The 230,686-nt window shown below is 23.0% G+C and carries 213 protein-coding genes, 1 tRNA gene, 1 other RNA gene and 7 pseudogenes (2 of these 222 cut by a window edge); 135 read left to right on the plus strand and 87 right to left on the minus strand.

All coding sequences use genetic code 11. The features are described 5' to 3' along the window. The 15 genes from CWO85_RS00960 to ftsH (CWO85_RS01020) all read left to right on the plus strand — a co-directional run. Positions 1 to 151: the 3' portion of a DNA adenine methylase gene (locus CWO85_RS00960; RefSeq protein ID WP_121463838.1), read on the plus strand. The gene continues 29 nt to the left of window position 1, outside the view; the window shows 151 of its 180 coding nt (coding positions 30–180); its start codon lies beyond the left edge, outside the window; its stop codon occupies positions 149 to 151. Positions 152 to 216: 65 nt separating this feature from the next. Further along, on the plus strand, positions 217 to 417 hold the full coding sequence (locus CWO85_RS00965) for a hypothetical protein (RefSeq protein ID WP_121463839.1): 201 nt from the start codon (positions 217 to 219) through the stop codon (positions 415 to 417). A 337-nt stretch (positions 418 to 754) separates the two neighbouring features. Further along, positions 755 to 898 (plus strand): hypothetical protein, encoded by a 144-nt coding sequence (locus CWO85_RS03745; protein ID WP_236628334.1) that lies wholly within the window; start codon positions 755 to 757, stop codon positions 896 to 898. A gap of 6 nt (positions 899 to 904) precedes the next feature. After that, positions 905 to 1,342 carry a lambda-exonuclease family protein gene (locus CWO85_RS00970; RefSeq protein WP_236628335.1) on the plus strand — a complete coding sequence of 146 codons (438 nt, stop codon included), beginning with the start codon at positions 905 to 907 and terminating at the stop codon, positions 1,340 to 1,342. Further along, a complete protein-coding gene (locus CWO85_RS00975; RefSeq protein WP_121463840.1) occupies positions 1,339 to 2,541 on the plus strand; it encodes a replicative DNA helicase in 1,203 nt (400 codons plus the stop codon). Before CWO85_RS00970 ends, CWO85_RS00975 begins: the two co-directional genes overlap by 4 nt. Before the next feature lie 163 nt (positions 2,542 to 2,704). Then, positions 2,705 to 3,343 (plus strand): hypothetical protein, encoded by a 639-nt coding sequence (locus tag CWO85_RS00980; protein ID WP_161554970.1) that lies wholly within the window; start codon positions 2,705 to 2,707, stop codon positions 3,341 to 3,343. A gap of 157 nt (positions 3,344 to 3,500) precedes the next feature. Continuing rightward, positions 3,501 to 3,929: a hypothetical protein gene (locus CWO85_RS03610; protein ID WP_161554971.1), complete on the plus strand. Its 429-nt coding sequence runs from the start codon at positions 3,501 to 3,503 to the stop codon at positions 3,927 to 3,929. Positions 3,930 to 3,953: 24 nt separating this feature from the next. Next, on the plus strand, positions 3,954 to 4,142 hold the full coding sequence (locus tag CWO85_RS03580) for a hypothetical protein (protein WP_152031098.1): 189 nt from the start codon (positions 3,954 to 3,956) through the stop codon (positions 4,140 to 4,142). Then, on the plus strand, positions 4,079 to 5,257 hold the full coding sequence (locus CWO85_RS00990) for a hypothetical protein (protein WP_152031099.1): 1,179 nt from the start codon (positions 4,079 to 4,081) through the stop codon (positions 5,255 to 5,257). The genes CWO85_RS03580 and CWO85_RS00990 overlap by 64 nt, the downstream gene beginning before the upstream one ends. A 248-nt stretch (positions 5,258 to 5,505) precedes the next feature. Beyond that, positions 5,506 to 6,093, plus strand: coding sequence for a hypothetical protein (locus CWO85_RS00995; RefSeq protein WP_121463843.1), 588 nt, complete (start codon positions 5,506 to 5,508; stop codon positions 6,091 to 6,093). After that, the gene (locus CWO85_RS01000; protein ID WP_152031100.1) at positions 6,083 to 7,156 is read left to right on the plus strand and encodes a hypothetical protein; all 1,074 of its coding nucleotides are present in this window, start codon (positions 6,083 to 6,085) and stop codon (positions 7,154 to 7,156) included. Before CWO85_RS00995 ends, CWO85_RS01000 begins: the two co-directional genes overlap by 11 nt. A 619-nt stretch (positions 7,157 to 7,775) precedes the next feature. Then, positions 7,776 to 8,705: an IS3 family transposase gene (locus CWO85_RS01005; protein ID WP_121463845.1), complete on the plus strand. Its 930-nt coding sequence runs from the start codon at positions 7,776 to 7,778 to the stop codon at positions 8,703 to 8,705. 43 nt (positions 8,706 to 8,748) lie between these two features. After that, positions 8,749 to 8,934, plus strand: a complete 186-nt coding sequence (locus CWO85_RS01010) for an IS3 family transposase (protein WP_236628336.1) — start codon at positions 8,749 to 8,751, stop codon at positions 8,932 to 8,934. A gap of 560 nt (positions 8,935 to 9,494) precedes the next feature. Then, complete coding sequence (locus tag CWO85_RS01015; RefSeq protein WP_121463847.1) at positions 9,495 to 10,472, plus strand: hypothetical protein; 978 nt, start codon at positions 9,495 to 9,497, stop codon at positions 10,470 to 10,472. 90 nt (positions 10,473 to 10,562) lie between these two features. Next, positions 10,563 to 12,116 carry an ATP-dependent zinc metalloprotease FtsH gene (ftsH, locus tag CWO85_RS01020; protein WP_236628337.1) on the plus strand — a complete coding sequence of 518 codons (1,554 nt, stop codon included), beginning with the start codon at positions 10,563 to 10,565 and terminating at the stop codon, positions 12,114 to 12,116. Positions 12,117 to 13,101: 985 nt separating this feature from the next. Here ftsH (CWO85_RS01020) and CWO85_RS01025 read toward each other — a convergent pair. Then, positions 13,102 to 14,307, minus strand: coding sequence for an aminotransferase class V-fold PLP-dependent enzyme (locus CWO85_RS01025; RefSeq protein WP_121463848.1), 1,206 nt, complete (start codon positions 14,305 to 14,307; stop codon positions 13,102 to 13,104). A 1,070-nt stretch (positions 14,308 to 15,377) separates the two neighbouring features. Here CWO85_RS01025 and CWO85_RS01030 point away from each other — a divergent pair. Beyond that, positions 15,378 to 15,671, plus strand: a complete 294-nt coding sequence (locus CWO85_RS01030; protein WP_121463849.1) for an ATP-binding protein — start codon at positions 15,378 to 15,380, stop codon at positions 15,669 to 15,671. Between the two features lie 134 nt (positions 15,672 to 15,805). Further along, positions 15,806 to 16,720 (plus strand): ATP-binding protein, encoded by a 915-nt coding sequence (locus CWO85_RS01035; RefSeq protein ID WP_161554972.1) that lies wholly within the window; start codon positions 15,806 to 15,808, stop codon positions 16,718 to 16,720. A gap of 568 nt (positions 16,721 to 17,288) precedes the next feature. Here CWO85_RS01035 and CWO85_RS01040 read toward each other — a convergent pair. From CWO85_RS01040 to tig, 22 genes are all read right to left on the minus strand, one after another. After that, complete coding sequence (locus tag CWO85_RS01040) at positions 17,289 to 17,708, minus strand: OsmC family protein (RefSeq protein ID WP_121463851.1); 420 nt, start codon at positions 17,706 to 17,708, stop codon at positions 17,289 to 17,291. A gap of 25 nt (positions 17,709 to 17,733) precedes the next feature. Then, the gene (locus tag CWO85_RS01045) at positions 17,734 to 18,075 is read right to left on the minus strand and encodes a hypothetical protein (RefSeq protein ID WP_121463852.1); all 342 of its coding nucleotides are present in this window, start codon (positions 18,073 to 18,075) and stop codon (positions 17,734 to 17,736) included. A 15-nt stretch (positions 18,076 to 18,090) separates the two neighbouring features. After that, a complete protein-coding gene (locus tag CWO85_RS01050; protein ID WP_121463853.1) occupies positions 18,091 to 18,297 on the minus strand; it encodes a YneF family protein in 207 nt (68 codons plus the stop codon). A gap of 109 nt (positions 18,298 to 18,406) precedes the next feature. Further along, positions 18,407 to 18,967: a 16S rRNA (guanine(966)-N(2))-methyltransferase RsmD gene (rsmD, locus tag CWO85_RS01055; RefSeq protein ID WP_121463854.1), complete on the minus strand. Its 561-nt coding sequence runs from the start codon at positions 18,965 to 18,967 to the stop codon at positions 18,407 to 18,409. Positions 18,968 to 18,973: 6 nt separating this feature from the next. Then, entirely contained in the window at positions 18,974 to 19,561 is a 588-nt protein-coding gene (gene yqeK / locus CWO85_RS01060) for a bis(5'-nucleosyl)-tetraphosphatase (symmetrical) YqeK (protein ID WP_121463855.1), read from the minus strand. A gap of 11 nt (positions 19,562 to 19,572) precedes the next feature. After that, entirely contained in the window at positions 19,573 to 20,133 is a 561-nt protein-coding gene (locus CWO85_RS01065) for a YqeG family HAD IIIA-type phosphatase (protein WP_121463856.1), read from the minus strand. A 1-nt stretch (position 20,134) separates the two neighbouring features. Next, entirely contained in the window at positions 20,135 to 20,614 is a 480-nt protein-coding gene (gene greA / locus CWO85_RS01070; RefSeq protein ID WP_121463857.1) for a transcription elongation factor GreA, read from the minus strand. Between the two features lie 26 nt (positions 20,615 to 20,640). Then, entirely contained in the window at positions 20,641 to 21,225 is a 585-nt protein-coding gene (locus tag CWO85_RS01075) for an O-methyltransferase (RefSeq protein WP_121463858.1), read from the minus strand. Positions 21,226 to 21,239: 14 nt separating this feature from the next. After that, a complete protein-coding gene (gene ruvX, locus CWO85_RS01080; RefSeq protein WP_121463859.1) occupies positions 21,240 to 21,689 on the minus strand; it encodes a Holliday junction resolvase RuvX in 450 nt (149 codons plus the stop codon). Next, the gene (gene alaS, locus CWO85_RS01085) at positions 21,686 to 24,343 is read right to left on the minus strand and encodes an alanine--tRNA ligase (RefSeq protein WP_236628338.1); all 2,658 of its coding nucleotides are present in this window, start codon (positions 24,341 to 24,343) and stop codon (positions 21,686 to 21,688) included. The genes ruvX and alaS overlap by 4 nt, the downstream gene beginning before the upstream one ends. 50 nt (positions 24,344 to 24,393) lie before the next feature. Continuing rightward, positions 24,394 to 24,594: a 50S ribosomal protein L32 gene (rpmF, locus tag CWO85_RS01090; protein ID WP_121463860.1), complete on the minus strand. Its 201-nt coding sequence runs from the start codon at positions 24,592 to 24,594 to the stop codon at positions 24,394 to 24,396. Positions 24,595 to 24,709: 115 nt separating this feature from the next. Continuing rightward, positions 24,710 to 24,786: transfer RNA gene (locus CWO85_RS01095), tRNA-Arg, on the minus strand. A gap of 74 nt (positions 24,787 to 24,860) precedes the next feature. Then, positions 24,861 to 25,304 carry a tRNA (adenine(22)-N(1))-methyltransferase TrmK gene (locus tag CWO85_RS01100; protein ID WP_121463861.1) on the minus strand — a complete coding sequence of 148 codons (444 nt, stop codon included), beginning with the start codon at positions 25,302 to 25,304 and terminating at the stop codon, positions 24,861 to 24,863. Next, on the minus strand, positions 25,301 to 26,566 hold the full coding sequence (locus CWO85_RS01105) for a sigma-70 family RNA polymerase sigma factor (protein ID WP_121463862.1): 1,266 nt from the start codon (positions 26,564 to 26,566) through the stop codon (positions 25,301 to 25,303). Before CWO85_RS01105 ends, CWO85_RS01100 begins: the two co-directional genes overlap by 4 nt. Positions 26,567 to 26,622: 56 nt before the next feature. After that, positions 26,623 to 28,515 (minus strand): DNA primase, encoded by a 1,893-nt coding sequence (gene dnaG, locus CWO85_RS01110; RefSeq protein WP_121463863.1) that lies wholly within the window; start codon positions 28,513 to 28,515, stop codon positions 26,623 to 26,625. 51 nt (positions 28,516 to 28,566) lie between these two features. Then, positions 28,567 to 29,943 carry a glycine--tRNA ligase gene (locus CWO85_RS01115; protein WP_121463864.1) on the minus strand — a complete coding sequence of 459 codons (1,377 nt, stop codon included), beginning with the start codon at positions 29,941 to 29,943 and terminating at the stop codon, positions 28,567 to 28,569. 34 nt (positions 29,944 to 29,977) lie between these two features. After that, positions 29,978 to 30,871 (minus strand): GTPase Era, encoded by an 894-nt coding sequence (gene era, locus CWO85_RS01120; protein ID WP_121463865.1) that lies wholly within the window; start codon positions 30,869 to 30,871, stop codon positions 29,978 to 29,980. A gap of 69 nt (positions 30,872 to 30,940) precedes the next feature. Next, entirely contained in the window at positions 30,941 to 31,348 is a 408-nt protein-coding gene (ybeY, locus tag CWO85_RS01125) for an rRNA maturation RNase YbeY (protein ID WP_121463866.1), read from the minus strand. 140 nt (positions 31,349 to 31,488) lie between these two features. Then, a complete protein-coding gene (gene rpsU, locus CWO85_RS01130; RefSeq protein WP_121463867.1) occupies positions 31,489 to 31,659 on the minus strand; it encodes a 30S ribosomal protein S21 in 171 nt (56 codons plus the stop codon). Between the two features lie 150 nt (positions 31,660 to 31,809). After that, positions 31,810 to 32,031 carry a hypothetical protein gene (locus CWO85_RS01135; RefSeq protein WP_121463868.1) on the minus strand — a complete coding sequence of 74 codons (222 nt, stop codon included), beginning with the start codon at positions 32,029 to 32,031 and terminating at the stop codon, positions 31,810 to 31,812. Between the two features lie 24 nt (positions 32,032 to 32,055). Next, positions 32,056 to 34,398: an endopeptidase La gene (gene lon / locus CWO85_RS01140; RefSeq protein WP_201736603.1), complete on the minus strand. Its 2,343-nt coding sequence runs from the start codon at positions 34,396 to 34,398 to the stop codon at positions 32,056 to 32,058. Between the two features lie 75 nt (positions 34,399 to 34,473). After that, positions 34,474 to 35,769: a trigger factor gene (gene tig, locus CWO85_RS01145; protein WP_121463869.1), complete on the minus strand. Its 1,296-nt coding sequence runs from the start codon at positions 35,767 to 35,769 to the stop codon at positions 34,474 to 34,476. Positions 35,770 to 35,996: 227 nt separating this feature from the next. Between tig and CWO85_RS01150 the strand changes: the two genes are divergently transcribed. The 3 genes from CWO85_RS01150 (at position 35,997) to CWO85_RS01160 (ending at position 38,539) form a co-directional block, all read left to right on the plus strand. After that, positions 35,997 to 37,346, plus strand: coding sequence for a class I SAM-dependent methyltransferase (locus tag CWO85_RS01150; RefSeq protein ID WP_121463870.1), 1,350 nt, complete (start codon positions 35,997 to 35,999; stop codon positions 37,344 to 37,346). Positions 37,347 to 37,660: 314 nt separating this feature from the next. Next, positions 37,661 to 37,924: a hypothetical protein gene (locus CWO85_RS01155; protein ID WP_121463871.1), complete on the plus strand. Its 264-nt coding sequence runs from the start codon at positions 37,661 to 37,663 to the stop codon at positions 37,922 to 37,924. A gap of 42 nt (positions 37,925 to 37,966) precedes the next feature. Continuing rightward, the gene (locus CWO85_RS01160) at positions 37,967 to 38,539 is read left to right on the plus strand and encodes a hypothetical protein (protein WP_121463872.1); all 573 of its coding nucleotides are present in this window, start codon (positions 37,967 to 37,969) and stop codon (positions 38,537 to 38,539) included. Between the two features lie 201 nt (positions 38,540 to 38,740). Here CWO85_RS01160 and CWO85_RS01165 read toward each other — a convergent pair whose 3' ends face one another. From CWO85_RS01165 to CWO85_RS01205, 6 genes are all read right to left on the minus strand, one after another. After that, on the minus strand, positions 38,741 to 38,926 hold the full coding sequence (locus CWO85_RS01165) for a hypothetical protein (RefSeq protein ID WP_121463873.1): 186 nt from the start codon (positions 38,924 to 38,926) through the stop codon (positions 38,741 to 38,743). A gap of 408 nt (positions 38,927 to 39,334) precedes the next feature. Beyond that, positions 39,335 to 39,937, minus strand: a complete 603-nt coding sequence (locus CWO85_RS01170; RefSeq protein WP_121463874.1) for a hypothetical protein — start codon at positions 39,935 to 39,937, stop codon at positions 39,335 to 39,337. A gap of 84 nt (positions 39,938 to 40,021) precedes the next feature. Then, positions 40,022 to 40,279 carry a hypothetical protein gene (locus CWO85_RS01175; RefSeq protein WP_121463875.1) on the minus strand — a complete coding sequence of 86 codons (258 nt, stop codon included), beginning with the start codon at positions 40,277 to 40,279 and terminating at the stop codon, positions 40,022 to 40,024. 1,266 nt (positions 40,280 to 41,545) lie between these two features. After that, complete coding sequence (locus tag CWO85_RS01195) at positions 41,546 to 41,839, minus strand: hypothetical protein (protein ID WP_121463879.1); 294 nt, start codon at positions 41,837 to 41,839, stop codon at positions 41,546 to 41,548. Positions 41,840 to 41,844: 5 nt separating this feature from the next. Next, positions 41,845 to 42,069 (minus strand): toprim domain-containing protein, encoded by a 225-nt coding sequence (locus CWO85_RS03855; protein WP_121464247.1) that lies wholly within the window; start codon positions 42,067 to 42,069, stop codon positions 41,845 to 41,847. After that, complete coding sequence (locus CWO85_RS01205; protein WP_320410447.1) at positions 42,023 to 42,796, minus strand: hypothetical protein; 774 nt, start codon at positions 42,794 to 42,796, stop codon at positions 42,023 to 42,025. Before CWO85_RS01205 ends, CWO85_RS03855 begins: the two co-directional genes overlap by 47 nt. Positions 42,797 to 43,336: 540 nt before the next feature. Between CWO85_RS01205 and CWO85_RS01210 the strand changes: the two genes are divergently transcribed. After that, a complete protein-coding gene (locus tag CWO85_RS01210; protein WP_152031101.1) occupies positions 43,337 to 43,762 on the plus strand; it encodes a hypothetical protein in 426 nt (141 codons plus the stop codon). Between the two features lie 1,007 nt (positions 43,763 to 44,769). On the opposite strand, the gene CWO85_RS01215 is transcribed toward CWO85_RS01210, so the two are convergent. The 12 genes and pseudogenes from CWO85_RS01215 to CWO85_RS01260 all read right to left on the minus strand — a co-directional run bounded on the left by CWO85_RS01215 (position 44,770) and on the right by CWO85_RS01260 (position 52,322). Further along, a complete protein-coding gene (locus CWO85_RS01215; RefSeq protein WP_121463882.1) occupies positions 44,770 to 46,986 on the minus strand; it encodes an ATP-binding protein in 2,217 nt (738 codons plus the stop codon). 24 nt (positions 46,987 to 47,010) lie between these two features. Then, positions 47,011 to 47,907 carry a hypothetical protein gene (locus CWO85_RS01220; protein ID WP_121463883.1) on the minus strand — a complete coding sequence of 299 codons (897 nt, stop codon included), beginning with the start codon at positions 47,905 to 47,907 and terminating at the stop codon, positions 47,011 to 47,013. Next, positions 47,908 to 48,489 carry a hypothetical protein gene (locus tag CWO85_RS01225; RefSeq protein WP_121463884.1) on the minus strand — a complete coding sequence of 194 codons (582 nt, stop codon included), beginning with the start codon at positions 48,487 to 48,489 and terminating at the stop codon, positions 47,908 to 47,910. A 47-nt stretch (positions 48,490 to 48,536) separates the two neighbouring features. After that, the gene (locus tag CWO85_RS03615; protein ID WP_161554973.1) at positions 48,537 to 48,701 is read right to left on the minus strand and encodes a hypothetical protein; all 165 of its coding nucleotides are present in this window, start codon (positions 48,699 to 48,701) and stop codon (positions 48,537 to 48,539) included. Positions 48,702 to 48,742: 41 nt separating this feature from the next. Further along, the gene (locus tag CWO85_RS01230; protein ID WP_121463885.1) at positions 48,743 to 49,072 is read right to left on the minus strand and encodes a hypothetical protein; all 330 of its coding nucleotides are present in this window, start codon (positions 49,070 to 49,072) and stop codon (positions 48,743 to 48,745) included. Then, positions 49,065 to 49,478: a hypothetical protein gene (locus CWO85_RS01235; RefSeq protein WP_152031102.1), complete on the minus strand. Its 414-nt coding sequence runs from the start codon at positions 49,476 to 49,478 to the stop codon at positions 49,065 to 49,067. Before CWO85_RS01235 ends, CWO85_RS01230 begins: the two co-directional genes overlap by 8 nt. Positions 49,479 to 49,495: 17 nt before the next feature. Beyond that, positions 49,496 to 49,672, minus strand: coding sequence for a hypothetical protein (locus tag CWO85_RS03620; protein WP_161554974.1), 177 nt, complete (start codon positions 49,670 to 49,672; stop codon positions 49,496 to 49,498). A 133-nt stretch (positions 49,673 to 49,805) separates the two neighbouring features. Then, positions 49,806 to 50,078 (minus strand): annotated as a pseudogene (locus CWO85_RS01240) (HU family DNA-binding protein); the annotation flags it as partial. A gap of 78 nt (positions 50,079 to 50,156) precedes the next feature. Then, entirely contained in the window at positions 50,157 to 50,411 is a 255-nt protein-coding gene (locus CWO85_RS01245) for a hypothetical protein (RefSeq protein WP_121463888.1), read from the minus strand. Positions 50,412 to 50,447: 36 nt separating this feature from the next. Beyond that, complete coding sequence (locus CWO85_RS01250) at positions 50,448 to 51,065, minus strand: lambda-exonuclease family protein (RefSeq protein ID WP_121463889.1); 618 nt, start codon at positions 51,063 to 51,065, stop codon at positions 50,448 to 50,450. Beyond that, on the minus strand, positions 51,062 to 51,925 hold the full coding sequence (locus tag CWO85_RS01255; RefSeq protein ID WP_121463890.1) for an ATP-binding protein: 864 nt from the start codon (positions 51,923 to 51,925) through the stop codon (positions 51,062 to 51,064). Before CWO85_RS01255 ends, CWO85_RS01250 begins: the two co-directional genes overlap by 4 nt. Continuing rightward, on the minus strand, positions 51,906 to 52,322 hold the full coding sequence (locus CWO85_RS01260) for a hypothetical protein (RefSeq protein ID WP_121463891.1): 417 nt from the start codon (positions 52,320 to 52,322) through the stop codon (positions 51,906 to 51,908). The genes CWO85_RS01255 and CWO85_RS01260 overlap by 20 nt, the downstream gene beginning before the upstream one ends. A 124-nt stretch (positions 52,323 to 52,446) precedes the next feature. On the opposite strand from CWO85_RS01260, the gene CWO85_RS01265 reads away from it, so the two are divergent. The 3 genes from CWO85_RS01265 to CWO85_RS03860 all read left to right on the plus strand — a co-directional run bounded on the left by CWO85_RS01265 (position 52,447) and on the right by CWO85_RS03860 (position 54,554). Further along, positions 52,447 to 52,938 carry a hypothetical protein gene (locus CWO85_RS01265; protein ID WP_121463892.1) on the plus strand — a complete coding sequence of 164 codons (492 nt, stop codon included), beginning with the start codon at positions 52,447 to 52,449 and terminating at the stop codon, positions 52,936 to 52,938. Positions 52,939 to 54,046: 1,108 nt separating this feature from the next. Beyond that, complete coding sequence (locus tag CWO85_RS03810) at positions 54,047 to 54,217, plus strand: DNA adenine methylase (protein ID WP_121463893.1); 171 nt, start codon at positions 54,047 to 54,049, stop codon at positions 54,215 to 54,217. A gap of 31 nt (positions 54,218 to 54,248) precedes the next feature. Continuing rightward, positions 54,249 to 54,554: a DNA adenine methylase gene (locus CWO85_RS03860; RefSeq protein WP_420885400.1), complete on the plus strand. Its 306-nt coding sequence runs from the start codon at positions 54,249 to 54,251 to the stop codon at positions 54,552 to 54,554. 509 nt (positions 54,555 to 55,063) lie between these two features. Here the strand turns inward: CWO85_RS03860 and CWO85_RS01280 are convergent. Both CWO85_RS01280 and CWO85_RS03710 read right to left on the minus strand, forming a co-directional pair. Next, the gene (locus CWO85_RS01280; RefSeq protein ID WP_121463894.1) at positions 55,064 to 56,059 is read right to left on the minus strand and encodes a hypothetical protein; all 996 of its coding nucleotides are present in this window, start codon (positions 56,057 to 56,059) and stop codon (positions 55,064 to 55,066) included. Continuing rightward, a complete protein-coding gene (locus CWO85_RS03710) occupies positions 56,056 to 56,217 on the minus strand; it encodes a hypothetical protein (protein ID WP_201736604.1) in 162 nt (53 codons plus the stop codon). The genes CWO85_RS01280 and CWO85_RS03710 overlap by 4 nt, the downstream gene beginning before the upstream one ends. Positions 56,218 to 57,418: 1,201 nt before the next feature. On the opposite strand from CWO85_RS03710, the gene CWO85_RS01285 reads away from it, so the two are divergent. The 7 genes from CWO85_RS01285 (at position 57,419) to CWO85_RS01315 (ending at position 65,758) form a co-directional block, all read left to right on the plus strand. Next, entirely contained in the window at positions 57,419 to 58,153 is a 735-nt protein-coding gene (locus CWO85_RS01285) for a pseudouridine synthase (protein ID WP_121463895.1), read from the plus strand. Positions 58,154 to 58,789: 636 nt separating this feature from the next. Continuing rightward, positions 58,790 to 59,659: an oligopeptide/dipeptide ABC transporter ATP-binding protein gene (locus tag CWO85_RS01290; RefSeq protein ID WP_268876794.1), complete on the plus strand. Its 870-nt coding sequence runs from the start codon at positions 58,790 to 58,792 to the stop codon at positions 59,657 to 59,659. Continuing rightward, on the plus strand, positions 59,656 to 60,456 hold the full coding sequence (locus CWO85_RS01295; protein ID WP_121463897.1) for an ABC transporter ATP-binding protein: 801 nt from the start codon (positions 59,656 to 59,658) through the stop codon (positions 60,454 to 60,456). Before CWO85_RS01290 ends, CWO85_RS01295 begins: the two co-directional genes overlap by 4 nt. A gap of 88 nt (positions 60,457 to 60,544) precedes the next feature. After that, on the plus strand, positions 60,545 to 61,459 hold the full coding sequence (locus tag CWO85_RS01300) for an ABC transporter permease (RefSeq protein WP_121463898.1): 915 nt from the start codon (positions 60,545 to 60,547) through the stop codon (positions 61,457 to 61,459). Between the two features lie 51 nt (positions 61,460 to 61,510). Then, the gene (locus CWO85_RS01305; protein ID WP_121463899.1) at positions 61,511 to 62,368 is read left to right on the plus strand and encodes an ABC transporter permease; all 858 of its coding nucleotides are present in this window, start codon (positions 61,511 to 61,513) and stop codon (positions 62,366 to 62,368) included. A 30-nt stretch (positions 62,369 to 62,398) separates the two neighbouring features. After that, positions 62,399 to 63,964 (plus strand): ABC transporter substrate-binding protein, encoded by a 1,566-nt coding sequence (locus CWO85_RS01310; RefSeq protein WP_161554975.1) that lies wholly within the window; start codon positions 62,399 to 62,401, stop codon positions 63,962 to 63,964. 228 nt (positions 63,965 to 64,192) lie between these two features. After that, positions 64,193 to 65,758 carry an ABC transporter substrate-binding protein gene (locus CWO85_RS01315; protein WP_121463901.1) on the plus strand — a complete coding sequence of 522 codons (1,566 nt, stop codon included), beginning with the start codon at positions 64,193 to 64,195 and terminating at the stop codon, positions 65,756 to 65,758. A gap of 102 nt (positions 65,759 to 65,860) precedes the next feature. Here the strand turns inward: CWO85_RS01315 and rsmG are convergent, their stop codons facing one another. The 8 genes from rsmG to glyA form a co-directional block, all read right to left on the minus strand. Beyond that, complete coding sequence (gene rsmG / locus CWO85_RS01320; RefSeq protein ID WP_236628340.1) at positions 65,861 to 66,499, minus strand: 16S rRNA (guanine(527)-N(7))-methyltransferase RsmG; 639 nt, start codon at positions 66,497 to 66,499, stop codon at positions 65,861 to 65,863. After that, the gene (gene mnmG, locus CWO85_RS01325; protein WP_121463902.1) at positions 66,465 to 68,318 is read right to left on the minus strand and encodes a tRNA uridine-5-carboxymethylaminomethyl(34) synthesis enzyme MnmG; all 1,854 of its coding nucleotides are present in this window, start codon (positions 68,316 to 68,318) and stop codon (positions 66,465 to 66,467) included. The genes rsmG and mnmG overlap by 35 nt, the downstream gene beginning before the upstream one ends. Positions 68,319 to 68,378: 60 nt before the next feature. Then, positions 68,379 to 69,023 carry a hypothetical protein gene (locus CWO85_RS01330; RefSeq protein WP_121463903.1) on the minus strand — a complete coding sequence of 215 codons (645 nt, stop codon included), beginning with the start codon at positions 69,021 to 69,023 and terminating at the stop codon, positions 68,379 to 68,381. A 49-nt stretch (positions 69,024 to 69,072) separates the two neighbouring features. Further along, positions 69,073 to 69,168: signal recognition particle sRNA small type (ffs, locus tag CWO85_RS01335), an RNA gene on the minus strand. A 19-nt stretch (positions 69,169 to 69,187) separates the two neighbouring features. Next, complete coding sequence (locus CWO85_RS01340) at positions 69,188 to 69,652, minus strand: nucleoside deaminase (protein WP_121463904.1); 465 nt, start codon at positions 69,650 to 69,652, stop codon at positions 69,188 to 69,190. 21 nt (positions 69,653 to 69,673) lie between these two features. Then, the gene (locus CWO85_RS01345; protein ID WP_121463905.1) at positions 69,674 to 70,249 is read right to left on the minus strand and encodes a thymidine kinase; all 576 of its coding nucleotides are present in this window, start codon (positions 70,247 to 70,249) and stop codon (positions 69,674 to 69,676) included. A 59-nt stretch (positions 70,250 to 70,308) separates the two neighbouring features. Further along, complete coding sequence (gene rpmE, locus CWO85_RS01350; protein WP_121463906.1) at positions 70,309 to 70,512, minus strand: 50S ribosomal protein L31; 204 nt, start codon at positions 70,510 to 70,512, stop codon at positions 70,309 to 70,311. A 152-nt stretch (positions 70,513 to 70,664) separates the two neighbouring features. After that, positions 70,665 to 71,924, minus strand: coding sequence for a serine hydroxymethyltransferase (glyA, locus tag CWO85_RS01355; protein ID WP_121463907.1), 1,260 nt, complete (start codon positions 71,922 to 71,924; stop codon positions 70,665 to 70,667). An 858-nt stretch (positions 71,925 to 72,782) separates the two neighbouring features. Here glyA and nrdE point away from each other — a divergent pair. The 5 genes from nrdE to trpS all read left to right on the plus strand — a co-directional run bounded on the left by nrdE (position 72,783) and on the right by trpS (position 79,807). Further along, a complete protein-coding gene (gene nrdE, locus CWO85_RS01360) occupies positions 72,783 to 75,263 on the plus strand; it encodes a class 1b ribonucleoside-diphosphate reductase subunit alpha (protein WP_121463908.1) in 2,481 nt (826 codons plus the stop codon). A gap of 109 nt (positions 75,264 to 75,372) precedes the next feature. Beyond that, entirely contained in the window at positions 75,373 to 76,743 is a 1,371-nt protein-coding gene (gene dnaA, locus CWO85_RS01365; protein ID WP_121463909.1) for a chromosomal replication initiator protein DnaA, read from the plus strand. A gap of 33 nt (positions 76,744 to 76,776) precedes the next feature. Further along, positions 76,777 to 77,913, plus strand: coding sequence for a DNA polymerase III subunit beta (dnaN, locus tag CWO85_RS01370; RefSeq protein ID WP_121463910.1), 1,137 nt, complete (start codon positions 76,777 to 76,779; stop codon positions 77,911 to 77,913). Between the two features lie 37 nt (positions 77,914 to 77,950). Beyond that, positions 77,951 to 78,754 (plus strand): hypothetical protein, encoded by an 804-nt coding sequence (locus CWO85_RS01375; RefSeq protein ID WP_121463911.1) that lies wholly within the window; start codon positions 77,951 to 77,953, stop codon positions 78,752 to 78,754. A gap of 36 nt (positions 78,755 to 78,790) precedes the next feature. Beyond that, on the plus strand, positions 78,791 to 79,807 hold the full coding sequence (gene trpS, locus CWO85_RS01380; RefSeq protein WP_420885393.1) for a tryptophan--tRNA ligase: 1,017 nt from the start codon (positions 78,791 to 78,793) through the stop codon (positions 79,805 to 79,807). A gap of 414 nt (positions 79,808 to 80,221) precedes the next feature. On the opposite strand, the gene CWO85_RS01385 is transcribed toward trpS, so the two are convergent. Continuing rightward, positions 80,222 to 80,581, minus strand: a complete 360-nt coding sequence (locus tag CWO85_RS01385) for an effector protein (RefSeq protein WP_121463912.1) — start codon at positions 80,579 to 80,581, stop codon at positions 80,222 to 80,224. Between the two features lie 2,485 nt (positions 80,582 to 83,066). Between CWO85_RS01385 and CWO85_RS01395 the strand changes: the two genes are divergently transcribed. The 6 genes from CWO85_RS01395 to ftsH (CWO85_RS01415) all read left to right on the plus strand — a co-directional run bounded on the left by CWO85_RS01395 (position 83,067) and on the right by ftsH (CWO85_RS01415) (position 88,063). Continuing rightward, positions 83,067 to 83,450: a DUF2963 domain-containing protein gene (locus CWO85_RS01395; RefSeq protein WP_121463914.1), complete on the plus strand. Its 384-nt coding sequence runs from the start codon at positions 83,067 to 83,069 to the stop codon at positions 83,448 to 83,450. Then, complete coding sequence (locus tag CWO85_RS03865; protein ID WP_420885401.1) at positions 83,447 to 83,587, plus strand: DUF2963 domain-containing protein; 141 nt, start codon at positions 83,447 to 83,449, stop codon at positions 83,585 to 83,587. Before CWO85_RS01395 ends, CWO85_RS03865 begins: the two co-directional genes overlap by 4 nt. Before the next feature lie 137 nt (positions 83,588 to 83,724). Continuing rightward, on the plus strand, positions 83,725 to 84,165 hold the full coding sequence (locus CWO85_RS01405) for a hypothetical protein (protein ID WP_121463915.1): 441 nt from the start codon (positions 83,725 to 83,727) through the stop codon (positions 84,163 to 84,165). Continuing rightward, the gene (locus CWO85_RS03625) at positions 84,134 to 84,277 is read left to right on the plus strand and encodes a hypothetical protein (RefSeq protein WP_161554976.1); all 144 of its coding nucleotides are present in this window, start codon (positions 84,134 to 84,136) and stop codon (positions 84,275 to 84,277) included. Before CWO85_RS01405 ends, CWO85_RS03625 begins: the two co-directional genes overlap by 32 nt. Positions 84,278 to 84,303: 26 nt before the next feature. Beyond that, entirely contained in the window at positions 84,304 to 86,253 is a 1,950-nt protein-coding gene (locus CWO85_RS01410; protein ID WP_121463916.1) for a hypothetical protein, read from the plus strand. A 28-nt stretch (positions 86,254 to 86,281) separates the two neighbouring features. After that, complete coding sequence (ftsH, locus tag CWO85_RS01415) at positions 86,282 to 88,063, plus strand: ATP-dependent zinc metalloprotease FtsH (protein WP_121463917.1); 1,782 nt, start codon at positions 86,282 to 86,284, stop codon at positions 88,061 to 88,063. Between the two features lie 223 nt (positions 88,064 to 88,286). On the opposite strand, the gene CWO85_RS01420 is transcribed toward ftsH (CWO85_RS01415), so the two are convergent. Further along, on the minus strand, positions 88,287 to 88,562 hold the full coding sequence (locus tag CWO85_RS01420; protein WP_236628341.1) for a hypothetical protein: 276 nt from the start codon (positions 88,560 to 88,562) through the stop codon (positions 88,287 to 88,289). Between the two features lie 550 nt (positions 88,563 to 89,112). Beyond that, complete coding sequence (locus CWO85_RS01425; RefSeq protein WP_121463918.1) at positions 89,113 to 89,463, minus strand: hypothetical protein; 351 nt, start codon at positions 89,461 to 89,463, stop codon at positions 89,113 to 89,115. Between the two features lie 1,235 nt (positions 89,464 to 90,698). Between CWO85_RS01425 and CWO85_RS01430 the strand changes: the two genes are divergently transcribed. Next, positions 90,699 to 90,971, plus strand: coding sequence for an SVM family protein (locus tag CWO85_RS01430; protein ID WP_121463919.1), 273 nt, complete (start codon positions 90,699 to 90,701; stop codon positions 90,969 to 90,971). 508 nt (positions 90,972 to 91,479) lie between these two features. Here CWO85_RS01430 and CWO85_RS01435 read toward each other — a convergent pair. From CWO85_RS01435 to CWO85_RS01445, 3 genes are all read right to left on the minus strand, one after another. Further along, positions 91,480 to 92,658 carry an NAD(P)-dependent malic enzyme gene (locus tag CWO85_RS01435; RefSeq protein WP_121463920.1) on the minus strand — a complete coding sequence of 393 codons (1,179 nt, stop codon included), beginning with the start codon at positions 92,656 to 92,658 and terminating at the stop codon, positions 91,480 to 91,482. A 1,963-nt stretch (positions 92,659 to 94,621) separates the two neighbouring features. After that, complete coding sequence (locus CWO85_RS01440) at positions 94,622 to 95,350, minus strand: DDE-type integrase/transposase/recombinase (protein WP_320410448.1); 729 nt, start codon at positions 95,348 to 95,350, stop codon at positions 94,622 to 94,624. Positions 95,351 to 95,601: 251 nt separating this feature from the next. After that, entirely contained in the window at positions 95,602 to 95,892 is a 291-nt protein-coding gene (locus CWO85_RS01445) for a helix-hairpin-helix domain-containing protein (protein ID WP_161554977.1), read from the minus strand. Positions 95,893 to 96,152: 260 nt separating this feature from the next. On the opposite strand from CWO85_RS01445, the gene CWO85_RS01450 reads away from it, so the two are divergent. From CWO85_RS01450 to CWO85_RS01575, 27 genes and pseudogenes are all read left to right on the plus strand, one after another. Further along, a complete protein-coding gene (locus CWO85_RS01450; RefSeq protein WP_121463923.1) occupies positions 96,153 to 96,758 on the plus strand; it encodes a sigma-70 family RNA polymerase sigma factor in 606 nt (201 codons plus the stop codon). Positions 96,759 to 96,990: 232 nt separating this feature from the next. Then, positions 96,991 to 97,324 (plus strand): annotated as a pseudogene (locus CWO85_RS01455) (single-stranded DNA-binding protein). 273 nt (positions 97,325 to 97,597) lie between these two features. Next, positions 97,598 to 97,867 (plus strand): DUF2963 domain-containing protein, encoded by a 270-nt coding sequence (locus tag CWO85_RS01460; protein WP_121463818.1) that lies wholly within the window; start codon positions 97,598 to 97,600, stop codon positions 97,865 to 97,867. Further along, positions 97,851 to 98,099 (plus strand): hypothetical protein, encoded by a 249-nt coding sequence (locus CWO85_RS03715; protein ID WP_201736622.1) that lies wholly within the window; start codon positions 97,851 to 97,853, stop codon positions 98,097 to 98,099. The genes CWO85_RS01460 and CWO85_RS03715 overlap by 17 nt, the downstream gene beginning before the upstream one ends. A gap of 198 nt (positions 98,100 to 98,297) precedes the next feature. Beyond that, a complete protein-coding gene (locus CWO85_RS01470) occupies positions 98,298 to 98,588 on the plus strand; it encodes an HU family DNA-binding protein (protein ID WP_121463924.1) in 291 nt (96 codons plus the stop codon). Between the two features lie 29 nt (positions 98,589 to 98,617). Continuing rightward, positions 98,618 to 98,905: a hypothetical protein gene (locus CWO85_RS01475; protein ID WP_121463925.1), complete on the plus strand. Its 288-nt coding sequence runs from the start codon at positions 98,618 to 98,620 to the stop codon at positions 98,903 to 98,905. A 2-nt stretch (positions 98,906 to 98,907) separates the two neighbouring features. After that, positions 98,908 to 99,528 carry a hypothetical protein gene (locus CWO85_RS01480; protein ID WP_121463926.1) on the plus strand — a complete coding sequence of 207 codons (621 nt, stop codon included), beginning with the start codon at positions 98,908 to 98,910 and terminating at the stop codon, positions 99,526 to 99,528. A gap of 60 nt (positions 99,529 to 99,588) precedes the next feature. Beyond that, complete coding sequence (locus CWO85_RS01485; protein WP_121463927.1) at positions 99,589 to 100,791, plus strand: AAA family ATPase; 1,203 nt, start codon at positions 99,589 to 99,591, stop codon at positions 100,789 to 100,791. Next, positions 100,791 to 102,431, plus strand: coding sequence for a DNA double-strand break repair protein Rad50 (locus CWO85_RS01490; RefSeq protein ID WP_121463928.1), 1,641 nt, complete (start codon positions 100,791 to 100,793; stop codon positions 102,429 to 102,431). Before CWO85_RS01485 ends, CWO85_RS01490 begins: the two co-directional genes overlap by 1 nt. 105 nt (positions 102,432 to 102,536) lie before the next feature. Then, positions 102,537 to 103,652, plus strand: a complete 1,116-nt coding sequence (locus CWO85_RS01495; RefSeq protein WP_121463929.1) for a coiled-coil domain-containing protein — start codon at positions 102,537 to 102,539, stop codon at positions 103,650 to 103,652. Between the two features lie 24 nt (positions 103,653 to 103,676). Beyond that, complete coding sequence (locus CWO85_RS01500) at positions 103,677 to 104,036, plus strand: SVM family protein (protein ID WP_121463930.1); 360 nt, start codon at positions 103,677 to 103,679, stop codon at positions 104,034 to 104,036. A 542-nt stretch (positions 104,037 to 104,578) separates the two neighbouring features. Continuing rightward, complete coding sequence (locus CWO85_RS01510) at positions 104,579 to 105,217, plus strand: YqaJ viral recombinase family nuclease (RefSeq protein WP_121463931.1); 639 nt, start codon at positions 104,579 to 104,581, stop codon at positions 105,215 to 105,217. Positions 105,218 to 105,305: 88 nt separating this feature from the next. Continuing rightward, on the plus strand, positions 105,306 to 105,458 hold the full coding sequence (locus tag CWO85_RS03630) for a hypothetical protein (protein ID WP_161554978.1): 153 nt from the start codon (positions 105,306 to 105,308) through the stop codon (positions 105,456 to 105,458). A 15-nt stretch (positions 105,459 to 105,473) separates the two neighbouring features. Next, on the plus strand, positions 105,474 to 105,818 hold the full coding sequence (locus tag CWO85_RS01515) for an SVM family protein (protein WP_121463932.1): 345 nt from the start codon (positions 105,474 to 105,476) through the stop codon (positions 105,816 to 105,818). Between the two features lie 151 nt (positions 105,819 to 105,969). Further along, entirely contained in the window at positions 105,970 to 106,251 is a 282-nt protein-coding gene (locus tag CWO85_RS01520; RefSeq protein WP_121463933.1) for a hypothetical protein, read from the plus strand. A gap of 125 nt (positions 106,252 to 106,376) precedes the next feature. Further along, entirely contained in the window at positions 106,377 to 107,597 is a 1,221-nt protein-coding gene (locus CWO85_RS01525) for a hypothetical protein (protein ID WP_121463934.1), read from the plus strand. A gap of 61 nt (positions 107,598 to 107,658) precedes the next feature. Further along, positions 107,659 to 107,940, plus strand: a complete 282-nt coding sequence (locus CWO85_RS01530; RefSeq protein WP_121463935.1) for a Panacea domain-containing protein — start codon at positions 107,659 to 107,661, stop codon at positions 107,938 to 107,940. Next, positions 107,924 to 108,178 (plus strand): hypothetical protein, encoded by a 255-nt coding sequence (locus CWO85_RS01535; protein WP_121463936.1) that lies wholly within the window; start codon positions 107,924 to 107,926, stop codon positions 108,176 to 108,178. The genes CWO85_RS01530 and CWO85_RS01535 overlap by 17 nt, the downstream gene beginning before the upstream one ends. A gap of 2 nt (positions 108,179 to 108,180) precedes the next feature. Further along, a complete protein-coding gene (locus CWO85_RS01540) occupies positions 108,181 to 108,822 on the plus strand; it encodes a YqaJ viral recombinase family nuclease (RefSeq protein ID WP_121463937.1) in 642 nt (213 codons plus the stop codon). 77 nt (positions 108,823 to 108,899) lie between these two features. Further along, the gene (tmk, locus tag CWO85_RS01545) at positions 108,900 to 109,538 is read left to right on the plus strand and encodes a dTMP kinase (protein ID WP_121463829.1); all 639 of its coding nucleotides are present in this window, start codon (positions 108,900 to 108,902) and stop codon (positions 109,536 to 109,538) included. Then, positions 109,522 to 109,671: a hypothetical protein gene (locus CWO85_RS03720; protein WP_201736602.1), complete on the plus strand. Its 150-nt coding sequence runs from the start codon at positions 109,522 to 109,524 to the stop codon at positions 109,669 to 109,671. Before tmk ends, CWO85_RS03720 begins: the two co-directional genes overlap by 17 nt. 37 nt (positions 109,672 to 109,708) lie before the next feature. After that, on the plus strand, positions 109,709 to 110,332 hold the full coding sequence (locus CWO85_RS01550) for a hypothetical protein (protein ID WP_121463830.1): 624 nt from the start codon (positions 109,709 to 109,711) through the stop codon (positions 110,330 to 110,332). Between the two features lies 1 nt (position 110,333). Further along, positions 110,334 to 111,827 carry a replicative DNA helicase gene (locus CWO85_RS01555; protein ID WP_121463831.1) on the plus strand — a complete coding sequence of 498 codons (1,494 nt, stop codon included), beginning with the start codon at positions 110,334 to 110,336 and terminating at the stop codon, positions 111,825 to 111,827. Between the two features lie 11 nt (positions 111,828 to 111,838). Beyond that, positions 111,839 to 113,163: pseudogene (locus tag CWO85_RS01560) on the plus strand (toprim domain-containing protein). A 139-nt stretch (positions 113,164 to 113,302) separates the two neighbouring features. Then, positions 113,303 to 113,677 carry a DUF2963 domain-containing protein gene (locus CWO85_RS01565; protein ID WP_121463938.1) on the plus strand — a complete coding sequence of 125 codons (375 nt, stop codon included), beginning with the start codon at positions 113,303 to 113,305 and terminating at the stop codon, positions 113,675 to 113,677. A 22-nt stretch (positions 113,678 to 113,699) separates the two neighbouring features. Continuing rightward, positions 113,700 to 114,327 (plus strand): annotated as a pseudogene (locus CWO85_RS03840) (phase variable surface lipoprotein). 415 nt (positions 114,328 to 114,742) lie between these two features. Beyond that, positions 114,743 to 115,683 (plus strand): annotated as a pseudogene (locus CWO85_RS01575) (IS3 family transposase). Between the two features lie 284 nt (positions 115,684 to 115,967). On the opposite strand, the gene CWO85_RS01580 reads toward CWO85_RS01575, so the two are convergent. The 3 genes from CWO85_RS01580 to CWO85_RS03635 all read right to left on the minus strand — a co-directional run bounded on the left by CWO85_RS01580 (position 115,968) and on the right by CWO85_RS03635 (position 117,987). Next, on the minus strand, positions 115,968 to 116,192 hold the full coding sequence (locus CWO85_RS01580) for a hypothetical protein (RefSeq protein ID WP_121463939.1): 225 nt from the start codon (positions 116,190 to 116,192) through the stop codon (positions 115,968 to 115,970). A gap of 183 nt (positions 116,193 to 116,375) precedes the next feature. Then, positions 116,376 to 117,755 carry an RNA polymerase beta'' subunit family protein gene (locus tag CWO85_RS01585; protein WP_121463940.1) on the minus strand — a complete coding sequence of 460 codons (1,380 nt, stop codon included), beginning with the start codon at positions 117,753 to 117,755 and terminating at the stop codon, positions 116,376 to 116,378. An 85-nt stretch (positions 117,756 to 117,840) separates the two neighbouring features. Next, complete coding sequence (locus CWO85_RS03635; RefSeq protein WP_161554979.1) at positions 117,841 to 117,987, minus strand: hypothetical protein; 147 nt, start codon at positions 117,985 to 117,987, stop codon at positions 117,841 to 117,843. A 481-nt stretch (positions 117,988 to 118,468) separates the two neighbouring features. Here CWO85_RS03635 and nusA point away from each other — a divergent pair, with 481 nt between their 5' ends. The 7 genes from nusA (at position 118,469) to CWO85_RS01620 (ending at position 128,243) form a co-directional block, all read left to right on the plus strand. Continuing rightward, positions 118,469 to 119,527 (plus strand): transcription termination factor NusA, encoded by a 1,059-nt coding sequence (gene nusA, locus CWO85_RS01590; protein ID WP_121463941.1) that lies wholly within the window; start codon positions 118,469 to 118,471, stop codon positions 119,525 to 119,527. Positions 119,528 to 119,652: 125 nt separating this feature from the next. Next, entirely contained in the window at positions 119,653 to 121,461 is a 1,809-nt protein-coding gene (gene infB / locus CWO85_RS01595; protein WP_121463942.1) for a translation initiation factor IF-2, read from the plus strand. A gap of 2 nt (positions 121,462 to 121,463) precedes the next feature. Continuing rightward, positions 121,464 to 121,811, plus strand: coding sequence for a 30S ribosome-binding factor RbfA (gene rbfA, locus CWO85_RS01600; RefSeq protein WP_121463943.1), 348 nt, complete (start codon positions 121,464 to 121,466; stop codon positions 121,809 to 121,811). Between the two features lie 102 nt (positions 121,812 to 121,913). Then, entirely contained in the window at positions 121,914 to 124,070 is a 2,157-nt protein-coding gene (gene priA, locus CWO85_RS01605; protein ID WP_121463944.1) for a replication restart helicase PriA, read from the plus strand. A 462-nt stretch (positions 124,071 to 124,532) separates the two neighbouring features. Next, positions 124,533 to 125,957 (plus strand): MATE family efflux transporter, encoded by a 1,425-nt coding sequence (locus CWO85_RS01610; RefSeq protein WP_121463945.1) that lies wholly within the window; start codon positions 124,533 to 124,535, stop codon positions 125,955 to 125,957. A gap of 25 nt (positions 125,958 to 125,982) precedes the next feature. Further along, entirely contained in the window at positions 125,983 to 127,269 is a 1,287-nt protein-coding gene (locus tag CWO85_RS01615) for a glucose-6-phosphate isomerase (RefSeq protein ID WP_121463946.1), read from the plus strand. A 200-nt stretch (positions 127,270 to 127,469) separates the two neighbouring features. Then, positions 127,470 to 128,243: a hypothetical protein gene (locus tag CWO85_RS01620; RefSeq protein WP_121463947.1), complete on the plus strand. Its 774-nt coding sequence runs from the start codon at positions 127,470 to 127,472 to the stop codon at positions 128,241 to 128,243. Positions 128,244 to 130,001: 1,758 nt separating this feature from the next. Here the strand turns inward: CWO85_RS01620 and CWO85_RS01625 are convergent. Then, complete coding sequence (locus CWO85_RS01625; RefSeq protein WP_121463948.1) at positions 130,002 to 130,784, minus strand: hypothetical protein; 783 nt, start codon at positions 130,782 to 130,784, stop codon at positions 130,002 to 130,004. Positions 130,785 to 131,618: 834 nt separating this feature from the next. On the opposite strand from CWO85_RS01625, the gene asnS reads away from it, so the two are divergent. The 9 genes from asnS (at position 131,619) to CWO85_RS01670 (ending at position 142,862) form a co-directional block, all read left to right on the plus strand. Then, positions 131,619 to 133,010, plus strand: a complete 1,392-nt coding sequence (gene asnS, locus CWO85_RS01630) for an asparagine--tRNA ligase (RefSeq protein ID WP_121463949.1) — start codon at positions 131,619 to 131,621, stop codon at positions 133,008 to 133,010. A 29-nt stretch (positions 133,011 to 133,039) separates the two neighbouring features. After that, positions 133,040 to 134,134, plus strand: a complete 1,095-nt coding sequence (locus CWO85_RS01635) for an ABC transporter ATP-binding protein (protein ID WP_121463950.1) — start codon at positions 133,040 to 133,042, stop codon at positions 134,132 to 134,134. Beyond that, positions 134,135 to 135,055: a carbohydrate ABC transporter permease gene (locus CWO85_RS01640; RefSeq protein WP_121463951.1), complete on the plus strand. Its 921-nt coding sequence runs from the start codon at positions 134,135 to 134,137 to the stop codon at positions 135,053 to 135,055. A gap of 26 nt (positions 135,056 to 135,081) precedes the next feature. Continuing rightward, complete coding sequence (locus CWO85_RS01645; protein WP_121463952.1) at positions 135,082 to 135,993, plus strand: carbohydrate ABC transporter permease; 912 nt, start codon at positions 135,082 to 135,084, stop codon at positions 135,991 to 135,993. After that, on the plus strand, positions 135,977 to 137,488 hold the full coding sequence (locus CWO85_RS01650; RefSeq protein WP_161554980.1) for an extracellular solute-binding protein: 1,512 nt from the start codon (positions 135,977 to 135,979) through the stop codon (positions 137,486 to 137,488). The genes CWO85_RS01645 and CWO85_RS01650 overlap by 17 nt, the downstream gene beginning before the upstream one ends. A gap of 122 nt (positions 137,489 to 137,610) precedes the next feature. Further along, complete coding sequence (locus tag CWO85_RS01655; protein WP_121463954.1) at positions 137,611 to 138,558, plus strand: DHH family phosphoesterase; 948 nt, start codon at positions 137,611 to 137,613, stop codon at positions 138,556 to 138,558. Positions 138,559 to 138,599: 41 nt separating this feature from the next. Further along, positions 138,600 to 139,973 carry a tRNA uridine-5-carboxymethylaminomethyl(34) synthesis GTPase MnmE gene (gene mnmE / locus CWO85_RS01660; protein WP_121463955.1) on the plus strand — a complete coding sequence of 458 codons (1,374 nt, stop codon included), beginning with the start codon at positions 138,600 to 138,602 and terminating at the stop codon, positions 139,971 to 139,973. 126 nt (positions 139,974 to 140,099) lie between these two features. Then, the gene (gene thrS / locus CWO85_RS01665; protein ID WP_121463956.1) at positions 140,100 to 142,031 is read left to right on the plus strand and encodes a threonine--tRNA ligase; all 1,932 of its coding nucleotides are present in this window, start codon (positions 140,100 to 140,102) and stop codon (positions 142,029 to 142,031) included. A gap of 228 nt (positions 142,032 to 142,259) precedes the next feature. Next, positions 142,260 to 142,862 carry a nitroreductase family protein gene (locus CWO85_RS01670; protein WP_121463957.1) on the plus strand — a complete coding sequence of 201 codons (603 nt, stop codon included), beginning with the start codon at positions 142,260 to 142,262 and terminating at the stop codon, positions 142,860 to 142,862. Positions 142,863 to 142,975: 113 nt separating this feature from the next. Here the strand turns inward: CWO85_RS01670 and CWO85_RS01675 are convergent, their stop codons facing one another. From CWO85_RS01675 to hrcA, 7 genes are all read right to left on the minus strand, one after another. Continuing rightward, positions 142,976 to 144,667 carry an ABC transporter ATP-binding protein gene (locus CWO85_RS01675; RefSeq protein ID WP_121463958.1) on the minus strand — a complete coding sequence of 564 codons (1,692 nt, stop codon included), beginning with the start codon at positions 144,665 to 144,667 and terminating at the stop codon, positions 142,976 to 142,978. A 532-nt stretch (positions 144,668 to 145,199) separates the two neighbouring features. Then, positions 145,200 to 147,083, minus strand: a complete 1,884-nt coding sequence (locus CWO85_RS01680; RefSeq protein WP_121463959.1) for an ABC transporter ATP-binding protein/permease — start codon at positions 147,081 to 147,083, stop codon at positions 145,200 to 145,202. Between the two features lie 393 nt (positions 147,084 to 147,476). Further along, positions 147,477 to 148,469: a lipoate--protein ligase gene (locus CWO85_RS01685; RefSeq protein ID WP_121463960.1), complete on the minus strand. Its 993-nt coding sequence runs from the start codon at positions 148,467 to 148,469 to the stop codon at positions 147,477 to 147,479. A 63-nt stretch (positions 148,470 to 148,532) separates the two neighbouring features. After that, positions 148,533 to 149,651 carry a molecular chaperone DnaJ gene (gene dnaJ / locus CWO85_RS01690; protein ID WP_121463961.1) on the minus strand — a complete coding sequence of 373 codons (1,119 nt, stop codon included), beginning with the start codon at positions 149,649 to 149,651 and terminating at the stop codon, positions 148,533 to 148,535. A 98-nt stretch (positions 149,652 to 149,749) separates the two neighbouring features. Then, positions 149,750 to 151,645 (minus strand): molecular chaperone DnaK, encoded by a 1,896-nt coding sequence (gene dnaK, locus CWO85_RS01695; RefSeq protein WP_121463962.1) that lies wholly within the window; start codon positions 151,643 to 151,645, stop codon positions 149,750 to 149,752. After that, on the minus strand, positions 151,611 to 152,426 hold the full coding sequence (locus CWO85_RS01700) for a nucleotide exchange factor GrpE (RefSeq protein WP_121463963.1): 816 nt from the start codon (positions 152,424 to 152,426) through the stop codon (positions 151,611 to 151,613). Before CWO85_RS01700 ends, dnaK begins: the two co-directional genes overlap by 35 nt. A 23-nt stretch (positions 152,427 to 152,449) precedes the next feature. After that, positions 152,450 to 153,478, minus strand: a complete 1,029-nt coding sequence (gene hrcA / locus CWO85_RS01705) for a heat-inducible transcriptional repressor HrcA (RefSeq protein WP_121463964.1) — start codon at positions 153,476 to 153,478, stop codon at positions 152,450 to 152,452. 456 nt (positions 153,479 to 153,934) lie between these two features. Here hrcA and CWO85_RS01710 point away from each other — a divergent pair, with 456 nt between their 5' ends. Continuing rightward, positions 153,935 to 156,736 carry a trypsin-like peptidase domain-containing protein gene (locus CWO85_RS01710; RefSeq protein WP_161554981.1) on the plus strand — a complete coding sequence of 934 codons (2,802 nt, stop codon included), beginning with the start codon at positions 153,935 to 153,937 and terminating at the stop codon, positions 156,734 to 156,736. 595 nt (positions 156,737 to 157,331) lie between these two features. Here CWO85_RS01710 and CWO85_RS01715 read toward each other — a convergent pair. The 10 genes from CWO85_RS01715 to CWO85_RS03585 all read right to left on the minus strand — a co-directional run bounded on the left by CWO85_RS01715 (position 157,332) and on the right by CWO85_RS03585 (position 162,789). Further along, entirely contained in the window at positions 157,332 to 157,706 is a 375-nt protein-coding gene (locus CWO85_RS01715) for a hypothetical protein (RefSeq protein WP_121463966.1), read from the minus strand. A 615-nt stretch (positions 157,707 to 158,321) separates the two neighbouring features. After that, a complete protein-coding gene (locus tag CWO85_RS01720; RefSeq protein ID WP_121463967.1) occupies positions 158,322 to 158,615 on the minus strand; it encodes a hypothetical protein in 294 nt (97 codons plus the stop codon). A gap of 88 nt (positions 158,616 to 158,703) precedes the next feature. Next, positions 158,704 to 159,657, minus strand: a complete 954-nt coding sequence (locus CWO85_RS01725) for a hypothetical protein (protein WP_121463968.1) — start codon at positions 159,655 to 159,657, stop codon at positions 158,704 to 158,706. Beyond that, entirely contained in the window at positions 159,650 to 159,991 is a 342-nt protein-coding gene (locus tag CWO85_RS01730; RefSeq protein ID WP_121463969.1) for a hypothetical protein, read from the minus strand. Before CWO85_RS01730 ends, CWO85_RS01725 begins: the two co-directional genes overlap by 8 nt. Positions 159,992 to 160,033: 42 nt before the next feature. Next, a complete protein-coding gene (locus CWO85_RS01735) occupies positions 160,034 to 160,480 on the minus strand; it encodes a hypothetical protein (RefSeq protein WP_121463970.1) in 447 nt (148 codons plus the stop codon). Continuing rightward, positions 160,477 to 160,761 (minus strand): hypothetical protein, encoded by a 285-nt coding sequence (locus CWO85_RS01740; protein ID WP_121463971.1) that lies wholly within the window; start codon positions 160,759 to 160,761, stop codon positions 160,477 to 160,479. Before CWO85_RS01740 ends, CWO85_RS01735 begins: the two co-directional genes overlap by 4 nt. 37 nt (positions 160,762 to 160,798) lie before the next feature. Then, positions 160,799 to 161,053 (minus strand): hypothetical protein, encoded by a 255-nt coding sequence (locus tag CWO85_RS01745; protein WP_121463972.1) that lies wholly within the window; start codon positions 161,051 to 161,053, stop codon positions 160,799 to 160,801. Between the two features lie 426 nt (positions 161,054 to 161,479). Continuing rightward, entirely contained in the window at positions 161,480 to 161,971 is a 492-nt protein-coding gene (locus CWO85_RS01750; RefSeq protein ID WP_121463973.1) for a hypothetical protein, read from the minus strand. Beyond that, on the minus strand, positions 161,962 to 162,360 hold the full coding sequence (locus CWO85_RS01755; protein WP_121463974.1) for a Panacea domain-containing protein: 399 nt from the start codon (positions 162,358 to 162,360) through the stop codon (positions 161,962 to 161,964). The genes CWO85_RS01750 and CWO85_RS01755 overlap by 10 nt, the downstream gene beginning before the upstream one ends. A gap of 144 nt (positions 162,361 to 162,504) precedes the next feature. After that, on the minus strand, positions 162,505 to 162,789 hold the full coding sequence (locus CWO85_RS03585) for a hypothetical protein (RefSeq protein WP_152031103.1): 285 nt from the start codon (positions 162,787 to 162,789) through the stop codon (positions 162,505 to 162,507). 1,084 nt (positions 162,790 to 163,873) lie between these two features. On the opposite strand from CWO85_RS03585, the gene CWO85_RS01760 reads away from it, so the two are divergent. The 4 genes from CWO85_RS01760 (at position 163,874) to CWO85_RS01770 (ending at position 165,876) form a co-directional block, all read left to right on the plus strand. Then, entirely contained in the window at positions 163,874 to 164,449 is a 576-nt protein-coding gene (locus CWO85_RS01760; RefSeq protein WP_121463975.1) for a hypothetical protein, read from the plus strand. Between the two features lie 116 nt (positions 164,450 to 164,565). Beyond that, positions 164,566 to 165,156, plus strand: coding sequence for a hypothetical protein (locus tag CWO85_RS01765; protein ID WP_121463976.1), 591 nt, complete (start codon positions 164,566 to 164,568; stop codon positions 165,154 to 165,156). A 327-nt stretch (positions 165,157 to 165,483) separates the two neighbouring features. Beyond that, the gene (locus CWO85_RS03815; RefSeq protein ID WP_268876789.1) at positions 165,484 to 165,609 is read left to right on the plus strand and encodes a hypothetical protein; all 126 of its coding nucleotides are present in this window, start codon (positions 165,484 to 165,486) and stop codon (positions 165,607 to 165,609) included. A 9-nt stretch (positions 165,610 to 165,618) separates the two neighbouring features. Further along, entirely contained in the window at positions 165,619 to 165,876 is a 258-nt protein-coding gene (locus CWO85_RS01770; RefSeq protein WP_121463977.1) for a hypothetical protein, read from the plus strand. 308 nt (positions 165,877 to 166,184) lie between these two features. On the opposite strand, the gene CWO85_RS01775 is transcribed toward CWO85_RS01770, so the two are convergent. After that, positions 166,185 to 166,985 (minus strand): DUF2963 domain-containing protein, encoded by an 801-nt coding sequence (locus CWO85_RS01775; protein ID WP_121463978.1) that lies wholly within the window; start codon positions 166,983 to 166,985, stop codon positions 166,185 to 166,187. A gap of 149 nt (positions 166,986 to 167,134) precedes the next feature. Next, a complete protein-coding gene (locus tag CWO85_RS01780; protein ID WP_121463979.1) occupies positions 167,135 to 167,851 on the minus strand; it encodes a hypothetical protein in 717 nt (238 codons plus the stop codon). Between the two features lie 999 nt (positions 167,852 to 168,850). Here CWO85_RS01780 and ychF point away from each other — a divergent pair. The 5 genes from ychF to holA are packed head-to-tail and all read left to right on the plus strand — an operon-like array spanning position 168,851 to position 175,552. Continuing rightward, positions 168,851 to 169,954, plus strand: coding sequence for a redox-regulated ATPase YchF (gene ychF, locus CWO85_RS01785; RefSeq protein WP_121463980.1), 1,104 nt, complete (start codon positions 168,851 to 168,853; stop codon positions 169,952 to 169,954). Between the two features lie 55 nt (positions 169,955 to 170,009). Further along, the gene (ileS, locus tag CWO85_RS01790) at positions 170,010 to 172,769 is read left to right on the plus strand and encodes an isoleucine--tRNA ligase (protein ID WP_236628344.1); all 2,760 of its coding nucleotides are present in this window, start codon (positions 170,010 to 170,012) and stop codon (positions 172,767 to 172,769) included. 35 nt (positions 172,770 to 172,804) lie between these two features. Beyond that, complete coding sequence (locus CWO85_RS01795) at positions 172,805 to 173,584, plus strand: YitT family protein (RefSeq protein WP_121463981.1); 780 nt, start codon at positions 172,805 to 172,807, stop codon at positions 173,582 to 173,584. Between the two features lie 39 nt (positions 173,585 to 173,623). Continuing rightward, positions 173,624 to 174,532, plus strand: a complete 909-nt coding sequence (locus tag CWO85_RS01800) for a tyrosine recombinase (protein ID WP_121463982.1) — start codon at positions 173,624 to 173,626, stop codon at positions 174,530 to 174,532. 42 nt (positions 174,533 to 174,574) lie between these two features. Beyond that, a complete protein-coding gene (gene holA / locus CWO85_RS01805) occupies positions 174,575 to 175,552 on the plus strand; it encodes a DNA polymerase III subunit delta (protein ID WP_161554982.1) in 978 nt (325 codons plus the stop codon). On the opposite strand, the gene CWO85_RS01810 is transcribed toward holA, so the two are convergent. The 7 genes from CWO85_RS01810 to rpsF all read right to left on the minus strand — a co-directional run bounded on the left by CWO85_RS01810 (position 175,549) and on the right by rpsF (position 182,342). After that, positions 175,549 to 176,100 (minus strand): L-threonylcarbamoyladenylate synthase, encoded by a 552-nt coding sequence (locus CWO85_RS01810; RefSeq protein WP_201736605.1) that lies wholly within the window; start codon positions 176,098 to 176,100, stop codon positions 175,549 to 175,551. The two genes, holA and CWO85_RS01810, sit on opposite strands and share 4 nt — an antisense overlap. 2 nt (positions 176,101 to 176,102) lie before the next feature. Further along, the gene (locus CWO85_RS01815; RefSeq protein WP_121463985.1) at positions 176,103 to 177,164 is read right to left on the minus strand and encodes a PCRF domain-containing protein; all 1,062 of its coding nucleotides are present in this window, start codon (positions 177,162 to 177,164) and stop codon (positions 176,103 to 176,105) included. Between the two features lie 50 nt (positions 177,165 to 177,214). Beyond that, positions 177,215 to 178,561, minus strand: coding sequence for a replicative DNA helicase (gene dnaB / locus CWO85_RS01820; protein ID WP_121463986.1), 1,347 nt, complete (start codon positions 178,559 to 178,561; stop codon positions 177,215 to 177,217). Between the two features lie 25 nt (positions 178,562 to 178,586). Next, the gene (gene rplI / locus CWO85_RS01825; RefSeq protein ID WP_121463987.1) at positions 178,587 to 181,100 is read right to left on the minus strand and encodes a 50S ribosomal protein L9; all 2,514 of its coding nucleotides are present in this window, start codon (positions 181,098 to 181,100) and stop codon (positions 178,587 to 178,589) included. 204 nt (positions 181,101 to 181,304) lie between these two features. Further along, positions 181,305 to 181,544 (minus strand): 30S ribosomal protein S18, encoded by a 240-nt coding sequence (gene rpsR, locus CWO85_RS01830; RefSeq protein ID WP_121463988.1) that lies wholly within the window; start codon positions 181,542 to 181,544, stop codon positions 181,305 to 181,307. Positions 181,545 to 181,608: 64 nt separating this feature from the next. Next, complete coding sequence (locus CWO85_RS01835; RefSeq protein ID WP_121463989.1) at positions 181,609 to 182,055, minus strand: single-stranded DNA-binding protein; 447 nt, start codon at positions 182,053 to 182,055, stop codon at positions 181,609 to 181,611. Then, entirely contained in the window at positions 182,055 to 182,342 is a 288-nt protein-coding gene (gene rpsF, locus CWO85_RS01840) for a 30S ribosomal protein S6 (RefSeq protein ID WP_121463990.1), read from the minus strand. Before rpsF ends, CWO85_RS01835 begins: the two co-directional genes overlap by 1 nt. Before the next feature lie 720 nt (positions 182,343 to 183,062). Here rpsF and CWO85_RS01845 point away from each other — a divergent pair. The 39 genes and pseudogenes from CWO85_RS01845 to CWO85_RS02035 all read left to right on the plus strand — a co-directional run. Further along, a complete protein-coding gene (locus CWO85_RS01845; RefSeq protein ID WP_121463991.1) occupies positions 183,063 to 183,911 on the plus strand; it encodes a YitT family protein in 849 nt (282 codons plus the stop codon). A 45-nt stretch (positions 183,912 to 183,956) separates the two neighbouring features. Then, on the plus strand, positions 183,957 to 184,679 hold the full coding sequence (locus tag CWO85_RS01850; protein ID WP_121463992.1) for a TrmH family RNA methyltransferase: 723 nt from the start codon (positions 183,957 to 183,959) through the stop codon (positions 184,677 to 184,679). A 526-nt stretch (positions 184,680 to 185,205) separates the two neighbouring features. Continuing rightward, entirely contained in the window at positions 185,206 to 186,489 is a 1,284-nt protein-coding gene (locus CWO85_RS01855) for an exodeoxyribonuclease VII large subunit (RefSeq protein WP_121463993.1), read from the plus strand. An 89-nt stretch (positions 186,490 to 186,578) separates the two neighbouring features. After that, the gene (locus CWO85_RS01860; protein WP_121463994.1) at positions 186,579 to 191,123 is read left to right on the plus strand and encodes an exonuclease domain-containing protein; all 4,545 of its coding nucleotides are present in this window, start codon (positions 186,579 to 186,581) and stop codon (positions 191,121 to 191,123) included. 127 nt (positions 191,124 to 191,250) lie between these two features. Next, entirely contained in the window at positions 191,251 to 192,594 is a 1,344-nt protein-coding gene (locus tag CWO85_RS01865) for an FAD-dependent oxidoreductase (RefSeq protein ID WP_121463995.1), read from the plus strand. Positions 192,595 to 192,983: 389 nt separating this feature from the next. Further along, entirely contained in the window at positions 192,984 to 195,497 is a 2,514-nt protein-coding gene (gene secA / locus CWO85_RS01870) for a preprotein translocase subunit SecA (RefSeq protein ID WP_121464253.1), read from the plus strand. A gap of 31 nt (positions 195,498 to 195,528) precedes the next feature. Then, on the plus strand, positions 195,529 to 196,614 hold the full coding sequence (prfB, locus tag CWO85_RS01875; protein WP_121463996.1) for a peptide chain release factor 2: 1,086 nt from the start codon (positions 195,529 to 195,531) through the stop codon (positions 196,612 to 196,614). A 106-nt stretch (positions 196,615 to 196,720) separates the two neighbouring features. Beyond that, positions 196,721 to 197,452, plus strand: a complete 732-nt coding sequence (locus CWO85_RS01880) for a YitT family protein (protein WP_121463997.1) — start codon at positions 196,721 to 196,723, stop codon at positions 197,450 to 197,452. Between the two features lie 162 nt (positions 197,453 to 197,614). Further along, positions 197,615 to 199,378 carry a nitrilase-related carbon-nitrogen hydrolase gene (locus CWO85_RS01885; protein WP_121463998.1) on the plus strand — a complete coding sequence of 588 codons (1,764 nt, stop codon included), beginning with the start codon at positions 197,615 to 197,617 and terminating at the stop codon, positions 199,376 to 199,378. A 37-nt stretch (positions 199,379 to 199,415) separates the two neighbouring features. Further along, complete coding sequence (gene mnmA, locus CWO85_RS01890; protein WP_121463999.1) at positions 199,416 to 200,564, plus strand: tRNA 2-thiouridine(34) synthase MnmA; 1,149 nt, start codon at positions 199,416 to 199,418, stop codon at positions 200,562 to 200,564. Positions 200,565 to 200,625: 61 nt separating this feature from the next. Continuing rightward, complete coding sequence (locus CWO85_RS01895) at positions 200,626 to 202,356, plus strand: RelA/SpoT family protein (RefSeq protein ID WP_121464000.1); 1,731 nt, start codon at positions 200,626 to 200,628, stop codon at positions 202,354 to 202,356. A 99-nt stretch (positions 202,357 to 202,455) separates the two neighbouring features. Next, positions 202,456 to 203,733, plus strand: coding sequence for a histidine--tRNA ligase (gene hisS / locus CWO85_RS01900; protein WP_236628345.1), 1,278 nt, complete (start codon positions 202,456 to 202,458; stop codon positions 203,731 to 203,733). Between the two features lies 1 nt (position 203,734). Continuing rightward, entirely contained in the window at positions 203,735 to 205,480 is a 1,746-nt protein-coding gene (gene aspS / locus CWO85_RS01905; RefSeq protein WP_121464001.1) for an aspartate--tRNA ligase, read from the plus strand. A gap of 42 nt (positions 205,481 to 205,522) precedes the next feature. Next, positions 205,523 to 206,791 carry a tRNA lysidine(34) synthetase TilS gene (gene tilS / locus CWO85_RS01910; RefSeq protein WP_121464002.1) on the plus strand — a complete coding sequence of 423 codons (1,269 nt, stop codon included), beginning with the start codon at positions 205,523 to 205,525 and terminating at the stop codon, positions 206,789 to 206,791. A gap of 91 nt (positions 206,792 to 206,882) precedes the next feature. Next, entirely contained in the window at positions 206,883 to 207,638 is a 756-nt protein-coding gene (locus tag CWO85_RS01915) for a hypothetical protein (RefSeq protein ID WP_121464003.1), read from the plus strand. Positions 207,639 to 207,660: 22 nt separating this feature from the next. Then, entirely contained in the window at positions 207,661 to 208,512 is an 852-nt protein-coding gene (ylqF, locus tag CWO85_RS01920; RefSeq protein ID WP_121464004.1) for a ribosome biogenesis GTPase YlqF, read from the plus strand. 55 nt (positions 208,513 to 208,567) lie between these two features. Further along, entirely contained in the window at positions 208,568 to 210,520 is a 1,953-nt protein-coding gene (gene topA, locus CWO85_RS01925) for a type I DNA topoisomerase (protein ID WP_121464005.1), read from the plus strand. Between the two features lie 93 nt (positions 210,521 to 210,613). After that, positions 210,614 to 211,570, plus strand: coding sequence for a signal recognition particle-docking protein FtsY (ftsY, locus tag CWO85_RS01930; RefSeq protein ID WP_121464006.1), 957 nt, complete (start codon positions 210,614 to 210,616; stop codon positions 211,568 to 211,570). 44 nt (positions 211,571 to 211,614) lie between these two features. Beyond that, entirely contained in the window at positions 211,615 to 212,964 is a 1,350-nt protein-coding gene (ffh, locus tag CWO85_RS01935; RefSeq protein ID WP_121464007.1) for a signal recognition particle protein, read from the plus strand. A gap of 49 nt (positions 212,965 to 213,013) precedes the next feature. Beyond that, positions 213,014 to 213,865 (plus strand): 5'-3' exonuclease, encoded by an 852-nt coding sequence (locus CWO85_RS01940; protein WP_121464008.1) that lies wholly within the window; start codon positions 213,014 to 213,016, stop codon positions 213,863 to 213,865. Positions 213,866 to 214,001: 136 nt separating this feature from the next. Beyond that, positions 214,002 to 215,648, plus strand: coding sequence for an AAA family ATPase (locus CWO85_RS01945; protein WP_121464009.1), 1,647 nt, complete (start codon positions 214,002 to 214,004; stop codon positions 215,646 to 215,648). Between the two features lie 192 nt (positions 215,649 to 215,840). After that, on the plus strand, positions 215,841 to 216,422 hold the full coding sequence (pduL, locus tag CWO85_RS01950) for a phosphate propanoyltransferase (protein ID WP_201736606.1): 582 nt from the start codon (positions 215,841 to 215,843) through the stop codon (positions 216,420 to 216,422). 167 nt (positions 216,423 to 216,589) lie between these two features. Continuing rightward, positions 216,590 to 217,888, plus strand: a complete 1,299-nt coding sequence (locus CWO85_RS01955) for an HD domain-containing protein (RefSeq protein WP_236628346.1) — start codon at positions 216,590 to 216,592, stop codon at positions 217,886 to 217,888. A gap of 2 nt (positions 217,889 to 217,890) precedes the next feature. Next, positions 217,891 to 218,709, plus strand: coding sequence for a 16S rRNA (adenine(1518)-N(6)/adenine(1519)-N(6))-dimethyltransferase RsmA (rsmA, locus tag CWO85_RS01960; protein WP_121464011.1), 819 nt, complete (start codon positions 217,891 to 217,893; stop codon positions 218,707 to 218,709). Between the two features lie 153 nt (positions 218,710 to 218,862). Beyond that, positions 218,863 to 219,126, plus strand: a pseudogene (gene spoVG, locus CWO85_RS01965) (septation regulator SpoVG); the annotation flags it as partial. A 12-nt stretch (positions 219,127 to 219,138) separates the two neighbouring features. Next, complete coding sequence (locus CWO85_RS01970; RefSeq protein WP_121464256.1) at positions 219,139 to 219,489, plus strand: SpoVG family protein; 351 nt, start codon at positions 219,139 to 219,141, stop codon at positions 219,487 to 219,489. A 100-nt stretch (positions 219,490 to 219,589) separates the two neighbouring features. Then, positions 219,590 to 221,539, plus strand: coding sequence for a heavy metal translocating P-type ATPase (locus tag CWO85_RS01975; RefSeq protein ID WP_236628347.1), 1,950 nt, complete (start codon positions 219,590 to 219,592; stop codon positions 221,537 to 221,539). Positions 221,540 to 221,780: 241 nt separating this feature from the next. Continuing rightward, positions 221,781 to 222,098, plus strand: coding sequence for a hypothetical protein (locus CWO85_RS01980; protein WP_121464013.1), 318 nt, complete (start codon positions 221,781 to 221,783; stop codon positions 222,096 to 222,098). Between the two features lie 89 nt (positions 222,099 to 222,187). Then, entirely contained in the window at positions 222,188 to 222,793 is a 606-nt protein-coding gene (locus CWO85_RS01985) for a sigma-70 family RNA polymerase sigma factor (RefSeq protein WP_121463923.1), read from the plus strand. A 232-nt stretch (positions 222,794 to 223,025) separates the two neighbouring features. Then, a pseudogene (locus CWO85_RS01990) lies at positions 223,026 to 223,359 on the plus strand (single-stranded DNA-binding protein). A gap of 273 nt (positions 223,360 to 223,632) precedes the next feature. Continuing rightward, positions 223,633 to 223,902 (plus strand): DUF2963 domain-containing protein, encoded by a 270-nt coding sequence (locus CWO85_RS01995; RefSeq protein ID WP_121463818.1) that lies wholly within the window; start codon positions 223,633 to 223,635, stop codon positions 223,900 to 223,902. Then, the gene (locus tag CWO85_RS03725) at positions 223,886 to 224,134 is read left to right on the plus strand and encodes a hypothetical protein (protein ID WP_201736622.1); all 249 of its coding nucleotides are present in this window, start codon (positions 223,886 to 223,888) and stop codon (positions 224,132 to 224,134) included. Before CWO85_RS01995 ends, CWO85_RS03725 begins: the two co-directional genes overlap by 17 nt. A gap of 198 nt (positions 224,135 to 224,332) precedes the next feature. After that, a complete protein-coding gene (locus tag CWO85_RS02005; protein WP_121463924.1) occupies positions 224,333 to 224,623 on the plus strand; it encodes an HU family DNA-binding protein in 291 nt (96 codons plus the stop codon). A 29-nt stretch (positions 224,624 to 224,652) separates the two neighbouring features. Next, a complete protein-coding gene (locus tag CWO85_RS02010) occupies positions 224,653 to 224,940 on the plus strand; it encodes a hypothetical protein (protein ID WP_121463925.1) in 288 nt (95 codons plus the stop codon). Positions 224,941 to 224,942: 2 nt separating this feature from the next. Continuing rightward, positions 224,943 to 225,563 (plus strand): hypothetical protein, encoded by a 621-nt coding sequence (locus CWO85_RS02015; protein ID WP_121463926.1) that lies wholly within the window; start codon positions 224,943 to 224,945, stop codon positions 225,561 to 225,563. 60 nt (positions 225,564 to 225,623) lie between these two features. After that, complete coding sequence (locus CWO85_RS02020) at positions 225,624 to 225,971, plus strand: hypothetical protein (protein ID WP_121464014.1); 348 nt, start codon at positions 225,624 to 225,626, stop codon at positions 225,969 to 225,971. A 559-nt stretch (positions 225,972 to 226,530) separates the two neighbouring features. Continuing rightward, on the plus strand, positions 226,531 to 228,204 hold the full coding sequence (gene ltrA / locus CWO85_RS02025) for a group II intron reverse transcriptase/maturase (protein WP_236628348.1): 1,674 nt from the start codon (positions 226,531 to 226,533) through the stop codon (positions 228,202 to 228,204). A 164-nt stretch (positions 228,205 to 228,368) separates the two neighbouring features. Then, positions 228,369 to 229,304, plus strand: coding sequence for an AAA family ATPase (locus CWO85_RS02030; RefSeq protein ID WP_121464015.1), 936 nt, complete (start codon positions 228,369 to 228,371; stop codon positions 229,302 to 229,304). Further along, positions 229,304 to 230,686, plus strand: the 5' portion of a protein-coding gene (locus CWO85_RS02035) for a coiled-coil domain-containing protein (RefSeq protein WP_121464016.1). It continues 240 nt past the right edge of the window; only the first 1,383 of its 1,623 coding nucleotides appear in the window; its start codon is at positions 229,304 to 229,306; its stop codon lies beyond the right edge, outside the window. The genes CWO85_RS02030 and CWO85_RS02035 overlap by 1 nt, the downstream gene beginning before the upstream one ends.

Raw genomic sequence — 230,686 nt, forward strand, 5'->3', positions numbered from 1 at the left:
ACTCGCCGAAGCCCTAAGGAGAGCGCACGCTCGAGGCGTTAAATGGTTAACTACTAACTATCCGACACAAGAAATATTACAGTTTTATCAAGGTTTTAATTTTAATTATATGTTAGCGACAACAAACGTCAAAAAAAAAAAAAAATATTGATAACTTCGAAGTCATTATTACTAATTATCGCGAATTTAAACAAAATATTTATTAAGGGAATGTATATGTTGAATAAAACAACATTAGTCAAAGCCGGTTTGTCGTTGAGTTATATATTTTTTATGATTAGTAATTACATCACTTTATTTTGTGATTTTCAATTTGGAGCTAAATTTAACTGTTGTGTCAGTTTGGTTTCGGATACGTTATTTTTAATGCATTTATGGTTATTTAAAGAGAAAAAAACACCATTTAAAGAAAAATAAAAGGATACATTATGAATTTAATAGCCTTTATCATTTTTATTTTAGGTTTATTCCTTTATTGTTGGATTTTTTATATTTGCTATTCTTACAAAATTCCTTTTAAATATATTCAGTATTTTTCGTAGTTAATTTCAACTGGAAGTTTCGCTATAATGACTTATAAAATATTTCTTTTAGAATAAAACATTATTAACAAATTATAAAAAATAAATAAAACATTATTAACAAATTATAAAAAATAATTTAAATTAATTTTACAAAGAGACTTTAAAATGACAAATATAAAAACAACAAAATATCAATGTAAGTATGGCAAATTAAAGAAAGATAATAAAATATGAAAATTGATTTAAAACAAAATACTTGGGAATGGTTTAAACACCGTAAAAATTATATTAACGCCTCCGAGGTGGGAACCATCATGGGTTTAAATCCTTATGAGACAGTTGGCGACTTAATAAAGAAAAAACTTTTTAAATAGCCTTTTATGAGTAATGAGGCCATGGAACACGGAAAACGTATCGAGCCCTTAGCCAATTTATGGTTTTGCGCGAAAACAAAAAGAGATTATCAGCCGGCCGTGTTTGTAAAGGGGATTTATTCGGCGTCGTTAGATGGTTATCATGAACCATCGCAGACAATGCTTGAAATCAAATGCCCTTTAAATAGAACTAACACGGCGTGGAAAGATTTTTTTACAAATAAAATTATTCCACCTTATTATTTAGCGCAAATGCAATGTGGTTTATTTTGTGCTGGTCTTAAAAAAGCTTATTTTTTGGTGTATTTTAATAACCAAGATTATTATGTGGAGAAAGTCCTTTTAGATATGGATTTTATTGAGGATATGCATAAACACGTCGCCGCATATAAACAATTATTAAAAGAGTTTACAACGGAATATGAGAGAGAATTGAAAAAATGAGTACCGTTATATCAGAACAAAAATTATTAAAGTTTTTATTATTAAATCCCGCTGAGATTCCTAATGTAGCGAATCAAATTTCTTTAACTGAGTTTAGTGATAAAAAAACGAGATATGTTTTTGAATTAATGAAAACGTTTTTGACTCAAACGAAATATACAACATTTAAAGATTTTCTTAAACCTTATTTAGAATCCCTTAAACGTCCTTTGACATTTCAAGATAACCTTATAAATTATTTAAAAGGATTAAAAGAGATTCCTGATGCCTCAATACAACCATTAAATATTTTAATACAAGATATTAAAGATGACGATATGATAAGTAGTTTTCGGACTCCCAAAGATGTTATGGATGATATTATTAAAGACACCATTGATAACCCTAGTAAAAACGGTTTATTAGGGCTTGATACTGGATTTAAAAAATTAAATCATGATACCTTAGGCTTTCGAAAAAAAGAATTAATTATTTTAGGAGCGCGTCCAGGAGTTGGAAAAACTACTTTAATGATGAATTTAGCTTTTAATATTGCTTCTAAAAAGAAAAAAGTAGCTATTATCAGTTTAGAAATGAGTACCGAACAATTATATTTAAGAGTGTTAAGCGCGATGACGGGGATAGCCAAACGCAAAATTGAATTGGGGGCTGTTAATGAGAAAGAAAACGCCATTATTAAAAATGCCAGTGAGAAAATGAAACAGCTAAATATCGCGTCCAAAGAGGAAGTTAAAAACAATTTAGAGGAATTACAAAATTATTGTTTAAAGAATAAAGTGGATATCGTTTTTATTGATTATTTACAAATCATCCCCGATATGATATGTCGTAAAATCTCTCGTAAATTAAAAAAACTAGCTCAATTTTTGAATATCCCGATTTTTTGTTTATCTCAATTAAATAGAGAATCCGACAAAGGGAAAAACAGGGTTCCTCGTTTAAGTGATTTAAAAGATTCAGGAACCATAGAACAAGACGCGGATATGGTTTTAATTTTAGTTCCGAAAAGTATAGACGAAATAGAAACTAATTGGGAAAAATACAAGGATAATATCACGAACGAACCCATTATTGATTTATATATGATTAAGAACCGAAACGGAGACAATAACAAAGTATATAATTTATTATTTTTGAAAAAACAACAAAAATTCGTAGAGATAACCGAACAAATCAAATTAGACCCGGATATTTTTTAAAATTCCTTTCGAGGATTATCAAAAAATAAAACAATATGCTTTTCAAGGTATTCAAGAGTTCGGTTTTTTTTAATGAATAAATTTAAAAGGCTATTGATTCAGTTAAATAATTAAAGAAAGTGAATTTATGAATAAAAGAAATAAAGAAAAAGGAAATTTAAATATGTCTTTTAAAACATTAATATCTAAATATAAATATTATATTATTGCCACTTTAATATCTTATATCCTCGGTGTTTATAGTCGTGAAATAAAGCTTTTTTGTAATCAAAATACTCATCAAACAACCAATATGGCAAGTGGTATTTATGGTGTCATCTTGGCTTTAATAGGAGTGTTTATAGTTCGTGAATCTCAAAAAAACAAACTAAAACAACCGTCCATTTTGGCTAATAAATTATGTTCTTTGATTGATGATGGAACAATTCCCATTGATGCTTTGGATATGGTAAAAAAAGCTATTGATTTTAAAACTTATGATAAAAACGACATTGATACCAAATTAGAAGATAAAATAGAGCATAAGATACAAGAACCACGAGAACCAAATATAATGAACGTTATCAAACAACACCAAGAGAAAATTAAAGCGTTGGAAGAATGCCGCACAGTACAAGAGGACATTAATAAAACGTTTCAAGAATATATCACACGACAACAAATAACTATCAAACCAAACGAGCGAAATAAACAGTGGGGCGAACAACTTGCTAAACAAGACGCAACGCCAGCCACAATTAACATAGACGCACAACCAACATACGCAGAAACATTAGATAATATAGACGATTTATTTGAGTAAGAGATGTTGTATGTTTATAGAAAATATATTAAGCCTAAATAAAAAATATTATAAGGTTTTTATAATTAATGTTCTTTTGATATTATTGTTTTTAATATGGTTGTTTTGGTTAATAATAACGACAACCGAGAGCACAAATAAGAAAATAAAAGCAATTATGCGGACTCGTATTAATATTATAGAAAAGCTTAATAAAAGAGAATTAGAATTAATAATTGAAAATATTTTATTCAATATAAACGAAAATAAGAATTTTAATAGTAATTTGAATATGAGACAAATGGAACAAGAATTAATCAATTTGAATAAAATAGAGAATAAAATAGAGAATAAAATAGAGAATAAAATAGAGAATAAAATAGAGAATAAAATAGAGAATAAAATAGAGAATAAAATAGAGAATAAAATAGAGAATAAAATAGAGAATAAACAGTACCAAACAATTGTATTTAACCCGGGACAAGCAAATATGCAAGCGAATCAAACAAATCGCAAAAGAATAATTGTATCTAAACGAAAACAAGAAAATACACAAGAGAACCAAATAGAGAACAAACAACCACAAAGAATTTTAAGACAAAAATAACCCAAAAAAAGGAGGTATATAAAAATGTCTAAAATGTTAAATATTCTTAATAATTATAAAAGAACTATTATTAGTTCTTTTATAATTATTGGTTTAACTATTGTAATGTATAAGACCGCTTATAATTTGCATTTAGAATGCGAAAAAATATGCAAGCAACACAAAATAAACAAATACAAGAGGAAACAAACAAATTACTACCACAAGAAATAAACGCTATACAAGATAAGAACAAAATATTAGCAAAAGACAACGATACTTTAAAAGAAAAATTAGCAACCGAACAACAAGGCGTAAAAGACTTAGATAGGGAAAATACCGCTTTAAGAGATGAAATAAAAACATTAAAAGAACAATTAAAAGAGAAACAACAAGAAATAGAACAATTAAAGAATAATCAAACACAACAAAAACCAAATGAACTTACACAAGAGGAACAAGAAGAAGAAGATAAAAAAGCACAAATATGGATAAATAGAAATTTAAATTTTTTATCAGACGTCATAAAGGAAATAAAACAAGAAATAGCAAACCTAATTTATGATAACGAAATACAACAACATATAACATCTTATGTTAATACATGGGCTATATACTTAGAAGCACAAAACTATTGTAATAGCATATTACAACGAAAAAATCACTCACTGCTATTAAAAGCGAGACAAATACAAGATACTATTGAAGCATATCTAAACATGTTGGTAAAACAAAAAAACAATAACAATATATACCGTGCAAATCCGACAATACCCGCAGAAATAGCAGACTTTATAGACGCTCAACTAAAAAAACCAAGTGCAAAACAACTAGAGGAACAGAAAAAACAACAAGAAATAGAAGAACAAAGAGAAAAAGAAGAAAGAGAAAAAGAAGAAAGAGAAAAAGAAGAAAGAGAAAAAGAAGAAAGAGAAAAAGAAGAAAGAGAAAAAGAAGAAAGAGAAAAAAGTAACAAAATGCAACAAAAATTAAATGACATGACTTTGCAAAACTTTTTGGAACTAAAAATTCAAACAATGAAGAATGAGTACGAAACTACGATCAGCGAAATTCATTATTTAGGTGTTATTTTAGGCAAGTTTTACGGATACTTAAATCTCGGCGAATTACCCGAAGAACAATTGCGTGAGTTTAAAGATTGTAAATCACTAACATGGGACGAATATAATGATAAACAAAACATCCTAGTAATGGCATTATTGAAACTAAAAATACAATTAAAAAACCCTCATATAAAAATACAATCTATATTGAAGGATAATAAAGAGGACAATAATATGATAATGAATATGTTTGAAGATATAGTAAGGTATGAGTTGGAAGCTTAAGATGATGTCTAAATACCTTATTTACTTTAATTACTGGTTTAATGTTTTAAAAACCTTTTGTCAAGCGGTTTATTCATGCCAATATTTTTCTTTATATATTGTGGGTTTGTTTTTCTTTTATTTAATATATCACTTCTTTTTTTACCGAACAAGCACATTATATATTCGGCTATGAGGTCGGTTGGATATTTATTAGTTTAATTTTTTATAATTGTTTTTATTTTATTTTTTTATGGTGGTGGAATCGTTTGGAAACTAAGTTTCCATCGTTAATAACTTTTAAAGAAATAGGCGTTTTTTGTTTAAGTCTATTAGAAAATCTTTTTAAAATTTTTAAAACTGTTTGTGAATATATTATATATACAGTTATTAATAAAGAGACTTTGACAGGTGTTGGTATAACAAGTACGACGGCAGTTGTGGGCGCCTCTGTTGGTGGCGGTATTCGTGGAGGTATTCAAGGTGCCGCTGTTGGCGCAGCAGGTGGTCCGTCCGGAGCTATTACTGGCGCAATTGTTGGAGGAGCCAAAGGAGCTATTAATACTGGTAGCGAGGCTTTTAAAATAGCGGCCAAAGGAGCTCAGATTGTTTTAACTTTATTTAAAAAAATTTTTTTAATCGTTATTGATTTTTTTATGAAAATAGGAACAAAATTTTTATCTGTACTTATATATGCAGCGAAAATAGTTAATAACGTCTTAAAACTTATTTTAAATAAATTAGGTATTATAAAAATAATTAAATGGTTATTTGTTATAATAGTCAATATATGTTTTATGTGGGGTTTTAAAAAAGAAATAAATGAAAGTGTTATAAGGACTATTAATGATGAGTAAAAAAGAGAGTAAGAAAGAGGATAAAATAGAGAGTCGAATAGAGGAAAAGAAAGAGGAAAAAATAGAAAATAAAAAAACAAACATATTCAAAAAGTGGAACTTTTTAAATAAGTTCGTAAAGAATAAACAAGAGAACAAAATAGAGAGTCAAATAAAGGATAAACAAGAGAACCAAATAGAGAGTCAAATAGAGAATAAAATAGAGGAAAAATATAAACGTGTTTGGGTTATAAGACTCTTCGGTAATGCTTATGGTTTAAAAGAGTTTATAATTACAATTAGCTTATTATTATTTATGTTTGTTATGATTATAAATGCTTTATATAAAAATCAACAAGCGCGTACCATGCATAAAAGATTATTAGATGACCCAATTTATCAAAGACAAATACAAGCAGCTATGCAAATCCAAAAAGATATATTAGATGTCAAAAAACACGGTTATATTCTTTTTGATATAGAATATATTTTTTATGATGAGACGAAAACCCAATTACAATATAAAATATATCATAGAAAAGGCCAGCGTATCAATCCATTAAAAAAAGAGGTATACGACCAAGAGAAACAAATTAAAACAGAAGAACATCATTATGGTTTTACAAAAAATGGAGACCATAAAGTGAGTAAAATAATTTATTATGAAACGAATTATGATACAACATTATATAAACCAGTTCAAGAAACTTATAAATGGGATGATATTGTAGGAGAAGCTAATTATTTTGTTATAGACAATCAAGAGATAGAAAAGACAGAGATTTATAAATATGATGTTTATAGGAGATGTGACGTAGATGGCGAAAGCTGGTATATCCTCGGAAAATACCCAAAATTTAATTTAATAACTATATATGATAAAGACAATATAAAATTACAAGAGAAATTTATTAATATCGAAATAGGTACCTGGTTGTGTCGTTTGAAAACTTGTGATTCTCATATATTAAAATTCAATAAAGAAGGTGTGATTATTTCAGGCGAGAGTATACCGGAAAAAGAAGGCGAAGAAACACGATGGGATGATTCTTTCTTACAACAACACAAAGACCACAAATATTAAAAATAACATATAAAAAGCAATTTTTATATATGTTATTTATGTTATCAACCCCTTTAAAATATGTTTGATTAATTAATATATGATATTAATATTAAATAAAATTATTTTATTACTTATATATACTTTGAAAATGCATTTAAAGGGTTTTAAAGCTCAAAAAATAAAATTAGTTAATAAAAATATATATTAATTTATCTTAAATAACCTTAATTTATTAATATTTTTTATTAATTTAATATAAAAAAATACTATTTTATGTTAATTATTGTTAAAAAAATGATAATTTTATTGATTTTTATTAAAAAAAGAGCGTTTTTTACTCATTTAACATCTGAGTTGGTGCTAAAATGGTACTAGCATGGTGCTTTAAATCTCATTTTAACAACTAAAATGCAACCTCTTACACGTGTTTTGCTTAGTTTTGTTAATATTTACTTATATTTACACAACTTTGTGGCAAAATGTAGCAATATGCAAACATATAACTGGCATATTGTCGCATTATTGCTTAAATATCACCCCAGTTTTTGTTTAACCTTGTTATCAAACAACAAGAAAACAACAAACAACTTATAATTTACAAATAAAATTACCAAATTAAATATAAAATCGCCAAATTATGAATAACCGATATAAATATAAAACAAAATTAAAAGCTATTAAAATGTCTAAAAAAGAGATTCCGACAGCTCAAATATTAAAGGTTTTAAAGATTAAAAGCCGACATAGTATTTACCAATGGGTAAAATGGTTTAATCAAGGAGAATACACAAGACTCCAAAGAAAACCAGGAGGCAGTTATAAAAAAACTTTCTCCCCCTTAAGTTATGAAAATTTTTACCATTTAAAATGTTTATCTCTTTTGAAAGATAAACAGCCTTTCATAAAGCATATACAAACTTTAACCTTCGAATACCCTTTATATCATCTTTTAAAGTTAATTAATTTATCATTTTCAACTTATTACGGTTATTTTAAAAGACAAACTAAACAACAAGAAAAAACAAACAAATTAAAAAAAATGATAAAAGAAATTGTGAATCAAGGGACATACCAACCTCAACAACCCAAAAACAAACCACGAAATAGAAGATGGGGTTACCGTATCATTCATCAAACATTATTAACTCAAAACATGAAAGTGAACCCTAAAACAGTTTATAAATATGTAAAGGTTTTAAATCTCTTATCCCAACGTCTCAAAATGAAAAAGAAGACATGGCAAAAGCCCCAAGAACAAAAAACTAATAATTATCATAACCTATTACAAAACCAATATAAAAGCGATAAGCCCAACCAAAAACTATGTACGGACATCACTTATTTAAATTATGGTAAAAATCAAAAACTTTATTTATCCGCGGTATTAGATTTATACAACCGCCAAATCGTCGCTTATCATATTAAGGAGCATCAAACCCTTAATTTAATAATAGACACCGCCAAACAACTTCAAAAAGGGCATCAAGGGAGCTTTATTCACAGCGACCGAGGTATGGTTTATTGTTCGCCAAAATATCAACAAATCTTGAATGATAAAAGGATATAAGGTCAGCTATTCACAACCAGCCACACCCTCACAAAATGCTTGCATGGAGTCATTTTGGTCTAATTTAAAATTAGAAAGTTTTTATTTAGAAAATAAAAACAAACTAACTAAACCACAAGTAATAAAAATAATAGATGATTATATATTTTATTACAACCACCAAAGGAGAATCAAAAAGAACGGTTATTTATCGCCGATTGATTATGCAAAACAACAAGGCCACGTTTAATATTTTATGGGGGTAAAATATTAAAAACGCGCTTAACCATATATAGCTTGTTTCGAACAGGTTTCTTTCCGTCGTCCTTTTTTATATTTTAAAGCTCTTAAATGCGGCTTTTTAAAAATATTTAAAAAATTGAGATTATTACTTGACTAATTAAAAAAAATCATTAAAATATCTTATTTAGATAACTAGACATATAAGATATAAGATGTAAGATCTTATTTTTTTATAAATATTTTTTTTAAATAAATAACCTATTGTAGGCAATTTTTTCGCTCCGCTTTACAAAAATTAAAAAAAATTAATATTTTATGTTTTTTTGTTGACAAATAAAAAAAATATTTTATACTATTAGTAATTAGTTTTTGAGAATTGCTTTTGATGGTGATTTTGAAAAATACTTTTATTTTGGGTCATTGCCTTTTAATATTTTTTTAATTATCATATTGGGCTCTAGTTCTAACTTACTGTTAAATTTGTTTTTTTTAATGTAAAATTATTTAATAATATATTAAAAATAATATATATATTAAAAATAAAAAAAAGAAGGATTTATATATAAATTGAATTTGAAAAATTATTTCATTAAATACAAAAAAATTATTATATATTCTACATGTGTTGTTGTATTGGTTTTAATATTGACGATTTTGTTGTTGATTGATTATAATAGAAATTCTCAAAAGACACAACAAAGACAACACCTTGCCGCATATTATGATTTATCTATTAATAAAATAAAAAAAGGGTTTATAGAACAAACTATTACAAATGAAAAAAAATTTGATAAATCAAACAATAAAATTATTTCAGAAATTATAAAAGATATTCAGAAAAATAGCAATTTGCCAAATGAACCAGCGACAGAAGATATTCAAAATATTATTTACGATTATAATGATCAAGGGCAATTGATATCTAGAAAAATGTCTTTTACGACTAATAGTAAAACAAGAATAAAAGATGATGATTTATCAAAGTATTCATATAATGCGCGTAATTTATTACAAAAAGAAGAGCGTTTTTTCAAAGGCCAAGCAGATAAACCTCCTTACGAAACCATTGACTATACATATGATGATAATGGTAAATTGATTAAAAAAACCGCAAAAGTGAATAATACAACATTTGTATTTAATTATGAATATCAAAATAATAAATGTACAAAACAAAATAACTTAAATAATAAAAATTTGAATCCAAGTGATTTATCGATATCGATCAAAACGTATCAAATAAACGAATATAATGATGAAAATCTTTTGATCAAAGAAACGATATATAACGCTGTTAATCACAAAATAACACAAATTATATCTTATTCATATGTTAACAACAATATTATAAAGAAAGAAATTATTAAACCGAATATTTCATTTACAGAAAAAATAGAAGAAAATAATAATTATGAAGATAATAAAATAAAAAACAAAATAATAAAATATTATAGAAAAGGTTCGCGACCATCTGATGAATATATATTAAAAGATTTTGAAGATGAAACGAATTATGAATATAATAAATCTGTGCCCTTTATATAAAAGTGTTTATCATGTAACTTGATTTAAACATATAAAAAGATAAAAAGTATATAAATAAAAAAATATTTATAGGAAGAAAAGGAAATTATTTTGTTTAAACGGCTGATTAAGAAAATAAATTTTTTAAAATTGTTTATATATTTTGTTTTCATTCATTTATTTATTAAAATTTTATTAAAAATATCTTATTTAGAATGTTTTCCGACCACATTTGATATATGTTTGCAAATTGCTAAATTTGCTGATTTTATTTATGATTTTTTCAGAAATATATCATCTACTTTATTTTTCTTTTATATATTTATGAGTATCAAAAACACATCTAGCAAATTAAACTCCAATCCTTTAGTTTCATCCAAACAAAAATCTTATTTTACTTTCGAAGATGTTGCTGGCAATGAAGAAGAAAAAGAAGAAATGAAGGAATTAATTGATTTTTTAAAAAGACCTCAAAAGTATGCTTCCGTAGGAGCTAAAATACCTAAAGGTGTTTTATTAGAAGGGCCGCCAGGAACAGGTAAAACCTTATTAGCGAAAGCTTTAGCTGGTGAAGCTGGAGTTCCTTTTTACGCTGTAGCTGGTTCTGAATTTGTTGAAAAATATGTCGGTGTCGGTGCTTCTCGTGTCAGAGAATTATTTAAAGAAGCTAAAGATCATTCTCCTTGCATTCTTTTTATTGATGAAATAGATGTTTTAGGTAGTAAAAGAGGTGGTTTTTCAGGAGGATCTCAAGAAACAGATCAAACTCTTAACCAACTTTTAACTGAAATGGATGGTTTTACTAAATCAAAAGGAATTATTGTTGTTGGAGCTACTAATAGAGCGGATATGTTAGATTCAGCTTTATTAAGACCAGGAAGATTCGATCGCAAATTTATAGTTGGTCTACCTGATGTTAAAGCTAGAGAAGCTATTTTAAAAGTTCATGTTCGTAATAAAAATATTTCTCCTGATATTAATTTTAATCAATTAGCGAAACAAACTCCAGGTATGAGTGGCGCTCAATTAGAAGCAGTTTTAAATGAAGCTTCTATTTTAACAGTAAGAAATCAAAAAGAAATGATTACTATGGAAGATTTAGAAGAAGCGATTGATCGCGTTTTAATGGGTCCAGCCAAAAAATCAATTAAATATACAGAAGAAGAAAGAAAAATGGTGGCTTACCATGAAGCTGGACACGCCGTTATTGGTTTAAAATTAGAACACGCTCAAAAAGTTCAAAAGATTACTATTATCCCAAGAGGTTCAGCTGGTGGTTATAATTTAATGTTACCTGAAAAAGAAACTTTCTTTTCTTCTAAAAAAAGAATGTTAGCGAATATTATTTCTTATTTAGGCGGTAGAGTAGCTGAAGAATTAGTTTTTGACGATGTTTCTAATGGAGCTTGTGAGGATTTTAAACAAGCTACTAAAATAGCTAGTTTAATGGTGACTAAATATGGAATGAGTGATTTAGGTGTTTCTCAAGATTCTGATTTTTCTGATAAAAAAGCGATTGATACAGAAATTAAAAAAATAATAGATCAATGTTATCAAGAATGTCAAAAAGTGATTAAAGAAAATAAATCTTTATTAGATAAAATAGTTAATTTATTATTAGAAAAAGAAACTATTAATAAAGAAGAGATAGATTTATTAGTTTAAAAACAATCTAAAATAAATAAAACGCTCTTTTTTAAAAATAATTAAACAAAAAATTATAAAATTAAAAAGAATTTTTTAAAATAAATAATTTAATAAATTTTAAAATAATGTGAATTATATTTAATATAAAAAAATAAAACCTAATCATTAATTGATTAGGTTTTATTTTTTTATCATTTTTTTAAAAAATTATTTAATTTTTAAAAATTCTTTTATACAAAAATGAGATTAAATTAAAATAGTAATATACAAAATAAACAAAAAATAATCTAAAAATTTTTTTATATAAGAAAATAAAACAATAAATTTTAATTTTTATTTTCAAACACGTAAAATTTGTTTTTTTTTTTTTTTGTAATAATTATAAGTATTAATTTATTTATTATAAAAATTATTATCAACTACAAAAGATAAAATAAAAAAAGAAAGAGAAAAAATATCCAAATGACAACCCAAAATAAAAATCAAATCTCAATAATTTTAACTGCTTTAATTTGTTTATGTTGCGCCATTTTTTCTGTTTTCGCAATAAATAATTACTTTTATAAACAAAAACAGAAGACATTAAATTAGTAAAAGGATTGCCTATTTTTGAAGTAGACAAAACAGATAATTCGACGAACCAAGATAAAATTCTTTTACCAATCAACAGATCCACAACAGATATGAAAAAATTTCTTAAATTAATTTAATATCTTTTCTTTTAAAAAACAAAATAACTACTTTACTATCTTTATCAGATAAAAGTAATATAATTAATATTATAAAATGAATATATTTATTCATTGTAAAAAATAATATCAATATGTTTTAAATAAAATATTATTATTTTATTAAATAATTTAAAATTATAAAAAAACATTTCACAAAAATAATATAAACAAATATAATAATAATTGTTTAATTCCGACATTTATATAAATTTAGAACAATTATTTTTAGTATTTAATAGAATAAATTTCGAATTAATCTTATTTTTGATAAATTAATTAAAAAAATTATTTATGTTTTTTAATGTATCTATTAAAATATCAATATCTTCATAATTATTATAAATTCCTACAGAAATTCTAATTGTACTTGTTTGATTTATTTTTTTAATAGCTAAATCTGCACAATGTTTTCCTGTTCGAACATAAATATTTTTAGATATTAAAAATTCTTCTACATCATGAGGATGAATATTACCTAAATTAAAATTAATAATATGATCCGCATTTGGATTAAAAATTTTAATTTGGGGTATTTTTTTTAATTGAAAAGTAATTTGCTCAATTATATGTTTATTATGTTGTTGAATTTGTTTTAATCCTATTCTTTGAATAAATTCTAAACTTTTTTGAAAAGCGATAATACTACTTATATTCAGAGTTCCTGCTTCATAACTATATGGCAAATTTTGAATAGTAAAATTGTGATGATTAACATCTTGAATATTACCCCCACCTATAAAAAAAGGTTTATACTTTTCCAAAAGATTCTTTTTGCCGAAAAGAATTCCTAAACCAAAAGGACCATACATTTTATGAGTTGAAAAAGCTATAAAATCTACATCTAAATCTTGAACATCTATTTTTTTAAAACTCACAGATTGAGCAGCATCTAAAATAATTAAAGCTTTTTTTTTTCGAACTTTCCGAACTTCTTGAATAATTTCTTTGATAGGAGTTTCGTAACCAAAAGTATTAGAAATGTGATTTAAAGCTACAATTTTAGTTTTCGAAGATAAAACTTTTTTAAAATTACTAAAAGTGATTTTGTTTTCTTCGTTCAATGGAACAAAAACTAATTTAGCTTTTTTTTGATTAGCAATTTTCATCCAAGGTAATATAGAAGAATTATGTTCTAATTCAGAAGTAATAATTTCACTGTCAGCTTCAATATCTTGACTTAAAATGTGAGCTAATAAATTTAAAGATTCAGTAGTTCCTTTAGTAAAAATAATTTCTTCTGCACAACTAGCATTAATAAAATGAGCTGTTTGTTTTCTAGTTTCATGAATTAATTGTTCAACTTGTAGAGAAAGGGGGCCAAAAGATTTATAACTCAAACCGTTATAATTATAAAAATTAAAAATAGCGTCTATAACTTCTTTTGGTTTTAAAGAAGTTGCGGCAGAATCGAAATAAATAAATTTTTTTTTATGATTTTTAAAAATTGGAAAATACAAACGATAATTATTATTTTTCATATTAAACCATCAAATGATTCAAATTTAATTTATTTTTTCGAAAAAAATATAAAACATATTTAAAATAAAAAATAAATTTTAAATATGTTTTTTCTTTATGAGAATTATTATAATAATTAATAATATTATTAAAATTATATGAATACATTTAATATATTTCCTTTTTTATTATTTGATGTTATTTATTTTCCGAATATTACAAAATATAAAATATAGTATATTTTTTTATCTAAATTATTAATATTTATTTATAATTTATCGAAATGTTTTATAAATTGAATTGAAAATCTTATATATCTTTATTTTTATTTTAATATAAATATTCCGAAATATATAGTAAATTATTTTTTTATTGTAAAATATGTCCTTTTAATAACCTTGTTTAGAAAAAAAACTGAAATTATATTTTCATAAGAAAATATTTTTTTGTATGTATTTTTTTATTTCTAATTGTTATAAATGTTTTTTATTAGACTATTTGCATTCTAAAAGAACATAAATTTTGAGTTGTTTTAATGATAATATCTACTTCTAAATGTAATATTATTTTGAAATTATTTATGTTTTTTATGTTACCCACTAATAAAAAACTATTTTATTTAGAATGTTTTTTGATTTTGTTTTATTAAAAACGATTATAGATGAGAAAATGTATGTTTATTAATTTCTTTTTAAAAATCTTTTTTCTATTTTTGTACACCCATAAATTAAACTCAATTTAAAATGATTATAATCTATTATGTTTTTCAAATTTTTAATTCTTTTAGTATGTTGATAAATAAAAATTTATCCTTCCATAAACTATTTTTAAATAAAATATCTTATTATATAAATTATAACATTTTATAGTAAATTTTTCTTTTCTATATTTATTTATTATGGTTATTGTTTTATATAAAATCTGAAAATATTTAAATATTTTTATTTTAATAATTTGTATAAAAATTAATATTTTTATAAACTTAATTTCAAATAAACTTAATTTAAAATTAAGTTTATTTGAAATAAAAAATGTATAATATAATATATTAGTTTATTTAATTGTTTATTAATATAAATAGGAGAATCAAATGTTTATCGGAAGAAAAAAAGAATTAGAAGAAATAGAAAATTTAATATCAACTTCTAAATTTGAATTCGCTTTAATTTATGGCCGAAGACAAATAGGAAAAACAACTATTTTACAAAAAATTATAAAAAAATATAAAGGGTTTTATTTTGTGGCTGATCGTTCAGGACTTAAAGCTAATTTAAAAAGATTAAGTCGTGAAATCACTAATTTTTTAAAAGAATCCGATATCCTTTTTGACAATTTTTATGATTTATTCGAATTTATAGTTAAAAGAGTCAACAAAAAAAATTAATTTTTGTAATTGATGAGTTTTCTTATTTAATAGATTCTGAATCATCTTTTTTAACTATATTACAAAATATTGTTGATCATAAATTAAACCAAAGTAATATTAAATTATTTATTTCTGGAAGTCATATGAGACTAATGGAACAAATGGATAATTATAATCAAGCTCTTTTTGGAAGAGTTACTTATAAAAAAAAAATTAAACCTTTTTCTTACTTGGAAGCGTCTTTATTTTATCCTAATGCTAATTATAAAGATAAAATTAGATTTTACAGTGTCTTCGGCGGCTTACCATTATATCTTAATAAAATAGATAAAAATAAAAGCATTAAAGAAAATATTATGAAAATATGTATACCAAATATAGATTCAATAGAAAATGAAATTTACACTAATTTGATGCAAGAAATTAGATTACCAGCCCCTTATTTAAATATTTTAGATGTTATGAGTGATAAAAAAGAAATTAAATTATCCAAAATTAGTCAAAAAATAGAAGAAAATACTAGCAAAACTTCTTATTATTTAAAAAAAATGTCAAATTTAGAAATAATCGACAAAAATATTTGTTTTGGAGAAAAAGAAAATCTTAAAAAAACATTTTATCATATCAAAGATCAATTTTTAAAATTTTATTATCGTTTTATTAAACAATATTACCGTCATCAATATATGTACGATAATAAAGAGGATTTTTATAATAAAACAATCGAACCTTTTTTAGAAATTTTTATTTCATGGGAATTCGAAAAAATTTGTAAAGATTTCTTGATATATAAATATCGAGGTGAAACATCTAGATTTATTTTGCAAAGAAAAAATATTAATATAGAAATTGATTTATTATGTAGAACTAAAGAAGGTATTAAAGCTTTCGAATGTAAATGGGGGCCAGAAATAAATAATGAACATATTTATGCATTGAAAAATAAAATAGAACAAATTACTAATATTCATCCTATACATCAAATAGGTTTTTTTGCTAAAAAGAAACCTTTAAGTAATATTTGCCAAAATTGTTTATATTTTGAACCTAAAAATCTTTTTGAATAATTTTGATTAATATATTTTAAAAAATATTTTGGTATATTCGGAATCGAGATTAATATTGAAACTTTGAAACTATATAAAAAAATTTAATTTGTAATAATTGACAAAAATAAAATCCAGTTAATAAATAACTGGATTTTTAATTTATTTTCAATTAAATCTTTCGATATTCAAAATAATTATACTAAATTTATTTTTTAATGGGCTTTAAAACCCTTAAAAATCTTTATATAAATCAAAAAGGGTTTTAAAGGGTGTTTTCTCTTTGATAATAAATATATAATTTATTATCAAAGAGAAAAAGAAAAAACTCTTCTTTTCTTCTTTCATAATAATTAAATATTATACCAATTATTAATTTTTTAAATATAAAATAAATATAAAATTTAAATATAAAAATCACTAAATGAACAAATATTTAAAATTATTTAAAATAAATTATATTTCATAAATTGAAATATTTTAATAATATCAAAAAATTTTTTAATAAATCAAAAAACTTTTTTTAAATATTAAAAACAAAAAATATATTTTTTTTACAAAAAAATTTTATTTAATAAATTTTATATTTTTAAATTTCTTCGAATAAAACGGATTTTAAAATAAAATGAGAATATGCATCAAACATTCTTGAAACAGGACATTTTTGATGAGTTAAATCCATAAGTTCTTTAGTTTCTAAAATAGATAAATTTTCGATACCACAAAACAAATCAATTTTAAAATAAAACCCTTTTTCGTCTTTTAAAGTATTGCACAAAATTTTTACTTTAATTTCGCCCGCGACATCTTTTTTTCTAATAGATGCAATAGCTTTAATTGTTTTATAAAAACAACAAATCAAAGATAAAGATAATAGTTCGTTAGGTCGACTGTAGTCTTCTTCGCTATTCATTAAAGCAGAAGCTAGCCTAGTTTTTAAACCATTTTTTATAATACCTAAATCTTTAAATTTTTCGTCATGATAAGCTATAATTTTCAATTCGGTCACTTTTTAAAATCCTTTTTTATTTTTTTTATAAATAGATTTTTTTTAAATAAACATCATTCGAAATTAAATTAAAAACCTTTATATTTAAACGACAAATAAATTTACTTTTATTAACTTCGTTATCCTTAATTTTTAAAACTATATTCAGATGTATAAATTTTTTAGTAATCAAATGATCTTTAGTTAAAGTAAATTCTTTTGTTTTATTCTCTGTCAAAATAGATTTTAAAAGATTTTGTTCTAATGGATCGCATTTTAATAAATATTTTTTAATCCTTTTTTTTTCATTAAATTCATAAAAAATATTCATAATAATCAAAATAAATGTAATAAAAATAACAAAAAATATTATAGAACTATAAGTCATAAATGTCCTCTCTGCTTACTTATTATTTTTCATACTGTTCATAATCTGTTTAATTTGTTTTTGGCTAGGATTTCTTCCCATTTGTTTAAACATTTCTTTAATTTGTCTTTCTGTAATAGGAGGATTTTTTTGTAAATACTTTTTAAACCAAAAAAACATCAATACAGCTCCTATTATAATACCTAAAACTAACAATAATAAACAAGCTACAGTCTGAGACATAAACAATAAATATTAACCTTTCTTTATTTCAAATATTCATTTTTTTCAAAAAATAAAAATACTCTACTTATTATTATAATATAATGAAAAAAATAAATAATAATTAAAATTAACGGAAATAATTTTTACGATAATAATATAACTTTTTAGTACCATATTTTTTTTCTTTAAATAAAACAAAATTATCTTGTCGTGAAGGTAATAAAGTTTTAGAATGGGTTTCAAAAACAATTAAACTTTGATTATGAGTAATTTTTTCTAAATATGAAAATAAAAGCAAATATGAATTAAAAAAATAAGGAGGATCTAAAAGAATGAGATCAAAAATTAAATTTTCTTTATTAAATTTTTTCAACATTTGAAAAGCATTATTATAAAATAATTTAATTTGTTCTTTTGGTAAATTTAATTTTTTCATATTTTTTTTAATAATTTGGAAAGCTGGCAAAAAATTATCCACTAAATAAACTTGTTTAGCATTTCTACTTAAAGCTTCGAAACCATAAGCTCCTGATCCAGAAAATAAATCTAAAACAATACTTTCCTTAATAAACTCTCCGACAGTATCGAATAAAGATTTTCTCAATGCATGTGAAGTACTTCTTGTTTTTATAGAAGAAACAGAATTAATTTTAAAACCTTTATATTTTCCAGAAATAATATACAACATACTTTATTATTCGTTATCAATCAAATCTTTTACTTTATTCTTGAAAAAATCAAAAACTTTTAATTGTTCAGAGAAAATTGTAAAATTATTTTCTTTATAATATGAAAAAGTCAATTTTAAAAAATAATAAATAGTTTTATTTAAATTTTCTAAAGATAATTTTCGCAAATAATCAACATTCGGATAATTTCTATTATCCTCTATTTTGTCGCTAATAAAAATTATTTTATCTAATTTACTCATGTTGATATGGCCCCAAACATGTTTTTGAATAGCGTTTAAAATTTGTCTATCTTTTATATTAAATTCTTTTTTAACGCAAATAGCTGCACTAAAAGCATGATAAATAAAAGGAGCTTGTTTATACTTATTAATTTTCGTTTTATTTAATAATGATAAATGAAATTCTAATGATTCGTTTTTAGTATAATCATGTAATAAAGAAGCAATTTGTGCTTTCTCAATATCAACTTTATAAAAACGAGCTAATTGAACTGCTTTTCTGCAAACACTTAAGATATGATTTAATCTCTCATCATCATTTCGAAAGTTTTCTTTTAATTTTTTTAAAATTTGCTCTATTAACGGATTCATGATAATTATTTTTATGATTTAATAAAATTTTGAAATTTTTTTCGATATTCTTCTAAATTAATTTTTTTTATCTTTTTGATAAAAGGTTTTTCTATTAAAAAACGAATTAATTTAGTTCTAAAAGATTCATATTTTCTATCTAAAGGTTTTACTAAAACAGAAATAATATTCATCTTGTTAGCTCCTGCGATATCAGTTCTTAATTGATCACCTATCATCATAACTTCCTCGAAACGAAAATTAAATAATTTCAATGCTTGTTCAAAACCCCATATAGAAGGTTTTTTATGATAAAAATTTAAATATACATAATCTAAATTATTATTTTTAGCTATATAATGAACTTTTTTAAATGAAGCATTTGAAATAATTACAATTTTAAAACGTTTATTTAATCTTTTTAATAATTTTCGAATATTTAAATTTAATTCATTTTCTTTAGAACTTAATAAAGTATTATCTAAATCAAAAAACAATACTTTGATTTTATCTTTATAAAAAAAATTATCATAAGGAATATCAAAAACAGATTCATAATAAAAATTAGGCAAATATTTATGTTTAGTTATCATTTTATTCAACCTTTAAAATATTTACTTTAAAACTTTTTCCTGTTTCTGTTTTAACTAAAACTTGGTCTCCTTCTTGATAACCTTGAATACTTTGGCCTATCGGAGATTCGATAGAAATTTTATTCATAAAAGGATTAACTTCTAAAACACCTACTAAATGTAAAGTTTGTTCTTTCATGTTATCTAAAAATTGCAGTGTAACTGTTTTACCAATATTAATTTCTTTATTTGTACTATAAGTATCAATAATTTTAACATTTTTTAAAATATTTTGAATTTCTAAAATACGAGTCTCTATAAAAGCTTGTTCATCACGAGCTGCGCTATAATCAGCATTTTCGCTTAAATCACCTTGTTCTCTAGCTTCTTTAATGGCTTCTAAATTTTCATGTCTTTTAACGTTTATAAGATGTTCTAATTCTACTTTTAATTGATCCACTCCTGATTGTGTTAACTCATAATTTTTTTTATTTTTATTCATTTATATTTATTTCCTTATTTAATCCCTTATAATACTTTTTTACGTGAAATACTAATACCGTCTCCTATATCCAAAAAAGTTGTTTCAAACAAAAAATTATTTTTTAAAAAAAATTTAAAATCATTAATTTTTTGGATTAAACGTTTAGTACTTCTTGAAATTTTAGGATTATTAATATCTAAATTATGAAAATTTAAATTATCACATATAACAAATTTATTTTCATTTAAAAAAATATTATATTTTTCAAATAATTTTTGATATTGAACTTTAGCGGCATCAATAAAAATTAAATCATATTTTTTATTAGGTTGATAAAAAAGAGCTTCTGACCAAATAAATTCAATATTAAATTTTTTTTCATGAAAAAAATCTAAAGCTATTTTATATTTATTATAATCTCTTTCTATAGTTTGAATATTATTTTTGTCATTATTCATAGCAAGAGCACTATAACCAATAGCCGTTCCTATTTCTAAAATATTAATTAAATTATTTTTTTTAATTATATCTTGTAAAAATATAAGAGTTTCATCATGAATAATAGGAATATTATGTTCTAAAGCATATATTTTAATATTTTGCAAAAATTTTTCTTTTTCATTCTTCATAATATAAAAATCTTCTAACTATTGTTTACAAACTTATTATTACGATAATTTAAAAAATTTTGCAAAATAATGCCTGCCGCTATTTGATCCTTTAAATTTTTTATTTTTTTCTTATTATGATTATTTAAACGACATACTTGATATGATTGCTGAGTAGATAAACGTTCATCCCATAAAATAACTTCTACGGAAGAAAAATTTTTTTTAAGTCTTTTAGAAAAATCAATGCTAATTTGAGCTTTAACTCCCACATCATTATTCATATGCTTCGGATAACCTAAAACTATTGTGGTAACTTTAAAATTTTCAATAATTGTTTTTAAAGGCTCAATTAATTCTTGATATTGATTAGTACGAAAAAAAATTGTTTTTAAATTATTAACAATAATACCAGATTCAGACACAGAAATACCTAACGTTTTTTCTCCTAAATCTAATCCTAAAAAAACATTTTCTTGAGTCATAAAAACACTTTCCAATTATTTTTAAATTCAAGAAATCTATCGACTTCATAACTAGTTAATTGACCAAAATTTTTATTGCCGCCACCTTTACCATTAATTGTTTTAACAACTTTTTTAATAAAATTACCTACATGAATTATTTTACTTTTGCATAAAATAAAAACTTGATCTAAATTTTTTTGACATAAGCATAAAAAATCTACTTTTAATATATTAAATAGATGATCTAACAACACTTTTAAGTCATTATTTGTCAGTTCGTGATGATTACCGACAACAATCATTAAATAAGGCTCTATTTTGTCAGGAATAAATTGCTTAGCTTTTTTTATAATTTGTTCATTTCTTTTTTGTAAAATTTGTTTTTTAAATTCACTAAATTCTTTTCTTAAAACTTGTAAATAATTTTTATAATTTTGAATATAAGCATAACTGTCTTTATAATTTTTCTGAATAGCGATCCTTTTTATTTTTGATAAAAATTCTTCTAAATAAATATCTTTGTGTATTTCTTCTATTTTAGCAAAAATTTGTTTTTCTTCTAAGATAAAAGGTTCTATTTTTTTATTTAAAGCTGAAAATAAGTTAGAATCAGTAACTGCTTCTATTCTATAAATTCCAGAGCCAATGATTTTATAATCTACAATAGCAAATTTTTTTAAATCACTTGTGTTAACGACATGTGTGCCGCCACATAGTTGAAGCGAAAAATCACCAATCTTAACTATTCTAACTTTATCTGGATAATTGGTATTATCTAAAAATTGAACTTTTCTTTTTTTAGCTTCTAATAAAGATGTTTCTTGGATAATAACTGGATGTTTTTGATTAATCCATTCATTAACTTTGTTTTCTATTTTTATTAAATTTTCAAAAGATAAATGTTGAAAATGATCAAAATCAAATCTCAAATAATCAGAATTTAAACCAGAACCTCTTGGTTTAACATGTTCTCCTAAAATTAATTTTAAAGAATCATATAAAAGATGAGTAGCTGTATGATTACAAGAAGTTTTTTTTCTCTTTAAGATATCAATAGAAGCTGTAACTTCTTGCCCTTCGATAAAAAAATTTATCAATGGAGAAATGGAACGATCGAATTGATGAATAATTTGTTGATTTGGTAATTTAGTAACTTTAACTACTACTAAATTATCAATCATTCCTACGTCATAAATTTGGCCGCCCATCTCAGGATAAAAAGGTGTTTCTTTTAAAACAATGCCTTCGTCAAAAACTTTTAAAATTTTGGTTTGAATCGAAAACTTATTATAACCTACAAATTCGCTTTTTTCAGTAAAATTTAAAAAAAGATCATTTTGTTTATTCATACTATATTTATTATTTTGGACGCCACGAGATAATTTTTTTTGTTCTTCTAAATAAACTTGAAATTTTTTTTCATCTATATGAATATTATTTTTTTTAGCATATTCATAAATCATATCCACGGGAAAACCATAAGTATCATAAAGTTTAAAAAAATTATCTCCTGAAAGAGTATTATTTTCAACTAATTGAAAAAATAATTTTTGACCTTTATTTAAATTAAAAACAAATTTTTCTTCTTCTGTTTGGATAATATTTTCAATAATTTCTTTTTTATCAATTAAATAAGGATAAAATTCTCTCATTATATCAATAACAACAGAAACTAATTTAAATAAAAAAGGTTTTAGAAAACCTAATTTTTTTCCTTTAGTAAAAGCTCTTCTTAAAAGTTTTTTTAAAATATATCCTCGGCCTTCGTTAGCGAATAAAACCCCGTCGCCAATACCAAAAACTAAAGTTTTGATATGATCAGCGATAATTCTAAAAGCTTCTTTGTGTTTCGAATATTCAACTTTACTTAAAAAACTAATTTTTTGAATAATAGGAAAAAAAAGATCTGTTTCGAAACTAGTTTGTTTGTCTTGAAAAATACAAGCTAAACGTTCCAACCCTGAACCAGTATCGATATTTTTACTTGGTAATTCAAGATATGTTTCTCTATTTTTCCCTGATTCACTATTATATTGTGAAAAAACTATATTCCAAATTTCTACAAACCGATTATTAGAAATATCTTTGTAAAGTAATTCTAAACCTCTTTGATCATACTCAACTCCACGATCAAAAAAAATCTCAGTACAAGGACCGCAAGGTCCTTCACTTATTTCCCAAAAATTATCTTTTAAAGAAATTAAATGATCTGAAGCAATTCCTTTTTTTAACCATAAGTCATATGTAGCTTGATCTTGATAAAAATAAGTAATATACAAACGATCCTTCGAAAAAGCAAACCACTTATCAGATATCAATAATTCGTAAGCAAAATCTATCGCTTCTTTTTTAAAATAATCGCCTATTGAAAAATTACCCAACATTTCAAAAAAAGTATGATGAATAGAATTTTGTCCTACATTCTCAATATCATTTGTTCTTAAACATTTTTGAATGCTAACTATTTTAGGACAAAAAGCTTTTTCAGAACCATCAAAATATTTTTTAAAAGGAACTACCCCCGCATTAACCCATAATAAACTAGGATCAGAAGAGTCAGGAATTAAAGAAGATGAATTTTCTAAATAATGTCCTTTTGCAACAAAAAAATCTAACCACATTTGTCTAATTTCATTAGTAGTCATCTTTTTCATTTCATAATTTCCTTTCATTTCATAATTTCCTTTATATAATATTTTATTTCAACAAAAAAATATATCTTTTATTCTACTTCTTTTTGTTTCTTTTTATTTTTAATTAAAATTAATTTACCTTTATAATAAGAGCTATTTGCAGTTAAACGATGTGATAAAGTAAAATTATGAGTATCAGGGCAAACAATTAAGTTAGGTTTAGTTAATTTTTGATGTGTACGTCTTTTTCTTTTTGCAGTTTTACTTATTCTTCTAAAAGGAACAGCCATGTTTTTATATCTCCTATTTTTTTATTATCAAATAAAAATTTTAACAAAATATTTATTTGATAATAAAAGAACTTTTTTTCTTAAATTTTTATATTCAATATTAAAATAAAAATAATGGCGTTTGAGAAGGGATTCGAACCCCCGACCGACGGCTTAGAAGGCCGTTGCTCTATCCAGCTGAGCTACTCAAACTTTTTATGGAATCAACTTATATTATACTTTAAAATTTTATTTTTTTCATTTTATTATTAACAAAAATAATTTTTTTATCCTTTTTGAAAAACTTTCAAAAAAATATAACTAAATTTATCATAAAAATTATAATATTCTAAAATATCAAAATTATTATTATTTAACCAATCAATCAAATAATTAATTTTTCCTTGGCAACCTAATAAAAAATATTTTTTTTTATAAGGAGATCTTTGTAAAATTTGCGAAATAGTATGCGGACCCATTCCGCAAATCAAAGCTAAATCAAAATCATCATTTATTTTATCAAAACCATCACTTAAATAAAATTTAACAGGATAATTTTTTAAATTTTCAAAAGCTTTTTGTAAAGGTTTAATTTTATTATCACAAGCAATTCCTTTTTTAATATATTTTAAATCTAATGCTTTTTTTAAAACTAAACCATGATCTGTGCCGATATCAATAACTATATTGTAACCTTTTAACAGAGAAGCGATAAAAAGAAGTCTTTTCATTTTTTAATAATATTATTATACAATGTTCTTAATTTATTTTGCTTAGAAGGGCTTCTTAAACGTCTTAAAGCTTTAGCTTCTATTTGGCGAATTCTCTCGCGAGTAACTCCAAATTTATTACCTAATTCTTCTAAAGTATAAATATGTCCATCTGTAAGGCCATAACGCATTTTTAAAACTTGTTCTTCTTTATCTGTTAAAACTTCTTCTAAAGATTCATCTAAGGTCTTTTTTAACATTTCTTGTAACATATATTCATGAGGAGAAATAGTATTAGGATCATTGATAAAATCTCCTAAAGAAGAATCAACTTCTTCTCTAGCTGATGTTTCTAAAGAAATAGTTTCTTTTTCTATCATTTGAATATCCACAATTTCTTTTTTTTTGATATTCATATTCATAGCTAACTCTTGATTATCAACTTTACGTAATAAATCTTGTGTTAATTTTCCTAAACAACGAGAAATTTTATTCATTGTTTCAATAATATGAACTGGAATTCGAATTGTTCTAGCTTGATCAGATACAGCTCTTGTAATCGCTTGTCTTATCCACCAAGTAGCATAAGTAGAAAATTTAAAACCTTTAGTATAATCGAACTTATCGACTGCTCTCATCAAGCCCATATTGCCTTCTTGAATTAAATCTAAAAATAAAATCTTTCTTCCTATATAACGTTTGGCTATCGAAACTACTAAACGATAATTAGCTTCGATTAATTTATTTTTAGCTTTTTCAGCATCTTCTATCTGTTTATTTATCTCTTGTACTTGTTCATATGTTAATTCTATTTCTTGTTTTTTATATTGTTCTAATTTTTTTTTAGCTATTAACCCTTCATAAACCATTTTGGATTTTATTTTTTCTTCTTCTAAAGTTAATAAAGGAATTTGACCTATTTCTTTAAGATACATTTTAACAGGATCGTTTACTTTAATAGAATTAGAAATTTGTTCCAAATTTAAATCTTCTTGAGATTCTTCTTTATTATACATATCATTATTTGTTGAATATAATTTATCAAAAGGATCATTTTTAGATGGATTTTTTTTTCTAGAATTATTCCTTTTATTTTTGAATTTTTTATCATGCATAATTATGGATTTAATAAGTCTTGAGTTAAAAAAATCTTTATTTTTATAAAATTGTTCTAACCATTGAATCTTTTGTTCGAAAGGAGTAATAACAAGTGAATGATTTTCTTGTTCTATTTTCAAATGATGTTTTTTATAGATTTTTTTAAAATTTTTTCTTAAATTCATAAAATTCCCTTTTTATTCATTTATAATAATTATTTTTTATAATTAATAAAATAAAATTAGTCTATTTTATTTTCAAATTTATTTTGTTGAATATTTAATAATTGTTTTTCTTTTTGTTTTAACTCGTCCCATAATTTATTTATTTCTGGACTATAATCTTCATCATTATTATTTTTTTCATTAATTTTAGCTTTAATTATCTGTATTTCTTTCTTAATTTCTTGTTGAATCGTCGAATAATCTTTCATTTGAAAAGGAATAAAAATATCTTTTAAATATTCTTGACTTTTTATTCTTTTTTTTTGTTTAAATATAGCATTGTTTTCAACTTGTAATAATAAATTATATACTATTTCAGAATTCGACATATGATCTAAAAATTCTTTATAAACATTTTTAAAATTAGAAATATTTATGCCATTTTTCTTTTCTTCTTCTTTGGAATATTTCATAGAATAATCTTTAATCTTACGAATCAAATCTATCACATCGGCATTAATATTTTCATATTTATAAATTTCTTCTATAACCAAATCAATATATTTTTGATTTAAAAATAATTCAGTTAAAATACTTATTTCTTTTTCATAACTCCCAATTATTCCTTTTAAAGAAATTTTATCCTTTTTTCTTTGTAATAATTCGTTGTTTGTGTCTTTAATAGAAATAAAAGAAAATAAATCAGTTTGAATTTGATATTTTTCATTTATTTTATTTCGAAAATATTCCAAATTGTCTCTATTATGATATTTTAATAAAATTTGAATATTTGAATTTATTTGATTGTCTCTTAACTCTTTCCTTCTAAATTCTTCTATTTGATTAAAAATATAATCTTTAGTTCTTTCTTCTAATTTTTGTTTTAAGAGACTTATATTATTTTGTTTAGATAAAATATATTCATCCGGATCTAAATTATAAGGTAAATGTAAAACCTTAACTCTAAAACTATTTTTATTCAACAAAAAAGAAATTTTTTTCTCAGCTTCTTTTCCTGCATTATCAGAATCTAAAGCGACAGTAACATTTTGTGTTACCTTTTTTAATGATGCTATTTGAATTCGATTCAAATTAGTTCCTAAACTAGCGACAACATTTTTCATACCTATTTTATAAAAAGCTATAACGTCAAAAAAACCTTCGCATAAAATAACTTCTTTTTTATTTTGGATATCTTTTTGATGTTCAAAAAAACGATATAACAAATTTTCTTTTTTACAATGACCATTAAATAAATATTTAGGAATATTAAATTGCGTTTGATTTTGATTATTTTCTAATGAACGTCCACAAAAACCAACTATTTCCCCGTTTAAATCGATCAAGGGAAACATCAAACGATTAATAAAAAAATCAAAATATTTATCTGAATCATTTTTTTTAGAAATTAAACCTAATTTTAAAATATCTTCATATTTATAATTAAGTTTTCCAACTAAATGTTTAATTAAAGCACTTGTGTTTTTATGAGAATAACCTAATCCAAACTCTTTAATTAATTCTTTATTTAATTTTCTGTCTTCGAATAAATATTTTAATAAAGGATGCTCTGAAAATTCTTTTCTATCTAAGATAAATAACAAAGCTTTTTGATAAAATTCATTAGCTGATTTTAAAATAGAAATTAAAGGATCTTCGGGTTTTAATTTTTGTTTAGGCAAATTAATATTAAAAAGTTTAGCTAATTGTTGTATCGCTTCTGACGTAGGAATATCTTTTAATTGAGAATAAAATTTAACCGGAGAGCCGCCTTTACGGCAACCCATACATAAAGCAATATTTTTTTCAGGAGAAATAGATAAAGAAGGAGTTTTTTCTTTATGAAAAGGACACAAAGCGAAAAAACCTTTGCCTTGTTTTTTCGCAACAATTCCCATTTTAATAATTAAATCATAAATGAGGATTTTTTTATTTAATATCTCAAACAAATTATTATTTACATTATTCATAAGACTTAATTTCTTATATTAATTCGAACATTTGTTTATTTATGTAAAAAATTAAAATATTATTTTATCTTCTACATATTTTTTAATTTCTTCAATTGACACTCGTTCTTGTTCCAAAGAATCACGATCTCTGATAGTAACTGTATCATTGATTAAAGTTTCTTCATCTACAGTACAACAAAACGGCGTACCTATCATATCTTGTCGTCGATACCTTTTGCCTATACTTTGATTTTCGTCATAATATACTTCAAAAAAAGAAGATAATTTTTTTTGTAATTCTTTAGCTTTAAAATTATGTTTTTGTTTTATTAAAGGAAAAATAGCTAATTTATAAGGAGATAAAAAAGGATGAATTTTCAAAACTATTCTTGTAGTATCATTTTTTAATTTTTCATTTTGTAAAAAATTAATTATAGTAGCTAAAAATAATCTTTCAACTCCTAAAGAAGGTTCAATAACAAAAGGCCAATATTTTTCTTTAGTTAATACATCTAGATATTTTAAATCTTTTTGTGAAAATTTTTGATGCGCTTTCAAATCAAAATCCGTCCTTGAAGATATTCCCCATAATTCATCAAATCCCCAAGGAAAACGAAATAAAATATCTGTAGTGGCATTGGCATAATGACTTAATTCATTAGAGTTATAATCTTTAAGTTTTAAATTATGTATATTAAAACCTAATTGTAAAAGAAAATTATAAGAATAATCTTTCCAAAAGCAAAACCACTCATAATATGATTTAGGATGACAAAAAAACTCTAATTCCATTTGTTCAAATTCACAAGTACGAAAAATAAAATTACCTGGAGTAATTTCATTACGAAAAGCTTTTCCAATTTGACCTACACCAAAAGGGATTTTTTTACGAGTAGAATGTAAAATATTTTTAAAATTAACAAAAATACCTTGACAAGTTTCTGGTCTTAAATATAAAGGAAGAGAGCTTTCAGAAACAACACCTTGTGAAGTTTTAAATAATAAATTGAATTCTTTAACAGAAGCCCAATTTTTAGTTCCTAAAATTTTATGTTTAATTAAATAATCTGTCATCTCTTGGAAAGTTAAACTATCAACATTTATCTGAGGATCATGATTTTTAATTAATTTATCTGCTCTATAACGTTTATTATCGTCTTTATTTTCAGCTAAAGGATCTATAAATGAAGATAAATGTCCTGATGCTTCCCAAATTTTAGGATTCATAATAACAGAACTATCTAACAAAACATTTTTTTCATTTTCTTGAAAAAATTTTTTGATCCAAGCTTTTTTAATATTTTGTTTTAATAAACTACCTAAAGGACCATAATCAAAACTATTAGCTAAACCATTATAAATTTCGCTACCAGGAAAAACAAAACCAGTTTGTTTCATAAAACTAACGATATCTTTGAAAGAAATATTGTTTATATTTTCGCACATAATTTAATAACCAATTTTTCATTATATTTTTTTATTATTTTGTATATGAAACATAAGGAGAATGAAAAACTTTTTTTCTAATATTCAATTCCGTATCTACTTTAACCCATAAATTTAAAGAAACTTTCTTTTTCAAAAATCTCTTAATATCTTTTTCAGCAGTAATCCGAATTTTTTTTAATGTGGCACCATTAGTTCCAATTAAAATTTTTCTTTGGCTAACTTTCGAAACTAAAATTAAAATATCTATTGTTAAAGAATCTAAATCTTTACTATAAGTTAAATTTTCTAAATAAACAGAACAAACATGCGGTAATTCTTTATCTAAATAATAAAAAAATTTTTCTCTTACAAATTCTGATATTAATTCTTCTTGCGAAAGATTAGTAACAACATCTTGAGAGAAATAAGGTTCTCTTTCGTCTAGTAAGGAAATAATATTTTCTTTCAAAATGTTTAAATTTTGATCTTTAACACTAGACAAAGGGATAATAGCTTCAAAAGAAAAATATTTTAAATAGCTTAAAATAATTTTATCAATTAAAATCTTCTTTTTGAAAAGATCCATTTTAGTAATAACTAAAATAATTTTCTTATTATATGTTTGAATAAAAGTCAAAATATCTTTGTCCCTTTGACTACATTCCTCATCAACCAAAAACAAAATAACATCGACTTCTTGAATATTTTTGAAAGTTACAAAATTCATTCTAGAAATTAAAAAACTTTGTTTTTTATATATTAGACCTGGATTATCTACAAAAATCAATTGATAATCAGGACTATTACAAATACCTAGAATTTTCTTTTTTGTAGTATTAGGTTTATCACTTGTAATAGAAATTTTTTGTTCTAACAAAGAATTTAATAAAGTAGATTTGCCTACGTTAGCCTTACCTATCATAGTAATAAAACCTGATTTAAACAAACAACAAACCTCCCTTTAGAACAAAAAGATTATAAAATTCTATTAATAATCAAAAATAATGTTAAATTACTAAACAATATTATGTTTTTTTAAAATATCTTCTTGTATATCGATCATTTCTTGTAAAGATTGTTCGGTATCATCATCATATCCTTTTAAATGAAGATAGCCATGAATAACTAAAAATGCAACTTCTCTTTCTAAACTATGACCTATTTTTTGAGCTTGCTCAAAAACTTTAGTTAAAGAAATAAAGATATCTCCTAAATAATCATCATAATTTGTATTCGGAAAAGTTAAAACATCAGTAGGATAATTTTTTTGGCGATAATAAAAATTCATTTCTTGCATTTTATTATTATTTATAAAAATAACATTGATTTTTTTCGTGTCTTCTATAAAATCAAAAATATAAATCAAAATTTTTTTAAAATTTTGAATTTTTTGTTTTGTTGTGTTATGTATTTTAATAATCATCTATAATGATTTCTTTTCTGAAAATTGTTATTAATATTTAAAGTACTAAATATAAAAAAATATTTTAATAATAAATCGATAAAATCCTTATTAAAAATAAAAAACACCTGATAAATTATAGGTGAATTTTTTATTAAAATTTAATATTTTTTTTTAGAAAATTTTCTACGGTTTTTTCTTTCTGTACTTGGTTTAATATAATATTCTTTTTTTCGAGCTTGCACTAAATTTCCTGATTTAGAAACATCACGTTTAAAACGACGTAAAGTTTCATCAAAAGTTTCTTCTTTGCGAACAATAGTCTTAATCATTTAATCAACTCCTTTTCTGCACAAAAAATAATTTAATTATAAAAACACATAATCAAAATAATACCAAAATATATTTTTTAATATTATTTTTTCAATATATAAAATATGCTATCATAAATAAATAAAAATAAAACAAAAAAATAATTTTTTCTAAGACTTTAAAGTATGTTGCAAATATAAAAAAGAATTAACAAAATAAATACAAACTAAACAAAAAATAAAACGATTCAAAACAACTTGCGTGCCATCAGGTCTATGATTTCCGTATTGTTCTGAAAAAATATCTATTATACTTTTTTCTGTAGTAAATAAAACTCCTAAAATTATTAAAACACAATTAATATACATATAATAAGCTGTTAAATATGACATTGTTACAAACCTCGCTTTTTCAAATTAAATTAAAGCTTTCGCAAAAACATCTTGAGCATTTTCAACAACAATAATTTCTACTTTTTTTCTAACTTCTTCAGGAATATCATCTAAATCTTTTAAATTATCTTTAGGAATAAAAATAACATTCAATCCACTTCTATCAGCGGCGATAGCTTTTTCTTTTAAACCGCCTATAGGTAAAACAGAGCCGGTTAAAGTAATTTCGCCAGTCATTCCAATATTTTTTCGAACAAATTTCTTTTGAATAGCTGAAAAAATACAAGTAGCTATGGTAATGCCAGCCGAAGGACCATCTTTAGGAATAGCTCCTTCTAAAAAATGAATATGAAAATCATTATTTTTGAAAACGCTATATTCGATACCTAACATTTCAGCATTAGATTTCAAAAAGCTAAAAGATGTCATTGCGCTTTCTTTTAAAACTTTGCCTAAATATCCTGTTAAAACTAATTCTCCGCTACCTTTAAAATGAGTAACTTCGACAGGTAAAATATCTCCGCCAAAAGAAGTATAAGCTAATCCGTTTACAACTCCAATTTGATCTTTATTATTCATTAATAAATGTTGATAAATAATTTTTCCTAAAAATTTTTCAATATTATTAGCTTCTATTTTAATTTGTTTCACTTTATTAAGCAAAATTTCTTTAACTGTTTTTCTTACCAAAGTGGCAATTTTTTGATTTAATTCTCTAACTCCAGATTCTTTAGTATAATGTCTAATTAAAAAAAGAATTGTTTCTTTATCTATAAAAAAATTTTTTTCACTAATTCCGTGACCTTTTAACTGTTTAGGTATTAAATGTTCTTGAGTGATAACTACTTTTTCTTGTTCTGTATAAGAATTCAATTCTATAATTTCTAAACGATCTTTTAAAGGTTCTGAAATATTACTTAAATCATTAGCAGTTGTTATAAATAAAACTTTAGATAAATCAAAAGGTTCTGATAAATAAAAATCTGTAAAAGTTTCATTTTGTTGCGGATCCAAAACTTCTAATAAAGAAGAACCAGGATCATGTTGATAATTATTAACTAATTTATCTATTTCATCTAATAAAAAGACGGGATTCATTACTCCAGAATCTTTTAAACCACTTAAAATACGGCCTGGCATTGCTCCAACATAAGTTTTTCTATGGCCTTTAATTTCGCTTTCTTCTTGTAAACCACCCAAAGATTGTTTAACAAATTTACGACCTAAAGCTTCAGCTATAGAAATAGCCAAAGTAGTTTTTCCAACTCCAGGAGGACCTACAAGACAAATAATAGTTTGAGGATTTTTTTGAGTCATTATTTTAACAGCTGCATATTCTATAATACGTTCTTTGACTTTTTTTAAACCGTAATGATTTTTTTCTAAAATTGTTTCTATTTTATTTAAATCATCAACATCTTTACTTATTTTTCCCCAAGGTAAAGCGATAACAAAATCTAAATAATTACGAATAACAAAGGAATCTGCCAAATTAGAAGAAATCGATTGATAACGAGAAAGTTCTTGTAATACTTTAACTTTTATATTTTTAGGCATTTTAGAAATATTAATGTTTCTTCTTAATTCTTCTATTTCTTCTTCTTTTTTAGCTTTATCACCTAACTCATTTTGAATGGCGCGCATTTTTTCTCTTAAATAAAATTCTTTTTGATTTTCGTCGATACTACGTTTGACTTCTGCATTAATTTTATTTTCTAAATCTATGCAATCTAATTTTATTTCAATATCTTGTAAAATTAAAATAAGTCTTTTGTTTAAATTAGGCTCTTTTAAATATTTATATTTATATTTTTCTTCAATTTTTAAAGCAAAAATAATTAAATCTGCGGCTTTTTCAGTTGTAATTCCATCTTTTATTTGTTTTAAAAAAGTAGTTTCTGAAATTAAAAAAAGTTGATTAATATTAGAAGCTATTTTCTCCATTATTAATTTAATAAGAGTTTTTTCTTCTTTCAAATCCCCAAAAGTAATCGGTAACTCTTTATATTTAGCAAAATATACATCTTTTTCTTTTGATATTTTCTTAATTTGAACTCTTTTAATAATACGTAATTTGACTTTATAAAGTTCATCATTAATTTTAATAGAAACTAAAACCTTTGCTAATACTCCAAATTTTTCTATATCAGATATTTTAGGATTTTCTTGAAATAAATCTTTTTGTAATAAAACAAGAACATAAGGACATTTATTAAATTCAGAATAATTTAAAGCATTTATAGAAAAATTTCTACCTACTTCAATCCTTAAATCATTAAAAGGGATCGGAACAGTATCTCTAACAATGATAGCAGATAACTCTTCAGGGATAAAATTAATTTCTAACTCTTTATCGTTCTTAATCATTATAATTTTCGAATCCTTTTATCAAATTTTTAAAATTAAAATAAAATTTTAATTTTTTTATATACAAATTTTTAATTATTTATCATTATTTTTTACTAAAAAATCAACAACCTTTTGTCTTATTAAATAATCTTTTATATTTTTAACAAAATATGAATTTGTTTTGATTATTTGAATATCTGTTTTATATTCGGTACTTACTTGTTGACAAGTTGCTTCTAATTCTTCAGAACTAATTTCTATTTTTTCTTTAGTTCCTATTTCATCTAATAAAAAATTCAATTTAATTTTATTTAAAGCTTGTTCTTGCATTTCTTGTGAAAATTTTGTTTCGTCTAATTTTGTTTGTTTCAAATATTCTTCTAAACTTACTTTTTTAGATTTTAATTCTTCTTCTAACTCTTTTTTTAAATTTTTGGCTTCTTCATCTATCAAAAACTGAGAAATTTTTAAATTAGATTTTTGAACTAAAAATTCTAAAATCTCTTCTTTTCTTTTGTTTTCTACTTCATATTTTTTTTGAATTTCTAATTCTTCTTTAATTTTCTTTTTGAACTCTGAAACATTATTGATATTAGGAAATTTCATACTTTTTACTAATTCATCATTTAAAACGACATCTTTTTTTCTTTTGATATCATGTAGTAAAACTTTAAAAACAACTTCTTTTCCGGCAAGTTCTTCTTTTGCATAATCTGTAGGAAAACAAATATTAATATCTTTTTCTTCATTTCTTTTTAAAGCTATCATTCCTGTTTCGAAACCCGGAATAAATTGATTAGAACCAATTTCCAAAGTATAATTAGTAGCTGATCCGCCTTCAAATAATTGGTCATTTAAATAACCTTTAAAATCAAAAATAGCAAAATCTCCTGATTCTAAAGATGAATCTTTTTCTTTTGATTCTAAAATAGGATCATTTTTAAATAAAACATCTATCTTTTTTTCAACTTCTTCATCTGTAATTTCTAAATTATAATTTTTTGCTGGAATGTTTTTATAATTACATACTTTAATTTCTGGCTTTAACATAAATTCTATGCCAAAATTAAAAAAATCCTTTTTTTTAAGTAAATCTTCTGGATTAAAATTAATTATTTTCGGTTCTCCAATGATATCATATTCTTTATTTTGTTCAAATATTTTTTTTAATTTTTTTTGAACTAAAAATGAAAAAGCATCATCATATAAAGAACGTGGATCAAAATGCTTTTCATACATGTCCCTTGTTACAAAACCTTTTCGAAAACCTTTTAATTCTACTTTAGATTTTACTTTATTATAAATTTCTTCTACAAAAACATCAAAATCATCTTTATTTATTTCAAAATGATACTGAATCAAATCATCATTTATTTTTTTAATTTGCATATTTATCTTACCTAGTCTTTTAAATATTTATTTATAACATATGTATTACTTTGTTTATATAATTCAAAAAATTTTAAATTATAAAATATTAACTTACATTTATAATTATATATGTATAGTACATTTATTTATGTAATTATATGTATATAAATGTATATAATATATAAATTATATTATTTTATACTGTTTGGAAAATATTAGATTAAGGCATAATAGGAAAATATATAATGTTTAAACAAACATCCATAACAACATCATTCATAGAAAATATAAAAAATTCAAAAAATAAATTTTTTTATTTTTTATTAATCTTAACTGTTTCGATTTTATGTTTAGATTTTTTTCATAGTTTTAAAATTTATAATTTTAATCAAACGTCAAAATATTTACCTTTACCTAATTTAGAATGGTATCATTTCATATCTTTTTCTAAATACAGTCTATTAACTATTTTATCATTATTTTTTATAATACTAAAAGAGAATAAAAATAATAAAAAATATAAAATAACTAATTTTATAGCATTATGTTCTTTAATAAATATTTTAATAAATACTTTTTGTTTTCGTTCTTTTATAAGAGATCTAAATATTTACCCTTCTAATATAAAATACTTTAATTTAATTATTTACTATTTAGAATTTCTTTTGCTTCCGTCTATATTTTTATTTTTTTATTTTTCAAATAAATTTAAAGTTTCATGGAAAATGATAATACCTATTTTATTAAATTTTATCTTTTATTTAATAATTAATTTTATTTTAAATTTAATATATTATTATATTAGTATCGCAACATTTTTAAAAGAACAATTAATTAATTATGATAACAAAATAGAAACATATTTTCTAATTCCTTATATACAAATCATAATCTCTTTTGCATATTTAACTAGCATAATTATCTGTTTTCAAAAAATGAAAAAATATTTCTTTTTGAAAGTATTTGTATTAATATTAACTATGTTGTCATTATCTATCATTACTTTTAATTACAAAGAATGGAAACATGCTACATCATTATTTTCAGAATCAAATTCAGGATCTGGTATTTTTCCAGAAACACAAGAAATGTCCCAATATTTTACAAATATTTCTAATTTAAAAAAATCCGAGCTAAAAGAAAAAGGATATAAAATTTTAGAATTAGGAGCCGGAACTGGAAATGTCACTAAATACTTAATAGAAAAATTTGGAGTAGAAAACATAATATGCATTGAATGGCATTGGCATTTATGTGATTTTTTAAGAAAAGAATATCCTGGCCTAACAGTAATCCAAGGGAATGCAGCAGTTTTTATAAATTTATTAGAAAAAAATGGATTATCAAAAAATAAAATTAAAGGAATCGTCTCTACTTTACCTATAAGTATTTTCGAAAAAACTGATTTTATAAATTTTGAAAATAACATTAATGAAATAATTAAAGAAAATAAAATCAAATTTATGAATTATCGTTTTAAATTTTTCGAAACAAAAGAAAGACAAATAAATATAAAACCAAAAGAAGATTTAATTTTTATTACTAGTTTCATTCCTGTAAGTATTTATACTTTTGAAGGAACTGACCCGGAATAAACGTTTTTTCAAAATTACCATAAAAGCAATTCTCAAAAACTAATTACTAAAGTTATGAACCACGTATCCAAGAATTTCGAAAAGTAACCAACGAACTAAACAAAAAAATCGAAGAAATCAAAAATCAATATCCTTCATTAGAATCACAAAAAAACCCATTAGAAATAAAATGTAATAATTTAACCTCTACAATAGATAAATTAAATTTTAGACATCCTGATTTACAACGTTTTCAAACTGAAAGACTAGAAAAAATAGTTCAAAAAATCGTAAACATTGATCTACAAATTAAAAATTTAGAATAAGAACAAGAAATGTACGAAGAAATGCTATCTAATGCTAATAAAATGTTAACAAAGAATGAAAGAGATTACACAAAATCCTATAACGATATTTCGAGACTTTACACCATTGATGGACTAGACGCAGCAAAAGACGCATTTGAAAATATAGGTAGAGCCCTTCCCGATGCAAAAACAACAACCGCATTAGTTCTTGGTGCAGGTTTAGCAATAGGCGTAGGCGTACTTAGTGGTGGTTTAAGTAGTATAGATGGTTTAGAAGCATTATTGATTTAATGTTAACATCTTTTAAAAATATTAAAGAAGGGGAATATAATAATGCCAAATAATGAAAATAATAATGTTAATAATAATGATAATAAAGATTCATTTATTGAAACACACGAAAAAATAAAAAACAAAAAAAATAAAGTTAGTTATATTCCTTGTTTAACTTTTTTAATAATAGCGGTTTTGTTAGTTTGGTATGGAATACATACTTTACTTAATGATAAAGATATACATAGAGCATTATTAAATAAGAAAGATAGTATAGTAAACGAAACAGTAGACAAAATTACAATTAAATTAAATCTTCCACAACAAGACGAAAACCAAGCAACTAATGTAGAAAATAAAAACCAAGAAATAAAAGGACAAGATGGAAGCCAAGAGGCCAAAGTACAATATGAAAATCAAGAAACAAACGGAAACCAAGAAACAAAAGGACCAGTCGGAGACAAAGGACAAGATGGAAAACCAGGGCAAATATTAATACAAGGCCCTTCATTATTAAAACCTTATTTAATATATCAAGGAAAAAAAGAGGTGTTTTTTTTCCTAAAATTGGTTTTATTTTTAAAAATTAGTAATTTTGTTTTTTTTCATGAAAATATTTTTTTTAAAAAATAATTTATTTTTTTGTTTTTTTTCATTACTTATTTATTAATATTATATATTTTTTTTATTTTTTTTGCAAATAAAAAAAATATATACAACAAAAATAACCCTTTTAAAAAGGGTGTTTTTTCCACTTAAAATATTTATATTTGTTTTTATTATTTTTTTATGTTATATTTTAAATGGTTTCTATGTTTAAATTGTTTTTTTATGTTATATTTTAAATGTTGTTTTTGTAAAATAAATTTTCCTACCAATAAAGGCATGTACGCCTTTATTTTTTTTGTAGTAATTTATTTCATCATTTCCAATATCTAAAATTGTTTTTCCTGGTTCATAAGTTTCATTTAAAATAATTTTTAATGCTAATGTATTAATATATCCTTTTACTTTTAACATATCATAATAAAAAACCTTTTTAAATTCATAACCGAGTTTTTTTGAAAATATTTTTTATTTTATTTTTTGTTAAATAAATAATTATATTTTGTCTCGGTGGGTTTTCGCAGTTTGTAGAAAATGAAAAAAGCCGACGGCCTTTCCCTCTTATTTTTGAATCTCTCGCCTTTCCTAAATATTGGCTTAAATATTTTGTAATAATGTCCTCGTATTTTTGTTTTGTTTCAAATAAATTTTTTTGACCTTCTTTTATTTCGTAGCCTTTTGTTATTTCTATTTTTTCGCCGTTTTTTGTTGTTTCTTTAACTTTGTTATATATTCTTAAATGTTGGCTTACTGTGTTTGGATTTTCTATTTTTGAATATACTTTTTTTACAGCTAAAAACCATAATTCAAAAATGCGAGGGCTTATATTATTGAATTATATTTTTTGTATTTTATATGCGTTGTTTTATGCCCTAATGCTTGAAATAAATCAATGTTTAAAAATACAATATGATTATGCCATGCTTGGTTTTTTGTAATTTCTAGTACTTTGATTGATTTCAAAACTTTTTTTATAAATTTTTTACTATAACCATTTTTTATTAATTCCTTATTTAATAAAAACATAAAATGTTTTCTTGCTTTAATTATTTTGTTTATGTCGGTTGTTTCTTGGTTTAAAATCCTTTTTCCGTCTTTTGTAATAAATGCTGGTAATGTTGTTGTTAAAAAAGTTATTTTTTTTGTATAAAAAATATTATGTAATGTTTTCATTTTCATATTGTCAGTACTTATTTTTAAATTTGTTTTTTGTTGTTCTTTTTCTTGGGTTGTTGTTTTTGTTGCTAATGATACAACATACCCATTACCGAATTTTATACCCCAGTTAGCTTTTACATAACATATTTTTTTAAATACTCGGTTAATGTCGCGTTTGTTATTTTTTCTTAAAATTATATGTATTGTTTTAGCATCTACAATTTTTTTATTTTCTAAAATAAATTTTATTTTTTCGTCGTTTGTCATTTCATAAAAAAATTGTTTTAATGTTCTTATGTCTTTTGTATTTATTTTTTGTTCGTATTGATATTGTAAATATCTTATGACGTCTTACCATGCTTCTTTTTGTTCTTTGTAAATTTCTTTTTTAAAATTTGCATTGTCTATAATATGTTTATATGCTAAAAATGATATTTCTTTTGCTTGTGCCTCTTTTCCATATGTTGTTATACCTATTCTACGTATAAAATTAATTTTATTGTTAACGTCGTTGTTTTCCCAGTTTAACATTAATGTTATGTTTTTATCGTATGAAATTTGTTTTTCTTGGTTTTCATATTTAAAATTTGTTAATATATTATAATTCATTTTTTTATATCTTTTTTTTAATGTTTTTATTTAATTTTTAATATATAATGTTTATATAAAAGAAATGTAAAAAGAGGTGTTTTACATTTCTTTTTATTTTTATATTTGTATATTATTTTTTTTTAACATATAATATTTTTATAAAAAAATTTATAAATTTTTAACACCATTTATAAATTTTTTTATTTTTGTAAAATCTAATTTACTTTTATTTTTTGTATTCTATAAAATCCATTTTTTAAATATTTTTAATTTTTTTTAATAAAAAATTATTTTTTTGTTATTTTGTATTTTTGTAAAATTTGTGTTGTTATGTTTTTAAAAAGATTGTTAAGCGGTTTACAATCTTTTTTTTTTTTTTATTTATTTTTTGAAATAAAAAAAAAAAAAAAACAGCGCGGAGGATTTTTTAACATAAACCATTTAGACATCAACATTTATTTTTTTTACAAAATTATATTACAAAATATTTTATTAAAAATTATTTTTATATATTTTATATTTATTTTATTAAAAATTTTTTTTCAGTTTATAATAAAAATACAAATTATATTTTTTTATTTTTTAAATAAAATGTGTGTTTTATTTTTATAAAGCAGTTTTTATTTATATTTTTTTTACAAAGCATTTTTTTAAAAAAAATATTTTTTATGTTTTTTGCCCGAAAAATCATTATATAAAAATTTTTAACTTTTTTATATATTTTGTTTTTTTTCTAATGTTTAAACAACATAAATTATGCTATAATTTAAGTAGATATTTTATTTTTTTTTTTTTTTAGTTAAAAAAAATTTTTTTTATTTATTTTATACATTTCATTTTTTTTAACTAAAAATAATTTATACGTATTTACGTACTTTTATTTTATAAGAGAGCGCCCCCTTGAATATAACAAGTGAAATAAGAACACAAGCATTTTTTTTAAATGTTTTGTGTTCTTTTTTTTGCTTGTTATTTTGTTATTTTATATAAAAAAAATTATTTAATTTTTTTTAAATGCATATTGTATTTATTAATATTTTTATTTAATTATTTTTTTTCATATCAAATTAATTTTTTTTATATAAAAATTATTTTTGATATGAAATTAATTTTTTATATAAAATTATTTTTTATATAAATAATCTTATAAAAAAAGTCTTGTAGTCTTGTAATAAAAAAATATAAAAATTTTAATTGATTTAAATTTAAGCGAATTATTAAAAATATAATAAAAATTAATTTTTATGTAAATTATTTTTATATTAATTTTTAATGCGCGTTTTTTTATTTTTTTAAAAATTGAATTTCATTTTTAATTTTTAATAACATATTTTTTATATGTTTTTTGCCACCTATAAAAAAACCGTTTAAGCTTGTTATCATTGATTTTAAAATTGCAATTTTTACATATAAATTTTGTATTTTTTTTATAGTTGATTTATTTTTTTTGTTTATTTCTAAATCTACAAAAAATTTTTTTAATTCGTTTTCGTTTTCGTATAATTCTATTAAAAAATCATTTTTTATTTTTTCGTCCTCGTATTTTTCTAACGGTTTATAGTCTTTTTCATTATACATTTTTTTTATTCTCCTTTATTTTCTAAAAATATTTTTTTATATGTTTTTACATCGTATTTTTTTAAAATGTCGTCGGCGTCTTTACAAAGATAACGAGGGTGTATTTTTTTTATTTCATTTTTAATATTGTTTTTGTTTAATTGCGTTTTTAAGCGGTTTGCGTTGGCTGTTCCGCTCTTGTCATTATCTAATGCGATTATAATTTTTATGTCGTTTTTTTTTAAAAAAATTTAACATAAAATTACTTAACAATTTTGTTATTGTAATTAATCCTATAACGTTTTTAATGTTGTTGTTATGACAGTTTATAACATCAAAAAATCCCTCGTGGATGATGGCCGTTTTAGTTTTTAAAATTGTATCTTGCGCCTCAGTAAATCCATAACAAATTAAAAATATATCTGTGTTGCTAAAATTGATTTGTGATTTATATTTTGGTGTGTATCTTGTAATTTTTTTATTAAAATTATTTTTGTAAAAATGATATGTGTTTTGATTTTGCATTATTGGTATTATGATACAGTCATTGAGTGCATCACATAAAAAAAATTGTTTTATAAAGTCATTATCATTTTTTATATTTTTATAATAATTTTTATATATTAAAAACGTTTTTAAAAAAAAATTAATATCCATTTTTTTATTTTTAATATATGTTAATAATTTTGTATTGTCTTTGTTGCTATAACCTAATTTAAATTTTTTGATTGTTTCCAATGATAATTTACGCTCGTTTAATAAATAATTTAATACTTGTGTATTATTCATTAATTTATCATGGTAAAAATCAGTTATGACATTAAAAAATGGAGAATAATTTTTTTTGATTTCTTGTTTAATTTTTATTTGTTGTTTTTCTTTTAATTTTCGCGTTTCGTTTTTTTTATTTTCTAATGTTTTATCTTTGATTATTTGTTTTTTAAAATATGTTTGTAATTCTTTTTTTATTTCTTGTATTTCGTTTTTATGTTCTTTTTTATAATTCGTATTGTTTTTATTTTCTTTTAATTTCGCGTTGTCTTTTTTTCTTTTTGTTTATTATTTTTTTTGTAATAATTTTGTATTTGATTTGTTTTATAATAATTTTCTAAAAAATAATTTAAATGAAAAATTGCAAATTTAAAATCAAGACCCGTTTTTTTTGATAAATTTCTATAACGTCCCATGCTTTATTACATCCCAGCAATAAACATTATTATTATTGTTTATATCACAGCTTATACCGCTTTTACTGTCATGATATAAACAATTAAATTTTACGTCTTTTGTTGCTGTTGGTTTAATAATATTTAGTAATTTTAAAATATAAATCATTTCTATTTTTTTTATGTCTTGAATATTAATTTTTTTATTGCTTGCATTTTTAATTTTGTTTTTTCTTTTAATTCGTTTTTGATTTTTTCAATTAACATTTTATTTTTTTACCTTTATTGATTTTTAAAATAAAAAAAAGGGGTTTCCCCCTTTTTAATTTTTTTTTTGATTTGCTGTTATTAAGTGCTTAATCAAGATAAAAAAGGAAACACCATAAGAGAATATAAATTATTTTCTAATATGAAAGCAAAAGAAAAAAACCACAGTGGAAAAATCAATTATTTTCATAGAAAAGATTTTGAAAATAATTTAATCAAATACGATTTAAATATGTTCCCTATTGAATGGACTGATGGGAGAGAGAATTTATATAATTTAGAATATGATAGTAACGGGGAAATTAAGCACAAACATAATTTTGATGTTTCCAAAGCTAATTACAATTTAATAAAAACTAATAAACCTGATAATACACCTAATATGATGGTAAAGGATGTAGAAGGTGCAAATGGATTTTGGAATAAAAGCGATTGTTATTTAAATGCAACAGATAATATGAATATTATTTGTGTATTAAATGACAGCTGTTGGAAAGATTATACTCCTTAAATTCGTTTTATAACTAAAAACTTAGAATTAAGGTTTGATTGGTTAACATTTATTTCAGCAAAGTTCAAACAATATATGGGTTGTGTTCCATCAAAATAGAACCAGTTGGAAAGTTCAAAAATTAAAAAAGTAAACTATTTATTAATTACTATTATCGTAACATAAAAAAAATAAAATGTCAAGTAAAAATTAAAAATTTTATAAATTTATTTTAAAAAATTTAACTAAACAAAGAAAAAAAGAAAAAGAAAGAACCAAAGAAAAAGAAAAAAAGAAAACATATGTTAAAAAAAAAAAAAAATAATATATATATATTATTTTTAAAAATCTTTAATCTTGTTTTTTTATTATAACAAAAAATATATATTTTGTCAAATATTTTTTTTAAAAAAATTTAAAAAAAAGCAAGATTTAAAAAAAAAAAAAAACAAGATTCAAGATTTTTAAAAATATTTAAAATTTTAAAAAAAACAAGATTCAAGATTTTTAAAAATATTTATTAATCAATTTTTTTTATATAAATTTGATTAAAAAAATTAAATAAATAACAAAATAATTAAAAATGGCGGAATGTTCGGTCTAATTTTAAGATATCATCAAAAATGACAGCTTTAAAGGTGTCTATTCTTTATTAAAAAGTATCTAGTAATAGTATTCTACTTAAAATTAAAAAAAATGTCTTATTTAAGTTATTTTGCCTCTCATAGAGAGAATTTATAGTTTATTTTAACCTCTATTTTATTGTTTCTAAATTTTTTATGAAAATTAAATTAAATTTTTTTGTTTTGGCTGAATATTTTTTTCAATGAGGTATTCAAAAAGAAAACCAACAAGTCAAGCCCTCATTATTATTTGAGAGCGTTTTGTTGGTTTTCTTTTTGATATTTAAAATGGTAAAACCACAAAAAGCCTCTATTCTCTTTTAAATCAAAAATCTTTTTTTATTATAAAGGAATTTTTGATTAAAAGTTGTTTTTTTTCATCTCTCTTTTTGTGGTAAATTGTTTTTATTTTTCTTTGGTATTCATTTTCTCTGTATATAAAGTAATATATTGTTTTTTTGGATTAAAGTGAAGGTAGTAAGTAGCGTTTCTACCTTTTTCCCATCTTTTATTTTGTTGTAAAGGACATCGAACTTCATTGACGTAAAAGTCTTTATCTTCTTCTAATAAATATTTAGGACCTTTGTATTTCATTTGGATAGTGTCGTCGATACTGATAAAAGAATTGTTAAATTTAGAATCTTCCTTACTTAAACTATCTATATCAAACTGTGAACATACAAAATAACTCATTTCACTACCTCCAAGACCTTTATAAGGAGGCATTTTATTTGTATAATACCAATTATTGAAAGGTTCTCTAATAAAAGGCGCTAAATCTTTAGGAATTTTATCTTTGTATTGACATTGATCGAAACCGTTGAAACGACTCAAAATATAAGTTTTTTGAATAGGTGTCTTATCTTTATTTGGTTCTAAATATTTTAAAGTTCCTTGTTTCCATTCTTTATATTGATCTTCGCATTCTTTACGATAAGCTAAGATTTCTCCTTTAGTTTTCTTAATTCCTAAAAGATTATCTAAGGCTTCATCTAAATCAGAAGATAACATGACTTCATGATTTTGATTTTCAAAGGCGAAACGGTCATAATTCGTAGCCGCTTCCGTTACTAATTTAACCCAATCACGATTGGATAAAGTTTTCTCTTTGATTTCTATATTTATTTTATGTTTTTGAGCTTCTTCTTGAGCTTCTTTTTGAGCTTCTTCTTGAGCTTCATTATTAATTTTTTCTAAATGCTTATAAGCTCTTGTCACTAAACTTTCTAAATGATTAACATCGTGATAACTTAAACGATAATTATTTTTTAACATAAACCATTTTAAAAAACCAGGTGTTTCTTCTTTTTTAAAAGAATCTATTTTAATTTCTTTTTGAAAACGACTTCTTAAAGCGCCGTCAATTTGTTCTAAATGGTTAGTACCACCCATTAAAATAATTTTTTTATCAGTTCTTTTAAAACCATCTAATTTTAATAATAAATTATTAATAATGTTTTTAGAAGTTTGATTAGCGTTTTTATCTTCACGATTCGCTAACCCACTAATTTCATCAATGAAGATAATTGTTTTCTCATGGGATTCAGCTTCGGCCCAAATCTTTTCTAATTCTTCATTACCTTCTCCGACATAGGTTTTATCAAATTGAGAAGGATCGACAGAAATATAATGAGCGTCTACTTCACCGCTTAATGCTTCCATTAAATGACTTTTTCCTGTTCCAGGAGGTCCATATAATAAAATACCCATGGGTTTTAAATTCCGATAACCAATAATATGTTTTTTGGCATTAAAATAATGAATAATATTAGCGAATTGTTCTTTTTCTTCTTCCATACCATAAACATCTTGAAATGTTTTTTTCTTTTTCTTTTCTTCTAGAGGCGTATTTTCTTTGAAAGCTTTCATTTCTCTTTCAATTTTTTTAATTCTTTGATCAAAAGATAATAATTGTTGATCTAAAAATAATTGATATTTTTTTAATTTTTTAATTTCTTCATCATTATTTTCATTTTGAATTAATAAACTTTGAATTTGTTTTTTTTCCGCTTCATTATAATTCATGGCCTCAGTTAAAAGATTAATTTCTTCTTCAAAGTCTTTTAATTGAGTTACTTGAGTGAAAACTTTTTTTTGTTCCTTAATAGTTGTTTCATTTTCAGTTTTCTTTTGATGCAACGCTTTTCTTTCTTCGATTAAAGTCAAAGTTGCTTGATTTAATTGGTCTTTCTTAGTTTGAATGTCGGCATGTTGACTTTTTAAATCTTTCATTTTTTGTTCTAAAATTTTTTTCTCATCAACCGATAATAATTCTTTTTTAAGTTCTTCTTCTTGAGTTTGAATTGCTTTTTGTAAATAACCTAGTTGAACCATATAATCTCTTAATTGACCCATTTTTAAACGGATTTCTTCTGATAAAAGCTTATCTTGAGTATTAATTTGTTCTGCTTCATTTATTTTTTGTTGATTTTCCGCTTCTAAATCTTTTAATCTTTTTTCTAACAAAGATAAAGTTTCTTGATTTTCAACATTATTAAGAGGAGATGTATTCTTGTTAGTAACAACCTTGTTAGTATTTAACCCATAATAAAGACTCAATCCTATAATTAAAAAACTTAAAAAAATTAAAAAACTAAAATAAATTTTTTTCATAAGAGTCATATAAAGCCTCCTTTCTTTTTTGAATTATTCATCGACATCATAATATAAAGTTCGATGTTGTCCTGTTCTTTTCTCATATAAATCAATTTTTTTTAAAGATTTAATATGATTAGTATTCCATAAAACGCCTTCTTGTTCGTAATTATAAAAAGGAAATTTTAATTTAAAATCATAATTAAAGATGACGAAAGGTTCTTTAATTTTTTGATTAATCGGATAAACACCAAAAATCTTATCTTTTTGAATATCTTTAATAACGATTTTATCGATTGCCAAATAACTTGGTCCTCCAAAATTAGTTCCTTTATCATAAATAATTTCTAAATGGTAATTTTCAGGAATAAAAGGTATTGGTTGGGGAGAATAAGGTTTATTCATACTCCAAAAGAAATATAAATGAGAAGCTCCATTACCCATGTTCTTTAAATCTTCTAAAGTATACTTATCATTTTGACCCTCTCTACTTCCTCCTTCAAAATAAGCTAATAAAAATTTTTCAGGAGGAGGTTCTTTAATCCGAAAATTAAAAGATACTTGGTTATCAATATCAGAAGTATTATATAAAGCATAACTAAAATGAGTTTCAAATTTTTTATAAGGAAAAAAATATTTTAACCAACCCAAAACTTCTTTCATCCCTGTATTTTCACCTAAATAAACATCATAAACTTCTAAATGTTCTAAGTGTTCTTTTTTAATAGGTATAACGGATTGATAATAAAAACGATCAATTTCTGAAGAAGCTGGTTGAAAATTATTGTTTAAAAGTATTTCTTTTTCTTTTGAAATCTCAGAAAATACAGTTTTTGGAGATATTATTTTTTCTTGAGGAGATAAATAATAATAAGCAATTCCAATGCCTAAATAAAAACAGAAACATAAACTATAAAGAGACAACCAAAAAGAAAATTTGTTTTTCAATTAATTTAAAGTTTCTAATTGTTGTTGACAAATTTCTTTATGTTTGATAAAAAGTTGTTTTAAAGCTTCATCTTTTTCCATTTCTATGTCCTCTGTTAAAGCTTCAATTTTATTTTTTAATTGCATTTTAGTAATTAAATTATTAATTTCTTGATTGATTTCTATTATACGTTTTTCAATTTCTGTTTGTTTGGTTTCTAAAGGAGTTTTATCGGCAGGAGTTAAATTAGGTTTTTTTAATTTTTCTTTTAAATCTTTTAAAATATCATTTTGTAATTCATCTTTTTCAGTGAATAATTTTTGTTTTTCTTTTAAAGCTAAAAATTCTTTTTCTTTAGTTAATTTTTTTTCCGCCAGCTGATGTTTTTTAGCTAAAGAAGTTTCCTTTTTAACTTCATTTTCTTTTAATTCTTTTTCACATTCTTGAATATCAGTTTCTAAATGATTCATATAAGTTTGAAAAGTAATGAAATTTTTTAAATTTGTTTGTTTTTCTTGTTGTTTTTTCATAATTTGTTCTAAATTATTTTTAGTTTCAGGAGTTAAATTTTCTTTGTTTAATTCTTCTTGGAGAGTTTTCATTTTAATTTCTAAAGAAGTTAAATCCTTATTTTCTTGTTGACAAGGTATTATAAGATATTCGTTTCTATTTGAGGTTTGGTCGTCATGTAAAAATAACTTCCTAAAACGATAATTAAAAGACTACAAACACCTAAAAGGATGAATGAACCTTTTTTAGATATTCTTATTCTTTTTCTTTTCAGAGTATTATTGTTAATGTTTTGGATTGCCATATTTTTTTCTTTTTTTCCTTTACTTTTATTTATTTAATTATTTAATAACTTTTGTTTTCATGATTAATTACAGATAAATGATTATGGGCTTCTTTTTCCAGAATGATATCTTTTTTCAATTTCTCATTTTCTTTCTCTTTTTCATGTGGGTTAATATGAAGGTTTTTAATAGTTAATGATAAATCTTTTAATTGTTTATCTTTTTGATTAATTATTTTTTCAATGTCTTTTAAAAGATTTTTGTTTTTTATTTCAGGATGAGGACGATAGATTTTATTATCTAACCATTTAAGAATAAATAAATTAAAAACGCTGCCAAGAATAAACCCGAATGCAAAAGCTAAACCAATCATAAAAGACCAATTATTCATTCGCTTCTTCCTCCTCTCTTTCTTCCTGAAAAGGAGTTTTCTTGATCCTTATTTTCTTTTCTAATTTGATTATTTTGGCTGCTAATTTTTCTTTCTTTTGTTCTAATAATTGTTTTTTTAATTCCATTTTATCTTGTTTCTTTAATAATTTAGTAATGTTTTCTTGATAATAATGAACTGCTTTTTTTGGTTTGAAGAAACCTATCACAAACATTATTGGAAAAGATAAAATATTTTTTACTAAAAGAAAAAGAGGTTTAAAACCAATTAAAAAACTGGTAACTAAAATATTAGTGGCGATAAAATCTAATCTGCGATTTAAAATTTCCGCTACTGTAAACCCATGAAACCAATCTTTCATAAAAGTAAACATACCAAAAAAAGGAGTTAATAAAAGCCACATCATTAATTGTTTCCTTTGACTTATTTAATTTTTTTTAACAGTGATTGAATTTGTTCTACAATTAAATAATTTGTATTATTCACTTTTGGAGACAATATGTTTTTATTGTTTTTTGTTTTAGCTTTTTTTGGATTAGTTGTTTTTTTGTTTCGAATGTTCTTTGTTTTTGTTTTATGGTTTTTTTTAATAAAAGGCATTTTTTCCTTCTTTCTTTTTAACTTTTCCGCTTTATAAAAGAATATAAAGTCAAAAAGGAGATTTTTTTTAGTTTAAAAAAACCTTATATTCTTTTATAAAGCGGAAAAGTTAAATTATTTTGATTTATTTAAATTAAGTTAATTTAATTTTTTTAACCGCTTGTTTTAAAGTATTTGAAATTTTAAATTTGACAACTGTAGATTCAGGATAATAAATTTTTTTTCCTTTAACATTTGTTAATTTTCCAGCGGGCTGAGTTTTTAAGACAAATCTTCCTAAACCTACTGACAAAATTACTTTTGAATAGTTAGTAATCGCTTTGGTTAATTCTTGTTCGAAGATGTTATAAAAAGCTTCTGTTTCGGTAATGGTAACTCTACCTTCTTTAGCTATTTGTGTAATTAAATCAGCTTTCGTAAAACAAAATTTTTATTCTTTTTTTGGATAATGTTTTTTATTTTTTTTGTTTTTAATAGACATGGTTTAATTCCTTTTTTCTTTTCTTTTTCTTTTTTGTTTAAAATCTAGATTAAAAATTTGTATATAAGTTTGATAATCATATTCTTCGGTTTCCTGTAATATACGTTTATCATTATATTTATATTCGAATACTTTAGTTATTTTATTATTGTTGTATAAAAATTTTTTTAAAAGTAAGCTTTCAAAATAAAAATTCTCTTCTTTTTTAATAGTGTTTTGGTTATCTTCAAAAATAATTTCTAACATTGGCCCTATCATAATTTATTTTCAACTCCTTTTATTTTTATTATTTTCTTATTTATATTTTGTTTTGTGTTTGTCATCTTTAATCTTCTTTTCTGCTTTCATTAATGTTTGATATTGTTGTAAAATTTTTTGATATTCCTGAGCTTTAATTTTCATCTCTTCAATAAAAGAAGATTTTAAAAATACTTCTTGGAGATAATGTTCTTGAGGATTAAAGTACACTAAAAAAAAGGCACTTTTACTTTCGGAACAAAATAACCCACATTGGATTTGAGCCCAATAATAAGAAGGTATAATGTCTTTTTCAAAAAAATCTTTCCATGAAGAACTATTTTTATCCAAAGGACATTTTATTTCTAACATCGTCTCACTTTCTGCATGATATCCATCTAACGAAGCGGAAAAAATATCTCTGGTAAATACTGCGGGTTTATAATTTCTTTTTGTTTTCACTGAAAAAAATAAATTCGCTTTTGGTTCGGTTTTTTTACCATGTTCCATCGCGGGATTAGAAATAAAGGAACTACCAAATAATTTTTTTTTAATTAAGTCTTCTTTGGTTTCGTAAGGATTGAGACCCATAATGGTTCCTATTTCAGAAGCGTTCACAAAATTTTTACGATGTTGAAACCAGGCCCAACTATTCTGTTTTAAATTAATTTTCATTTTAAAACTCCTTTTTGAGATTGATTTAAATTATTATGAGTCAAATCTAAATTATAAAATTGGCACATTTTTTTGAGTTTATTAATGATACGAAGGGCTTTTAGAATTTGATTATTATCATTAGTAATTTTTAAATGTTCTGACAATTGTGAAGGATTTAAATTACTACTAATAAAAGTAATTAATCCTTTTTCTTGACGAGCGTTTAAAAGAGGATATAAAATATCATCGCGAAAATAAATGCTTAAATTTTCCGCTCCCAAATCATCTAAGAATAAATAAGGAATATTTCTTAAATGATCCATTTTGTTATTTAATTCTTCATCAAACCATCCTGGCTTAAATTGTCTAGGTAAATCTGGAAGGAAAAGAAACAAAAAATCTTTTTTTTCTTTAAGAAAATATTGCATTATTAATTTAAAGAAAAATGTTTTACCAGTATTAAAATCGCCATAAAGATATAAACTAGGTTTTGTTTGTTCACTTTCGAAATAATTCCAATATTTTTTAATAATCTTGTTATTTGTAAAATTGGCTATATTCATCGTTTTTAATTTTTCTAAATTCAAACTTTGATTAAATAAAGAATGGATTTTTTGAAGCTTATTTTGAAAATGATAAAATATAATTTGATCTGTCTCTTTATAAAACATCTGCATATATGATTTCTTTTTTAAAATCAATTGATAACCAAAAGGTGTTTCTTTTTTAGCTTTTAAATATTTTCCGATAGTGATTAAATCTTCTTCATGATAATCTTTACCATAAACCCAACCTTTTAATTCAAGTGAAGTTTTGATTTTATTTTTAATTTCTTCTTGATAAGAAAGAATGATTTGATTATTTTGTGTTTTTGTCATCAGATATCATTATCTCTCCAAAAAGTTTTTTTCGGTTTCTTTCAATTAAATCATCCCAACCATCTTCTTGAGGTGCTTCTCCAAAAACTTGTTGATATAATTTTTCATTTAAAGCGACCATTGTATTTATTTCAGGTTCTTGTTTTAAATATAAAATTTTCTTTTGAAGATCAAAAGTATATTTCTTAGTCATTTGTAAATTCATTTGAATTTTAAAAGGTGGACTTTTTATTTTTTTCAAAATTACCAGTATTTCATAAAGGTCAGCATAATTAAGATATAAAGTTTGGTTATTCACGTTATAATTAGTTTTTTGATTAAATAAACGAATTTTAAAATAATTTTGTTGAATTAAAAAATTAATGATTTCTTTTAAACCATATAAATATTTATTCATTTTTGAAATCTCCTTTTTCAGTTTGACTTATTTCGAAACAAAAAAAATAAGTCAAACTATTTTTTTAATAAATAGTTGACTTATTTTAACTTTCCAACTGGTTCCATTTTAGTGAAGCGGGACAATGCCGAATATTTATAGTGCACGAACATCCACAGCTAACGCACAAGAAAACACAGCTCAGGCACAAGCAAAAACAGCTTTGGCACAAAAATACACAGTTATGGCACAAAGATACAACACAGCTTACACAACTAATGTACAAAGTTACACAACTAATGCAAAAGGATACACAGCTATAGCACAAGAAAACACAGCTAACGCACAAAGAGCTCTCCAACAAGCCAAAACAAACAAAGAACCATTATTTACTTTAACAACACAAGAAATAACCAAAACAACAGGGCCAAATAAAGAAACCCAAAAAACCCTTTTATATAACATAGACTACAACCTTAAAGACTTTGTAGACTATATAAACAAATTAGATTTAACAAAAGACCCAAATAAAGAACATTTAGAAAAAATAAGAAAATTTATAAATGATTACGCTTTTACTAAATATTCAGTCGCAAATCTTGATAATCATATAGACATAAACGAAAATCTATTATAAATAAACACAAAAGAAATATAACAACATAAGGAGGACACCCATTGACAATCAAGGGACTAAAAAATAAAAGGTAGCTATATTTTAGTACCCCCCATTTTAAAAAAATTAGAATTATTTAAAAATATAAAAAGGTAGCAATATTTTTAAATAAAAGTTATTAACCCCTTGTCTGCATTCTAAAATGTGGGCTCTACTTGTAGCTAAAAATGACATATAAAATGACATATAAAACAATACAAAAATAATACAAAAACAATATCAAAAAAGATATAAAATAATTCAAAAATAATACCTTTTATATCCCAAAAGACATTCAAATATGGTATAATTTATATGAATTAAATTAAATTTAAAGCAATTTTTTTTATTAATTCCATTCGCTCTTTCTTATTATTTAGTATTATTTTTTTCTCCTATGTTTTTGAATAAAATTACTTATTTCCGTGTACGCGTTCAATGTTTGTTTTTTTCATTATAAATAATGCTTTAAATGTCTTTCTATACGTCTTTTTTTTAAAATAAGAACGTGGCCGTGTATTAACTTATCCCATTTTCTATTTAAAAAAATAAAATTTTTTTTAAAATAGGGGAGAAAAGGGATTTTTAAAATCAAATCCAATCCAAAATCAGTTTTTTTATTGTTAACATTTTATTTTTTTAAATAGAAAAGAAAAAAAACATTTAATAATAGGGATTTTTAAAATCAAATCCAATCAAAAAATCACATTTTTTTTTTTTTTTCAATTTTATTGTTGAAAAAAATAATTTTTATGTTATAGTTAATACATAAAATAAATAATTTAAGTTTTTTCAATTTTAGTAATTTTGAAAAAGGTTTAAATTATTAAAGCGCTACCTTTAAAGATTGGCAAACTTTTCTCAAATTACCAAAAGAATAACAAGACCAAAAAACTAACGATAGCATGCAAAACAAAATTATTTTCATTACTCGTAATATCAAATTAGCACAACAATTACTTGATGATAAGAATTACGAAATCGACAAACTTGAAAATAAAAAATAATAACTTTAATCATAAAGAATTAGATTAACCTCTAATTCTTTTTTTTATTATACAAATCCAAAAAAGAAAGGAAGGTGAGCCTAATGAACAAAACCAAAATTAAACCATTTGTCAAATGGTCTGGAGATAAAACACAATTATTAAATTTTTTAAACATCATCATGGATATTGAATATAAAACATATTACGAACCATTTCTTGGTGGCGGTAGCGTCTTTTTAGATTTATTACCTTCCAAAGCTGTCCATTTCTGATATTAATGAAGAACTAATAACAGCATGGAAAATTTTAAAAACCAATTCTGATGATGTCCTCCAATTATTAAAAGAATATGTCGAAAAACTAAATAACGAAAAAGAAGCCTTTTATTATCAATTACGTAATGAAAACATTACTTTATTAGATGATATCCATAAAACTGCAAGATTTCTTTTTCTCAATAAAACTTGTTTCAATGGACTTTATCGTGTCAATTCCAAAAATCAATTTAATACTCCTTTTAACAAGAAAACTAATATTTCATTATCTAACATTATGAATCAAAATAATTTAAAAGAATTTATCTCTTTTTTAAACAACAATGTTATGTAATCTAATCGCGAACATTGAAAATTTTTTCAATAATTGTAGAAATTAATTCAATATATATTTTTGTGTTTGCATGTTGATAATTTATCTTCATTTCTTCTCCTTTGATTCCAAGTTTTGACAATAAAAAAAGTCAAACTCAAATTTTAGCTTTTTGAGCTGTACTTTTAGCGGTAATTTGGATTATTACGTTTATTTTTGACTTTGGTAATCAAAAAAAATCAAAACAAAATAAAACAAATCTTGAATAAATAAACGTTTAAACAGTGATGTTTCAAGGATTCCGCGAAAATAGGTATTAAATTAACAGCCGTATGTTTGGAAACTTGCTCGTACAGTCATGTGTGAGACCATATATAATAGATGCGAATCAAAACGCATATGATTTATCACGATCATTATAACACTAAGCAAAAAAATGTTTAAATAAATTTAATAAAAATTAATTTTTGGTGAAGCTATTATGAACCTAAGAAATCAAAAAAATACCTTAATTAATATTAAATTCTTATTTATTTTATTTTTTCAACGAAATAATTTACAATACGTATGATAATCACTAAAATTGCTAAGAATATCATCACAAAGGCTTCAAATAAAAACCAAACTAAAAGCCATTCGCATTTTTTAGGTATTTTCTGTTCAATAAAACGATCTAGTTGATTTAAAGTATTAATCCAAACTAAGCTATATAATATCAAATAAAATAACGATTCTAATAATCCTAAAAGTAAAACAATTAGATTATTACTACTTAAGATATAAGATAAAAAAGATGTAGCAGAAAAAAAACTAATGATAAATAGTTTTTTTAGCCAAATATGAAATTTCGTGTTAACTTTTATTTTATTAGCTCTATATAAATAACTTACAAAAAAAATCACTATAAAGCTTATCAAAAAAGGTAACAAAACAAATAATAATAAAAAATATTTTAAAATGATTTGTGATAAATTCGATTTTACAAATTGAGTTGTTAATAACTTATATTCTACAAGATAAAGGCAAGCAAAATATACTCCCCATGCAATAGCCAAAAAGAGCGAAAATAATAAGCAAATCCAACTAGAAAAAAAATATACATCTACAAAACAATAAAACAAAAAACGTATGAAATAAAATAAAAATATAACGACTATTGTTAAAAACCAAATATTACATAATTTATCCTTTTGACAAGAAAGCAAAAAGTAAATAGCAATATTTGTCGATAAGATGAGAATGCCAATCAAGCTATATAACCTATAAAAAACACTTTTATGAGATATAACGGTCTTTGATTTATTTTTTTGAAAAATATTTTCTTTTGATTGATTAATTTTATCAATGTTTTTATGAATAAATTTATTTTGTTTTTGATCGTAATGGTTATTAATATAAGTTTTGAAATTTTGTTTATAAAACTTATTTGAAGGATTGATCATAAAATCCAAATATTTAGTTTTTATAATGATATATAAAGCAAGACAACCAACAACAAAATTAATCCCTAAATAATAATAATTCATTTTTTTAATTTACCACAACCACAATAAACAGTTAAGTTTTTTTGGGGTTCCATTTCTAGACCGTGTTTTGGTTGAATCAAATTTATCAGCATATGAGTAGAATTAGTAAAGTTAACTTTGGAGAAGACCCGGAATAAACGTTTTTTCAAAATTACCATCAAAAGCAATTCTCAAAAACTAATTACTAATATTATAAATTATTTTTTTTATTTGTCAACATAAAAAACATAAAAAATTAAATTTTTTTTATTTTGTGCGCGCTGGCTTCAAAAACCGCCTAAAATAGGTTATTTTTTTTCAAAAAATATTTAATAAAAATATTTAAAAATATTTAATTTTTGTAAAGCGGCTTAACCACCTAAAAACGTTATTTTTTACAAATAATATATTAAATTTTTAAAAAATCGCCTAAAATATATTATTTTTTTAAAAAAATATATTAATAAAAAAAAATAATATCTTACATCTTATATCTTATTTTATCAAATACTCTAAAAAGTAAGATGTAAGATTTTAAATTTTTTTTTATTTTTAAATTTAAATATATAAAAAAAAAAAAAAAGATCTTACATCTTATATATCTAGTTATTAAAATTAAATTATTATAATGATTTTTTTTATTTAGTCAACCTTTAAAAGTCATTTTTTAAATATTTTTAAAGATACGTATTTAAGGGCATAAAAAAAAAAGACCGAAAAAAACCTGTTCGAAACAAGCTATATATGGGGTGGCGCGTTTTTTAATATTTTATCCTCATAAAATATTAAGCGTAGCCGTGCTGGGTTGCATAATTAATCGGCGATGAATAACCGTTATTTGGTCTCCACACAGTCAAGAAATGATATCATCAGTTAATTTTAAAAATAATATTTTACAAAACATTATAGTATTTATTGTTTGTTTGATTTTTTACAGCATACCAATATACATCTATTTTAAAATAACTTAAAAATAAAAAAAATAAAATCTTACATCTTATATTTTATTTTATTAGATATTCTAAAAAGTAAGATGTAAGATTTTATTTTTTTAAATATATAAATATTTTTTTAAAAAAATAAAGTATTTTAGGCAGTTTTTCGAATCGTTTTCAAAAATTAAAAAAAATTAATTTTTTATGTTTTTTTATGTTAACAAATAAAAAAAATAGTTTATAATTTTAATAATAATTAGTTTTTGAAAATTGCTTTTGATGGTAATTTTGAAAAAATGTTTATTTCGGGATACCCCAATTAAAAACAATACATCATAAAATAATAGTAATTTTAATAAATAATTTTAAACTAAATTTTATATTTATAAATATAATTAAAAAATCTCAATTCTTTAATATTTAAAATAACAATAAAGGAAAATAGATGGAAAAATTCCAAAGATTACAAAAAATTTTATCTCAAGCAAATATATCTTCCAGAAGAGATGCTGAAAAGATGATTTTATCTGGAAAAATTAAAGTAAATGGAAAAATTATTTCTAAATTAGGAGTTAAAGTTAGTACATCTGATATTATTTTAGTAGATGGGCGAAAAATTTTTTTGAGCCCTTTAGTTTATTTTTTACTATACAAACCTAAAGGTTATTTAACAACTGTTCGAGACGATCGTCAAAGAAAAACAGTTTTAAATTTATTAAAGTCGCAAGATTTAAACAACCGAGTTTATCCTGTAGGAAGATTAGATTTTTTAACTGAAGGATTATTATTATTAACAAACGATGGTCCTTTAACACATAAATTAACTCATCCTACTTCTTTAATTCCTAAAGAATATCACGTTAAAGTTAATCAAAATTTATCCTCTCGAGATCTAATTTTTTTAAAAAAAGGAGTTTTGATTGATGATAATTATCTAGCTATTCCAAAATTAGTTGCTTGGCTTAAACCTTCTTATCATAAAGAAAAAAATTTATGGTTAAAAATTATTATCACTGAAGGAAAAAATAGACAAATCAGAAAAATGATTTCCGCTTTAGGATTAAAAGTAATCAAATTAATACGTTATCGATATTCTTTTTTAACTTTAGAAAAAATAAAACTAGGTGAATATCGTGTTTTAAAACAAAAAGAAATTAATCAATTAAAATCATTAGAATAAAAAATAATCTTTCTTAAAAAACATTTAAAATAAAAATTATAATAATTCAGATTCTTTTCCATCTTTAATAAAATAATATTAAAAAAAATAATAATCTTTTTATATATTTTTAATTTAATTTTAAATTTTTTTTAATAATAATTTCATCTTTTGTCTTTTTATAAATTACTTAAAAAATCTTAATATAAAAATTAACTTGCGAGTTAATCTTTTTTTATAAATATAATTTCGTTTAATAACAAAATATTTTGAAAAAATTTCAAAATTAAATAAAAAATAATTTTTTTAAATTATAATGATATATAATTTTATTAGTTTTTCGATTAATAAATATTACAAATTTTAATTAAAATTTTTTAATTAATTATATATTTTTTTATTATTATCTTAAATATTGCTTAAACAAATAATTTAATTTTTTTAATTATTAATAAACAATAATTTTTTAGTATAATAAATTTAATATTTTTTTAATAGTTTTTTATTTAAAAAATTAAAAAAATATATAACAATAGGAAGAGATAGGTATAAGAAATTAATAAACAAGTTATAATTAATCTCCAAAATTTATCAAAAGATTTTTTAATTCAAAAAAAATTTTTTCAAAAAGCTCAATTTTTAAAAGCTAATCAAAATATTGATTTATCGATCTTTAAAGGCGAAACTTTATCTTTAGTAGGAAGTTCAGGTTCAGGAAAATCAACCTTAGGACAATTAATTTTACAACTTCAAACGCCTACTTCCGGAAATGTTTTTTATCATCAAGATTCAACAAACCAAATTAATTTAACAAAATTAAATAATAAACAAAAACGTTTATTAAGAAAAGATCTTCAAATTATTTTTCAAGATCCTTTTTCATCCTTAAATACTTTATTAAAAATTTCTGATATCATTGGCGAAGGGCTTCTAATTCATAAAATGGCTAAAAATAAAAAAGACCCTTTATATAAACAAAAAATTTTAGATATTATGAGTAAATGCCAAATTGATAAATCTCTTTATCACCGTTATCCAACGCAATTATCAGGAGGTCAAAGACAAAGAATAGCTATCGCTAGAACATTAATTATCGAACCTAAGTTTATTGTTTGTGACGAAATTGTTTCAGCGTTAGATGTTTCGACACAAGTTAAAATTCTTGAACTTTTGAATGATTTAAAAAAAGATTTTCAATTAACTGTTTTATTTATTACTCATGATTTAGGAGTAGCTAGCTATTTAAGTGATCGAATATGTGTAATGTATTTAGGGAATATAGTAGAATTAGCGCCTAAAGAACAAATTTTAAAAAATCCTTGTCATCCTTATACAAAACAAATTTTAAACGCTATTCCACAATTAAATGCGAAAGAAAAAACAGAACATAAAATTTTTTATCAAACTCCAGATTTTGAATTTTTATTTCATCAAAATAAAAAAGATTTAGATTGGTTTGAAATCGAGCCTCAACATTTTATAAGATGTACTTTAAAAAATGAATTAAAAAAAGAGAAACACAAATGAGTCTATTAAAAATTGAAAATTTACATACTTATTTCGAAACTCCGCAAGGATTAGTAAAAGCAGTTAAAGGAATTTCTTTTGAATTACAAAAAGGAAAAACTTTAGGTATAGTGGGAGAATCAGGAAGTGGAAAAAGTCAAACAGCTATTGCTATTTTAAAATTATTAAATAATAATTCTAAAGTGCATTATAAAGGTAAAATTTTTTTTAATGAAGAAGAAATTTCTAAATATAACCAAAAAAAAATGGAAAAAATTCGCGGAAATGAAATAGCTATGATTTTTCAGGATGCTATGTCTAGTTTAAATCCTGTTTTTAAAATAAAAGACCAAATTATGGAAATTTTAAAATTACATAAAAAAATTAGTGTTCAAGAAGGTGAAAAAAAAATTTTTGAAATTTTAAATAAAGTTCAAATAAATGATATTCCTAGAGTTATGAATTCTTATCCTCATCAATTATCAGGCGGAATGTGTCAAAGAATAATGATCTCGATGGCTTTAATATGCGAACCAAAACTTTTGATTGCTGATGAACCAACTACAGCTTTAGATGTTATAATTCAACAAGAAATTTTGAATTTAATTAATAATTTACAAAAAGAAATTAAAACATCTATTTTATTTATTACTCATGATTTAGGTGTTATATCTCAAATGGTTGACGATGTTATAGTTATGTATAAAGGAGAAATCGTTGAAAAAGGTTCTATCAAAGAAATTTTGACAAAACCTAAACATGATTACACTAAATCTTTGTTAAATGATTTTTTAAAAACAAAATTTCAAAATTACTAAAAAATATTATTTACAAAGATGATTAAAATATAATTTATACATTATATAGATAAATCAAAAAATATTTTAGAAAAGAGAACATATATGCATGTCTTTAATAAATTTTATTTATAAAAAAACTTTATATGTTTTATTAATTTTAATAACTGTTATATTAACAAGTTTTTTTATTGTTCGATTAATAGGAGATCCGATTAAAGCAGCTTTTGGCCAAAAAGGACCTACACCAGAACAAAGAAAAATTTTAGAAGAAGAATTAGGATTAGACAAAAGTTTAAGCGAACAATTAAAAATATATTTAGAAAACATATTAAAATTTAATTTTGGTAAATCTTATAAATATAAAACTAAAACATTAGAACTTTTTTGGAATGGCTTTAAAATAACTTTATTATTAACTATTACTAGTTGTATTTTTGGTTCTATAATAGGTATTTGTTTCGGATCTTTATCCGCTTTATGGAAAAATACTAAAAAAAATTTTTTATTAGAATTTATTTTTCTTTTTTTCTCATCAACTCCTACTTTTATTATCGGTTTTATTTTGCAATATTTTTTAGCTTATAAACTAGATTTATTTACAATATCAGATTCTTATTGTTTAGCTATTTTAACTTTATCTTTAATTGTTAGTAGCCGTATATTTAAAATAACCAATAATAATATGATTGAATCACTAAAACAACCTTATATTGTAACAGCTTATGCTAAAGGGTTGTCGACACAAACAGTCGTTTTTAAACATGCTTTAAAAAATGCTTTAATTCCTATATTAGCTAATATTGGTTTGATTTTCGTCTCTTTAATTGGAGGGACTGTAATTACAGAATTTGTATTTGGTTTAAATGGTATAGGAAAATTAACAATTCAAGCTTTTGAAGATAGAGATTTTCCTATTATTCAATGTTGTATTATTTTATTAGCTATTTTTATTTCTATTTTTAATTTATTGTTAGATTCCGTTTATTTTTGGTTAAATCCTAAAATAAATCAAAAAAAATAAAAATATCCTACGACAAAAAAATTAGAAAGAAAGAAAATTTTAAAATTAATAATGAAAAATATAAATTGCTTAATAAATTCTTTTAAACAAAAAACCAAAATTTTAAAAGATAAAAATATTTTATTCGGTCTTTTATTTTTGACTATTTTGTCTTTTTGTGTTTTATTTCGTTCTAAATTTTTTCCAGATCCTTATGTTTCTTCAGGTAACGAAACATTTCAAAGTTATAGTCCTAAACATTGGATGGGAACTGATGCGACAGGTTATGATATATTTAGTCGTGTGTTAGAAGGATCTAAAATTTCTTTACAAATAAGTTTTATAACAATAATTATAAGTAGTTTTATAGGTTGTTTATTAGGAATTATAGCTGGTTATTTTAGAGGTTTTTTTGAAAATATAATTATTTTTATATGTGATTTTTTAACTATTTTCCCTGATATTATATTAGCTATTTTAATTATGTTATGTTTTAAAAAACAAACCACAGCAACTCTTGTTATTGTATTATGTGTTTTATATATTCCGGATTATATTCGTATTATAAGGGTTAATACTTTAACAATTAAACAAAAAGATTTTATTAAAGCTTCTAAAGCTTTGGGTTCGAATGATATTCGAATTATTCAAAAACATATTTTACCAAATCTTTTAAGTAATTTAATAACTAAAATGATATTAAATATGTCTAATGTTATTTTAGTTATTTCAGGATTTGGTTTTATAGGTTTAGGTTTGAATAGAACTAAAGCTGAATGGGGTAACATTTTATATTCTTCTAAAGATTATATTATGAGCTATCCTCATTTATTTTATGGACCTTTTATTATTATTTTTTTAACTATCTTTTCTTTTAATTTAATAGGTAAGGGTTTAATTAATTATTTTGAAAAGGATCAAAAAAATTAAATTTTTAAATTATTTAAAAAGGCAATGATTATGATAAAAAAAGAAAAAATTAAAAATTTTTTAACTAATAAAAATTTTATAATTAGTTTTATATGTCTATTAATTATAATATTAGTATTAGGAGTATATTTCTTTCAAAAAGAAAAATTTGATATAGTTTTCGCGTTCCATTCAGATATAAGTGGATTTGACACTTGTGACAAAAAAAGTACAACAACATCATATGGTGATATTTATTTTAATTTAGTACATGATAAACTTTTGATACTAGACGAACAAGGCAACTTAAAACCTCAATTATTAAAAAACTACGACAAACAAGGAGTAAATATTAATTGCGAATTAAAAGATAATATTTTATTTCATAATGGTGATAAAATGACAGCTGATGATGTTGTTTTTACAATCCAAAGAGGAAAAACACAAAAACATGATCAATTTTTAGAAATAGCAGACATCCAAAAAACAGGTAATCTAACATTTAAAATTAAATTAAAAGAAGATATTTTATGGTGGCATTTCCCTTTTACTCAAATGATTAGAATAATTAATAAAAAAGCAACTGAAAAAAACCAATCAGAAGGAGTAAAAATAGGAGCTGGACCTTATAAATTAAAAAAATATAATCCGAATAAAGACTTACAATTGGAACTTTTCGAAAAATATCATGATAAAGATATAATCAAAGATTCACCTAAAAAAATTCAAATAAAAATATCCAAAGATGAAAATACTCTTTTCCAAGAATTAGAAAAAAAACAAATCAATGCGATACTTTTTTACTCAAGAGACAAAATTAACAAATTAAATGAAGATTTAAAAAAAGATAAATATAAAAATATTAAAATATTAGAAAACGAAACAGCTAGCCAAAATTATATTTATTTTAATAAACAAAAACTGACAAAAAAAGTACGTCAAATCATTTCAAAATCTTTAGATATACAAAAAATAATCGATGAATTAAAATTACCAGGAAAAATTGCAAAAAATTCTCTTCACAATAAATTAATAGGACACAATCCTAATATAAATTATCATAATCCTAATATAGAAGAAGCTAAAAGAGAGTTTCGAACATTAACAGAATCCGAAAATAAAACATTAAAAATAGCTACCAGTTTAAAAACGCCATTTATAAACAAAATAATAGAACAATTAGAACATGTAGGTTTTACAATAATTTTAGAAGAACCAGATTTTAATACAATAATCGCAAATGCAGCGCAAGGAAAAAATTCACCTTATGATTTTATTTTTTTATCAGAAAATTTTGAAATGAATTTCGGTCATAAATTTATTGAAGATTATTTTATGTCAAACAACAACGAATGTAATTTTTGTGGCATTGATAATGCTGATAAAAGTAGCATCCAAGATAAATTAGAAAAAGCTAAAAAGAAAACTGAAGAAACAGAATATAAATCACTATTATTCGAAATAGAACAATATTTATATGATAATCATTATTTATTTCCATTAATGACAGGCAAATCATTTATTTTAGTTAATAAAGAAATAGAAAAAGGTTTTGAACAAAATGCATTTAGTAGATTTTTTAATATGAGATCAATTAAAATAAAAAAAGATAAATAACAATTAATTTAATTATCAAATTTTAAAAATACGAATTACTTTTTAAATAATTAATATTACAAAGTTATAATTCTAGATATATCTTTAGATTCTAATAATATTCGAATTATCAAAAAAATATTTTACTAATCTTTTAAGCAATTTAATAAAAAAAATAATATTAAATATGTCTAATGTTATTTTAGTTATTTCAGTATTTGTTTTTATCAGTTTAGGAAGGAAATAATTATGATAAAAAAAGAAAAAATTAAAAATTTTTTAACTAATAAAAATTTTATAATTAGTTCTATTATATTTCTATTAATTATAATATTATTATTAGGAATATATTTCTTTAAAAAAGAAAAATTTGATATAGTTTTCGCCTTCAATTCAGATATAAATGGATTTGATACTTGTGACACAAAAAGTACACAATTATTAAATGGTGATATTTATTTTAATTTAGTACATGATAAACTTTTGATACTAGACGAACAAGGCAACTTAAAACCTCAATTATTAAAAAACTACGACAAACAAGGAGTAAATATTAATTGCGAATTAAAAGATAATATTTTCTTTCATAATGGTGATAAAATGACAGCTGATGATGTTGTTTTTACAATCCAAAGAGGAAAAACACAAAAACATGATCAATTTTTAGAAATAGCAGACATCGAAAAAACAGGTAATCTAACATTTAAAATTACATTAAAAGAAGATACTTTATATTGGAGTTTTTCTTTTACTCAAATGATTAGAATAATTAATAAAAAAGCAACTGAAAAAAACCAATCAGAAGGAGTAAAAATAGGAGCTGGACCTTATAAATTAAAAAAATATAATCCGAATAAAGACTTACAATTGGAACTTTTCGAAAAATATCATGATAAAGATATAATCAAAGATTCACCTAAAAAAATTCAAATAAAAATATCCAAAGATGAAAATACTCTTTTCCAAGAATTAGAAAAAAAACAAATCAATGCGATACTTTTACACCCAAAAGAAAAAATTAACAAATTAAATGAAGATTTAGCAAAAGATAAATATAAAAATATTAAAATATTAGAAAACAAAATAGCTGCTCACAGTTATATTTATTTTAATAAACAAAAACTGACAAATCAAGTACGTCAAATCATTTCAAAATCTTTAGATATACAAAAAATAATCAATGAATTAAATTTATCTCAAGCTGAAATCGCAAAATCTTATCTTCATAAAAACTTGTTAGGTCATAATCCTAATATAAATTATCATCATCCTAATATAGAAGAAGCTCAAAAAGAATTTAAAACATTAACAGAAAAACAGAAAACATTAACAATAGCTACCTTTTTAAAAACACCCATTATAGAAAAAATAATAGAACAATTAAGAAATGTTGGTTTCCAAATAGATTTAAAAGAACCCGATAAAAGCACAATGATCACAAATGCAGCGCAAGGAAAAAATTCACCTTATGATTTTATTTTTTTATCAGAATATTTCGAAATGAAATACGGTCATAAAGCTATCGAAGATTATTTTATGTCAAACAACAACGAATGTAATTTTTGTGGCATTGATAATGCTGATAAAAGTAGCATCCAAGATAAATTAGAAAAAGCTAAAAAGAAAACTGAAGAAACAGAATATAAATCACTATTATTCGAAATAGAACAATATTTATATGATAATCATTATTTATTTCCGTTAATAACAGAAAAATCATTTATTTTAGTTAATAAAGAAATAGAAAAAGGTTTTGAACAAGATGCATTTAGTAGATTTTTTAATATGAGATCAATTAAAATTAAAAAAAGATAAATAACAATTAATTTAATTATCAAATTAAAAAATCCGAATTACTTATTTAAAAAGTAATTCGGATTTTTTTATTAATAAATATTAAAATTAAAAAAATAATTTTTATTTTTTTTGAAATAATAAATTAACTCTTTTGCCATATTCTTCAGGTAATTGTAAAAAAAATTTATTTTTTAATTCAAATTGATACATTTGTGTTATATCTTGAAATTCTTCTTTATAATTAGGACCTTTCATTGCCATAAAATAACTCTTATCTTTAGTAACAAAAGAAGCTAATTTTAAAATTAAATTTAATTTTCCTAAAGCTCTCGCGATAACAAAATCATATTTATTCTTATGCTTTTCAATTTTTTCTTTAAAAACAAAAACATTTGTTAAATGTAAATGTTTAATTAATAATTCTAAAAAATTAATTTTTTTTAAAGAAGAATCAATTAAAAAAACTTTTAAATTAGGATATAAAATTTTTAAAGGAATGCCAGGAAACCCCGCACCTGTTCCTAAATCACATAAACTGTTTATTTGTTCAAAATTAAAAGTTTTAGAAATTAATAAAGAATCATAAAAATGTTTAAAATAAATATCTTTTGGATTCGTTAAAGAAGTTAAATTAGTTTTTTTATTATAATGAGTTAAAAATAAATAATATTCTTGAAATTGATTTAATTGAAAATCGCTTAAAGCAAAATCTTTTTTTAATCTATCAAAAGGCATTTTTATATTTTCGTAAATAAACATTTAAAATAGATATATCTACAGGATTAACTCCTGAAATTCTTGATGCTTGACCTAAATTATTAGGTTTAATTAATGTTAATTTTTCTTTAGCTTCCATAGATAAATTATTAATCTTATTATAATCAATTTCTGAAGGTATTTTTCTTATCTCTAAATTTAAATTTTTTTGAACTTCTTTTTCTGCTTTCAAAATATAATCTTCATATTTAATTTGTATTTCTGCTTGTTCTAAAACTTCTTGATCATATTTTTTATCAATAAAAAAATCTATAATATTAATATTCAATTCTGTTCTTTTTAATAATTTATACAAAGTACTTTTTTCTTTAATTGAAGAATTAATTTTTTCTAAAAAACTTAAATTTTTTTCATTAGGAAATACAATAAAATTTTTTAATTCTTCTTTTAAATTTTCAATATCAGAACGTTTCTTTTCCACTTTATTATAAATTTTTTTGTCTATCAATCCTATTTGATATCCATAAGGAGTTAATCTTAAATCAGCATTATCATGTCTTAAAAATAAACGAAATTCAGATCTAGAAGTTAACAAACGATAAGGTTCTGAAACTCCTTTATTAATCAAATCATCAATTAAAACTCCAATGTAAGCTTCATTTCTTTTTAAAATTAAACTTTCTTTATTTTCGATTTTCAGACTAGCATTTATTCCGGCAATTAAACCCTGACAAGCTGCCTCTTCGTAACCACTAGTTCCGTTGATCTGGCCAGCAAAAAATAAATTTTCAATTTTTTTTGTTTCTAAATTATAATTCAGTTGATTAGGGTTAAAAGCATCATATTCAATAGCATAAGCATATTTAGTAATCACTGCTTTTTCTAATGCAGGAATTGTTTTTAAAATTTTTTCTTGAACTTCTTCAGGCATACTTGTAGAAAGACCTTGAAGATACATTTCATCTAATTCTAAACTTTCTGGTTCAATAAAAATTTGATGACTTTCTTTATCGCAAAAACGAACAATTTTATCTTCAATAGAAGGACAATAACGCGGACCTTTTCCTTCTACATATCCTCCGTACATAGCTGATTTTTTTAAATTTATTTTTATTAATTCATGAGTTTCTTTATTAGTATGTATTAAAAAACAAGGCTCTTGAATACCTAAATCTTTAATAACAGAAGGAGAACTAAAAGTTTGTAAAATATTATCTCCTAATTGAATTTTTGATTTACTATAATCAATAGTATCTTTTTTAACTCTCGGAGGTGTTCCTGTTTTTAAACGAATAATTTCAAAACCATATTTCTTTAACTGTTCGCTAATACTATAAGTAGTAGGTGTATTATTAGGTCCTGAACTAATTTTATTTTTTCCAATTAAGATTTTACTAGCTAAATAAGTTCCTGTCGTTAAAATAACTGTCTTGCTATTAATAACAGTACCGTCTTTTAATTTAACTCCATACACTTTATTATCTTCTATAATTAAATTATCAACAAAACCTTCTAATAAAGTTAAATTAGATGTCTTTTTTAAAATTTCCAAAACAATTTTAGGATATTTTATTTTATCTATTTGCGCTCTTAAACTTCTAACAGCCGGCCCTTTAGAAGTATTCAGCATTTTCATTTGAATTTGTGATAAATCAGCTGCTTTTCCCATTATCCCACCCAAAGCATCTATTTCTCTAACGACAACACCTTTAGCTGGTCCTCCAATAGAAGGATTACATGGTAAAAAAGCTATTTGTCTTAAATTGACTGTGATTAAAACTGTTTTATGATTTTTAGCCAAAGCTAAAGCAGCTTCGACGCCTGCATGACCACCACCAATAACAATACCTTCAAAAATCATTTATGTTTTTATTTCTCCTTTTTTTATAAAAAACCTTGTTAAAAAAAATAAAATTAAAAATTATTTTTCTTTTTCATCAAAAAATTCAGAAGAAAACATTCTTTGTTGTTTTGAAATATTTTCAAAAACTTCGACGCCTAAAAAAGATTTAATATTTTTCATTGTTTCTTTTAATAATTTTGTTTTATAATTTTGAAAAAAATCTCTTTGTTTAACTTTTGTATAAAAAAACAAAAAAACAAAATTTAAAATAAAAATAATAAAAAAAATTAAATATTGATATTCTTTTAAAAAAGAAATTTCTTTAAAATAAAAAAAATAAATAAGAAATAAAGAAAAAAAAATGCTTAAAAAATAATATAAAAAATTTTTTCTAATTATTTTATAACGTTTATATAATAATTTTTGAAGAAAATTCATATAAATAATATTAATTTCTTTTTGATATAAAATTTCAAATTTGGAATAATAACTTTCATCAACTAAAACTCTATATAAATCATCAACTATACTCCAAACAACATATTGTTTCATATCTAAAAAATAAGAATTATATTCACTTTGTTTTAAAAAGAAAAATTCAATTTTTTTCTCTTCTCCATTTATATCATATATTTCACAACGAAAAGGTTCCCCAGAAATAGAATTAAAAATAAAAGGAAAAAGTTTTAATTTACTTCTTTTATTTTTAAAAAAATTCTTCATTTTCTTAATTTTCCCTAATTTTTTATTTTCTTATTATTTAAAAAAATCTTCTTAAAAATCACCAATCACATAAAATTAAAACTTATGGCTGCTCCAACCAAGTTCTGACCAGATTCATCTTAATTTCATTGAATGGTGATTTTTAAAAAGATTTTTTTAAAAAATTAAAAAAATTTCTTTTCTTTTCTAAGGTTGATAAAAAACTTTTTCAAAATATATTCACTTTCTTTCTCGAAAAAATCAGATTTAAAAGATATTTTCGAAATCAAACTTAAATTATTTAAAGAAAAATTATTTTTCAAACCTAGCCTTATATTAGGAGTACTATAATATATTTTTTTTACTCTTACTTGGAGTAATGCACCCATGCACATAATACAAGGTTCTAAAGTTGTATAAATTATTATATCATTAAATCTATAATTTTTAAATTTTTTGTTTAATTTTTTTAAAATTAAAAATTCGGCATGACCAAAAAAAATTTTCTTCTTTTCAACATTATTATGTGCTCTAGCAATAACTTTATCATTTAAAACAGCTATAGCGCCAACTGGAACTTCGCCTTTTAAAAAAGCTTTTTGAGCTTCTTTAAAAGCTTCTTTCATATAAAAAAATTCTTTTGGTTTCATAATGGTTTTCTTTTTAAAAAATTAATTTATAAATTTATGACATTTTCTACAACGCGGTTCATGATAATTTTTTCCGCCTACTAAAACAATAGAATCAGTAGATTTAGGAATTGAACCATCGACTATTCTTTGAGTTCTATTTGCTTCTTTGCCACAAACATTACAAGAAGATTTTAATTTAATAACTTGATCAGCAATTGATAATAAATAATTCATAGATCCGAAGGGTCTTCCACAAAAATCAAGTTCTAATCCTCCAATGATAATATGCATTCCACGATAAGATAAATTATTTACTATTTCTTTAATTTCTTGATCTAAAAATTGAGCCTCATCGATAAACAAAACTTCGACATCTTTTTCTAATAAATCTAAAATATCTTTACTTTTATTTATTAAAAAAGAAAAAATAGTTTTCGAATCATGAGTTATTAATTCTTTTTTTTGAGAATAACGATCATCAATTTTAGGTTTAACAACTAAAAATTTAATTCCTAAAGATTTAAAAAAATTAATTTTTTGAATCAATTTTGTTGTTTTTCCGGAAAACATAGGTCCGCAAATGATTTCAATAAAACCTTCTTTTTTTAAAACCATTTTTTTATCAAGACCTTTCTTAACCTTATTTCAATTTTTTTAAAAATAAATTTTTTTAATTAAGAATTATAACGTTTATTAAATTTATCTATTTGTCCTGCTACAGTTACAAAAACTTGTTTTCCAGTATAAAAAGAATGACAATTAGAACAAATTTCAATTTTCATTTGTTTCATAACTGTTCCAATTTTATGTTTATGACTACAAGTAGCACAAATAACTTCAATCTCGTTAAATTCTGGTTGTTGTTTTTTTGTTTTCATAATAATGAAATCCCTCAATAATTTTTATATATAATCTTATATTAATATATAAATTTCTCTTTAAAAATAAAAACAATATTATTAATTTAAATAATATAAATAAATATCATTTTTAATTATAACATTTAAAAATTTAAAAAATAAATTAAAAACTAAAAATTATTTTTTTTATAAATAGGAAATTTATTAGTCAATAATAATACTTTTTGTCTGACTTTTTCAATAACTTCTTCATTTTGATAATTATTTAAAATTTCGTCTATTAAATAAGCGACTTCAATAAATTCTTTTTCTTCAAAACCTCTTGTAGTCATCGCTGGAGTTCCTATTCTGATACCACTAGCGTTAAAAACTTTTTCTTTATCGAAAGGAATAACATTTTTATTAACAATAATATTAGCTTTTTGTAAAGCTTCAGAAGCTAATTTTCCATTTAAATTAGGATATTTATATTTTAAATCAATTAAAATTAAATGATTTTCAGTTTTTCCACTTACTAAACGATGACCTAATTTAGAAAAAGTATCAGCCAAAGAAAGAGAATTTTTTAATATTTGTTGTTGATAAATATTAAAATTTTCTTGTAAAGCTTCTTCGAAAGCTACTGCTTTAGCAGCGATAACATGCATTAAGGGACCGCCTTGAGTTCCTGGAAAAACACCTTTATTTATTTTTTTCATAACTTCTTCATTATTACTTAAAATAATTCCGCCTCTCGGACCTCTTAGAGTTTTATGAGTAGTCGAAGTAACAACATCTGCTTTCGCTAAAAAAGGACAAGGATGTAGCTTAGCAGCGATTAATCCAGCAATATGAGCGATATCAGCCATTAAATAAGCGCCAACCTCATCAGCAATTTCTCTAAATTTTTGAAAATCAATAATTCTAGAATAAGAAGAAGCTCCGGCTATAATTAACTTTGGTTTTACCTTATGAGCTATTTCTCTTAATTTTTGATAATCAATTGTTTCCGTTTCTTGAGAAACCCCATAACTATAAGAATTAAAAAATTTACCAGAAAAACTAACATGATGACCATGAGTTAAATGACCTCCATCATTCAAAGACATACCCAAAATAACATCATAAGGTTTTAATAAAGATTGAAAAACAGCCATATTAGCTTGAGATCCTGAATGCGGTTGAACATTAGCAAATTTAACATTAAATAACTTTTTAACTTTTTCAATTGCTATTTGCTCTATTTCATCTATATATTCACAACCGTCATAATATCTTTTTTTTGGATATCCTTCGGCATATTTATTTGTTAAAACACTACCTTGAGCTTCTAAAACTGACTTAGAAACGAAATTTTCGGAAGCAATTAATTCTAAATGTTTTCCTTGCCTTTCTTCTTCTTTTCTAATAATTTCAAAAATTTCATAATGATTATTCTTTAAAAAATCCATTTTTATTATTAACTTTCTTAATATAATATTTTTTCGAAATTAAAAATATTTTTAAAATACTATTTTGTAAAAATAAAAAAACATTTAACTTTATTATACTTTTAAAAAAATAATTTTCAAAAAAATTCCATCAAAAAATTATTAAAACAAAAAATCTTAAAAAAACTTAATTTTTTTTAATTAAAAAAAATAATAAAAAAAATTTAGTCACATTTTTAAAAAAGTGAATAAATTTTTAAAAAACAAATTTTAATACTCAAAAAATATTTAAAATTGAAGAAAAAAAATTATAAAAAAAATGACTAAATTCAAGTTAGTAACTTTTTAATTCTAAAATATTTTATATTTATTTTATATTTTTTAAAAAAACAAAAACAAAAATAAATAATAAATTAAAAAATTTAATTATTTTTATAAAAAATTATCAAAAATATTAAAATAAAAAAATATAACTAAAGTGCAAAAAAATAGACTAACTCAAAAAAAAATGTGACTAAAGTACAAAAAAAATAGACTAACTTTTTTTTAAAAAAAATTTTTTTCTTCATTTTTAACCGATAAATAATAATTAATTTTAAAAAATAAAAAAAATTAGTCGTTTTTTTACGTCTTAACAACAATAATAATAATAAAATATAAATAAATAATAAATTAAAAAATATTTTTTTAAAATAATAAAAATTAAATAGTTTTTATTATTTATTTTATTAAAAAAAATAAGTTATAATTTTAAATACAAAAGATAAAAATAAAAGATAAAAATATTTAATAAACTCTAAAATTTTTAAAAAAATTTATTAAATATTTTATTAATAAATTATATAAAAAAAATAAAACAAGGAGTTAAACAATTATTAAATGAAAAATCAAAAAATAAAAATAGTATACGACGGCCTTGAAAAAGGAAATATTTTCGAATTTGTTCAAAAATTATCTGAATTTAAATTAGAAAAAATTCAAGATTTTAAAAATGAAAATGAAAATATTTTTTTGATAACTAAAACTGTTAAATATGGAGAAATTCCTGATACTACTGAAAATTTTTTGAAAAAATATACTCATTTAATAATTGGTATTGCAGTTTCAGGAAATAAAAATTTCGGAAATAATTTCGCTAAAGCCGGAGATTTAATATCAGAAAAATTTAATATTCCTTTAGTTCTAAAATTCGAAAATAAAGGTTTTAATGAAGATATTGAATATATTAGAAAATGGTTAAATAATTTTATAAATATAAAAAATAACAATAAACGTATTCCTTCTTATATAACTTTAAATAATCAAATAATAGATGGAGAAGGAAAAATAAAAGATTTAAATAAAGATCAAGAAGCTTTAAAATCTTATTTTAAAGACGAAATTAATCCTAAATTAAAAAAATTTCAAACTTTAAACGAAAAACTTGATTTTTTAATTAAAAACAAATATTACGAAGAAGATTTTTTAAAGCTATACACACGTGAAGCGATTAAACAAATTTATCAGTTAGCTTATTCTTTTAATTTTAAATTTAATTCTTTTATCGGTGCTTTTAAATTTTATAACGATTATTCATTAAAAACGCGAGACAAAAAGTTTTATTTAGAAAGTTATGAAGATCGTTTAGTCACTAATGCTTTATATCATGCTTCTGGTAATTTTCAATTAGCACAAGAATTAATTAAGAATTTAATGAAACAAAATTTTACTCCAGCGACACCAACATTATTAAATACAGGCCTTAAAAAAAGAGGAGAATTTGTTTCTTGTTTTTTATTAGAAGCAGGTGATTCTTTAAACGATATCGCACGCATTGTTGAATTTGCGATGCAGTTATCTAAAATTGGCGGTGGAGTTTCGATTAGTTTAAGTAATTTAAGAGCTAAAGGTGAAACCATTAAAGAAATGAAAAACACTTGTAAAGGAGTCATCGGAGTCGCGAAGCTTTTGGATCATTCCTTTAGATACGCTGATCAAATGGGACAACGTTTGGGCGCTGGTGCTGTTTATTTAAATGTTTTTCATTCTGATATTGAAGATTTTTTGAATTCTAAAAAATTGAATGCCGATGAAGATATTCGTTTAAAAACATTATCATTAGGAGTTATCGTTCCTAATAAAATGTTAGAACTAGCGCGAAAAAATGAAAAGATGGCACTTTTTTATCCTCATACTATTTATAAAGAATATCATATTAGTTTTTCAGATGTTGGGGTTAATATGGATAAATGGTATCCTATTTTATTAGCTAATCCGAAAATACGTAAAAGATTTATTAATCCACGTTCTTTATTAGAATTAATTGCTCAATTACAAGGTGAATCTGGTTATCCTTATCTAATGTTTTGTGACAACGCTAATGCTGTTAATACCTCCGAAAATAAAATCAAATTTTCTAATTTATGTACTGAAATTTTACAACCTACTTTAACTTCTTATTATGCTTCTTATAACGAAAGAGAAAAAGACCGTATTGGAATGGATATCTCTTGTAATTTAGCTTCAGGACATATGGGAAATATGATGAAAAATAAAAATATTAAAGAAACTGTTTTTTCAGCGATGGAAATTATGAATTCAGTCTCTTTGAAAACTAAAATTAAACATGTTCCCTCTGTTTTTAAAGCTAATAATTTAAATCGTAGTGTTGGTTTCGGAATTATGGGTCATCATGGTTTTTTAGCTGAAAATATGATTAATTTTGGTAGTCAAGAAAATATCGAATTTATTGATGTTTTTTTTAATATAGTTAATTATTATTCACTTTTACATTCTTGTTTGAAAGCTGAAGAAACTGGTGAAAAGTTTTTTCAATTTGAAAAATCTACTTACGCTAGTGGGGAGTATTTTAAAGATAAAAAGGCTATTTTCCCAAAGCTTTCTAAAATTAAAGAACTTTTTGAAGGAATAGAAATTCCTAGTGATGAAGATTGGTCAAATTTAAAAGTCAAAGTAATGAAACATGGGTTATATAATTCACATCGTTTAGCGGTTGCTCCAAATGGGTCTATTGGTTATATTATGTCCGCCACACCTTCTTTAACTCCTATTAAGCAATTAGTAGAAGAAAGAACTTATGGAAATTCTAAAACTTATTTTCCAGCTCCAAATTTAGCTGATTATTCTTTTATGTATCAAACCGCTTATAAAATGAATAAATTCAAATTAATTGATGTGATCGCGACAGCACAAAAACATATCGATCAAGGAATTTCATTTGAATTATGTATTTCTTCTGATATTACAACTAGAGAATTATCAAGATATTATTTATACGCTCATCATAAGGGGATTAAAACACTTTATTACACGAGAACCCAAAAATTAAAGATTTTCGAATGCGAAAGTTGTGGTATTTAGATTAATATTTTTTAAATTATTATTAATAAGAAAGTTTTATTAAAATTTTCTGATAATTTTTTTAAAAAAACCTTTTTTATATATAAATCATTTTTAAAAGGTAAATTAAATGGAAGAAAAAAAATTGTCAAAAAAGGAAATTTGGGAAAGTATTTTGGAAGATTTATCTTTTATTTATAGTGAAAAAGTTTTCGAAGAAACTTTTTCTAATATCCAATTATATAAAATAGAAGATGAAATTTTTTTTATTTTAGTTGATAATGAATTTATTAAAAATAAAATTTTAAATAATTATTTAAATAAAATAGAAAATATTTCCGAAAAATATTCTCAAGAAAAAATATCTTTTCGATTTATTTCTGCAAAAGAAATTCCAAAAGAAGAAAAAAAAATAAAAAAAGAAGAAAATAAAAAAATTGATTCGAGTGATTACTATTTAGGAAATTTAGAATCTAAATACACCTTTGATAATTTTGTTCCTGGGATGAGTAATGAGTTTGCTTTTGAGATGGCCAAGAAAATTGCTAATTCAGAAAAAATAGAAACAAATCCTTTATATATTTTCGGTTCGGTTGGTTTAGGAAAAACACATTTAATGCAAGCTATCGGAAATCATATTTTAGAAAAAACATCTAATAAAAAAGTTTTATATATTAAAGCAGATGAATTTATAGAAGATTTTATTAATAAATTAAGAAAAGAAAAAATAGATGATTTTAATGATAAGTACAGGAGTATTGATGTTTTTTTAGTAGATGATATTCAGACAATGTCAGAAGCAACTAGAACTCAAATGGAATTTTTTAAAATCTTTGATTATCTTAATTTGAATAAAAAAAAAATAGTGATTACAAGTGATAAAAGTGTTTCAGAATTGAAAAATATTATGGAAAGATTAACCAATCGATTTAAAGCAGGATTAGTAGTAGATATTAAAAAACCAGATCTTAAACATCGTCTTGATATTTTAAAAAAAAAAATATTTTCGATTCAAGGCGAAGGCGAAAATATTCAATTAAAAAAAGAAATTTTGAATTTTATTTCTTCTAATTTTTGTGATAATATAAGGGAAATGGAAGGAGCTTTATTTAGACTTTTAAATTATTTTCAAATTTATAAATTAGAAATTAATTTAAAAAATACCAAAGAAGCTTTAGGACCTTTATTAAAAAGTAAGAAAAATGTTTCCGAAGAAGAAATTAATTCCGAAAAAATTAAAAAAATAGTAAGTAGTTTTTATAATATTAATATTAGGGATTTGGTTGGTGACAAAAAAAATTCTAAATATACTTTACCACGACATATTGCTATTTATTTTTTGAAAAAAATAAATAATATTTCTTTTAAAACAATAAGTTTTATTTTTAATAAAAAATATTCTTCTATTTTTAAGGCTTATAAAAAAATTGAAGAAAAAATAGAACAAAATGAAGAATTAAAAAAAGTTGTAGAATTTATTTTAAAAAAAATAAATAATTAAAAAATTATTTTAAGGAAAATAAGAAATTGAAATATGAATTTCGAAATAAAAAAAGAAGTTTTTTTGCATTATTTAAATCAAATTCAAAAAATACTTCCTCAAAAAACTTTTTTTCCTATATATTACTACATAAAAATAGATCTTAAAAAAGATGTTTTATTTTTAGAAGTTAATAATAGTCATATTTTTGTAAAAATAAAAGTAGAAGATGAAAGTTTAAAAGTATATGAAGAAGGAATTTTTATTGTATTAGGAAGAAATTTTATTGATATTATTAAAAAAATAGATTATCATCTTATTAAAATTGATTCTGTAGAAGATAAATTTTTAATTATTAAAACTGATTATTCATATTATAAATTAAAATTAATGGAATTAGATAATTATCATTCTGTTGATTTCATTTTTGATTATCAAAATTGTTTTGAAATAGAAATGGAATTATTTAAAAAATTAATTAAAGAAATGATTATCGTTTCTTCGAAAGATAAACAACAAAATATTTTAACAGGGGTTAATTTAATTTATAAATCTCCTTTTTTAATTTCTGTAGCTACTGATTCTTTTCGTTTAGGCCAAAAAAAAATAAAATTAAAAATAGATTATTATGATTTTAATATTATTATTCCTGCGAGAAGTTTAGAAGAATTACTTAAACTTTTGGAACAACAAAAGGATGAAATTGTTCAAATATCTATCACAGAACAAAAATTTTTTTTAAAAACAAATTCTTTATTTTTTCAATCTCCTCTTTTAGAAGGAAATTATCCAGAAGCTCCGCCGATCAAAAAAGAAAGTTTAATTAATTTTTTTAGATTAAATAGAAACAATTTAATTAAAGTTTTAGATAGAGTTTCTTTGTTTTTACCAAAAGATAAAAATATTTTTGATAATGCTGTAGAATTTAAAACTAATTCGAATTATAAATTAGAAATTTTTTCTGATAGTGAAGAAATAGGACATGCTTTAGAAGAAATTGAAATTTTAGAATCTTCTTTCGATAGCAATATAAAATCTTTTTTCAATGTTAAATATTTAGAGGAAATTTTGAAAGTTTTTACTAGTGAGCAAATTACATTTTTTTTCGAAAATTCATCGAAACCTTTTTTTATTATGAGCGAAGAGGATGAAACAATTTTATATTTAATTTCCCCTTTTTATTTTAAATAATTTTTTTATTTTTCCTTAAAAAAGGATTTTTATAATTATGATCAAAAAAAAACTAAAAAAAAAAGATAATAAAATAAATTCTTTATTTTCACAATTTGATTTTAAAATAAAAATTTATTTTCTTTTTTTACTTATATTAACTTTTTTTACATTTATATCTGATATTTATTTATATTTTTTGGAAGGATTTAAATATTATGATAGATTTAAATATTTTACTAATCAAACAGTTTTTTCTATTTTATTGATTTTATTTTCTTTTTTTAAAAAAATTAAAAATCAAAAAATATATTCTTTTTTTATTTATGGAACTATAGTTAATGGTTTATTAACTTGTTTTGTTTATAATGTATTGTTATTCCCTTTTTATGATAGCGAAAAATTTATTATAATGAAGTTTATCAAATCAATTATCAAGTCAAATTTTAAATTGAAATATTTGATTAGTTCATTACAACATATTTTTATCCCTTTTATTTATTTTTTTCTTTTTTTCTTTTTTATTCCTTTTGATTTAAAAAGAATTAAAGAAATTTGTTATTCTTTTTCTCATCCTGTTTTATATTTATTTACTTTTTTTATAATTTCTTGTTTTTACACAAAATGTGATCAAGATATACATAAGTGTTGGCTTCCTTATCCTAATATTCAATGTCCTGATCACGGATGGGTTTTATTTGATAATGAAAAATATGAACATACTTTTTCTAAACTAATTATTGTTTTTTTAAGGTTATTTATTTTATTTTTTTTATTTTCTATTATTTTTATTTTTATTTTTATTTGCAAAAGCAAATTTAATAAAAAATTTGGAAAAAAGTTTTTTAAAAAAAGAAATTAATTTTTTAAATTATTGAAAAAGGTTAATATTAAAAAAATGATTTTTAAAGAAAAAAAAAGATTAATTACAGGTATTAAACCGACAGGAGTTTTAACTTTAGGTAATTATTTAGGCGTAATAAAACCTTTGATTCTTTTTCAGAATGAATATCATCATGAATATGATATTTATTTTTTTATTGCAGATTTACATTCTTTGACTAGTTTTCAAGAACCATCTTTATTAAAAAAAACTATTCGTGAAATGATATATCTTTGTTTAGCTTCAGGATTAGATTTAAATAAAACAAATTTATTTATTCAATCAGAAGTTCCTCAACATACTTATTTAAATTATATAATGGAATCTAATACTTATTTAGGTGAATTAAGTCGAATGATTCAATTTAAAGAGAAAAAAAGCTCTTTGAAACAAGTTAGAACATCTCTTATGACTTATCCTATTTTAATGTCTTCGGATATTTTACTTTATGATGCTGATTTTGTTCTTTTAGGTCAAGATCAAAAACAACATTTAGAATTAACTCGTGTTTTAGCTAATCGTTTTAATAATTTATATGGCAATACTTTTGTTGTACCTGAATTTTTACAATTGGGTTCTATGATTAAATCTTTAACTGATCCTCAAAAAAAAATGAGTAAAAGTTCTTCTGAAAATAGTTATGATGATAAAGGTTGTATTTATATTTTAGAAAATTTAAATATTATAAAACAAAAAATTTTAAAATCAGTTACTGATTCAGGAAAAGATATAAGATACGATTTAGAAGAAAAACTTGGTTTAAGTAATCTTTTGACTATTTACTCTTCTTTAAAAAATTGTGATTTAAATGATACTATAAAATATTTTCAAAATTTTTCTTATAAAACTCTTAAAGAAGAAATTGCTGATTCGTTAGTAGAAGAAATTAAAATTATTCAAGAAAAATTTTATGATTTAGAAAAAAATGTTAATTTAGAACAAATTTTACAAAAAGGAACTAAAAAAGCAACAATAATAGCCGATCGTAAAATAAAAGAAGTTAGAAAAAAATTAGGAATAGATATAAATTAAAAAATAAAATTATATTTATTTTAATAAATAGAATTTTATTTGTTTATAAATTTTTATTTTTATAATAAATTGAATTATTTAAATTATTATTTTTTAAAAATTATATAAAAATTCATAATTAAAATAAAACCGAACTCAAAAGTTAAATTGAGTTTGGTTTTTTATTTTTTTAGTTGGAAGATTTCATAATTATTTAGTTTTATAGTTGATTTGGTTTGGTGATAAAAATAAAAGAATATTAATAAAATAATTATTAATCTTTTTAGACAAAAGATATTTTAACTAATTTTTACATAATTGGTTATACCTTTTTGTTATTTATTTAAATATTTATTACCTATTATTGGTTTGTTAAATAAAAAAAGACTCTCGAAAGAGAGCTTTTTTAATAAAAAAATTTTTGCGTTAATTTTTTTAATATCTTCTATGGTTATTATTTTGATGATTTGAAGCGTTATTTATTCTTTGTTGTTGCAATTGATCTCTGAGAATTAATTGTTGATGCATTTCATTTATTCGATTTAAAACTCGATTTAAGGCTTCTGAGATATTTCTCATTCTACTTAAACGTGTTTCACTATCTAAACTTAAATTATTAAAAGTATTATTTAATTGTTGTAATAAATTGATTTGTTCTTCTTGGAGTTGTATTATTCTTTGTTCTAAAACTATTCCAGGAGAAGCGTATAAAACATTGTTGTTAAATATAAATAATACTAAATCAATTAAGAAAAACAATTTAAAGAATGATAAATATTTTTTTGATTTAAACATTTACTAATACTCCTTTTATTTTTATTCCTCATCTGAGGAGATTTTGTAGAGTAATTTTAATGAGGAAAGAGTTTTACTTTGATCACTATTTAAAGATTTGATAATAATAGTTAATAAATATTTTTTGAAAAAATTATTATTCATAAATTTCATTTCCTTTCTTATAATAGTGATTATTATCAAATATTGAAATTAGAATATATCACTATTATATAACTTTATGAATTAAATGTTTAATAAAAATTTTTTATTTATTTGCTATGATGATTTTATCTATTTTAGAACGACGTTCTTTTTGTAAATGTTGTTGTATGAGTGTAAGAAAGTATATAATTTATGAAAAATATAAAAAAAATTATTGAAAATAATAAACAAATATTTATTTTTTAATAATGCTTTAATTATTTTAATTTCAATTTTAATTTGTTTGTTTAGAATCTAAAATTAAAAAAAATAATTTATACTATTAGTAATTATTTTTTGAGAATTTATTTTATGGTAATTTTAAAAAAAATCTTTATTTTTGGTCAACTCCATAATAATAATTTAATCTTAAAAAAAACATGATAAAAAAATGAATATATTCGTTTTTTTCTTTACTTTTTTCTAAAAATAATAAGTTTTTTTATTTTTTATCTTCGCAAATAAATTTAAATATTTCATAATTTATATGAATTTGATTTGTTGTTCAATTAAATATTGACATTTTTTAATTTTATTATGTATTTTTTATTTTTTTGTTATTATTTTTAGTTTTTATTTGTGAACGGGTTAGATTTGTTCTTTGTATAGGTTTGATAGGTTTAAAAAATAGCTATTTACATAGCTATTTTTTTTAATAAGAATACTATATATTTAGATATTAAAATGTTATATTAAAAAAATTTTATTTTTTTAAATTGAATTAAAGAAAAAAATTATAAATAAATTTTTAAAATTAATTTATCAAAAAAACAATCTTTTTTTGTTTAAAAAAATAATTTTTATTTTATAACCTTTTTCTTTTTTGTATTGATTGATTTCAGAAATAGTATTTATTTTTTTTGTTTATTTTTTTAAAAATTAAAATTTTTTTTATTTTATACTGGACATTTTATTTTTTTCGTTAGAATAAAAACATAAAATAAATAATTTGGCTTTCAAATTATCAAAGCACGTCATTATTAATTTTAAAAAAGTCTTATTTTATTAGAGTAGTAAATTATATATAAACATGTTTTGAGTTTGAAAGCGTGTTTTTTAACAAAAAATATTTTAATATAGGTTTAACAGTTTACAGTGTTTTTTACAGTAATAAAATTTTCGTTTACATAATATTTACATATCTTTTGCATATGTTTTACATATATAAATCTTACATATAAATACTTTTACATGACTTTTAAATATATTTTTATAATTTTTTTATATAATTTTTATGTTTTTGATACTTAAAAACGAGCGTGGGTTGCTCGTTTTTTATTTATATACTTTTTTTTATTGTTTTAATGTTTTTTTTATTTATTTGTTTTATTTCCTCGGCGTTTTATATTTTTTTGCATATATATAATTTATTTTTTCCATTGATTGTTTTAAATGTTTTTTATCGTCGATTAAAAAACCATTTAAACTTGCAATCATTGAGTTTCTAATTTTAATTTTTCTATATATTATTTCGATTTCTTTTATAAATATTTTATATTTGTTTTTTATTTCAATTTTTGTCAATAATTGTTTTAATTTGCCCTCGTATTTGTTTAATTCTTTTATTGATTCTTTTTTAAATATTTGTCAGTTCTTTCTAATGTTTTAAATCTTTTGCTGTAGTTTTTTATTATACATTTTTTTATTTCTAGTTACTTTATTTATATATTTTTTAAATCATTAATAGGTTTTTTTTATTGTAGTTTTAAAATAAAACCTTTACGACTTTTTTATTTGTATGTATACGTTTATATATCTTTATGTCCTCCGCGTGTTTTTTATTTCTCGTTTTTTTTGTTTTGTTCTTTTATTGTTTCAATAAAAAAAATTTCATTAATTTCAATTTTGTATAATGTTAATTTTTGTTATTTTATTATTTATTATTTTTTTTAAATTCTCATCATTATGGTTTTGTTAATGTGTAGCACGTTTTTATTTTAAATTTTAAAAAAAATTGTTATCTCTTCTAATGCTTCTTCGTCTCCTAAGAATTGTTTTTTCTTTAATAAATTAATTTTAATTTTTTTTATATCCTTTTTGTTTTCATTTAGTCAAAATATATATCTTTTTTATTTTATAAAAATATTTTTTTATATGTTTTTTTAATACAAAAACATAATCAAACTATTTATCTAAATATCTACAACAAAAGTAAAATTTTTAATCTGTTCATTATAATAAATTTATCAAACTTATATTTGATATATTTTTTGTAAATTAAAATAAAGCTAATATTTGTTTTTTTTTGTTATATAATAAAGTTAATTTAATTAAAAAAATTTTAGAAAAAGGAAATTAAATAATGAAATATCACCAATTTTATACCAAAAATAAAAAAATAATTGTTTTGATTTTAATTGGTTTGATTTTAATTGTTGGTTTAGGGATTGGTTTTTGTGTTGTTTCGTTTTCTAAAAAAAAAGAAATAATGGACCAATCTAATGAGCAAACAAGAAATTATATTCCCGAACATAATCCATCTACTAATATACCAATGAAATTAACTAATTGTCGACTCGATAAAACAATAGAAAATATTGTTGAATATGATCTATCTACTAACAACCAAATTAAATCAACTAATTTTCGATCAGACGGTCAAACAATAGAAAATATCATTGAATTTAATCCATCTAATGAAAAAAAATTAAATCAACTAATTTTCGATCAGACGGTCAAACAATAGAAAATATCATTGAATTTAATCCATCTAATGAAAAAAAAATTAAAGAAACTAAATTTCGATCCGACGGAACAACAATAGACTATATCACTGAATACGATTTATCTACTGGCGTTGAAATTCGAACAACTTATATATAATCCTGATGGCTCGATAAGATAAAATTAACTTTAATAATTTTTTTAAAAAATTAAAATAAAGTAAAATAAAAAATGCAAATTAATTATTAGAAAAATAAACTCTTAATAAATAAGAAATAGAAAGGCTTTATTAAAAAATGCATAAAATTCAGAAAAAGAATTTAGTAATTATTGTTTTAGTTTTATTAATTATTGTTTCATTGGTTTTTGTAGGTATAAAATTAATGAATCCACAATCTTCCCAGGAAAAATCATTTTCTGATACAACACAATCTTTGAATGGTTCGGAAAAACAAGATGAAAATATTGAAGAAGTGATGATAGAGGTTGGTGATCCAAAGGATATGAAAACAAAAATAAAAGAATTTATTCGAAATAAAATCCATAATGAAGATTTTAACTTATTGACTTATGATGTATCAGTTCCTAGTTATAATCCAATTGATAAAACAATAACAGGAACTAATTCGCGAGGGCCAATTATACAATCAGGGGGTTTTTGCTGTCCAATTAAAGATCCCTCTCCAGATTTATTAGCTGTTTATTTTGACGGGGGGGGAAAAGCGTGGAGCAGATGAAGCCGAAGATGAAGAAGGAGAATATATTCCTAAATATACTTTAGATAATTTAAAATCAATGAAGAATGGCGCTACAAAAATATATTTATTTAAAAAAAACAATAAATATTAAAAAATAAAAAAGGTGATATTTTATTTATGAAAAAAACAAAATTTATTTATACAATTATTATTTGTTTTTGCCTTTTTTTAATAATTTTAATATGCTATTTTATTTCGAAAATAAAACAAAATCAAAAAAACAAATCTATCTCTTCGTCTATTAATATTATTTCTTCAGAAACTTATAAAAAAGCTGTAAAAGAATTGCCATCTAATCTTAATCCTATTAAAAAAACTAATAATAAAAATAAACAAATAGAAATTATTGATTTATTAAGAACTCCTTTTTTAAATATTAAACCTATTTTGAAAGATTCAAATGATAGTAAACAAAATTTAAAAGATTGTCGTCAAGGATATTTTGAAGGTGTTATTAAAAAAATGTCTTTTGCAACTAGTTCAAATGATTTTAAAACAATAGATATAAGAGAACAAGGTATTGATTTTTTTGAAGAAAGTAAACAAATTACAGGAAAAGACATTTCTGATTCTTGTTTGGAGTTTGAATTAAAAAATGATATTTTGTTCGAGAATAATCAATCAATAAATTCTGATACTATTGAATTTACTTTAAGAAATTATTTAGAACGTGGTAGTGAATTGTTCTCATCAGATAATAAATCATTATGGTTTAGTATTGGTAAATTAAAAAACGCTATCCATTATTATACAAGCGCTAAACCTTCTCAAGATAAAAGATTAACTTGTTTTCAAAAAATAGATAATTATAAATTTAAAATTTTTTTTGAACCAGATTATATTAAAGATAATTCTTTATTTGAAATAATCCAATCTTTAAACTATATTTTGTTATTTCCTTTAAATATAAAATTATATGATTACGGTTCGCCCGCGAATCCAATAATATCTTATGGTGATTATAAAATTGAAGAATACGATTTAGAACAAGGATTATTACTGAAAAAAAATGTTAATTCATTACAAAAAATTATTTATATATATTATCAAATAATAACTTCTTTTGAACAACAATTGAATTTATTTAAGTCTAATCAATTAAATGAATTAGAAACAAATGAATCGATAATAAAAGATAATAATTTCCAAGAATATATTTCTGTATCTAATAATAAAGTTATTTCTTTGATAATTAATTTAGGAGATAGACATGACGCTTCTTTTAGGCAAAATAAAGAAATTTATAAAAAAGTTCCTTCTATTTTAAGAGATGATGATTTTAAAAGAGCATTATTTTGTATAACTGGTGACATTATCAAATCGTTAACAAATGTAGAACCGCAAATATTTGATAAAGTAAAAGTTGATAAAGTTCAGGAACAATCACAAATAAATATAATGAATTTACTTAATGATAGTTATTCAAAATGGAAGTTTAATAATCCTAATGAAAAAAATATTTCACTAGATTTAGTTTATTATACACAAAATTTATTGCAACAGGAAATTGCAGAACAGTTAAAAAATAAAATAGAAAATTTAAAAATCGATAATAATTTTATATTTTCCGTGAATTTAATTCCTGTTAATATTAGTCCTCATGCTGGCGATATATCTTTGGCAGAATTTCAAAAAGTTTATGATTTAATTATCACTCATATATCATTACCAATAAATAAATTTGATGATTATGTAAATATTTTAGAAAAAATAAATATAGATGATAAAATAACTTTTTCTCTTTCATTTCGAGATATTAATAATGAACAAATAAATGAATTAAAAAACATTTTAGAATTACAAGAAACAGATTTAGAACAAATAAAAATAGATCAACTAAAACATATTTATCAAAAAGTTCAGGAAAAAGCAAATAATCCTCAAAAACAATTATTTTTGGATTCCTTAATAAAAACTATGGAGCAAAAAATAAAAGAACAAAAGGCTCTATATCCTTTATATGAAGATAAAAAGTTTATCGCCTTTAAAAATATTAAAAGTTCTAAATTAGATTTTTGTCCGTTTTTAGATATTATAAAGACTAATTATTTTGATTTAAATAAATAATAAACAAAAAAACGTTAGGAATAAAAAAATGAATTTTAAAATTTTTACCATTAAAAAGATTATAATCTTTTTAATTACTTGTTTTTTATTACTTGTGATTTACGATCTAACTTTAGAGTATCGTTTACGTATATTTTCTAGCATGGATAAAAAAAGAGTTGATGAAGTTATGAAGATAATTGATCAAAATAAAGTGGAGCAAATTCGATTTTGCGAAAAAACTTCAACACTTTTAAGTAGAACTTTATATCGAATTGAAATCAAAATTCAAAATTCAGCTAAAAATATGAATTCAAACAAATGGTATTATTGCGAACCAGATTATCATTTTTATAGCGAAATTCATAGTAAATGTAGAAGTTTTCAAAATATCGAAATAGATGATGCACATTGTGATTTTAGATTATCTGAATTTATTTTAAATTTTTTTGTTATTTCTCATACTCCTATTTTTATGTTTTATCTTTTAAAAACAATGAATATTCAATCTGGCAAATTAAACTCCAATCCTTTAGTTTCATCCAAACAAAAATCTTATTTTACTTTCGAAGATGTTGCTGGCAATGAAGAAGAAAAAGAAGAAATGAAGGAATTAATTGATTTTTTAAAAAGACCTCAAAAGTATGCTTCCGTAGGAGCTAAAATACCTAAAGGTGTTTTATTAGAAGGGCCGCCAGGAACAGGTAAAACCTTATTATCGAAAGCTTTAGCTGGTGAAGCTGGAGTTCCTTTTTACGCTGTAGCTGGTTCTGAATTTGTTGAAAAATATGTCGGTGTCGGTGCTTCTCGTGTCAGAGAATTATTTAAAGAAGCTAAAGATCATTCTCCTTGCATTCTTTTTATTGATGAAATAGATGTTTTAGGTAGTAAAAGAGGTGGTTTTTCAGGAGGATCTCAAGAAACAGATCAAACTCTTAATCAACTTTTAACTGAAATGGATGGTTTTACTTCAACACAAGGAATCATTATCATCGGAGCTACTAATAGAGCGGATATGTTAGATTCAGCTTTATTAAGACCAGGAAGATTCGATCGCAAATTTATAGTTGGTCTACCTGATGTTAAAACTAGAGAAGCTATTTTAAAAGTTCATGTTCGTAATAAAAATATTTCTCCTGATATTAATTTTAATCAATTAGCGAAACAAACTCCAGGTATGAGTGGCGCTCAATTAGAAGCAGTTTTAAATGAAGCTTCTATTTTAACAGTAAGAAATCAAAAAGAAATGATTACTATGGAAGATTTAGAAGAAGCGATTGATCGCGTTTTAATGGGTCCAGCCAAAAAATCAATTAAATATACAGAAGAAGAAAGAAAAATGGTGGCTTACCATGAAGCTGGACACGCCGTTATTGGTTTAAAATTAGAACACGCTCAAAAAGTTCAAAAGATTACTATTATCCCAAGAGGTTCAGCTGGTGGTTATAATTTAATGTTACCTGAAAAAGAAACTTTCTTTTCTTCTAAAAAAAGAATGTTAGCGAATATTATTTCTTATTTAGGCGGTAGAGTAGCTGAAGAATTAGTTTTTGACGATGTTTCTAATGGAGCTTGTGAGGATTTTAAACAAGCTACTAAAATAGCTAGTTTAATGGTGACTAAATATGGAATGAGTGATTTAGGTGTTTCTCAAGATTCTGATTTTTCTGATAAAAAAGCGATTGATACAGAAATTAAAAAAATAATAGATCAATGTTATCAAGAATGTCAAAAAGTGATTAAAGAAAATAAATCTTTATTAGATAAAATAGTTAATTTATTATTAGAAAAAGAAACTATTAATAAAGAAGAGATAGATTTATTAGTTTAAAAATATAATAAAAATATTTTTTAAAATTTTTTGTTTATTAATTTATGTTGACCTCTTAAACATTAAAATAAAAATAAGACCGACTTTAAGTCGGTCTTATTTTATTTAATTAAAAATTTTCAAGTACACAACATTATAATAATTAAAAACTTTTTTTTGAATATTTCAATGTTTACCCCCGATTAAAATGGTCTTTGGGTTAATCATATTATTTTTTTAATTTTTATTTTTTTTGATTATTTAAATTTTTTAAAATCATTCGATAGATTTTAATTTGTTCTTTAGGATTATTAATTAATTTTGTTAAATTTTCTTTTAATTTTAATAAAATATCTTTTTTAGGATTTTCATTTTGTAATCCTTTTATTTCTTTATCTATTTTTGTTTTCGAGAATGCATTTTCACGAATCTTATTTTTGAGATCAGTAATTATGTCTTCGATATTTGAATTATTAGCAGTTGAACTATTGTCACTTGTGTTAGCGTTATCTTTATTCATATTGCCATAATTTGATTATTGATAGTAATTGACAATAATAAACTTAAAAAAATAAATAAAACCGTTTTAAACAAAAATAAATTTCTGTTCAATTTCAACATTAATTAATAACTCCTTTGTTTTTTATCCTCGGCCAAGATGATTTCTGAAAGATCGTTAAGGGTTTTGTAGTCCGAGTATTAGAAATTTTTTTAGATTTATTATATTTTTCTGTTAAACTATTTTTTGTTTTTTAGGTGTATTTTATTTGTTAAGCTAGAGATTTTTATATGTTTTTTGATATGCTGATTTCAAGGTTGATGGTAGATATTTATATCCTAATCATTTGAACCTTTATTTTTTAATCTTTTGATTTCGATTTTGAAAGCGTTAGTTGGATTTTTTTTATTTTGATTATATATAACATCACTAGTGATACTTTTTTTAATCTATTACAGAAGCTACAGGTAAATAATTTTCATTTGATGATTAATAGTAATTAAGAATAATAAACTTAAACAAACAAATAGAATTATTTTAAATAAAAATAATTATTTTTACAAATTAATTATTAAATTAATAACTTATTATGATGACTTTTATAATATTCAAAAATATCTTTTGTTAAATGTTTTATCTTATCAAGATCTAAATTATCTATATCTTTTATTATTTCTTTTATGTCAATTTTTCTTTGATTATATTCAAATATGATTTCATAATTTTTGTTTTCTTTATTATCTAAAATATTTGAACATATCTCTTTTAATTGATTTCTATGATAATTTAATTTGATGTCTTGTTTTATAGGATTCCAGTATTTATTAGTCTCTTCTTTATAAATATCTATTGTATTACAACCACAACAAACAGCTAAACAAACTTTAAAAAAAATTAATATTGTTTCGATACATGAATTCATATTTTACATTTCTCCTTTTATTAATAAATAAAATTATTAAATTTAATAATAAAAATTAAAAAAAATATATAAAATCATTATTTTTGTAATTTAAAGTGAAGCAATGTGTTATTAATTTTATAAAGAGAGAAACTAATATTCCTTTTTGTAATTTTGTTTATAATGAAAAAACCAATAACTAAATTTTTTAAATAATTATTATCCAAATATTTAAATTAGAATAATATCATTATTATACAATTTTATAATTTAAATATTAAAATATTTTTTTTATTTATTAATAACTTAAATTATGGATAATAACAAGATATTTATTTTTTTATATTTTAATGGACACGATTATAGCGACAGTAGATAGGTAGCGAGAATATAAAAAACGAAATAATAAAAATAAATAATTTTTATAATTGAAAGACGTTGAATGTATTAAAAAAATACGATATTAAAACATATAAAAAAATATTTTTAGAAAATAATAAGAGTGTTAAATAAAAATTTTTTCTTAAATATTTAAATCAATAAAATTATATAATAGTTATATATTCAAATTTCATATTTGATAATTATTACTATTATCAGAAAGTAAATGAAATTAATGAATATTAATATTTTTTTAAAAAAATTTCATAACTATTATTATAATTTGGCTTTTGAGTATTGTCATTGTTTTTGTTTTTTATAATTGATTAATAATAATTAAAAAAGAAAAAGATATTCTGATATCTTTATCAAAAGAATTAGATAAATGTAATTCTTTTGATAATAATTGTGAAAACCAAAACCTAAATTTATAACTACTCCAGAAAGATTAGAACAAATTAAAACTTATTTTTTAGAAATCAATGATAAATCTTTATTATCAAACGATCTTACTGAAAAATAATAAATATAAATAAAAAAATTAATTAATCTTTTAAAGTTATTAAAGAAAAGGGATAAATCTAATATCAAAAAGAAATCAATAATTATAATTATAAAACGGAATAAATTAAATTTCAATATTCTTTTCTTAAAATAGAATAATTAAAAATTTAAATTTATCATTATTATCTTAAAAAAACTATTTCACAAAATCACTGATATTAAAGTTCACATCGGTCTTTCAGTATTTATTAAAAAAAATATAAAGGCATGATATTAGATGCCGAAAAATTTAAAATAAGACTAGAATCTCACTACACATCATCTCCTCAGATGAGTAATAGATAAAAAAATAAAGGAGTTAATTATTAATAATGGTAAAATTTAAAAAACAATTATACTTATTTAAAATAATTTTATTTATTATTTTAGGATTATTATTTATTGCTAATAATTATTCGGTTATGGCGATGGAAAATTTAAATAAAGAAGAAATTAAATCAATAAATAATAATAAAAATGAAGAAAAAAATAATTATGAAATGTCTATGAATAAAGATATTGAAACAAAAAAACATTTTATTCAATTAATTATTGAAAAAATAATTATAAAAATAATATGTATAGAAATTAAAATAAATTTTTAAAAAATATAAATTAGCTTTTCTTAAGTAGATGATTAATCATCATTAAATATTATTTTGACACTGTATTGACAATAGAGATTTTAAGGGTTAAAATTATCATAAAAATGTTATAAAGTTTCAGTCTTTTTTATTTTCTTTATTTTTTAAAATATCTTTTTATATTTTTTTACATAATATTTTTTTGAATATATTGAAATAAAATATTTAAAATAAATATATAAGAATATATAATAATAAAAAAGTTATAAAAAAATAAATTATACAAATAAAAAATTATTGTGGGTCAGGATTTTATAAAGTTATCTTTTATATGAAATATTATATAATTAAAAATAAATTATAATTTTTTATAGAAAAAGAATAAATGAAAAAAATTTAAAAAATAAAAAAGAAATTTTTTTGAAATAAAATCAAAAAGAAAATAATTCTTAATTTTACGATTATCTTAAAAAAAAGTTATCAAAATTATATATTTTGGTAACTTTTTTAAATATAATAAAAATTTAATTTATTTTCTAGTCATATTTGTTTCGATAGCTACTTTAGCTACAGCTTCAGATATTATTTTGGTAACTTTTTTTTCAAAAATAGAAGGAATTATATTATTTTCATCTAATTCTTTTTCTGGAATAATTGAAGTTAAAGCATGAACGGCAGCTACTTTCATTTCTTCTGTAATTTGAGTCGCTTGCGCATCTAAAGCACCACGGAAAACACCAGGAAAAGCTAAAAGATTGTTAATTTGATTTGGAAAATCCGAACGTCCCGTAGCAACTATTTTAGCATTCCCTTTTTTAGCTTCATCATACATAATTTCAGGAATAGGATTAGCTAAGGCAAATACTATAGAGTTTGGAGCCATAGTCGAAACCATTTCTGAAGTTAGAATATTAGGTTTTGATAAACCAATGAAAATATCTTTGTTTTTGATAATTTCTTTTAAAGAGCCAGTTTCATTTTCTAAATTAGTTACTGAAGCCATTTGTTTTTGTGCTTCATTTAACCAAGCGCAATCTTTTTTGATTGCTCCTTCTTTATCTATTAGAATTATATTTTTGAATTTTAATAAAAGAAGCATTTTAGCAACAGCTATTCCTGCGGAACCTGCTCCTGTAATAACTATTTTTACGTCTTTAATATTTTTTTTAACTATTTTTAAAGCATTTAAAATTCCTGCGCAAACAACAATAGCTGTCCCATGTTGATCATCATGGAAAACAGGAATATCTAATTTTTCTTTTAATTTTTTTTCAATGTAAAAGCATTCTGGGGATTTGATATCTTCTAAATTAATTCCTCCGAACATCGAAGATATTTTAGAAATAATATTAATAATTTCTTCCGGATCTTCAGAATCAATACAAATAGGAAAAGAATCGATATTGGCAAATGTTTTAAATAAACTAGCTTTTCCTTCCATTACTGGAATTGAAGCTAATGCCCCTATATTTCCTAAACCAAGAACAGCTGTTCCGTTAGTAATAACAGCAACATTATTTCCTTTAGTTGTGTATTTATAAGCGTTTTTTGGATTTTTAGCAATTTCCAAACAAGGCTCCGCTACTCCTGGAGTATAAATTAAAGAAAGTTCTTGGAGATTATTAATTTGTACTTTAGTTTTTATTTCTAATTTACCTTTATTTTTTTCATGAATTTTTAATGCTTCTTCTTTTATATTTAAAGACATTTGTTTTATTTAAACCATCCAACTAATTTTAATATTTTATGTTTTTTATTAAAAAATATATTTTAAGATAAATAATTGATACTTTTAATATCCAAATAAATTTGTAAATTTTCGAAAATAAATATTTTATTTAAAATTAATTATTTAAAAAAATAATTTTAAATAAAATAAAAAGAGTAATAATCGAAAATATTTATAAATAAATATCTTCTATATAATATTATATAATCATAACTAATTATAAGTTTAAAAATGTTTAATTTTTGTCTGGCTGTTTTGTTTTTAATTTATACATATTTATTTTTTTTATAAAAAATAAACAAACAAATTAATAAGATTTAAAAAAAATAATATAAATTATAAGTAATTAGTTTGTGAGTATTGTTTTTGTTAATTGTAATTTTGATAAAAACATTTTTTGGATTAAACCGAAATAAATCGAATCAACATTTGACTTATCTATGACTTGTTTAAATATTAAATTTATCAATCTTTAATAAGAGTTTAAAGGATTTTAAATAAAATTTCAAAAATCTTTTTTTACTTGCATTTTTTATTTTTTTTGCCAAAAAAATAAAATCATATTATAATAATGAGTATAAATGTTTTAAAAAAATTATAAAATAAAAATTTTTTACAAAGTATTTTTTTACCTTAGATTTTTTTATTTATAGTTTTTATTTCAATATAAAAAAACTTTGATATATTGACTTGGTGTGATTTTGAGACATATCTGATTTTATTTAGGTTTATAGAATTTCATGACTCTCCTTTAATTTTCTTTTTTGTTTTAAAATTGTTATTTGATTATTACCAATTTTTAAGAGATTATAAAAATTTTTATTTCTTTTGGAATTGTTAGTAAACGTTTGACATTTTTTTTATTTAAAAATAATTTTTTTGTTTTCATATTAAACTTATAATTATATTTATTTTCCGTTTTGTTTGTAAATTGAATTTCAAAAGATAAATCTTGTTTAAACCGTCTTATTTATTTTAAGAGTTCGCGGCATTCAAAAATGGAATTATAATTGAGATAAAATATATTATTTTTAAAATTAAAATTGTTTTGATTTTGTTTATGTAATATCATTTTGAAAATTGAAAATGTTTTTAATAATTTAAAATATTCCTTCAATATAAATTTTTGAGTTTGCATTTTAACAATTTATTTTTCGTTTTTATTCCCCTTTGTCTCTGAGTTTTGACAATAAAAACATTAAACTCAATTTTTAGTTTTTGCTTTTGATTTTATAGGGTTATTTTAAATATTGTTTCTATTTTGAACTTATAAAGGGAAACAACGCAAATAAATAATAACAAAATATATTAATAATAATATTTATAATTTTTATAATGATTTGACTTTTTTATATAAGATAATATTAAAAAACAATTTACAAATTTTTATTTTAAAAGTTAAAAAAACTTTTTTAACTTAAATAAAATTAAGAAAAGGAATTAAATTATAAATATGAATTCTCAAACAAAAAAAATATGTTTTTGTAAAATCCTTAAGGCGAACTTATTCAAAAAGCGAAACTTTTTAAAATAGAAAAAATATTAAAAGATTAATTTTTAAATTAATTCCTTTCATTGTTTTTATTTGTTTTTTGTCGAAAATAAAATTTAATAAAAAGGTCTTACACTTATATATATCCTGAAAAAGACAAAAAAGAGCAAATTATATTTTGCCTTAGAATAGATGTTTTTAAATTGTTTTGTTATTTTTATGCATAATTTAGGCATTAAAAAAATTAAATTTTATTTCATTTTTTTTAATTTTATTTAAAATAAAATTTAATAAAAATGTCTTACACTTATATATACCCTGAAAAAGACAAAAAAGAGTAAATTATATTTTGCCTTAGAATAGATGTTTTTTAAATTGTTTTGTTGTTTTTATGCATAATTTAGGCATTAAAAAAAATTAAATTTTATTTCATTTTTTTTAATTTTGTTTTTATTTTGTTAATTGGCAATAAGAATTGGGATTTCGATAATTTAGTTTTTGATAAATCCAATTATTGTTATAATAAAAAATAAAATCATTGATTTTTGTTTTTAATAAATTAAAAGATAATGATTCTAAATTAGGATTTTCTTGAAAAATAATTGATTTCATTAAACCAAAGAAAGATTCAATCATTGCGTTATCGTTCGGTTCAGCTAAATGAGACATACTTAAAATATAATTTTGATTTAATAAATATTTTTGAAATTTAATGCTACGATAGATGTTTCCTTGGTCAAAATGAATCAGACAATTTGACGATTTAGTTTTAATTTGATCAAAAGTGTCATAAACTAGTTTAGAATTAGAATGTTTACTGAAATTGAAAGAAATAACCTTGCGATTAAATGAATCTAAAATTAAAGATAAATAAAGAATACCATCTTTTGTTTTAAATTGGGTAATATCAGTAAATAATTTAGTTTTTGGTTTTAAACTATAATAATTTTTGTTTCTTTTATTAATGATATTTGGAACTAATTGAAAACGAGATAAAATCGGATGTTTTTGTTTTTTAGGTTTTAAAATACATAACCAATTATTCTTTTTCATGATTCGATAAATAATTTGATAATTTAAATTAGTTTTATATTTTAAATTATATAAAAAACATATTTTCTTAGAACCAAAATAAAATTTGTTTTTAATGCATAATTCTTTTATTCTTTGTTCTAATATTTTTTATTGTTCTAATTTTTTTTTTTTTTGATTTTAAAATTGTTTTTAGTTCGATAATAAGTTGTTTTTGATAAATTAAATAAAATCAACATTTCTTTAATGTTGATTTTATTTTTATATTTTTCAATTAAATTAATTAAATATTCTTTTGGATAATTAAAATTTTGAATAATTTCTTTTTGTAAATTGTTTAAATTTATGAATTAAATCCTTTATTAAAATTTATAAATATTATATAATTTTTCTCAATTTTATTCTAAAATTTTAATTATTTTTGAATTTAATTTTGTTCTCGATTTGAAATCTTGAAAGTTGATAAATGGTTTTTGATTGCGTTCATTGATAATTTCAGTTGCTTTTTCGATACCTAAGCCATCAAGAGATGTAAAAGGTAATAAAAGATGTTGATTATCAATAATTTTGAAATTGGATATTTCTGATTCATTAATATCAATTGGTAAAAAATTAATATTTTGATTTTTAGATTCTAAAACCAATTCTAAATTAATTAAGAGAGAATTCTCTTTAGCTGTTTTTTTCACTTTTTTCCTTAATTTAATTACTTCTTTTTCTATTTCTGATATTGGTTTTAAGGATAATTGGTAATTAAATTGGTCTAATTTAGTTGAAAAATGAATTGAATAGAAAAGGATTGGAAAATAGTGAACTGTTCCAAAAGTTTAGACACTTTTTATTTTTTAAAAAATCTTTAAGACTAACTATTAAGTTAGTCTTTTTTTGTGTTTCAAGACTAAAAAAAATTTCATATCTTTTCTAAAAACGTTTTTTAGAAAGGCATTAAATGTTAAAGAGACAAGAATTATTTAAAGATTTTTTAAAAAATAAAAAGAATTTAACAATTCGTTATCAACTAATCGATTTACATTTGCCATTAGTAAATAAATTAGTTAAGCAATTTAAATATTATCCGCGTGTCCTTCAAAAAGAGGATTTATACCAAGAAGGGATTTTAGGATTAATCAAAGCCCTCAATAATTACGAAGATTTAGGTTATAACTTCATTTCTTACGCAACTCCAACTATCAAATCGGAAATCAGAGAATTAATAAGAAAAAGTCATTCTCCTTCAATTCCTCAAAAAACTCATAAAACTAATAATCCTTCTTTTCAAGAAGAAAAACATACATGGCATTGTCAAATTCTTAACCCTCATCAATTATGGTTAAAACAAGTTAATCATGAAATTTTTTTAAAAAAAATGAAAGTTAAGTTAAGCAAAACCGAATTCAAAATTATCCATTTAAGTTTTGGTGTTCCTTTAGGGAATATCAATGAAGATTATCAAAGATGTTATACCAACACCGAAATTGCTGAAAAACTTAATTTATCTTTAAAACAAGTAAAAAACATTAAAAACATCACTATCAAAAAATTAAAAAAACGTTAACCTTTCTCGTCCGTAATGACTTTAAACTAGTTATTCAAAACAATAAAAAAATAAAAACCAGATTACTTTCAAAGTAATCTTTTTTTGTATCAAAGCCCAACATAAAATTTTTGAAACAACAGTAATAAACGATTCCAACATCAACAAATCAGATAGTCTTAAATACATTTGTTTTCAAAAATTTTATCTATAAATAAATAAAAAATATATCAAAAAGAAGGAAAAATAAAATATGTTAAATAAAGTTCAATTAATTGGTCGTATCACTCATGATCTTGACAAACAATATACTTAAGGTTAACAATGAACAAGTCCCTAAAATAGATTTTCAATTAGCGGTTAACCAAAACAAAGACAAAGTACAATATATTCCTTGTGTGGTTTTTAGAACCCAAGCTGACAACATGAAAAAATACTTACATAAAGGATCTAAAATTTATCTAGAAGGGACATTATCTGTCCAAAAATACACCAACAACGAAGGTCAAAAGAAAACAAATACAAAAGTAATCGTACATAATGTCATCTTTTTAGACAATAAACCTCAAGAAACTTTACCTTTTTAAAACAATAAATTCATAAAACTCAATAATAATCAAATAAACTTAATAAAGACCTGAGCGTTAACTCAGGTCTTTTATTTTAAATCATTTAATTATTTTTAGTCAAAAAAATCTAAAAAATAATTAATGCAATTTAAAATTAAAATTAAAAAATTTATGATTTTTGATATATTAATAATTTATACATTTAACAAAAACCATCCAGTTCAAAAGTAATAGGTGATAAAAGAAAAAAATTTTTTTTATTATTTAAAAAAAAGGAGTTAATAAGGTCAAATGACTAAAAAAATAACATATCTAGCCGACGGCAAATATATTCATCATTATATTCACGAATTTAATGACAAAGGTCAAAAAATTAAAGAAATAACATATCAACCCGACGGCGAAACTATTCATTATATTTCCGAATTTAATGACAAAGGTCAAATGATTAAAGAAATATTTTATTGTATCGACGGCGAAACTATTGATTGTATTGAAGAATTTAATGACAAAGGTCGAATAATTAAAAAAATAATATATCGATATGAAAACAAAAATTAATTATTTTGATAATATCATTTGTTTATTGATGGGGATGATAATCGCCATTTTCGTATATATTCAATTTATAGAAAAAACACCTGCTAATTCTAATATAGAAAATATACCTTCAAATTCTAATTTCCAAGAACCGATTACTATTTTCAAAGATAAAATTATTGAAAAAGAGATTATTAAAGAAATTGAAAAACCTGTTATTCAAGACCAAGACATTAAAAGGTTCAAATTTTAGAAAAACTATAAAAAAATAAAAACAACAACTACCCATAATCTCACCAATAAAAACATCAATCAAGAAATCATTATTAAAAATTATGAGTAGAATTAAAATTTTTACCATCGTTTCACATCATTAAATTTTAAGCGAAACTCTATTTTAATTTAAATAACAATAATTTTCAAAAAAAATCAAAAAAGGAGAAACCCAAAAATGACTAAAAAAGAATTAATTAAAAAAATCGCTTTATCCAACAAAACTTCTGCAACTAAAACAGAAGAATTTTATAACTCATTTGAGAACGCTCTAATTGAAGCTATCACATCCAACGAAGAAGTAATTTTATCCCCTCAAATTGGTAAATTCAAATTAAAAGCAAGAAAAGCATATGTAGGTAAAAACCCCAAAACAGGAAAAAAACTAGAAATACCTGCAAAAACGGTAGTAACTTTCAAATTATCTAAAACCATTAAAGATAAAGTGAAAGATTTAAAATTAGAATAAACAAATATCAAACAAAAGGAGAAAAAAATATGAATAAAATCATTAAGAAAAAACCAAAATCTAATACTAACGAAACAAATCACAACCAAAAAATAAAAACAATGACTAACCCTAAACAAGAAAATATAACTATTGTCCCAACAAAAAAATGCAATTTATTAAAAAAAATCACTCACACAACTATGTTTATTTTATATTTTATGGCAATTACTTTCTATTTTATGGTTATTTACTATGAAAATAAAATTCCTTGGTTTACTACAGGAATCAATAATTTTATCAACTTAATTAAATCAATAATCCCAGGAGGAAAATAATTATGAAATCACAAACAAAAAAACAAACAAAAAATAAAATTTTTACCATTTTAGTAGTTTTTATTAGTTTATTTTTTACCATCGTTTCAATTACTGCTTTACAAAATTACTTCGCCCGACAAAGAAAAGAAAAAATTTCATTGTTAGATAAATTCCCTTTGTTTAATGTTGAACGAACTAAAGGAAATAACGAGGATAAAATTCTTATACCTCTTCCTATACCAAACTTCAAACCAAGCAAATATCAACATTTAATCGAAATGGAACATAAAGCTGTACTTAACACAAATGGAGTAGAAATGGATCCTTTATATTTAAAAATAACTTCTTCATATGATACTAAAACAACTTTTGAAAATCCGACAAATTTTTTTAATTTATCAATGAAAGTTAATAATAATGAATATGATGAATCTCAACGTCCTTTAACGGCTTTAAAAGAAGGAAATGGAACTATAACAATCCAAATCGGTATCGAACAAAAAGAAATTATTAAAGAAACTATCGATGGAAAAAAACCTGAATTAGACTTAATTTTTGATTACGAATTAGTTGATTCTAAAGGCAATTCTTTCAGTGGCGGCAATCAAACTATTAAAACCTCAATTGTTCAAACAGCTTAATTGATTAATAAAGACCAAGTTTTTCTTGGTCTTTTTTTTATGAGAAAGGAAAATAACCGAATGAAAAAGCAAATCGAACAAAAACCACTTTCAAAACATTTAATGATAACCATCATTATCTTATTTTTTTGTTTTTCTCTAGGAACTTATGTTTGGATTCATCACCAAACTTTAATCGAAACAGAAAAACAAATAACAGAGCATCAACAAGTAATCAAAACACTTCAAAAGCAAAATGTAGATGTAACCAAAAAAATAGAACAACAAAATGTAGATATAACCAAAAAAATAGAACAACAAAATAAGCAAGAATCACAAACTTTATTAGAAAACCGATCCTCTGCAATATCAAACTTTGAAGAAGATAAAAATCAATTCCAACCTACTAATCCCCAAAAATTTCCAACTTTTGATAAATTAATTGGGTTTAAACAAGAATTAAAAGCAGTCAAAGGTTTTATTGATTATCTTAAAAATCAAGAAAACTATCAAGGTATTGGTGACGTGGAACCTCCATTAGGTATCTTGTTATACGGAGTTCCAGGAACAGGAAAAACAACTTTAGCAAGAGCCTTAGCCAAAGAAACCAAACTCCCATTCTTTGAAGTAAGTAGCTCTTTATTTTCACAAAAATATAAAGGCTTAGCTCCGCAAATGGTTAAAGATTTATTTGAAGCAGCTAGACGCGAAGTAGACAAAAACAATGGCGCCATTATCTTTTTAGATGAATGCGAAACTATTTTTACAGATTTAGGTACCTTAGAAGCAGGGTCTGAAATTGCCAATGTGGTTAACCAATTCAAAACTGAAATGACATCATTTGAAAACAACCCTGAAAAACCTATTTTCATTATCGGCGCGACCAACCACGAGGACCAAATCGATGAAGCCATCAAATCAAGATTCACTTACAACATCGAAGTAAAACCTGGTAACAAAGCTGAACGTCAACAATTTTTAGAATTCTTAATCAAAAGAAGAAAAAACCCTTATAGCGACGAAGCTAAAAAATACTTATTTGAAGTGATTAATGAAGCTTTAGAAAGATTACCACATCATCAACAATTCTTAAAAGCTAATCGTACTTTAGAAAATATTTTAAAAACAACAGTAATCGTCTTCGCTCAAAATAGAGGAACTGGCGAAAATAAAAGAAATGAAATCAATCAAGAAGATTTAAAACAAGCTTATCAAATGATCGTTTCCCAAAACATCGAAACATTAGATCAAATCGAAAATCAAAAGAAAGGAGAAACTAAATAATGTTAACACCACTAAATTTAATTAAAGGTTTTATTAACTTTAGAGCCTATTATACTTGGGCCATTACGGCCATCTCTATTTTTAGTATTTTCTTTTTCTTCAAAAGAAAATACGACAACACACATAACAACTACAGCACTACTTGGAAAGGCTATTTAGTTTATTTTTTAATTATTTTATTTCTTTTTAGTTTTATTTATTTATCTTTTTTCAAAACACTACCATCATCTAAATATGTCGGCCAATTAATTGGGGAAATTGATAAAGCCATTGACAAATACGATGAAACTATTAATAACTATAAAGGCCTTAAAAAAGACTGGGAAACCGAATTAAAAAAATGTGAAGATGAATTAAAAACATTATATGAAAAACAAGAAATTACTCAAGAACAAAAAGAAAAAATTAAAAAAATTTTAGAGCAAAACGAAGGAAAAATTAAAGAAATAAAAGACCAATTAAAAGATACTACAGACAATATCGCTATTTTAAAAGGACAACTTTTACAATTAGAACAAGATAAAGAAACTAAAGAAAAAGAAATTAAACAAAAACAAGAAGAAGAAAAATTAGCATCCCCTGATGATAAAATTAGATTACAAGCACAAATCTCTAAATTACAATCCGAAAAATCAAAAATAATTGGCGAAATCGAAAAAATTGAATTTCAAATCGGCAAATTAGAAAACAAACAAAGTTCTCTAACAGAACAACTAGAACTCGCCGAAACCTTTAAAAAAGGATTAAAAGAAAAATTAAATAATTTATCAGAAAAATTTAAAGAACTATCAACAATCATAACAACTTGGGAAGATCGCAAAGCTGAAATTCAAACTAACATCAACGAAGTTAACCAAAAATTAGAAGAAATAGGAACTGAACGAGATTTATATGGAATTCTAAAAAACAAATACCAAGACATGCACAATCGCTTGATTACCTATGAAAAAGAAAACGCATTAACTTTTGGAACTGCAACGAAAGCCGCTTTTAAAGCTTTTGATAAAATTACTGATTTATTCCCTGCTAAATTCGCTATTAAAACATTAGGAAAAACTATTAGTGTTAATCGAAAATTCGCTCAAGGAGCTGTTAAATCTGCTGTAGTTCTTCATGAAGGACATCGATTATGGCATATGTATAACGACGTAATTAATGAAAACAAAGAACATCCATTAATGATTACCAAAGAAACTTTAGAAATGTATACTAAAGATATCGACCGCGATTTAGCCAGACTTAATGCCGACTACAAAGACTGTGAAAAGAAAAAAGAAGAATATAATAAAATAAACAACGAAGCTTCTTGTAAAGAACAAATAAAAAACTGGCAACACCAAAACGACAAACAAAGTAGCGTCATCGAACAAGAATGGAAGGACTGGATCAAAGAATACGTCAAAATCAACGAGGAATTAGTAGATAAACTAAAAGAAGTTTCAGGTACGCGTGGGTTATACAATGATAAAGATAATTTAGAACAACAACTAGAAGACAAAAACGTAGAAATCGAAACTGCAAAAGCCGTACTTAAAGAAAAAAATCCTAGTTATGCTCGCGCCCAAGCACGTTTTGAAGAGAAACAAAAAGCTAAACGTCAAACAAAAATCCCTGAATTAGTTATTATCCCTAATAAATAAAAATCATTTTTTTAAAACATTTAATTCATAAATTTGTATAATAGTGATATATTCATATTTCAATATTTAATAATAATCACTATTATCGGAAAGGAAATGAAATTTATGAATAATAATAATTTTTTTAAAAAATATTTAGCAATTATAATCATTATTATCGCAGTTTTTGTTGGTATTGGTATTTATTACAAGACCAATAATTCTTTAAAACAAGAACAACAAGAAGATCCTAATTCAGAATTTTTTAAAAAAAATCCAACTACAAAAGTTATTAAAGAATTAATTGATTTGAGAGAAAGAGAAAAAAATAAATTAAATGATATTTCTTCTAATCCTTTATGTAGAGAAGATTTAAAAAAAGAAATATTAGAAATTTTAAAAAATAATAATTGTATCAAAGAAAATATTATTAATATGTGTCGAAAAACTGATCTTTTTAATAGTTTTTCTAAAAAAGAACAAGAGGATTTTGTGGAAAAAAGATATATCACACATTTAAACAAAGATATAGAAAATTTAACAAATACATATAATAAATTACCTCATAATTTTTTATATAAAAAAATTATTTCACCAACTAATTTCAAAAAAATCAAAACTTATATTCTTTCAGAAACCGATGACAAATCTTTATTACCAAATAATCTTTCCCAAGAAGAAAAAATAAAAATCGATGAAATTAGAAAATCTCAAGAATATGATTTAGGAATTTTAAAAAAATGGAACTCCAAAATCGAAAAAGAACAACAAGAATGTGATGATTTTCATCTCAAAATTAAAGAAATTCAAGATAAATTTCCTTCATTAAAGTCTCAACAAACCAAGTTAGAACAAGATAAAGAAGCCAAAAACCAAACCATCCAAAACCTTCAATATCAATGTGGCGAAATTAACCCATCTTATGCAATAGTGCTTAAAAGAAGATATAATATTGAAATTCAAAACCCTAAAACCCCAAATAAAGTCGAATCAGAAAGATTACAAGCTCTAATCGATAAATTACAAACCGAAAAATCAAAAATAATTGGCGAAATCGAAAAAATTGAACTTCAAATCGGCAAATTAGAAAACAAACAAAGTTCTCTAACAGAACAACTAGAACTCGCCGAAACCTTTAAAAAAGGATTAAAAGAAAAATTAAATAATTTATCAGAAAAATTTAAAGACTTAACTATCTCTACCCTCCAATCCCTCTACGAAATCGCCTCAGCTGAGGAATAGATAAAATAAAGGAGTTATTTATTAATGTTTAAATTAAAAAAACAATTATACTTATTGAAATTAGTTTCATTTATTTTTTTAGGATTATTAATATTTAAAAACAACAATTTTTTATATGCTTTCCCTGGAATAGATTTAGATGCAAGAATGATGCAACTAACAGAAGAAAGAGATAATTTATTACAACAGTTACATAATAATTTTAATAATTTAAATTTAGATAATGCAACACGTTTAATTAGAATGCAAAATATCACAGCTTCCCTAGATCGAGTTTTAGAGCAAATAAATTCAATAAATCAACAATTAATTCTCAGAGATCAATTTCAACAACAAAGAACAAATAGCACCTTAAATCAACAAAATAATAATGAAAGAAATTAAAATGATTAATTTTAATTCTTCATAAAGACCCCTTACAGGGTCTTTTTTTTATTTAACAACACACACAACTTGGAAAGGAAACAAAAAACTATGTTAATAAAAAAAATCTTTCAATCTCTACCTAGTAATCTCATTTTTTTCGTCATCACCTTACTTTCATTTATTCCAATTATCACCATTTATTATGTCATTAAATTCTACCTTTTAACCATTAAACTAAGCATTAACCAACTAAAACAAGAATAGTGGTTCAATTTTATCAATATTTAACCACGAAGCAACCCAATCATGTGGAAATTAATCAATACTTAGTTAACTAAGTTAAACAACAACCTTAAAACTATAAGTGATTATTTCTTTACTTATCAAAATCAATGGTTAAACTTAGGTTTATTAACAATTATTTTATTATTTCTTCCCCATTTTTTATATCTAATTGATTTTCTTTTTAAATGTCTTTATCATATAATTAAATTTATTTATTATTTAGGAAAATATCTTTTTTCATTATTAAAAAAAATTTTTAAGAAAGGTAAATAACCATGCAAATCAAACTATCACAACGTACCAAAGAATGGTATCAACACCGCAAACAATATATTAACGCTTCCGAAATTGCTTCCATTACGGGGTTAGACCCTTTTCGTTCCATGGAACAGTTAGTTCATGATAAACTCTTTGGTACCACTTTTACCACTAATCAATATACTCTCCATGGCCAAAAAATGGAACCTATCGCGCGACAGTTTTTCATACAAAAAACCAATTTAATTTTCGAAGACACCATTTTCACTGATGATCAAGTTAACCTTTTTTCCGCATCTTTAGATGGATACAACAAACAACATCAAGCTGTTTTAGAAATTAAATGTCCTTTTGTTAATGAAAACCAAGAAGTCTCATCCGCTTGGACTAGTTTTTTAACCAATCCTCATTTAGAAAATATTCCTCAATACTACTGGGCCCAAGTTCAATGTCAACTTTATTGTAGTCAAGCTAAATTTGCTTACTTTTTGGTTTATTTTAACGACCAAAACTATCATGTGGTACGAATTTATCAAGACAATAACTTCATTAATAAAATGATTGCAGATGGTAAAAAATATTTAGAATTACTACACAAATCCAAACAAGAATTATCACAAACAACTTATTTAAAACGATTAAGTAAATTTAAATAATAATTAAAACTCTAAGACCTTCAAATTGAAGGTCTTTTTTTATGCCCAAATTTCAAACCAAATTGGTTCCTTAGAAAGTAAACAAATAATGTACGAAGGAATGTTATCTGGTACCATCAAATTAAGAGATTCAATACAGTGTGATTATGATGAAACCTCCACAAATCGTCTATTCGGCTCCCCCCCTTTCCGAACTTCAAAAACTCTACGAAATCACCCCATCCGAGGGATAAAAAATTAAAGGAGTTATGAATTAATGTTTAAATTAAAAAAACATTTATTTTTATTTCAAATAATTTTATTTATTTTTTTAGGATTATTATTTGTCATTGACAATAATAAACAAGTAATGGCCATAGATACTAACAATAATAATTTAGTTTGGCAAAACATCACTAGAAATAACAACAAGATGCGCGAATACACAACAGAAAGAAACAATATAATTGAATATATACTGATGACCGACGAACAATTACAACCCCAACGTCTCCAAAATTTAATAATGCTTCGAGATAATTACAACGAATTAATTCGTAATTTAGAACAACAAAACAATTTATTTTATCACATTATCAATAATAATAATCGCAATCATTAACATATATCCACATATAAGATTCTCTCTATGAGAATCTTTTTTTGTTGTAATTTATACAAAGATATTTGATAATTCAAGTAGTCAATAAATAAATAAAAATAAATAACAAAAAGTAAAAGAAAACAAACATAAACTAAAGGAGTGGGTAAAAATGCAAGCGCAAGATTATTTAGGCATAGTTGCTATTATAGTTGATATCTGTATTCCATTAGTTTGGTTATATTTAGGACATAAGTTTCTAAAAAATCAACAAATAAATCAACAAGAATATGAAAAACGACAACAACAAGAAAAACAAGAATACGAAAAAAAACATCAAGATCATTCATACGCAAAGTATTTTATTTTACACAATTTTATAATAAAATCCACATCTAAGGAGGTGTCACCAAATTATGCGTTCAACCAAAATTCCCTTTATTTAAATATTTAAAATATTTAATAATTATTTTAATAACAATTTTTATTTCATTTTATATTTTTGCGCAACCATATTTTCACTGTCACCACAAGTTCCCTATAAAACTAGCTGAATACGAAGCCATTAAACAAGAATGGTTGACAACTCAACCAAAACTCAAACGTTATGATATCAGAGTTTCATCAAGGAAAGATATTCCTAAAATTTTGGAATATTTTGAAATTAAAATGGAAACGACAAACATATCGATAACACCTTCATATAACCGTAGTGCCGACAAATACATTGATTTGTATTTAAAAAAACCACCAGAAGGTCTCTTAGGTGTTTATTTTAAATCAAGATTTAATCCTTTTAATGAAGAATATCCCGTTAAAGACAATGAATATACCTTAGAAGACCTTTTAAAATACGAAATCGCCATTGAAGAAGCTTTTGTCTTTTGGGACGCTAATGTAATTCTTAACGAAATAGAACCTGAAATCAATTTAATAGAAACCAATATTTTTGCCGACCAAATCCAAAACAAAGAAAAAATCATTAATGATTTTTTAATTAAAAATAATGTTATCAAAGAACCAATAACCATTAAATTAGGCTGTTATAACGCTACCCCTAATACTGGTTTAGTTTTACTTTTGCCGAAAAAAACCTTAAATAATCTCAATAAAACTGAAATAGATGCTATTTATTTTGACGATGGTATTAGAATTTTAAGTGTTTCTCCCCAAACCAAAATTACTTCAGAAAGTATAGAAGATTTACTACAACTTTCCAATGGTGCTAAAAACATCTATCTTTTTACTTTTGATATCTACAAAAAAATAATAAAAATTGACCTTCCCGACTCTGAAAACCCTTATGAAGCTATTCGCAATTGGAAAAGAGATAATAACTTTTATAATTTCGAAGGAAAATATAACCAACGCCTAATGCGATTTCACGCAGACATTGAAGTGAAAAAAGAATCTATTATTGATAAAAAATTTGATCTATCAACTGACGTTACAATAATAGAACATATTTTTGAAACTAAAAATACAATTTATTACATCATCTGCCAAGATTTATCATTTAAACTTAATTTGTTAGACAACTATCACACTCAATATTTAAATTGGCTAAAACAATGTTATATCCAATATAACGGTTATTATACAGTTAATGAAGTCCGAAGTAAAATCGGTCGTTCTAACAAAACCCTTTATGATGAAAACGGCAACACCCATTATTATACATATCAAGAGGGTTGGATCTATGATAATTGGCAGATTGACGGTGTAGAATGTGTTGATAAAAGATATTATCAATTTTTAGATACTACTCCGCCACCCAAAAAACCCAAAGAATTAAATTAATTTTTAATTCTTTTTTTATTACAAAAATTTAAATTCAAAAAAAAGAAAGAAGGCAAAACTAATGAAAGATCAAATTAAAAAATTAGAAAAACAAATTAAAAATAAAAAGGAAATAAAAATGACAAACCAAAAAAAAGAATTTAATATATTTGATATCGCTAAATATCTTTTAGACAATTGTCTTCAAAAATATGGGAGCGGTATTACACAAATACAAAAATTATTATATTATGTGCAAGGAGAATATTTAATTCGTTATTACAAACCATTATTTAATGAAGAAATTCAATTTTATCAATATTTAACCACGAAGAATTCAAATTATCATGTGGAATCTATTTAATACTTGGTTAACTAAGTTAAATAATATTCTTCATAAAATAAGTAGTTATTTTCTTATTTATCAAAATCAATGGTTAAACTTGGGTTTATTAATAATTATTTTATTATTTATCCCTCATTTATTATATTTAATTGATTTTATCATTAAAACTATTTATTACCTTTTCCGTTTATTTTATTATTTAGGTAAATATTTGATATTATTAATTAAAAAAATATTCAAGAAAGAAGAAAAATAAAAATGCAAATCAAAAATTTAAATCAACGTACCAAATTATGGTACCAACACCGCAAAAAATACATCAACGCCTCCGAAATCGCCTCCATTACGGGATTAGATCCCTTTCGTTCCATGGAACAATTAGTCCATGATAAACTCTTTGGCACGACTTTTACTTCCAATCAATATACTCTTCATGGACAAAAAATGGAGCCAATCGCACGTCAATTTTTTATTAACAAGACTAATCTAATTTTTGAAGATACTATTTTTACTGACGATCAGGTTAATCTTTTTTCTGCTTCTTTAGATGGTTACAACGAACAAAACAAAATCGTTTTAGAAATAAAATGTCCTTTTGTGAATGAAAATCAAGCAATATCATCCACTTGGACTCAGTTTTTAACTCATCCTCAACTCGAACATATCCCTCAATACTACTGGGCCCAAGTCCAATGTCAACTTTATTGTTCCCAAGCAACATTTGCCTACTTTTTAGTTTATTTTAATGATAATGATTATCATGTAGTCAGAATTTACTTAGACAATAATTTTATTACCAAAATGATTCAAGATAGTCAAAAATACTTAACTCTTTTAACCAAAGCCAAAAACGAATTAGAAAAAACCACTTATTTAAAACAATTAAGCAAAATCAAATAATTAATTCATACTTTTAGACCTTCAAATTGAAGGTCTTTTTTTTATACCCAAATTGAAAATTAAAGGAGAAATCAATCATGAAATTAATCGTTTTCGAAGGACTTGACGGGAGTGGAAAAACTTCTCTTATTCACGCCCTTCAACCCCAATTAAAAACCCCTCATCAACTGTATCAAGGTTTAGGGAGTAGTTCACTTGGGAAGGAAATTAGAGATTTATTTTTAAATTTTCAACAAGTAGATTATATCACTCGTTTTTATTTAAGTCTGGCTAATATGTCTCAAATCCAAGCGGAATTAATTGTTCCTCAATTAAAAAATAACCAATTAATTATCTTAGACCGTTGGTTACCATCTACTTATGCTTATCAATTATTTCCCTTTTCTAAGGAAAAGAAACAACTTTTACCTTTAAAAAAGATCTTTAAGATAAATCATGAAACTATCTTAAAAAAACCTGATTTATTAATTTATTTAGACATTGACCCTCTTATCGGAAGAACCAGAAAGAAAAATCAAAAAAACCATCAAAGAGATCTCATTGAAAGACAATCATTAACTTATTTTCAAAATGTTCGCCAAGGATATGATCATTATATCACTCATTATACTAGTGGAGTTAATAAATTAATTTTAAACGGAAGTGATTCTATCAAATCTAATGTCAAACAAATTATTAAACAAATAGGAGTACTATCAAATGGCGATCATAACTAAAAAGACCTGCCAAAATGGCAATACTTACATCTATTTTTCTAATGGAAAAATCAAAACCATTCATAAAGATGGCATCATTACCTGGAAAACAAAAAGAATTTTTAAAACTAAAAAAACCAACAAAAGACCTTAATTTAAAGGTTTTTTTTATTTAAAGAAAGGAATATCAAATGTTAAATAACCAAGATTTTTTTAATATTCAACAATTTAATACTAATATCCAAACTGTGGAAATCTTAAAATGTTTTTTTAAAAAAACTACCTTTAATCTTTCTGTTGACAAGTATATGAAAACCAATTACCAACAATTAAACCATTATTTTAACCAAAATAACATCAACTCTCAAAGTCAAAAAGTCATTTGTGGTAAAATCAATGAATATTTAATTTTATTATACTTAAACAATAAAGGAATCACTAATTTATACCCTCAAGTAAATTTATTTTTTATCCCTGACATTAAATTTGATTTAGTTTTATTTACTAAAAAGAAAAGAATCATCGCTTTTAATTTTAAAACATGTCTTCGTGAACGCTATAAACAAGCCATGATAGAGGCCCAACAACTCAAAAAATTAGATACTCGTTTTGAGTTTTATTTATTAATCAACAACGAACCAGAAACTCAAAGACTAAACAATAAAATCAACCAAGGAAAAATCCAAGGCATTAATCAAGTAATTAACTTATTTTCCAATTCAGCCAACAATTTCTTACAAAACTTAATTACCCGTCAATTCATCCCTTTTTCTAACATCAACATCATTAAAAAAATAAAAAAGGATTTAATATAAAATGTTAACCAACGAACAAAAAGCGTTAAAACAAATCATTTCCTATATGAACCAAAATAAAGCTGAACAATTAAGTTTTTATTTTCAGCTCATTGATCCACAATCTTTTTTAGATAAACAACATACAAAAATCTTTCAGGCCTTAAAATATTTAACTTTAGGAAAAATAACTAATCATCCCTTTGATAAAATAAAGTCTCAAAATGAGATAATCGAAGAATTACTCACCTATCTTCAAACCTATTTCCCCCAAGATAACTTTACTAAAGAATCATTATCTTTTTTAAGTGATGATTTTAGTAAGGAAAATAACCTTAATTTCTTAGATAACTTAAAACATACCTATACCCAAGAAAAACTGTTCCGACAACTCTTAAAATTTATTAGTCCTTCTTTTGAAAATCAAGATCCTTACACTAAAAACTTATATTACCAAGAAATCTTTGATAAATTAAGAAAATTTATGACTTTGATTCCTCACAAATCAGACCAAACCTTATTAACTTTAAATCAAATGTCCTCTTGTCATCCTGAGTTTTTTAAAACCGATCAACAATCCAAACAAAAAATCCAAGAAGAATATTACCGCTTATCAAAAACTTTCCGAGGCTTAAATCAAGCCACAAAAGGATTTAAAAAAAGTCAAATCATCACCATTGGGGGCTATACTGGATTAGGTAAAACCACTTTTGTCTACAATCTTCTTTTAGATATCGCCAAAACCAAACATCAAGAAACTAAACATTATCCCCATATGTTAGTTTTTTCTTATGAAATGACCTTAGAAGAAAATTTAAGTCGATTATTAGCCCACCAAACTCAAATTCCTCTAGATGTTATTTTAGATAAAAATTTGAAAGATTTAAACATCACACTACTCAAATACACGGAAAGGATGAAACAAGCCAAACAATTTTTTGTTAACATTAATTTATCGTTTAGTTATGACAAAAGTAAAAACATTGATTATATCATTGATTTAGTTTATCGCCTTCATTTAGAAAAAAAAGTTGAAATGATTGTCATCGATCATCTTCAAATTACAAAAGCCACAAATCATTTAGAAAATGACCGTCTAGCCATTGACGAAATTATGACTAAACTCAAACAATTAGCCATGGAATTAAACATCGTTATTATCATTCTCTCACAATTTTCGAGAGATACTTATAGCCATTACCAAGGAAAATCCCCTGAAATCACCGCTTTAAAAGGAAGTGGTGGTATCGAAACCAACTCCGACATCGTCTTAATGATGTCTGAATTCCAACCCAAACTATCCAAAGACCAAGAAAAACCTTTGAATATCTATAATCAAAATTGTAATCAATTATATTTAGCATCAAAAAACAATGAATCTCAAAAAATCATTGAATTATCTATTAAAAAGAATCGAAGTGGTACTAAAAAAAACTTAGTTTATCACTTTGAAATGACCACCCAAACCTTTCAAGAAATAGGTTATATCTTACCTTATCTATTAGAAAATTATTAAGGAATTTATCAATGAATTATCAAGAAAAAATAAAACACATCCAAATTCATTTCCCCATGTCAGTTTTATTAAAAAAATTAAATATCATACCACCAAACTTCAACCCCAAATATCGTTTCCCTTGTCCCATTCATCAAGGAAACAATCCTACTTGTTGTCATTTCACTTCTACTAACAAAATTCATTGTTGGAAATGTGGTCGAGATTACGATCTGATTGATGTTTATATGACTATCCGTCAAATTAAATCTTTTTCTAAAGCGATTCAAAGAATAGAAGGATTTATGAATTCTTTCGAATTTAAAACCTTAATCCAACAAGAAAAAGAAACAACGCAAACAACTACTAACCCTTTTCAACAACCATATCATCCAATTAAACCAAAACAACCAGTTGACGAACAGGAAATTAATATCAAAAAGAAACAATTATTTAAAAAAATCTCACCCTTATTCAACCAAATTAGAGATTATTATCATTATTTATTAACCATTAATCGCAACAACGAAAGCCAACCAGGAATAGAATATTTAACTCAAAAAAGAAAACTCACTGTAGAAACTATTAAAGAATTTAAACTAGGCTATGCCCCATTATCTGATAAACCTTTATCTTTTCGGTTAGTAAATTACTGTCAAAAGAAAAATATTAATATCGATAAATTATTAGAATATGGTTTTATCAAAGAAAAAACTAATCAACAAAGAAAAAAATATTATCATGATACTTTCCATGGTTCAATTATTATCCCCATTGAAAATGGTTATCATCAAACTTTTCATTTTTATCAAAACCATTTTCGCGAAGTTTCTTACTTTCAACCAAAATATCAATCATTAAATAATTTTAGTAAAACACCGACCTTTCATTTTAGTTATCGTTTTTTTGAAGCGTTACCTTTTATCAAACAAACAAAAACCATTATCATTCATGAAGGTTTTTTTGATGTCATTAGTTGTTGGCAAAATAGTATTAAAAACGTGGTCGGTCTCATTTGTGTCACTCAATTACTTTCTCAATCTCAACTAGAAATTCTCAAAAAAGAAAATATCAAAGTCATTATCGCCTTAGATAACGACGAGACAGGCCGAAAACGAAGTGAAGCCTTAGGAGAACAACTTAAAGAAGCAAACTTTTATACGAAATTAGACACATTTTACCTCCTTACGACCAAACTTGTAAAGATGTCGATGATTTATTACGTCAATACGGAAAAGAAGCATATCAAAAATGTTTTTTAGACCCATACATTACTTATGAAGAGGCCAAAAATAAAATCATCGTCGATTTAGCGGTTCATTTCTTTGGCGAAGACAAAGTAGAAGTAATTAATTAAATTATTATTTTGTTACACCAATATATAACATCTATACATATAAATACATTAACACACTCTCATAAAAGTATATATAAACCTAAATTCAACTATTTAGGGTTTTTATTTTTATAACAAACAATCAAAAAGGAGAAAACAAATGAAAACAATTATAGAAAAATTTATTAATAATGGCAGGAAAAAATTTATTGGTGAATACGATAAAGAAACTGAAACAGCCATTAAACAAATTCATTATCAACCTGATGGAACATCTATTAAATGTGTATATGAATACGATAAAAATAATAAAAAGCCATTTAAAAAAACTTATTACCGATCTGACGAAAAAATTCTTAAAAGTGTATATGAATACGATAAAGCCACAGGTAAACTAGTTAAATATACTTATTATCAATTTGATGGTAAAACTATTAATTTTGTAACTGAATACAATAAAAATACTGGTAACAAGGTTAAAAAAACTCATTATCAATCAGACGGAAAAACTATTAGAAAAATAACTGAATACTAAATAACCCAAAAGGAGAAAAAAGATGAAAAAAGATACCAATCAAGAAATTAGAATCGGAGGTTGGAACACAAAAACCACCCCTAACGACTTAACCCAAATTAAAAACTTTTTAAAAATATTAAAAGAAGATTTAATCAATCTCACTATTATTGCTCATTCTAAAAAGAAAAATACCTACCAAGAAGCTAATTACCGTCCGAAAAACCAAACTCTCTTTGTCGATCCTCAAATCTTAGAAGAAATGAAAAAAACAAAAATAACCTTAATTAATGATAATTTCTCTTCTAGTAATAGGTAAACTATTACTTTCTGATTTAACCCCGCTTAAAAGCCAAAATAACCCCCTTAAACACCTATTTAATATCTTCCAAATCAATTATAAAAATGAATTTAAAAATATCATCAAAGAATTAATCGGGAAAATTGATGTCAACCAATTAAAAACTTTACAATTATATCAATTAGACCCTCAAAAACTAGATAAATACCATAAACCCATGAAAACTAACTATAAAAAAGGGTTAAACATTATTTATTATCGAAAAGAAGACTTAAAATATATTCAATTCTTTTTAACAAAAGATAAACAAGGATATCGGGTGAAAAAACTACATCCTATGTATAAATATTTAATAAAAAAAGAAAACTAACAACTTTATAATACTTTATAACACTTTACTAACAGTTTTATAACAGTTTTATAACAGTTTACTAACAGTTTGTCTTTAAAAATAATCTATATAAAGACTAACTTATTCAACCAGTGATATTTTATATTTTATATTGATATATAATAATGATATCGATATTTGATATTATCGCATTATCATTTTTAATATCATTATTATTTATCGATATCATAAAAACCTCTTTTTTAAGTAATTTTATTTTTTTAATTTATTTCAATCATTAAATCAAATTTAATTTTTAAATTAATTGCCTTACCAAGTATTTATTTATTATATATATGAAAAAAAAGATGAAAGCGCTGAAGAGCTTATTTATCCAATAAAAAATCTTTTAGAGTTATAATAATTGATGTATTTGAAAATAATTGGTATTAAGATGCAAAAATTAAAACAAAAAATTAAATTATTACAAAAAATTATTGAAAAAATTAAAAAAATTGATAAAAAAATGGTTTTTCATTTAGTCAACCAATTCAATCAAACTCTTAATTTAACCACTATTTTAAAAACAATTCAAATTAAAAGAAGTACTTATTATTATTGGTTGAAAATGAAAAATAAACTAAAAGAAAAAGAAGAAAAATACCTGTTACAACAAAAAAGAATTAAAGCTTTATGTCTCCATTATCAATATTTTTACGGCCATCGAAAAATCACTGATTTATACCAAAAAACCTTTAATGAATTTATCACCAAGAAAAAAGTTTACACCATCATGAAAAAAAATAACATTAATTGTTGTTTAAGAATTAAAAAAAATTTTACTTATCGTAATTTAAAAAATAATCTCCAAATAATTCCTAATTTAATCAATCAAGATTTTATGGCCACCAAACCCCTCCAAAAACTCTTTACTGATATCACTTATTTCAAAACTAATCAAGGTTTTCTTTATTTTTCTTGTATTATTGACTCTTTTAACAACCAAATAATCGCTTCACATGTTTCGAACCAACAAAATAAAAATTTAGTTTTAAATACTATTAAAAAAATTACCTTTATTAAAAGAACCTTGTATTATTCATTCCGATCAAGGCAAAGTTTATCAATCACTCAAAATTCAAAAAAACTTTAACGAAAAAAGGTTTTTTAATCAGCATGTCAAGAAAAGCCACCCCTCGTGATAACGCCGTCATTGAAAACTTTTTCGGCCAAATGAAAAGTATTTTACAACATCAACATCCATTTTTATTTCAAAAATCTCCTGATAAAATGAAAAAATTAATTAATCATTTTCCGAAATTTTGGAATACTAAATGGATTTTAACTAAATTAAACAATTCAACTCCATCTCAATATATTCAAAATTTGAGATAAATTTTTAGTTGATGTAAAATAAAATAATATAACCTTGTAAAAGGTTATTTTAGTGCGCCTTTTTTTAAGAAAAATAATATAATTAATAATAAAAGTTAATTTTTTTTCATTTTGTTGGAGAGTTTTTCACTTTTTTTACCTAACTATATAGTGTAAGGGTACAATATTTAAAAAAATATCTTTTGAAATTAAAGAATTATTAAAAAAAGTTTAGACACTTTTTAATTCAACAAAATATTTCTTTAGTTTGAAAAGATATGAAATTATCTATTAATTTTTTAGTCTTAAAGAGTTATTTTAAAATAAAAAGTGTCTAAACTTTTGGAACAGTCTACAGTGATTGAAATAAAATTAGCTAGAAATTTACCATCTTTATCTTTTTTGTTGTTTTGAACTGCTAAGATGAAATCTACTTTTTTAAATTCTTTGAAAGTTTGTCCTGATTTTGGGCTTACAGTTTCTAATTTTAAATCAGTAGCGATTCTTCCTATTAAATTTACACTATTCATAATATTTTTTTCCTTTTTTTTATTATTTTTAAAACGTTTTTAAAATAAAAAATAATTTGAAATTATTCTTTTGTAGATAGTCAGTCTTTATAAGACATCTTTTAAATTATTGTTTTAAATAAATCATTTTTAGAATGTTTGATTAGTTTTAAGTCTTGCAAACTTCGGACAATTTTGTTTAGTTTAGATTTTTTTTGATGTAATTACTTTTTTAGTTTTAATATCAATGAAATCGATTCTAATTAATTTTTCTTTTTTTGTGTTTTTGTCAATAATATAAATAAATTCTTCAATTAATTCGTTTTTTGGTTTTAAAAACTTCTTATTTGGAATAATTGTTTCTTTGATAATATTTGGATTAAATGAATATTGAATTATTTTAATTAATTCATTGTTTTTAAATTCTTTGGTGAAATTAATTTGTTTGTCTTTAGTGAATTCAATTGTTTTAATTAATTTGTTGTTTTTAATGTTGTATAAATTGATTGTTTTAATGATAGGTGTATTTGGATAAAAGATTTTTTCTTCTTTGGTTTTTGAATTTAAATTAGTCATTGAAATTAATTTTTTATTTGTTTTCAAATAGTTGGTAACAAAAATTTTATCTTTTGAATATTTTTTGTCGGCTTCAATGATTTTGTTTAAATCTTTGATTTCTTTGTTATTTACAATTATCATTGGTTCTAATGAAGAATTGATTTCGTAAGTATGAAATAAATTTGATGTTATTTCTTTAGTAATTGTTTTTTTAAAAAATAATTTAGCTAGTTTTTTAATAGCATGTTTTTTATAATTTTTAATTGATTCAATATCAAATCTTTGCACATCATTATTTAATTCACTTTCTTTATTTAATGAATCGGCGATTTCTTGATTAGATAAATAATTAATATTCATATCATCAAATTTTCTATCAAGTTGATAATATTTAGTTAAAACTTTTTCTTGATTTTTAGATAATTTAACAAATTCAATTTTTTCTTTCAAATCTTGAAATTTAGTTTCTTGATTAAACAATTTTATTGGATTTGAAAAATTATTATTTAAAGAAATGGATAATAGAATTTCATCTTGTTGTTGATAGTTTAGAATTTGAAAATTTCTTTTAATTGATTCATTGACAGAAAATTTATTTTTATCTTTTATCCCAAGGTATTTTTGAATAAAATCAGATAATCCTTGAGTTAATTTTCTTCTAAAAAAACTTAAATTATATTTTTTATTTTTAAGAACATAATCATTTAAAAATTGATTGAAAATAAAAAAAGATTCTTGTTCAGAATCTTCAATTGATAACGATATCGGAAAATAAACTTTTTTAGATAATTTATAAATGAATGGTTTAATGAAAGAATAAAAAAACCCATTTTTAACTTTTTTTATTTCAAAATTTAATTTGTTAGTTTTTTCGTTAATAATTTCATAATCTTGTTTAAAAATTTTGTATCTTAAATCATTTATATCTTTGTTAGTTAAAAATTCATTTATTAAATCTTTAAAAATTTGATTTTTTGTTTCGTAAAAATTTTTTTGTTTCAATTCTGATGTTGTTAATTTTTCCATAATAATTAATTTAATTTTAAAAATTAAATAAAAAAAAAGATTATCAATTAGATAATCTTTTAATGTTTTTTAAATGATTTTTTGGTTATTTTAAAGGAAGTACCATGTTTTGAATATGTTCGACTCCGCCTAATACACCAAATAGTACACCGTCTAGTACACCGCCAAAAAATACACCCAACAACACACCAAATAGTACGCCACCAAATACTCCTCCTAATACACCAAACAACACACCAAATAGTACACCACCAAATACTCCGCCTAATCTTAAAAAGACAAAAAGTATAATTTTTATTTACAAAAAAAATAAAACATCTAAATAAAAAAGACTTTTAAGTCTTTTTTAATTTTCAAAAAACATATTATAAATAATAAAATTTATCATTAACAAAATAAAAAACGACAAAATTTAAACCAAATCGTTTATAAAAAAATAAATAGTTTTATTTTTTCTTTTATCTAAAAATTAATCTAATTAAACAAAAAAATATTATTAAAAACATAAATTTTTAATTCTTAATTCTAAATTAATTAATATAATAAAAATAAAAAAATTTTTATTTTTATTATATTAATTGTTTTTTATCAAAACAAAAATATTAAAAAATGATAAAATATTTATATGTTTGTATTTTAGTTTTAAATGAAAGTATATTAAAATTAAAATTTAAATTTTAAATATATTTAAGGAACAATAATAATTAAATTATATGAAAACTAAAAATTTTTTAAATCATATCGATCAATTAGCCGAAGAACATGAGTTAACTAGACAACAAACTTTAGAAGCTTTCGAAAAAAGTATTATTTCTGGTTGTAAAAAAAATTATCAAATTAAAAGCTGTCATTTAGATTTTGATAAAGAATATGAAGAATTTTTTTTATATAAAGAATATTTAGTTATGGAAACAGAACCAAATACGATTAACGAAGAAAATGTTAATATTAAAAAAATAACTTGTATTAACTTAGAAGAAGCTAAAAAATTAAAAGAGAATCCGCAAATAGGAGAAACTATTAGGATCGAAGTTGATCCTAAAAATTTTAATTTTTATGCTAGTCAAGAGTTTAAAAATAAACTTAACGAAGAAATCATTAAATTTAAAAAAGAAAATATTTATATTTTTTTAAAAAAATATGAAAATAAATTAATTGATGCTAAAGTAACTTCTATCAAAAAAAATTTTTGCACTTTAGAATTAGAAAAAGAAGTTCAAACTGTATTATTAAATAAAGATAAACTTAATAATGATGAATTTGAAATAGGTGAAATAATTAAAGTTTATGTTACCGAGGTTCAAAAAACTACTAAAATGCCGAAAATTTTAGTAAGTCGTATTTGTACTGAATTTATTACCGAAATTTTTAAAGAATTTATTCCTGAAATTCAAGAAGGAATTATAGAAATTGTCGAAATGGCTCGTTTTCCTTCATTAAGAACTAAAATAGGTTTATTATCTCATGATAGTACCATTGATGCTGTAGGTTCTTGTATCGGAGATAAAAGTGTTAGAATCAGACATATTATTAACATTTTAAAAGGTGAGAAAATAGATTTATTTTTATGGAGTGATGATCCGAAAGAACTTATTGCTAATGCTTTAAAACCTGCTCAAATTAATCAAGTTAGTATTATTGATTTTGAACAAAAAATAGCCACTGCTTTAGTAACTGAAGATCAAATTTCATTAGCTATCGGAAAATTTGGAACTAATGTACAATTGGCTACTATAGTTACTAAATGGAATATTTCCGTTAAAGTTATCTAGTTTTTGAATATTTTTAAAAAAATATTTTTTGTTTTAATTTTATTAATAAATAATGATCCTTTTTAAAATTAGACAAAATTATGAGATTAAAAAAAGAAATAATAAAGAGAGATGATTAAAGAATCATGAATAAAAAACAAAAGGATGATGATAATATTTCTAAAGAAAAAATTAAAGTCAAAAGTTATTTATTTAATCCTAAACATACTATTAAAGATTTAGCTAATATTTTAGAAATTTCTAATATTACTTTAATTAAAAAATTTATAGAAGCAGGGATTAAAACAAATATTAATCAATTTGTCACTAAAGAAATTGCTGAAATGTTAAGTATGATTTTAGATATCGAAGTTATTTTTGAATCCACATCTAAAGAATCTTTAAATGAAGATATTAAAAAAGAAATGATAGATTCTAATTTAACTAAAAGAGTTCCTATTGTAACTATTATGGGGCACGTTGATCATGGAAAAACTACTTTGTTAGATGTAATTAGACAAACTCGTTTAGTAGATAAAGAGTTTGGAGGTATTACACAACATATCGGAGCTTACGAAATTGTTTATGATAATCAAAAAATAACTTTCATAGATAGTCCAGGTCATGAAGCTTTTTCTCAAATGCGTTCTCTAGGAGCTAAAGTAACTGATATTTGTCTTTTAGTAATTGCTGCTGATGATGGAGTAAAACCTCAAACAATTGAATCTGTTAAACATGCTCAAGAAGCTGAAGTCGAAATTATTGTTGTTATTAATAAAATAGATAAAACTAATAATAAAAAAGAAAGTATTATGAATGATTTATCTAATTTAGGTTTAACTCCTGAAGAATGGGGCGGAACAACTGCATATATAGATATTTCAGCTTTAAAAAAAGAAGGAATAGATGAATTACTAAAACTTATTTTATTAATTAGCGAAATGAAAAATATTCAAACTGATTTAACTAAAATGGTTAAAGGAGTTGTGTTAGAAGCTAGTTTAAATAAAAATAAAGGTCCTTCGGCTACTTTAATCACTTCTCAAGGGGTTTTAAAAATAGGCGATGTAATAGTAGTAGGCGATAATACTTATGGTAAAATTCGTTCTATCGAAGATGATTTAAAAAATAGTTTAAAAGAAATTTACCCTTCACAACCTGTATTAATAACAGGTTTAGATTCTGTACCTAAAGCAGGTGATTTATTTGCGACTGTTTCTGATATAAAGACAGCGAAGCAAATTATCGAAAATAAAAAAAGTTCTTTAAAAGAACAAAATCAATCTAATTCGAATTCTAATAATCATATTTATAATAATGTGTTAATATCAAACAAAGACGAAGAAAAGAAACGTTTAAATATTATTTTAAAAGCAGATACTCAAGGTAGTTTAGAAGCTATTGTTGAAGTTTTAGAAAAATTAAACATTCAAGACATTAAAGTAAATATTATTAAAGCTACTGTTGGAATGGTGACTTTAAACGATATTGTATTAGCGCAAACCTTTAATTCTTGCTTAATTAACTTTAATACAGTTATTAACAATACTTTACAAAAGAATGCTAAAAATTTGAAAGTAGATATGCAAAACTATAATATTCTTTATAAAATAATCGAAGATGTAGAAAATAAATTAAAAAATTTATTAGATCCTGTTTTAGAAGAAAAAGCTACTGGCCAAGCTGAGATTAAAAAAATCTTTACTATTAGTTCTATAGGAAGCATCGCAGGTTGTTATGTTACTAAAGGAACAATTTTTAATAATTCTATAGCGAAAGTAATTAGAAACAATAAAGTTATTTTTCAAGGTAAAATTGTTTCTTTAAAACATTTAAAACAAAATATTAATAGTGCTAATCAAGGACATGAATGTGGTATTTTGTTAGATAATTTTAATAATTTTCAAATTGATGATATAATAGAATCATTAAAAATAGAGAAAGTGATCATTTAATAATGAACAATATTACAAATAAGAGAAGAGCTAATTTGATTTATGAATTATTAGTGGATATAGTTAATGATATCATTAAGGATGCTCAAATAGGTTATATTACTGTAACAGGCGTAGATTTATCAAATGATTTATCTTTTTGTAACATTTTTTACACTATTTTAAACGATACTCCAGAACTTTTAAGTTTAGTATCTAAAACTTTAGAAGAAAATAAAAGAGAAATTCGTTTAAGATTAGCTGGAAAAATTCAACATATGAAAAAAATTCCTAATTTAATATTTAAATACGATGAATCTTTAACTTATGGAAAAAAAATAGATAAAATTTTAGATAATATTATAAAATAAAAAATAAATAAAAAAAGATAAATTTACATTTATCTTTTTTTATTATTCAAATAAATTATTAAAAAAGATAAAAAAATAATATAAAAAAGGCTCAAAAAATATATGTTGTATGCAGAAGTGATAGTCGATAATAAAATTCCTAATTTAAGCCAATGTTTTGATTATTTAATTCCTGAATATTTAGTAAAAATAGCTCAAAGAGGAATGAGAGTCATTGTTCCTTTTGGAAATAAGAATACTGAGCGCTTAGGATATATTTTAAAATTGAAAGAAATAACTCTTGTCGAACCTAAATATATTAAGTCTATTATAGAAATTTTAGATGACATTCCTTTTTTAAATGAAGAGTTTTTTTTATTAGCAGAAGAAATATTAAAAATTCCTTTCATCAATCCTGCTTTAGCATATAACACTATTATGCCAAGGAGTTTTTTGAGCACTTATATAAGGCAAATTACCATTATTAAAGAAAAAGAATTGAATAAAGAAATTAAAGAATATTTAATTAAAAAAAAAGGTATATTATCTTTAAAAGATATCGTTTTGTCTACAGAAGAATTATTTAAACTTCAAAAAAAAGAAATTATTAAAACTAAAATTATCATTTCTAAAAAAGATTATCGTCCTTCAATAGAACCCGAAATTATTAAACATAAAAATGAAATTATTCTTAATTTTAAAAATACTTTTTGTTTAAATGAAAAACAAGATTTGATTTGGAAACAAATTTCTTGGGATGGTTATAAAAATTATTTATTATATTATGATTGTTATGAAGATAAAATAGCCATATATTTGAAATTAATCGAAAAAACTTTACAACAAAATAAACAAGTTTTAATTTTAGTTCCAGAAATACTTTTGATTTCTTTTTTAAAAGAACAGATTAAAAAATATTTTCCAGAAATTTTATTAACAGTTTTAACATATGAATCTGATTATAAAGAACATTATCAAAAAAATCAAGATATTCAAGAGAACAAAATTTTTATAGTAATGGGAACAAGGAAAGTTATTTTCGCCCCCTTAAAAAAAATAGGGGTTATTATCTTTGATGAAGAAAATGATGAGTCTTTAATTGAAAAAGATAAAAGTCCTAATTATGATTCTAAAGAATTAGCTTATATTCGCTCTCGATATCATAAAATACCTTTAATCTTTTTTACAACAATGCCTTCGATAGAAAGTTATTGTCGTCTTAAACAAAAAAAAATTATTTTTTTGAATTTAACTCACAAAAATAAACAAAAGATGCAATTAATTGATATGAAAGAAGAATTAAAAAAAGGAAATGTATCTCCTTTATCTTCTGTTTTATTAGAATATTTGCAAAAAAATATAAAAGAAAAGAAAAAAACTATTTTATTTATTAATATTTTAGGATTTTCTCCTTTTGTTTTATGTCGTTTTTGCAGTTATATTCCTAAATGCAAAAAATGTTATAAAAATTTAATTTTTGTTCATAATCAATTTATTTTAAAATGTACTTATTGTCATTATACTGAAAAATTTTCTTCTCAATGTCCATCTTGCCTTAATAAATCATTAAAACATGTTAGTTTAGGGATTGAATATATTTCCTTATTTTTAAAAAAACAGATTCCCTCTATTAATTTCGTAAGTATAGATTCTAATGATATCAAAAAAATAACTCAATATCAAAAGATTTTGCAAAAATTAGAAGATAATAAAATCGATCTTTTGTTAGGGACAGAGATGATAGCTAAAAACTTAAAATTACCTTCTATCGAAACTATAGGTATTTTAATGGCAGATGTTCTTTTGAATATCCCAAATTTTAAAGCAACCGAAAAAACTTTTCAATTATTAATGAAACTATCTAATTATTTATCTGAAAAAGGAAAGATGATTATCCAAGGTTATAATACGAACCATTTGGTTCTTCAAAAAGCTCAATATTATGATGTTTTTTCTTTTTTGGAACAAACTTTAAAAGATAGAAAATTAGCTAATATTCCGCCTTTTTGTTTTTATAGTAAAATATTAATTTCGCATTCTAAAATGTTTAAAGTTTTAACTATTGCGAATAAAATCAAAAAAATTTTAGAAAATAATTTAATTTATAAAATTATAGTTTTAGGACCTACTTATCCTTGTGTTTTTCATAAAGATAAAAATTACAGAATTTTATTAACTTTAAAATATTATGATTGGCCTTTGAATTTGAATTTTATTATTGAACAAAATTTAAATGAAGATGCTTTTATTTTGTTTGATCGATTTGCTAGTATTATTTAATTTATATTTTTAATTTACTTTTGGAATCTCAAATTTTCAATTTATAGAAATGAACTTTTTAAAGTTAATCTCTATTTTTTATTTAATTATGATTTTTAAATTTGAAATTAAAATTTATTTGTGTATATAATTATAAAATTTTATATAATAAAAACATATATAAATATTTTAGAATATGTAATGTTTATTTTTGTATTTATTCAATGAAAATAATTTATTATGATTTTTCAATAAATAAAATAATCATAAATTTTATTTATGATTTTAAGCAATTATTAAACAAAATTTTGTTTAATAATTTTTATTTTATAATCGTTTCTTAATTCTAAATATAATAATTTTTTTGTTTTAAAATTAATACTTTTTTTATTCATTATTTTAAATTTATTTTAATATAAACAAATAAAATTTATTTTTAATTTAATAAAAGACATTAATGGAAAGGTTATAAATATTTATTTTATGACAAAAAAAAATTCTTCTGCAAATAAAAATATATTTGAACCGAAACAATTCACAAAAGAACGATCTATTTGGATAAATTTAATTATTTTAGCTTTTCCTATTTCTATATATTTATTATTTCAACATTTAGGTTCTGCAATAGATTTTTATATCATTCAAAATCCGAAATCAAATAATAATGTTGAATCCGCTGTAGCTTATATGAAACAAATTAAAAAAGTTCTTCAAAGTATCGCTATAGCTTTAGGTGGGGCCGGAGTTGTTTTAGTGGCAAGAGAATATAAGCAAAAAAATAATCAAAAAGCGAAACAATATGCAAATTTAGCTTTTGTAATTGCAGTCTTCAGCTCTTTAATCATTTTTTTTATTTTTTATTTTGGCGCTTTATTGCCTGCCCCTTTAGGAAATATTTTTTTAAAAAAAGAATATCATTCTGACGGAGGTAAAGAATATTATAATATTTCTTTATTAACTTTTGTTTTTATTACAATCAATGCTATGTTTATTGGTTTAGAAAGATCTAAAAATAAAAATAGTTTTGTTTTATTTTTAAATGTTTTTAATATTATTTGTAGAATTTCAATATCCTTTATTTTTAAACATATTAAAGGTTTAGATATTACAGTTGTTCATTTAGCTTGGGCAGATTTATTGTCTAATTTCATGATTTCTATTTTAGCTTTTTATTTTATGTTTCATCCTAAAAATGATTTTCAAATTCAATTTCATAAATTAATTTTTTCGAAAGATATTGTCAAAAGTATATTAAAATTATCAGGAATGTTAGTTATTGGCAAAGCAACTTATGAAATCGGAAAAAAATTTGTTAATGATATGGCTACGGACTTTTATGGTCGCGATTTATTAGCTATAACAGGATTTGTTACAGTTATAAATGGTATTTTTTATTCTATTTCTCAATCTTTTGAAGATGCTGAATCAGTAATGGTTTCTCAAAATGCTGCACTAAATAAAAATAAAAAAACTTTAAAAATTTTTAAAAATATTTTTATTATTACTTTAATAACTGGGATCGCAGGTGTTTTTTTAAATCAATTTTTCGGAGAAAAATTACTTCCGTTTTTAACAAATAAAGACATTAAGGGTGAAAAATTAAAAAATTTTAAAGAAATTTTATTTTACGAACAAATGTCTTTGTTTACTTCTGTTTGGGCTTCCATGATCATGATTTATATAATGTCTTATAAAAAAAATGCTAATATTGTTTTATTGTTGAATATTTTAAGAATTATAACAAGAATGTGTTTATTATGGTTATTTCATGAGTTTACTGAAATAAATGATTATACTCAATTTGGTTTAAGTACAAGTTTAAGTAATATAATTGTCTTAATAACTACTATCGCTTTATTTATTTCTTTTATTAAAAAACAACAAATAATAGAATTACAAAAAAAATAATATAAAATTTAGGAGTTATAAAAAAATGAATTTAAAATTAAACATTCAAGGGATAAAAACTTTTTTAGATTGGGAAAAAGAAAGTTCGCAAATACAATCAAAAGTAACTAAAATACATAATATCTTACATAAAGATTACGAATTACAAAAAAAATATTTAGGTTGGTTGGATTTACCTTTACAAAAAAATATTTTTTCTGATATTAAACAAATTCAAAAATTAAAAAAATTAAATGAAGATTTAGATGTTTTAGTAGTGATAGGCATAGGAGGTTCTTATTTGGGAGCTAAAGCAGGAATAGAATTTATTCAAGCGCCTTTTAATAAAAATAAACCTCAAATTATTTTTGCGGGGCATCATGTCTCAGGTAATTATTTAACTAATTTAATTAATCATTTAAAAGATAAAAAATGGGCAATTAATGTGATTTCTAAATCAGGAACTACTTTAGAACCTGCTTTGACCTTTAGAATTTTAAAGAAAGAAATCGAAAATAAATACGGCAAGGAAAAAGCTCAAAAATTAATTTTCGTGACTACTGATGCTGATAAAGGTATTTTATTAGATATCGCTAAAAAAGAAGGTTATGAAACATTTGTTATCCCGAATTCTATTGGTGGTCGTTTTAGTGTTTTAACTATTGTTGGTATTTTACCTTTTATTTTTGCTAATTTAGATTCAGAAGCTATTTTACAAGGGGCTAAACAAGCTTATAAAGATACTTTAACTGATGACTTAAATAAAAATCTAGCTTATCAATATGCTGTAGCTAGATATTTAATGTATACTAAATTAAATAAAAAAACAGAATTATTTGTTAGTTATGAACCTCATTTATTAGCTTTTGCTGAGTGGTGGAAACAATTATTTGCAGAATCAGAAGGTAAAAATGAAAAAGGACTTTTTGTAGGTTCAGTTAATAACTCTACAGATTTACATTCTTTAGGACAATTTATTCAAGAAGGTTCTCGTATAATGTTCGAAACAATTCTAAATGTTAGTAATATGAAAGATGATTGTTTTGTACCAATGATTGACCAAAAATTAGATAAATTAAATTTTTTAGCTAACAAATCTTTTTCTGAAATAAATCAAAAAATATTACAAGCTACGAAACAAGCCCATATAGAAGGAGGCGTTCCTAATATAGAAATCATAATTCCTCAATTAGATGAATATAACTTAGGTTACCTTATTTACTTTTTTCAAAAAGCTTGTGCTATGTCTGGCTATTTAATAGAAATTAATCCTTTTGATCAGCCAGGAGTAGAAATTTACAAAAAAAAAATGTCTTCTCTTTTAAATAAATAATTTTTTATTTAAAAAAATAATATTTCTTTTTATATTAAACAAATTACATTCTTTAAGATTTTTAAAATTTAAATTTTTAATAAAAAAATAATTTAATTTATAAATTGTTTTCGAAATTAAAATATATTTTAAACTTAGAAAAGTTTTGTTAAATAAAGAAAGGTAATATTATTTAGGTCAAATAATATTAAATAAAAGATATGATAAATAAAACAAATTACAAAAAAATAAATTTAAATATTTTGATTTTATTTTTTATGTTTATAATTTTATTATTTAATCATTTAATATTTTGTTTAATTAATGCATCTAACGGCAAAGACATTCAAAATCTTGAAACAGTTATACCAATATCTAAAAGAATTATTTTTCTTAAAAAAATTGATAAAAATAATAAAGAAAAAATTTTAGAAGAAATTCGAAAAATAAATCCTTTATTAAAAGATTTACCTAAAGAATATGTAAATTTAAAGTTAAATAATGCAATTCAAATTATGATTCCCGAGAATTCGTCAATAATAACTAACATATCTGGTCAAGTAATTTTAAATATTTTAGAAATTCAAAATATAGATGTGATTATACCCGAAAACAAAAGAACTATTGAACTTACTACAATTGATAAAAATAATAAAGAAAAAATTTTAGAAGAAATTCGAAAAATAAATTTTGCATTATTAAAAGATTTAAATATTGATGATTTAAATATAGCAGATAATCAAGTAAGTATTATTATTTCCGATCAAAGAAAAGAAATATTAAAAATGACTGGCGTAGTAATAATAAACATTTTAGAAAAAGAAATTTCCGAGACTTCATCTTTAAATAATCCTAAAGCGTATGATAATAAAATTACTAATAATAAATCAAATTTTTTCTTATGGATTGTTATCACTTTAGTTATTTTAATTTTATTAGGTGGATTGTGTTTATTTTTTTATAAAAAATATAAAAATAAATTTATTGACAAATAATAAATATTGCGATAATCATATTTATAAAAAAATCACAAAATTATTTATTTTTATTAAAAAAATATTAAAAATATATATTTTCTTATAAAAGAATTTAATTATTTTAAATTCTTTTTTTATTTTAATAAAATTTAGAAAAGAAAATTATGAATATGTTAAAACAAAATAAAAAAATTATTTAAATTGATTCTGTATTTTTTATTATATTACTTATTGCTTATATATAATTTTAGTAATTCATTAAAAAAAGAAAGATAATAAATAAGATAAAGAATTAACAAACATAAACGAAATAAACAATAATTAATAACGACAAAAGAAAAAATCTAAATGCTCAAAATTTAAGTGAAAATCCTGAATAAAATTAAAATCAATAATATCCATAATAAAAATTTATGGATTTTTTTATTTTAAACATCTATAAATTAAAAAATTTTAATTTATATTTATATTTATATTTATTAAAATAAAAATTAAATAAAAATTAAATAAAAATTAAATAAAAATTAAATAAAAATTAAATAAAAATTAAATAAAAATTAAATAAAAATTAAATAAAAATTAAATAAAAATTAAATAAAAATTAAATAAAAATTAAATAAAAATTAAATAAAAATTAAATAAAAATAAATATATAATAAAATTTGTTCGTACATTGATAAAAGGAATATTTTGCAATAAAAGGCAAACATCTTATTTATTATTAGGTTAAAAATTTAAAAACAAAAAATTAAAAAAATATATAATAAAAATAACAAAGGTAGAATATATGTTAATGAAAAATTTAATTAAAACACAATTTTTTAATATATTTAATTATATTATCAAAGAAACAAGCGTTGAAATGAGTAATTTTAAAAATTTTAATAATTCTTTTAATTGTGTATTTATTTCTTTAATTTTTTTTAAGTTTATCTATAAAAAAACTTAACTCAATTTTAGTTTTTCATGTGGGGTTAATTATTAATTTTTGTTATTTATATTTTGTTTAATTCGAAGGAAATAAAAAATAATTTATGATTTTTTATTAATTATTCTATTTTTAGAATTAAATTTATTTTTTCTAAAAAAGTTATTTTATTATTTTTTGAAATTTTATATAAATCTTGATAGACGAATGATAAATATTTTTTATTTTTACTAATATCTTAGACAAAATCATTTTTAGAAAAAAATTTAAATTAATTTTTTGATTCTGAAAAAAATTATAATTTTTAGACATTTATTTTGTAATTGTTTTATTACTTGTGACGATGGTTACGAATATTTTATTATGGATTAATTTGTTGTAATAACAAAAGGAACTAAGTGCTATTTATCTTAGTGATTCCAAGAAGAAGCGTTAATATATTTTTTTTGATTTTGATACTATAATTGAGTTCTTTTATTTAAATTTTGAATTTTCATTTTTTATTTTTCTTTATTTTAAATTTTAAAACAAAAAAAACTTATTAAAGTTAATTTTCTTTTTATTGGGTTCTGGGTATGAATGATAAACTGTTTTAATTAAATCTCAAGTAGATGTTTGGTTATTTATTTATATAATTTATTTTTTTCTGTCTGATTGTAATTTAGTTCCTTTAATTTTTTTTCAGTAGATGCATCTAATTAATTGATATTAAAATATTTCTGTTTTTTAGTTATGAAAAAGTAAAAATATAAATGTTTTTGGCTCCATTGGAAAGTTTTAATAGATCTTCAATGGTATATTGAGTCTTTGTATGGCCAATATTGAACGGACATTTCATATTAGTTTCTTTACTTGGAGGTGCCGGAGGTGCGTGCCGGTAAAATACGTATACCATCATCAAAATAAATAGCTTCGATTTGTTTTTCTTGGTAATTTGCTGATGGTAAATTTTCAAAACCATTATCGGTTGTAACATTATAACATCCTAATTTAATGAATTTTGGTGTTTTAATAATATTATGGTTTATAAGATAGTTATTAATAAGTGTCTCTTTATCTTGACCAGGATTGATTCTTTGAGACACTAAATGAATTTGAGCTTCTGTTTTATTAGTTATTTTGTTAGCATCCCAAAAGGCAAATGTTTCTTCAATGGCGAAATTGTATTTTAAGAGATCTTCGAGGGTATATGTACGGTCTTTATTAGGATATCTTTCTTTTAAAGGATTGATTCTTGGTTTTAAGTAGACTCCCAAAAGACCCTTCGGAGGATCTTTCAAATACCAATAAAATTTATTTTCGTTATAAGCGTTATAAGCAGGGATCTCATTAAAGAGACTGTCCTTATTCATTTCAATTGCTAAATGTTTCAAAATTATAGGAATATCTTTTGTACATAAAACTCTGACATCATGTATTTTTAATTTTGTGTTACACTCTGTCTTCTCTAACCATTCTTTTAGGTAAATTTTTTTGTCATATAATTTGATATTTTCTTTAATTTGATGGCGAAAACAAGGATAAGCGAAGATGGAAATATGAATAATAAATATCATAATTAATAAAGTGATAATGATTTTTTTAGATAAAGGTAATTTTAGTAATTCGGTATAAGTTATTTTCTTGACCATTGCGTTGCGTTGTCGTAAAATAAAAATATACTCTTGTATATGAGAATCTAGTCATTTAAATTTATGTTTAATTTTAAGGTTTTAACAATTTTCTTTTAAAAATTTTTTAAAAAAATAAAAAAACTTATTAAAGTTAATTTTCTTTTTTGAATTATCATTGTTTTTGTTTTTTTAACTACTTTTTCTGTAGTAGGAGTGTTTGGAGTTTTTGATTTATTCGATAATTAACATTCTAATATCATAAAAATTATAATTATAATTGAGGGATTTTCCAAAGAGATATTGTTGCGTTCGAATTAAAAAAGAATTTTTTTTATTTTTAAAATTAATAATTTTAATCTTATTTTATTATTCTATATAATAATTATAAGTTAAAAAAAAAAAAAAACAATTTATGTATTTTTTAAATAATAATTTCGAAATCTTTTTTAATATTATCTTATGTAAAAGAAAAAAGTTAAATTATTTATTTTAAAATAAAATGATTTAACTTTTAAATTATTCATTTTAAAAAGTTTTATTTTTCCCAATCGGAGAATTTCTTTTTAATATATAATATGTTTATTTGGAAATAAAAGAAAACTTTAAATTAAATAAGATTAAAATTTATTTAAAATATTATAAATATTGATATAATATTACTACCTAATTAAAAAAGTATTAGTCTTAAAAATAATTACTTTATGGTAAAAAGGTTTAAATTTTTTAAATAAATTTTATTTTTTGAATTTATTTTTTTATAAAATATCCAAAAATAGAAAATTGTTGATTTAAATTCGAAAAAATATGTAATTGAAAAAAATAAGAATTTAAAATTTATTAAAGAGGGAAACAATGTGTTCTGTTAAATATCTTTATAATAATTACATTTCGAATGTAAATAAAAAAATTTTTATTAATGGTTGGATTAAAAATTGTCGTTTTCAAAAAAATTTATTTTTTTGTGATTTAAGTGATGGTACTTTTGTAAAAGAATTACAAGTAGTTTATAAAAATGTTAAAGAACATTATTTTATGGAAATAAAAGATAAGTTACAAGTAGGAGTTTCTTTATATTTAGAAGGTAATTTAGTGCTTACTTCTAATGCGCTTCAACCTTTTGAATTATTAGCTGACAAAATAGTTATTTTAGGAGAGAATCATGATTCTTATCCTATTCAATCTAAAAAACATTCTAAAGTTTTTTTACGTCAAGTAGCACATTTAAGATTTAGGACTAAACTTTTCGGAGTTGTTTTCAGAATTAGAAATACAGCTAGTATTGTTATTCATGATTTTTTTCAAAAAGAAGGATTTATTTGGGCGCATACACCCATTATTACTACAAGCGATGGCGAAGGTGCAGGAGAATTATTCCAAGTTACTACTTTAGATTTAAATAAAGTACCTTTGGATAAGAATAAAAAGGTCGATTTTAAACAAGATTTTTTTGAAAAACCAACTTTTTTAACTGTTACAGGACAATTAGAAGGTGAAGCGATGGCTTTAGCTTTTAAAAAGATTTATACTTTTGGCCCTACTTTTAGAGCTGAAAATTCTAATACTTCTAGACATGTATCAGAATTTTGGATGATCGAACCAGAAATGGCTTTTTGCGATTTACAAGAAAATATGAAAATGGCTCAAAAAACGCTTCAATACATTATTAAAAATTGTTTAGACAAAAATAAAGAAGATTTTTTATTTTTAGAACAAAATGTAGAAGAAAATTTAATTCAAAGATTAGAAAAAATAGCTAATTTAAAAGAATTTAAAAAAATTACATATTCCGAAGCAATTAAAATTTTATCAAAAAGCGGAATTGAATTCGAAAATAAACCTGTTTATGGTTCAGATTTATTTACAGAACATGAAAGATTTTTAACCAATCTTTTTAATGAACCTGTTTTTGTTATTGATTGGCCTATTGATATAAAAGCTTTTTATATGAAAAATAATCCAGATAATAAAACTGTTGCCGCTATGGATTTATTAGTTCCTAAAATTGGAGAATTAATAGGTGGTTCTCAAAGAGAAGAAAATTTAGAAGTTTTAAAAGATAAGATGAATAAATTTAATATTTCTCAAAAAGAATTGGAATGGTATTTAGATTTGCGTCGTTTTGGCGGCTGCGTACATTCAGGTTTCGGAATAGGATTCGAAAGATTATTACTTTATTTAACTGGTTTAGATAATGTTAGAGATGTTATAGCATTTCCTAGAGCTTCTAAAAAAGCTTTTTTTTAAAATAATAAAAATATTAAAGGATTTTAATTATGGGAATAATATTAGATAACGTTTCTAAAGTGTTTATAAATAAACAAAATAAAAAAAAATCTTACGCAGTTGACAAAATTAAATTAGAAATCGCTACGGGAGAGTTAGTAAGTCTTTTAGGACCTTCAGGATGTGGAAAATCAACTATTCTTTATATGATTGCAGGATTATCAAAAGTTTCTGAAGGAAAAATTTTTTTTGATGATAAAGATGTTACCGATTTACCTCCTGAAAAAAGAGGAATTGGTTTGGTGTTTCAAAATTATGCATTATATCCGCATATGACAGTACTTCAAAATATTATCTTTCCTTTGCAAAATTTAAAATTTTCAGATGAACAAATTAAAAAAGAAGTCGAAAGAATTTCTGTTTTAGCTTCTATTGAAGACTATTTAGATAAAAAACCTTCTGAACTTTCTGGAGGACAACAACAAAGAGTATCATTAGCTAGAGCTTTAATTAAAAATCCTAAAATTTTATTATTAGATGAACCTTTATCTAATTTAGATACAAGACTTCGTTTAAAAATGAGAGAAGAAATTAGAAGAATTCAAAAAAAAACAAAGATTACAGCTATTTTTGTAACTCATGATCAAGAAGAAGCAATGTCTATTAGTGATAAAATTTATGTAATGAATAAAGGTGTTATTCAACAAAAAGATATTCCTAAAAAAATTTATGAAGATCCAGTTAATTTATTTGTAGCATCTTTTTTAGGTGTTCCACATATTTCTATTTTTAACGGACAAATTAAAGATGGTAAATTGATGATAGGCGATACAGTTCTTTTGGCTCATTCTCGATTTAATAATATGAATCAAGAAGTTCATGTTTCTGTAAGACCGGAAGGATATACTATAGAAAATAATGGTATTTTTGAAGTAGAAGGAATAGCTTTAGAAAATATCGGAAGAGAATTATTTTTATTAGCAAAACATCCTAATTCAGTTCATAAAACCTTTCAAATTATTATTCCTACTTATAAACAAAAATTATTAGATTTATCTAATGTTTATAAAAAAAAATTTCGCTTCAATATTGTTGAAAATAGATTTTTTATTTTTGATAAAAAAAGTGGTAATAGGATTTATTAAATGTTGAATATTATAAATCAAAAAAAAAATAATCATTGGTTTTATTTAGCTCCTGCTTTGATTATTTTAACTATTTTTAGTTTTTATCCTTTAGTTAAAATTTTAATTATTTCTTTTACTCATTATGATAAATTTAGCGATACTTGCGATGTTCCTATAACTTTTAGTAATTATGTAAAAGTTTGCAAAGATGAAGAATTTCTTTATGCTTTGAAAAATACTTTAATATTAGTTTTTTTAGTAGTTCCGATTTCTATTTTTATTTCTTTAGTGATTGCTTTAACTTTAAATAATGTTAAAAATTATTTTTTTCAAAATACTTTTAAAACTTTTTTTTTCTTGCCCTTAATTTCTAATAATGTTGTTATGGGAATGATTTTTGGTATTTTCTTTTATTATAATTTTGGACTTATTTCTGATAAACCAAATGGTTTATTTAATTTGTTTATAGGAAAATTAGGTTTTGGTTCTGAACATGAATGGATTAATAGAACAGCACCATATAGTCATAAAATATTTGTTTTAATTTTATATAATATTTGGAATAGATTGTCGTTCAAAATTTTTGTTTTTATTTTAGCTTTGCAAGAAATTGATAAATCATATTATTCTGCGGCTAAAATGGATGGAGCTTCTAGATGGCGTATTTTTTCCAAAATAACTTTGCCTTTAATCGCGCCTGTCATTTTTTATCAATTTATTATAGAGATGTTAGCTGTTTTTAAAGAATATGAATCTGTTGTTGGTTTATTTGGGCATAATCATAATTATAAAATAAGAACAATAGTGGGTTATATTTATAATCAATTATCTAGTTCTACTTTAGAATCTTATTCCAAAGGGACAACAGCTGCTATTATATTATTTATTATTTCTATTTTATTTACAATAACAAGTTTTATTTTTTCTAAAAAAAAATAAGTTAATTTAAAGGCCATAGAAGTATAATGAATAGTATAAAAAAACCTTTATTAAATTTTTGGAATGATTTAGTAATTAGAATTAAAAAAATTGATTTTTTATCTCTTTTTAAATATTTATTTTTATTTTTAGTTACTTTTTTATTTATTTTACCTTTTTACTTGATGTTTGTTACATCTATAAAAACACCAACAGAAATTATGCAAGATAATGCATTATCATTACCTAAAAATGGATTTCATTTTATAGAAAATTACAAAGAAGCTTTTGTAGGGCAATTTAAATTTATGCCTTATTTTTGGAACACCTTTAGAGTTACTTTTTTATCTACTTTATTAGGAACTTTTTGTTCTATTTTGACAGCTTATGCTTTAAGTAATATTTTTCATTTTCGTTCTAAGTCTGTAATAATATTGTTGTTATATTTAGGGTTAATGACGACTAGCGAAACATTAACAATAATTAATTATAGAATTGTTTCTAATTTAGGTTGGGTTGATTATGGCAGAGGGCCGCAAGTAATATTTGGTACTGATTACGCTTTAATTATTCCTTATTTGATTAATATAGTTCATGTTATTCATTTATTAATAACTTTTAATAATATTCCTAAAGAATTATATTATAGCGCTAAAATAGATGGCACTAGTAATTGGAAGTATCTTTGGAAAATATTAGTTCCTATTACTAAATCTTCTATTATTGTGACTGTTATTTTTAGAATAGTAGCTGCTTGGAATGCTTATGCTTGGCCAGAATTAATGGGAGCTAAATTATTAACTAATATGGCAAGAAAAACTTTTGATAATGAAATAGGACAAAATATAAATATTCAAATGGCGGTTGCTTTTTTAATTAATATACCTTTGATTTTGATTTTTATTTTTTTTAGAAAATATATCGTCTCAGGAGAAAATAAAAGTGGTATCAAGGGATAAAATTAAAAATTTTTTATTTCTTTTCGGTTATTTTTTATTGTTATTTAATATTGCTTTTATTTTTAATATAATTGCTATTCGTAAAAAAAACAATTTAAAAGAAGAACCTTTTCAATTAACAATAGACGAATTCAAAGACGCTAAAGAATATTTCAAAAATTCTAAAAAAAAGGTTAAAATTACTTTTTGGCATAATTTATATGCGGAAGAAAGAAAAGTATTAAACAAGATTATTCAAGATTTTGAAAAAGATTATCCTGGTATCGAAGTTTTAGAAGATAATAAAGGAAATTGGGGACAAATATTTAAACATGTTTCTAACGCTTTAACTGTTGATAAACAACCTAATTTAGTTGTTTCTTATCCTGATCATGTGGGATTTTATCATAAATCTAATAAAGTACTTCCTTTAGATGCTTTTATAGATAAAGATGAAGATTTTAAAAACAATAAACAAAATGATTTTTTACCATATTATTTCGCACCGATTCAAATAGAAGACAAAATAAAACATTATTATTATTTACCTTTTTTAAAAACAACAGAAATTATGTTTTATAATAAAGATTTATTAAAATCTATCCATGATAAAATTCCTGAATTAATAAATGACAAAGGGGAAATAGCAAAAGATTCATTGTCATGGGTTCAAATGGATGAAATATCTAAAATATTAAAAGATTCAAATAAAAAAGATTTTATACCAATAGTTGTTGATAGCGAATCTAATTTATTTATAATTTCTACTCAACAAAAAGGAATAAATTACCCATTAACAAAAGAACAAACTCAAGATTTTTTACATAACTCTGAAGTTCAAGAATTACTGCAAGAATTTAAAACCAGATATGATAATAAACATTTAACTTTAGGAAAATTGACTGGCGAAGAAGATAAAGTTCCTGAACTTCTTATTAACAACAATATTGCTTTTTATATTACATCAACAAGAAGGTTAGACAATTTATGCATAGACAATGCTTTTATTCCTAAATTGGGTTATACAAATGTGCCTACTGTTAATTCTGAATCAAATAAAAATATTTTACAAGGTTCAAATGTTAATTTATTTTATTCTAAAAATAAAGACGAGATGTTAGCTTCTTGGTTTTTTTTAAAACATTTAACTTCTGAAGACGTTTATAAAGATTTTTTAAAAGAAAATAAATTTTTTAATATTACACGTGATAACAAAAAAACTGAAAATATTAATATAGAAACAATACAAAAAGAACAAACAGAAAAAAATAAAGAAGAAACAGAAGAATTAAAATCTCTAAGGAAAAATTTTTTTAAAGAATTTATTGTAAAGAATGCAGAAAAATCTGAAAATAATTTTTTTACTACTTCTATTTTTGAAAATTCGGATTTTTTTAGAAATATTATATCAGATTTATTTATAGAAGTTTTAACGATTGATAAAGATACAAATGACAAAGATGTACGAATTAAAGAATTATTGACAGAAGCTATAAACAGAATATTGACAAATTAAAAAAACATTTATATATCGATATTTTGTGATAAATATCACTTTTTTATTCGATTAAAATTATAAATTTTTTTAAAATCAAACCCGAACAATTATGAAATGTTATCAAAAAGGATTATATTAAAATGGAATTTATTAAAAAACAAATTGAACTTAATGATACAATTATTATTCATGGTCATAAAAAACCTGATGGAGATTGTTATGGTTCTCAATTCGGTTTGAAAGATATAATTATGACAACTTATCCAAATAAAAAGGTTTATGTTGTCGGAGAAGAAGAACCGAAATTATCTTTTTTAGGTATAAAAGATCAAATAACAGATGACACTTATAAAGAAGCTTTAGTATTTGTTGTCGATTGTGGACAAAGTTCAGTTATAAGTGATCTTAGATATAAATTAGGAAAAATGATTATTAGAATTGATCATCATTTATTTATAGAAAAAATTGGTGAATACGAATGGATAGATAGTAATTTTGCTTCTTGTTCAGAAATGATTTATCATTTTAAAGAATATCATAATTTAAAATTAACTAAAAAAGGAGCTTTACCTATATATACAGGTATAGTAACTGATACAGGTCATTTTCGTTTTGAAAGAGTAAATTCTAATACTTTCAAAATTGGAGCTAGTTTATTGGAATATGATTTGGATGTTTTCGAAATCGATCAAAAAATAAATTTTAAAAGTTTAGGTTTATTAAAATTTCAAGGTTATGTATGTAATAATTGTGTTGCTGAAGAAGGTTTAATTTATTTTAAATTTTCTGAACAAATAATTAAACAATTTAATATAAATATTGAACAAGCTTTTTCAATTTTGAATATGTTAAGTTATGTCGAAAATAATCCAGTATGGGCATTTATTTTAGAATTACCAAATGGTAGTTGGAAATTAAGCATTCGCACTCAAGGCCCAGAAATAAGCGATATTGCTCATCAATTTGGCGGCGGCGGCCATAAAAAAGCTTGCGGAGTTATTGTTGACACAATCGAAAAATTAAACGAAGTTGTTAAATTAATAAAAGATTCAATTAAAAAATTTAATTTAGAAAATAATAAAAAATAAGTTTATTTATTTATATTAAAATGAGGTAAAAAATCCAGATTATGTTTGATCATGATAATATTGCTGCTATTGCCACTCCTTTAGGAACTGGAAGTATTAGTGTTATAAGAGTTAGTGGATCTGGAGTTATAGAAAATATTAGTAAAATTTTTAAAAGTGTTAAAAAAAATTTTGATTTGTTAAAAGCGCCTTCGCATACTATTCATTATGGTTTTATTTTAGATAAAAATCAAAATATTTTAGATGAGGTTTTAATTTCTGTTTTTAAAAAACCTCATTCTTTTACTGGCGAAGATATTGTCGAAGTTCAGGGACATGGTGGTATTTTAATAACTCAGTTGTTATTAGAGAGAATTTTATCTTTAAATATTAGATTAGCTCAACCAGGAGAATTTAGTAAAAGGGCTTTTTTAAATGATAAAATAGATTTGATTCAAGCAGAATCAATTATGGATTTAATTTTCGCTCAAAACGAAAATGTCGTTAAATTATCCAATTTAGGTTTGCAAAAAAAAAATTCTCAATTAGTAGAGAATTTAAATAAGAAAATTATGAAAATAATAGGTCAAATAGAAGTTAATATTGATTATCCTGAATATTTAGATATTGAACAAATGACTAATGAAATTATTTTACCTCAAATTAAAGAATTGATTACTCAAATGGAAGAACTTTTAAATTTATATTTTAAAAATCGTTTTTTAAAAAACGGAATTAAAACTTTAATTATTGGGAAACCAAATGTAGGCAAATCTAGTTTATTAAATGTTTTGTTACAAGAAAAAAGAGCTATTGTTTCTGATATTGCAGGAACTACAAGAGATTATGTAGATGGATTTTTAAATATTAAAGGCGTTTCTTTATTTTTGATAGATACAGCAGGCGTCCATGAAACTAATGATCCGATAGAAAAAATAGGAGTCGAAAACACTAAAACACTTTTACAAAAAGCAGATTTAGTTTTATTATTATTAGATAAAAGTAATTATTTAGAAAAAGATGATGAAATATTACTTGAATTAACTAAAAAATATCCTAGAATTATAATAGGCAGTAAATCCGATTTACCTTCAAAAATTAATTTTGATAAAAATTTAAAAGAAATGGTTTCGATTTCTAATCATACCCAAGAAGGAATTGAAGATTTAAAAAATAATATTTTAAAGATTTTTCAATTAGATACAATTCAAGATAAAGATTTCAATTATTTATCTAACGCTAGACATATTAAACAAATAAATATTGCTTTAGAATCTTTGAGAAGTATTATTTTAGATATTGAAAAGAAAATACCTATCGATATACATACAATCAATTTAAAAGAAGCTTATGATGCTTTAAATAATATTTTAGGCAAAAATATTCCAGATGGATTACTAAACGAATTATTTTCTAATTTTTGTTTAGGAAAATAAAAATATTAAAATTAATAGTAAATACAATACTTGATAAAAATTTATTTTTGTATTTTATTTAATATTAATTTTATATATAATTTCCGTCATTTCCATAAAAATAAAAAAGGAATTATATAATTTAAAATGATTAATATCAAAATTAAAAACGGTTTAACTAGAACATTTGCGCAAGGAATTAATGTTTTAGAAATTATAGATCAAAATAAAATGAATTTTTCTCAAAAACCAATAGCAGCTTATTTTAATGAAAAATTAATTGATTTAAAAACAAAATTAAATACTGATGGCGATTTAGAAATTATAACTTCAGAACATCCAGAAAGTTTCAAAATTTTGAATTATAATACGGCTTTTTTAACATTACAAGCTATTAAAAAAATTTATCCTGAATCTCTTTTAGTTACGATCTCATCTCATAAAGAAGGTTTTTATTGTGAAGTAGATTTCAAAGATATTGTTTTTTCTCATAATGATTTATCTATAATAGAAAAAATGATGCAACAAATTTCTCAAGAAAAATTAAATATTATTAAAAAACAAATAACTCATAAAGAAGCATGTGATAAATTTACTTGCAATAAATATAAACTGTCAATATTAGAAAAAAATAAAGATAGTGAATTAATGAATATTTATTCTTGCCAAGATTTTGAAGATTTACATTTAGAAAATGTTCTTTTAACTAATACTCATATTATGAAAAATTTTAAATTATTAAAAATATCTGGTTCTTATTTTGAAGGCGATGTCCATAATTCTTCTTTAACGAGAATTTACGGAGTTTCTTTTTTTAATAAAAAAGATTTAAAAGAGCATTTAAATTTATTAGAAGAAAGAAAACAAAGAGATCATAAAAATATTAATAAAGAACAAAATTTTTTTATGTTATCTTCAGAAGTAGGTTTGGGCCTGCCTTTTTGGTTACCTAATGGGGCTACTGTAAGACGTATTATAGAAAGATATATTATTGATAAAGAGCTTAATTATGATTATCAACACGTTTATACTCCTATTTTAGCTAATACTAAATTATATCAACAATCTGGTCATTTGGAACTTTATAAAGAAAATATTTTTCCTATAATGGATCTTGCTAATAAAGAAAAATTAGTTTTACGTCCTATGAATTGTCCTCATCATATGATGATTTTTAAAAAACAATTACGTAGTTATAAAGAATTACCTTTTAAAATTGCAGAGTTAGGAATGATGCATCGTTATGAACATTCAGGAGCTGTTTCGGGTTTACAAAGAACAAGAGAAATGACTTTGAATGATGCTCATATTTTTGTTCATGAAGGGCAAATTAAAGAACAAATTACTCAAATTATTAGTTTTGTTTTAGAAGTTTATAAAGATTTTGATATTACAGAATATAGTTTTAATTTAAGCACAAGAGATGTTTTAAATAAAAATAAATATTTTGATAATGATTTAATGTGGCGCAAATCAGAATCTATTTTAAGAGAAATATTAGTAGAGAATAAGATTCCTTTTAAAGAAGTTCAAGGCGATGCTGCTTTTTATGGTCCTAAATTAGATATTCAAGTTTTAACTGCTTTAAAAAATGAAGAAACTTTATCAACTATTCAATTAGATTTTTTATTACCGCAAAATTTTAATTTAAGTTTTGTAGGTCCTGATAATAAAAAAGTTACTCCTATTGTAATTCATAGAGCTATTATTTCTACTTTAGAAAGATTTGTTTCTTATTTGATGGAAAAAAATAAAGGAGCTTTCCCTTTATGGCTTGCTCCTATACAAATTGTTTTAATCCCTGTGAATAATCAATTTCATTTAGAACATGTTCGAAAAATTAAAAATTTATTAATTAAAAATAATTTTAGAGTAGAATTAAATGATAAAGAATCAAGTTTAAGTTATAAAATAAAAGAAGCGCAAACAAGAAAAATCCCTTATCAAATAGTTATAGGCGATCAAGAAATCAAAAGTAATTTTATAACTTTTAGAAAATATCAAAGTAACAAACAAGAGACATTGTCTGTTGATGATTTTATTCAAATGTTAAATAAAATTATCATAGAAAAAAAATAAATTTTTCAATTAAATCTTTAATTTTTATTTGCAAAATATGTTAAAAAAATAAATTCCTCAATTATAAAAATATTTTTTCTATTTTATTAAATTGATGGAATTATTTTTTTTAAAAAAATTCGTTTTAATTAAATAATTTTGTAATTTAAATTGTTTTGCTTATTTCATTTTTTATTATTTGATGTTTTGATTTAAATAATAAAAAAAATATTTAAAGGAAAATATTTTATGCGTATTGAAACAGTTAGAATATTTCAAAAAAATCATAAAATAACTTATGATACATGGTTAAAAATTTTTGATGATATTCGTTATACCCCTTCTTCTTTTAATTTGCAACCTTGGCGTTTTTTTGTTTTCGAAAGTGAAGAAAATAAAAAAAAATTAAAAAAAGTTCTTCAAGGTAATACGATTCAATTAGAAACTAGTTCGGCTATAGTTTTAGTTTGTGGAAATTTAAATAAAAAAAATTCAGGAGAATATATTTATAGTCAAAAGGTATTAAATGGAGAAATGACTAACGAAACTAAAGAACTTATAATGAATAAAATGAATTATTATTTTGATAATGTAAGTTTTAATCGATTACAAAATGAAATTTTTTTAGAAGGCGGAATCGTTTCTCTTAATTTTGTTGTGACTCTTCAAAAATTTGGATATAATTCTTGTTTTATGGGTGGTTGTGATTTTGACAAAATAAACGCTCTTTTTGATATTCCTGATTTTTATATTCCTATGATTTTGATTGCCGTGGGTAAAGCCGAAAAAGATGTTATAAAAAATAAAAAAGCTTTTAAATTAGATCCTAAAGAATTTGTTTCTTTTTTATAATAAAAACAATAAATAATTGAGATGACATATATGTTTTTATTTCTTATTCTTAATTTTTTTCGCTTTATATATAAATAAAAAACCACTTAATAGTGGTTTTTTAAAATAACTATCTATTTATTTAAAATATCAATTGGTTTTTTAGTAGACCATTTGTAAATAATAAAAGATGTAAAAATAATTGTTAGAAAGAAAATAAAACTAAAATTTAAAAGAATAAAATATAAAACTCTTAAAATAGGGTGCCAAATTAAAAAAGGATAAACTATATTTCGTATACAATTAGCAACATAATTAGAATTATTTTTATCTAATAACGTTTGGCCTCGACTGATTTTGTCTGGATTAGTAAAAAAATCTCTTATATCTTCCACATGATCTGAAAAATAACTATTTATATCTTCGATGCTTATCTTTTCTATAGGGATAGAACCAAACAATAAAGAAGATCCGTTTGCGTAAAATAAAAAAAACGATGTTAAAACAAAAATGAAAAATGTTTGCACAATTGCGAAAATAAAACCTTCTGTCACAAAAATTTTGCCAACATTAATACCATTAGAACCTAAAGATCTTAAAATCCCTATTTTACGATTTTGTAGTTTAGCGCTCATATTAAAATAAAGCAAAATCATTATACCAGGGATGAATGTGATATAAAACAAAAAAAATTTATTAGTAAGTACATTAGTTATCCCAAGATACATTTGAGATGCCTCATATACTAGTTCCATGAATTCATTACTATATCTTGTTTCTGTGTTCCAATTCGATATTATTTCCATGTGGGTACTAATTCTGTTACTTTTATAAGCTAAAAAATAAAAACATATAACACTGAAAATAAGTGTCGCAAATATAGTGACTATAGTAACTAAACTTAAAAAGAATTTTTTATTTTTAAAACTATTTAAAGCATTTTTGAAAATAAACTTCAAAGGCAAACGGCTAGGAGAAGAAATAAAATCGTTTCTTTCTTGGATGATTTGGTTTGGATCAGTTGGTGAGAAATTATTTTTCAATTGAGATTTTTGATTTATTTGTTGTTGTAAATTATTTAACATTTCTTGAGTTAAAATTCGCTCTTTTTTTAAATAAATTTTTTCTTCTACTTTATTTTTAGTATTATTTGTACGTATTAAATCAGATATTATTTGGCCATCTTTTAATTCAATTATACGATCTGCGTATTTATAAGAATTTTCATTATCATGAGAAACAATAATTACTAATTTTTCTTTGGATAAATCTTTTAATAAATCAAAAACTTGACTAGCTGATTCACTATCAAGATTACCAGTAGGTTCATCTGCGAAAATAATATTAGGGTTTTTAACTAAGGCTCTTACAATTCCTACTCTTTGTCTTTGCCCTCCTGAAAGTCTATTGATTTTACGATTTAACAAGCTTTTATCTAAATCTACTTTTTCAAGTAAACTGTGAATTAAATTCATATCAGGTTTTTTATTTTGTAATTGAACAGTTAAAATAATATTTTCCAATACAGTCATGTCGTCCATTAAATTAAATTCTTGAAAAACAAAACCAATCATCCCATTACGATAGTTATCTAATAGTTTTTGATTAAATTTAGTAATATCAGTTTTAGCAACACTAATTTTTCCATTACTAGCAGTATCTATTCCAGTTAAGATATTAAACAAAGTAGATTTACCAGAACCTGATTTACCTACAATAAAACACATTCCTGTGTCAGGTAAGGTAAGTGAAATATTATGTAAAGCTGGCGCGATAAAATCATCTTTGGTAACATAACTTTTATTTAAATTATTTATTTGAAACATGTAATATTCATTTCCTTTTTTTATAAAAATAATTTTAGCTTATTTTAATAAATATAATTTGTTTTAATATAAAAAAATAATGGCGAAATATAAATGAATTTTTGAACAAAAATTTAGAAAGTTATTTTTTATTTAATATTTTTAAGTAAAAAAGAGGATTTTTCTTTACGTTTGATTAAGCGCTTAAATTTTATTTTGATATAAAATATAATTTTTTAAAATATTTTTAAAAAAATTTTTTTATTCATCTTATTTTTTTAATATGAACTATTTATATTATACATTTTTTTAAAAAAAGAATTAAATTTAATTATTTTTTTAAAAAAAATAATATTTTTGTAAAACGTACAAAAAATATTCTAAAAATAAGACTGTGTTTTTTTGTTATGGTATTTGCCCAAAAAAAATGTTTTTATCAAAATTACCATTGAAAGCAAATTCTCAAAGACTAATTATTCATAGTATATATTATTTTTTTCATTTTATATATAAATAAAAAAAACCACTATTAAGTGGTTTTTTGATAAAATAATTATTTATTATTTAAAATATCAATTGGTTTTTTAGTAGACCATTTGTAAATAATAAAAGATGTAAAAACAATTGTTAGAGAGAAAATAAAACTAAAATTTAAAAGAATAAAATATAAAACTCTTAAAATAGGACTCCAAATTAAAAAAGGACTAAATGTATTTCGCATAAAATTAATAACATAATTAGAATTATTTTTATCGAAAAAAATTTCACCCATATATTCTTTACGACCATATCTGTCATCATTATAATATGATTGTATATCAATTATTTTATTCAAAAAATTATTATTTACATCTGTGTCTGTTATCTTGTTTATATTGATAGAACCAAACATCAAAGAAGATACGTTTGCGTATAATAAAAAACACGATGTTAAAACAAAAACGAAGAATGTTTGTACAATCGCGAAAATAAAACCTTCTGCCGCGAAAATTTTGCCGACATTAACACCATTAGAACCTAAAGATCTTAAAATCCCCATTTTACGATTTTGTAGTTTAGCGCTCATATTAAAATAAAGTAAAATCATTATACCAGGGACGAATGTGATACAAAATAAAAACAATTTATTAGTAAGGACATTAATTACTTCGGTATATATCATAGATGAAAACGTTGTCGTACCTATGAAACTTTCGAATCTTTTAATTTGTTTATCATTCACATTTGCTTCTATATTAGGATATATTTCACGCAACTTTGTTCGAATTTGTTTCAATTTACATGCTTCAGATCTTTGATCTTCAACAGATTGAATTGTTTCTTCTTGTCCAGGATTCTGTGCTTTGTTTTTTATGGCTTGTCGGTCTATGCCTTTTTTTTCCGTTGTATTGTATATTTTTTCCATGTGTTTATCGAATCCGCTACTTTTATAAGCTAAAAAATAACCAAATATAGTACTGAAAATAAGTGTCGCAAATATAGTTACTATAGTAACTAAAATTAAAAAGAATTTTTTATTTTTAAAACTATTCAAAGCATTTTTAAAAATTAAATTGAAAGGCAAACGACTAGGAGCGGAAATAAAATCGTTTCTTTCTTGGATAATTTTATTTTGATCAGTTGGCGAGAAATTATTTTGCAATTGATAATTTGGATTTGTTTGTTGTTTTTGTAAAGTATTTAACATTTCTTGAGTTAAAGTTTGCCCTACTTTCCAAGATTTCCAAGAATTTTTTTCTTCTACTTTATTTTTAGTATTACGTTTACGCGTTGAATCAGATATTATTTTTCCGTCTTTCAGTTCAATGATACGATCTGCATATTTATAAGAATTTTCATTATCATGAGAAACAATAATTACTAATTTTTCTTTGGATAAATCTTTTAATAAATCAAAAACTTGACTAGCTGATTCACTATCAAGATTACCAGTAGGTTCATCTGCGAAAATAATATTAGGGTTTTTTATTAAAGCTCTTACAATTCCTACTCTTTGTCTCTGCCCTCCTGAAAGTTGATTTATTTTACGATTTAACAAGTTTTTATCTAAACCCACTTTGTCAAGTAAACTGTGAATTAAATTCATATCAGGTTTTTTATTTTGTAATTGAACAGTCAAAACAATATTTTCGAATATAGTCATGTCGTCCATTAAATTAAATTCTTGAAAAACAAAACCAATCATCCCATTACGATAGTTATCTAATAGTTTTTGATTAAATTTAGTAATATCAGTTTTAGCAACACTAATTTTACCATCACTAGCGGTATCTATTCCAGTTAAGATATTAAAAAAAGTAGATTTACCAGAACCTGATTTGCCTAAAATAAAACACATTCCTGTGTCAGGTAAGGTAAGCGAAATATTATGTAAAGCTGGCGCAACTAAACCGCCTTTAGTAACATAACTTTTCTTTAAATTATTTATTTGAAACATGTAACATTCATTTCCTTTTTTATAAAAATAATTTTTTATTATATTTGGAAGTTCCAAATATAATAAAATATAAAAAAATAATTTTAGCTTATTTGCATAAATATAATTTGTTTTAATATAAAAAAATAATGTCGAAATATAAATGAATTCTTTAATAAAAATTTAGAAAGTTATTTTTTATTTAATATTTTTTAAGTAAAAATGATTTTTTTCCTTAAATGAAGTTTCATTTTGATATAAAAGATAATTTTTGAAAATCTTTTTAAAAGAATTTTTTTATTTTTTAATATTAATTACTTATGTTATACATTTTTTTAAAAAATAATTAAATTTAATGATTTGTTTTAAAAAATGTATAAAAAACGAAATCTTTCAATTTTATAAAAATTTATTTTAATAAAGAATTCCTTCTTCTAATAAAGATAGCAAATCTTTATTAGAAGCATCGATAATATAATTTTTGATATCAATGTTTTTCAAAAGTTCTTGCAAACTTTTTTTGTTATAGGAAACATTGACAAATTTTTCTAAAAATTCTGATAAATTATTTTCTTTATGAAAAAAATCTCCTTTAAAAATTATTTTTGATATTTTACCTTTGTTTAAAGATAAGAAAATTTCTAAATTACCCCAATTAAAACGTTTTTGTAATTTTTTGTCATATGCAGGATGTTCTCCGAAAATCCATTCTTTAGAAGAATATTTTTTTGCCATTTGTTCAATTTTATATATTTCATCTAAAGTTAAATTGTATTCTTCATTTGTTAAATAATTATTTAGATAATCCATTAATTCTTGTTGAGACATGCCGTTTAAATGTTCTTTTAAATTAGTAACTCTTGAAGAAACACTGGTGATTCCTTTAGAAATTAGTTTTTCATTGTTAGGGGTAATACACCTTACCATGGTATCAATATCACAATCATATAGTAAAGTTCCATGCATTACCATACCGTTTTTATTTTGCATAAAGGCATTGCCCGAAACTTTTTTTTCATTTAAAAGAATATCATTTCTACCGCTAAAATATAAATTAATTCCTAATTTACCAAAAGCTTCAATAATCTTGCCTAAATACTCTTTGAAATTAAAATTTTTATCTTTTTTGGCAGTAATAATACTAAAAAGAGGCGTTTGAGGATCGTTATAAACACATCCTCCGCCTGTCGGCCTTCTAAATAATTGAATTTGATTTTTTGTAGTAAAATCTAAATTTACTTCATTTTCAATAATTTGATTTTTTCCTATAACTACGCCTTGGATTTGCCATTGGAAAAAAAAACAAAATTCGTCTTTTTTTAAAAGATTATTCAAAATATATTCTTCTAAAGCGAAATAAAAATAAGGTTTAAAATCTTTTAATCTATTATATTTTACTAAAATCATCGATTTATCCTTTCAAGATACAAAAAAAGATTTTAAAAAAGAAAAAAGTAAGTTTTATTTATCTTAAAAAAACCAAGATTTATTTTTTTTGATATTTTCGTTAAATGTATCTAATTCTTTAATTTGTTCAATAAGTTTTTTTTGATGACTAGATAATTTAGTAGGAGTTTTAATTTTGACAATAACAAAATGATCTCCTTTACGAAAATTGGAATGTAAATAAGGAATACCTTTATTTTTTAATTTAAATTTAGTATGAGTTTGTGTTCCTTCTGGTATTTTTAATTCGACATCGCCATAAATAGTGGGAATATTTAATTCTTTTCCTAAGATAGCATCATAAAAATTAATCCAAACAGTGGAAATAATATTTTGTTTTTCTCTTTCAAAAAATTCATGAGGCTGAATTTTAAAAGTTACATATAAATCACTGTTTTTAGAATTTAAGTGCCCTCCGTGTCCTTGTTGGTCGAGTTTCATTGTCATTCCATCTTCTACTCCAGCAGGAATATCAATGTTTATTGTTTTAACATTTGAAACTCTTTTAGAACATTTACAAGATGAACATTTTTTAGTAATTATTCTACCTTCGCCTCTACAATAAGAACATACTTGTTGGGTACCAATATTTCCTAAAAAAGTTCTTTGATATTTTGTAATATGTCCTGTTCCGTTACAATAATTACAAATTCGAACATCTTCTTTATTTTGCGCCCCTGTTCCATTACATTGTTTACAATCTTCTTCGAAATTTATTTTAATTTCCTTTTTTCCGCCTAAACATGCTTCTAAAAAATCAATAACACATTCTACGTATTTATCTTGAACATTATTTGTATTTTTTTGTTTATTAGTTCGATTTTCTCCGAAAAAACTTCCAAAAATATCATCAAAATTGCCAAAATCGGAACTACTAAAACCTTGGTTGAAACCTTGAAACCCACTATTATTAAAATTACTATAATCTTGGTGACCAAAACGATCATAATCACTTCTTTTTTGCGCGTTACTTAATATTTGATAAGCTTCTTGAACTTCTTTAAATTTTTCAGCAGCATTATCTTCTTTAGATACATCAGGATGATATTTTTTAACAAGTTTACGATAAGATTTTTTAATTTCTGTATCACTCGCATTTTTAGAAACTTCTAAAACATCATAATAATCCCTTTTAGATTTCATAATAAAAACTCCTATAGTTTTATATTAGATTTTATAGTTAATAAAGAAACCAAAAAAAGATTAATTTCTTTTTTTGGTTTGTATTCTGTCAAAGGAAATTATTTTTTCTCTTTAAATTCAGCGTCTACTACTTCATCTGGGTCAGAATTTTTGTCATTTTCTGGTTTATAATTATCATTATCAGAATTTTCTTTTGATTTTTCTTGAGCTTTTTGATAAGCTTTGACAGCTATTGACTGAGATTCTTTTTCTAAAAGACTCATTTTTTCTTTAATAATTGCGATATCTTCTGTTTTTAAAGCTTCTTCTAAATCTTTAATTTGTCCTTCGATTTTATTTTTTTCTTCCGGTTGAATTTCATCTTTTAAAGTGTCTAAAGATTTTTTAGTTTGGAAGATTAAGTTATTAGCTTCGTTTAAAGTATCAATTTTTTCTCTTTTGATTTTATCAGCTTCTGCATTTTCTTCTGCTTCTTTAATCATTCTTTTGATTTCTTCTTCTGATAGAGAACCACTACCTGAAATAGTAATTTTTTGTTCTTTGTTAGTTCCTAAATTTTTAGCTTTAACGGAAACAATACCATTAACGTCAATATCAAAAGTCACTTCTATTTGTGGAATTCCTCTTTGTGCAGCTTGGATTTCATCTAAACGGAAATTACCTAAAGTTTTGTTTTCTCTTGCTAAAGGTCTTTCGCCTTGTAAAACATGAATATCAACTGAAGTTTGATTATCTTCTGCAGTAGAAAATACTTGTTTAGCTGTTGTCGGAATTGTTGTATTTCTTTCAATTAATTTAGTAAAAACATTTCCTAAAGTTTCAATTCCTAATGAAAGCGGAGTCACATCTAAAAGAACGATATCTTTAACATCTCCTGATAAAATACCACCTTGAATAGAAGCGCCCATCGCAACTACTTCGTCAGGGTTAATACTTTTATTTAAAGTATTTTTATTTAATTCTTTTTTAACTAATTCTTGAACAGCTGGAATTCTAGTTGAACCGCCTACTAATAAAACTTGATGAATTTCTCCTGGAGTCATATCAGCATCTTTCAAAGCACGTTTTAAAGGAATTAAACAACGATCAACTAAATCTTGAGTTAATTCATTAAATTTAGCTCTTGTTAGATTATATTCAAAATGAATAGATTCGCCTACAGAATTTCCTTGTTCGTGTCTTTGAATCATTGTTAAAAATGGTAAAGAAATTTGAGCAGACATAGCATTACTTAATTCTTTTTTAGCATTTTCTGCAGCACTTTTTAATCTTTGCATTACAGATTTATCTTTACTTAAATCTACTAAATGTTCTTTTTTGATTTCTTTTAGTAAAAATTCAATGATTTTGTTATCAAAATCATCTCCACCCAAAAGATTATCTCCAGCAGTTGATAAAACAGAAAAATTACCTTCTGCTAAATTTAAAATAGAAACGTCGAAAGTTCCTCCGCCTAAGTCAAAAACTAAGATATTTTGTTCTTTTTCATTTTGTTTATCAATACCATAAGCTAAAGCGGCAGCTGTTGGTTCATTAATAATTCTTTTTACTTCTAAACCAGCAATTTTTCCAGCATCTTTTGTAGCTTGTCTTTGAGCATCATTAAAGTAAGCAGGCACAGTAATAATTGCATTTGTTACTTCCGCCCCTAAATAATCTTCAGCTTGTTTTTTTAAATTTCTTAAAATCATTGCACTTATTTCTTGAGGTGTATATTTTTTATCTTTAATATTAACTGTAAAATTTTTTTCTCCCATATGTCTTTTAATAGACAATATAGTATTTGGGTTAGTTAACATTTGTCTTTTAGCAACTTCACCTACTAAAATTTCATCATTTCTGAAAGCTACAATTGAAGGCGTAGTTCTTCCGCCTTCTGAATTGATAATAACTTTAGCTTCTTTCCCTTCCATAACAGAAACACAAGAATTAGTTGTTCCTAAGTCAATTCCAATAATTTTATTTGTTTTCATTTGAATTATCACTCCATTCATTGATTTTTACCATTGCTGGTTTAATAACTAAATCTTTGTATAAAAAACCTTTTTCTATAACTGCTAAGTTAATTCCATTTGGCTTATTTTTATCTGATATTTTTTCGATCGCATGATGAAATTCAGGATTAAATTTTTCGCCTAAAGCTTTAATTTCTTGAACGCCATCTTTATGTAAAATATCTTTTGTTTGTTTAAAAATCATTTTAAAACCTAATAAAAAATTTTTTAATAAAGGTTCTTCAGTAGTCATCTCTAAAGCTTTTTCTAATTGTTCTAAAGGGACTAACATTTCAGTAATTAAATTCATAGAAGCGTACTTCAAAGAATGAATTTTTTCTTTTTGAATTCTTTTTTGAAAATTTTCTAAATCTGCTTGATATTTCAATTTATCATTATCATATTTGTTAGTGATTTCCGATAAATTTTCTTGTAATTGTTTTTTTTCTATTTTTAATTTTTCAATTTCTTCTTCATTGTTAACTGATGTAGAACAATCATTAGTGCATTTTTGGCTATCTTCATCTTTTTTAAAAGGACATTTATTATTTTCTTTGCAACAGGAATTGTTTTTGCATGAGTCTTCTTGCTCACAAGTTCCTTCTTCTTTTTTACAATTATCTTGTGAACAACTTTCTTTTTCACAATTGCCTTTTGGACAATGTTTTTTTTGGCAATCTTCTTGTTTACAAGTTTCTTTTGCACAATTGTTTATATTCTCGTTTTTGTGATTTTTATCACAAGGACAGTTTTGGCAATTTTTATCTTTTTTTTCATTCATTTTATATCAAATAAAACTCCTTTTTATTTATTTTTTTCATATAAATGAGATATATGAGCTGATAAATATTCTAAAATAGGTATAATTTCTGAATATTTAATTACATTAGAGCCTAAAACAGCTATAAATCCTTTTTCATTTTCGTTAATATTGTAAGGAATAGAAACAAAAATAAATTTTTTATAAGGAATTAATCTAATTTGATTAGCTAATTTGCAAATTACTTCTTTCGAATCGTAAAAAAAATTATTTAATTTTTTTGTATTTAAAATTTCGCATATATCTTTAATATTTGTGATTTCTTGTTCCGTTTGAGAAGTTAAAAAATTAGAAATACCATAAAAAGAAGTATTATTATTATAAAATTTATAAAAAGCTTCTAAAAAAAATTGTATTAATTTTTCTTGATATTTAATATGTTTTTTGATTTGCTCTTGGCAAAGATCACTTTGGATAATTTTTAAAGCTTCGTTTAAATATTTATTGATTAATAAATTATTAAAAATGTCTACAATTATCTTTAAATCTTCCGCTTTAAATTCTTTATCTTCATCTAAAAAAATATTTTGATGTTGCAAATGACCTTTATTTGTAAGAACAAAAATAACTGCTTGTTGAGGATTAACAAAAATCAAATCAATTTTTTTAATTTTACTTGTTTTTAAAATATCAGGTTTGATATCTATAATAGCATGATTTGTCAAATTACATAATAATTTTAAAACTTCTTGAATAATTTTTTCTTTATTTGAATTTTTTTTTTGGATTATTTTTTCAAACAAAGTTAAAATTTCTTTATTTTCTGGCTTGCGAGTCATTAAATTATTAAGATAAAAAACATAACCTTTTAAAGAAGGAATTCTACCGCTAGATTTATGATTTTTTATTAAATAACCTTTTTCTTCTAATTGCAACATATCATAACGAATAGTAGCACTGGAAAATTTTAAATAAGGCACTTTAGATAAAAATTCAGAACCTATGGGTTTAACTTCTTTAGAGTAATTTTCGATAACAGCCTTTAAAATTAATCTTTTTCGATTCGAAAGCAATGCTCACACCTCTAGTGTCGATCAATTCTAGCACTCATTTATAATGACTGCTAATATTATTATATTATTTTTTTTATAAATGTCAATAATAAAAATTAATATTTTTACAAAAATAAATAAAAATTTTTTGAATATGCTTGTATTGATAAATAGAGATTTTTTTATTTTTTTGAAAGTAACTTTTATTATTGTCGATCTATTCTAGCACTCATTTATAATGACTGCTAATATTATTATATTATTTTTTTTATAAATGTCAATAATAAAAATTAATATTTTTGACAAAAAATAAATAAAAGTTATTTTAATTAATATATTATTAATAAGTAGAGAGTTTTGTAATTTTTAAATTGGTTATTAATTTATTTACTTGTTTATGATTGTAAAAACATATTATTGTATAGATTTTAAAAATTTAAAACAATAATTTAGAAAATGGAAAAGCACTTGAAAAATATGGATAGTATCGTTTTATCTTTTATAAATAAAAAAAGATTTATATTATTTTTTTTAATATTTCTGTTATTTTTATTTTTTTATTATAAATATTTATTTATTAAATATCAAAATCAAATTATTCAAAATGATTATAAAAAAAATCAAATTACATTTAATTTAAAAGATAAAGTTTTAGAAGAAAAGATTCAAATGATAGGAGACATGCAAAAAAAAATCCAAAATATCTTTGATTTTGAAAAAGATAAGCCATCCTTTATTTTGAAACCTCATCGTTTTAACAAAGGAGATGTAGTATATGCTTTTACTTTAGATATTTCGTCTCATATGGAACCTTTTCAAGAAGGTATTGTAAGTAAAAATTATGCTTTAAGTGATAATGAGTATTTACCTATTTCTATTAAAGGCGGAAATAATAAAATATTTTTTAATACTAAAGGAGAATTTATAGGTATTTCCGTGCCAAATCAAGATCCAAATATTATAATTAACCATATAATAACATCTAATTCTATTTTTTATTTTTTTAAATGTCAATTGAATTTAGAACAATCAGATTTATCTTCTGAAAAAGATATTGATATCAAAAATAAATATTATTTTTTGTTAGAAGTAGATAATAAGAAATATAAAATTTTTTTAAATCAAGAAGGATGGTTTTTAGGTTTTTATAATAGCTCATCTAAAATTGATTCTAAAAAAAATTTTTTAGATTATATTTTTGATAAGATAGCGTTAGATAAATGTCAAAATAATCAAGTGAATATCGAAAAGTCGAATTTACAACAAAAAAATAATTTAGAAAATACAAAATTAAATTATCCTTTCGATGAGGACATCCAAAATTTAAATAAAATTACTTTTTTGATTCAAGTCGGAAGTTTGATGCAAAATAAATTTTTAAGTTTAGGATCTGGTTTTATTTTTTGTGTTAAAGAAATAATGGAAAATAATGAAATATTTTATGATTATTATGTTTTAACTAATAGGCATGTATTGAAACAAGCTTCAAAATATTCATCAATAAAAATTGAACTTTTTAATATTTATTTTCAACAAGAGGCGGAAATGTTTGGTTTTATAAATAATCAAGATGTATATGATGATATAGCTATTTTGACTTTTAGAGATAAAAATACAAAAAAATTTGAAGAAATAAAAACAATTTTAGATAAAGTTTTACCTAAGAAAAAAATAAATGTTTATCAAGGAGAAGTTGTTTATAGTATGGGTTCTCAAATTACTCAAATTAAATCAAAAAAACTAACTTTTGATAATTTCAATACTCTTTCGCAAGATAAGGATTTATTTTTAAAACCAAATATTATTTGGGGGTTTAATTTATTAAAAAAAGGTAATATTGTTGATTATAATGAAAAAGAAATTTCTTTTGATATCCAAATTGATTCAGGTAATAGCGGAGGTCCTGTTTTTAATACTCATGGGGAAATTATAGGCATAAACAAAAGCGTTATTATAAGTGATTATGTGCCAGATAGAATTTCTCAATGTCTTAATATTGAGCATGTTAAACAAATATGTAATCGAATAATTGAATTGCATAAAAAAAATCCAATTAAAAAATTTTTTAAAATTTTACCAGAAGATTATGATTATTTAGAAAATGAATTAAATTCATTTCCTCCTTTTAATCAAAATCCAAATTTTTTAATAAAGAATAAAAATAATATTACTATTACAATCGAAGAATTATTAAATTATTTTCGAAATAAAAAAATAAAATCAATTATTTCTGAGTTAATAAAAGAAGAAAAAGAAATACAATTAAATATTAAGTTAGTAGTTATGTTTTATAAAAAAGAACAAATATTTTCTTTAAATCCTAAAAAAGAGCAAATAAAAATAATTTATAATGAACAAAAAAATAATATTATTTTTGAAAAAAAGGGCCCAAATAATTTAAATGAAATTAAAATTTATAATTTCGATGATATTCAATTAAAAGAACAACATGAACCCTTTATATCTTTAGAATTAGTTTATCCTCATGAATCAAATAATGATAATATGGAAATAAATGAAAAACGTAAATTTGATAATTTAAAGAAAATAAAAAATTCTTTAATTTTTTGGGATCAAAATGAAGAAATTAGCGGTAATGGGATTGTTTTTCAAAAAAAATCTTTACCAAATAATAATTTTTTATATTTTGTTTTATCTACTTATACAAATAATAAGAATAAATTATTATCGTTAATTGAACCGATTAAAAATATTTTTTCTAATGAAATCGAAATAACTATTTTTAATAATGATAATTATCAAAAAGAAAAAGGCCAAATTAACAGTTTTTTATTAGGACGTAATAATTTGATTTTAATAACTTTTGTATCTTCCAATAATTACGATATTATTCCGGCCAGATCTTCTAAAAATTTAAATTTAGGAGAAGAAATATTTTTTTTAACAAATAACTATAATGATAATTATTTTCCACAAATGTTTAAAGGTGTTGTAAGTTATAAAACAAATGATTTTGTCTTGTGTGATTCCGTATTTGATTTAAGGAATAAAAATAAAATTGCTAATCCTAAATTTAATTTTTTATATTTTGATAATGAAGGTAATTTTATAGGAGTTAATAATATTTTGGAAGAATCTAATAAATTACCACATAATTTTATTAAAGTTGCTTTATTAAAAGAAAAAGATATATTTGATTTTTTAAAAATATACAAATTAAAAGAAAATTTGACTTTAATTTTTTCTTGTTTATTTGTTCTTATTGTTATATTTATTGTTATTATTTATTCGAATTATCCTATAAAAAGAAAATTTTGATAATATTACACTTTCAAAAATATTGTTTGGTTGCCGCAAATTTATTTTTGATGTAAAAAAAATATATTAATAATAATTTAAAAGATATTCTAAATGATAAATTAATTTTTGAAAATCTTTTTTAGGATATTTATTTGGAAATTTATGTTTATAAATAGTACATAGGAATTACAACAATAAAATTGATTGTAATTATTAATTTCAGAGATGGATTATTTTTGTCCTTTTGCAAAGCACCAATGTAGAATTTATTATTATTTATTGAATGGCCTCAATAGTTTAAATGTTTAAAACACATTAAATGATTAAACTTTGAAAATTTTATTGATTTTGTAGCTATATTGATCAAATTGTCCATTTATCACGTATAATTACTTTTTGATATTTATAATAAATACTTGGAACATAAATTTCATTATTTACTGCTCTTCACTACTCTTTACTCTTCACTGCTTTTCACTGCTTTATTAAAATAAGACCTTTTGAAAATTACTAATTTGAAAAACCAAATTATTTATTTGAAAAAATAAATAGTTTGGTTTTTTTCTTTTATATAGGAAAAGGTAGAGCTTTGGTAATTTAAGTTTTTCAAATTTTAGTAATTTTGAAAAAGGCTTAAATTAATAAAGCAGTAAATTATTGCGTTTTTGTCGTTTTGTACGTCCCATAAAAGACGTTTAGCTTTTTTTACATAATTAGAAGCTTTTTTTGCTGGTTCCGAAATTTTTTCGTTAACTTCATTTTCAATTTTTTTAATTAATTTTGAATTTTTAGATTCAAAGTTTATTTCAGCGTTATATCCTAAATTATCTAATTCTTGTTCTACTGCTTCAAGAACACTAATAACTCCGTGTTTACGTTCACTAAGTTCATATTCATCTAATGAATAATCAACAGTACTGAAATATTGTGCTTCGTCAACAACAACGTTATCTTGTTTAGTCATTTTTTGATTTTTTTTATTTTGCATTGTGTTTCTCCTTTCTCATTTTTGATTTTTAAATTGTTAATTGTACTCAACAATTTAAAGAGAATATACATTTTCTTTAATTATGAAATAGGTAGAAAATTGGAGGGCTTAGATGGTTTTGCGAATAAAACCGAAAATAACAAAGAAAGCGCTAACTTTAAATTATTTTGTTCTAAATTTAAATCCATTTTTTTTAATTTAAAATATGCCGTACGCAAATTAAATTAAAAAAAACTTTGAAACGGATACCCTCTTTAAATTGTTGAATTAAGGTAAAAAAAACATTAATCTTGATTTTATGGGTGTTTTTATCTTTTTAGTTCTATTTTAGTTCTATTTTAGTTCTATTTTCTTTCAAAAAACATACTTTTTATATAAATTTTTATATATTTTCTATATAAATTTATATATTTTCAATAAAAATTCTTATTTTTTTATATAAATTCTTATTTTTTTAATAAAAATTCATATTTTTTTATATAAATTCTTATTTTTTTTAAAAAAATAATATAATATTCCTATTTTTTTTGATATTTAAGGTGTTATCATAAAAAATTTATTAAATATCATCCAAAATAGAAACATTATTTTTATTTTTTTATACAATACTAAAAATTAAGTTCTTTTTGTAGTATCTTTTGTGTCTTTTGTTTCAGTTGTGTTTGTATTTTTAGCTTCTAAGTCATTTAATCTTTTAAGTAATGCTTCTTGTACGTGTACGTTTTTATCTTTGTCAGGGTTAATTTTGTTAACGATGACATTTGTAGATTTGTCGTGGTCTTGGAATGGTAATTCGTTATTACGATACATTGCGATTAAACCAAAAATTGCGTAAACAGTACAAATAGCCAAGCCGACAGCCTTTAAAATTTCTTTTGTTGCTCTTTGAATTGCATTGTTATTAGCCATTTTATTTTATTTCCTTTCATGATTTATACATGACTTGGTTTTAGCTTTGTATCGGATTGTCTAGCCGATAAAATATTTAAAAATTCATTTAATGAATACTTAAAAATTCTTTTTTAATTTTGCTCGTACAATAAACCGAACATAAATTTTTAATTTGATTAATAATTTTAATTCCTTTGAAATTTTGCGAAATATCATTAAATGTAAAATGTTTTAATAAAGTTTCTAAATTTAAATTGCTACTAAAAAAAGTATTTAATTTATTTTCGCAACGATAAACTAAAATAGGCCCTAAAATTTCATCCCTAAAATAAATTGTTAAATGTTCCGCGCCGATATCATCTAAGAAAAGAACCGGAGTATTTTTTACAATATTTATTTTTGTTTCTATATCTTGGTCGTACCAATGTTGGGGAAATTGCCTAACAAAATCCGGCATATATAAAAATATAAAATCTTTTTCTTTTTGTAAATACCAATTTATAAAACCTTTCATCAAAAAAGTTTTATAAGTATTTAATGCTCCGTAAAGATAAATGCCGTTTTTTTCTTTAAACTGGTTAACTTTTCCCCATTGTTCCTTAGAAAATTCAATTTTAGATAAAATCGTATTAAAAAAATCTTTATCAATTTTTTTTATTTCTTCTAAATTTAAATTTTGATTAAATAAATTATGTACTGTCATAATATTTTCTTCATAAAGAGGCTTTTTAGTATCTTGATAAACAATTTGAATATAAGGTTTGGTTTTTAAAATCATTTTATGTTCGAATTCATCTATGTTCTTTTTATTTTTAAAATAATTTAACATCGTTTCTATATCTTTTGTATCGTAATCAACGCCAAATTTTAAATCTTTTGTCGTGGGGTCTTCTTGAATTTGTTTGATTATGCTTGTATCTATCATGGCGAAGCTTTTTTTATCTTCTTCTTGTTTATATTCGGTTTCTTTTCTTTGAAGCCGTTTTAATTCTTTTTGTTCCCATTCTCTTTTTTGTTCTTCTTCAATTATTTTTTTGATATTTTTTATGGCTTCATACATTGCTAAATAAAGACTTCGTTTCTTCTTCAACCATTTTTTCATGAGCGGTTAATTTTTTTTCAATTATTTTTTTAGAATATAAAATTTTATTAGTTGCATCAAAAATAAAATCTTTATTAAGGTTGATATCTTGTTTGATTTCAAAAGGAGGATTAGAAATTTTTTTAAAAATTTGATTGAAGTTGGGAACGTCGGAAGGATTCAAATATAAAACGCTGTTTTCTAAATTCAAATTGGTTTTTCCTTTTTCATTAGATAATAAAAGGACTCTAAAATAATTGTTAGTTAAATAATCCGTGATTTCTTTTAAATCATATTTATTTTTTTTAAACATATTTAATTTCTCCTTTACTATTTACTGCTTTGAATTAATATTTTATTCAAAATGATATTTAATAACTTCAAATTGTCTTATTTCTATACCATTTTTTAATACAGTAGCTGGATACATTGTTATTTCTTTTTTATCAGTTAAAAATTTTAATAATTTATTAAAATAAAAATCACAATCAATACAGCCATAATTTACATACCCAGTAATGATTTTGTAAATTTTCGCTATATCATCTTTTATTTTGAAATCATTAAATATTCTGTATGTGTCAAAAAGGTCATATACTTTGCATAAACACAGCGCATATGTTTTTAAATCATCTCCGACTACGACGTTTTCGGCGTTTTCAAGATTTAATGTAGTTTTGTATATTTTTTCTTTCAGTTTATTTAAAAAACTTAACTGTATTTCGCTTGTAAGTTTAAAATTTTCATTTGAATATTTTTTGTTGTTTATTTCTAATGCTTTATTTGTTTTGGCTACATTCATTTTTGTATTCTCTCAATCTTTTTTTTTAATCCTTGTATTTCATTTCTTAAATGAATATTTTTTATTTGTAATATCATGTTGTGTGCATTTACATCATTATTTTTGTTTTTTAATTTCAAATTACATTTTGATAAAATGAAATTTTGTGTTTTTAATCCGTTATTAGATTTTTTTAAATTGTCGCGTTCTTTTTTGATATTATTAACTTCTTCGTCGCGTTGTTTTGCGTATTTTTCTAAATCATTAACGAATGCATGGGCTAGCAATTCCGTATATATCATTTTTTTAAACTCCTAAATTTTCTTATTTCAAAAATATTTAATATTTCCTTTGATTCCCATGTATAGACAACAATTGAATACGTCTATTAATTTTTTTTATATTCGCTTGTCTCATAGCTAAAATTGTTTTTGTTGCTGTTCTTATGATTTCGCCGTTTTCCTCGTTTTTTTCTAATTTGATTATTAATGATTCTAAATGCGATATTACATTAGCTGTATCATTTATTTCAATTTTTAATCTAGCATTTTCAGTTAACGGTTTAAATGCGTCGTGTTTATCTTTATTTTCCATTTGATTTAAAACCTCTTTATTTTTGTTAATTTATTTTTGTAAAATTTTTTGTCTTAAAAAATATTTTTTTTATTTTGGAATTTCTTTGTTATAAAAAAATATTTTGTGTTGAACGCTTTCAAAATTTTAAACTCTTTTTTTCTTGTTCGGTTTTTTTCCTATATAAAAGAAAAAAAACCAAACTATTTATTTTTTCAAATAAATAATTTGGTTTCTCAAATTAGTAATTTTCAAAAGGTCTTATTTTACTAAAGCAGTAAAAAGCAGTAAAGAGCAGTTAAAAAGCGCTACCGTTTCGGCGGTTTAAGTTTTTAAATCAAAAAAGAAATAAAAATAATTTCAAGTTTTTGAAATTTAAAATTTGTATCTTTTTTTTAATAAATAAAAATTTATTGTAAGTTTTTATAATATACAAAACTTAAAAATTTAATTATTCCAATATTTAAAATATTGTTTTTTTATTTTATATTTGTTGTGTGTTAAATATTTATCTATTTCGTCGAATTCATATTTATTAATTTTTAAAAAATTATAAATATATTTAAGAGCTGTTTTGTTTAAATATTGGGTTGAATCTAAAATACTAAATTGACGAAAAGGATCATAAACACAAAGATAAAAAAATTTCTTCTTTTTTTCTTGTTCAATGAATCCAATAATACGCTGACATTTATCAATGTTTAATTTAATAAAATTTACTTCTTCTATTAAATGATGTTTATCTTTATTTAGAAACATTTTAATTTGTGTTGGATTTATAAAATGGCTCTCATTTTCAAAATTTTTATTTTTCAATGTTTCATTAAAAGATTCGATTATTTTATCCCAATCCAAAGATAAATGTTTAGATTCATGAATAATAATATCAATTTTTACTTTATTATCATCTAAATAATCGCTGACTTTTTTTATTTCCATTGAAAATGTTCGCCTTTTTCTTCGTAAAATTTCAAGATTCTTTTATCAGTAATTGGATTTAATGACCAGTCTTTAAAAAGAAAACTTCTTGTCCAAGGAGAATCGACTTCGTGCGTTAGCATAACTAAACGATTAGCAGTATAAGAACCATATTTTTTTAAAATATTATCCATAATTTGAATTTGTTGCGGTTTAAAACAAGATATATTAAAATTTTCAATAATTTTTAAATCTTTAGGAATTTTTTTTGTATATTCTAATGTTTTTAAATATAATTTTGGAGAACAAGGGCCATATTCCCAAGCTTCCCAATCGTTTTTAAAAAAAGGTTTTTTAAATTTGATTAAATGTTGACAATAAGCGAAAAAAACTAATTTTTGTAATTTCATTTTAGTATAATCTTTTTTATTTTGATTTCTAATTTATATATTGAGCTACATCTAAAATATTAATTTGTTGTTTTTCTTTTTTTATCATTTTAATTCACCTCTATTTTTATTTTACTTATATTTTGTATTTTATTAGATGATAATTTAAAATTTGATTAAGTTGTTTACCCATAAAGAACAGTAATAACTATGAGCGAGAGAAGAGGGGCTATTTTTTGTTTTTATATACAAAAAAATAATATTTAAGCATCTGGTTTTTCGATTTCGCAATTGCGATCTAACCATTTTTTTGCCAAAGTAGCCGCTAATGTATAAGAGTGATAATAAGATGATGATGATAATGGAGCTTCTAACTACGTTATATTTTTGTTTCGTTGTTGTTTGTTCTTCTTTTGTTTCTTTTTTCATATTTTTTTCTTGCTTTTTCATTTGATGTTTTTAAAGGTTTATTCCGCGTAATTTACCAATGATAATTATTAAAGATTTTATTTCTTTTATCTTTTCGTTGTTTATATTAAATTTTGAAATTTTTTAAAGTTTGCATAATAGTTAAATTTAATTAAAAAAAATAATAAAAAAAGATTATCAAATATTGATAATCTTTTAAATATTTTTAATGATTTCTAGAGTATTTTAAAAAAAGTTCCGCTTTTTGAATATGCTCGTTTTTTGAAGCCAATGGTTCAACATTAAATATAAGTTTGAATGAATTTGATACTTATTGTAGTACTACACTTCTTCCTCATAAACCTGATTATATGAAATAAATCTAAATTATTAAATTAAAAGAAATTATTTTTTTTAAAAATTTTATAATTATAAAAAAATATATATAATAAAAATATGATTAAAAAAGGACCAAAAGTTATGAAAAATATTAGAAAAAAATAATAAATTATAAAAAAACATTTATTTTTTCAACAATTACATTAATTCTTTTAATTTCTATTTCAATTTATTGCTTAATAAGCGAAAAAGAAAAAATAAGTAATCAATCAAGTTGTAGAAAATAAACAAATTACATGGAATCAGAATCCAAAAACTGAAGAAGAATATAATATAGCCCTACAAGAATGGAAAAATCAATGTCATTTCAAATCTAAGAATACATTTACTGGAAAGGAAATAGGTAATTTATTAGGAACTTCAAATCAAACTTTATATTGTTTTTATGATGCTACAATATTTCAAAAAAATAATAAAAAAACTGTCTATTCTTATTATGATAAAAATGAAAATTTTTATGTAATTCAATATTCTTTTAAAAATAATTATTGGTCTAATATTTATACTTTTGAAAATCTTCCTTCTATTGAAAAAATAAAAATTTCTGATCTAGATAAAGTTGAATTTAATGGTTATTTGGACACTACACCACCACCAGTTAAACTATCTCATATGAAATAATTTAAACAAAAAGAAGTTATTTATCAATTTCTTTTTTTTGCTTTAAAAATTTTGTAATTATAAAAAAATATATAACAAAAATATAATTTAAAAAGGATAAAAAGTTATGAAAAATATTAAAAAGAAAATAACAAATTATAAAAAAACATTTATTTTTTTAACAATTATATTATTTTGTTTAATTTCTCTTTCAATTTATTGTTTAACAAATAAAAAAGAAATTAAAATTATAGAAAACAAACATATTACATGGAATCAAACTCCATCAAATGAAGAAGAATATAATGAATCTTTACAACGATGGAAAAATCAATGTATATTTAAACAAGGAAACGAATATACTGGTGATGAAGTCAGAAATAAATTAGGTAAATCATGGAAAACTTTATATTGTTTAGATGGCGGTAATATAATAAAAGGGAATCTAAAAGAAGGGCATCTAAAAGTAGAATATAAGGTTTCCAGTTTGAAGGAAAATAATTATAATTTAGATTATTGTTATTTTTATAATTTATATAACGATGTTATGAATTTTAAAAGACCAATGGTAAGTTCGGATAATTCTATTTTTTTTAAAGATCCTTCTCCTATAAGATTAATTTTTACTTACGGATCGTTAATTAAATTTGACACCTATTGCGACACCACTCCTCCTCCGACTAAACCATCTCATATGAGATAATATAATTTTTATCAAAAAGAACTTATTCATTTAAGTTCTTTTTTATTTAAAAAGCGTTTAAATTCAAAAAAAAAAAAAAAGATATAATTAAAATAAATCAAAAAAAGGAAAAAAATATGCAAAATATCAAAAAATTAATTACAAATTATAAAAAAACATTTATTTTTTTAACAATTACATTAATTTTTTTGATCTCTGTTTCAATTTATTACTTAATAAGAGAAAAAGAAAAAATAAGTAATCAAGTTGTAGAAAATAAACAAATTACATGGAATCAGAATCCAAAAACTGAAGAAGAGTATAATATAGCATTAGAACAATGGAAAAACCAATGTTGTTTTCAATCAGGATCCACATATGTTGCTAGCACAATTGTAAGTAAATTAGGTAGCCCAAGTAAAACGGGTAAATTAACTAGGGAATTATATTGTTTAGATAGCGGTAATATATGGGTGCCGTCTCTTACAGTTGCATATGTTAATGCTATACCCGAAGAACAATTTAAATTAGATTATTGTTATTTTAAGAATTGGACTCTTGACGTTATTAATTTTACAAGAAAAGGTACTCCTTACGATAATTCCTTTTGTGGTTTTGGTGGAAACTCTCCCGCTTGCAGGTTAGTTTTTGATTCGGGATGGTCAATCAAATTTGACACCTATTGCGACACCACTCCTCCTCCGACTAAACCATCTCATATGAGATAATATAATTTTTATCAAAAAGAACTTATTCATTTAAGTTCTTTTTTATTTAAAAAGCGTTTAAATTCCAAAAAAAAAAAAAAAGATATAATAAAATATATCGGAAAGGTATATAAAAAAAATGAATTTAAAAAACACCAAAATAAATTAATTGTTATTGGCACTGTCGTTGTTGTATTCATCATTGGCTTAATTTGTGTTCTTTATAACAAACACACTGATGACGCTTCATCTCCATCTACTAAACCAAAACACGAAAATGCTCAACTTACTGAAAAAACAGATTCAAATGAAAAAATAAAAAGTTATGATCAATTACGATCAGAAAAATTGAAAAGATTAGAACAAGAAAAAAAACTTTTGTTGCTTGACATCGAAAACATAAAACCTAAAATTAAAAAGGCAAAAGACGAATTTATGGAAACTAAAAAACAATTAGAAGAAGTTAAACAATAGTTAAATGAATTGCAACCAGAAAAATACATTTCAGAAATATCTGGAAAAGGCGTAGAAGGAATAAATCAATCCGTTCGAGAAATGAACTCTTTATTAACACAAGCGCCTATTCAAAAGAGAAAATCATTGTTAGAGATGAAATTTATGCTTGATGAAAGTAGTTATAATAGTCTTAATCGAGAACTTGAATGCTTAACAAATTCGCTTGCTTTTGTTGAAAAACAAATCCAATTTCCTGATGAAATATTTTTTTTTAACGATTTTTAATAATTTGAAATAAATTATCAAGTAAAAAAACTTATTCATTTAAGTTCTTTTTTATTTAAAAATTAAACTTTAATCTTAAAGAATTAGATTAACTTATTTTTTTTTTTTTTTACAAAAACAAATATCAGAAAGAGAAAAAATATTATTAATCGGTACAGTCTAAAATAAACGTAATAATCAAAATTACCCCTAAAATCAAACTCAAAAACTAAAATTTGAGTTTGATTTTTTTTCATAATGGTTAAATTAAATTTAGGTGATTTTTCATCAGAGTATTATCTTTTGTTTTTTTATAGGTTTATATACGGTTATTTTTTTATTGATCCATCAGGATTGAAATGAGTTGTTTTGCTGATGTTGCCAGACGATTCGTATTCGTTGATGAAGTTTATTGTTTTACCGTCTGATTGGAAATCAGTATATTTTATTAGATTTCCATTGCTTGGATTGTATTCATAGTCTCCTTTTTTTGTTTTACCGTCTGATTGGTAATAAGTTAACTTAATTGCATTTCCATTAGATGGATTGTATTCATAGATATAATTTATTTTGTTTACGTTGGGTTGGTAATGAGTATATTTAATTTGTTTGCTAGTAGATGGATCAAATTCAGTGATGCATTTTATTGTTTCGCCGTCCGATTGATACTCAATTTTTAAATGTTTATTTTTTAAAGTCTTAATTAATTCTGTTAGTTGATTTAAAGTATTTTGAGTGGTTGTTAAAGTTTGTTCTTTGGTGTTTAAGTTATCTTGAATTGTTTTGAATGCTTGTTCTTTTGTTTTTAAATCGTTTTGAACAGTTTCTAACGCTTTTTCTTTTGTACTTAGATCATTTTTAATTGTTTCTAATTCTTGTTTTTGTTGATTTAATGCATTTTTAGTTTTAGTTAACGCATCTTCATTTTTTTGTTTTTGTTCTTCGAGTGTTTGTTGGTCTTTAATTGCCGTTTTAATGTTTATATCCGGATCCTGGTTGTCTTCTGAAACATGTGTTTTTTTAGTTTTTGGTGTGATTGGTTTGAAGAAACACCAGTAGATTAATGCACATCCACATATGATTAAGATTGTGTAAAGACAAAGATAAATTTTTTTTGTTTGTGGTTTCATATGTTATTTTAGTTCCTTTCTTTTTTAACTATAATAAAATCCTTTTTTATAATATTTTTTGATCCAATTTATATTTATATAAATATTTTTATTAAATTAAATTTTTTTAAAAAAAAAGACTTTTTAAGGTCTTTTTTATTTAGAATTTTTTATTTAGAAATTTTTTGTTTTCGCCAAACAAAAAAACCAACAGATGTAATTATCATAAGTATTATTATCGTCCATAACCATTTATTTTTAAAAAAAGAGGTATTTTCTGGATTGGATTCTGTAACTGTTTCGGAATTGTTAGTTGTATTATGATTTGTATTTTCTTTTTTTTCGACAGTAAAAGAAACTTTTATTTCTCCTGTGTTATTATTAGATTTAATTATAGCTTCAGTTTGGGTCGGATCATTATCTATTTTTAAAGAATGTGATTCTGTTAAATCTTTATTTAATGTTTTTATTTTCGTTATAACTTCATCTTTAGTAGGTTTTTGACCTGTTGTTTCTATTTTTCCTAAGTTTGTAGTTGTTAAAAATTTAGATAATGGTGTTTGTGTTTTTTTGACAGTAAAATAAACTTTCACTTCTCCCGTGTGCTCATTAGATTTAACTATAGCTTCAGTTTCGGTTGGGTCATTATCTATTTTTAAAGATTTTGATTCTTTTAAATCGTTATTTAATTCTTTTATTTTCACTATAATTTCATCTTTAGTAGGTTTTTGACCTGTTGTTTCTATTTGCCCTAAGTTTGTAGTTGTTAAAAATTTAGATAATTCTTTTTCTGCGAAAATCAATGAGGTATTAGAAATTAATAAAATAATTGAAATAAACAAAAAGAATAAATGTTTTAAATTTATTTTATTTTCAATTTTTTGCATTTTTGTTATATTTTAAACCTTTCATTAAAACGTATTTTTAAATAATATATTAAATTAAATATTTATTATTTTAAATAAAAAGTTTTTTATAATCAAATGAAAAAATAATGTAATTTATTTCTGTTTTCTTAATTTTCATTATTTTTGATAAATAATAATGTCAATTATATTTTTTTATTTATGTCTTTAATTAATATGTAGGCAAATACAATTTTTACTTTCTTTAATAATATCAATCAATCCATTAAAAGGTGTTTTTTTTGTTCTTGAAAAAAATCATCAATTTTTTTAGTAAATCATTTGTATTTATATATTTTATTATGAAAATTAAATTTTATTATAATTACAATTTTATTATATTTTTTAAATTAAATAATTTTATTTTTTTAAAATAAAATGAAGTTTTGATTTCATAAAGTTTATGTTTTTTAAATAATATATTAAAAAACAAAATAATGTGGAAAAGCTCAAACTTAAAAAACCTAATAAAAAATATTTATTTTTGATTACCATATTCATATTCGCACCTTTTTATATTTATTTTTAATATGTTTAAAATATAAATTAATAATAAATTAAACTAAAAATAAAATAAAAAAATAATTTGAATAATTTTTAAGAAGTAATTCTTAAATATTTATTTAATTTATTATAATAATAAATTAAATAAATTTAACAAATTTTATTAATTTTAAATATTTTTAATAAATTTAAGGATTCGCAAATATAAAATTATTCAAAATATTTTTTATAAAGATAAATATTAAATGAAATTTCAAAAAATATCATAAATATAATTAAAAAAAATATTTTTTAAAGTAAAATATGTATATATATTATATATTTGAAGTTATCTAAATTATTTTGAAACTAGTTTTAAAAATATTGAAATATCCTATAAATCGATTATTTATGTTTATTTTTTTAAAAAAATAATAAACAAAATTAATAAGATTAAAAAATATATTTATAAATTAAAAAAGGTTAATAATTAAAATTATGAAAGTCGGAATTGTAGGTTTGCCAAATGTAGGGAAATCAACTTTATTTAACGCTATAACAAATATGAAAGTTTTAGAAGCTAATTATCCTTTTGCTACCATCCAACCTAATGTCGGTGTTGTAGGTGTTCAAGATGAACGTCTTGATTTTTTAGCTAATTTGTCGCAATCTCAAAAAATTATAACAACTCAAATTCAATTTATAGACATCGCAGGTTTAGTAAAAAATGCTTCGAAAGGAGAAGGTTTAGGAAATCAGTTTTTAACACATATTAGAGATGTGGATGCTATTTGTCATGTAGTTAAATGTTTTGTAGATCCAAATATTATTCATGTTAATGATAAAGTAGATCCTATTGAAGACAGTTCTATTATTGAAACAGAATTAATTCTTTCTGATTTAGAACAAATCGAAAAACGTTTATCTAAAATTAATAAACAAAAAAAATCTTCTTTAAATAAAGAAGTTTTAGAGGAAGAAGAAATATTAAATAAATTAAAATCCTATTTAGAAAAAGATATTAATATTTCTCAAATTAGTTGGAATAAGGAAGAATTAAAAATAATTAAAAATTTTAATTTATTATCTTTAAAACCTATGATTTATATTGGTAATTTTCAAGAAAAAGATTTATCAGATTTAACAAATAATAATTTTTTTAAACACATGTTCATTCATAGTCAAACAAAAATAAGAGAATTTATTCCTGTTTGTATTTTGTTCGAAAAAGAATTATCTCTTTTGAATAAAGCGGAACAAAAAAATTTTTTATCTATGTACAATTTAAAAAATAGTGCTTTGCAAGAAATTATTCAAAAAAGTTATAAACTATTAGGTTTAAACACTTACTTTACTTCAGGAAAACAAGAAACAAAAGCATGGCCTTTTTTCAAAGGGATGACTGCTCCAGAATGCGGCGGTATAATTCATAGTGATTTTCAAAGAGGTTTTATTAAAGCGGAAGTTTGTAATTACGCAGATTTAGTTAATACTCCTAATTTTATCAAAGTTAAAGAAAATGGCAAATTAAGATTAGAAGGAAAAAATTATTTAGTTCAAGATGGAGATATTATTACTTTTCATTTTAATGTTTCTAAATAAAAAATAATAAAATATTTATAATTTTTTATATAATTTTACATTCAAGGAGAATATTATGATAAATAAAGATTATAAAGAAACTTTGTTAATGCCTTTGACAAATTTTCCTATGAAAGCTAATTTAAGCCAAAAAGAAATTGATATACAAAGTAAATGGACAAATATTAGATTATATGACAAAGTTTTAGAAAAAAATAAAAATAATCTTTCTTTTTTTCTTCATGATGGTCCTCCTTATGCTAATGGAAATATTCATATTGGACACGCTTTAAATAAAATTTTAAAAGATTTTATTGTACGTTTTAAAACGATGCAAGGTTTTTATGCTCCTTATGTTCCAGGATGGGATTGCCACGGCCTTCCTATTGAAACGGTTATATTAAAAAAATATTCTAAAGATAAATTATCTTCTAAAAAAGATTTTTTAAATAAATGCCAAGAAGTAGCTATAGATTTTATAGAAAAACAGAAAAAAAGTTTTCAAAGATTAGGTGTTTTAGGTCAATGGAACAAACCTTATTTAACTTTAAATAATTCTTTTGTAGCTGACCAAATTAATATTTTTGGTAAAATGATTTCTAAAAAATTAATTTTTAAAAAATTAAAACCTATTTATTGGTCTCCTTTTTTACAATCTGTTTTGGCTGAATCAGAAATAGAATATAAAAATCATCAAACACTTTCTATTTTTATTCTTTTCCCGCTTGTAAAATCAAATATACAAGAAGATATTTTTCAAGATGCTAAATTATTAGTTTGGACAACAACTCCTTGGACTTTACCAGCCAATGTAGCTATTTGTGCGCATCCTAATAAAGATTATCATTTAATAAAAATTAATAATGATAAATATATTATAGGCGTTTCGGTTTTAAATAATTTAAAAGAAAAATTTGATTGGCCAAAGGTAGAAATAATAAAAACTTTTAAAGGTAGTTTTTTAAATAATTTTGTATATGAAAATAAACTTTTCAATAAACAAAATAAAGTTGTTTTAGATACTTTTGTTTCGGATAAAGAAGGAACAGGTTTAGTTCATATAGCTCCAGGGCACGGTCATGATGATTTTTTATTAAGCGAAAAGTATAAATTAGATATTTTATTGAGCATTGATAAAAAAGGTTTAATGACTGAAATTTCAGGAAAATATCAAGGTCTTTTTTATGAAAAAGCTAATTATATTATTGTTTCAGATTTAAAAGAAAATAATCTTTTAATTAGTTCAACAATATTAAATCATTCTTATCCTCATGATGAAAGAACAAAAAAACCAGTTGTTTTTTTAGCTATTCCTCAGTGGTTTTTAAATATTGAAAAAATTAAAGAACAATTATTATCTGAAATTCAAAAAATTAAATGGATTCCTCAATGGGGCCAAATTAAAATACATAATATGATTAAAGATAGAAATGATTGGGTGATAAGTCGCCAAAGAAGTTGGGGTGTTCCAATTCCTATTTTTTATACAGAAGATGAACAGCCAATTTTAGATGAATTTTTAATTCAACATGTTTCTGATTTAATAAGAAAAAATGGCAAAGAAATTTGGTTCGAATGGGAAGCTTCAAAATTATTACCTCCTAATTATCAAAACAAAAAAAGCCCTAACAATATTTTCCGTAAAGAAACAGACATTATAGATGTTTGGTTTGATTCAGGAACTTCTTATAGCACTTTTCAAAAATCAAATAATGATTTAATACCTGCTGATGTTTATTTAGAAGGCGCAGATCAATATCGTGGTTGGTTTAATTCTTCTTTAATTACTTCTGTAGCTGCTTTTCAAAAAGCACCTTATAAAACAGTTATTACACATGGTTTTGTTTTAGACGGAAAAGGACAAAAAATGAGTAAATCATTAAATAATGTCGTTGATCCTTTGCAAATTATAAAACAAAAAGGAGCCGATATTTTAAGATTATGGGTAGCTAATATTAGTTATAATGTAGATGTTAGATTAGATGATACTATCTTAAAGCAAATAGAAGACAAATATAAAAAAATCAGAAATACTTTTCGTTTTATGTTAGGTAATTTAAATAACTTTGATCCTTCTAAAGAATGTTATATTTCTTTCGAAAAAAGAACTTTATTTCATCAATTATTTATTTTAGAATTTCAAGATATTTTTCTTAAGATAATAGAATATTACGAAAATTATAATTTTGACCAAATTTTAAGTTTATTATATCCGTTTATTTCAAATAGAATGAGCGCTTTTTATCTAGATTTTACCAAAGATATTTTGTATATCGAAAAAGAAAATAATTGGGAAAGAAATGTAATTCAATCTACTATATACGATCTTTTAATGTCTTTTTTAAAAATTTTAACTCCTATTATTCCTCATACTACTTCGGAAATATATCAAAATTTATCTTTTGTTCCAAAAGAAGATATTTATTTAGAATCGATTCCTCAAAACAAAGAATTAAAAGAATGGATATCTTTTTATTCTCAAAAGATAGATATAGAACACAAACAAATTTATTATAAATTATTTTTTTCTTTTAGAGAACAAGTTTTAAAACAATTAGAAGAAGCAAGAATAAATAAAATTATTAATAAATCTTTACAAGCTAAATTAATTTTAAAATTACCATTAAAATATATTGATATGATTAATGTTTTAGAAATTAAAGATAAATTGCATCAATTATTAATTGTGTCGCAATTAGAAATAATAAAATCCGAAATTTTTGAGATTAAAATCATGCCAGCCTTAGGAAATACTTGCCCTAGATGTTGGAACGTTATAGAAAATAAAGATTTAGAACAATTATGTAATCGTTGTTTAAATTTTTTTAAAGAATAAAATAATTAGAATACGGAAAATATAAAATTAATATAATGAAAAAAAGTCAAAATATTTCAAAAACGAATATAAATAATGATGATAAATTTTTAACAAAATGTAATATTACAATTCTTCTTATTTCGTTGTTTTTAATGTTTTTATATACTTTTGTTGATGTTATTTTGATGAGCGGCGATTATAATATTAAGTTGTATACTACAGGTATTCATGGCATCGGAGATGCTATTGCTAAAATTTTAAAAGATGTTGTGGGCATTAAAAATGAATCTTTTAATGGATGGTTTGCGGCTTGTTTTTTTGCTGTTGTGAATTTATTTTTATTTATTTTTATTTCTTTCCCCAAATTAGATTTTAAATTTAGTTTGAATTCTTTGATTAATGTTATTGGTTTTTTTGTTTTTTTATTTATATTGACTTCTTTAATAAATAATTCTAACGGACAGCTGCATAATTGGAGTCATTGTTTTGGTTGGATACCAAAAGAATCTGGTATTTGGAAGTCTTTATTAAGGGTTGTAATTGTATCTGTTTGTTCGGCATTTGCTATCGGTATGTGCATTAATATTGGTAGTTCCACAGGCGGCATAGATATTATTGCGAAATATTTAGTTATTTATAAAAATAGAACTATATCCACATCAATTAATGTATTGAACTTTTCTATAGCTGTTGTTTCTGTTACTTTTTTATCTATTTGGAATGGCAGTCTCGATTTAATGTCTTTATTATTAACCTTTATTAAATTAGCTATAAATTCATTTGTTATATATATTACTTTGAATAAAATAAATTTAAAATTTATTAGAAAATAATAAAATTTTTGATATTAGAGAAAGTTTATAATTATAATAATGAAAAATCTTTTGTTAGAATTTAAATTATATATCGAACATGAATTATTATTGTCTTTAAACACTATTGAAGCTTATGTAAATGATATAAATCAATATTTAAATTTTATGATAATAAATTTAAATATTAAAGATCCTAATCAAATCACTCAAAAAGATATTTCTCTTTTTTTAGAAAATATTGTTAATTTTTATAATATAAGCAGCAAAAGTTTAGCTCGAAAAATTGTTGTTATTAAAAAATTTCATTATTTTTTATTTTTAGAAAAAAAAATAAAATATAATGTTACTCTTATTTTGAAAATTCCTAAAATAGAAAAAAAATTACCTTTAGTTTTGTCTTTAAAAGAAGTTTTTTTGTTTTTAAAATGTGTTTCTGATAAAAATAGCTTGAATTCTTTAAGAAATCAAGCTATTTTTGAATTAATGTATGGTTCAGGATTAAGGATATCAGAAATTTTAAATTTAACTTTGTCTAATTTATATTTAGAAGAATCTTATATTATTATTATAGGGAAAGGGAATAAAGAAAGAATAGTCCCTGTTACAGAATATTCTGCTAAAAAATTAAAAAAATATTTACAAAAAGGACGTTCTTCTTTGTTAAAAAAGAAAACAAGTTTATTTGTTTTTTTAAATCAAAAAGGAGCACGTTTATCAAGACAAGGATGTTATAAAATTTTTAAAAAAATAGCTCAAAAAGCTAATTTAAGAAACGAATGTTCCCCTCATACATTAAGGCATTCTTTTGCTACTCATTTATTAGAAAACGGAATAGATTTGAGGACTTTGCAAAATATTTTAGGACATGAAGATATTTCAACTACTCAAATTTATACTCATATTAGTCAAAAATATTTAAAAAAAACATATTTTAAATATCATCCTAGAGCTATCGATAATTTTTAAATAAATATTTTATTAAAAAAATTTATTATTAAGAGGTTTATTGTGAAAATCAATTCTTTAAATTTATTTATTTATGAACAAAAATTTTTTTTGGAGAAAATTAAAAATAATTTAAAGAGTTTATGTTATGAAAAGAATTATAATTTTTTGTTTTATTCTATTCAAAAAGATAATTATCCCGAAATAGCTCAAAATATTGATAAAGAATTGTATACTAGTTGTTTTTTTTATGTTAAAAAAGTACTTTTTATTGAAAATATTTCTTTTTTATTTTCAAAAAAAAATATAAATTTAAATTTTTTGTTAAATTTTTTTAAAGACCCAGAAAATAATATTATTATTTATTTAGTTGAAGAAAAAGATAATAATTTTCCTCTAGATATACAAGAAAAAATAAATAATTATTTTATTATTGAAAAACAAAATAAATTATCATATCAAAATTTGATTAATCATACTCAAAAACTTTTTGAAGAAGATGGGTTTGTTGTAACTTCTAAAATTATTTCTTTTTTAATTCAAAAAACTCAAAATAATTTATTGTTATTACAAGAAGAAATACAAAAAATTAAATTATATTATTTATCATGTTCAAATAAAAATATTGAAAATATAGAAATAATTAAACAATTAGTCGTTTCTACAGACGATAGTGTATTTTTATTTATCAATTCCATTATAAATAATTCGAAAATGAAAGATAATTTTGATTTATTAGATAATTTGATAAATCATAAATATAATTCTATGTTTATTATTTATCAAATTTTACAAAAATTACAAGAAATGATTTTAATTCAACATTTGATAAATGAAAAAAAAAGAGAGGTTGAAATATCCACTCTTTTACAATATTCTTTACCCAAAACTTTTAATTTAATTAAAGAAATTAAATTATTATCCATGGACAAAATAGAAAATTTATTTTTAATTCTTTTTAAAATATATTATAAAGTTAAACAAGGATTGATAGAACCAGAAAAAGCTTTAAGATATCTTTGGATAAATCAAAATATTTAATCTAAAATTTTATTTATCATTGATAAAGAAATAGATCCTTTTCTTACCAAAAACCATTTAGGAGAAGTGATATCTATAACAGTAGAACTTATATTTAATGATATTTCCTTATTAGGATAAATACAATCAACTTTATTTTGATATTGTTTTTTAATCTCTAAATAATTATTTAGAGGTGGATGACCACTTTTATTAACAGAAGTGGTTTTTAAAGGTCCTTTTTCATTTAAAATTTGTAAAGTTAGAGGATGATTTGGTATTCGAATTCCTATTGTTTTTTCTTTTGTTTTATCATAATATTTTTTTGTGGTCGGTACGATAATAGTTAATGGGCCAGGCCAAAAAGCAATAGCTAATTTTTTAACTTTGTTATCTATCATTGCTATTTCTTCTATTTGTTCTAAAGAAAAAAACAATACACTTATTGGTTTATTGTTGTCTCTTTTTTTAATAGTATAAATTTTTTTTAAACTTTCCTGATCGTATATAGGACAACCTAATCCATAAACAGTATCTGTAGGAAAAATAATTATTTTGGATTTCAACATATTTATATTTTTTCTTCGATAATTTTTTTTTCTAATTCGTTATTTGTAGGTTCGATAATTAAATCTATTTTACCTTCCATAAAAAAATCTAATTTTTGTAAAGTCAAATTGATGCGATGATCAGTAATTCTATTTTGAGCGTAATTATAAGTTCTTATTTTAGCGCTACGATCCCCCTTGCCAATTAAATTTTTTTTAATATTGTTTTGTTGTTGTTGTTGTTCTGATATTAACTGATTAGAAATTTTATTTTTTAATAGTTGAAAGGCTTTTTCTTTATTTTGATGTTGACTTTTAGCTATTTGGCAAGCTACACTATCACCAGTAGGTAAATAAGTTAAACGAACAGCTGATTTGGTGGTATTTACTGATTGCCCTCCTGGACCACTTGAATTAAATGTATCTACTCTGATATCATTCCAATTTAAATCTATTTTTTTTTCTTCTTTGTCGGGAGATACTAAAATTTTAATTGTAGATGTATGAATTCTTCCACGTTTTTCTGTTTCAGGCACTCTTTGTACTCTATGTACTCCTGATTCATTTTTTAAAAAAGAATAAACATTATCTCCGTAAATAATCATTTCAACCGAAGAAATACCATTTTTAGGACTAGTTACTAAATTAAGGACATCTGTTCTCCATTTTTTACTTTCGGCATATTTAACATAAGCACGGAATAAATCAGCCACAAAAAGATTTGATTCGCTTCCGCCAGCTGCCGCTTTAATTTCGATAATAGCATTTTTGCTATTATCTTTTTTTTTAAATGATAATATTTTTTGTAATTGATTTAATTTTTCTGTTATTTTAATTTCTAAATTTTTTTGTTCTTCTTTAAATAAAACAATAAATTCATTTTCTTCTTTTGTTATGTTGTTTTTAGCAATTAATTTTGTAATTTCGTTTTTTTCTTTTTCTAAAATAAGATATGTATCATAAATGGAAACAATTTTGTTTAATTCGTTTATTTCTTTTAAAATTTCTATATTATTTACATCTTTCAACATTTTTTTTTGCAACAGTAAATATTTTTCTTTTATTATTTTAAGTTTTTTTAGCATTTTATTTATAACTCCTGTGTTAAACGAAAATAAATCAATATTTATGAATTTTATTCTATTTCAAAAAAAGAAAGACAATTTAAATTAAAATTAAATTTTTTAGTTCCTGTGGCTCCTTGTCTATTTTTAGCGATAATTAATTCTGTATAACCTAAATCGGATAATTCGTTTTGTGCACCTTTATTATAATAATTAGGACGATATAAAAACATAACGATATCAGCATCTTGTTCAATACTTCCAGAATCTCTTAAATCAGATAAAATAGGTCTTTTGTCTTCTCTTTTCTCAACTTCACGTGATAATTGAGACAAAGCCAGAACAGGAATTTTCAATTCACGTGCCATTTGTTTTAAACTTTTAGAAATATCAGCGATTTCTTCTTGACGATTATAAAAAGATTTAAAGTTTTGTTTATTAACTTTACCGATTAATTGTAAATAATCAATAATAATACAATCTAATTTATTTTGATTTTTGAGTTTACGACATTGAGCTCTAATGTCTAAAATATTAGCGCTTGAAGAATCATCGAAATAAATATTTAAATTTTGTAAGTTTGTAGAACTGGCTTTTAATAAATTAACTTCTTGTTCATTTAATATTCCTAATTGAATTTTTTTATGCAAAATTTTGCTTTCGGAACTTAATATTCTTGTTCCTAATTGTTCATTAGACATTTCTAAACTAAAAATAGCAATTGAAGCTTTATTATTTTTTTTAGCTATATTAAGAGCTAAATTAGACATAAAAGTACTTTTGCCCATTGAAGGTCTAGCGGCTAAAATAATAAGTTCTTCTGATTTAAAACCTAAAGTAATATCGTCTAAATTACTATAACCAGTGCTTAAACCGATAAGTTTATGTTCTCTTTTGTTATAAATAGTTTTATGTTCAATTTCTTTTAATAATGTTTTGATTTCGAGAAGATTGTTAGTTTTTTTCTTTTTGGAAATTTGAAAAAATTTTTCTTCAGTAATATTTAAATAATTAGAAAAATCAATATCATGATTACTAACACCTTCATTATAAATTGCTGAAGCGGCAGTAATTATTTCTCTTTTTAGAGCGGCATCACGAACAAAATCGATATAACTATCTAAATGATAAATAGAAGGAATACTATCAGTTAATTGTAATAAATATTTTTGCCCTCCTGTCAAAGTTTGTTTTTGATTTTTGAGAATACTAAAAATAGATACATAATCGATATCTTTGTTTTCTTTAGATAAAGTTTTCATAGCTTCAAAAATATATTGATGTTCAATGTTGAAAAAATCTTCTGTGTCTAATCTATCCATTGTAGTTAAAATTTTTTTAGGATCTAACAAAATAATTCCCAAAATAGATTGTTCTGCTTCTAGATAAAAAGGTAGTTTTATATTTTTTTCATTCATATTTTTTCTTTTTAATAAAAAGTAATTATTTTTTTTCTATATCTTGGATATTTATGATAAAAGAAGCTATAATTTCTGGAGTCAAAACAACATTAGCTTTATATTTTCCAAGTGAATTAATTTCACTTTCTAAAACAATTTGTTTTTTATTTATTAATATGTTGTATTTGTTATGAAATTCTTCTATAATTTGATTTAAAGTTATTTTGCCATACATTTTTCCTTGAGGACCTATTTTAACTGTTATATCAATGTTTTTATCGTCAATATCTTTTTTTACTTGTTGCATTAATAATTTATATTTTTTATTTTGTTCTTCTTTCGAAATTTTTTCTTGTTTTAGTTTTTTGATATTTTGGTCATTAGCTAAAATTGCTTTTTGTTCTTTAATTAAAAAATTACCATAACCAGAATTTATTTGAATAATATCATTTTTTTGGCCTTTATTTTTAATATCTTCTAATAAAATAATTTTCATATTTTTTAAACTTTCTTTATATTCTAAAAACAATATATTTTTTAATTGAAGGACGATGTCATCTATGTTATCGCTTTCGATTTGCGTAGCAGCACTGTTAATATGACCGCCGCCTCCTATTTGTTCCATAATTATATGGACATTTATTTCGCCATAAGAACGAGCACTTATTCCTATTTTATTATCTTTTAATTTAGAAATTGTAAAAGCAGCGTCGATTTTTTGAATATTTAACACATTTTCAGATATTTTAGCTAAAAAAGAACGATCATTACAAATTTTATTATTTTTGACAATTGCGAATCTATCCATATAAATTTCCATTTTAGAAATTAAATCATTCATTTCTAGAATTTGATTCAATTCTTCTCTTAGCCAAAATTTAACTTTAGAACTATCAGCTCCTAAATAAATTAATTGTGCAGCTGCTTCTAAAGTTCTTGAATTAGTACGAGAAGTGAAATAATTAGTATCTATTACCATTCCGCCATACATTAAACTAGCTTCAAAAGGGGTAATGTTAATATTATATTTGAAAAAATTAATAAGTTCTATCAAAATTTCTACAGTAGAAGAAGCTGTAGAATTAACATATGAAAATTTATTATTAATGATATCTTCGGTCGCTCTATGATGATCAAAAATAATTACATTGGAAGTTAAATTTAATAATTCAGGGCTGTTCACAATATCACGATTTTGAGTATCCACAATAACCAAAAGAGAATTTTCATCTATCATTTTCATTGCTTTTTCCGTTGTGATAATGAGATTGGTTAAATTTTTTTCTTCTTTATGTAAATCTTGATAAATAAATTTAAAATTAGAATCTGTTTTGGATTCATCGATAATTAAATAATGTTCATAATTTTTATTAATAGCCGACGCGATTTTATAAAAGATTATCATTGAACCTAAAGAATCTAAATCAGGATGAACATGCCCCATAATAAAACAACTTTGATGTTTCAAAATAAAATCTTCGATTATTTCAGAATTAATACGAGCTGATATTTTAGAATCAGTTCCTAAAGATGTAGTAGTCGCGCCAAAATATTGAAGTTTTTGATTCTCTATGTTAACAACTACTTGATCTCCTCCTCTTTTTTGAGCTAATTCTAAAGCATTCTGAGCATAATTAGACAGCTGATTATAAGATAAATTATAACAAGCGACACCCATAGACAAAGTAATTTTTAATTTATATTTATTAGATATATTACGAATTGTTTTTAAAATAGAAAATTTATCGGCGATTATATTTTCTAATTGATGATAATTTAATAAAATTAAAAATTTATCATCTGTTAATTGCTTTAAATAACTTTCATAAATTTCAAAAAAATCTGATAAAGAGCTTAAATATTCTACTTTAATTTGAGATTGTTCCGACAAATCTAATTTTTTAAAAGAATTATCTAAATTATCGAAAGATAAAAAAATAAGAGTAGGGGTTTTTTGATTATAAAGTGTTTGGATTTGTTCTCTTTCGGTAACATTGAAAAGATAAAATACATTAAATTCTTTTTTATATATGCAATCAAAATCTTCTTTTCCTATATGCAAAACGATTTTATCATTAGAAGAATTTAATAAGTCTGCCATAGAAGAATTAACATCTTTTAAAACAGTATTTAAAACAGGATTTTTTAAAATATTGTTAGCATAATTATTAATCCATTGAATTTTATGAAAAATATTATCTATTATAATAATCCCGATAGGCAATTCATTAAAAACTTCTTCCCCTACTTGATTAACATAATAAGATAAATGAGCCCATAAATTTAAACGATTTTTTAATCTTTTAATTTCCATTAAATAATGAACATTGAAATAAATACAAATAACAATAAAAAGAATTATTATTTTTCCTACAACGCTTATAAATAAGTTTAAAACAGTTGATTTTATTTCTTGAAAAGTATCGTTTGGTTTTTCTATAATTGATTTAATATTTTCACTATCATATATGATAGTGAAAATAAAAAAAATAATTAAAAAAATTATTAATATATTTTTTTTATATTTAAAAAATATTTCTCGAATTTTTTTATACATAATTGTTATAAAAACTCGTTTCTTATATTAATTTTTGGATTTTATGATTTAATTTTTTTAAAAAAATGAATCAAATGTTATTTTAATAAATGTTAATATTTTGTTACATTTGTTATTAAATAAAAAAGAAAACAAGCTATGATATTTAAAAATATAAAAGCTTGTTTTGTTATATCTATATGGGAATTATTTTGATAATTTTAATTAAATGTTTTTGTCATTTTGCTTTTTGATAGCCATATGACGAGATATTTTTATAGCTTTAGCTAAACGTTTTTGCCATTTAACTGAAGTTCCTGTAATTATACTTGGTAAAATTTTTCCTCTATTAGTCATAAATTTACTTAATAATTCGATATCTTTGAAATCGATTTTAGTAAATTTATTTTCAGTAAAAAAACAAACTTTACGACGTTTTTTAAAATATTTTTTGATTCTTTGCATTTTCTTATTTATAACTCCTTTTTTATATGTATTTTTATATATGCATATGTTTTATGATTTAAATTTAAAAAGGTACATTCTCATCATCAATAAATAATGTTTTATTGTCTTGGTTTTCATTTGTGTTTTGATTATAATTATCTTCTTTTTGAAAATTAGAATTATTATTAGAAACCTCAGAATCAGAATTATTTTTTTTAGGTTCTAAAAATTGAATTGAATCGCATCTTACTTCTGTAAAAAATTGTTTTTGATTATTATTTTCGGAAACATTAATTCTGATACTACCTTCGACGCCTAACATAGAACCTTTGGTAATATATTTAGCTAAATTTTCTGCTTGTTTATTCCAAACTGTACAGTTAATAAAATCAGCTTCTCTTTCGCCTGATTTATTATTAAAATTTCTATTTACCGCCAAAATAAATCTTACTAAAGGGACATCACCATTAATAAAACGTAATTCAGGATCTTTAGTGATTCTTCCTACTAAAATTACTTTATTTATCATTATTTATCTTCCACTTTTAATATAATGTAACGAATAACTTCTTCTGTGATATTCATAACTCGGTTAAATTCTTTGACCATATCATTATTAGCTTGCACTAATAAACTATTATAAAATCCTTGATTAAATTTTTTAATAGGGTAGTCTAGTTCTTTTAATTCTGCTTTTTGATATTCCAAAATTTGACCTTCTTTTTCAAAAATACTATTAATATTTTTATTAACAGTATCAATTTGTTTTTCGTTCAAAACAGGACTCAAAATATACATTATTTCATATTTTCTCATTTTTTAAAACACTCCTTATGGCCTTTTGTTCTTATTTCTGTCGAATAAGAAAAGGAAATTTTTATTATATTCAATAATTCCAAAATTAAAATAAAATTTATTTTATTAATATTAAAAATTTAGACTTTAATTTGCTAATTTTCATAATTAATTAATTTATCGAGATTATCTGATTTTTATTTAACAAATAATAGAATAAAAATAAAATTTTATTAACAATAATAAATTATTATATATATTTTATATTTTAACAAAATTTAAATAAATTATATTAAATAATATAAAAATTATTTAATATAATTTGAAAATTAGATTTTATGTGTGTTGTTATTAATGTTTAAATGAACTTTTTTGATATAATAATAATTGTAAATACTAAATGGAACTTATCTTTTTTTTCGATTGTATATTTGTTTAATTTTACCATAAAATTAAAATTTTTTTTAAATAATTAATATTTTTATTATTTTATAAAGATAAATTGTTTAAAAAGAATTTTATTATAAAAAACTATTATTCTTTTTAAAAACTTTTTAATAGATTTTAAATGAAACAATTTTAATATTGTAGAAAAATTATTATCATACATTTTACAATTTAATATAAACAAATTAATATAAAATGTTCTTTTTATTATTTATAATATGCAATTCTAAATCTATATTAAATAATTTTTTTTCGTATGGAATCGATAAATAACAGAAAGCGGGAAATATTAATATGAAACAGAATAAGGCGAAACATAATAAAAAAGCTCAATTTGTCTTTTTTTTATTTATAATTTTATCATTTATTATGTCGATTTTAAGTTTTTTAACATATTCTACTTCATTCAATGACAATTGTGTTTTACAACAAATGCAAATTTATATCGGAATGTTATTATTGATCTCAGTAATTTATTTTTTTGTTTTGCCTGAAAAATTTATTATAGGCGGATTAGAAAGTAATCTAATTTTTTTAGATAAAATATTTTTTTTTGATAAAAAAACTCAAAAACAAAAATATTTTTTTAGTCAAAATAATAAAATTAGTATTATAAGAATTTTAATTTTATTATTCGCTGTTTTTAATTTATGGAAAGGAATACCACATTCTAAAGAGATTTTAATTTCATCTATAATATTTAGTTTTTCATTTTCTTTTATACTCAAAATGTTTGATCATTATAATATTAAGCAAAATTTGATTCTTAGGAAATTTCCTGAATTTATTCAAAAAAATATCTTTTTGAGATTATTTGTATCTTCTATAATAACTAGTTTAACTTTGGGTATAACTTGTGGCGCTATTTTCAAAAATCATTATAGTACAGCAGGAACTGATGTTATTTTTATGTTTGTTAGTCATCGTTATGAATGGTCTTTACCAAGAATATTATTTGTTATAGATGGTTCAGCTATTTTATTATCTTTTATAATGGATTTATTGAGAAAAAGAAATAATAAAAAAAATATTAATAATACAAAAAATTCTAGTAATACAAGAAATGTTTTTATTAAATATTTTTTCTCTATCTTGATTTTTTTAATAACTATATCTATTATGGATTTTATAATGACTAAATAAATTTAAATTTCAAGAAATTATTTTTCAAAGTTAAGAGAGAAAATAATGATTTCATCTAAAGAAAATATTAAATTTAAAAAATTAAAAAAACTTTCTTGGAAAAAATATCGTGATTTTTTTCAAGAATTTTTAGTTTTCGGTGAACATTTAGTTCAAGAAGCTTTGGTTAATAAAGCTGTTATAGAAGTTTACACAATCGATCCAAATCGACAAGGGATTTTAATTTCGGAACAATTAATGAAAGAGTTAAATAATAATAAAATTCTTTATTCTGTGTGTGCTCTTTGCAAAATAAATAATAAACCTTTAAAAAGTGATCAAATATTAGTTATGGATGATATTCAAGATCCAGGAAACGCAGGAACTTTATTGAGAAGCGCTTGCGCCTTTGGTTTTAAACATATTTTTAGTAGTGAAAAAACAGTAGATTTTTATAATGAAAAAACTATAAGATCCAGCCAAGGAGCAATATTTCATTTATTTTTAGAAAGAGGAAATATATTAAAATTTTTGGAATCAACTAAAAATGATAATTATACTATTTTTAGCGCTTCTGTAAATAAACAAAATATAAATTTAGATGATAAGTCTTTTTTTACACAAAAAAATAAAAAAATTTTAATATTAGGAAATGAAGGAGCAGGTATTTCTTTTTCAGTTCAAGAAAAATCTGAATATTTTGTTCATATTGATATTAATGATATCGAAAGTCTTAATGTTGGGGCCGCAGGAAGTATTTTAATGTATCTTTTAAGGTGTAAAATATAAGGATACGCGAAAAGACAAAAGGTGAGACTCCTATTAAAAAAACCTAAAATTAAATTAAAAATACATAAAAGATTATCAATATTTGATAGTCTTTTTTTATTAGTTTTTTAATAGAGTTGAATTTTAAAAATTAAACTTTTATAAAATTAAAATTGTTTAAATTACCTATGACAGTATGTTACTGTTTTTTCAAAATGTTAATTTATTTCAAAATATGTAATTACCAATTACATATTTTGAAATAAAAATATATAATAATAATAAAAACATAAAGATTAAAAAAAGATAAATAAATAAAAACATCATTTTTAAAAGATTTTATAAAGTTATCTTTATATTTAAATAAAAATGAGTTTAAGGAAAGAATCGCAATTTTGGTTAGAAATTTTATTTTTTTGTGTTAGTGTTAAAACATAAAAGAAATAATTTGAATTTTTAAAACTTCATAATTTTTGAAAATTCTAATTTATTGAAACGTTATGGCTACAAATAAAATAATTATAAAGCATAATCAAAGGAGTTTAAAATGACAATTTTCTCTTTTCTACGTTCAGTTTTTTTTGATAATAAAAAAAATAGTTCTCTATATTTTACAAAAAAACAATTAAATGCTAATGATTTGCTAGAAATCAATGATTTACTGGCGAGAACTGATGATCTTTATAATAACAAAAAAACACCTTTCAAATTAATTAATGGTGTTATTAAAGAAAGCAAAAATCACATTTATTTACATAGCGTCAAAGACATAAATAAAAAGATTATAATAGAACAAATAGAAAATATTGATCCTAAAATGTTTAATCAAGATGTTATTGTTGAAGGTCAATTAATTCGGAAAAATGTTTTTAAAAACAAATATTTTGTATTAAAAATAAATAATTGGTTGTTAAAAAAAGATATTAATAAGTATAATTTGCAAACACAAGTTCAAATTAGTAAAATAATGAAAATAGGTATATTGGTTTCTGAAAATAGCTCAGTTTATTCAGATATCCAGGGTATATTAAAAGAAAAAAATTATAAATCATATAAAACATATTACGCTCGAATGGAAAAAGATAAAGCTATTCTTGAAATTATAAAAACAATTAAACAGATAAATGATGAAAATGAAGTAGATGTTATAATTCTTAGTCGTGGTGGAGGAGAACTTAAAGAAATTAATAGAGTATTTAACAATAAATGTATTATAGAAAATATTAAAAATTCGAAAATACCTATTATAACGGGAATAGGTCATGCTGCGAATATAACTTTTTCAGATTTGGTTGCTTTTGATTATGGTATTACTCCGACGTCAAGTATTTTAAAAATTTTCGCATTTATCGAAAAATCTAATAATTATTTATATCAACAAAACACTCTTGAAACTTATTTCCCTTTTATCTTTAAAGTTCATTATAAAAATAAGCAAATGAATAATATAAAAAAAATAATAGGAGTGATAGATAAAAATAAATTTCCAAATTTACAATTAAATAAATTATTTTACAATCTAAAAACAAATTACAACGAAGAAAAAAATGTTCTTTATTATAATTCGGAAGATAATGAATATATAAAATTTTTTTTAATTCGAACCAGATTAAACATGAATTATAAAAACGAACAAATGAACTATATAAAAAAAATAATAGAGGCAATAGATATAGATGAGTTGCAAACTGTACAATTTCATAAATTGTTGTCTGATTATAAAACTAATTATAACCAAGAAAAAAATATTATTTATTACAATTCAACAGATACTGAGTATATAAAATTTTTTTTAATAAATATCGATAATAAAGAAGAATTGTCTTTGTAAATTTTAATTAAATATGGAAAGCTCATTTTTAAACTAATTATATTTATACTTATATAAATTTTAAAAATTATTGATAAGAGCAAAAATAAATGTCTTCAAATCTTATATTAAATAAACTTATAGATGAGTTTAATAAAGAAAATCAAACTACTTATAAATTTGTTCAAACAATGGTTTGCGCAAAAAAAATAAAATGGGTTTTAAATTTTTCAGGAGAAAAAAATTTATCTAATATTTCTTGTTTAAATGATTTTGAACAATTAATTGAACAATTTATTAATAAAGAAACAAATGAATTAATTAAAGATTTAAAAATTGTTATTCATTTTTCGTTTACGAATCTTGATAATGTTCAAGATGAATCTTTATGGAAAAACATTTTTCAGTATCTTTTGAATAAAATAATTAAGAACCAATATAAAGAAGGTTTATTTTCTATTTTAAATTTTCAAAACGGATACAATTCAGCTATTGAAATTTTAGAAATCGATTTTGAAAAAAAAATATGTCATATAAAAATTACATTTAATGAATATTCTTTCAAATGTAATGAAGAAGAATTAAAAGTTCTAATCCAAGAATTAGATCAATTATTAAAAAAAGGATATGGTTCGGATTTGAGCTTAAATATTAAAGAAAGCAAATTTCCAGATGCACCTGAAGAAAAAAATAATGATAAAGTTTTTTTAACATTTGATGAGATTCCTAAATCATATGAACAAGTTAAAGATTTACAACCGAAAAGGTTTTGGATAAAAGGTTATATACAGCAAGTCACTAAAAAAGAAACTAAAAATAAACAAATTTTATTTTCTTTTTATTTAGTCGATCCGAAAACAAAAAAAGATTCTATATTGTATAGAATCTTTGCGAAACCTAAATCTGAAGAATATCAAAAAATGGAAAAAGATTTTCAAGAAGGAGTTTTAGTTGAAATTTGTTCTTCTTTAAATAAAAATTATGATTTAAGATATAAAGAAGATTTTAATTTTAGACTCGAAACTGAATATCAAATTGTAAATTCTACACCTTTCTTTTTGGAGAGAATAGATGATTATCCAGGAAAAAAAAGAATTGAATTTCATTTACATACAAAGATGTCAAATTTAGATGCTACAAATAGCGCTAAAGATTATATTGATACAGCCATAAGATGGGGGCATGCAGCGATCGCTGTTACAGATCATCATGGTCTTTATGCTTATCCTGAAATCGATAATTGTTCTAAGCAAAAACCTATCAAACCTATTTTAGGAGTTGAAACAGATTTTATTGAAGAAAAACCTATTTTTGTTACTAATCAAGAGGAATATCCTGAATTCGAAGATTTTGTTTTAAAAAAACATAATTATGTTGTTCTCGATATAGAAACTACTGGTTTTTCACAACGTAGAGATAAAATTATCGAAATATCAGCTGTTAAAATAGAGAACGGTCAAATGACAGATAAGATTTTTGATGAATTAGTCAATCCAGAAACTAAATTAAATAAAACTATTATAAAGCTTACAGGAATTCAAGATGAAGATTTAGAAAATAAACCTACTATTGAAAAAATTTTGCCTAAATTTTTAGAATTTATTAAAGGTTATGTTTTAGTTGCGCATAATTTGGCTTTTGATATAGGGTTTATCAAGGAAAAAGCTAAAAATTTAAAAATTCCTTTTATTGAACAACCTTGTATAGATACTTTACGTGTAAGCCAAAGATATTTTGAAAAATATTTGAAATATTTTTCTTTAAAGAGAGTTGCTAAATGTTTTAAAGTTAAAGCAGAATTAGAAGGTAGTCACCACAGAGCTTTATACGACTCTACCATAACAGCCCTTGTTTTAATAGAGATGTTTAAAAGATTAGAAGAACGAGAAATTTTTTATTTTTATGATTTAAGAGGTCGTATGGATGGCAAATTTGAAATATCTTATCATATTAATATTTTAGCTAAAAATAAAATAGGTTATAAAAATTTATTTCGTTTAGTAAGCCATTCTTTAACTAAAGATTTTTATAGAAAACCTAGATTATTAAAGTCTAATTTAGAAAAATATAGAGAAGGTTTATTAGTAGGAAGCGGTTGTAGTGAAGGCAATGTTTTTAAAACAGCTTTAAATAAAAATGATAAAGAGTTAAGCGAAGTTATTTCTTTTTATGATTATATAGAAGTTCAACCGATAGACAGTTATAAACATATTATTTATGATTTGGCCGGCGATAATACAGAAAAAGGAAAAATTATTATTCAAGAAATAATTTTAAAAATTATTAATGAAGCTCAAAAACAAAATAAAATTGTTATTGCTACTGGCGATGTTCATTATTTAAATCCTTGTGATAAAATTTATAGAGAAATTTATATTAACGCTAAATTAGTGGGCGGCGGATTACATAATTTATTAAAATATTCGACTCAACATTTACCCGACAATTATTTTTTAACTACTCAAGAAATGTTAGACGCTTTTAATTTTATTGAAGATCAACAATTAAAAGAAGATTTAGTGATTAATAATACTCATCTTTTAAATGATCAAATTGATAAAATTAGAATTTTTCCTAAAAAACTTTTTTCCTTAAAAGATGATAATTTTGCCAAAAATTTAAATATTCCAAGTATTAAAATTGAGATGAAAAATTTAATTGAGAATAAATTACAAAAATTATATGGAAAAAAATTACATCCTTTTATTCAACAAAGGATGGTCAAAGAATTAAAAAGTATTATTGGCGATTATAAAGATAAAAATATTAATCAAAATATTACTCCTATATATTTTTTAGCTTATTTATTAACTAAAAAATCAATAGAAAGTGGTTATCCAGTGGGTTCACGTGGTTCAATTGGGTCTTCATTTATAGCTACTCTTTTAGGAATAACTGAAGTTAACCCCTTAAAACCACATTATCTTTGCCCTCAATGTCAATATACCGTTTTTCCTCAAATGACTCAAGAACAAAAAGAAAGTGAAGAATATAAAGAATATATTCAAAATCAAGGTTCTGATTTGAATGATTATTCCGAGATAACAGATATTTTATCTGGTTATGATTTACCGGATAGAAACTGTCCTTTTTGTTCTGTTAAATTTGTAAAAGATGGCCAAGATATTCCTTTCGAAACTTTTTTAGGTTTCGAAGGTAATAAGACACCCGATATAGATTTAAATTTTGCGGGTGATTATCAACCTATAGCTCATGAATATATGAGAGAATTGTTAGGACATGATTGTGTTTTTAGAGCTGGAACGATTCAAACAGTAGCTAAACAAACTGCCTTTGGTTATGTTAAAGGTTTTATCAAAGCAAAAGAATTAGAAGATAAAATTAGAAATTGTGAAGTCGCTAGAATGTCGAATATAATCGAAGGAGTAAAACGTTCTACAGGACAACATCCTGGCGGCATTGTTGTTGTTCCACGTGATATTTCTGTTTATGAAGTTACTCCAATTCAATTTCCTGCTAATGATATAGAATCTAATTGGAAAACTACTCATTTTGATTATCATTCTTTTGAAAACAACTTATTTAAGATGGATATTTTAGGACACGATGATCCTATTTTGATTAAATTTTTTATGGATTATGTTCAAAAAAATCAGAATGAATTTAGTTTTAAATCTTATCAAAATATTCCAGTTGATGATCCCGATGTTTATAAATTATTTTCTAATGAATATATTGATAAAGGTCAGAAAATAGCAACTATTGCTATTCCAGAATTTGGTACTACATTTGTTCAAAAAATGTTAAAAGATATTTATAAAGAAAATAAAAAAATTAATTTTGGTATTTTAGTTAAAGTGTCAGGTCTTTCTCACGGAACTGATGTTTGGATGCAAAATGCTCAAGATGTTTTAGAAAAAAGAGGAGATTTTGATTATTTAAAAAAATCAGGTTTAAACATTTCCTTTAATGATATTATTGGTTGTCGTGATGATATTATGTTATATTTGATTCGTAAAAATGTTGATCCTTTAAAAGCTTTTGAAATTATGGAATTAGTTCGTAAAGGCAAACAACATTCTAAACCTGTCGAATGGACAGAAATGATCGAATCAATTCAAAAAGAAAAAGGTATTCATAAATGGTATTTCGAATCTTTAGGAAAAATTAAATATCTTTTTCCGAAAGCACATGCTGCCGCTTATGTTTTAATGGCTGTGAGAATCGCATGGTTTAAAGTTCATCATCCTCTTTTATTTTACAGTGGTGTTTTATCTACAAGATTAGATCAATTTGATTATGATTTAATGTTAAAAACGCCGAATGAAATTGATGCAAAAATTAGTATTTTAGTAGGTAAAAATATAACACAAAAAAACACAGCTAAAGAACAAAGTTTAATTAACACTTTAAATATTGCTTTAGAAATGCTTCGCAGAGGTTTTAAATTTTTGCCAATTGATTTAAATAAATCCGAAGCTTTTGAATTTGTAATGTATAATAATGATTCTTTAATTATGCCTTTTATCGCGATAGATGGTTTAGGTGAAAAAGCAGCCACTCATATAGTCGAAGAAAGAAAAGAAAAATTATTTACACAATCAGATTTTAAAAAAAGAGCTAAATTAAATAAAACTATTTCTAAAAAAATAATAGAAGAGTTAAAATTAGTAGAAAAATTACCATTAGAATGATCAAAAACTAAAACAATATATAATATTATATAAATTTAGTTATAATTATATTGATTATAAATTTTTTTGATTTTTACTGTTTTGTAATAAAACAAGATCATTAAGGCGGTTTAAAGTAAAATATATAATGAAAGTAATCGTGATTGGTTGTAATCATTCTGGGACAGCTGCAGTTAGAACAATGTTGAATAAAAATGAAGATATTAAAGTAAATATTTACGAAAAAAACGATAATGTTTCTTTTTTATCTTGTGGTATAGCTTTATATATTGGTGGCGTAGTTAAAGATAGAAAAGGTTTATTTTATTCTAGCGCTGAAGAATTAAATAATTTAGGAGCTAATGTAAAATTGAAACATGAAGTTGTTAAAATTGATTTAAATAAAAAAAATATTTTAGTTCGAAATTTAGAAAATGGTAATGAATTTTTCGATGATTTCGATAAATTAGTTCTTTCGACTGGGTCTTGGCCTGTAATCCCTAAGATAAAAGGAATCGAATCTCAAAATGTTTTATTATCTAAAAATTTAGAACATGCTAATCGTATTATTGAGTACGCTAAAAAAGTTAATAAAATAACAGTTGTCGGAGCAGGTTATATTGGAGTAGAATTGGCTGAAGCTTTTTGTAGACAAAACAAAGAAGTAACTTTGATAGATATTGAGAATAGAATAATGCCTAAATATTTAGATAAAGAATTCACTTCAATAGCTGAAGAGAGTTTAAGACAGCATAATGTTAAATTAGCTTTAAATCAAAAAGTAGTTGAATTCAAAACTAAAGGCGATCTAGTTACTCATGTTCAAACTGATAAAGATTGTTATGAAACAGAAATGGTTATTACATGTATCAGTTTTAGACCATATACAGATTTAGTCAAAGATGTTTTAGAATTAGATTCTAATAATTCTTTAAAAGTTAATGAATATTTGCAAACTTCACATCCTGATGTTTATGGTTGTGGCGATTGTATAAATATTATATATACTCCGTTAGCAAATAAAAGTATGTATATTCCTTTAGCTACTAACGCTGTAAGAACAGGTACTATTGTAGGATTGAATATTGAAAAAAATGTTTATAAATATTTAGGAACTCAAGGAACTAGTTGTATTCAAATTAATGATTTAAGTATTTCTTCGACAGGATTGAATGAACATTCCGCTAAATTATTAGGGATTGAGTATGATACAATTACTATAAAAGATGCTAATAGACCTGAGTTTATGCCTGAATATGATTCAGTATTATTAAAAATTTTATTTGAAAAAACAACAGGTGTTATTTTAGGAGGTCAAATTTTATCTACCACTGATTTAACTGAAAAAATGAATACTTTAAGCGTTTGTATCGAACAAAAAAATACTATTGATACTTTAGCTTTTAAAGATTTTTCTTTTCATCCGTATTTTAGCAAACCATGGAGTTTGTTAAATTTGGTAGGAATCAAATATTTAGAATCCTCAAAATGAATATAAGCGGTAATAATAAAAACTATGTTTACTAATAAACATAGTTTTTATTATTTATTGAAATTATTTTTTTATTCAATTTTTTTATTCATTTATATATTTTGTATAATAATATTATAATTTATAATTTTATTTTAATAAGAAAAGTTTTTAATTTTAAATTTATAAATTACTAAAGATAATGATTTTTTAAATTTATAAAAATATTTGAATTTCATTATTTTTATAAATTTAAAATTATATTTTTTTAAAAATTTTTGGAAAAATATTAAAATTAGAAAATCTTTTGCTTCCTAATATATGAATAAGCAAAAGATAACAAATTTAATATTATTTTTTTCTTGAATAAATTTGAAATTTTTTCAGAAAGGTTTGAACATAAAATAATGATTTTTAATTTTGTCAAAAAATTTTTTAACTCCTCTAATAAATACTTAAAAAAAGCTCAATTGTTAGTTAATAAAATGAGTAATTTTAGTGAGGGGTTTGCTAAATTAAATGATGATGATTTTCCTAAAGAAACCGAACGATTAAAAAAAATGTATCAAGCGGGAACTTCTTTAAATGATTTATTACCAGAAGCTTTTGCTTTAACGAAAGAAGCTTGTACTAGAGTTACAGGATTAACTCCTTATAATGTGCAGCTTTTAGGAGCGGTCATTTTATATCAAGGACAAATTGCTGAGATGAAAACAGGCGAAGGTAAAACTTTAACCTCAGTTATGCCCGCTTATTTAAATGCTTTAAGTGGGGAAGGTGTTCATATTGTTACTGTCAATGAATATTTAGCATGTCGTGAATCTGAAGGTGAAATAGGAGATGTATTTCGTTTTTTAGGATTAACTGTTGGGTTAAATATTAAAGACAAAAATATCGAAGAAAAAAAATTAGCTTATAAATGTGATATTCTTTATTCTACTAACAGCGAATTAGGTTTCGATTATTTAAGAGATAATATTCAAAATGAAATCGAAAATTTATTGATGACAAGAGAATATAATTACGCTATTATTGATGAGGTAGATTCGATTTTAATTGATGAAGCCAGAACGCCTTTAATTATTTCCAGTCCTGCGAAACAAGGAATTAAATTTTATAGAGATGCAAATCGTTTTGCTAAAACTTTAAAAGAAAATGGTTATATAATTGATTTAGAATCTAAAACAATTGAATTATCTGAAGAAGGAATCGCTAAAGCTGAAACTTTTTTCCAAATTAAAAACTTATATAGCGGTAATAATTATTCTTTGTTGCATTGTATTAAAAACGCTTTAAAAGCTGTTTTTATTATGAATAAAAATAAAGATTATTTAGTAGATAATAATAAAGTTTTAATTATTGATCAATTTACAGGAAGAGTTTTGCAAGGTCGTCAGTTTAGTGATGGTTTGCATCAAGCTTTAGAAGCAAAAGAAGGTTGTAGCATCGAAGGAGAAACAGAAATTAACGCAACTATTACTTATCAAAATTTCTTTCGTATTTATAAAAAAATATCTGGTATGACAGGAACAGCTAAAACAGAAGAAAAAGAATTTATTAGTATTTATAATATGAGAGTTATTGAAATTCCGACTAATAAATTAATGATTAGAAAAGATATGCCTGATTTTGTTTTTGCCACTTTAGATCAAAAATGGGAATCTTTAATTCAAGATATAGAAGAAAGATATAAAAATAAACAACCCGTTTTAATAGGAACCGTTACAGTAGAAGTCTCTGAACAAATTTCAATAAATTTAAAAAAAAGAAAAATTCCTCATGAAATTTTAAATGCCAAAAATCATTTAAAAGAAGCAGAGATTATTGCTAAAGCTGGTCAAAAAGGTTCTATTACTATTGCTACTAATATGGCAGGTCGTGGTACTGATATTCGTTTAGGAGAAGGAGTAGTAGAATTAGGTGGGTTAGCTGTTTTAGGAACTGAAAGACATGAATCAAGAAGAATTGATAACCAATTAAGAGGTCGTGCTGGTCGTCAAGGAGACCCTGGTTATTCAAGATTTTTTGTTTCAGCAGAAGATGAATTAGTTCAACGTTTTGGTGGTCAACGAATTCAAAAAATGATAATGCTTTTAAACAAAACCCAAGATAATCAAGGGCAAAATAAACCTATTTCTTATAAATTTTTTACTAAATTTTTCACTAATATACAAAAGAAAATTGAATCTTCTAATTTTGATTATCGTAAATTTATTTTACAATTTGATTCTGTTTTAGATGTACAAAGAAAAATTATTTATACACAAAGAAGAGAAATTTTGATGTTAGATAATATAGAAGATTTAGTTATTAATATAATACATAAAACAGTAAATAAAAAAATTAAATATTTTTTATCAAATAAAATAGGAAAAATAGAATATCAAAATTTACTTGATTTTATTGATTATCTAGAAAAATTATTTTTACCTCAAGGTATTCTTAAATTAGAAGAATTACAACAAATAAAAGAAAATAAAAATAATTTTGAAAAAGAAATAATTGAATTAGTTCATGAAAAAATTAAAAATATTTTAGAACAACATAAACAAAACTTGATTATTGATGGTCAGGATTATTATTTCCAAACTTTAAGATTTATTATGCTTCAAAATATTGATAATCACTTTAAGCGTCATATGTCAGATATGAATATGTTGAGCAAAAGTATTAATTTTTTAAGTTACGGACAACAAAATGTTTTAACAGTTTATCAAGATACAGGATGCACTTTTTTTAATGAAATGATGGAAAATATTTGTTTTGAAACAACGCGTATTATTTTAAAATTCTTCTGTTCAAAAGAAGATTTTTTAGAAAGAAAACAACAAGAGCAAATTTTAAGTAAAAATAATTTAAAAAAAGACATTATTAATAGAAAAAACAGAAGAAAACATAAATCTGTTAAAACACCATGGAATTAGAATATTTTTTACAAGGATTATTTAATATATAATGGACAAGTATGAAATCAATAAAACTTTAGAAAATTTAAAAACGATTTTATCAGATTTAGAATATAAAATTAATTTAAAAGAAAAAAAAGAAAAAATCGAAGAAATTAATAAATCGATGGCAGACGCTTCTTTTTGGGAAAAAAGTGATAATGCTACCAAAATAACTAAACAATTTTCTAAATTACAAGAACAAGTTAATTCTTTTTCGAAATTAAAAAAAAATTTAAATGACTTAATTGTTTTGTTAGATTTAACAGAAGAAAATGATAGTGATTTTTTAATTTTGACTGAAGATTTGAAAAAAATAAAAAAAGATATTAAAAATTTTGAAATTAATATTTTATTAAATAAACCTTATGACGAAAATAATGCTATTTTGATTTTACACCCTGGTGCAGGAGGCACAGAATCTCAAGATTGGTGCGAAATGTTATTTCGAATGTATCAAAGATATGCTCAAAGAAAAAACTTTCAAACTAAAATTTTATATTTACAACAAGGTTCAGAAATCGGTTTAAAAGCAGTTAGTTTATTGATTAAAGGTAATTATGCTTACGGATATTTAAAAGCCGAAAGAGGAGTTCATAGATTAGTGAGAGTATCCCCTTTCGATTCCAATTTACGTAGACATACTTCTTTTGTATCTTGTGAAGTTTTACCTGAAATAAACGAAGAAATTGAAATTAATATTAAAGATGAAGATTTAAGAATTGATGTTTTTCGTAGTAGCGGAGCTGGTGGACAACACGTTAATACAACTGATTCGGCTGTGAGAATAACTCATTTACCTACTAATATAGTGGTAAACTGTCAAAACGAAAGAAGCCAAATCAAAAATAGAGAAACAGCCTTACAAATTTTAAAAACTAAATTATTAAATTTAGCTCTTATGAAACAAAAAGAAAATGAAAATAATTTAAAAGAAGACCAAAAAGATATTAGTTGGGGCAACCAAATTCGAAGTTATGTTTTTCATCCTTATCAAATGGTAAAAGATCATCGTACTAATCATGAATTTTTTCAAATTGAATTAGTTATGAATGGTTATTTAGATGAATTTATCAATGCTTTTTTAAAACAATAAAAATAATTATAATTTTATAAAATTTTTATTTAAAAAAAGTTATAATTGAAAATTTAATTTTATATAAATTCTTAATATTAAGGCGATTTGGTTTAATATATAAAATATGATAAATCATAAAAAAATTTCTGGTAATGTTTTTTATAAATGGTTTTGGATTATATTAAATGATTTTTTATTGGCTTTTGCTATTTATTTTTTTATTTTAGGTCCGAAATTGAATAATGGCGGTTTAGATGGGTTATCTTTATTAACAGCACAAATTATTAAATTTGTTTCAGTTAATAAATTTTTATTAGAATCAAATAGTTTTGATTTATGGATATTTATTTTTGTTCTTTTTTATAATTTTGTAACTATTTTATTAAGTTATAAATTTTTTGGCAAAGATTTTTGTAAAAAAACAATTTTTTTAGCTTTTTTTTTAACTGGTTGTTTTTTTCTTTTAAATCATTTTATAGGAACAGATCAAAGAAAATTCTTTTTATCAAGAATTTTTGTTGACCTAAATGAAAATGATTTTAAATCATTTATAATATCTGCTCTTTTAGGCGGCCTTTTGATCGGTTATACATTGAGTAATATTCGTAATTTAGGCTATAACACTGGAGGAATGGATATTGTCCAAAAAATTTTAAAAGATATTTGTGGTATAAATTTTATTTTAGTTTTATTGTTTACTGATGGAATGATTGTTTTTTGCTCTTCTTTAATCGAAAACAAACACGGCTTAAAATTTTTTTTTGGTAGATTATTTTGTTCTTTTTTGTCTTTAATTATTGTTGGTTTTGTAATTGAAAAAAGAGATGTTCTTACAAAAAATGAAAAAACATTATAATATTTTCATAAATATTTTATATAATTTGTTTCTTTAAAATATCAAGAAGATATTTTGGATATTTTTGCACAATACTATAAAAATTTATTGAAAAATTATGTATACAATTTACATTTATAAAAATTAAAATGAAAAAACACAATTAGAAAGGTTTTTCAATAAATGTATAAAAACAGTTCTATCAAAATAGAAATGTCAAGTCCTGATTTATATGTTGGTAATTCCTTTAAAAATGCTAAAAGTATTATTGAAGTTTTAAATAAAAGCAAAGCAAGTGTGGTTTTATTTCCAGAATTATGTTTAAGCGGTTATTCAGCAGGAGATTTATTTTTCGAAACTACTTTTTTAGAAGAGAATATAAATTCTCTTAATTTTCTTATTAATAATAATTCTTTCAAAGGTGTTTATTTAATTGGGATGCCTTTTTTATTCAAAGAAGTTATTTTTAATGTAGCTGTGGTTATTCAAAATAAAAAAATTTTAGGTATTGTTCCTAAACAAATGATACCTAATTATAAAGAATTTAGTGAAAAAAGATGGTTCCAATCAGGTAAACATATAGATACTAAAATAATTAATTTTTTAGGACAAAAAGTTCCTATCGGAAATATTTTATTTGTTAATAAACAATTTGATATTATTTTTGGTGTTGAAATTTGTCAAGATTTATGGACTATCGAATCACCTAGTGATTTAATGGTTTTGAATGGAGCGCATTTGATTTTTAATTTATCTTCTTCTACAGAACATTTTGAAAAAGATCGACTTCGTAAATTAGCGGTTTTAAATCATTCACGTAAACAAATAGGTGGATATTTTTACACTAGCAGCGGTATAACAGAATCTTCAGTGGATACTCTTTTTTCTAATCATAAAATTGCAGCTGTTTTAGGAAAAATTATTGGCGAAAAAAATTTAACAAGTTCAGATATTAGTTTGGTAGTAGATGTTTTTATAGATGCTATTAAATATCAAAGACGAATCGATACAACTTATGCAGAACAAAAAATTGGAAAAGAGTTTTCTTTTATGAAATCTTATTTCGAAGTTGAAGAAGTAGATTTTTATGAATTTGAAAAAAATTTTAATTCCAGGCCTTTTTTGGATGATAACAAAGAAGAATTAGAAAAACAATTGAAGTTATCCAATGTTATTCAAGTATTATCTTTGAAAACAAAAATGTCTTCTATATTTAATTCTAAAATCGTATTAGAAATGAAAAACAGATTAAATGAAATTTTGATTCTTTTAGTAGTTGTTCAATACTTTCGCGATAATAAAAAGAATTTACAATATTTAGAAATTATTATCAAAGAGTTAAATTATTCTGATGATCCGCATATTTTATTTTTTACGAAAAAATTATTAAAAAATTTAGGCATAACTAATGTTAAAATTATTAAAGAAAACGAAGTTTCATACTTAGAACAACTTTTCAATGATGGATTTAATAAATTGATTTTAGAAAGCGATAATTTATCAGATTTGGCCGTTGGAAGCATAAATTATAGTTTCCGTTCAGATAATGTTTTTTTATATAATTTAAATTTAGGAATACCTAATACTTTAATGTCCGAATTAATTATTTTTCATTTTAAAGAAAATAAAATATTTATTGAAGATGATATCAAAAATTTCTATTTATATAAAATAGAAAAATTTTTAAATTTTCAAGTTATTGTAGAAGATTTTATTTTATATCATCATTTGAATAATAGTTTTCGAAAAGAAAAGATAGCTTTTTTAATAGAAAAAACTTTTTTGTTAACTTATCAAGAAAGTTTGTTGTTAGTCACACGATATATGAAAAATTTTTATCAAAATCAATATAAAAGAAATACAATGTCTCCTGGGCCTAAAATTTTATCTTATAGTCTTTCTTATCGTACAGAATTAAAAATTCCCATTCACATGGAAAGAGAATAGTTTAAATAAAAAATATTTAAAAATTTAAAGGTCAAATATGAAAAAAAAAGTAATAATTGGTTTATCTGGCGGAGTCGATAGTAGTGTAGCTGCTTTTCTTTTAAAGAAAGCAGGTTATGAAGTCGAAGGTGTTTTTATGCGTAATTGGGATAGTAGCTTGAATTATGATATAGAAGGTAATCCTTTTGTTAATAATAATATTTGCCCTCAAGAACAAGATTTCAGTGATGCTTTGAAAGTCGCTGAACAATTGGATATTAAATGTCATAAGGTTGATTTTTCAGAGGATTATTGGAATCAAGTTTTTACTTCTTTTTTAAACAGTTTAAAAGCGAATTTAACTCCTAATCCGGATGTTTTATGCAATAATAAGATTAAATTTGATACTTTTGTTAAATATGTTGAACAATTTAATCCAGATTATATTGCTATGGGACATTATGCTAGGATTATTTATAAAAACAAAGAAATTATTTTAGCTAAAGCTTTTGATCGTGATAAAGATCAAACTTATTTTTTATCTCAATTAAAGACAGAACAATTAAAAAAAGTTCTGTTTCCTTTAGGCGAGTTAACTAAGAAACAAGTGAGAGAAATTGCCGTGAAGGAAAATCTAATTACTGCTAAAAAAAAAGATTCTACAGGTATTTGTTTTATTGGCGAAAGAAATTTTTTTGTTTTTTTAAATAATTACTTAAATACTAATAAAGGTCCTATAAAAGATATGAATGGTGTCTTTTTGAAAGAACACGAAGGTGTTATTAAGTATACTATCGGTCAAAGAAAAAGATTAAATTTAAAGGTCACAAAAGAAAACCAATCTCCTTGGTTTGTTGTTGGAAAAGATTTAAAGAATAATATTCTTTATGTAGATCAAAATGCCGAAAGTCCTTATTTATATAGCGATTCTGCTTTAATTATTGATGTTGTTTGGAGAAATTGCGAGGGTTATATTTATAAAAAAAATGCTAGAATGGAAATAGAAGCTAAATTTCGTTATCGTCAACCTAATCAAGAAGTGGAAATTATATTTTTAAATGAAAATACAATTAAGATTTATTATCCGCAAAAAATTAAATTAGTTACTCCTGGCCAAGTTTGTTCTTTTTATAAAGGAGATTTTTGTTTAGGCGCTGGCATAATAAAAACAGTCTATTCTCAAAACAAAAAAATGTTATATGTTTAAACTTTATTTTTCTAAATACTTTATAATAATAAAAAAATAGAGAAAGCATAGGTTTATTTATATGGAAGACCAATTAATTCAAAAATTAGAAAATGAGGAAGAGATTTATAAAGAATTAATGGTTCAAATTAATTCATATATTACTGATAAAGATATTTTAAAGCAAATACACAAAGCTTATTTATTAGCTCAACGTAAACATAAAAAACAAAAAAGAGAAACAGGCGAAGATTTTATTATTCATCCTATTCGTGTTGCTCAAATTTTAGCAGATTTAAAAAGTGAACCTAATACTTTGATGGCAGGATTATTACATGATGTTTTAGAAGATACTAATTTAACTTTTGATGAATTAAAATTGGCTGTAGGCGAAGACATTGCTCATATAGTCGAAAGAACAACTAAATTAACTAAAATTGTTTTTAATCAACGTCAAAGACAAATTGAGAATCAACAAAAAATGTTTTTAGCTATGGCTAATGATATTCGTGTTGTCCTTGTTAAGCTGTCTGATAGACTTCATAATATGCAAACTTTAAAAATAATGAGACCTGACAAAAGATTAAGAATTTCAGAAGAAACTTTAACTATTTATGTTCCTTTGGCTCATCGTTTAGGTTTATTTAAAATTAAATCAGAATTAGAAGATTTATCTTTTCGTTATATTAATCCTGAGCAGTATTATCGCATTTCTCGTTTGATTAATATGAAGAAAAATGAAAGAGAAAAATCTATTCAAAAAATTATTGATAATATTCAAACTTTATTTGTTCAATCTAATATTAAAAATTTTTCTATTAGCGGTAGAAGTAAAAATATTTATAGCATTTATAAAAAAATGAAACAAAGAAAAGTAAGTTTTGAAGAGATTTTTGATTTATTAGCGATTCGTATTATTGTAGATGAAGTAGACGCATGTTATCGTTGTTTAGGCATTATTCATTCGAATTATTCTCCTTTACCTTTAAGATTTAAAGATTATATTGCTATTCCAAAACCTAATTTATATCAATCTTTGCATAATACTGTTTTATCTAAGGATGGAACTTTATTTGAGGTCCAAATCAGAACTAGACAGATGGACGAAATTGCCGAAAAAGGCATTGCGGCTCATTGGGGTTATAAAGAAAATAAAATTTATTCTAAACAAGATAAACAATTAGAAATTGCTAAAAAATTAAGATGGTATCAAGAATTAATAAAAATAACAAAAGATTCAGATAATGATTTACATAAAAATTCTCAAAATTTTGTAGATTCTATTAAGAATGATATTTTAACAGAAAATGTTTATGTTTTCACTCCTAAACAAGAAGTTTATGAATTGCCAAAAGGCTCTACTACGATTGATTTCGCTTTTTTTATTCATTCTTCTATTGGTTATAGAATGACAGGAGCCATTGTTAATGGTAAAATTGTTCCTTTAGAATATATATTAAAAAATGGCGATATTATTTCTATTAGAACTAATAAAAATATTTTTCGCGTGAATAAAAAGTGGTTAAATATAGTTAAAACTTCTTATGTTAAAAAATTAATCAAAAAATTCTTTAATAAAGAAAACATAGAATTAGTGAAAAACGGGAAAGAAATTTTAGACAAAGAATTATATAATCATAAAATAGATTTTGTTATTGATAAAAATTTTTTAGTTGAAAATTTTAAGAAACAATATATTCAAAATATTAATGAATTATATATCGCTATCGCTAATAAAAAAATTAATTGTCATTTAGTTATTACTAAAATTAATTCTTTTTTAGCAATGAAAAAAAGATTTCAAAAAAAATAAAAATTTTAAATTAATTAATGTTCAATTAAATAGAAAAAATTGATGTCAAGTTTATATCAATTACTTGATGTTTGATAAATTTATAGAGGATCCAATTAAATGAAATTAATTATGAAAAAAATTAAAGGGACCCATGATTTAACATTTGATGAAGTTAAAAAATGGACTATTGTAGAAAATAAAATTAAAAAATATTTAAATAAATATAATTTTAATGAAATAAGAACTCCTATTTTGGAATATAGTGAAGTTTTTAAACGTTCCGCTCAATATTCTGATATGGTTTTAAAGGAAATGTTTCAATTTATAGATAAAAAAGGAAGAAAAATCGCTTTAAGACCAGAAGGGACGGCTTCTATTGTTAGGAGTTATGTCGAAAATAAACTTTATCATTTGAATGAATTAAATAAATTTTATTATTATGGTCCTTTTTTTCGTTATGAACGGCCTCAAAAAGGACGTTATCGCCAATTTCATCAAATAGGCGTGGAAGTTATTGGTATTCAAAATTTTTTGTCAGAAGTAGAAGTATTTTTTTTGATAAATGATCTTTTGGATATGTTAAATTTAAAAGAGGCTAAAATTATTATTAATAGTTTGGGAGATTTAGAATCTCGAAAACGTTTTTTAAATGATTTTGCCCCTTATATTGAAAAAAACAAAGATCAATTATGCGATTTATGTTTAAAAAGAATAAAACAAAATGTTATAAGAATTTTTGATTGTAAAGAATGTTCTTCGAAAATTTTTTTAAAAAAAGCACCCGTTATTTTTGATTATTTAACTAACGAAGCTAAAGTTAAATTTCAAATAATTTTAGATATTTTACAAAAAGCTAAAATTAATTTTGAAACTGATTTTCGATTAGTTAGAGGTTTAGATTATTATACTGATATTGTTTTCGAAATTTCTTTTTTTTCTGATGTTGATCAACAAAATTATATTTTAGGTGGCGGCGGTAATTATAATGAACTTGTGAAAGAATTTAGCGGCCATCGAATTAATAGTATGGGTTTTGCGATCGGTATGGAACGTTTGATGAACGTTTTAGAAGAAAATATGTTTTTTCAAAATTATCAAAAAGAATGTTTAGATGTTTATTTATTTTCTTTAGATAAAGAAATTATGTTAGATACTTTATTTTTATCGAGAACTATAAAAAAAAATAATATAAAATCGGAAATGAATTATAAAGTGTTTAATTTTCAAAAACAATTACGCAAAATATTAGATTTAAAACCTAAATTTATTATTTTTATAGGAAAAAAAGAAATCGAAAATAATAAATTTAATATTAAAAATGTTTTTAATCACAAAACAGAAATTATAGATAAAAAAGAAATCATTAATTTTTTAAAAGAAGGATTATGCTTATAATATGAAAACAAAATATATTTTTTCTAATAATGAAATAACATTAAAACAGAATGGTCAGAAAGTTTTAATTAAAGGGTGGATCGCTAGAAAAAGAAATATAGGAAAGAAAATATTTTTAATTTTAAGAGATTTTTCAGGAATTGTACAATTGGTGATTAATCATGATCATCATCAATATGATCAAATAGCTTCTTTTAAAGTAGAAACTGTAGTCGAAGTTATAGGATTAGTTCGTGAAAGAATAAATAAAAATTTTAAAATAAAAACTGGCGAAATTGAAATTTTAATTGAAAAATGTCATCTTTTATCTGAGGCTCAAAATTTACCTTTAAATGTTTTTGAACAAACAAATGCTTTAGAAGAACAACGTTTAAAATATCGTTATTTAGATTTGAGAAAAGAAGAACAAAAAAAATATTTAATCAAACGTCATCAAATTACTCAAAATATACGAAAAACGCTTTTAGATAATGATTTTTTAGAATTAGAAACTCCTATTTTATCTAAATCTATTCCTGAAGGAGCTAGAGATTATTTAGTTCCTTCGCGAATCCATCCTTATAATTTTTATGCTTTACCTCAATCTCCTCAAATTTTTAAACAATTGTATATGTTATCTGGTTTTGAAAGATATTTTCAAATAGCGCGTTGTTTTCGAGATGAAGATTTGAGATCTGATAGACAACCTGAATTTACTCAAGTAGATATTGAAACGGCTTTTTTTGACCAAGAAGAAATTATGACTTTAGTAGAAGAAATTATGAAAAATCTTTTTCAGGATATTCTTAAAAAAGAATTAAAAACTCCTTTACAAAAGATAACTTATGATAAAGCTTTGAATTTATATGGAACAGATAAACCTGATTTAAGATTCGATTTATTAATTGAAGATTTAACATCTTATTTTGATTTGACTCAATTAAATGCAAATAATATTAAATCTATAATTAAAGGTATTAAATTGAATATTTCTGATTTTAAAAAATTTTTTTCAAGAAAAAAATTGGATGAATATAAAAAATTAATTAAAAAAAATTTCTCTTTGGATTTGCATTTTATTCAAAAACAAGATAGTTTATTAAAAGGTTATTTAAATAATTGTATTAAAGATGTTTCTTTTTTAGAAGAACAAGAAATTTGTTTTTTTATTTTATTTAATAAAGAGCAGAGAGTTACCGAAGATAATTTGTTAAAAGCTTTAGGTTTTTTAAGAAATGAATTAGCTAAAAATTTAGATTTATATGTATCGCATAAAGAATCTTTATTATGGGTTGTTGATTTTCCTTTATTAGAATTTAATGAAGTAGACAATAGATATTATTCTATGCATCATCCCTTTACTTCACCTATTGATGTTCAACAATTATATGAGACACCTGATAAAGTAAAAGCACAAACTTATGATTTGGTTTGGAATGGTTATGAAATTGGCGGAGGTTCTTTAAGAAATTATCAATCTCAAGTTCAAGAATTTATTTTTAATAAATTAGGTTTTAAAAAAGAAGAGATTGAACAAAATTTTGGTTTTTTCAATGAAGCTTTGAAATACGGTGCACCTCCTCATGGCGGCGTCGCTTTAGGGTTAGATCGTTTAGTGATGTTATTTACTAAAACAAACAATATCAAAGATGTAATTGCTTTCCCTAAAACTCAAAGCGGCCAAGATTTAATGATGCAAAGCCCCAATTTAGTTGATGAAAAACAATTAAATGTGTTAAAATTAAAAAAATTAGAAACAAAAATATAAAATAATAAAAATATCTTAAAATATTCAAAAGGAATTTAAATTATGATTTTTTCTTCTTTATGTTTCAAATTAGATAAACAAAATATTTATATTATTTCTGTAAGTGGTGGTGTTGATTCTATGGTCTTGTTAGATTATTTATATCATTTACAGTATAATTTAGTTGTGGTTCATTTTAATCATTTGAAACGAAAAGAATCATTAGAAGATAAAATTTTAGTTGAAAAATATTGTTTTTCAAATAAAATTCCTTTTTATTATTTCGAATTACAAATAGTAGGAAAAAATTTTCAAAATGAAGCTAGAATACTTAGAAAAGAAAAATTAAAACAAATTGCCGAAAAATATAAGACTTTTTATTTAATAACGGCTCATCATTTAGATGATTTAGCTGAAAATATTTTATTCAAAATTTCCCGAGGCAGTTCTTTTTTAGGATATAGTGGCATGCAAGCATCTTATTTTCATGATGGTTTTTATTTTTTAAAACCTTTTTTGTACACTCCAAAAAAAAAAATTTTGGATTATGCTTCTGATAAAAAAATATCTTTTTTAGAAGATTATACTAATTCTTTGAATATGTACACTAGAAATAAAATAAGAAATCAAGTTATACCTTTTTTCAAAGAGATAAATAATTTTTTGAAAAATATTCAAAAGTTTCATTTTCAAATGTCGGAAATTAATAATTTGATAAGAAAACAAACTTATTTTTTTTTAGATAAAAGAATAGATAAAACTTTTTTTAATTTACAATCTTTTTTAAAACTAGATATTGTTATTCAAAAAGATGTTATTTTATTTTTATTGGAAGAAAAAAAAATTGATAAAAATTTTTCTTTGATTAATAATATTGTAAAAGGTTTACAAAATAATAATAAACCTAATATGCAATGGGATTTTTTATCTAAAGAATGTATATTAGTTAAACAATATTATAAATTTTTTTGGAAACAGAGAAACTCCGAAGTTATTTCTAAAAATTTTAAACCTTCCATACATTATGCTTCTGATAAAAATTTTTTATCTTTTTGTTTTGCGACGCAAAAGATATTTTATGATCAAAATTGTCTTCAACCACCTTTTTTGGTGAGAACTAAAAAAATAGGTGATATTTTAAAATTTTCTTTTGGAACTCAAAAATTAAAAAAATTTTTTATTAATTCTAAAATACCTTTACATGAAAGGAAAAAGATTTGGTTAGTAACGGATCAACAAAATATTATTATTTGGATTCCTAATTTATATTTAAATTCTACACTTGGAAGAGATAAATTTCTTTATTTGGGTTTAAAGAAAGAAAATAATTGATTTATTATTATATGTTTATTTTTGCAAAATTTCTTTTTTTATTTTAAAATTAATAAAAAGAATTTTTATTTTTGTAATTAAGGAGTTTTTAATGGATTGGAATTTGCCGAATTGGTTTAATTGTGATAATTTTCGATTTTTTATTTCTTTTTTTGCAGGTTTAATTTCGGGATTTATATTTTTTTCTTTAGTATATTTATTTTCTATTTTAAGAAATTTTAATAAAAACATTTATCAAACAGAAAATAAAAATGATAAATTATCAAATGAAGATATGAATGAATTAATTAAGGAGAAACAAGCAATTTTTAAACAAGATATCAAAAAGAAACCAGATGATTATATTTCTTCTTTATTATTCAATTGTAAAAATTTAATTTTAGAAGTATCTTCTACTTTTTATCCTAAGTCTGAATTTCCCTATTTAGAACTGAATATTAAAGAAAGTTTAGCTTTAATTCAGTATGTTCATGATAGACTAGATAGTTTATTTAATAAAAAAATTATATTTTATTTTAAAAAAATGACTTTGAAACAAATTTTTGTTTTAAAACAAAAATTAGTAGATAAAAAGTATGTACAGAAATATCGTAAAACTCGTAAAATTTATAATATTTTTTCAAATACCTTAAATTTATTAAATCCTTTTCACTGGGTTAAAACAACTTTTATGAAAATTTTTTATGATAAAATTATTATTAAAATAGGATGTTCTATTATTACAATTATGGGAGAAGAAATTTATCAAGTTTATAGTAAAAAAATATTTGAAACTCAAAATATAGATGATATTTTAAATGAATTAGAAAAAGACATTATAAATACTAAAGAGGAATTATTAAAATAAAATAGGCAACGGTATTGTTTCGATGATTGATATTCAATGGTTCCCTGGACATATGTCCAAAACTTTAAAAAATATTAGAAATAATTTAAAATTTGTTGATTGCATTTTAATTCTTTTAGATGCAAGAATTCCTTTTTCTAGTATGAATTTTGAACTTTTAAAACTTTTAAATAATAAACCTTTTTTAATTTTGTTAAATAAAAGTTCACTTGCTGATTTAGATAAAAATAGGTTTTTTCTTGATTTTTTTCATCAAAAAAAATTTTTACATACTTTGAATATCGACGCTAAACAAAAAATTAATATTAATAAGATATATCCAAAAATTAGAGAAATTTTTCAATGTAAAGGAATAAAAATAAAAAAATTTCTAAAATTTATGATTGTAGGTGTTCCTAATGTAGGAAAATCCACTTTAGTTAATTGTTTAGCAGGTAAAAAGGTAATGAAAACAGCTAATTTTCCAGGAGTTACTAAACAAATACAATGGATTAATTTAGAAAATAATATGAAATTATTAGACACACCAGGAGTTTTATGGCCTAAATTTAATTATAAGGAAATAGGATATTCTTTAGCTATTTGCGGTTGTATTAAAGAAACTCTTTTCATAAAAAAAGCAATTATCGATTATTTTTTAAAATACTTACAAATAAATTATTCTCATTATCTAAAAAAACTTTTTAAATTTACTGATTTAGATTTAGAACAAGAAATTTCATTTCAATTTTTGATGACCAAAACACATAATAATATTTCTGATGTTGATTATTTGAAACAAGAAAATAATTTATTATTGATGATTTTTAAAAAAATCCAAAGTAATAAAATGCCAAAAGTTAATTATGATCTTACTTTAAAAACTTTTTTATAGATATATAAAGTAAAATAAAAACAGATATGTCAAAACAAGAAAGTTGATTTGTGTTATGGAAAAAAAAGTTGTTATTTTAGAATCTCCTTCTAAAGCCAAAACTATTAGTAGTTATTTAGGCGATGATTTTTTAGTTTTATCTTCGAAAGGACATATTAGAGATTTAGCTTTGTCAGGTTCAGGACGTTTAGGAGTCGATATTAAAAATAATTTTCATCCTGATTATATTATTATTGATAAACAACAACAAACAGTTCAAGACTTGATTCGAAAAACAAAAAATAAAAAAGTTTTTTTAGCTATGGATCCTGATAGAGAAGGCGAAGCGATAGCTTGGCATTTATCACAAGTTTTGAATTTAGATAAAAAAGATAAAAATAGAATTTTATTTAACGAAATCACTAAAAGTGTTATTCAAAAAGCATTCACAGTTCCTTCTGTTATTAATGAAAAATTAGTAGATTCCCAAGAAACAAGAAGAATTTTAGATAGAATTATTGGTTTTAAACTATCAGGTTTAGTAAAGAAAGTTAATGCTAAATCAGCAGGAAGAGTTCAATCAGTTGCTTTAAAATTAATTGTCGGATTAGAAGAAGAACGTAAAAAATTTGTTCCAGAAGAATATAATTTAATTAGAGTTCATTTTGATAATTTTCAAGCTAATTTAGTAATTATACCTAAGGATCATAAAATTAAAGAAGAAGAAGCGTTTCAAATTTTTAATAAAATTAAAGATAAAAAATTTTTATTAGAAAGTATTCAAAATAAAAAAGTTATTAAAAAACCTCCTAAACCTTTTATTACATCTACATTACAACAAGATGCTTTTCAAAATCTTTCTATGGGAGCCAAAAATACTATGATTACAGCTCAAAAACTTTATGAAGGTGTTGAAATAGATAATTTAAGGGTCGGGTTAATAACTTATATGAGAACAGATTCTTTTAGGATTTCTGATGAATTTAGTACAACAATACAATCTTTTATTAAAAAACAATATGGTAAAGAATTTTTAGGAAGTGCTCAAACATCAAAATATAATAAAAATAAAAATATTAGTGACGCCCATGAAGCTATTAGAGTGACTGATATTACAAGAACTCCTGATAGTTTAACTAAATATTTAACTAAATATGAATTTTATTTATATAATATGATTTATGAACGTACTTTAGCTAGTTTTATGTCAGAAGCTGTTATCAATAAAAATCAATTTTGTTTTAAAGTAGATAAATATAATTTTTTAGCCGAAGCTAATGAAATGGTTTTTGAAGGCTATTATAAAGCTTTACAAACTTCTTTTAAAAATGTTTTTTTACCTCTGTTAGAAATCAATAAAGAATATAGTTACAAAGAGATTGAAATAATTAAAAAAATGACCACTCCACCTTCTCGTTTTACAGAAGCTTCTTTAATTAAAGAATTAGAACATTTAAAAATAGGAAGACCTTCTACTTACGCTTCGATTATAGAGATATTAAAAAAAAGATCTTATGTTATAATTGACGATAAAAAAATGGTTTGTACTGAATTAGGAGTTTTAACTAAAGAAACTTTAGATAAATTTTTTTCTTCTATAATTAATGTAGAATATACAGCACAAATGGAAAAAAAATTAGATGAAATTTCTTCTGGTAAAGTTGATAAATTAAATTTATTAAAAGAATTTTATAATGATTTTATAGAACTTTATGATATGGCTAATCAAAAAATAGAAAAGCCTAAACCTATTGTTACTGAAGAAAAATGTGATTTATGTGGCTCTTTTTTGGTAAAGAGACAAGGTAAATATGGTGATTTTTTAGGGTGCGGCGCTTATCCAAAATGCAAAAAAATTATAAGTTTGAAGACTAAAAAAGAAGAAGTTGTTGAAACAGAAGAAAAATGTGATTTATGTGGCGCTTTTTTAGTAAAAAGAAAAGGTAGATATGGAGATTTTTTAGGTTGTAGTTCTTATCCAAAATGTAAAAAAATTGTCAGTTTAAACCAAAATTTAAAAAAAAGATAAATAAAATAATTTAATAATTACAATTTGTTAAATATTTTTTTATTATAATTTGGTGATTTGTTTTTTCAAAAAATATATCAAAAAGGTGTTTGTATGTTTAATTTTTTAAAAAAATTATTTAAAAAAAATCCTAAAAAAGAATTTTTTTTAGGAATTAAAAAATTAGAATATGATTTTATTCAATGGTCTGATGCTGTTTTAAAAACAGAAAATATTGATTTAACTTTATTAGATGATTTAGAAATTTTATTTATTAAATCAGATATCGGATTTAAAACTTCTTCTTTTTTAATTACGCAAATTAAACAAAGAATTAAAGAAAATCAAATTTCAAAATCTTCTGAATTATTATCTTTAATTAAAAATGAGATACTTTCTTTTTATCAAAAAGGCGACGACGTCCTAAAACAAGAAGAACTTTTATCGGAAAAAGATGAAACACAAATTTTTTTATTTGTTGGTGTTAATGGAGTAGGTAAAACAACGACTATTGGAAAGTTAGCTGCTCAATATAACAAACAAAATAAGAAAGTTTTATTAGTAGCTGGAGATACTTTTAGAACAGGCGCTATAGAACAATTGAAGATATGGGGATCAAAAACTAATAACGAAGTTTTTTATAAAGAAAATAGTAATTCTACTTCAAGTGTATTTTTCGAAGCTTTGACTTATGCCAAAAATAGAGATTTTGATATAATTTTATGTGATACCTCTGGAAGATTAGAAAACAAAGTTAATTTAATGAAAGAATTAGAAAAAGTTAAAAAAGTTATTAAAAAAATATATCCTAAAGCTCCTCATAAAACTTTTTTAATTTTAGATGCTATGATTGGGCAGAACGGATTAAAACAAGTAGAATTATTTAATAAAACAGTTTCTTTAAGCGATATTATTTTAACTAAATTTGATGGAATTGCTAAAGGCGGATTAATTTTAACTATTAAACATATTTATAATTTGCCAACTAAATATATAGGCATTGGCGAAAAAGTAGATGATTTAATATTGTTCGATATTAATCAGTATATTGATGCTTTATTTGGTAAGTAGTTTTTTAAGATTAACATTAATAAGAAGAGGATTATAAAAATAAAATGAGTTTTTTAAGTGATGGTTTTTCTAAAATCATAAATAAAATCAGAGGAAAAAAATTTATTAGTTCTCAAGATATTGAAACGATAATGAAAGAAATTCGTGTATCTTTACTTGAAGCCGATGTAAGTTACGAAGTTATCACTGAATTTAATGAATTAATAAAGCAAAAAACTTTAGGTCAAGAAGTTCTTAAAGGAATTAAGCCTCAAGAACAAGTTATTAAAATTATAAAAGATATTTTGACAATTATTTTAGGTCATAAAAATACTGCTTTAAGTTTAGATAAAAAATTAAATATTATTCTTTTGATGGGATTACAAGGCAGCGGAAAAACTACAACTGCTGGCAAATTATCTTTTTGGATTAAAAAGAAAATGCAAAAAAAAGTTTTATTAATTGCCGCTGATATGTATAGATTTGGAGCTGTAGAACAGTTGAAATCTATTGGTGAAAAGACAGGTATTGAAGTTTTTACTCAAAAAGATGAAAAAGTTTTGGATATTGTCAACAATGGTATAAAATATGCTGAACAAAATAATTTTGATACAGTTATTGTCGATACAGCGGGACGTTTGACTATTGATAATGAAATGATAGAAGAAATAAAAAATATTAAGAAAAAAGTTAATCCTTCTGATGTATTAATTGTAGCCGATGCTCTTTTAGGTCAACAGTCTGTGAATATAGCTAAGAGTTTTCATGAACAAATAGGAGCTACAGGTATTATTTTAACCAAAATGGATTCTGATACTAAAGGTGGAGCTGCTTTATCAATGAAGTATATCACTAATTTACCTATTAAATTTACTTCTTCTTCGGAAAAACATAACGATGATAATTTCGAAATTTTTTATCCAGAACGCATGGCTTCTAGAATATTAGATATGGGTGATATTTTAACTTTAATTGATAATGTAGAAGATAAAATAAATACAAAACAAGACAAAGAAGTTTTAGATAGAATTTTACAAGAAGATTATAATTATAATGATTTAATAAAACAACTTAAGTTGTTAAAAAAATTAGGTTCTATGAATAAAATGTTAAGTTTTATTCCAGGGATCAATTCTAAAATCAAAAAAATGCCTTTTTTAGAAAGTGATGTTATTCAAAAATTTCGATCTATTATTCAAAGTATGACCAAAGAAGAAAGATTGAAACCTAAATTAATTGAAAATAATAATAGAAGAAGAACTAGAATCGTTAAAGGTTCAGGAAGTGAACCAGCCGACATTAGTCATTTAATAGAATTTATTAAAAAACAAAAACAAATATCTAAACAAATGAAGAATTTAGATTTAAATGATGTAAACAATCCTGAAGACTTATTGAGTAAATTTTTAAATTAAAAATGATTTTTTTGTTTATAAATATTTGTTTTGGAGATTAAATAAAAACATGCGTAAATTAGTTTTAGTAGATGGTAATTCTTTAGTTTTTAGAGCTTATTACGCTACTTATTATAAACAACAAAAATTAATGCAAAATAAAGAAGGACAAGATGTAAATGCATTAATAGTTTTTATAAATATGTTTAGAAAAATTTTGGAGCAAACTGAAGATTATATTTGTGTCGCTTTTGATTCTAAACATAAAACATATAGACATAAACTTTACGAAGGATATAAACAAAGTCGTGTTAAAACTCCTGAATCTTTGATTCATCAAATTCCTTTAATTAAAGAATATTTAACTTTGTCAGGAATACATCATTGTTCACAAGATGGTTACGAAGCGGACGATATTATCGGAACTATCGCAAAACAAGCAGGAAGAAATAATATTTCTGTTCTTATTTTTTCTAGTGATAAAGATTTACTTCAATTAGTAGATTCTAATATTACAGTTTGTTTAATCAAACAAGGTTTAAAAAATGTTATTTATTATGATTTTCAAACATTAGAGAAAGAATTCGGTTTGAGTCCTAATCAAATAATTGATTTCAAAAGTATAACAGGAGATAATTCGGATAATATTAAAGGAGTTCCTTCGATAGGACCTAAAACAGCTTTGAAATTATTGGATCAATTTGATAATTTAGAAAATATTTTTGATAATTTAAATAATTTAAATTTAAAAATAAAATCTAAATTAATTCAATTCAAAAAAGAAGTTTTCTTAAATCGCCATTTAGTTACTATTAATAAATTAGTTCCTTTATCGTTTGATTATACTCAAACTCAAATTCAAAAAAAACCATTTTCTGTATTACAAAATTTTTTGCAAAAATATAAATTAAAACAAAATTAAATCTTTTAAAAATATAAAAAAATTTTAATTTAATTCAAAATTTTTTTATATTTTTGAATTAAATGATTATTAAATATAAGTTGTTTTAAAAATATATTTTTATTTCCAAAATAAAATATAAAAAGAGAGATATACAATGAATTGGGAATCACAAATATTCGAAAATCCTCAAGGTAATAGATCGACACCGCCGCCATTATTACCTAAAAAGAAAAAAAAATTGAAATATTATTTATCAATAGTTCAAATAATTGTTAATATTATTTTTTATGTTGTAATGATTTTCTTTTTGTATTTGGGTATTCGTACAATGACAAATAAAAATGGCGATTTGTTAATCGATCAAGATAAAAAATGGGCCGAAGATAAAATAATTAAAGAAAATCATCTTACAATTGAAAATGATTTTCGAAGTTATGAGCCTGTCAAACAACAAATGTTGGAATTAATACAAAATATTAAAGACGCAAATAAAGATATTCCTAGAGGATTTTTGTTACATGGTCCTCCTGGAACAGGTAAGACTTATTTAGCTAATTGTTTAGCTGGTTCTTTGAAACAAAATGCATCTTTTTATGTTGTTAATGGTTCTGAATTTGTAGAAAAATATGTAGGTGTAGGAGCTGCTCGTATTAGAAAACTGTTTAAAACAGCTAGAGAGACGGCTATGAATAAGGGTCAAAAGTATTTTTTTATTTTTATTGATGAAATAGATTCTATAGGTAGAAAAAGAAGTTCGGAAGGAAGTTCATCTATCGAAACAGAAAACAGTTTGAACGCTTTATTATCAGAAATTGATGGTTTTCATTCTGGTGATGGAAAAATTAAAAATTCTCCTTATGGAATTGTTTTTGGCTCTACCAACAGAAAAGATTTGTTAGATGAAGCTTTGATTAGAGAAGGACGTTTAGGTAATCATATTTATTTAGGATATCCTAATCATTCTGATATTAAAGAACTTCTTGAATATTTTTTTAGTAAAAATAAAGATAAAACATTTTTACCTCTATCCGAAGACAAAATAACTTTATCTAAATTTTTATCAAAAACTCATTTTACTGCTGCACAAATTAATTCTTTGATAAAAGAAGTAAAAAAATTAGCTAATGAAAAAGATCATAAGGGCAAAACTATAGTAACAATAGATAATTTTTATGATGCTTGGGACGAAGTAGTTTTAGGACCCAAAAATAAAGTTATTGAAAGCAATTCAGATAAAAATAGAATTATTCAACATGAATTAGGTCACGCTGTTGTATCTAAAGCTTTTAATTTTAATGTAAATCGTATTAATGTCGAGTCGAGAGGTGATAAAGGTGGTTATACATTATCTTTTCCTAAGGAAGATAGAAATTTATTAACTCGTGATGATTTTTTGCAAAAAATTATTATATTGTTCGGCGGAAGAGCAGCCGAATCAATTTTTTATAAATCTGTTAGTATAGGTTCTTCTGATGATTTACAAAAAGCTAAAATAATTGCTTCCGAAATGATAGATAAATTTGGAATGTTAAATCCTGAAGGTTTACCAAATAATGAAAATCAAAAAGTAATAGTCAAAGATAAAGAAACAATAATTTTTGATATTATTAATAAATCTTACTGTACAGCTCAGAAAATTATTGAAAATTATAATACAGACACATATTATAAGGACACATGGAAAAATTTAAATTCTTTCTTCACAGAACCTCACGATCAACTTAAAAATAAAATGAATAATGAACAATTCGAACGTTCAGGATTATTTTATATTTGGCCAAATGATCAGAATTTAATTTAAATTATTGATTTTATTTACATTATTATATAATTTAAATATGATAATGATTTTTTGATTATTTGTATACAATTGAATAAAAACAATTATTATGAAAATTTGTAATATTTTTTTATTAAATTAATAATATTAATTAAATCATTCGAATTAAAAAAAACAAAAATAAATTAAATAGAAATTAGGATATATGAAATTATGAATTTAATACCAATAGGCATCTCAGGAAGACATGCACATTTATCTCAAGAAACACTTGATATTTTATTTGGTTCCAAAAATTATAAATTAACTTTTTATAAAAATTTAAAACAAAAAGGGCAATTTGCCGCTGAAGAAAAAATTGATGTTATGAGTTCATCAGGACAAATTTTAAAAAATGTGCGTATTTTAGGTCCTGTAAGAAAATTAGATCAAGTAGAAATAAGCCAAAGTGACAGCTTAAGAATTAAAATACAAGTTCCTGTTAGATCTTCAGGAGATATTAAAGGTTCTGCTCCAGCTATTTTGATAGGGCCTAAGGGCAAAGTCGAAATTAAAGAAGGCGTCATTATAGCTGATAGACATATTCATTTTTCGCCACAAGAAGCTAAGGAATTTAATGTTGTAGATAAACAAGTAGTTAATATTAAAATTGATGGTATTAAATCAGGTATTTTAGGAAATGTTTTATGTCGTGTAGATGAAAGTTTTTCATTAGAATGTCATTTAGATACTGATGATGCAAGCGCTTTTTTGTTAAAAACAGGGGATTCAGCGCAATTGATTTTAAAAATTTAAATTATTTAAATATTTTTCTTTAATAAATAAAAATAAAATGTATTTTTTAAAATTTTTATTATAATATATATAATAAGCGATTGGTTTATATATTCAATTTGGTTAAAGTTTTAGATTTGAATAAGATAATAATTAAGATTATTTATCAGAAAGAAGTTTATTAGATATTGACTAATAATACAAATAATATAGCATCTAAAGAATACAAACCGCCTCAAGAATTACAAAAACCCGAAGTTTTTAATGATGCTATTTATGGTTACATATATATTGATTATGATTTTGTAGAACAATTAATTAATACTTTTCCTATGCAAAGATTGAGGAGAATTAAACAATTGAGTTTTGTCCATATTGTTTTCAGTTGCGGTGAACATTCTCGTTTTATTCATAGTTTAGGAGTTTATGAATTAGCTAGAAGATTTTTAGACAAAAATAATAATGTTTTAAAAGACATATTTAATCATAGAGATAAAATGCTTTTATTAACTGCGGCTTTATTACATGATGTAGGTCATGGTTCTTATTCTCATGTTTTTGAGGAAATTTTTAAAACTTGTCATGAAAAAAAAAGTGCAGAAATAATCGAAAAACATTTTCAGATTGTTGATATTTTAGATAAACTTGATCCTGATTTTAAATATGATGTCGCTTCTATAATCAAAAAAGAAAATAAATTTCAGTTGATTGAACAACTTTTAACAAGTCAATTAGATTTCGATCGTTTAGATTATTTAAAAAGAGATGCTTTTTTTGTTGGGGTAAGTTATGGTTATATTGATTCTGAACGTTTAATTCGGAGTATAGAAATAGATGAAATAAATAAAAAGATTGTGTTCCAAAAAAAAAATATTTCTGTTATAGAAAATTATTTAATTAGTCGTTATCATATGTATTCTATAGTATATAATCATTCTAAAGTATTAGGATTTTCGGTTATTTTTAGAAACATTTTTAAAAGACTTCTTTATTTATTAGAGGAAAATTATAAATTCGAAATAGATTGCAAAAATAATTCTAATAATATTCTTTCTATTTTAAGAAAATTTCAGAAAAACCCTGATGATATTCAAGCTTATTTGAATATTGATGATTTTTATACAAACACTTTAATCTTTTATTTAAAAGATGAAAAAGATAAAATTTTATCTGATTTATGTTTTGATTTTTTAAATCGTAAGATTTGGAGTTACTTAGATAATAATTATGAAAATAAAAAAAAAATTGAAAAAATTAATAATTATTATGGCCGAAACAAAGAATATTATACTTATGATACAGATATCCCCTTTTGTATTTATAAAAATGATGACGAGAATATTGGTGAAAGTATTTTAATTTATACAAAAGATAAAACACTAACTAAAGTTTTTAGCGAAGAATCGCCTATTATTAATGATGTTGTTTTAAATAAGAAATCGCAAAAAAAACAAAAAAAATTAAAATTTTTTTATAGAGAATATTAATAATGAAACAAAAGCATATATTTAAAAAAAAATATGGACAAAATTTTTTAAATGATGTGAATTTATTAAAAAATATTATCCAAAAAGCTGATTTAGAAAATAAAAATGTTGTTGAAATTGGCCCCGGTAAAGGCACTTTAACTCGTTTAATATTGCCTAAAGCTAAAAAGGTTTTGGCCTATGAAATTGATTCTGATTTAAAGATTTTTTTAGATTTTGATGAAGAATCTAAAATTAATATTATTTATGATGATGTTTTAACACGCGATTTATTAGAAGATTTTGTGAAATATTTTCAAAAAGAAGAAATAGTTTTGATCGGCAATTTGCCTTATTCTATTGCTACTCCTCTTTTATTTAAGATTTTATTTATACCTCAAATCCGAACTTTTACTATTATGATTCAAAAAGAAGTAGGTTTAAGGATTATATCTAAGGAAAAAGAAAAAAATTATAATGCTTTAAGTGTTTTAGTACAATCTTTAACTTGTATTACTAAAATAAAAGTAATAAAAAAAAATATGTTTTTTCCGCAACCTAAAGTTGATGGTATTGTTTTGAGATTTGATAAATTAGATTTAAATAATGAAGAAAAAGAATTTATCGAAAAAGATTTTTATCGATTTGTTAAAGCTTCTTTTCAACAAAAAAGAAAAAATTTACTTAACAACTTAAGTAAAAATTTTGATATTGATAAAAATGAAATTTTAAATTTTTTTCAAAAACATAATATTTCTAAAAATATTAGAGCCGAAGAAATTAGTATTTCAAGATTTAAAGAAATAACAATTCTTTTTTTAAAATTTTTTAATTTTAAATAGAAATTAAAGAATTAAAAAATATAAAGTTATATAAAATATTAAAATAAAGATGTTATTTTTTAATAAATATGTTAACATACTTTATAGTGTTACAATTATATTTAATTAAATATAAAATAAGATAAATTATTAATAAGGGAAATATATATTAAAATGCAAGTTACTTACGTAAGAATAAATTTATATACTAATAAAAATAGATTAAAAGCTGTCGCTTCTATTACATTGGATAATTGTTTTGTAGTTCATAATATTAAAGTTATAGAAGGAGAAAAAGGTCTTTTTATCGCAATGCCAAGTACAAAAAATTCTAAAGGAATTTATGTAGATATTGCGCATCCTATAAATAGAGAAACAAGACAAATGATCGAAGAGAAAGTTAAAAACACTTTCCAAGAAATGGTTGATAAAGAAGAAAGTAAAATGGAAATGGGAACATTCGAAAATGAAGATAGCCAAAGCAATCTTCAAGTTACAAATGTTAAAGTGAATTTATATCCTAACAGTAAAACTAGATTAAGAGGAAAAGCATCTATTACATTAAATGATTGTTTTGTGGTTCATGGTATTAAAATTATCGAAGGCGAAAGAAGCTTATTTATCGCAATGCCAAGTACAAAAAATTCTAAAGGCGTTTATATAGATATCGCTCACCCAATTACTCAAGAAACAAGACAGATGATCGAAGAAGAATGTAAAAAAGTTTTCCAAGAAGTAACAGAAAACAATTCACAATTAGAAGGTAATGGACCAATAGAGGATGATATTCTATCAGTTTGATAAAATTAAAAATAAATTTTTAAAAAACAAAATTGTTTTTAAGATAGTGATTTTATAAATTCTTTAGAAAGATAATATTATAATTATATGGGATAGTACTTTGAAAGAAAAAGAATTTGAAAGTCATAAAAAATTTATTTATTTATTTTTTATAGGTCTTTTATTTTATTTTTTATTTTTTCTTCCGTTAGATTTTGGAATTTCTTTTGGAATGGATGACTCAAAATTAATATTTTTCAAAATATTTTTAACAATTTTGATTTTATTTTTAACTGGATATCCAGTTATTAAAGAAGGTTTTGTTAAAACTTACGAACAAACCAAGAAAAATCGAAAATTAACTTTTAATGTTCATATTTTAATGATTTTAGTTTCTTTTTTATCTTTTGTTATGGAAAAATATAATGAATCTATTTTATTGATTATTATTTTTGGAGGAGCTCAATTTTTAGAAGAATATGTTGAAAATAAAAATCAAAAGGATATAAAAAAACTTTTAGATATAAAACCCAAAAAAGCTAAATTATTAAAAAAAAATAATGATTACGAATTGATAGATGTTTCTGATTTACAAATAGGCGATCGAGTTGTGGTTTTGAACGGTGAGCAAATACCTTCTGATGGCGTTATTGTATCAGGTCAGTCTTCCATAGACGAATCAACTATTACAGGCGAAAGTATTCCTTTAGAAAAAAAAGAAGGCGATAAAGTTTTTGGTAGTAATTTGAATTTAAGTAATACTTTGATAGTTGAAATTACTCAAACAGAAGATAAAACTATTTTTTCTGAAATAATCCGATTAACTGAAAAAATTCAAAGTAATGTTTCTAAAAAAGCTTCTTTCATTAATAAAATAGCTCCTGTATATATTAAATCAATTATTTTTGCTATTTTAGGGTTTATTGTTATATCCGGAATATACAATTATTTTTGTTATACAGATATAAAGTTTAGAAAAATTTTATTGAAAAGTATGATTTTTTTAACTGTCGCTGCTCCATGTGCTTTAGCTGTCGCTGATATACCAGCTACTCTTTCAGCTATTTCTAATTTAGCTAAAAAAGGAGTTTTATTAAAAAACGGAAAATCTTTAGGTATTTTATCTGAGGTTAAAACTATTGTTTTTGATAAAACAGGTACTTTAACACAAGGAAAAATTGAAGTTAAAGCGATTTTTTTTAATTCAGAAATATTAGAAAACGAAAGAAAACAATATTTAGATATTTTATGGACGATGGAAAAAGATTCTAATCATCCAATATCTTTTGCAATACAAAAATATTTTAAAGAAAATTTTGATTTAAATTTTTCTTTAAAATTACAAACTACTAATTTAATTGGAGTTGGAGTTGAAGCTTTCGATCAAAAAGATAATCATTATAAAATAGCTAAATATAATATTTTTGAAAATGTTCCTACCGAAATAGAAGAAAAAACTCAAGAATTTTTGAATCAAGGCCAAACAGTTATTTATTTTAGTCATAATGATAAAATTATTATTATTCTTGCTATCATTGATATAGTTCGTGATGAATCTAAAGAAATGATTGAGTATTTTAATAAAAATAATGTAAATACTACTATGCTGACAGGCGATAATAAACAAGTAGCGGAAGCTATTTCTTTTGATTTGAATTTGAATTATGTTTTTTCTAATTGTTTGCCAGAAGATAAAGTTAAATATATTAACGAAATGAAAGAACAAAAACATGTTGTTGCTATGGTTGGTGATGGAGTTAATGATTCTCCTGCTTTAGCTGCTTCTGATATTTCAATAACTTTACAAGAGGGTAGCGATGTTGTTATTGATATCGCAGATATTGTTTTAGTTAAAAATGATTTAAGAAAAATAATATATGCGCATAAGATTTCTAAAAAATTAAATAGAGTGGTATGGCAAAATATTATATTCGCTTTTTCTATTATAATAGTATTTTGTTTAATTAATATTTCCCGTGAATTACCTTTGCCTATAGCAGTTATTGCTCATGAAGGAAGTACTTTATTAGTTATTTTTAATTGTTTAAGATTAAGAAATGATATCGAATAAACAAATAATTAAATATTTAATTATAAATATAGCTCAGTTATTTATTAACTGAGTTTTTTTTAGAATTAATTTAACTAATCGCCAAATTGACATTAGAAAAAATTGTTATAATAATGCTAACATTTATGCATCATTTTACCATATGCACTAGATGCATCTAATAATTATCATTCATTATACTTTCCAAAAGGCTATCGTTTTTATGGTTCAAATACTCTTTCTTACAATGATTTAATCAATCATGAAACTCAATCTAATTCTTTTATATGCTTTTAAATTCAAACAAAAACATAAAGTAATTGAAATGATAAATTTACCTAAATCATTAACTCCAAGTTATGATATTGTGAAATATGTTAATATACAAATTGGTAATACTTATAATCAAAAATGTTCAAATAATAATACTCGTTTTGAATGCGAAACTACTGATTATAAATACATCATTAACTGTCCATTAAAAGAAACTAAAACTATTGATTTACCTAAATCTCTAAATTCAATGAAAGTGAACTGTTCCAAAAGTTTAGACACTTTTTATTTTTTAAAAAATCTTTAAGACTAACTATTAAGTTAGTCTTTTTTTGTGTTTCAAGACTAAAAAAAATTTCATATCTTTTCTAAAAACGTTTTTTAGAAAGGCATTAAATGTTAAAGAGACAAGAATTATTTAAAGATTTTTTAAAAAATAAAAAGAATTTAACAATTCGTTATCAACTAATCGATTTACATTTGCCATTAGTAAATAAATTAGTTAAGCAATTTAAATATTATCCGCGTGTCCTTCAAAAAGAGGATTTATACCAAGAAGGGATTTTAGGATTAATCAAAGCCCTCAATAATTACGAAGATTTAGGTTATAACTTCATTTCTTACGCAACTCCAACTATCAAATCGGAAATCAGAGAATTAATAAGAAAAAGTCATTCTCCTTCAATTCCTCAAAAAACTCATAAAACTAATAATCCTTCTTTTCAAGAAGAAAAACATACATGGCATTGTCAAATTCTTAACCCTCATCAATTATGGTTAAAACAAGTTAATCATGAAATTTTTTTAAAAAAAATGAAAGTTAAGTTAAGCAAAACCGAATTCAAAATTATCCATTTAAGTTTTGGTGTTCCTTTAGGGAATATCAATGAAGATTATCAAAGATGTTATACCAACACCGAAATTGCTGAAAAACTTAATTTATCTTTAAAACAAGTAAAAAACATTAAAAACATCACTATCAAAAAATTAAAAAAACGTTAACCTTTCTCGTCCGTAATGACTTTAAACTAGTTATTCAAAACAATAAAAAAATAAAAACCAGATTACTTTCAAAGTAATCTTTTTTTGTATCAAAGCCCAACATAAAATTTTTGAAACAACAGTAATAAACGATTCCAACATCAACAAATCAGATAGTCTTAAATACATTTGTTTTCAAAAATTTTATCTATAAATAAATAAAAAATATATCAAAAAGAAGGAAAAATAAAATATGTTAAATAAAGTTCAATTAATTGGTCGTATCACTCATGATCTTGACAAACAATATACTTAAGGTTAACAATGAACAAGTCCCTAAAATAGATTTTCAATTAGCGGTTAACCAAAACAAAGACAAAGTACAATATATTCCTTGTGTGGTTTTTAGAACCCAAGCTGACAACATGAAAAAATACTTACATAAAGGATCTAAAATTTATCTAGAAGGGACATTATCTGTCCAAAAATACACCAACAACGAAGGTCAAAAGAAAACAAATACAAAAGTAATCGTACATAATGTCATCTTTTTAGACAATAAACCTCAAGAAACTTTACCTTTTTAAAACAATAAATTCATAAAACTCAATAATAATCAAATAAACTTAATAAAGACCTGAGCGTTAACTCAGGTCTTTTATTTTAAATCATTTAATTATTTTTAGTCAAAAAAATCTAAAAAATAATTAATGCAATTTAAAATTAAAATTAAAAAATTTATGATTTTTGATATATTAATAATTTATACATTTAACAAAAACCATCCAGTTCAAAAGTAATAGGTGATAAAAGAAAAAAATTTTTTTTATTATTTAAAAAAAAGGAGTTAATAAGGTCAAATGACTAAAAAAATAACATATCTAGCCGACGGCAAATATATTCATCATTATATTCACGAATTTAATGACAAAGGTCAAAAAATTAAAGAAATAACATATCAACCCGACGGCGAAACTATTCATTATATTTCCGAATTTAATGACAAAGGTCAAATGATTAAAGAAATATTTTATTGTATCGACGGCGAAACTATTGATTGTATTGAAGAATTTAATGACAAAGGTCGAATAATTAAAAAAATAATATATCGATATGAAAACAAAAATTAATTATTTTGATAATATCATTTGTTTATTGATGGGGATGATAATCGCCATTTTCGTATATATTCAATTTATAGAAAAAACACCTGCTAATTCTAATATAGAAAATATACCTTCAAATTCTAATTTCCAAGAACCGATTACTATTTTCAAAGATAAAATTATTGAAAAAGAGATTATTAAAGAAATTGAAAAACCTGTTATTCAAGACCAAGACATTAAAAGGTTCAAATTTTAGAAAAACTATAAAAAAATAAAAACAACAACTACCCATAATCTCACCAATAAAAACATCAATCAAGAAATCATTATTAAAAATTATGAGTAGAATTAAAATTTTTACCATCGTTTCACATCATTAAATTTTAAGCGAAACTCTATTTTAATTTAAATAACAATAATTTTCAAAAAAAATCAAAAAAGGAGAAACCCAAAAATGACTAAAAAAGAATTAATTAAAAAAATCGCTTTATCCAACAAAACTTCTGCAACTAAAACAGAAGAATTTTATAACTCATTTGAGAACGCTCTAATTGAAGCTATCACATCCAACGAAGAAGTAATTTTATCCCCTCAAATTGGTAAATTCAAATTAAAAGCAAGAAAAGCATATGTAGGTAAAAACCCCAAAACAGGAAAAAAACTAGAAATACCTGCAAAAACGGTAGTAACTTTCAAATTATCTAAAACCATTAAAGATAAAGTGAAAGATTTAAAATTAGAATAAACAAATATCAAACAAAAGGAGAAAAAAATATGAATAAAATCATTAAGAAAAAACCAAAATCTAATACTAACGAAACAAATCACAACCAAAAAATAAAAACAATGACTAACCCTAAACAAGAAAATATAACTATTGTCCCAACAAAAAAATGCAATTTATTAAAAAAAATCACTCACACAACTATGTTTATTTTATATTTTATGGCAATTACTTTCTATTTTATGGTTATTTACTATGAAAATAAAATTCCTTGGTTTACTACAGGAATCAATAATTTTATCAACTTAATTAAATCAATAATCCCAGGAGGAAAATAATTATGAAATCACAAACAAAAAAACAAACAAAAAATAAAATTTTTACCATTTTAGTAGTTTTTATTAGTTTATTTTTTACCATCGTTTCAATTACTGCTTTACAAAATTACTTCGCCCGACAAAGAAAAGAAAAAATTTCATTGTTAGATAAATTCCCTTTGTTTAATGTTGAACGAACTAAAGGAAATAACGAGGATAAAATTCTTATACCTCTTCCTATACCAAACTTCAAACCAAGCAAATATCAACATTTAATCGAAATGGAACATAAAGCTGTACTTAACACAAATGGAGTAGAAATGGATCCTTTATATTTAAAAATAACTTCTTCATATGATACTAAAACAACTTTTGAAAATCCGACAAATTTTTTTAATTTATCAATGAAAGTTAATAATAATGAATATGATGAATCTCAACGTCCTTTAACGGCTTTAAAAGAAGGAAATGGAACTATAACAATCCAAATCGGTATCGAACAAAAAGAAATTATTAAAGAAACTATCGATGGAAAAAAACCTGAATTAGACTTAATTTTTGATTACGAATTAGTTGATTCTAAAGGCAATTCTTTCAGTGGCGGCAATCAAACTATTAAAACCTCAATTGTTCAAACAGCTTAATTGATTAATAAAGACCAAGTTTTTCTTGGTCTTTTTTTTATGAGAAAGGAAAATAACCGAATGAAAAAGCAAATCGAACAAAAACCACTTTCAAAACATTTAATGATAACTATCATCATCTTATTTTTTTGTTTTTCTCTAGGAACTTATGTTTGGATTCATCACCAAACTTTAATCGAAACCGAAAAACAAATAATAGAACATCAACAAGGAATAAAAGCGCTTCAAAAGCAAAATGTAGATGTAACCAAAAAAATAGAACAACAAAATAAGCAAGAATCACAAATTTTATTAGAAAACCAATCCTCTGCAATATCAAACTTTGAAGAAGATAAAAATCAATTCCAACCTACTAATCCCCAAAAAGGGCGCCAAAGATGCCTAAATATCGTGTTATCTAACCAATAACCAATGCCGATAAACATTGAATGGATTGGAGCGGTCTCTTAAACGAAAGAATAAGAGATTACAGCAGCTCCAAAAAGCGGGTTGAGACGAAGTAGCTAGTCAAGAGGGCGCCGCAACCAAATTGTCCTACGGATAAGCCTGAAATGGCCTAAGATGGAAAGTCAAGATGTAATGGATTAACCTGCCTCGCAAGCTAATAGAGCCGAGCAGTCCAGAGTCTATCAGGATATATTTTTGGTCCTGGATAGTTTATCAACAAAGAAAACCTGGAATCAACCATAAACCACATCGTGGAATGGGTACATCACCTAAAGGACAAAGGTAGATATTTAGAGTAACTTGGAGAATCCTAAAACTAAGCAATTAAAATTGCAACTCAAGGAATAAAAGCCTTGAGGGTCAAGGATAAAGAGACCTTACAGTAGTCGGAGAAGCAAAACATAAATTGAAATATTTATGACAATCGCCCTCCCAGGGAGCTTAGGAAAGCTAAGCACAAGGCGAAAAAGGTTAGTAATTTATTATCTATTCAAGACAACCGAGAAAGGAGTTGATGTCTATGTCAACAATTAATTCAAAAAATGAATTTAAGCTCTCTCGGACCTTGAAAAGAATTCAAATCAAAGCTTTAAACAATCAAACTTTAAAAAAGGAACTCCAACATGGAATGAATAACCTGCTGAACACTCAAATAGCGTTTAACCAGGTAGCATCCAACACTGGGGCGGGAACAAGTGGGATTGACAATAAAACCATTGACGCCATCAGTCTAAAAAAGATGGAAAAATATCATATGGAGTACGTCAATAACCGCTATGAACCTAAACCAATAAGAAGAGTTAACATTCCTAAAAAGAACGGTAAAACCAGACCGTTGGGAATTCCAATTATCCAAGATAGAATAACTCAAAAAGCCATGGAACAACTTCTTACTCCATATTATGAGAACATTTTCTCAGAATGGAGTTTTGGTTTTAGACCCAAGAAATCCTGTTTAGACGCAATTAAACGCATTAAACAGAGATTCCAAGGAATAGACTATCTAATTAAAATTGATATAAAAGGCTACTTTGATACTATCGATCACGATATTCTCCTAAAAATGTTGAATAAACACATTAGGAAGAATAAAGCGTTAACCACAATTACAAAATGGTTAAAAGCGGACGTGAAAGAAAAAGGAATGACTTATAATACCTCGAAAGGTTCGCCACAAGGGGGAATCATATCACCCTTACTAGCGAATGTATATTTACACTACATAGACCAGAAAATGGAAAACCTCATCAAGGAAGGCATCCCCCAAAGGAGGACAAACTCCGAATATGCAAGATTACGCTATAAAGGGAGCCGAAATATCAACGTAGATCGTCGTATAAACCTAAACCCAAACCCAAGAGTGGAATACATCCGCTATGCAGACGACTTCATTATTGGGATAAAAGGAGAACGTGATAAAGCTGATAAAATTAAACAACTCATCACTAAATGGCTGGAAGAAGACTTGAACCTGGAAATTAGCAAAGATAAAACAAAAATTATCAAAGCCAATAAAGGAACAAAATTTCTGTCCTACATGATAAAGATATACCCAACCAACCAAAACCGATTAAAGAAAACCGCTAAGAATTCTCTAAACGGGAAAGTCCAAATCCAAATACCTAAGATAACCTCAAAGGAATATGGAAAAGAACATGGGTGGTTAAAAGGAAAGGAAATCATGCATGATAAAGGGTTAATAAGTAGGGATGAATTAGAAATAATTCGTACCTATAAGGCAATAATAAATGGAATTATCCAATATTTTTGTTTAGCCAATAATCTCGCTCAATTAACGTACCTGGCGTATATCGCGGAATACACTTGTTTAAAGACACTTGCAGGGAAAAAGAAAACTTCCATTGCAAGGGTCCGAAAGAAATACCAATTGGGGAAAACCTGGGAAATCGAATATGATAACCAAGGAAAGCTCAAAAAGGAAACATGGCTAACCTACGACTGGAACAGGATGAAAGGGATGAGGAAATTTAAAGGAAAACCTGATAAAAATCCTAACCCTAACTTCCTAAAAGGTCGCACGTCTCTCATCAAAAGGCTACAAGCCCAAAAATGTGAGATATGCCATAAAAAGGATGTCAAGTTGGAAATCCACCACACCAAAACAGTTCGCGATGCGAATTGGAGAAGTGTGAGGGATAAAAAAAACGATCGTACTGTGCAAAAAATGCCATAGAAGACGAACAAACCAACAAATACGAGACATCAAAATTTTCAAAAATCATAGGACAACAAAACAGATTTGAATAAATAACTAATTAGCAGTAATGCAAAGTTAGTCCCTTAACAGGGATAAATTATGGAAAGCGGTGTGCTTGGAAACTTGCTCGCACCGTTTGGATGGGGGCAGATTGTAGTAAATCTAACAGAAAAACAAATCCTGTTAGTGAGGCGCAATTTATCTATCCATATTTTCTAACTTTTGATAAATTAATTGGGTTTAAACAAGAATTAAAAGCAGTCAAAGGTTTTATTGATTATCTTAAAAACCAAGAAAACTATCAAGGAATCGGCGACGTAGAGCCTCCATTAGGTATCTTGTTATACGGAGTTCCAGGAACAGGAAAAACAACTTTAGCAAGAGCCTTAGCCAAAGAAACCAAATTACCATTCTTTGAAGTAAGTAGTTCTTTATTTTCACAAAAATATAAAGGATTAGCTCCGCAAATGGTCAAAGATTTATTTGAAGCAGCTAGAAAAGAAGCTGCAAAAAACAATGGCGCCATTATCTTTTTAGATGAATGCGAAACTATTTTTACAAATTTAGGTACCTTAGAAGCAGGGTCTGAAATTGCCAATGTGGTTAATCAATTTAAAACCGAAATGACATCTTTTGAAAACAATCCTGAAAAACCAATTTTCATTATTGGCGCAACCAACCACGAGGACCAAATTGATGAAGTTATTAAATCAAGATTTACTTATAACATCGAAGTAAAACCTGGTAACAAAGTTGAACGTCAACAATTTTTAGAATTCCTAATTAAAAAACGTAAAAACCCTTATAGCGACGAAGCTAAAAAATACTTATTTGAAGTGATTAATGAAGCTTTAGAAAGATTACCACATCATCAACAATTCTTAAAAGCTAATCGTACTTTAGAAAATATTTTAAAAACAACAGTAATCGTCTTCGCTCAAAATAGAGGAACTGGCGAAAATAAAAGAAATGAAATCAATCAAGAAGATTTAAAACAAGCTTATCAAATGATCGTTTCCCAAAACATCGAAACATTAGATCAAATCGAAAATCAAAAGAAAGGAGAAACTAAATAATGTTAACACCACTAAATTTAATTAAAGGTTTTATTAACTTTAGAGCCTATTATACTTGGGCCATTACGGCCATCTCTATTTTTAGTATTTTCTTTTTCTTCAAAAGAAAATACGACAACACACATAACAACTACAGCACTACTTGGAAAGGCTATTTAGTTTATTTTTTAATTATTTTATTTCTTTTTAGTTTTATTTATTTATCTTTTTTCAAAACACTACCATCATCTAAATATGTCGGCCAATTAATTGGGGAAATTGATAAAGCCATTGACAAATACGATGAAACTATTAATAACTATAAAGGCCTTAAAAAAGACTGGGAAACCGAATTAAAAAAATGTGAAGATGAATTAAAAACATTATATGAAAAACAAGAAATTACTCAAGAACAAAAAGAAAAAATTAAAAAAATTTTAGAGCAAAACGAAGGAAAAATTAAAGAAATAAAAGACCAATTAAAAGATACTACAGACAATATCGCTATTTTAAAAGGACAACTTTTACAATTAGAACAAGATAAAGAAACTAAAGAAAAAGAAATTAAACAAAAACAAGAAGAAGAAAAATTAGCATCCCCTGATGATAAAATTAGATTACAAGCTCAAATTTCTAAATTACAAGACGAACGAAATGAAATAATGCATCAAATAACTCAAGTTTCACTCCAAATCGCCAATTTAGAAGCTGATCAAACAATGTACACAGACATGTTATCCAACGCCATCAGAGTAAGAGATACCATACAACGCCATTATGACGAATTGTCAACGGATAAACAACGAATTTTTGGCAAAATCAAAACTGTGGAAGAACGTAAAGCTGAAATCCAAAAAAACATCGATGAAATTGATGTTAAAATAATAACTATCGACATAGAAAGAAAACAATTAGAAATTTTACGACAAGGCGCAGACGCATCCAAAATCGCTCTTGATGACTGGGATAAAAAACACGAATTTAGTTTTGGCAACCTTCGAGACGCCCTTTTCCAAGGTGCCGAATTATATATGGATGCTTTTGGTGGGCGCGGTTTCTTAAAAGCAGTAGCAGGCGGAATTACTAAAAAAGCCGCTGGAACTATCGCGAAAAGCGGATTAATAATTCACGAAACTCATCGAGTAATTAATTTAGCCAAAGACCTATTTGTTAATGAAAATGGAACACCTAAAATGATTTCCAAAGAAACTTATGACTCTATTTGTTCTCGTATTGACCGCGATAAAGACAAACTTGATGCCGATTATAAAGACTATGAAGCAAAAAAACAAGAATACAAAATTTGTCAAAAAACACAAAATTTAATTAACGAAACAGGAGAAGAAAGTGCCCAAATAGATAAAATTCACCAACAAGGCCAATCTATAATCACTGAATACATC

The organism is Candidatus Phytoplasma ziziphi (assembly GCF_003640545.1).
Lineage (GTDB): Bacteria > Bacillota_I > Bacilli_A > Acholeplasmatales > Acholeplasmataceae > Phytoplasma > Phytoplasma ziziphi.

What these genes read in the sequence shown, in the direction of transcription:
- CWO85_RS02010 (WP_121463925.1), top strand. Translation starts at nt 224,653, where the DNA reads ATGAATAAAATCATTAAGAAAAAACCAAAATCTAATACTAACGAAACA.
- CWO85_RS01720 (WP_121463967.1), bottom strand. Translation starts at nt 158,615, where the DNA reads ATGGCTAATAACAATGCAATTCAAAGAGCAACAAAAGAAATTTTAAAG.
- rbfA (WP_121463943.1), top strand. Translation starts at nt 121,464, where the DNA reads ATGAACAATATTACAAATAAGAGAAGAGCTAATTTGATTTATGAATTA.
- CWO85_RS01280 (WP_121463894.1), bottom strand. Translation starts at nt 56,059, where the DNA reads ATGAATTATTATTATTTAGGGATTAATTTTGTTGTTGGTTGTCTTGCT.
- CWO85_RS01005 (WP_121463845.1), top strand. Translation starts at nt 7,776, where the DNA reads ATGAATAACCGATATAAATATAAAACAAAATTAAAAGCTATTAAAATG.
- CWO85_RS01330 (WP_121463903.1), bottom strand. Translation starts at nt 69,023, where the DNA reads ATGAAGAATTTTTTTAAAAATAAAAGAAGTAAATTAAAACTTTTTCCT.
- rpsR (WP_121463988.1), bottom strand. Translation starts at nt 181,544, where the DNA reads ATGCAAAGAATCAAAAAATATTTTAAAAAACGTCGTAAAGTTTGTTTT.
- CWO85_RS01750 (WP_121463973.1), bottom strand. Translation starts at nt 161,971, where the DNA reads ATGGAAATAAAAAAAGTCAGCGATTATTTAGATGATAATAAAGTAAAA.
- CWO85_RS01885 (WP_121463998.1), top strand. Translation starts at nt 197,615, where the DNA reads ATGTATAAAAACAGTTCTATCAAAATAGAAATGTCAAGTCCTGATTTA.
- CWO85_RS01680 (WP_121463959.1), bottom strand. Translation starts at nt 147,083, where the DNA reads ATGTTTCAAATAAATAATTTAAAGAAAAGTTATGTTACTAAAGGCGGT.
- CWO85_RS01475 (WP_121463925.1), top strand. Translation starts at nt 98,618, where the DNA reads ATGAATAAAATCATTAAGAAAAAACCAAAATCTAATACTAACGAAACA.
- CWO85_RS01075 (WP_121463858.1), bottom strand. Translation starts at nt 21,225, where the DNA reads ATGAAGAATGAAAAAGAAAAATTTTTGCAAAATATTAAAATATATGCT.
- CWO85_RS01050 (WP_121463853.1), bottom strand. Translation starts at nt 18,297, where the DNA reads ATGTCTCAGACTGTAGCTTGTTTATTATTGTTAGTTTTAGGTATTATA.
- CWO85_RS01985 (WP_121463923.1), top strand. Translation starts at nt 222,188, where the DNA reads ATGTTAAAGAGACAAGAATTATTTAAAGATTTTTTAAAAAATAAAAAG.
- asnS (WP_121463949.1), top strand. Translation starts at nt 131,619, where the DNA reads ATGTGTTCTGTTAAATATCTTTATAATAATTACATTTCGAATGTAAAT.
- CWO85_RS01625 (WP_121463948.1), bottom strand. Translation starts at nt 130,784, where the DNA reads ATGGTCAAGAAAATAACTTATACCGAATTACTAAAATTACCTTTATCT.
- dnaK (WP_121463962.1), bottom strand. Translation starts at nt 151,645, where the DNA reads ATGAATGGAGTGATAATTCAAATGAAAACAAATAAAATTATTGGAATT.
- tmk (WP_121463829.1), top strand. Translation starts at nt 108,900, where the DNA reads ATGAAATTAATCGTTTTCGAAGGACTTGACGGGAGTGGAAAAACTTCT.
- CWO85_RS01235 (WP_152031102.1), bottom strand. Translation starts at nt 49,478, where the DNA reads ATGATGTGGCTTTTATTAACTCCTTTTTTTGGTATGTTTACTTTTATG.
- CWO85_RS01375 (WP_121463911.1), top strand. Translation starts at nt 77,951, where the DNA reads ATGATCAAAAAAAAACTAAAAAAAAAAGATAATAAAATAAATTCTTTA.
- CWO85_RS01385 (WP_121463912.1), bottom strand. Translation starts at nt 80,581, where the DNA reads ATGTTTAAATCAAAAAAATATTTATCATTCTTTAAATTGTTTTTCTTA.
- CWO85_RS01420 (WP_236628341.1), bottom strand. Translation starts at nt 88,562, where the DNA reads ATGAATAAAGATAACGCTAACACAAGTGACAATAGTTCAACTGCTAAT.
- CWO85_RS01230 (WP_121463885.1), bottom strand. Translation starts at nt 49,072, where the DNA reads ATGAATAATTGGTCTTTTATGATTGGTTTAGCTTTTGCATTCGGGTTT.
- CWO85_RS03710 (WP_201736604.1), bottom strand. Translation starts at nt 56,217, where the DNA reads ATGGTAATTTTGAAAAAACGTTTATTCCGGGTCTTCTCCAAAGTTAAC.
- CWO85_RS01610 (WP_121463945.1), top strand. Translation starts at nt 124,533, where the DNA reads ATGACAAAAAAAAATTCTTCTGCAAATAAAAATATATTTGAACCGAAA.
- CWO85_RS01105 (WP_121463862.1), bottom strand. Translation starts at nt 26,566, where the DNA reads ATGAATTTAAGAAAAAATTTTAAAAAAATCTATAAAAAACATCATTTG.
- rpsF (WP_121463990.1), bottom strand. Translation starts at nt 182,342, where the DNA reads ATGAGAAAATATGAAATAATGTATATTTTGAGTCCTGTTTTGAACGAA.
- topA (WP_121464005.1), top strand. Translation starts at nt 208,568, where the DNA reads ATGGAAAAAAAAGTTGTTATTTTAGAATCTCCTTCTAAAGCCAAAACT.
- dnaJ (WP_121463961.1), bottom strand. Translation starts at nt 149,651, where the DNA reads ATGAAATCTAAAAGGGATTATTATGATGTTTTAGAAGTTTCTAAAAAT.
- CWO85_RS01295 (WP_121463897.1), top strand. Translation starts at nt 59,656, where the DNA reads ATGAGTCTATTAAAAATTGAAAATTTACATACTTATTTCGAAACTCCG.
- CWO85_RS01765 (WP_121463976.1), top strand. Translation starts at nt 164,566, where the DNA reads ATGCAAAATATCAAAAAATTAATTACAAATTATAAAAAAACATTTATT.
- CWO85_RS01405 (WP_121463915.1), top strand. Translation starts at nt 83,725, where the DNA reads ATGCATAAAATTCAGAAAAAGAATTTAGTAATTATTGTTTTAGTTTTA.
- CWO85_RS01940 (WP_121464008.1), top strand. Translation starts at nt 213,014, where the DNA reads ATGCGTAAATTAGTTTTAGTAGATGGTAATTCTTTAGTTTTTAGAGCT.
- CWO85_RS01300 (WP_121463898.1), top strand. Translation starts at nt 60,545, where the DNA reads ATGTCTTTAATAAATTTTATTTATAAAAAAACTTTATATGTTTTATTA.
- CWO85_RS01735 (WP_121463970.1), bottom strand. Translation starts at nt 160,480, where the DNA reads ATGAATGTAGCCAAAACAAATAAAGCATTAGAAATAAACAACAAAAAA.
- CWO85_RS01800 (WP_121463982.1), top strand. Translation starts at nt 173,624, where the DNA reads ATGAAAAATCTTTTGTTAGAATTTAAATTATATATCGAACATGAATTA.
- CWO85_RS01670 (WP_121463957.1), top strand. Translation starts at nt 142,260, where the DNA reads ATGCGTATTGAAACAGTTAGAATATTTCAAAAAAATCATAAAATAACT.
- trpS (WP_420885393.1), top strand. Translation starts at nt 78,791, where the DNA reads ATGATTTTTAAAGAAAAAAAAAGATTAATTACAGGTATTAAACCGACA.
- CWO85_RS01045 (WP_121463852.1), bottom strand. Translation starts at nt 18,075, where the DNA reads ATGACTTATAGTTCTATAATATTTTTTGTTATTTTTATTACATTTATT.
- tilS (WP_121464002.1), top strand. Translation starts at nt 205,523, where the DNA reads ATGATTTTTTCTTCTTTATGTTTCAAATTAGATAAACAAAATATTTAT.
- CWO85_RS01340 (WP_121463904.1), bottom strand. Translation starts at nt 69,652, where the DNA reads ATGAAACCAAAAGAATTTTTTTATATGAAAGAAGCTTTTAAAGAAGCT.
- CWO85_RS01035 (WP_161554972.1), top strand. Translation starts at nt 15,806, where the DNA reads ATGGAACAAATGGATAATTATAATCAAGCTCTTTTTGGAAGAGTTACT.
- rpmE (WP_121463906.1), bottom strand. Translation starts at nt 70,512, where the DNA reads ATGAAAACAAAAAAACAACAACCAGAATTTAACGAGATTGAAGTTATT.
- CWO85_RS01345 (WP_121463905.1), bottom strand. Translation starts at nt 70,249, where the DNA reads ATGGTTTTAAAAAAAGAAGGTTTTATTGAAATCATTTGCGGACCTATG.
- CWO85_RS01430 (WP_121463919.1), top strand. Translation starts at nt 90,699, where the DNA reads ATGGTAAAATTTAAAAAACAATTATACTTATTTAAAATAATTTTATTT.
- CWO85_RS01410 (WP_121463916.1), top strand. Translation starts at nt 84,304, where the DNA reads ATGAAAAAAACAAAATTTATTTATACAATTATTATTTGTTTTTGCCTT.
- tig (WP_121463869.1), bottom strand. Translation starts at nt 35,769, where the DNA reads ATGCAAATTAAAAAAATAAATGATGATTTGATTCAGTATCATTTTGAA.
- priA (WP_121463944.1), top strand. Translation starts at nt 121,914, where the DNA reads ATGTTGTATGCAGAAGTGATAGTCGATAATAAAATTCCTAATTTAAGC.
- CWO85_RS01030 (WP_121463849.1), top strand. Translation starts at nt 15,378, where the DNA reads ATGTTTATCGGAAGAAAAAAAGAATTAGAAGAAATAGAAAATTTAATA.
- CWO85_RS01265 (WP_121463892.1), top strand. Translation starts at nt 52,447, where the DNA reads ATGCCGAATATTTATAGTGCACGAACATCCACAGCTAACGCACAAGAA.
- CWO85_RS01675 (WP_121463958.1), bottom strand. Translation starts at nt 144,667, where the DNA reads ATGTTTCAAATAAATAATTTAAATAAAAGTTATGTTACCAAAGATGAT.
- ftsH (WP_121463917.1), top strand. Translation starts at nt 86,282, where the DNA reads ATGAATTTTAAAATTTTTACCATTAAAAAGATTATAATCTTTTTAATT.
- CWO85_RS01740 (WP_121463971.1), bottom strand. Translation starts at nt 160,761, where the DNA reads ATGATATATACGGAATTGCTAGCCCATGCATTCGTTAATGATTTAGAA.
- CWO85_RS02005 (WP_121463924.1), top strand. Translation starts at nt 224,333, where the DNA reads ATGACTAAAAAAGAATTAATTAAAAAAATCGCTTTATCCAACAAAACT.
- rpmF (WP_121463860.1), bottom strand. Translation starts at nt 24,594, where the DNA reads ATGGCTGTTCCTTTTAGAAGAATAAGTAAAACTGCAAAAAGAAAAAGA.
- CWO85_RS01160 (WP_121463872.1), top strand. Translation starts at nt 37,967, where the DNA reads ATGCCAAATAATGAAAATAATAATGTTAATAATAATGATAATAAAGAT.
- dnaA (WP_121463909.1), top strand. Translation starts at nt 75,373, where the DNA reads ATGGAAGAAAAAAAATTGTCAAAAAAGGAAATTTGGGAAAGTATTTTG.
- CWO85_RS00980 (WP_161554970.1), top strand. Translation starts at nt 2,705, where the DNA reads ATGTCTTTTAAAACATTAATATCTAAATATAAATATTATATTATTGCC.
- CWO85_RS01725 (WP_121463968.1), bottom strand. Translation starts at nt 159,657, where the DNA reads ATGTATGAAGCCATAAAAAATATCAAAAAAATAATTGAAGAAGAACAA.
- CWO85_RS01310 (WP_161554975.1), top strand. Translation starts at nt 62,399, where the DNA reads ATGATAAAAAAAGAAAAAATTAAAAATTTTTTAACTAATAAAAATTTT.
- CWO85_RS01620 (WP_121463947.1), top strand. Translation starts at nt 127,470, where the DNA reads ATGATAAATAAAACAAATTACAAAAAAATAAATTTAAATATTTTGATT.
- CWO85_RS01170 (WP_121463874.1), bottom strand. Translation starts at nt 39,937, where the DNA reads ATGACAAACGACGAAAAAATAAAATTTATTTTAGAAAATAAAAAAATT.
- CWO85_RS01195 (WP_121463879.1), bottom strand. Translation starts at nt 41,839, where the DNA reads ATGTATAATGAAAAAGACTATAAACCGTTAGAAAAATACGAGGACGAA.
- CWO85_RS01860 (WP_121463994.1), top strand. Translation starts at nt 186,579, where the DNA reads ATGTCTTCAAATCTTATATTAAATAAACTTATAGATGAGTTTAATAAA.
- rsmG (WP_236628340.1), bottom strand. Translation starts at nt 66,499, where the DNA reads ATGTTTATTTACGAAAATATAAAAATGCCTTTTGATAGATTAAAAAAA.
- CWO85_RS00970 (WP_236628335.1), top strand. Translation starts at nt 905, where the DNA reads ATGAGTAATGAGGCCATGGAACACGGAAAACGTATCGAGCCCTTAGCC.
- CWO85_RS01895 (WP_121464000.1), top strand. Translation starts at nt 200,626, where the DNA reads ATGGAAGACCAATTAATTCAAAAATTAGAAAATGAGGAAGAGATTTAT.
- CWO85_RS03630 (WP_161554978.1), top strand. Translation starts at nt 105,306, where the DNA reads ATGTACGAAGGAATGTTATCTGGTACCATCAAATTAAGAGATTCAATA.
- CWO85_RS01010 (WP_236628336.1), top strand. Translation starts at nt 8,749, where the DNA reads ATGGAGTCATTTTGGTCTAATTTAAAATTAGAAAGTTTTTATTTAGAA.
- CWO85_RS00975 (WP_121463840.1), top strand. Translation starts at nt 1,339, where the DNA reads ATGAGTACCGTTATATCAGAACAAAAATTATTAAAGTTTTTATTATTA.
- CWO85_RS01745 (WP_121463972.1), bottom strand. Translation starts at nt 161,053, where the DNA reads ATGGAAAATAAAGATAAACACGACGCATTTAAACCGTTAACTGAAAAT.
- CWO85_RS01425 (WP_121463918.1), bottom strand. Translation starts at nt 89,463, where the DNA reads ATGAATTCATGTATCGAAACAATATTAATTTTTTTTAAAGTTTGTTTA.
- CWO85_RS01480 (WP_121463926.1), top strand. Translation starts at nt 98,908, where the DNA reads ATGAAATCACAAACAAAAAAACAAACAAAAAATAAAATTTTTACCATT.
- ffh (WP_121464007.1), top strand. Translation starts at nt 211,615, where the DNA reads ATGAGTTTTTTAAGTGATGGTTTTTCTAAAATCATAAATAAAATCAGA.
- CWO85_RS01470 (WP_121463924.1), top strand. Translation starts at nt 98,298, where the DNA reads ATGACTAAAAAAGAATTAATTAAAAAAATCGCTTTATCCAACAAAACT.
- CWO85_RS01865 (WP_121463995.1), top strand. Translation starts at nt 191,251, where the DNA reads ATGAAAGTAATCGTGATTGGTTGTAATCATTCTGGGACAGCTGCAGTT.
- CWO85_RS01530 (WP_121463935.1), top strand. Translation starts at nt 107,659, where the DNA reads ATGAAAGATCAAATTAAAAAATTAGAAAAACAAATTAAAAATAAAAAG.
- CWO85_RS01775 (WP_121463978.1), bottom strand. Translation starts at nt 166,985, where the DNA reads ATGAAACCACAAACAAAAAAAATTTATCTTTGTCTTTACACAATCTTA.
- CWO85_RS01995 (WP_121463818.1), top strand. Translation starts at nt 223,633, where the DNA reads ATGACTAAAAAAATAACATATCTAGCCGACGGCAAATATATTCATCAT.
- CWO85_RS01685 (WP_121463960.1), bottom strand. Translation starts at nt 148,469, where the DNA reads ATGATTTTAGTAAAATATAATAGATTAAAAGATTTTAAACCTTATTTT.
- yqeK (WP_121463855.1), bottom strand. Translation starts at nt 19,561, where the DNA reads ATGAATCCGTTAATAGAGCAAATTTTAAAAAAATTAAAAGAAAACTTT.
- CWO85_RS01225 (WP_121463884.1), bottom strand. Translation starts at nt 48,489, where the DNA reads ATGAAAACTCTCCAAGAAGAATTAAACAAAGAAAATTTAACTCCTGAA.
- ruvX (WP_121463859.1), bottom strand. Translation starts at nt 21,689, where the DNA reads ATGACTCAAGAAAATGTTTTTTTAGGATTAGATTTAGGAGAAAAAACG.
- CWO85_RS01550 (WP_121463830.1), top strand. Translation starts at nt 109,709, where the DNA reads ATGTTAAATAACCAAGATTTTTTTAATATTCAACAATTTAATACTAAT.
- CWO85_RS01710 (WP_161554981.1), top strand. Translation starts at nt 153,935, where the DNA reads ATGGATAGTATCGTTTTATCTTTTATAAATAAAAAAAGATTTATATTA.
- CWO85_RS03715 (WP_201736622.1), top strand. Translation starts at nt 97,851, where the DNA reads ATGAAAACAAAAATTAATTATTTTGATAATATCATTTGTTTATTGATG.
- CWO85_RS03810 (WP_121463893.1), top strand. Translation starts at nt 54,047, where the DNA reads ATGAACAAAACCAAAATTAAACCATTTGTCAAATGGTCTGGAGATAAA.
- infB (WP_121463942.1), top strand. Translation starts at nt 119,653, where the DNA reads ATGAATAAAAAACAAAAGGATGATGATAATATTTCTAAAGAAAAAATT.
- rplI (WP_121463987.1), bottom strand. Translation starts at nt 181,100, where the DNA reads ATGTATAAAAAAATTCGAGAAATATTTTTTAAATATAAAAAAAATATA.
- CWO85_RS01635 (WP_121463950.1), top strand. Translation starts at nt 133,040, where the DNA reads ATGGGAATAATATTAGATAACGTTTCTAAAGTGTTTATAAATAAACAA.
- CWO85_RS02015 (WP_121463926.1), top strand. Translation starts at nt 224,943, where the DNA reads ATGAAATCACAAACAAAAAAACAAACAAAAAATAAAATTTTTACCATT.
- hisS (WP_236628345.1), top strand. Translation starts at nt 202,456, where the DNA reads ATGAAATTAATTATGAAAAAAATTAAAGGGACCCATGATTTAACATTT.
- CWO85_RS01645 (WP_121463952.1), top strand. Translation starts at nt 135,082, where the DNA reads ATGAATAGTATAAAAAAACCTTTATTAAATTTTTGGAATGATTTAGTA.
- CWO85_RS01945 (WP_121464009.1), top strand. Translation starts at nt 214,002, where the DNA reads ATGAATTGGGAATCACAAATATTCGAAAATCCTCAAGGTAATAGATCG.
- rsmD (WP_121463854.1), bottom strand. Translation starts at nt 18,967, where the DNA reads ATGTTGTATATTATTTCTGGAAAATATAAAGGTTTTAAAATTAATTCT.
- CWO85_RS01520 (WP_121463933.1), top strand. Translation starts at nt 105,970, where the DNA reads ATGCAAGCGCAAGATTATTTAGGCATAGTTGCTATTATAGTTGATATC.
- ftsY (WP_121464006.1), top strand. Translation starts at nt 210,614, where the DNA reads ATGTTTAATTTTTTAAAAAAATTATTTAAAAAAAATCCTAAAAAAGAA.
- nrdE (WP_121463908.1), top strand. Translation starts at nt 72,783, where the DNA reads ATGAAAAATCAAAAAATAAAAATAGTATACGACGGCCTTGAAAAAGGA.
- CWO85_RS01250 (WP_121463889.1), bottom strand. Translation starts at nt 51,065, where the DNA reads ATGAAAATTAATTTAAAACAGAATAGTTGGGCCTGGTTTCAACATCGT.
- CWO85_RS01915 (WP_121464003.1), top strand. Translation starts at nt 206,883, where the DNA reads ATGGATTGGAATTTGCCGAATTGGTTTAATTGTGATAATTTTCGATTT.
- CWO85_RS01490 (WP_121463928.1), top strand. Translation starts at nt 100,791, where the DNA reads ATGTTAACACCACTAAATTTAATTAAAGGTTTTATTAACTTTAGAGCC.
- CWO85_RS01850 (WP_121463992.1), top strand. Translation starts at nt 183,957, where the DNA reads ATGATTTCATCTAAAGAAAATATTAAATTTAAAAAATTAAAAAAACTT.
- CWO85_RS01845 (WP_121463991.1), top strand. Translation starts at nt 183,063, where the DNA reads ATGAAACAGAATAAGGCGAAACATAATAAAAAAGCTCAATTTGTCTTT.
- CWO85_RS03610 (WP_161554971.1), top strand. Translation starts at nt 3,501, where the DNA reads ATGCGGACTCGTATTAATATTATAGAAAAGCTTAATAAAAGAGAATTA.
- CWO85_RS01155 (WP_121463871.1), top strand. Translation starts at nt 37,661, where the DNA reads ATGTACGAAGAAATGCTATCTAATGCTAATAAAATGTTAACAAAGAAT.
- CWO85_RS01255 (WP_121463890.1), bottom strand. Translation starts at nt 51,925, where the DNA reads ATGACAAAAACACAAAATAATCAAATCATTCTTTCTTATCAAGAAGAA.
- CWO85_RS01855 (WP_121463993.1), top strand. Translation starts at nt 185,206, where the DNA reads ATGACAATTTTCTCTTTTCTACGTTCAGTTTTTTTTGATAATAAAAAA.
- aspS (WP_121464001.1), top strand. Translation starts at nt 203,735, where the DNA reads ATGAAAACAAAATATATTTTTTCTAATAATGAAATAACATTAAAACAG.
- CWO85_RS01580 (WP_121463939.1), bottom strand. Translation starts at nt 116,192, where the DNA reads ATGAATAGTGTAAATTTAATAGGAAGAATCGCTACTGATTTAAAATTA.
- CWO85_RS03745 (WP_236628334.1), top strand. Translation starts at nt 755, where the DNA reads ATGAAAATTGATTTAAAACAAAATACTTGGGAATGGTTTAAACACCGT.
- CWO85_RS01535 (WP_121463936.1), top strand. Translation starts at nt 107,924, where the DNA reads ATGTGGAATCTATTTAATACTTGGTTAACTAAGTTAAATAATATTCTT.
- greA (WP_121463857.1), bottom strand. Translation starts at nt 20,614, where the DNA reads ATGAATAAAAATAAAAAAAATTATGAGTTAACACAATCAGGAGTGGAT.
- CWO85_RS03615 (WP_161554973.1), bottom strand. Translation starts at nt 48,701, where the DNA reads ATGGCAATCCAAAACATTAACAATAATACTCTGAAAAGAAAAAGAATA.
- prfB (WP_121463996.1), top strand. Translation starts at nt 195,529, where the DNA reads ATGGACAAGTATGAAATCAATAAAACTTTAGAAAATTTAAAAACGATT.
- CWO85_RS01025 (WP_121463848.1), bottom strand. Translation starts at nt 14,307, where the DNA reads ATGAAAAATAATAATTATCGTTTGTATTTTCCAATTTTTAAAAATCAT.
- CWO85_RS01435 (WP_121463920.1), bottom strand. Translation starts at nt 92,658, where the DNA reads ATGTCTTTAAATATAAAAGAAGAAGCATTAAAAATTCATGAAAAAAAT.
- ileS (WP_236628344.1), top strand. Translation starts at nt 170,010, where the DNA reads ATGATAAATAAAGATTATAAAGAAACTTTGTTAATGCCTTTGACAAAT.
- ylqF (WP_121464004.1), top strand. Translation starts at nt 207,661, where the DNA reads ATGATTGATATTCAATGGTTCCCTGGACATATGTCCAAAACTTTAAAA.
- CWO85_RS01215 (WP_121463882.1), bottom strand. Translation starts at nt 46,986, where the DNA reads ATGACTCTTATGAAAAAAATTTATTTTAGTTTTTTAATTTTTTTAAGT.
- CWO85_RS01245 (WP_121463888.1), bottom strand. Translation starts at nt 50,411, where the DNA reads ATGATAGGGCCAATGTTAGAAATTATTTTTGAAGATAACCAAAACACT.
- nusA (WP_121463941.1), top strand. Translation starts at nt 118,469, where the DNA reads ATGAAAACTAAAAATTTTTTAAATCATATCGATCAATTAGCCGAAGAA.
- CWO85_RS01730 (WP_121463969.1), bottom strand. Translation starts at nt 159,991, where the DNA reads ATGTTTAAAAAAAATAAATATGATTTAAAAGAAATCACGGATTATTTA.
- CWO85_RS01150 (WP_121463870.1), top strand. Translation starts at nt 35,997, where the DNA reads ATGTTTAAACAAACATCCATAACAACATCATTCATAGAAAATATAAAA.
- CWO85_RS02030 (WP_121464015.1), top strand. Translation starts at nt 228,369, where the DNA reads ATGGGGGCAGATTGTAGTAAATCTAACAGAAAAACAAATCCTGTTAGT.
- CWO85_RS01565 (WP_121463938.1), top strand. Translation starts at nt 113,303, where the DNA reads ATGAAAACAATTATAGAAAAATTTATTAATAATGGCAGGAAAAAATTT.
- ltrA (WP_236628348.1), top strand. Translation starts at nt 226,531, where the DNA reads ATGTCAACAATTAATTCAAAAAATGAATTTAAGCTCTCTCGGACCTTG.
- CWO85_RS00965 (WP_121463839.1), top strand. Translation starts at nt 217, where the DNA reads ATGTTGAATAAAACAACATTAGTCAAAGCCGGTTTGTCGTTGAGTTAT.
- CWO85_RS01980 (WP_121464013.1), top strand. Translation starts at nt 221,781, where the DNA reads ATGAAACTCAATCTAATTCTTTTATATGCTTTTAAATTCAAACAAAAA.
- ychF (WP_121463980.1), top strand. Translation starts at nt 168,851, where the DNA reads ATGAAAGTCGGAATTGTAGGTTTGCCAAATGTAGGGAAATCAACTTTA.
- CWO85_RS01810 (WP_201736605.1), bottom strand. Translation starts at nt 176,100, where the DNA reads ATGTTGAAATCCAAAATAATTATTTTTCCTACAGATACTGTTTATGGA.
- CWO85_RS01500 (WP_121463930.1), top strand. Translation starts at nt 103,677, where the DNA reads ATGTTTAAATTAAAAAAACAATTATACTTATTGAAATTAGTTTCATTT.
- CWO85_RS01515 (WP_121463932.1), top strand. Translation starts at nt 105,474, where the DNA reads ATGTTTAAATTAAAAAAACATTTATTTTTATTTCAAATAATTTTATTT.
- mnmE (WP_121463955.1), top strand. Translation starts at nt 138,600, where the DNA reads ATGTTTGATCATGATAATATTGCTGCTATTGCCACTCCTTTAGGAACT.
- CWO85_RS01540 (WP_121463937.1), top strand. Translation starts at nt 108,181, where the DNA reads ATGCAAATCAAAAATTTAAATCAACGTACCAAATTATGGTACCAACAC.
- CWO85_RS01135 (WP_121463868.1), bottom strand. Translation starts at nt 32,031, where the DNA reads ATGTCATATTTAACAGCTTATTATATGTATATTAATTGTGTTTTAATA.
- rpsU (WP_121463867.1), bottom strand. Translation starts at nt 31,659, where the DNA reads ATGATTAAGACTATTGTTCGCAAAGAAGAAACTTTTGATGAAACTTTA.
- CWO85_RS01780 (WP_121463979.1), bottom strand. Translation starts at nt 167,851, where the DNA reads ATGCAAAAAATTGAAAATAAAATAAATTTAAAACATTTATTCTTTTTG.
- dnaG (WP_121463863.1), bottom strand. Translation starts at nt 28,515, where the DNA reads ATGAATAATGTAAATAATAATTTGTTTGAGATATTAAATAAAAAAATC.
- dnaN (WP_121463910.1), top strand. Translation starts at nt 76,777, where the DNA reads ATGAATTTCGAAATAAAAAAAGAAGTTTTTTTGCATTATTTAAATCAA.
- CWO85_RS03585 (WP_152031103.1), bottom strand. Translation starts at nt 162,789, where the DNA reads ATGAAAAAGCAAGAAAAAAATATGAAAAAAGAAACAAAAGAAGAACAA.
- CWO85_RS01585 (WP_121463940.1), bottom strand. Translation starts at nt 117,755, where the DNA reads ATGGAAAAATTAACAACATCAGAATTGAAACAAAAAAATTTTTACGAA.
- CWO85_RS01395 (WP_121463914.1), top strand. Translation starts at nt 83,067, where the DNA reads ATGAAATATCACCAATTTTATACCAAAAATAAAAAAATAATTGTTTTG.
- CWO85_RS01115 (WP_121463864.1), bottom strand. Translation starts at nt 29,943, where the DNA reads ATGTGCGAAAATATAAACAATATTTCTTTCAAAGATATCGTTAGTTTT.
- CWO85_RS03620 (WP_161554974.1), bottom strand. Translation starts at nt 49,672, where the DNA reads ATGCCTTTTATTAAAAAAAACCATAAAACAAAAACAAAGAACATTCGA.
- glyA (WP_121463907.1), bottom strand. Translation starts at nt 71,924, where the DNA reads ATGGATTTTTTAAAGAATAATCATTATGAAATTTTTGAAATTATTAGA.
- CWO85_RS01715 (WP_121463966.1), bottom strand. Translation starts at nt 157,706, where the DNA reads ATGCAAAATAAAAAAAATCAAAAAATGACTAAACAAGATAACGTTGTT.
- CWO85_RS03720 (WP_201736602.1), top strand. Translation starts at nt 109,522, where the DNA reads ATGGCGATCATAACTAAAAAGACCTGCCAAAATGGCAATACTTACATC.
- CWO85_RS01305 (WP_121463899.1), top strand. Translation starts at nt 61,511, where the DNA reads ATGAAAAATATAAATTGCTTAATAAATTCTTTTAAACAAAAAACCAAA.
- alaS (WP_236628338.1), bottom strand. Translation starts at nt 24,343, where the DNA reads ATGAAAGGAAATTATGAAATGAAAAAGATGACTACTAATGAAATTAGA.
- mnmA (WP_121463999.1), top strand. Translation starts at nt 199,416, where the DNA reads ATGAAAAAAAAAGTAATAATTGGTTTATCTGGCGGAGTCGATAGTAGT.
- CWO85_RS01655 (WP_121463954.1), top strand. Translation starts at nt 137,611, where the DNA reads ATGGAATTTATTAAAAAACAAATTGAACTTAATGATACAATTATTATT.
- CWO85_RS00990 (WP_152031099.1), top strand. Translation starts at nt 4,079, where the DNA reads ATGCAAGCAACACAAAATAAACAAATACAAGAGGAAACAAACAAATTA.
- CWO85_RS01795 (WP_121463981.1), top strand. Translation starts at nt 172,805, where the DNA reads ATGAAAAAAAGTCAAAATATTTCAAAAACGAATATAAATAATGATGAT.
- CWO85_RS01260 (WP_121463891.1), bottom strand. Translation starts at nt 52,322, where the DNA reads ATGAATAAATATTTATATGGTTTAAAAGAAATCATTAATTTTTTAATT.
- CWO85_RS01460 (WP_121463818.1), top strand. Translation starts at nt 97,598, where the DNA reads ATGACTAAAAAAATAACATATCTAGCCGACGGCAAATATATTCATCAT.
- CWO85_RS01555 (WP_121463831.1), top strand. Translation starts at nt 110,334, where the DNA reads ATGTTAACCAACGAACAAAAAGCGTTAAAACAAATCATTTCCTATATG.
- CWO85_RS01450 (WP_121463923.1), top strand. Translation starts at nt 96,153, where the DNA reads ATGTTAAAGAGACAAGAATTATTTAAAGATTTTTTAAAAAATAAAAAG.
- CWO85_RS01000 (WP_152031100.1), top strand. Translation starts at nt 6,083, where the DNA reads ATGATGAGTAAAAAAGAGAGTAAGAAAGAGGATAAAATAGAGAGTCGA.
- CWO85_RS01100 (WP_121463861.1), bottom strand. Translation starts at nt 25,304, where the DNA reads ATGAAAAGACTTCTTTTTATCGCTTCTCTGTTAAAAGGTTACAATATA.
- CWO85_RS02020 (WP_121464014.1), top strand. Translation starts at nt 225,624, where the DNA reads ATGAAAAAGCAAATCGAACAAAAACCACTTTCAAAACATTTAATGATA.
- CWO85_RS01615 (WP_121463946.1), top strand. Translation starts at nt 125,983, where the DNA reads ATGAATTTAAAATTAAACATTCAAGGGATAAAAACTTTTTTAGATTGG.
- thrS (WP_121463956.1), top strand. Translation starts at nt 140,100, where the DNA reads ATGATTAATATCAAAATTAAAAACGGTTTAACTAGAACATTTGCGCAA.
- CWO85_RS01815 (WP_121463985.1), bottom strand. Translation starts at nt 177,164, where the DNA reads ATGCTAAAAAAACTTAAAATAATAAAAGAAAAATATTTACTGTTGCAA.
- CWO85_RS01165 (WP_121463873.1), bottom strand. Translation starts at nt 38,926, where the DNA reads ATGTTAAAAGTAAAAGGATATATTAATACATTAGCATTAAAAATTATT.
- dnaB (WP_121463986.1), bottom strand. Translation starts at nt 178,561, where the DNA reads ATGAATGAAAAAAATATAAAACTACCTTTTTATCTAGAAGCAGAACAA.
- CWO85_RS01700 (WP_121463963.1), bottom strand. Translation starts at nt 152,426, where the DNA reads ATGAATGAAAAAAAAGATAAAAATTGCCAAAACTGTCCTTGTGATAAA.
- CWO85_RS01880 (WP_121463997.1), top strand. Translation starts at nt 196,721, where the DNA reads ATGATAAATCATAAAAAAATTTCTGGTAATGTTTTTTATAAATGGTTT.
- lon (WP_201736603.1), bottom strand. Translation starts at nt 34,398, where the DNA reads ATGATTAAGAACGATAAAGAGTTAGAAATTAATTTTATCCCTGAAGAG.
- ybeY (WP_121463866.1), bottom strand. Translation starts at nt 31,348, where the DNA reads ATGATTATTAAAATACATAACACAACAAAACAAAAAATTCAAAATTTT.
- pduL (WP_201736606.1), top strand. Translation starts at nt 215,841, where the DNA reads ATGAATTTAATACCAATAGGCATCTCAGGAAGACATGCACATTTATCT.
- CWO85_RS01175 (WP_121463875.1), bottom strand. Translation starts at nt 40,279, where the DNA reads ATGAATTATAATATATTAACAAATTTTAAATATGAAAACCAAGAAAAA.
- CWO85_RS01755 (WP_121463974.1), bottom strand. Translation starts at nt 162,360, where the DNA reads ATGAAATTACAAAAATTAGTTTTTTTCGCTTATTGTCAACATTTAATC.
- CWO85_RS01495 (WP_121463929.1), top strand. Translation starts at nt 102,537, where the DNA reads ATGAATAATAATAATTTTTTTAAAAAATATTTAGCAATTATAATCATT.
- CWO85_RS01510 (WP_121463931.1), top strand. Translation starts at nt 104,579, where the DNA reads ATGCAAATCAAACTATCACAACGTACCAAAGAATGGTATCAACACCGC.
- CWO85_RS03725 (WP_201736622.1), top strand. Translation starts at nt 223,886, where the DNA reads ATGAAAACAAAAATTAATTATTTTGATAATATCATTTGTTTATTGATG.
- CWO85_RS01835 (WP_121463989.1), bottom strand. Translation starts at nt 182,055, where the DNA reads ATGATAAATAAAGTAATTTTAGTAGGAAGAATCACTAAAGATCCTGAA.
- rsmA (WP_121464011.1), top strand. Translation starts at nt 217,891, where the DNA reads ATGAAACAAAAGCATATATTTAAAAAAAAATATGGACAAAATTTTTTA.
- CWO85_RS01485 (WP_121463927.1), top strand. Translation starts at nt 99,589, where the DNA reads ATGAAAAAGCAAATCGAACAAAAACCACTTTCAAAACATTTAATGATA.
- mnmG (WP_121463902.1), bottom strand. Translation starts at nt 68,318, where the DNA reads ATGATTTTTGAAGGTATTGTTATTGGTGGTGGTCATGCAGGCGTCGAA.
- CWO85_RS01285 (WP_121463895.1), top strand. Translation starts at nt 57,419, where the DNA reads ATGGAAAAATTCCAAAGATTACAAAAAATTTTATCTCAAGCAAATATA.
- CWO85_RS03580 (WP_152031098.1), top strand. Translation starts at nt 3,954, where the DNA reads ATGTCTAAAATGTTAAATATTCTTAATAATTATAAAAGAACTATTATT.
- CWO85_RS01065 (WP_121463856.1), bottom strand. Translation starts at nt 20,133, where the DNA reads ATGATAACTAAACATAAATATTTGCCTAATTTTTATTATGAATCTGTT.
- CWO85_RS01315 (WP_121463901.1), top strand. Translation starts at nt 64,193, where the DNA reads ATGATAAAAAAAGAAAAAATTAAAAATTTTTTAACTAATAAAAATTTT.
- CWO85_RS01970 (WP_121464256.1), top strand. Translation starts at nt 219,139, where the DNA reads ATGGGAACATTCGAAAATGAAGATAGCCAAAGCAATCTTCAAGTTACA.
- CWO85_RS01760 (WP_121463975.1), top strand. Translation starts at nt 163,874, where the DNA reads ATGAAAAATATTAAAAAGAAAATAACAAATTATAAAAAAACATTTATT.
- CWO85_RS01640 (WP_121463951.1), top strand. Translation starts at nt 134,135, where the DNA reads ATGTTGAATATTATAAATCAAAAAAAAAATAATCATTGGTTTTATTTA.